At 71.6% G+C, this 225,560-nt stretch carries 199 protein-coding genes, 4 pseudogenes and 1 riboswitch (1 of these 204 cut by a window edge); of the genes and pseudogenes, 87 read left to right on the plus strand and 116 right to left on the minus strand.

Going from position 1 to position 225,560, the window contains the following annotated elements; genetic code table 11:
• Positions 1 to 159 precede the first annotated feature (159 nt).
• The 3 genes from ACIQE0_RS01870 to ACIQE0_RS01880 all read right to left on the minus strand — a co-directional run bounded on the left by ACIQE0_RS01870 (position 160) and on the right by ACIQE0_RS01880 (position 3,754).
• Entirely contained in the window at positions 160 to 1,029 is an 870-nt protein-coding gene (locus ACIQE0_RS01870; protein ID WP_402328335.1) for a geranyl diphosphate 2-C-methyltransferase, read from the minus strand.
• Positions 1,030 to 1,043: 14 nt separating this feature from the next.
• A complete protein-coding gene (locus tag ACIQE0_RS01875) occupies positions 1,044 to 2,105 on the minus strand; it encodes a family 2 encapsulin nanocompartment cargo protein terpene cyclase (RefSeq protein WP_402328635.1) in 1,062 nt (353 codons plus the stop codon).
• Between the two features lie 227 nt (positions 2,106 to 2,332).
• Complete coding sequence (locus ACIQE0_RS01880) at positions 2,333 to 3,754, minus strand: family 2B encapsulin nanocompartment shell protein (RefSeq protein ID WP_402328337.1); 1,422 nt, start codon at positions 3,752 to 3,754, stop codon at positions 2,333 to 2,335.
• Between the two features lie 1,189 nt (positions 3,755 to 4,943).
• On the opposite strand from ACIQE0_RS01880, the gene ACIQE0_RS01885 reads away from it, so the two are divergent.
• Both ACIQE0_RS01885 and ACIQE0_RS01890 read left to right on the plus strand, forming a co-directional pair.
• Entirely contained in the window at positions 4,944 to 5,366 is a 423-nt protein-coding gene (locus tag ACIQE0_RS01885) for a YjbQ family protein (protein WP_402328339.1), read from the plus strand.
• Positions 5,367 to 5,450: 84 nt separating this feature from the next.
• Positions 5,451 to 5,903 carry a recombinase family protein gene (locus ACIQE0_RS01890; RefSeq protein ID WP_402328341.1) on the plus strand — a complete coding sequence of 151 codons (453 nt, stop codon included), beginning with the start codon at positions 5,451 to 5,453 and terminating at the stop codon, positions 5,901 to 5,903.
• On the opposite strand, the gene ACIQE0_RS01895 is transcribed toward ACIQE0_RS01890, so the two are convergent.
• The 18 genes and pseudogenes from ACIQE0_RS01895 to ACIQE0_RS01980 form a co-directional block, all read right to left on the minus strand.
• A complete protein-coding gene (locus ACIQE0_RS01895; protein WP_402328343.1) occupies positions 5,795 to 6,457 on the minus strand; it encodes a hypothetical protein in 663 nt (220 codons plus the stop codon). The two genes, ACIQE0_RS01890 and ACIQE0_RS01895, sit on opposite strands and share 109 nt — an antisense overlap.
• Before the next feature lie 41 nt (positions 6,458 to 6,498).
• On the minus strand, positions 6,499 to 7,221 hold the full coding sequence (locus ACIQE0_RS01900; RefSeq protein ID WP_402328345.1) for a pentapeptide repeat-containing protein: 723 nt from the start codon (positions 7,219 to 7,221) through the stop codon (positions 6,499 to 6,501).
• A 174-nt stretch (positions 7,222 to 7,395) separates the two neighbouring features.
• Positions 7,396 to 7,767 carry a toxin-antitoxin system YwqK family antitoxin gene (locus ACIQE0_RS01905; RefSeq protein ID WP_402328347.1) on the minus strand — a complete coding sequence of 124 codons (372 nt, stop codon included), beginning with the start codon at positions 7,765 to 7,767 and terminating at the stop codon, positions 7,396 to 7,398.
• Entirely contained in the window at positions 7,767 to 10,319 is a 2,553-nt protein-coding gene (locus ACIQE0_RS01910) for a hypothetical protein (RefSeq protein WP_402328349.1), read from the minus strand. The genes ACIQE0_RS01905 and ACIQE0_RS01910 overlap by 1 nt, the downstream gene beginning before the upstream one ends.
• Entirely contained in the window at positions 10,316 to 10,768 is a 453-nt protein-coding gene (locus tag ACIQE0_RS01915) for a DUF6507 family protein (RefSeq protein WP_402328351.1), read from the minus strand. Before ACIQE0_RS01915 ends, ACIQE0_RS01910 begins: the two co-directional genes overlap by 4 nt.
• Before the next feature lie 101 nt (positions 10,769 to 10,869).
• Positions 10,870 to 11,181 carry a pore-forming ESAT-6 family protein gene (locus tag ACIQE0_RS01920; RefSeq protein ID WP_366334189.1) on the minus strand — a complete coding sequence of 104 codons (312 nt, stop codon included), beginning with the start codon at positions 11,179 to 11,181 and terminating at the stop codon, positions 10,870 to 10,872.
• Positions 11,182 to 11,235: 54 nt separating this feature from the next.
• Complete coding sequence (locus tag ACIQE0_RS01925; RefSeq protein ID WP_366334191.1) at positions 11,236 to 11,568, minus strand: hypothetical protein; 333 nt, start codon at positions 11,566 to 11,568, stop codon at positions 11,236 to 11,238.
• Between the two features lie 785 nt (positions 11,569 to 12,353).
• Positions 12,354 to 13,772, minus strand: a complete 1,419-nt coding sequence (locus ACIQE0_RS01930; RefSeq protein ID WP_402328353.1) for a DUF6177 family protein — start codon at positions 13,770 to 13,772, stop codon at positions 12,354 to 12,356.
• A gap of 236 nt (positions 13,773 to 14,008) precedes the next feature.
• Positions 14,009 to 14,707 (minus strand): hypothetical protein, encoded by a 699-nt coding sequence (locus ACIQE0_RS01935; RefSeq protein ID WP_402328355.1) that lies wholly within the window; start codon positions 14,705 to 14,707, stop codon positions 14,009 to 14,011.
• A gap of 6 nt (positions 14,708 to 14,713) precedes the next feature.
• Entirely contained in the window at positions 14,714 to 15,865 is a 1,152-nt protein-coding gene (locus ACIQE0_RS01940) for a WXG100 family type VII secretion target (protein ID WP_402328357.1), read from the minus strand.
• A 2-nt stretch (positions 15,866 to 15,867) separates the two neighbouring features.
• Positions 15,868 to 16,179, minus strand: a complete 312-nt coding sequence (locus ACIQE0_RS01945; protein WP_366334217.1) for a type VII secretion target — start codon at positions 16,177 to 16,179, stop codon at positions 15,868 to 15,870.
• 226 nt (positions 16,180 to 16,405) lie between these two features.
• Positions 16,406 to 20,380 carry a type VII secretion protein EccCa gene (eccCa, locus tag ACIQE0_RS01950; RefSeq protein ID WP_402328359.1) on the minus strand — a complete coding sequence of 1,325 codons (3,975 nt, stop codon included), beginning with the start codon at positions 20,378 to 20,380 and terminating at the stop codon, positions 16,406 to 16,408.
• Between the two features lie 58 nt (positions 20,381 to 20,438).
• Positions 20,439 to 21,686, minus strand: coding sequence for a MinD/ParA family protein (locus tag ACIQE0_RS01955; RefSeq protein WP_402328360.1), 1,248 nt, complete (start codon positions 21,684 to 21,686; stop codon positions 20,439 to 20,441).
• A 51-nt stretch (positions 21,687 to 21,737) separates the two neighbouring features.
• Positions 21,738 to 23,093 carry a type VII secretion integral membrane protein EccD gene (eccD, locus tag ACIQE0_RS01960; RefSeq protein ID WP_402328362.1) on the minus strand — a complete coding sequence of 452 codons (1,356 nt, stop codon included), beginning with the start codon at positions 23,091 to 23,093 and terminating at the stop codon, positions 21,738 to 21,740.
• A gap of 59 nt (positions 23,094 to 23,152) precedes the next feature.
• Positions 23,153 to 23,428: a hypothetical protein gene (locus ACIQE0_RS01965; protein WP_366334364.1), complete on the minus strand. Its 276-nt coding sequence runs from the start codon at positions 23,426 to 23,428 to the stop codon at positions 23,153 to 23,155.
• A gap of 415 nt (positions 23,429 to 23,843) precedes the next feature.
• A pseudogene (locus ACIQE0_RS01970) lies at positions 23,844 to 24,815 on the minus strand (sensor histidine kinase); the annotation flags it as partial.
• 189 nt (positions 24,816 to 25,004) lie between these two features.
• Positions 25,005 to 26,477 (minus strand): annotated as a pseudogene (locus tag ACIQE0_RS01975) (ATP-binding protein); the annotation flags it as partial.
• A gap of 301 nt (positions 26,478 to 26,778) precedes the next feature.
• Complete coding sequence (locus tag ACIQE0_RS01980; protein WP_402328364.1) at positions 26,779 to 27,111, minus strand: CU044_2847 family protein; 333 nt, start codon at positions 27,109 to 27,111, stop codon at positions 26,779 to 26,781.
• Positions 27,112 to 27,943: 832 nt separating this feature from the next.
• Between ACIQE0_RS01980 and ACIQE0_RS01985 the strand changes: the two genes are divergently transcribed.
• The 4 genes from ACIQE0_RS01985 (at position 27,944) to ACIQE0_RS02000 (ending at position 33,888) form a co-directional block, all read left to right on the plus strand.
• On the plus strand, positions 27,944 to 29,428 hold the full coding sequence (locus ACIQE0_RS01985) for an SAVED domain-containing protein (protein WP_402328365.1): 1,485 nt from the start codon (positions 27,944 to 27,946) through the stop codon (positions 29,426 to 29,428).
• Positions 29,429 to 30,672: 1,244 nt separating this feature from the next.
• On the plus strand, positions 30,673 to 31,155 hold the full coding sequence (locus ACIQE0_RS01990; RefSeq protein ID WP_402328367.1) for a hypothetical protein: 483 nt from the start codon (positions 30,673 to 30,675) through the stop codon (positions 31,153 to 31,155).
• 625 nt (positions 31,156 to 31,780) lie between these two features.
• Positions 31,781 to 32,569, plus strand: a complete 789-nt coding sequence (locus tag ACIQE0_RS01995; RefSeq protein ID WP_402328369.1) for a hypothetical protein — start codon at positions 31,781 to 31,783, stop codon at positions 32,567 to 32,569.
• Positions 32,566 to 33,888 (plus strand): 7-cyano-7-deazaguanine synthase, encoded by a 1,323-nt coding sequence (locus ACIQE0_RS02000; RefSeq protein WP_402328371.1) that lies wholly within the window; start codon positions 32,566 to 32,568, stop codon positions 33,886 to 33,888. Before ACIQE0_RS01995 ends, ACIQE0_RS02000 begins: the two co-directional genes overlap by 4 nt.
• 92 nt (positions 33,889 to 33,980) lie before the next feature.
• On the opposite strand, the pseudogene ACIQE0_RS02005 reads toward ACIQE0_RS02000, so the two are convergent.
• Positions 33,981 to 34,118 (minus strand): annotated as a pseudogene (locus ACIQE0_RS02005) (SAM-dependent methyltransferase); the annotation flags it as partial.
• A gap of 378 nt (positions 34,119 to 34,496) precedes the next feature.
• Between ACIQE0_RS02005 and ACIQE0_RS02010 the strand changes: the two are divergent.
• The 3 genes from ACIQE0_RS02010 (at position 34,497) to ACIQE0_RS02020 (ending at position 37,464) form a co-directional block, all read left to right on the plus strand.
• Positions 34,497 to 35,198, plus strand: a complete 702-nt coding sequence (locus ACIQE0_RS02010) for an amino acid ABC transporter ATP-binding protein (protein ID WP_402328373.1) — start codon at positions 34,497 to 34,499, stop codon at positions 35,196 to 35,198.
• Entirely contained in the window at positions 35,195 to 36,433 is a 1,239-nt protein-coding gene (locus ACIQE0_RS02015) for a M20/M25/M40 family metallo-hydrolase (RefSeq protein WP_402328375.1), read from the plus strand. The genes ACIQE0_RS02010 and ACIQE0_RS02015 overlap by 4 nt, the downstream gene beginning before the upstream one ends.
• A gap of 170 nt (positions 36,434 to 36,603) precedes the next feature.
• Positions 36,604 to 37,464 carry a MurR/RpiR family transcriptional regulator gene (locus ACIQE0_RS02020; protein ID WP_402328377.1) on the plus strand — a complete coding sequence of 287 codons (861 nt, stop codon included), beginning with the start codon at positions 36,604 to 36,606 and terminating at the stop codon, positions 37,462 to 37,464.
• Between the two features lie 164 nt (positions 37,465 to 37,628).
• On the opposite strand, the gene ACIQE0_RS02025 is transcribed toward ACIQE0_RS02020, so the two are convergent.
• Both ACIQE0_RS02025 and ACIQE0_RS02030 read right to left on the minus strand, forming a co-directional pair.
• Positions 37,629 to 38,759: an agmatine deiminase family protein gene (locus ACIQE0_RS02025; RefSeq protein ID WP_402328637.1), complete on the minus strand. Its 1,131-nt coding sequence runs from the start codon at positions 38,757 to 38,759 to the stop codon at positions 37,629 to 37,631.
• Positions 38,760 to 38,896: 137 nt separating this feature from the next.
• Positions 38,897 to 39,676, minus strand: a complete 780-nt coding sequence (locus ACIQE0_RS02030) for an agmatine/peptidylarginine deiminase (RefSeq protein ID WP_402328379.1) — start codon at positions 39,674 to 39,676, stop codon at positions 38,897 to 38,899.
• On the opposite strand from ACIQE0_RS02030, the gene ACIQE0_RS02035 reads away from it, so the two are divergent.
• The 4 genes from ACIQE0_RS02035 to ACIQE0_RS02050 all read left to right on the plus strand — a co-directional run bounded on the left by ACIQE0_RS02035 (position 39,663) and on the right by ACIQE0_RS02050 (position 44,228).
• Positions 39,663 to 40,835 carry a protein kinase gene (locus ACIQE0_RS02035; protein WP_402328381.1) on the plus strand — a complete coding sequence of 391 codons (1,173 nt, stop codon included), beginning with the start codon at positions 39,663 to 39,665 and terminating at the stop codon, positions 40,833 to 40,835. The two genes, ACIQE0_RS02030 and ACIQE0_RS02035, sit on opposite strands and share 14 nt — an antisense overlap.
• 442 nt (positions 40,836 to 41,277) lie before the next feature.
• On the plus strand, positions 41,278 to 42,171 hold the full coding sequence (locus ACIQE0_RS02040) for a GNAT family N-acetyltransferase (protein ID WP_402328383.1): 894 nt from the start codon (positions 41,278 to 41,280) through the stop codon (positions 42,169 to 42,171).
• Positions 42,168 to 43,235 carry a pyridoxal-phosphate dependent enzyme gene (locus ACIQE0_RS02045; protein WP_402328385.1) on the plus strand — a complete coding sequence of 356 codons (1,068 nt, stop codon included), beginning with the start codon at positions 42,168 to 42,170 and terminating at the stop codon, positions 43,233 to 43,235. The genes ACIQE0_RS02040 and ACIQE0_RS02045 overlap by 4 nt, the downstream gene beginning before the upstream one ends.
• Positions 43,236 to 43,361: 126 nt before the next feature.
• The gene (locus tag ACIQE0_RS02050) at positions 43,362 to 44,228 is read left to right on the plus strand and encodes a TauD/TfdA dioxygenase family protein (protein ID WP_402328387.1); all 867 of its coding nucleotides are present in this window, start codon (positions 43,362 to 43,364) and stop codon (positions 44,226 to 44,228) included.
• 114 nt (positions 44,229 to 44,342) lie between these two features.
• Here the strand turns inward: ACIQE0_RS02050 and ACIQE0_RS02055 are convergent, their stop codons facing one another.
• Positions 44,343 to 44,975: a hypothetical protein gene (locus ACIQE0_RS02055; RefSeq protein WP_402328388.1), complete on the minus strand. Its 633-nt coding sequence runs from the start codon at positions 44,973 to 44,975 to the stop codon at positions 44,343 to 44,345.
• Positions 44,976 to 45,531: 556 nt separating this feature from the next.
• Here ACIQE0_RS02055 and ACIQE0_RS02060 point away from each other — a divergent pair.
• Positions 45,532 to 48,828, plus strand: coding sequence for an AAA domain-containing protein (locus ACIQE0_RS02060; RefSeq protein WP_402328390.1), 3,297 nt, complete (start codon positions 45,532 to 45,534; stop codon positions 48,826 to 48,828).
• A 526-nt stretch (positions 48,829 to 49,354) separates the two neighbouring features.
• Here ACIQE0_RS02060 and ACIQE0_RS02065 read toward each other — a convergent pair.
• The 5 genes from ACIQE0_RS02065 to ACIQE0_RS02085 form a co-directional block, all read right to left on the minus strand.
• A complete protein-coding gene (locus ACIQE0_RS02065) occupies positions 49,355 to 49,879 on the minus strand; it encodes a Pycsar system effector family protein (protein WP_366334276.1) in 525 nt (174 codons plus the stop codon).
• Positions 49,876 to 50,784, minus strand: a complete 909-nt coding sequence (locus ACIQE0_RS02070; protein WP_366334278.1) for a hypothetical protein — start codon at positions 50,782 to 50,784, stop codon at positions 49,876 to 49,878. The genes ACIQE0_RS02065 and ACIQE0_RS02070 overlap by 4 nt, the downstream gene beginning before the upstream one ends.
• Positions 50,781 to 52,859, minus strand: a complete 2,079-nt coding sequence (locus ACIQE0_RS02075; RefSeq protein WP_402328392.1) for a hypothetical protein — start codon at positions 52,857 to 52,859, stop codon at positions 50,781 to 50,783. The genes ACIQE0_RS02070 and ACIQE0_RS02075 overlap by 4 nt, the downstream gene beginning before the upstream one ends.
• On the minus strand, positions 52,856 to 53,764 hold the full coding sequence (locus tag ACIQE0_RS02080) for a hypothetical protein (protein WP_402328639.1): 909 nt from the start codon (positions 53,762 to 53,764) through the stop codon (positions 52,856 to 52,858). The genes ACIQE0_RS02075 and ACIQE0_RS02080 overlap by 4 nt, the downstream gene beginning before the upstream one ends.
• A 199-nt stretch (positions 53,765 to 53,963) precedes the next feature.
• The gene (locus ACIQE0_RS02085) at positions 53,964 to 54,623 is read right to left on the minus strand and encodes a Crp/Fnr family transcriptional regulator (protein WP_366334284.1); all 660 of its coding nucleotides are present in this window, start codon (positions 54,621 to 54,623) and stop codon (positions 53,964 to 53,966) included.
• Between the two features lie 192 nt (positions 54,624 to 54,815).
• Here ACIQE0_RS02085 and ACIQE0_RS02090 point away from each other — a divergent pair, with 192 nt between their 5' ends.
• Positions 54,816 to 54,938 carry a hypothetical protein gene (locus ACIQE0_RS02090; RefSeq protein WP_402328394.1) on the plus strand — a complete coding sequence of 41 codons (123 nt, stop codon included), beginning with the start codon at positions 54,816 to 54,818 and terminating at the stop codon, positions 54,936 to 54,938.
• 189 nt (positions 54,939 to 55,127) lie between these two features.
• Here the strand turns inward: ACIQE0_RS02090 and ACIQE0_RS02095 are convergent, their stop codons facing one another.
• From ACIQE0_RS02095 to ACIQE0_RS02110, 4 genes are all read right to left on the minus strand, one after another.
• The gene (locus ACIQE0_RS02095; RefSeq protein ID WP_402328396.1) at positions 55,128 to 56,786 is read right to left on the minus strand and encodes an SUKH-4 family immunity protein; all 1,659 of its coding nucleotides are present in this window, start codon (positions 56,784 to 56,786) and stop codon (positions 55,128 to 55,130) included.
• Positions 56,787 to 56,918: 132 nt separating this feature from the next.
• Positions 56,919 to 59,135, minus strand: coding sequence for a hypothetical protein (locus ACIQE0_RS02100; protein WP_402328398.1), 2,217 nt, complete (start codon positions 59,133 to 59,135; stop codon positions 56,919 to 56,921).
• Positions 59,132 to 59,995: an SUKH-4 family immunity protein gene (locus ACIQE0_RS02105; protein WP_402328400.1), complete on the minus strand. Its 864-nt coding sequence runs from the start codon at positions 59,993 to 59,995 to the stop codon at positions 59,132 to 59,134. The genes ACIQE0_RS02100 and ACIQE0_RS02105 overlap by 4 nt, the downstream gene beginning before the upstream one ends.
• Before the next feature lie 25 nt (positions 59,996 to 60,020).
• On the minus strand, positions 60,021 to 61,724 hold the full coding sequence (locus ACIQE0_RS02110) for a hypothetical protein (protein ID WP_402328402.1): 1,704 nt from the start codon (positions 61,722 to 61,724) through the stop codon (positions 60,021 to 60,023).
• A gap of 342 nt (positions 61,725 to 62,066) precedes the next feature.
• Here ACIQE0_RS02110 and ACIQE0_RS02115 point away from each other — a divergent pair, with 342 nt between their 5' ends.
• Positions 62,067 to 62,861 carry a Pr6Pr family membrane protein gene (locus ACIQE0_RS02115; RefSeq protein WP_402328404.1) on the plus strand — a complete coding sequence of 265 codons (795 nt, stop codon included), beginning with the start codon at positions 62,067 to 62,069 and terminating at the stop codon, positions 62,859 to 62,861.
• Here the strand turns inward: ACIQE0_RS02115 and ACIQE0_RS02120 are convergent.
• Positions 62,764 to 63,354, minus strand: coding sequence for an Imm53 family immunity protein (locus tag ACIQE0_RS02120; protein WP_402328406.1), 591 nt, complete (start codon positions 63,352 to 63,354; stop codon positions 62,764 to 62,766). The two genes, ACIQE0_RS02115 and ACIQE0_RS02120, sit on opposite strands and share 98 nt — an antisense overlap.
• Complete coding sequence (gene metE, locus ACIQE0_RS02125; protein ID WP_402328407.1) at positions 63,249 to 65,558, minus strand: 5-methyltetrahydropteroyltriglutamate--homocysteine S-methyltransferase; 2,310 nt, start codon at positions 65,556 to 65,558, stop codon at positions 63,249 to 63,251. The genes ACIQE0_RS02120 and metE overlap by 106 nt, the downstream gene beginning before the upstream one ends.
• Positions 65,559 to 65,716: 158 nt before the next feature.
• A riboswitch (cobalamin riboswitch) is annotated at positions 65,717 to 65,935 on the minus strand.
• A 331-nt stretch (positions 65,936 to 66,266) separates the two neighbouring features.
• Between metE and ACIQE0_RS02130 the strand changes: the two genes are divergently transcribed.
• On the plus strand, positions 66,267 to 66,968 hold the full coding sequence (locus ACIQE0_RS02130) for a metal-dependent hydrolase (RefSeq protein WP_402328409.1): 702 nt from the start codon (positions 66,267 to 66,269) through the stop codon (positions 66,966 to 66,968).
• 447 nt (positions 66,969 to 67,415) lie between these two features.
• Here the strand turns inward: ACIQE0_RS02130 and ACIQE0_RS02135 are convergent, their stop codons facing one another.
• Together ACIQE0_RS02135 and ACIQE0_RS02140 are read right to left on the minus strand one after the other, a co-directional pair.
• A complete protein-coding gene (locus ACIQE0_RS02135) occupies positions 67,416 to 67,820 on the minus strand; it encodes a thiol-disulfide oxidoreductase DCC family protein (protein WP_402328410.1) in 405 nt (134 codons plus the stop codon).
• An 88-nt stretch (positions 67,821 to 67,908) separates the two neighbouring features.
• Positions 67,909 to 68,295, minus strand: coding sequence for a DUF5997 family protein (locus ACIQE0_RS02140; RefSeq protein ID WP_366334303.1), 387 nt, complete (start codon positions 68,293 to 68,295; stop codon positions 67,909 to 67,911).
• A 70-nt stretch (positions 68,296 to 68,365) separates the two neighbouring features.
• Between ACIQE0_RS02140 and ACIQE0_RS02145 the strand changes: the two genes are divergently transcribed.
• Positions 68,366 to 69,181, plus strand: coding sequence for a LysR family transcriptional regulator substrate-binding protein (locus ACIQE0_RS02145; RefSeq protein WP_402328412.1), 816 nt, complete (start codon positions 68,366 to 68,368; stop codon positions 69,179 to 69,181).
• Positions 69,182 to 69,219: 38 nt separating this feature from the next.
• Here ACIQE0_RS02145 and ACIQE0_RS02150 read toward each other — a convergent pair whose 3' ends face one another.
• A complete protein-coding gene (locus ACIQE0_RS02150; protein ID WP_402328414.1) occupies positions 69,220 to 70,278 on the minus strand; it encodes a chitinase in 1,059 nt (352 codons plus the stop codon).
• A 380-nt stretch (positions 70,279 to 70,658) separates the two neighbouring features.
• Here ACIQE0_RS02150 and ACIQE0_RS02155 point away from each other — a divergent pair, with 380 nt between their 5' ends.
• Entirely contained in the window at positions 70,659 to 73,895 is a 3,237-nt protein-coding gene (locus ACIQE0_RS02155; protein ID WP_402328416.1) for a CHAT domain-containing protein, read from the plus strand.
• Positions 73,896 to 73,957: 62 nt separating this feature from the next.
• Here the strand turns inward: ACIQE0_RS02155 and ACIQE0_RS02160 are convergent, their stop codons facing one another.
• Positions 73,958 to 75,247: a cytochrome P450 gene (locus ACIQE0_RS02160; RefSeq protein ID WP_402328417.1), complete on the minus strand. Its 1,290-nt coding sequence runs from the start codon at positions 75,245 to 75,247 to the stop codon at positions 73,958 to 73,960.
• 85 nt (positions 75,248 to 75,332) lie between these two features.
• Positions 75,333 to 76,091 carry a helix-turn-helix domain-containing protein gene (locus ACIQE0_RS02165; protein WP_366334315.1) on the minus strand — a complete coding sequence of 253 codons (759 nt, stop codon included), beginning with the start codon at positions 76,089 to 76,091 and terminating at the stop codon, positions 75,333 to 75,335.
• A gap of 227 nt (positions 76,092 to 76,318) precedes the next feature.
• On the opposite strand from ACIQE0_RS02165, the gene ACIQE0_RS02170 reads away from it, so the two are divergent.
• The 3 genes from ACIQE0_RS02170 to ACIQE0_RS02180 all read left to right on the plus strand — a co-directional run bounded on the left by ACIQE0_RS02170 (position 76,319) and on the right by ACIQE0_RS02180 (position 79,601).
• Positions 76,319 to 77,011, plus strand: coding sequence for an RraA family protein (locus tag ACIQE0_RS02170; protein ID WP_402328419.1), 693 nt, complete (start codon positions 76,319 to 76,321; stop codon positions 77,009 to 77,011).
• Between the two features lie 834 nt (positions 77,012 to 77,845).
• Entirely contained in the window at positions 77,846 to 79,009 is a 1,164-nt protein-coding gene (locus ACIQE0_RS02175) for a PP2C family protein-serine/threonine phosphatase (RefSeq protein WP_366334319.1), read from the plus strand.
• Positions 79,010 to 79,160: 151 nt separating this feature from the next.
• Complete coding sequence (locus ACIQE0_RS02180) at positions 79,161 to 79,601, plus strand: SRPBCC family protein (RefSeq protein WP_366334321.1); 441 nt, start codon at positions 79,161 to 79,163, stop codon at positions 79,599 to 79,601.
• A 205-nt stretch (positions 79,602 to 79,806) separates the two neighbouring features.
• Here the strand turns inward: ACIQE0_RS02180 and ACIQE0_RS02185 are convergent, their stop codons facing one another.
• On the minus strand, positions 79,807 to 80,094 hold the full coding sequence (locus tag ACIQE0_RS02185; protein ID WP_366334323.1) for a hypothetical protein: 288 nt from the start codon (positions 80,092 to 80,094) through the stop codon (positions 79,807 to 79,809).
• Positions 80,095 to 80,327: 233 nt separating this feature from the next.
• Here ACIQE0_RS02185 and ACIQE0_RS02190 point away from each other — a divergent pair, with 233 nt between their 5' ends.
• The gene (locus tag ACIQE0_RS02190; RefSeq protein ID WP_366334325.1) at positions 80,328 to 81,461 is read left to right on the plus strand and encodes a site-2 protease family protein; all 1,134 of its coding nucleotides are present in this window, start codon (positions 80,328 to 80,330) and stop codon (positions 81,459 to 81,461) included.
• A 66-nt stretch (positions 81,462 to 81,527) separates the two neighbouring features.
• Positions 81,528 to 82,283 carry a PP2C family protein-serine/threonine phosphatase gene (locus ACIQE0_RS02195; RefSeq protein WP_402328423.1) on the plus strand — a complete coding sequence of 252 codons (756 nt, stop codon included), beginning with the start codon at positions 81,528 to 81,530 and terminating at the stop codon, positions 82,281 to 82,283.
• Positions 82,284 to 82,378: 95 nt separating this feature from the next.
• Here the strand turns inward: ACIQE0_RS02195 and ACIQE0_RS02200 are convergent, their stop codons facing one another.
• Positions 82,379 to 83,266, minus strand: coding sequence for a phenylalanine 4-monooxygenase (locus ACIQE0_RS02200; RefSeq protein WP_402328425.1), 888 nt, complete (start codon positions 83,264 to 83,266; stop codon positions 82,379 to 82,381).
• A gap of 263 nt (positions 83,267 to 83,529) precedes the next feature.
• On the opposite strand from ACIQE0_RS02200, the gene ACIQE0_RS02205 reads away from it, so the two are divergent.
• Entirely contained in the window at positions 83,530 to 84,633 is a 1,104-nt protein-coding gene (locus ACIQE0_RS02205) for a sugar ABC transporter substrate-binding protein (RefSeq protein ID WP_402328640.1), read from the plus strand.
• Positions 84,634 to 84,890: 257 nt separating this feature from the next.
• Here the strand turns inward: ACIQE0_RS02205 and ACIQE0_RS02210 are convergent, their stop codons facing one another.
• Positions 84,891 to 85,373: an Lrp/AsnC family transcriptional regulator gene (locus ACIQE0_RS02210; RefSeq protein WP_384102601.1), complete on the minus strand. Its 483-nt coding sequence runs from the start codon at positions 85,371 to 85,373 to the stop codon at positions 84,891 to 84,893.
• Between the two features lie 190 nt (positions 85,374 to 85,563).
• Between ACIQE0_RS02210 and ACIQE0_RS02215 the strand changes: the two genes are divergently transcribed.
• From ACIQE0_RS02215 to ACIQE0_RS02230, 4 genes are all read left to right on the plus strand, one after another.
• Entirely contained in the window at positions 85,564 to 86,091 is a 528-nt protein-coding gene (locus tag ACIQE0_RS02215; protein WP_366334333.1) for a DUF6624 domain-containing protein, read from the plus strand.
• A gap of 193 nt (positions 86,092 to 86,284) precedes the next feature.
• Positions 86,285 to 86,812 (plus strand): GNAT family N-acetyltransferase, encoded by a 528-nt coding sequence (locus tag ACIQE0_RS02220; protein ID WP_366334334.1) that lies wholly within the window; start codon positions 86,285 to 86,287, stop codon positions 86,810 to 86,812.
• Positions 86,813 to 87,171: 359 nt separating this feature from the next.
• Positions 87,172 to 88,680, plus strand: coding sequence for an FUSC family protein (locus tag ACIQE0_RS02225; RefSeq protein ID WP_402328428.1), 1,509 nt, complete (start codon positions 87,172 to 87,174; stop codon positions 88,678 to 88,680).
• Between the two features lie 435 nt (positions 88,681 to 89,115).
• Positions 89,116 to 90,207 carry a lactonase family protein gene (locus ACIQE0_RS02230; RefSeq protein WP_402328430.1) on the plus strand — a complete coding sequence of 364 codons (1,092 nt, stop codon included), beginning with the start codon at positions 89,116 to 89,118 and terminating at the stop codon, positions 90,205 to 90,207.
• Positions 90,208 to 90,219: 12 nt separating this feature from the next.
• Here ACIQE0_RS02230 and ACIQE0_RS02235 read toward each other — a convergent pair whose 3' ends face one another.
• The 7 genes from ACIQE0_RS02235 to ACIQE0_RS02265 all read right to left on the minus strand — a co-directional run bounded on the left by ACIQE0_RS02235 (position 90,220) and on the right by ACIQE0_RS02265 (position 96,858).
• Positions 90,220 to 90,573, minus strand: a complete 354-nt coding sequence (locus ACIQE0_RS02235; protein ID WP_402328432.1) for a nuclear transport factor 2 family protein — start codon at positions 90,571 to 90,573, stop codon at positions 90,220 to 90,222.
• A 177-nt stretch (positions 90,574 to 90,750) separates the two neighbouring features.
• Positions 90,751 to 91,707 (minus strand): sirohydrochlorin chelatase, encoded by a 957-nt coding sequence (locus ACIQE0_RS02240; protein WP_402328434.1) that lies wholly within the window; start codon positions 91,705 to 91,707, stop codon positions 90,751 to 90,753.
• An 84-nt stretch (positions 91,708 to 91,791) separates the two neighbouring features.
• Positions 91,792 to 92,820: a BadF/BadG/BcrA/BcrD ATPase family protein gene (locus ACIQE0_RS02245; protein WP_366334342.1), complete on the minus strand. Its 1,029-nt coding sequence runs from the start codon at positions 92,818 to 92,820 to the stop codon at positions 91,792 to 91,794.
• Positions 92,807 to 93,805 carry a phospholipid scramblase-related protein gene (locus tag ACIQE0_RS02250; RefSeq protein ID WP_402328436.1) on the minus strand — a complete coding sequence of 333 codons (999 nt, stop codon included), beginning with the start codon at positions 93,803 to 93,805 and terminating at the stop codon, positions 92,807 to 92,809. The genes ACIQE0_RS02245 and ACIQE0_RS02250 overlap by 14 nt, the downstream gene beginning before the upstream one ends.
• 40 nt (positions 93,806 to 93,845) lie before the next feature.
• Complete coding sequence (locus tag ACIQE0_RS02255; protein ID WP_366334346.1) at positions 93,846 to 94,523, minus strand: uracil-DNA glycosylase; 678 nt, start codon at positions 94,521 to 94,523, stop codon at positions 93,846 to 93,848.
• Positions 94,524 to 94,578: 55 nt separating this feature from the next.
• Complete coding sequence (locus ACIQE0_RS02260) at positions 94,579 to 95,664, minus strand: exo-alpha-sialidase (RefSeq protein WP_366334348.1); 1,086 nt, start codon at positions 95,662 to 95,664, stop codon at positions 94,579 to 94,581.
• A gap of 90 nt (positions 95,665 to 95,754) precedes the next feature.
• Positions 95,755 to 96,858 (minus strand): NADH:flavin oxidoreductase/NADH oxidase, encoded by a 1,104-nt coding sequence (locus ACIQE0_RS02265; RefSeq protein WP_366334350.1) that lies wholly within the window; start codon positions 96,856 to 96,858, stop codon positions 95,755 to 95,757.
• 189 nt (positions 96,859 to 97,047) lie between these two features.
• On the opposite strand from ACIQE0_RS02265, the gene ACIQE0_RS02270 reads away from it, so the two are divergent.
• Positions 97,048 to 97,419, plus strand: a complete 372-nt coding sequence (locus ACIQE0_RS02270; protein WP_366334352.1) for a helix-turn-helix domain-containing protein — start codon at positions 97,048 to 97,050, stop codon at positions 97,417 to 97,419.
• A gap of 22 nt (positions 97,420 to 97,441) precedes the next feature.
• Here ACIQE0_RS02270 and ACIQE0_RS02275 read toward each other — a convergent pair whose 3' ends face one another.
• Positions 97,442 to 98,815: an FAD-dependent oxidoreductase gene (locus tag ACIQE0_RS02275; RefSeq protein WP_366334354.1), complete on the minus strand. Its 1,374-nt coding sequence runs from the start codon at positions 98,813 to 98,815 to the stop codon at positions 97,442 to 97,444.
• A gap of 194 nt (positions 98,816 to 99,009) precedes the next feature.
• On the opposite strand from ACIQE0_RS02275, the gene ACIQE0_RS02280 reads away from it, so the two are divergent.
• On the plus strand, positions 99,010 to 99,852 hold the full coding sequence (locus ACIQE0_RS02280) for a DUF6214 family protein (protein ID WP_402328440.1): 843 nt from the start codon (positions 99,010 to 99,012) through the stop codon (positions 99,850 to 99,852).
• Between the two features lie 141 nt (positions 99,853 to 99,993).
• Here ACIQE0_RS02280 and ACIQE0_RS02285 read toward each other — a convergent pair whose 3' ends face one another.
• The 8 genes from ACIQE0_RS02285 to ACIQE0_RS02320 form a co-directional block, all read right to left on the minus strand.
• Positions 99,994 to 100,641, minus strand: coding sequence for a helix-turn-helix domain-containing protein (locus tag ACIQE0_RS02285; RefSeq protein WP_366334356.1), 648 nt, complete (start codon positions 100,639 to 100,641; stop codon positions 99,994 to 99,996).
• Between the two features lie 205 nt (positions 100,642 to 100,846).
• Positions 100,847 to 101,806, minus strand: a complete 960-nt coding sequence (gene rfbB, locus ACIQE0_RS02290) for a dTDP-glucose 4,6-dehydratase (RefSeq protein WP_402328442.1) — start codon at positions 101,804 to 101,806, stop codon at positions 100,847 to 100,849.
• Between the two features lie 28 nt (positions 101,807 to 101,834).
• Complete coding sequence (locus ACIQE0_RS02295) at positions 101,835 to 102,902, minus strand: glucose-1-phosphate thymidylyltransferase (RefSeq protein ID WP_366332998.1); 1,068 nt, start codon at positions 102,900 to 102,902, stop codon at positions 101,835 to 101,837.
• 7 nt (positions 102,903 to 102,909) lie between these two features.
• Positions 102,910 to 104,274 (minus strand): NDP-hexose 2,3-dehydratase family protein, encoded by a 1,365-nt coding sequence (locus ACIQE0_RS02300; RefSeq protein ID WP_402328445.1) that lies wholly within the window; start codon positions 104,272 to 104,274, stop codon positions 102,910 to 102,912.
• Positions 104,271 to 105,503, minus strand: a complete 1,233-nt coding sequence (locus tag ACIQE0_RS02305) for a nucleotide disphospho-sugar-binding domain-containing protein (protein WP_402328447.1) — start codon at positions 105,501 to 105,503, stop codon at positions 104,271 to 104,273. Before ACIQE0_RS02305 ends, ACIQE0_RS02300 begins: the two co-directional genes overlap by 4 nt.
• On the minus strand, positions 105,500 to 106,129 hold the full coding sequence (locus ACIQE0_RS02310) for a dTDP-4-dehydrorhamnose 3,5-epimerase family protein (RefSeq protein ID WP_384104308.1): 630 nt from the start codon (positions 106,127 to 106,129) through the stop codon (positions 105,500 to 105,502). The genes ACIQE0_RS02305 and ACIQE0_RS02310 overlap by 4 nt, the downstream gene beginning before the upstream one ends.
• Positions 106,126 to 107,136 carry a Gfo/Idh/MocA family oxidoreductase gene (locus ACIQE0_RS02315; protein WP_366332990.1) on the minus strand — a complete coding sequence of 337 codons (1,011 nt, stop codon included), beginning with the start codon at positions 107,134 to 107,136 and terminating at the stop codon, positions 106,126 to 106,128. Before ACIQE0_RS02315 ends, ACIQE0_RS02310 begins: the two co-directional genes overlap by 4 nt.
• Before the next feature lie 261 nt (positions 107,137 to 107,397).
• Positions 107,398 to 108,129 (minus strand): MgtC/SapB family protein, encoded by a 732-nt coding sequence (locus ACIQE0_RS02320; protein WP_402328450.1) that lies wholly within the window; start codon positions 108,127 to 108,129, stop codon positions 107,398 to 107,400.
• A 436-nt stretch (positions 108,130 to 108,565) separates the two neighbouring features.
• Here ACIQE0_RS02320 and ACIQE0_RS02325 point away from each other — a divergent pair, with 436 nt between their 5' ends.
• The 3 genes from ACIQE0_RS02325 to ACIQE0_RS02335 all read left to right on the plus strand — a co-directional run bounded on the left by ACIQE0_RS02325 (position 108,566) and on the right by ACIQE0_RS02335 (position 115,140).
• Entirely contained in the window at positions 108,566 to 109,345 is a 780-nt protein-coding gene (locus ACIQE0_RS02325; protein WP_384104301.1) for a hypothetical protein, read from the plus strand.
• A 435-nt stretch (positions 109,346 to 109,780) separates the two neighbouring features.
• A complete protein-coding gene (gene pls, locus ACIQE0_RS02330) occupies positions 109,781 to 113,740 on the plus strand; it encodes an epsilon-poly-L-lysine synthase Pls (RefSeq protein ID WP_402328452.1) in 3,960 nt (1,319 codons plus the stop codon).
• Positions 113,737 to 115,140: a M1 family metallopeptidase gene (locus ACIQE0_RS02335; RefSeq protein WP_402328454.1), complete on the plus strand. Its 1,404-nt coding sequence runs from the start codon at positions 113,737 to 113,739 to the stop codon at positions 115,138 to 115,140. The genes pls and ACIQE0_RS02335 overlap by 4 nt, the downstream gene beginning before the upstream one ends.
• Before the next feature lie 67 nt (positions 115,141 to 115,207).
• Here ACIQE0_RS02335 and ACIQE0_RS02340 read toward each other — a convergent pair whose 3' ends face one another.
• The 5 genes from ACIQE0_RS02340 to ACIQE0_RS02360 form a co-directional block, all read right to left on the minus strand.
• Entirely contained in the window at positions 115,208 to 115,858 is a 651-nt protein-coding gene (locus tag ACIQE0_RS02340) for a class I SAM-dependent methyltransferase (protein WP_366332980.1), read from the minus strand.
• Between the two features lie 101 nt (positions 115,859 to 115,959).
• Positions 115,960 to 116,445: a DUF5709 domain-containing protein gene (locus ACIQE0_RS02345; protein ID WP_366332978.1), complete on the minus strand. Its 486-nt coding sequence runs from the start codon at positions 116,443 to 116,445 to the stop codon at positions 115,960 to 115,962.
• An 87-nt stretch (positions 116,446 to 116,532) separates the two neighbouring features.
• Positions 116,533 to 116,949, minus strand: coding sequence for a DUF2795 domain-containing protein (locus ACIQE0_RS02350; RefSeq protein WP_366332976.1), 417 nt, complete (start codon positions 116,947 to 116,949; stop codon positions 116,533 to 116,535).
• A gap of 169 nt (positions 116,950 to 117,118) precedes the next feature.
• Entirely contained in the window at positions 117,119 to 118,549 is a 1,431-nt protein-coding gene (locus ACIQE0_RS02355; RefSeq protein WP_402328456.1) for an MFS transporter, read from the minus strand.
• Positions 118,546 to 119,493: a nucleoside hydrolase gene (locus ACIQE0_RS02360; RefSeq protein WP_366332972.1), complete on the minus strand. Its 948-nt coding sequence runs from the start codon at positions 119,491 to 119,493 to the stop codon at positions 118,546 to 118,548. Before ACIQE0_RS02360 ends, ACIQE0_RS02355 begins: the two co-directional genes overlap by 4 nt.
• Positions 119,494 to 119,782: 289 nt before the next feature.
• On the opposite strand from ACIQE0_RS02360, the gene ACIQE0_RS02365 reads away from it, so the two are divergent.
• From ACIQE0_RS02365 to ACIQE0_RS02375, 3 genes are all read left to right on the plus strand, one after another.
• Positions 119,783 to 120,802 carry a LacI family DNA-binding transcriptional regulator gene (locus tag ACIQE0_RS02365; RefSeq protein ID WP_366332970.1) on the plus strand — a complete coding sequence of 340 codons (1,020 nt, stop codon included), beginning with the start codon at positions 119,783 to 119,785 and terminating at the stop codon, positions 120,800 to 120,802.
• A gap of 104 nt (positions 120,803 to 120,906) precedes the next feature.
• The gene (locus tag ACIQE0_RS02370; protein ID WP_366332968.1) at positions 120,907 to 121,422 is read left to right on the plus strand and encodes a lytic polysaccharide monooxygenase auxiliary activity family 9 protein; all 516 of its coding nucleotides are present in this window, start codon (positions 120,907 to 120,909) and stop codon (positions 121,420 to 121,422) included.
• A gap of 189 nt (positions 121,423 to 121,611) precedes the next feature.
• Entirely contained in the window at positions 121,612 to 122,559 is a 948-nt protein-coding gene (locus ACIQE0_RS02375; protein WP_366332966.1) for a hypothetical protein, read from the plus strand.
• A 202-nt stretch (positions 122,560 to 122,761) separates the two neighbouring features.
• On the opposite strand, the gene ACIQE0_RS02380 is transcribed toward ACIQE0_RS02375, so the two are convergent.
• From ACIQE0_RS02380 to ACIQE0_RS02395, 4 genes are all read right to left on the minus strand, one after another.
• A complete protein-coding gene (locus ACIQE0_RS02380; RefSeq protein WP_366332964.1) occupies positions 122,762 to 123,166 on the minus strand; it encodes a DUF779 domain-containing protein in 405 nt (134 codons plus the stop codon).
• A gap of 107 nt (positions 123,167 to 123,273) precedes the next feature.
• Positions 123,274 to 124,212 (minus strand): aminoglycoside phosphotransferase family protein, encoded by a 939-nt coding sequence (locus ACIQE0_RS02385; protein ID WP_402328460.1) that lies wholly within the window; start codon positions 124,210 to 124,212, stop codon positions 123,274 to 123,276.
• A 387-nt stretch (positions 124,213 to 124,599) separates the two neighbouring features.
• Entirely contained in the window at positions 124,600 to 125,319 is a 720-nt protein-coding gene (locus ACIQE0_RS02390; RefSeq protein ID WP_366332960.1) for an HAD family phosphatase, read from the minus strand.
• Positions 125,320 to 125,548: 229 nt separating this feature from the next.
• A complete protein-coding gene (locus ACIQE0_RS02395; protein WP_402328462.1) occupies positions 125,549 to 126,469 on the minus strand; it encodes a ScbA/BarX family gamma-butyrolactone biosynthesis protein in 921 nt (306 codons plus the stop codon).
• A gap of 99 nt (positions 126,470 to 126,568) precedes the next feature.
• Here ACIQE0_RS02395 and ACIQE0_RS02400 point away from each other — a divergent pair, with 99 nt between their 5' ends.
• Positions 126,569 to 127,228: a ScbR family autoregulator-binding transcription factor gene (locus tag ACIQE0_RS02400; RefSeq protein ID WP_384104263.1), complete on the plus strand. Its 660-nt coding sequence runs from the start codon at positions 126,569 to 126,571 to the stop codon at positions 127,226 to 127,228.
• Between the two features lie 39 nt (positions 127,229 to 127,267).
• Here the strand turns inward: ACIQE0_RS02400 and polX are convergent, their stop codons facing one another.
• Genes polX through ACIQE0_RS02415 form a run of 3 tightly spaced genes read right to left on the minus strand, consistent with a single transcriptional unit; the run spans position 127,268 to position 130,854 of the window.
• Positions 127,268 to 129,004: a DNA polymerase/3'-5' exonuclease PolX gene (gene polX / locus ACIQE0_RS02405; protein WP_402328464.1), complete on the minus strand. Its 1,737-nt coding sequence runs from the start codon at positions 129,002 to 129,004 to the stop codon at positions 127,268 to 127,270.
• Positions 129,005 to 129,061: 57 nt separating this feature from the next.
• A complete protein-coding gene (locus ACIQE0_RS02410) occupies positions 129,062 to 129,712 on the minus strand; it encodes a response regulator (protein WP_402328642.1) in 651 nt (216 codons plus the stop codon).
• Positions 129,709 to 130,854 carry a sensor histidine kinase gene (locus ACIQE0_RS02415; RefSeq protein ID WP_402328466.1) on the minus strand — a complete coding sequence of 382 codons (1,146 nt, stop codon included), beginning with the start codon at positions 130,852 to 130,854 and terminating at the stop codon, positions 129,709 to 129,711. The genes ACIQE0_RS02410 and ACIQE0_RS02415 overlap by 4 nt, the downstream gene beginning before the upstream one ends.
• Before the next feature lie 132 nt (positions 130,855 to 130,986).
• Here ACIQE0_RS02415 and ACIQE0_RS02420 point away from each other — a divergent pair, with 132 nt between their 5' ends.
• The 3 genes from ACIQE0_RS02420 to rutA are packed head-to-tail and all read left to right on the plus strand — an operon-like array spanning position 130,987 to position 133,617.
• Positions 130,987 to 131,712, plus strand: a complete 726-nt coding sequence (locus ACIQE0_RS02420; protein WP_402328468.1) for a class I SAM-dependent methyltransferase — start codon at positions 130,987 to 130,989, stop codon at positions 131,710 to 131,712.
• The gene (locus ACIQE0_RS02425; RefSeq protein ID WP_366332948.1) at positions 131,709 to 132,503 is read left to right on the plus strand and encodes a DedA family protein; all 795 of its coding nucleotides are present in this window, start codon (positions 131,709 to 131,711) and stop codon (positions 132,501 to 132,503) included. Before ACIQE0_RS02420 ends, ACIQE0_RS02425 begins: the two co-directional genes overlap by 4 nt.
• 25 nt (positions 132,504 to 132,528) lie before the next feature.
• Complete coding sequence (gene rutA / locus ACIQE0_RS02430) at positions 132,529 to 133,617, plus strand: pyrimidine utilization protein A (protein ID WP_402328470.1); 1,089 nt, start codon at positions 132,529 to 132,531, stop codon at positions 133,615 to 133,617.
• Positions 133,618 to 133,671: 54 nt separating this feature from the next.
• On the opposite strand, the gene ACIQE0_RS02435 is transcribed toward rutA, so the two are convergent.
• The 7 genes from ACIQE0_RS02435 to ACIQE0_RS02465 form a co-directional block, all read right to left on the minus strand.
• Positions 133,672 to 134,391 carry a VC0807 family protein gene (locus tag ACIQE0_RS02435; RefSeq protein ID WP_402328472.1) on the minus strand — a complete coding sequence of 240 codons (720 nt, stop codon included), beginning with the start codon at positions 134,389 to 134,391 and terminating at the stop codon, positions 133,672 to 133,674.
• Entirely contained in the window at positions 134,388 to 135,032 is a 645-nt protein-coding gene (locus tag ACIQE0_RS02440) for a TetR family transcriptional regulator (protein ID WP_402328474.1), read from the minus strand. Before ACIQE0_RS02440 ends, ACIQE0_RS02435 begins: the two co-directional genes overlap by 4 nt.
• Before the next feature lie 90 nt (positions 135,033 to 135,122).
• Complete coding sequence (locus ACIQE0_RS02445; RefSeq protein WP_402328476.1) at positions 135,123 to 135,305, minus strand: hypothetical protein; 183 nt, start codon at positions 135,303 to 135,305, stop codon at positions 135,123 to 135,125.
• 267 nt (positions 135,306 to 135,572) lie between these two features.
• Complete coding sequence (locus ACIQE0_RS02450; RefSeq protein WP_402328478.1) at positions 135,573 to 137,858, minus strand: PQQ-binding-like beta-propeller repeat protein; 2,286 nt, start codon at positions 137,856 to 137,858, stop codon at positions 135,573 to 135,575.
• A gap of 488 nt (positions 137,859 to 138,346) precedes the next feature.
• Complete coding sequence (locus ACIQE0_RS02455) at positions 138,347 to 138,871, minus strand: hypothetical protein (protein WP_402328480.1); 525 nt, start codon at positions 138,869 to 138,871, stop codon at positions 138,347 to 138,349.
• Entirely contained in the window at positions 138,868 to 140,319 is a 1,452-nt protein-coding gene (locus ACIQE0_RS02460) for an ATP-binding protein (protein ID WP_402328482.1), read from the minus strand. Before ACIQE0_RS02460 ends, ACIQE0_RS02455 begins: the two co-directional genes overlap by 4 nt.
• Positions 140,316 to 140,996 carry a response regulator transcription factor gene (locus ACIQE0_RS02465; RefSeq protein WP_366332933.1) on the minus strand — a complete coding sequence of 227 codons (681 nt, stop codon included), beginning with the start codon at positions 140,994 to 140,996 and terminating at the stop codon, positions 140,316 to 140,318. Before ACIQE0_RS02465 ends, ACIQE0_RS02460 begins: the two co-directional genes overlap by 4 nt.
• Positions 140,997 to 141,209: 213 nt before the next feature.
• On the opposite strand from ACIQE0_RS02465, the gene ACIQE0_RS02470 reads away from it, so the two are divergent.
• Both ACIQE0_RS02470 and ACIQE0_RS02475 read left to right on the plus strand, forming a co-directional pair.
• Complete coding sequence (locus ACIQE0_RS02470; protein ID WP_366332931.1) at positions 141,210 to 141,611, plus strand: hypothetical protein; 402 nt, start codon at positions 141,210 to 141,212, stop codon at positions 141,609 to 141,611.
• Entirely contained in the window at positions 141,608 to 143,614 is a 2,007-nt protein-coding gene (locus ACIQE0_RS02475; RefSeq protein ID WP_402328484.1) for a beta-N-acetylglucosaminidase domain-containing protein, read from the plus strand. Before ACIQE0_RS02470 ends, ACIQE0_RS02475 begins: the two co-directional genes overlap by 4 nt.
• A 179-nt stretch (positions 143,615 to 143,793) precedes the next feature.
• Here the strand turns inward: ACIQE0_RS02475 and ACIQE0_RS02480 are convergent, their stop codons facing one another.
• Together ACIQE0_RS02480 and ACIQE0_RS02485 are read right to left on the minus strand one after the other, a co-directional pair.
• Positions 143,794 to 145,317 carry an aldehyde dehydrogenase family protein gene (locus tag ACIQE0_RS02480; protein ID WP_402328486.1) on the minus strand — a complete coding sequence of 508 codons (1,524 nt, stop codon included), beginning with the start codon at positions 145,315 to 145,317 and terminating at the stop codon, positions 143,794 to 143,796.
• A 139-nt stretch (positions 145,318 to 145,456) separates the two neighbouring features.
• A complete protein-coding gene (locus ACIQE0_RS02485) occupies positions 145,457 to 146,743 on the minus strand; it encodes a GAF domain-containing protein (protein WP_402328488.1) in 1,287 nt (428 codons plus the stop codon).
• 389 nt (positions 146,744 to 147,132) lie between these two features.
• Here ACIQE0_RS02485 and ACIQE0_RS02490 point away from each other — a divergent pair, with 389 nt between their 5' ends.
• Entirely contained in the window at positions 147,133 to 147,789 is a 657-nt protein-coding gene (locus ACIQE0_RS02490; protein WP_402328490.1) for a TetR/AcrR family transcriptional regulator, read from the plus strand.
• A 177-nt stretch (positions 147,790 to 147,966) separates the two neighbouring features.
• Here the strand turns inward: ACIQE0_RS02490 and ACIQE0_RS02495 are convergent, their stop codons facing one another.
• Positions 147,967 to 149,241, minus strand: a complete 1,275-nt coding sequence (locus ACIQE0_RS02495; RefSeq protein ID WP_366332921.1) for a glycoside hydrolase family 18 protein — start codon at positions 149,239 to 149,241, stop codon at positions 147,967 to 147,969.
• Positions 149,242 to 149,607: 366 nt separating this feature from the next.
• Here ACIQE0_RS02495 and ACIQE0_RS02500 point away from each other — a divergent pair, with 366 nt between their 5' ends.
• Positions 149,608 to 150,780 (plus strand): acyl-CoA dehydrogenase family protein, encoded by a 1,173-nt coding sequence (locus ACIQE0_RS02500; RefSeq protein ID WP_366332919.1) that lies wholly within the window; start codon positions 149,608 to 149,610, stop codon positions 150,778 to 150,780.
• Between the two features lie 55 nt (positions 150,781 to 150,835).
• Here the strand turns inward: ACIQE0_RS02500 and ACIQE0_RS02505 are convergent, their stop codons facing one another.
• Both ACIQE0_RS02505 and ACIQE0_RS02510 read right to left on the minus strand, forming a co-directional pair.
• Complete coding sequence (locus ACIQE0_RS02505) at positions 150,836 to 151,993, minus strand: pyridoxal-phosphate dependent enzyme (protein ID WP_402328492.1); 1,158 nt, start codon at positions 151,991 to 151,993, stop codon at positions 150,836 to 150,838.
• A 398-nt stretch (positions 151,994 to 152,391) separates the two neighbouring features.
• On the minus strand, positions 152,392 to 152,817 hold the full coding sequence (locus ACIQE0_RS02510) for a hypothetical protein (RefSeq protein ID WP_366332915.1): 426 nt from the start codon (positions 152,815 to 152,817) through the stop codon (positions 152,392 to 152,394).
• A gap of 213 nt (positions 152,818 to 153,030) precedes the next feature.
• Between ACIQE0_RS02510 and ACIQE0_RS02515 the strand changes: the two genes are divergently transcribed.
• The 5 genes from ACIQE0_RS02515 to fxsA all read left to right on the plus strand — a co-directional run bounded on the left by ACIQE0_RS02515 (position 153,031) and on the right by fxsA (position 159,044).
• Positions 153,031 to 153,471 carry an Lrp/AsnC family transcriptional regulator gene (locus tag ACIQE0_RS02515; protein ID WP_030804095.1) on the plus strand — a complete coding sequence of 147 codons (441 nt, stop codon included), beginning with the start codon at positions 153,031 to 153,033 and terminating at the stop codon, positions 153,469 to 153,471.
• A 236-nt stretch (positions 153,472 to 153,707) separates the two neighbouring features.
• Positions 153,708 to 155,345, plus strand: coding sequence for an amidohydrolase (locus ACIQE0_RS02520; protein WP_402328495.1), 1,638 nt, complete (start codon positions 153,708 to 153,710; stop codon positions 155,343 to 155,345).
• Between the two features lie 636 nt (positions 155,346 to 155,981).
• Entirely contained in the window at positions 155,982 to 157,688 is a 1,707-nt protein-coding gene (gene lnt / locus ACIQE0_RS02525) for an apolipoprotein N-acyltransferase (protein WP_402328497.1), read from the plus strand.
• The gene (locus ACIQE0_RS02530) at positions 157,688 to 158,443 is read left to right on the plus strand and encodes a polyprenol monophosphomannose synthase (RefSeq protein WP_366332909.1); all 756 of its coding nucleotides are present in this window, start codon (positions 157,688 to 157,690) and stop codon (positions 158,441 to 158,443) included. Before lnt ends, ACIQE0_RS02530 begins: the two co-directional genes overlap by 1 nt.
• A gap of 34 nt (positions 158,444 to 158,477) precedes the next feature.
• Positions 158,478 to 159,044 (plus strand): FxsA family membrane protein, encoded by a 567-nt coding sequence (fxsA, locus tag ACIQE0_RS02535; protein WP_402328498.1) that lies wholly within the window; start codon positions 158,478 to 158,480, stop codon positions 159,042 to 159,044.
• A gap of 167 nt (positions 159,045 to 159,211) precedes the next feature.
• Here the strand turns inward: fxsA and ACIQE0_RS02540 are convergent, their stop codons facing one another.
• The 3 genes from ACIQE0_RS02540 to ACIQE0_RS02550 form a co-directional block, all read right to left on the minus strand.
• Positions 159,212 to 159,589, minus strand: a complete 378-nt coding sequence (locus ACIQE0_RS02540; RefSeq protein ID WP_026170122.1) for an RNA polymerase-binding protein RbpA — start codon at positions 159,587 to 159,589, stop codon at positions 159,212 to 159,214.
• An 874-nt stretch (positions 159,590 to 160,463) separates the two neighbouring features.
• Entirely contained in the window at positions 160,464 to 161,264 is an 801-nt protein-coding gene (locus ACIQE0_RS02545) for a glycerophosphodiester phosphodiesterase (protein ID WP_402328500.1), read from the minus strand.
• Entirely contained in the window at positions 161,265 to 161,855 is a 591-nt protein-coding gene (locus ACIQE0_RS02550; protein WP_402328644.1) for a YitT family protein, read from the minus strand.
• A gap of 194 nt (positions 161,856 to 162,049) precedes the next feature.
• Between ACIQE0_RS02550 and ACIQE0_RS02555 the strand changes: the two genes are divergently transcribed.
• A complete protein-coding gene (locus ACIQE0_RS02555; RefSeq protein WP_366332903.1) occupies positions 162,050 to 163,555 on the plus strand; it encodes a PLP-dependent aminotransferase family protein in 1,506 nt (501 codons plus the stop codon).
• An 85-nt stretch (positions 163,556 to 163,640) separates the two neighbouring features.
• Here the strand turns inward: ACIQE0_RS02555 and ACIQE0_RS02560 are convergent, their stop codons facing one another.
• Together ACIQE0_RS02560 and ACIQE0_RS02565 are read right to left on the minus strand one after the other, a co-directional pair.
• Entirely contained in the window at positions 163,641 to 165,275 is a 1,635-nt protein-coding gene (locus ACIQE0_RS02560) for a hypothetical protein (protein WP_402328503.1), read from the minus strand.
• Between the two features lie 252 nt (positions 165,276 to 165,527).
• The gene (locus ACIQE0_RS02565) at positions 165,528 to 165,722 is read right to left on the minus strand and encodes a hypothetical protein (protein ID WP_016576341.1); all 195 of its coding nucleotides are present in this window, start codon (positions 165,720 to 165,722) and stop codon (positions 165,528 to 165,530) included.
• Positions 165,723 to 165,916: 194 nt separating this feature from the next.
• Between ACIQE0_RS02565 and ACIQE0_RS02570 the strand changes: the two genes are divergently transcribed.
• Complete coding sequence (locus tag ACIQE0_RS02570) at positions 165,917 to 166,378, plus strand: YchJ family protein (protein ID WP_402328504.1); 462 nt, start codon at positions 165,917 to 165,919, stop codon at positions 166,376 to 166,378.
• Between the two features lie 4 nt (positions 166,379 to 166,382).
• Here ACIQE0_RS02570 and ACIQE0_RS02575 read toward each other — a convergent pair whose 3' ends face one another.
• Positions 166,383 to 166,796, minus strand: a complete 414-nt coding sequence (locus ACIQE0_RS02575) for an RNA-binding S4 domain-containing protein (protein WP_402328506.1) — start codon at positions 166,794 to 166,796, stop codon at positions 166,383 to 166,385.
• A gap of 92 nt (positions 166,797 to 166,888) precedes the next feature.
• Positions 166,889 to 167,896 carry a Ku protein gene (locus ACIQE0_RS02580; RefSeq protein ID WP_402328508.1) on the minus strand — a complete coding sequence of 336 codons (1,008 nt, stop codon included), beginning with the start codon at positions 167,894 to 167,896 and terminating at the stop codon, positions 166,889 to 166,891.
• Positions 167,897 to 167,927: 31 nt separating this feature from the next.
• On the opposite strand from ACIQE0_RS02580, the gene ligD reads away from it, so the two are divergent.
• From ligD to ACIQE0_RS02595, 3 genes are all read left to right on the plus strand, one after another.
• Positions 167,928 to 168,839 carry a non-homologous end-joining DNA ligase gene (gene ligD / locus ACIQE0_RS02585; protein ID WP_402328509.1) on the plus strand — a complete coding sequence of 304 codons (912 nt, stop codon included), beginning with the start codon at positions 167,928 to 167,930 and terminating at the stop codon, positions 168,837 to 168,839.
• Between the two features lie 483 nt (positions 168,840 to 169,322).
• A complete protein-coding gene (locus ACIQE0_RS02590) occupies positions 169,323 to 170,561 on the plus strand; it encodes a D-alanyl-D-alanine carboxypeptidase family protein (protein WP_402328511.1) in 1,239 nt (412 codons plus the stop codon).
• A gap of 284 nt (positions 170,562 to 170,845) precedes the next feature.
• Positions 170,846 to 171,052 (plus strand): cold-shock protein, encoded by a 207-nt coding sequence (locus ACIQE0_RS02595; protein WP_366332889.1) that lies wholly within the window; start codon positions 170,846 to 170,848, stop codon positions 171,050 to 171,052.
• Between the two features lie 78 nt (positions 171,053 to 171,130).
• Here ACIQE0_RS02595 and ACIQE0_RS02600 read toward each other — a convergent pair whose 3' ends face one another.
• The 3 genes from ACIQE0_RS02600 to ACIQE0_RS02610 form a co-directional block, all read right to left on the minus strand.
• Positions 171,131 to 171,706, minus strand: a complete 576-nt coding sequence (locus ACIQE0_RS02600) for a GNAT family N-acetyltransferase (protein WP_402328513.1) — start codon at positions 171,704 to 171,706, stop codon at positions 171,131 to 171,133.
• 62 nt (positions 171,707 to 171,768) lie between these two features.
• Entirely contained in the window at positions 171,769 to 171,963 is a 195-nt protein-coding gene (locus ACIQE0_RS02605) for an antitoxin (RefSeq protein WP_366332885.1), read from the minus strand.
• Positions 171,964 to 172,027: 64 nt separating this feature from the next.
• Positions 172,028 to 173,053 (minus strand): alpha/beta hydrolase, encoded by a 1,026-nt coding sequence (locus ACIQE0_RS02610; RefSeq protein WP_402328515.1) that lies wholly within the window; start codon positions 173,051 to 173,053, stop codon positions 172,028 to 172,030.
• A 153-nt stretch (positions 173,054 to 173,206) separates the two neighbouring features.
• On the opposite strand from ACIQE0_RS02610, the gene ACIQE0_RS02615 reads away from it, so the two are divergent.
• Positions 173,207 to 173,491: a hypothetical protein gene (locus ACIQE0_RS02615; protein WP_366332882.1), complete on the plus strand. Its 285-nt coding sequence runs from the start codon at positions 173,207 to 173,209 to the stop codon at positions 173,489 to 173,491.
• A 16-nt stretch (positions 173,492 to 173,507) separates the two neighbouring features.
• Here ACIQE0_RS02615 and ACIQE0_RS02620 read toward each other — a convergent pair whose 3' ends face one another.
• The 5 genes from ACIQE0_RS02620 to ACIQE0_RS02640 form a co-directional block, all read right to left on the minus strand.
• The gene (locus ACIQE0_RS02620; RefSeq protein ID WP_402328517.1) at positions 173,508 to 176,609 is read right to left on the minus strand and encodes an alpha-mannosidase; all 3,102 of its coding nucleotides are present in this window, start codon (positions 176,607 to 176,609) and stop codon (positions 173,508 to 173,510) included.
• Between the two features lie 69 nt (positions 176,610 to 176,678).
• Positions 176,679 to 177,956: a glycosyl hydrolase gene (locus ACIQE0_RS02625; RefSeq protein ID WP_402328519.1), complete on the minus strand. Its 1,278-nt coding sequence runs from the start codon at positions 177,954 to 177,956 to the stop codon at positions 176,679 to 176,681.
• A 32-nt stretch (positions 177,957 to 177,988) separates the two neighbouring features.
• Positions 177,989 to 178,840 carry a carbohydrate ABC transporter permease gene (locus tag ACIQE0_RS02630; RefSeq protein WP_366332876.1) on the minus strand — a complete coding sequence of 284 codons (852 nt, stop codon included), beginning with the start codon at positions 178,838 to 178,840 and terminating at the stop codon, positions 177,989 to 177,991.
• On the minus strand, positions 178,837 to 179,763 hold the full coding sequence (locus tag ACIQE0_RS02635; RefSeq protein WP_402328646.1) for a carbohydrate ABC transporter permease: 927 nt from the start codon (positions 179,761 to 179,763) through the stop codon (positions 178,837 to 178,839). The genes ACIQE0_RS02630 and ACIQE0_RS02635 overlap by 4 nt, the downstream gene beginning before the upstream one ends.
• Before the next feature lie 13 nt (positions 179,764 to 179,776).
• Positions 179,777 to 181,069 carry an extracellular solute-binding protein gene (locus ACIQE0_RS02640; protein ID WP_402328521.1) on the minus strand — a complete coding sequence of 431 codons (1,293 nt, stop codon included), beginning with the start codon at positions 181,067 to 181,069 and terminating at the stop codon, positions 179,777 to 179,779.
• Positions 181,070 to 181,341: 272 nt separating this feature from the next.
• On the opposite strand from ACIQE0_RS02640, the gene ACIQE0_RS02645 reads away from it, so the two are divergent.
• The 5 genes from ACIQE0_RS02645 (at position 181,342) to ACIQE0_RS02665 (ending at position 186,854) form a co-directional block, all read left to right on the plus strand.
• A complete protein-coding gene (locus tag ACIQE0_RS02645) occupies positions 181,342 to 182,421 on the plus strand; it encodes a LacI family DNA-binding transcriptional regulator (protein ID WP_402328523.1) in 1,080 nt (359 codons plus the stop codon).
• A gap of 190 nt (positions 182,422 to 182,611) precedes the next feature.
• Positions 182,612 to 183,631 (plus strand): alpha/beta hydrolase, encoded by a 1,020-nt coding sequence (locus ACIQE0_RS02650; protein ID WP_402328525.1) that lies wholly within the window; start codon positions 182,612 to 182,614, stop codon positions 183,629 to 183,631.
• Positions 183,624 to 184,853, plus strand: a complete 1,230-nt coding sequence (locus tag ACIQE0_RS02655; RefSeq protein ID WP_402328527.1) for an acyltransferase — start codon at positions 183,624 to 183,626, stop codon at positions 184,851 to 184,853. The genes ACIQE0_RS02650 and ACIQE0_RS02655 overlap by 8 nt, the downstream gene beginning before the upstream one ends.
• Positions 184,854 to 184,863: 10 nt before the next feature.
• Complete coding sequence (locus ACIQE0_RS02660) at positions 184,864 to 186,174, plus strand: sensor histidine kinase (protein WP_402328529.1); 1,311 nt, start codon at positions 184,864 to 184,866, stop codon at positions 186,172 to 186,174.
• Positions 186,171 to 186,854: a response regulator gene (locus tag ACIQE0_RS02665; RefSeq protein ID WP_402328531.1), complete on the plus strand. Its 684-nt coding sequence runs from the start codon at positions 186,171 to 186,173 to the stop codon at positions 186,852 to 186,854. Before ACIQE0_RS02660 ends, ACIQE0_RS02665 begins: the two co-directional genes overlap by 4 nt.
• A gap of 23 nt (positions 186,855 to 186,877) precedes the next feature.
• On the opposite strand, the gene ACIQE0_RS02670 is transcribed toward ACIQE0_RS02665, so the two are convergent.
• The 3 genes from ACIQE0_RS02670 to ACIQE0_RS02680 all read right to left on the minus strand — a co-directional run bounded on the left by ACIQE0_RS02670 (position 186,878) and on the right by ACIQE0_RS02680 (position 189,308).
• Positions 186,878 to 187,327 (minus strand): spore-associated protein A, encoded by a 450-nt coding sequence (locus ACIQE0_RS02670; RefSeq protein WP_366332863.1) that lies wholly within the window; start codon positions 187,325 to 187,327, stop codon positions 186,878 to 186,880.
• 128 nt (positions 187,328 to 187,455) lie between these two features.
• Positions 187,456 to 188,331, minus strand: coding sequence for a lysozyme (locus ACIQE0_RS02675; protein ID WP_366332861.1), 876 nt, complete (start codon positions 188,329 to 188,331; stop codon positions 187,456 to 187,458).
• Between the two features lie 323 nt (positions 188,332 to 188,654).
• A complete protein-coding gene (locus tag ACIQE0_RS02680) occupies positions 188,655 to 189,308 on the minus strand; it encodes a transglycosylase SLT domain-containing protein (protein WP_402328534.1) in 654 nt (217 codons plus the stop codon).
• A 553-nt stretch (positions 189,309 to 189,861) separates the two neighbouring features.
• Here ACIQE0_RS02680 and ACIQE0_RS02685 point away from each other — a divergent pair.
• Positions 189,862 to 190,089 carry a hypothetical protein gene (locus tag ACIQE0_RS02685; protein WP_402328535.1) on the plus strand — a complete coding sequence of 76 codons (228 nt, stop codon included), beginning with the start codon at positions 189,862 to 189,864 and terminating at the stop codon, positions 190,087 to 190,089.
• A 129-nt stretch (positions 190,090 to 190,218) separates the two neighbouring features.
• Here ACIQE0_RS02685 and ACIQE0_RS02690 read toward each other — a convergent pair whose 3' ends face one another.
• The 4 genes from ACIQE0_RS02690 to ACIQE0_RS02705 form a co-directional block, all read right to left on the minus strand.
• Positions 190,219 to 190,914, minus strand: a complete 696-nt coding sequence (locus ACIQE0_RS02690; RefSeq protein ID WP_402328537.1) for a transglycosylase SLT domain-containing protein — start codon at positions 190,912 to 190,914, stop codon at positions 190,219 to 190,221.
• 745 nt (positions 190,915 to 191,659) lie between these two features.
• The gene (locus ACIQE0_RS02695) at positions 191,660 to 192,901 is read right to left on the minus strand and encodes a beta-ketoacyl-[acyl-carrier-protein] synthase family protein (RefSeq protein WP_402328539.1); all 1,242 of its coding nucleotides are present in this window, start codon (positions 192,899 to 192,901) and stop codon (positions 191,660 to 191,662) included.
• Positions 192,898 to 193,131, minus strand: a complete 234-nt coding sequence (locus ACIQE0_RS02700) for a phosphopantetheine-binding protein (protein WP_366332851.1) — start codon at positions 193,129 to 193,131, stop codon at positions 192,898 to 192,900. The genes ACIQE0_RS02695 and ACIQE0_RS02700 overlap by 4 nt, the downstream gene beginning before the upstream one ends.
• A gap of 295 nt (positions 193,132 to 193,426) precedes the next feature.
• Positions 193,427 to 193,882: a MarR family winged helix-turn-helix transcriptional regulator gene (locus ACIQE0_RS02705; protein WP_402328541.1), complete on the minus strand. Its 456-nt coding sequence runs from the start codon at positions 193,880 to 193,882 to the stop codon at positions 193,427 to 193,429.
• A 169-nt stretch (positions 193,883 to 194,051) separates the two neighbouring features.
• On the opposite strand from ACIQE0_RS02705, the gene ACIQE0_RS02710 reads away from it, so the two are divergent.
• The 3 genes from ACIQE0_RS02710 (at position 194,052) to ACIQE0_RS02720 (ending at position 195,307) form a co-directional block, all read left to right on the plus strand.
• Positions 194,052 to 194,462, plus strand: a complete 411-nt coding sequence (locus ACIQE0_RS02710) for an organic hydroperoxide resistance protein (protein WP_402328543.1) — start codon at positions 194,052 to 194,054, stop codon at positions 194,460 to 194,462.
• Between the two features lie 330 nt (positions 194,463 to 194,792).
• The gene (locus ACIQE0_RS02715; protein WP_366332845.1) at positions 194,793 to 195,080 is read left to right on the plus strand and encodes a DUF6400 family protein; all 288 of its coding nucleotides are present in this window, start codon (positions 194,793 to 194,795) and stop codon (positions 195,078 to 195,080) included.
• A 2-nt stretch (positions 195,081 to 195,082) separates the two neighbouring features.
• Entirely contained in the window at positions 195,083 to 195,307 is a 225-nt protein-coding gene (locus tag ACIQE0_RS02720) for a hypothetical protein (protein ID WP_366332843.1), read from the plus strand.
• Between the two features lie 187 nt (positions 195,308 to 195,494).
• Here the strand turns inward: ACIQE0_RS02720 and ACIQE0_RS02725 are convergent, their stop codons facing one another.
• A complete protein-coding gene (locus ACIQE0_RS02725) occupies positions 195,495 to 196,415 on the minus strand; it encodes a S41 family peptidase (RefSeq protein WP_402328546.1) in 921 nt (306 codons plus the stop codon).
• A gap of 369 nt (positions 196,416 to 196,784) precedes the next feature.
• On the opposite strand from ACIQE0_RS02725, the gene ACIQE0_RS02730 reads away from it, so the two are divergent.
• The 3 genes from ACIQE0_RS02730 (at position 196,785) to ACIQE0_RS02740 (ending at position 199,711) form a co-directional block, all read left to right on the plus strand.
• Positions 196,785 to 197,654, plus strand: coding sequence for a hypothetical protein (locus ACIQE0_RS02730; protein WP_402328548.1), 870 nt, complete (start codon positions 196,785 to 196,787; stop codon positions 197,652 to 197,654).
• A 366-nt stretch (positions 197,655 to 198,020) separates the two neighbouring features.
• Complete coding sequence (locus tag ACIQE0_RS02735) at positions 198,021 to 198,854, plus strand: hypothetical protein (RefSeq protein ID WP_402328550.1); 834 nt, start codon at positions 198,021 to 198,023, stop codon at positions 198,852 to 198,854.
• Positions 198,855 to 199,024: 170 nt separating this feature from the next.
• A complete protein-coding gene (locus ACIQE0_RS02740; RefSeq protein WP_402328552.1) occupies positions 199,025 to 199,711 on the plus strand; it encodes a pyridoxamine 5'-phosphate oxidase family protein in 687 nt (228 codons plus the stop codon).
• Positions 199,712 to 199,768: 57 nt separating this feature from the next.
• Here the strand turns inward: ACIQE0_RS02740 and ACIQE0_RS02745 are convergent, their stop codons facing one another.
• Entirely contained in the window at positions 199,769 to 200,470 is a 702-nt protein-coding gene (locus ACIQE0_RS02745; protein WP_402328554.1) for a TVP38/TMEM64 family protein, read from the minus strand.
• Between the two features lie 202 nt (positions 200,471 to 200,672).
• On the opposite strand from ACIQE0_RS02745, the gene ACIQE0_RS02750 reads away from it, so the two are divergent.
• The 4 genes from ACIQE0_RS02750 to ACIQE0_RS02765 all read left to right on the plus strand — a co-directional run bounded on the left by ACIQE0_RS02750 (position 200,673) and on the right by ACIQE0_RS02765 (position 204,323).
• Positions 200,673 to 200,897, plus strand: coding sequence for a hypothetical protein (locus tag ACIQE0_RS02750; protein WP_366332831.1), 225 nt, complete (start codon positions 200,673 to 200,675; stop codon positions 200,895 to 200,897).
• A 109-nt stretch (positions 200,898 to 201,006) separates the two neighbouring features.
• Complete coding sequence (gene tuf / locus ACIQE0_RS02755) at positions 201,007 to 202,182, plus strand: elongation factor Tu (protein WP_402328556.1); 1,176 nt, start codon at positions 201,007 to 201,009, stop codon at positions 202,180 to 202,182.
• 292 nt (positions 202,183 to 202,474) lie between these two features.
• Complete coding sequence (locus ACIQE0_RS02760; protein ID WP_402328558.1) at positions 202,475 to 203,332, plus strand: patatin-like phospholipase family protein; 858 nt, start codon at positions 202,475 to 202,477, stop codon at positions 203,330 to 203,332.
• 64 nt (positions 203,333 to 203,396) lie between these two features.
• The gene (locus tag ACIQE0_RS02765; RefSeq protein ID WP_402328560.1) at positions 203,397 to 204,323 is read left to right on the plus strand and encodes a spermidine synthase; all 927 of its coding nucleotides are present in this window, start codon (positions 203,397 to 203,399) and stop codon (positions 204,321 to 204,323) included.
• Between the two features lie 82 nt (positions 204,324 to 204,405).
• On the opposite strand, the gene ACIQE0_RS02770 is transcribed toward ACIQE0_RS02765, so the two are convergent.
• Positions 204,406 to 205,692, minus strand: coding sequence for an MFS transporter (locus ACIQE0_RS02770; protein WP_402328648.1), 1,287 nt, complete (start codon positions 205,690 to 205,692; stop codon positions 204,406 to 204,408).
• A 327-nt stretch (positions 205,693 to 206,019) separates the two neighbouring features.
• Here ACIQE0_RS02770 and ACIQE0_RS02775 point away from each other — a divergent pair, with 327 nt between their 5' ends.
• Both ACIQE0_RS02775 and ACIQE0_RS02780 read left to right on the plus strand, forming a co-directional pair.
• Positions 206,020 to 206,478: a DUF4442 domain-containing protein gene (locus ACIQE0_RS02775; RefSeq protein ID WP_366332823.1), complete on the plus strand. Its 459-nt coding sequence runs from the start codon at positions 206,020 to 206,022 to the stop codon at positions 206,476 to 206,478.
• Positions 206,479 to 206,753: 275 nt separating this feature from the next.
• On the plus strand, positions 206,754 to 207,407 hold the full coding sequence (locus tag ACIQE0_RS02780) for a DedA family protein (protein ID WP_366332821.1): 654 nt from the start codon (positions 206,754 to 206,756) through the stop codon (positions 207,405 to 207,407).
• A gap of 201 nt (positions 207,408 to 207,608) precedes the next feature.
• Here ACIQE0_RS02780 and ACIQE0_RS02785 read toward each other — a convergent pair whose 3' ends face one another.
• Complete coding sequence (locus tag ACIQE0_RS02785; RefSeq protein ID WP_402328562.1) at positions 207,609 to 207,815, minus strand: hypothetical protein; 207 nt, start codon at positions 207,813 to 207,815, stop codon at positions 207,609 to 207,611.
• A gap of 819 nt (positions 207,816 to 208,634) precedes the next feature.
• Here ACIQE0_RS02785 and ACIQE0_RS02790 point away from each other — a divergent pair.
• The 8 genes from ACIQE0_RS02790 (at position 208,635) to ACIQE0_RS02825 (ending at position 216,351) form a co-directional block, all read left to right on the plus strand.
• Complete coding sequence (locus tag ACIQE0_RS02790; RefSeq protein WP_366332817.1) at positions 208,635 to 209,648, plus strand: alpha/beta hydrolase-fold protein; 1,014 nt, start codon at positions 208,635 to 208,637, stop codon at positions 209,646 to 209,648.
• A 587-nt stretch (positions 209,649 to 210,235) separates the two neighbouring features.
• Positions 210,236 to 211,444, plus strand: a complete 1,209-nt coding sequence (locus ACIQE0_RS02795; RefSeq protein WP_366332815.1) for an ATP-binding protein — start codon at positions 210,236 to 210,238, stop codon at positions 211,442 to 211,444.
• The gene (locus ACIQE0_RS02800; RefSeq protein ID WP_366332812.1) at positions 211,441 to 211,857 is read left to right on the plus strand and encodes a roadblock/LC7 domain-containing protein; all 417 of its coding nucleotides are present in this window, start codon (positions 211,441 to 211,443) and stop codon (positions 211,855 to 211,857) included. Before ACIQE0_RS02795 ends, ACIQE0_RS02800 begins: the two co-directional genes overlap by 4 nt.
• A complete protein-coding gene (locus ACIQE0_RS02805; RefSeq protein WP_366332810.1) occupies positions 211,854 to 212,234 on the plus strand; it encodes a DUF742 domain-containing protein in 381 nt (126 codons plus the stop codon). Before ACIQE0_RS02800 ends, ACIQE0_RS02805 begins: the two co-directional genes overlap by 4 nt.
• Positions 212,209 to 212,799 (plus strand): ATP/GTP-binding protein, encoded by a 591-nt coding sequence (locus ACIQE0_RS02810; protein WP_366332809.1) that lies wholly within the window; start codon positions 212,209 to 212,211, stop codon positions 212,797 to 212,799. The genes ACIQE0_RS02805 and ACIQE0_RS02810 overlap by 26 nt, the downstream gene beginning before the upstream one ends.
• 10 nt (positions 212,800 to 212,809) lie before the next feature.
• On the plus strand, positions 212,810 to 214,174 hold the full coding sequence (locus tag ACIQE0_RS02815; protein ID WP_366332808.1) for a cytochrome P450: 1,365 nt from the start codon (positions 212,810 to 212,812) through the stop codon (positions 214,172 to 214,174).
• A gap of 289 nt (positions 214,175 to 214,463) precedes the next feature.
• Entirely contained in the window at positions 214,464 to 215,537 is a 1,074-nt protein-coding gene (locus tag ACIQE0_RS02820; protein WP_402328566.1) for a cytochrome P450, read from the plus strand.
• Positions 215,538 to 215,586: 49 nt separating this feature from the next.
• Positions 215,587 to 216,351: an enoyl-CoA hydratase/isomerase family protein gene (locus ACIQE0_RS02825; protein WP_366332804.1), complete on the plus strand. Its 765-nt coding sequence runs from the start codon at positions 215,587 to 215,589 to the stop codon at positions 216,349 to 216,351.
• A 148-nt stretch (positions 216,352 to 216,499) separates the two neighbouring features.
• On the opposite strand, the pseudogene ACIQE0_RS02830 reads toward ACIQE0_RS02825, so the two are convergent.
• Positions 216,500 to 216,784, minus strand: a pseudogene (locus tag ACIQE0_RS02830) (gamma carbonic anhydrase family protein); the annotation flags it as partial.
• A gap of 84 nt (positions 216,785 to 216,868) precedes the next feature.
• Here ACIQE0_RS02830 and ACIQE0_RS02835 point away from each other — a divergent pair.
• Positions 216,869 to 217,618, plus strand: coding sequence for an acyltransferase (locus ACIQE0_RS02835; RefSeq protein WP_402328568.1), 750 nt, complete (start codon positions 216,869 to 216,871; stop codon positions 217,616 to 217,618).
• 17 nt (positions 217,619 to 217,635) lie between these two features.
• Here ACIQE0_RS02835 and ACIQE0_RS02840 read toward each other — a convergent pair whose 3' ends face one another.
• Positions 217,636 to 218,505, minus strand: a complete 870-nt coding sequence (locus ACIQE0_RS02840; RefSeq protein WP_402328570.1) for an EamA family transporter — start codon at positions 218,503 to 218,505, stop codon at positions 217,636 to 217,638.
• A 114-nt stretch (positions 218,506 to 218,619) separates the two neighbouring features.
• On the opposite strand from ACIQE0_RS02840, the gene ACIQE0_RS02845 reads away from it, so the two are divergent.
• The gene (locus ACIQE0_RS02845) at positions 218,620 to 219,192 is read left to right on the plus strand and encodes an XRE family transcriptional regulator (protein ID WP_366332798.1); all 573 of its coding nucleotides are present in this window, start codon (positions 218,620 to 218,622) and stop codon (positions 219,190 to 219,192) included.
• A 27-nt stretch (positions 219,193 to 219,219) separates the two neighbouring features.
• Entirely contained in the window at positions 219,220 to 219,777 is a 558-nt protein-coding gene (locus tag ACIQE0_RS02850; RefSeq protein WP_402328572.1) for a YbaK/EbsC family protein, read from the plus strand.
• Positions 219,778 to 219,904: 127 nt separating this feature from the next.
• Here ACIQE0_RS02850 and ACIQE0_RS02855 read toward each other — a convergent pair whose 3' ends face one another.
• From ACIQE0_RS02855 to ACIQE0_RS02865, 3 genes are all read right to left on the minus strand, one after another.
• On the minus strand, positions 219,905 to 220,312 hold the full coding sequence (locus ACIQE0_RS02855) for a CoA-binding protein (protein WP_366332794.1): 408 nt from the start codon (positions 220,310 to 220,312) through the stop codon (positions 219,905 to 219,907).
• A gap of 32 nt (positions 220,313 to 220,344) precedes the next feature.
• Positions 220,345 to 221,217, minus strand: a complete 873-nt coding sequence (locus ACIQE0_RS02860) for an SDR family oxidoreductase (protein WP_402328574.1) — start codon at positions 221,215 to 221,217, stop codon at positions 220,345 to 220,347.
• Between the two features lie 127 nt (positions 221,218 to 221,344).
• Entirely contained in the window at positions 221,345 to 222,112 is a 768-nt protein-coding gene (locus ACIQE0_RS02865) for a type VII secretion system-associated protein (RefSeq protein ID WP_402328576.1), read from the minus strand.
• A 238-nt stretch (positions 222,113 to 222,350) separates the two neighbouring features.
• Between ACIQE0_RS02865 and ACIQE0_RS02870 the strand changes: the two genes are divergently transcribed.
• Both ACIQE0_RS02870 and ACIQE0_RS02875 read left to right on the plus strand, forming a co-directional pair.
• On the plus strand, positions 222,351 to 222,977 hold the full coding sequence (locus tag ACIQE0_RS02870) for a YigZ family protein (protein ID WP_402328578.1): 627 nt from the start codon (positions 222,351 to 222,353) through the stop codon (positions 222,975 to 222,977).
• A gap of 135 nt (positions 222,978 to 223,112) precedes the next feature.
• Positions 223,113 to 224,594: an APC family permease gene (locus ACIQE0_RS02875; protein WP_402328580.1), complete on the plus strand. Its 1,482-nt coding sequence runs from the start codon at positions 223,113 to 223,115 to the stop codon at positions 224,592 to 224,594.
• A 33-nt stretch (positions 224,595 to 224,627) separates the two neighbouring features.
• Here ACIQE0_RS02875 and ACIQE0_RS02880 read toward each other — a convergent pair whose 3' ends face one another.
• Positions 224,628 to 225,560: the 3' portion of a glycoside hydrolase family 65 protein gene (locus ACIQE0_RS02880; protein ID WP_402328582.1), read on the minus strand. The gene runs 1,473 nt beyond the window's last position; the window shows 933 of its 2,406 coding nt (coding positions 1,474–2,406); the start codon falls outside the window, past its right edge; it ends in the stop codon at positions 224,628 to 224,630.

A 225,560-nucleotide genomic window follows, 5' to 3' on the forward strand; every position in this document is an offset into this window, starting at 1 on the left:
GTGCGCGTCCGTCGGGGCCGTCGCCGGACGGCCCGGGTGCGTCCGGGTGGCGGCCGGACGCGGACTCCTCATCGGGAGCCGAGGTGCGGGGCCCGTCGTCAGGGGCGCTGCCGAACGCCTACGCACGTCCGGGATGCGCCCCGCAAGCGGTCGACGGGATCAGATCCGATCGGCAGCGATCAGCAGGTACTGGAAGCTGCCGTTCTTGTACGCGGTCAGGAACGCGTCCTCGATGCCGGTGGCCAGGGAGGACTTGGCGCGCAGTTCCCAGTACGGAATGGTCGCCGCGGTGAGGTCCACCACGGAGATCGGCACCAGCCGGTTGTTCGCCATCTCCCGGAAGTAGGCGGAGCGGGGGTGGATGTCGCAGATGTAGTGGGCGTTGATGGTGGAGACCTCGCGGGAGGGCAGCCCGTATCTGTCGTTGTAGCAGCCGGTGATGGTGACGTACCGGCCGCCGGACGCCAGGAGGCGGGCGTACTCGGCGAACAGCAGCGACAGGTCGACGTACATCGTGGACTCGTTGTTCCAGATGGCGCGGAACGAGCCGGGCGCGAAGCCGGTGTCGAGCATGTTCTTCAGGTGGAAGCGCACCTTGTCGTGCACGCCATGCTTCTTGGCCTGCGCGGCGGCGAACGCCACCTGGGTCTCGGAGATGGAGATCCCGTCCACCTGGCAGTCGAACCGCTTGTTGGCGACCAGGCTCCCCCCGCCCCGGCCGCAACCGGAGTCCAGGAGGCGGTCGTCGGGGGAGACGGAGCCGAGGTGGTCGGCCAGGAAGCCGGCCTGGGCGCACTCCAGGCGGTGCAGTTCGGCGGTGATGCGCTCGTCGCGGGTGCCCTCCGGGCCCTCCAGGACCGACCAGTCGACGTCGCCGATGCCGTAGTGGTGATGGTAGAAGCCGTCGATCTCGCCGAGCCGGAGGTTGACGGGGTTCTGCTCGCGGTTCCAGTAGTCGGCCACCGATGCCTGGTAGGCGCTGACGGTCGGGGCTGCGGCCGCGCCGGGTCGCTCTGTTGCCATGGTCATGGGGTTTCCCTCTCTCACCAGTAGTTGGGCAGGGAGTAGCGGTAGGTGTTGGTGTGGTGCCATTCATGGTTGCCGGCGACCCAGGCAGCCAGGCCGGTGGTGTAGCGGGCCAGGACCGGGTCCTCGGCGGCCAGGACGGCGGATTCGTCCTCGAAGGCGTGCATGATCTCGTTGTGGATGTCGACGGCCTTCAGATAGGCGTTCTTCAGGCCCCGGCGCTCCTCGGCGGCGATCACCACCGGGAGGTTGAGATGGTGCTCGTCGACGGCCATCTCCTTGGTGAAGGAGTACAGGTCGTTGACGAGCGTGGTGGCGTTGCAGGCCAGCGCCGTGACGCGCTGGACCTCGGGGCGGGAGTACAGCGGCTCGGGCAGCTCGTAGCCGTCCACCGCGTCCACGATCGACAGACAGGGCCGGAAGTTGTTGAACTGCCGCATCACCAGGTACTGCCACACCGGCGGAGTGGTCCCGATCTGCGCCCAGGCACCCTCGGCGAGGTACCCCAGGTGCAGCCGCGCCATGTCGTGGACGAACCGCGTTGCCTGGCTGGGAGTCGCCATGTCCCGGTAGGCACGCATCGCCTCGGCGTAGGACCGCAGCGGAGCGTCCGCGCCCAGTCCCTCGCGCCACTGCTGCTGGTAGCCGTCCGCGGTGTGCAGCGGGTCCAGTGCGCTCTGCGCGATGACGAGCCGGCCGCCCAAGCCGATGGGGGACCCGCCGTAGTCCTCGCAGTAGCAGTCGTCGACGACGTTCTCCGCGACCAGCAGTTTGCCCGCGACGACCAGGCGCTCCAGCTCGGCGGCGCCGGGGTGCTGGAGGACCACCGCCCGGCCGACCTGGAACCCGGCGAAGTCCCCCGCCCACTCAGGGGGGAACAGGGCCAGCTCATGGGCCCAGGCTTCGAGCCGCCGGTCCACCTCGGCGACCTTCGCCGGATCGGCCGGCACCGCGGGCGGGCAGTGCAGGCCCGGAATCGGGTCACCGGCGCGGGGCGCGCCCGCAGGCGCAGGCGCGGGCGCGGACCGGCCGTCGGCTGCGGGCGGCGGAAGGAGAGCCCTGGCGGCTGACGTGCCCAGGCCCGTCGGGCCACCGGGACGCCACGCCGCGGCCCGCAGCGCCGGGGGAGCGGGCCGCTCGGCCGTCGGCTCCGCCGGCAGGGCGGCCGGACCCCGACTCCCGGGACGTACCGGATCGGACAGCAGGACGCCCACCAGGCCCGCCACCTCGGGGGTGGCGGGACCAGCGAACACATGGGACAGCAACGACACCGCCTCAGCCCTCCTCTACTCGCCGGACCGGGAGCTCAGTCACGCTGTCGCACCTCGACGTTCTCCAACATGCCGATCGCATCAGGCACGAGGACGGCGGCGGAGTAGTAGGTGCTGACGAGGTAGGAGATGATCGCCTTCTCGTCGATCCCCATGAACCGCACGTTGAGCCCGGGCTCGACCTCGTCGGGCAGGCCGGTCTGGTGGAGGCCGATGACGCCTTCGTTGTCCTCGCCGGTACGCATGGCGATGATGGACGAGGTCTGGTGCTCCGAGATCGGGATCTTGCCGCACGGCAGGATCGGCACGCCCCGCCAGGCGGGGATGTGGTGGCCGTCGACGTCGACGCTGCTCAGCGAGATCCCCCGCTTGTTGCACTGCTTGCCGAAGGCGGCGATGGCGCGCGGGTGGGCGAAGAGGTACCGGGTCCCGCGCCGCATGCTCAGCAGGTCGTCGAGGTCGTCCGGGGTGGGCGGGCCGGAGTGGGTCGGGATGCGCTGGTCGAAGTCGGTGTTGTTGAGCAGCCCGAAGTCGGGGTTGTTGACCAGCTCCTTCTCCTGGCGCTCGCGCAACGCCTCGATGGTGAGCCGCAACTGCTGCTGCGTCTGGTTCATCGGCTGGTTGTAGAGGTCGGCGACCCGGCTGTGCACCTTCAGCACCGTCTGCGCCACACTCAACTCGTACTCACGCGGGTTGAGTTCGTAGTCCGCGAACGTCGTCGGCAGGATCGGCTCGCCGTCGTGACTGGACAGGAACTCGATCGCCGCCTCACCGGCCTTGTTGGTCGGCTTCTCCGCGTCGGCGCTGCGCTGGTGGACGTGCGACCGCAGTGCCTCGTACTGGCCGGCAACCGCCTTGTACGCGCTGTGCGGCAGCGTCAGGATCGTCGTCCCGGTCGCCGCACGGGCGGTGAAGTCCCATTTGCCGTTCGCCCCCGCCAGCACGTTGCCGCCGAAGCTGTCACCGTCCGACAGCCGGCCTACGACGTCCTCGCCCTCGTACTTCGCGGGCCTGACCTTGTCCACCTTGCCGTGCACGATCAGATAGACCTGATCGGCCTTCTTGCCGCCCTGCACGATGACCTGGCCCGGGTCGAACTCCTTCTGCACGAACTTGTCGGCCAGCGCCCCCAACGCCGTGCAGTCGTCGAACCCCCGCAGCAGGGGCAGTTCGGCCAGCTCCTGCGGGATGACCCGGACCTTGGACCCGTTCTTCTCGAACGACACCTTCCCGTCCCCGACCGTGAACGACAGCCGCCGGTTCACCCGGTACGCGCCGCCCGGCACGTTGACCCACGGCAGCATCCGCAACAGCCACCGCGAGCTGATCCCCTGCATCTGGGGCTCGGACTTGGTGGTCGTCGCGAGATTCCGCGCCGCCGCTGTACTGAGGCTGAGCTGCTCCTGTGCTTGTTCCGGCGCTTCCACGGCTTCCGACGGACGCGTCTCGACAGTCATCGACTACCTCTCCCAATCCACGAGACGACCCGCCTGGCTCCCTCGGGGCATACGTCACCCAGGAGCAGACGGGATCACATTTCGTGCACATTGCTAACGCATCGTGACAAAAGGGTGTGGTAGGCGCGCCTGCCAACGGCGAGCCCCGCGCGCCGCACGACGACAACTCCGGTACGTAGGTGCGACTAACGACCTGCGCCTCTCCCAACAGAGGGACATCCATGGCAAAGCAACAAGCGCAGTAACTTCCGCGGCTGCCGTGGCGTCCGTGGCGTCCGTGGCGTCCGTGGCGTCCGCAGCGTCCGTGGCGTCCGTGACTTCCCTCGACGTTCTCGCCGTCGCCTCGACGGCATCCCTCGCAGCCGGCGCCCCCTCCCACGTCGGGGGTGACGAGCCGACGCGTCACGCACGCGCGGAGGTGTTCCCGGCGTGCCTTAGGGCCCGGACCCTCCACTGGCGCGACGAGCAACTCTCCTCGGAATCCGGCGAAATGCCTGCCGCACCTGCATGTTCGCCGCCCGGAGCACGGACAACTGCTGTGGCCGCCGTGAACTGCGGAGGCCCGGCACCCCGCCGAACGCGTGAGGGAACGCGCCGCGCTCGCCCCGAGGGTGATCCTGGAGGCAGGGAAACGAGCCCTGCCTCCAGGTTTCGCTACTCCGGCTAGTGGTGGTCGAAGAGCACCGCCACCAGGACCCTCGCCGTAACAGCGATGGTGAGGCGAGGGGCCGGTTCGGCCGTGAGTGGCCGCTCCTCCTTTGTAGCCATGTGCCGTACCTCCAGTTGCAGGGCTTGGACTTCCGGGTTGATCAGACCCGTCCGTCCGGGGCCGGGCAGCGGCCCCGCCTGTGGAGGGGGTAGCCGGGGCCCCACCACTCCACTCCTGAAGGGTGGAGCCCCGACTGGACGGCCTGGATGTCCCCGGGGTACCACCCCGGCCGCCTCTTGTTTCCCCCGTAACTGCCCTGCCCAACTGGAGGGTTGGCGCTCTCAGCGTAACGCCGACCCCAGCCAAGTTGCCCTGGAATCAAGCTACTTGATTGTGTGAATGCCTCGAAGGCCGAGTGAAGCTCGCGCCCTGGCGATGGCGCGGGAGCGATGACCGGGGAGAGCCCCGCCACCCGCCGGCGGGGCCCCTGCACCGGCCGCCCGTCCGCGTGTACTGACCCCCCTCTGAGAAGATCACCTCATGTCCCAGAACTTCACAACACGAGAAATCGACGTCAGGACCGGCTCCCGGGAGACGGTCCACGACCTGACCCGCGAGTGCGCCTCCTTCCTACGGGACGCCGCCCACGGACGGGACGGCCTGCTCAACGTCTTCGCGCCGCACGCCACCATGGGCGTGGCGATCCTGGAGACCGGAGCGGGGAGCGACGACGACCTGTTGGCGGCCCTCCGCGATCTCCTCCCGGCGGACGACCGCTGGCGCCACAAACACGGAACCCCCGGCCACGGCCGCGACCACGTCCTCCCGGCCTTCGTCCCGCCACACGCCACGCTGCCCGTCGTCGGTGGCGAACTGGCACTTGGCACCTGGCAGTCGGTGTGCCTGGTTGATACGAACGTGGACAACCCCGACCGCCGGGTCCGGTTGAGCTTCCTCGGCTGACCTAGATCGCCCTGGGGGCGGCCGCGCTTTCTCCGTACCCTTCGCGCCCGAGACGGGGAAGCCTTGCACGGTACGGACCAGATCGTGTTCGAACGCCCCTATGACGGTTGCGGAAAATGCCTGCTCGGGGTGCGCCGGCTCTCCCGCGTCAAGGCGGCCGCGTCCTCTCCCGAGCGCCAGTGGGAAGACGTGCTGGCGGCCGCCGCGTCCGTCGGGGCGCACATCATCGGCTGGGCCGACGACTGGGAGGTGTCGGGCGCCACCGACCCGATGACCCGGCCCAAGCTGGGCCCCTGGCTCCGTGACGAGCGGGGCTCGTACGACGGTCTGGTGGCTGCCGCCGTCGACCGCCTCGGCCGCAACGTCGTCGATTGCCTGAACACCGGCTACAAGATGCGTGACGAGGGCAAGCTGCTCGTCACATACGGTCACGACGGCCCGTGGGATCTGGACGACCCCACCGACGAGAACGGCTTCACCATGGAGGCATGGGGCGCGCACTCCAGCGTGACGGCGCCCGGGTCAAGTCTGAGGTAGACGAGAGTCACCTCGTGCTTCGGGCGAAAGATTACCGACGCCGCGTTCACCAACCGCCGGTAGGGGATGTAGTGACGGAGGGGCGCCACCTCGACTTCGCCCCACGCCGTGAGAGCGTCGTCCAGCTCCGCGTACAGGTCCCGCAGGCAGTCCGGGACGAGGCCAGGCCCCGGCGATGCGGCAACCACCGGAGCCGTCGGCACACTGTCGGCCGCTGCGTCCCGCCCCCTGCTCTGCCGAGACGAAGCAGCGCTCGGCGAACCAGGCGAGGAGTCCACGAGCGGCAGACTCAACAGGTCCCCCTCGAAGACGCGATAGCGCACCAAGTCGATCCGCTCGGGCAGCCGCTGCACGGCCACACGGTCGTGAGGGGAGAAGCTGGCCGCGATGCAGACCATCCGCGGACGACGCCAGTCGATGGACTCGGCGGCCTCCGGCCCCAACACCGTCCGGACGAGCGCCTCGACCTCGTGGTGCGCCGACTCCAACCACGACAGGGAGGAAACGGCCTGCGACAGCACGCCGGTGTCGGAACCCTTCTTGTACTCGATCACCACTGGGGCGCTAGCCGGGCGGGCCGAAGCCTCAGTACGCGTCAGCTGTCATCTTCCTGCAGGTCTTCCTGAGCCGCATGAGGGCCTTTCAGGGGCTTTCTTGAGATAACGTTCACATTTCCACCCCTCTCCCGGATCCAACGTTCAAGATCAGCGCCGCTGACCTCCTGAGCTCCCCCCGCCTCTCCAATGAATTCGACTGGTCCAAAAATTGAACCCGAGAATCCGTGCAGGATCGTTCTATCGTCAACCCTGACGTGAAAAGAGTTTTCCTGAACTACAGCATTCGTCAGGTCTGCTCCGCAGATACTCGCGTCCAGAATGGATGCGCCCATCAGTCGAGCGCCGCGGAAGGTTGCATCCGAAGCGTCCACCCCATAGAGTGACGCTTTTACGAAATCGGCTGCGTCTAGGTTTGCGCCCCGCAGGACCGCATCATCTAGATTGGTGCGAATCAGTGAGGCGCCAGCCAGATTGGCCCCTGAAAGATCGGCGCCCTGCATGTCGGCGCGGTAGAAGTCCGCCTCCGCAAGGTTCACATTGGTCAGTTTCGCGTCGGTGAACCACGACTCGCGGAAGTTGCCACCCGACAGGTCTGCGCCGCTGAAGTCCAGACCTACCGCGTCGAGTCCTTGTTCATCAGTCGCAAGCAGCCATTCCTGCAGGCGCTCCGCGGCAACGGGGTCGGCAGGAAGCGCGCGCGGCGCCCAGCCGTTACGGGTACCAGATGACATCGTCTTTCCGGGTCGCCGATCGGCATCCATGTCCGCACCGGGATCGCCGACAACGCTATCGCCTTCCAGACGTACTGGAGAGTGCTCTTCGAGGGTACTTGGACCACCCGTCCCATGAGCGTCAGCAGTCGAGCCTCCACCACTCTCGGCATCATTTCGCGCCGTGCCAAACCGGATGGAAATCAAGCACTTGGTATTTCTGGTTCAGGTGTCGTTGCGGCGCCAAGAGGTCAACTGAACTCCGTGCTCATCCCACGTGTCCTCCTCGCGGAGAGAAGCGATGGAACTGTCGAAGAACTTTCGGGACTTCAAGGCTCCGTTGGGATGCCACTCCTTGAACTCGCCCACAGCCTGGCCGTCCCGGACAATCCCCTCGGAACGCAGCGTGCCGTCTTGGTACCACTCGCGAGAATGTCCGTTGAGGATTCCATCGGTGTACTCATCCAGGCTGATCAGGTGTCCGCTTTGATGTTCGGCTACTTCTCCGGTGAAGGGCTCACCTCGATAGAGCAAACGCTGAGCGTCATCCATGTCAACGTCCGGACCATCAACGTCGATTCGCAGTGCAGGAGTCATCAGGGAATCCAGTTCTCGTCATTCGGTGGGAAGCCGGTGAACCTCCCGTGGCTGCTGGGCAGCCCTTGCAGCATATGGTTGCAGTTCGCGCAGAAGGGAGCTCGCCTGCCAGGAAGACCCGTTGAGGCGTCGTTGAGGTAGGGGAAGTCGACCGACGCGCGCATCTCGGCGAGAACAGAGGCGTCGTCCGGCAGTCCCTGTCGCGTACGCATCCAAAGCAGCTCGTTGGCCGCCTTCACCTCGGCATGGCCCAGCGGGTTGTCCTTGTGCGGCGGGGGATCCCCAATCGTTTCCAACCTCTCCCGCAGGGTGGGGTGCAGGTCGTCCAGCTTGATGACGACATCCGCCTTACCGTTGATGCCTTCGATGATTGTGCCTGTCCGGAGGTCCATCACGGATCCGACACAAGCCCCTGTCTGCTTCCTGGGAAAGGCACCTGAGTCCCTGGCGTCTCGGTACTCAGCTCCGCGCTTTTGGGCCAGCTCATCTAGGTAGTCAGCGATTGGTTTCTCGTCGATGTGGGTGATGAGGCCGTCCTTCCTGGCCACATAAGGCTGGTTGACGTCGATCTGCTCCAAGAGCTTCTGACCCTGCCCAGGAGGTGGAACAGTTCCGTCTTCGCCCACGTGTGTATCGGGGGAGAGCGCTTCTTCCGGGCTGGAGGCAGAGCCAGCGGCGCCGTGGTCGGGTGTCCCGCCCGAACGCTCCGGGACATGCGGGTCGTGCCCGGCCGCCCCGACACCGGCCCCGTGCTGACCTTGGCGCGGGACCGTCGGGTCGTCTGAGCCATGGCCTCCGGTGGACGGGGTGTCGCCACCGTGTGTGGACGGGGCGCCTGTGTGGCCGTCGCCAATCGTGGGGGCGGTGTCACCAGTGCGGCCTGCTCTACCTGCCTCATTTTCCACGTTGTTCGTGGGCGTGTGGTCGCCCGCGTGGCCCCCAAGGCTGTGTCCTGCGGTGCCGCCCGGAGTTGTGTCGGTGTGGACGACTGAGGCGTCGTCCACGGCGCGGGCCGGTTCGGAGATTTCCGAGCCGACGCGTGCGACATCGTCGCCCCGTCCGCCAACGCCGGCTAGGACCGGCTGATCCTGACGGACCGGTGTCTCGAACCGCGGGTTGTCCGCTCCTGTAGCCGGTTGTGCGGGCTTGTTCTTGGGGGCGTCGTCGGCGTGTTGGAGGAGGGTGCCGTCCTTGTTGTAGAGGTGGCCGGCGCCGTCTGTGTAGTTGCCGGTGAAGGGGTCCTTGACGGTGTTGGGCGGGAAGACGGTTGTGCCCTCGGGCAGTTTGATGGTGCCGTTGGGGAGCTTGGTTGCGCCCGCTGGTATGGCCGTGTCCTTGGGGAGTTGGACGGTGCCGTCCGGCAGCCTGGTGGCGCCTTCGGGGAGGCTGAAGGCGCCTTCGGAGATCTTGGGGGTCTGGAAGTGGCCGGCGTCCTTGAGGCGGGCCACCACGTCGCCGAGTCTCGACAGGCCGGCGCCTGCGCCCTTGAAGACGTAGGTCATGGGGTCGATGGCCTGGCCGACCTTGCCGGCGATGTTCAGGGCCCTGGTCGCTGCGGCGGCCTTGCCTGCGCCTTCCACCGCGGCGCCGCCGCCGCGGGTGAGGATCGCGGTCACGATGTTGAAGGCGACGGCGCCGGCGGCCCGGGGGCCGTTGGATTCCCATTGGTCCCAGGCCACGAACGCCTTGCCGGCCTCCAGCATCGCGGTACGTGATTCTCGCAGCCAGGAGGGGAGCATGTGCCCCGGCGTCATCAGGTACATGGGAGCGAGCGGCAGGGTGGTGAGGATCAAGGAGCCGGTGGCGAGCTTGGCCAGACCGGACCATGCCTGGCCGGCGGCCTCCGAACCGTCGACGCCGAGCAGGGTGCCCAGGCCCCTGATCGTGCCCCACACGCCGTCGATGACGACGCCCTTGCCGAAGTCGTAGGCGTGGACCCAGACCTTCCACCAGGGAGCGGATTCCTCGACCGCGTCGCCCCAGGGAAGGCTCTTGGATTCTTTGAGGGTTTCGGCGTCGTAGCCGTAGCCCTGTTTGTGGGAGGCGTCGATGGCGTGGAGGGACTTGCCGCCGACCAGGCCGACGATCTTGGCATGGCAGTCGCGTTCGGCTGCCTGGAACGCGGCCCAGACCTCGGCGATCTTGTTGCGGCGGGCCAGGTTCTCCTCGACCAGGTCGCCGTCTTCGCGCCAGTCGTCGTCGCTGCCGTCGACCTTGTGGCGGAAGTCGGCAGCGTCCTGCTTGAGTTGCTGGAGCTGGTGGACCAGCGGGCGGACCTCGTGGGCGTAGGTGCCCAGGGCGCCGGCGATGACGTGCATGTCGTGGCTGACGTCGTGGGCCTTGTCCGCCACGGGCTTGGTGACGGCGAACAGCTGCTCCGCCTCGGGTGCCTTGTAGTAGGCGGACAGTCCACCGAAGGAGGAGTGGACGTCCGAGCCGGCGGTCTCGACCTTGGGCCCGCTGTGGGACAGCGACTTGACCTTGGTTTCGAGGAGGTCGAGATCGCCGGTGAAGACCGGCACCTCGGACGGGTCGACCGGTGCGTTGCTCATCTCTGCTTCCCCCCGGCGTCCTTGAGCGCCTCCAGGCGAACTGCCCGGGCGGCGTTCTGGGCGTTCCTCGCCGCCTCCAGATCGCCCTGGACGTACTCATTGGTGGCTTTGACCGCGCCCAGGACGGCTGCCTGGCAACGGTCGGCCATCGCCTTGAAGTCGTTCTGGCGGCGTGTCGCATACTCGGACAGCGCGGCGGCGACCGGCCCCGTCGACGTCTGCGACAGCAAGGGCGTGCCCGAGGGATCCCGCACTCCGCTCCCCGCCGTCACCGGCCCGTGTGGTGCGGTCGCGGCCTGTGAGCCCGGTACGGCCGTGCCTGCCGCCTGCGCTGCCTCCCGTAGGTCCGCGAGCAGGGTGCTCAGAACGTCCCCCAGGTCCTCGGCGTGCGCGCCGACGACCTTCAACTGGCCCTGCACTCCCTGCGGCTGAATGTCCCACGACGCCATGAACGCCCCCCTGCATACCTCTCTGCCGTACCGCCCCCGTTACCCGCGCGACGCTGCCACCGCCAGGGGATCCCTTCCCCAGGGCGATGCGCCCGGGCGGCTCAGCCGATGTTGTCGACCGCGGACTTCGCGCGCGCGAGCGTCTGGTGCGCGGTCGCGTCGTTCTTCTCCAACGTCGTCTTCAGCAGGTGGATGATGTTCTTGACCTCCTGGGAGGCGCGGTTCCAGCGCAGTTCCTTGCCGTGGTACTCGTCCGCGACACCGTCCGCGGTGAAGTCCGCCATCGCCTGCTTGACCTGCGAATCACGGGCCGCGATCACCTGCTCCAGGCGCGCGATCACCGCCTGGATGTTGCCCTGGGCCTCCGCCGACGCGCCCGAGTCGTACGAACGCCGGTCCATGCCAGCAGCCATCACAATCCTCCCCGTGGAAATCTGGTCTTACGTTCCTCTGCCGCGGCCGAGTGGTCAGCGGCCGGAGAAGCGGGCCGCGTCGAAGTTGGCCGCCGACATCTGCGTCCGAGCGTTGTCGGCCTGCTCCTGGACGCCGGAGCCGAAGGCCGACTCCATGCCCGACTGACCACCCACGATGGCCGACAGTGCGCTGTTCAACTCGGCCGTGATCTCGTCGGCGTGCGTTTTGAACGAGTCGAAGGCGGCCTTGCCCGCGCCGTTGAACTTCCCCTCCAGCGGCTGGGCCGCCTGCACGAGCTGGTGGATCAACGTCCCCAGCTCCGTGCTCGACCCCTGCGACTGCGACCTCAGCGTCGAGAGCGTCTGCGCCCCCATGTCGAACTTCATCGGCTCCCCCACCAGACTCGACGTGCGTATGTACGGTCATGCCTATCAACCGAGGCGCAACCGGTGCAATTCACAATCCCGATGTTATGACGAGGGTGTGACAACCGCTCAAGGGCCAGGTCGGCCCGAGAAGTAAGGCACCAGGAATCAGTCAGACACGCCTGAGTCCGTGACGGCTTCCCTGGGAGCAGCCGTGCGGATCCCTCCCCAGGCGAAGTGGGTGGAACTCTCTTCGTCCGTAAGGCGCTCCGTTGGGCGCTGGTTCCGACCTCCGTCGTCTGCGCCGACGCTCCTTGGCGGAATCCCGTAGGGCGCAGGGGTGGGTGTGCGGGCGCTCGTACTGAACAACGGCAGCGGGCGGAGGTGGCAGAGCAGAGCCATTGTGGCCTTGCTCTGCGCCCGGGGCGGGCCGGTGTCTCCATGCCCTACGGGCGTTCCGATTCGATGCGGCCCCTGCGGGCGTTCGGAGTCGTCGCGACGCTGTGTGAGCTGCGAGTCTAGCGGTTGGCTAGAAGGCTCGAGATCAAGGGCCCGCCGCCAGTAGCGTCCATATGCGACATTTTCCTTCGGTGTGATTGGCCTGTCGCGTGTGCACTTGAGGCTCCGAAGTAGAGAGAGGCCAGACCCTGTCCGATAGATCGGCCCGCGCATTCTTCGGCGAGAGCGATGTCAGAAGCGCCTAGTGACGGGACCCTTCGGACAATCCCGGCTTGGCGCCCGGGCCGTCACCGTCTGCGGTGTGTTGGACGTGTAGGCCCTTGCTTGGCCCGACAGGTTAGTCCCTCTCAGGCGCCTTTGAGGTGTCGCATCAGGCGTTCGAAGTCCTGCCAGCCCGAGAGGTCCGACGGGTCGCCGGGGAACGGGTAGTACAGCGCGGGGCGGTTCTTCGGGCCGAGGGGGACGGGTGCCTGGGCGAGCGGGGTGTGGTGAGTGCGGTCGTCGGGCATCTGGCGGACTTCCTCCGCGCCGAGGACGAAGGCCAGGGGGACGCCTGGGCCTTCGAAGCGGGGCGGTACCGCCAGGTCGCGGCGGGCTTTGCGGATCTGGACGAGCATCGACTGGAGGCCGTGCCGGGTGGCGAGCAGTTCTGCGGCCGCGGGCAGGGTGTCCACGGGTGGTTCTTCGTCGGGGCCGTAGCCGAACTTCAGGGTGACGTGTTCCTCCACGCCTGCCTTCGTACGGCTGATGCGGGCGGTTGCGAGGCCGGGGCGGTCCGGGCTGCCGACTACGACGATCCAGGTCGGTTCGGGTGCTCGTTCGCGGGCGAGGTCGGTGAGGTGGCGCGGTGACCAGGGGAGGTTGGCGGGTTCGGCGGTGCCCCAGCCGGCCGGGGGCCGGCCGGTCAGTTCGCGCCATAGCGACTCCAGTGCGCCGCCGAGTTCCAGGTGGTCGGAGGCGGGGTGGACCGTGCGGAACGTCACCGCCAGCTGACGCTCGTCCGTGGCCGAGACGTCCTGGTAGGAGGCGGCCACCGGGGTGCGCGGGTCGTCGGCGGTCGCCTCGGCCGCTGCTACGGGGGCGAACATGCCGTCCTGCCAGCGCAGTACAGCTCCGGTCAGGCCGTCGTAGTAGCCGTCGTGGTCGTCGCGCATGACCCAGCGGGAGGGCCAGTTGCCGAGGCTGTCGCGGACGGCAGGGGAGAGGGTGGTGCCTGGTGGGGTGACGATCTGGAGGCCGAGCCCTGCGGTGGCGGCGGTGCGGAAGGCGTCCGAGAGCCAGGCGGTCATGGCGATCACTGGGCGGTCTTGGATGACGACGGCGACCTTGTCGGTGAGGACGTCGACGGTGGGTTGTGCGGTGGCGGGCGTGGGGGCCACGGTCACGCCTTCGGTCTGCACCACGGCCAGGGAGCGCGCGGCCTCGGGTGGCCAGGCGGAGCCGTCGGCGAGGGTGGCCAGGCGGGCGGCGAAGGTGCCGGCGAGTTGCTCGGCGTGTTCGACGCCGGTGGTGGCGCGGGCTTCGGTCCACCAGTAGGGGAGCGGCGGTGGGGTGGCTCCGAGGAGTCGTTCGGCTTCGCCTTCGACCTGGACGAGCAGCGGCGATTCGACGGCGACGAGGGGGCGGCCTTCGGCGTCGCAGAGGCGGATGACGGCGCCCTCGCCGGTGGTGTCCATCAGGTTGTCGGGGCCGCCGGAGAGTAGGCCGGCGAGCAGGGTCCACGGGTCGGGCATGCGCTGGGTGAGGGCGATGACGTCCTTGGTCATGGGGTCGACGGGTCCTTCGTCGTTCGTGTGTGGAAGCCGCGCGTCCCGTGGCTCGTGTGCGGGGAAGTCCCCTGTGCGGCACAGCTCGGTTGGCGGATCCATCCTGGCGCCTTGTGGCCTCGTCGCAATCCTGGACCATGAACGTGATCCCGCCCAACTTGGCCAAGGCAGGGGGGCGGACTCGGGCAGCGCGGGTTGTTCTGACCTCAGTGCTTCGGAGCCATGCGGTGCTGCGGCTACTCGGCGAGGCCCTGCGAGGAGAGCTCGGCGACCACAGCGTGGAGGTCGATGGCGAGTTCGTGGAGGAGTTGAGGCGCGCTGTGGCCGCGGGACCAGGCGACGGCGGTGTGCCCTTCCAGTTGCCAGTGCCGGCCGGCCAGTTGCGGCCGGCCGAGCACCTCGGGTGTTGTCACGGCGCGGTAGACCCGTTCGTCGGCGACGATCACGGTCGTGTCCGTGTGGCCGGGCACGTGCACGGGCCATAGGCGCAGGTGGCGCTTCGGGGCGGCCGGGAAGTCGCCTGTGGTCGCGGGCCAGTAAGGACTCCGCGGGTAGACGCCGAGCAGGGGGAGAGGCCGGGGGAGAAACAGGATGACGCCGGAGGAGGGGAGTTCGTAGGAGCTACGTCCGGTGGGGCCCCATCGGCGCTGGGTGCGCTGCCACAGCAGTGCTTCGACGGGGCCGTCGGCGGCGGTCGGAGCGGGTAGTTCGCCGGTGGCGGCGCGTTGGAAGGAGCAGGCGTAGAACAGCGGGCGCGGGGCCCGGTCCTCCGCGGCCCGCCGCGCCTTACGGTCCCTCAGCGCCCGCCAACCGGGGCCGATCTGGTCCCATTCGGCGTCCAGGTCCTCGGGCGTGCGTGATGCGGGCCGGGGTGCTCCCTCCGGCCGCCTGCGCCGGCCGTTGCCCGGCCGCGGTCCACTCCTGAACGGCCACACGCCCGTCTACCTCCCGGAGCCGGTTCCGCCGGCGCTCGCTGCTTCGTCGGGAAGCTGGACGGCTCCGTCCTTGTCCGTCATCTCTCCTCCCGCTTCCGGGAGGTGGCCGTTGGTGAGGGTGTGTTCGACGATGCCGCCGCCGGCGTAGGCAGTGCCGTTTGCCGCGATCTTGAAGCCTTCGCGAAGGGTTCCCTGCAACGGGCCTTTGGCGTCCTCGCGGGGGTACGCGTGCGCGTGGTGCGCACCCCAGGCGCCCGAGACGAAGCTGGTCGCGGTGTCGGCCGCGGCGGAGTCGTCGCCCCACTCCGCTGCCGCTGTGCCGCCCGCGCTGGTGACCGCGCCGGAAGCGATGGCCTGGGCCTTCGCTGCGCCGCCCTTCAGGCCCTCGCCGCTCAGGACCTTCTCGAAGGCGTTGGGCGCGCCGTGCCTGCCCAGGGAGCCGAGGCCCTGGCCCAGGGCTCCCGGTCCGGCGGCGACGGTCCCGGCGATTGCCGCGTTCTTCAGGTCGTCCCTGGTCACGGACTGCCCGGTGGCCAGCTTGGTGCCCACGGTGCCCGCGTAGTTCATGGCGGTGTTCTTGACGGCGTCCGCGACCAGTTTGGACAGGCCCTTGATCGTCCGGGTGAGGAGCCGGGAGCCGCGGGCCAGTTCGAGGACGGCGTTCTCGGCATCCTCCGCGAGCTTGCTGAACCGCTCCACCAACTTGACGATCTTCAGGGCGCGGGCCCCGGAGGCGGCCGCTGCCACCGCGTCGGAGATGCCGACCGTGACCACCGTCAGCAGGGCGCCCGCGAGTTCGGTCTCCGCGATCTCCAGGGCGATTTCGGTGATCTCCTTGACGATCGCCTCGGCCTCGTCCGCGTAGGCGTCGAGCTGCTTTTGCACCTCGGCGAAGTTCTTCGACGTCGCCTGGAGGGACTCGTACTGCTGATGCCAGTGCGCCTTGAACGCGTCGGCCGCATCGCCGTGCCAGGTGACGCTGACCACTCCGTCCACCCGCCGGTTGAGATGCTCGGCGGTCTCCAGAAGGTCCTGGCTCATGCGTTTCCAACGGCCGGCGAGGGCGCGCAGGGTCTTGGGATCGCCGCCGGGCCAGGGAATGTTCAGCAGCTCCAGGACGGGGACGACTTTGTCGACGAGGTAGCCGTTGAGGTCCATGGTCAGACCTCCATCGTCGAGCTGGTGTGGGTGTCGACCGATGTGTAGTTGTCGGCGGACGTCTGGAGCCCGGATGCGGAGTTGGCGAGTAACTGGGCGATTTCGTTGAGACCTTCGCTGGTGTTGTTCACCATCTCCGTGTACTGCGAGGTGACTCCGGTGCACGCGCCGAGCAGCCCGAAAGCCTCGCCGATCTCGATGGCGTCGCCGACGAAGCCCGCGATGTGTGCGGTGAGTTCATCGACCACGGAGGTGAACTCACCTGCCAGGTCTCGTATCTCGTCCGGATGTGCCTGGAAGTGCTCTGCCGTCATGCTGGCTCCCCCGTCAGGTGTTCGTCGACCCATCCGCGGGTGTCGGTTCGGCGGATGAGCGACTCGACCGTATGAGCCTGGGGCTCGAAGGTGTTCGGGCCTTACGTCCCTCTGACGCGCTCCATACGACTCCTTACGCCGGTGCCGTCAGGCGGGAGTCCTCGTGACGGGATTTAGTTGTCGATGCACTGCCTGGGGATGTCGTGGATTTGCCGGCGGTGCCGGGTCAGGTGGGTGAGTACGCGGTCTGGATGAGGCGGTTGGGTCGCCCTCTGCGGATGAAGACGCCTCGGCCGGGGGGCTGTTGGGTGGCGTAGACGCCGGGGAACAGTTGGCCTTCGCTGCGGTCGCCCGTCATGACGAGCGCCGAGGAGCCCGACTCGCGCAGGCTCTGCACCAATGGCTCGTACAGGCCGCGTGAGGCGCCTGCGACGCGGCGGGTGAGGACGAAGTGGAGGCCGATGTCGATGGCGGAGGGGATGTAGGGGAGGAAGGGGGCCAGGGGTTCTTGGCCGGCGGTGGTCAGGACGTCGTAGTCGTCGACGAGTACGACGATCCGGGGGCCGCCGCCCCAGCTGCCGGGCTGCAGGTCCTCAGGGCGTGTGCTGTCGTCGGGCAGTCGCTTTTCCAGGACGCCGGCGACGCCGGTGGCAAGGCCCGCGCACATCTTGGCGTTGTAGGCGTAGCCGCCGTTGAACTCCTCAGGGATCGCGCCGCGCAGCGAGCGCCTGGGGTCCATGACGGCGAAGACCAGCTCGTCTTCGCCGTAGCGGTCGATGAGGCCGTGGGCGATGGTCTTGAGGAGGTTGGTCTTGCCGCATTCGCTGTCGCCCAGGATCAGCAGGTGCTGGTCGTGCTGGAACAGGTCGAGCAGGACGGGTTGGAGGGCGGTCTGGTCCAGGCCGATGGGGACCTGGTGGGGTTCGGCGGCCGGCCCCGGCAGGAGGTGGGGCTGAAGGAGGTGCGGCAGTACGCGTACGGGCTGGGCGACGTCGCCGCTCCAGGTGGCGCGGATGGTCCGGGTGGTGCGTTCCAGAACGGTGCCCAGGTCTGTGGTGTCGGCGATGCCGTCGGTGCGGGGGAGGGCGACCTGGGCGAAGAGCTTGCCGTTGGTGAGGATGCGGCCGGGCTCGTCTGGGGAGAGGGTGGCGGCCAGTTTGTGGTCGATGCAGGACTCGCTGGGGTCGTTCAGACGCAGCTCGATACGGGTGCCGAAGTTCGACTGGATGGCGATGCGGGCGTCGTTCCAGCGGAGCATGCCGGCGACGATGTGGATGCCGTAGCCGCCGCCGCGTTTGAGGAGGTCGGTGACGTCGTCGTCCAGCTCCTCGAAGTCGTCGCGCAGCGCGCCGAAGCCGTCGATGACCAGCACGATCTCGGCGGAGGCCAATTGCGGGAGTCGGCCTGCGGCGTGGAGGTCGCGGAGCTGGGTGAGGGAGTCGATGTTGTGTTCGCGGAAGAGGTCCTCGCGGGCGGCGAGCATGGTGCGGACTTCGTCGACGGTGCGGGCGGCGCGTTCGCGGTCGGCGCGGCCGGCGATGCCGCCGACGTGCGGCAGGCCGGACAGGGCCGCCAGGCCGCCACCGACCAGGTCGAGGCCGTAGATGCCGACTTCGCGCGGAGTGTGGGTGAGCGCGAGGGAGAGGACGAGGGTGCGCAGGAGGGTGGTTTTGCCGGACTGGGGGCCGCCGATGACGGCGGCATGGCCGCCCGCCACGGTCAGGTCCAGGTACCACTGGCCTTGCCACTGCCTGGTGGGGTCGTCGAGGAGACCGAGGGGGACTTCGAGTGGGCCGCGGCGCCCGGAGAGCTGCGTGCCGCGGGCGCCGACGTCCAAGGGGCCGGCGACCTTGTCCAGGGGGAGCGCGTCGGGCAGCGGGGGAAGCCAGATGCGGCGCACCGAACCGGAGGCGTTCGCCAACTGGTCGACGACGACGGCCAGTTCAGTCGGGCCGGATTCGCGGTGCCGCATCGCCAGCTCCGGGGCGTCTGCTTCCTCTGTACCGGCTGTGGTGTTGAAGGTGGTGTAGGGGAGGGCGAGGGGGCCGGTGTCCTCGTCCTCGTTGCGTTGTGCGGGGCCGCGGTAGGGGCCGGAGACGTAGCTGGCCTTGAAGCGGTCGTAGTGGCTGGTGTCGACCTTGAGGTAGCCGAAGCCGGGCAGCGGCGGCAGGTGGAAGGCGTCGGTGGTGTCCAGGACGGTGCGGGACTCGTCGGCGGAGAAGGTGCGCAGGCCCAGACGGTAGGAGAGGTAGGTGTCCAGGCCCTTGAGGTGGCCGCCCTCGATGCGCTGGCTGGACAGCAGCAGGTGCACGCCAATCGAGCGGCCGATGCGGCCGATGGACAGGAACAGGTCGATGAAGTCCGGTTTGGCGGTGAGCAGTTCGCCGAACTCATCGATGACGACGAAGAGATGCGGCAGCGCCTCCAGGTCGGGGCGCTGGCTGGCGCGCAGGGCTGCGTAGTCGCCGATGTCGGCGATGTTGCCGGCGTCCTTGAGGACCTGCTGGCGGCGCTTGACCTCACCGGCGAGCGAGGCGTGGACGCGCTCGACCAGGCCCGCCTGGTTCTCCAGGTTGGTGATGACGCCCGCGACGTGCGGCAGGTTGGTGAACGGCGCGAAGGTCGCGCCACCCTTGTAGTCGACCAGGACCAGGGAGAGGTCCTCGGGTGGGTGCGTGGCCACCAGGGCCAGGACGATGGTGCGCAGCAGTTCCGACTTCCCCGAGCCGGTGGCGCCCACGCACAGGCCGTGCGGACCCATCCCCAGCTCAGAGGACTCCTTCAAGTCCAACAACACCGGCTCGTGGGTATCGTTGATGCCGATGGGCACGCGCAGGAAGGCGCGTTCGCCGCGCGGCGCCCACAGGCGGGTGAGGTCGAGTCGCGCCACGTCGTCGATACCGAGCAGGTCGGCGAAGTCGATCGGCCCGGTCAACGGGGCGTCGGCCAGTGACTCCGCGGACAGGCGCAGCGGCGCCAGCATCCGAGCCAGCCCCTCCGCGAACGGAACGCTCACTTCGTCCGTCGTGCCGTGGGCGCCGATCGGCTCCTGCCCACGCAGATCCTCGATGACCACCTGATCGCCCTCGACGGTGATCCGGACCCCGACCTGGCCCGGCTCCTGCACCCGCTGCTCCAGCAGGTGCAGCACGGTGACCCCCATCTCGCGCAGCCCGACCGCCTCGTCGGGACGCGGTAGATCCACGGCGTCCTCGCCGTGCCCGTCGGCGACGACGAGCAACCGGGACGTCATCGACAGCGCGTCGTTTCCGGACAGGCCGCGGCGCACCTCGGCCGCGTAGGAGGCGCGGCGACGCAGTTCCGGGCCGAGCTGCCGGGCGAGCTGGAGCGTGGAGGGGGCGATACGGCGAGCGGCGACGGGGCCATCGAGCTGCTCGGCGTCCAGGAGATGCGGCAGCCACTTGGCCCACTCCCAGTCGGCAAGCCGATCACCGGGCACAGCAAGGGCCATCGCCACATCGTCAGGGGCGTGCATGGCGGCAGACTGCACAAGCAGGGCCCGCGCCACGCGCAGGCAATCTTCGCGGGGACCGATGAGGCTGACGTTGCCGACCCGGTCCAGCGGAACAGTGAGCGGCAGATCGGTACCGGTGCGGAAGCGTCCTATCAGCGCCGACGCCTCATTCAGCATGAACCGGTCGGGCGGGGTCAGCACCGACGACCCCTGCTGCGCGATCTGCATCCCCCGCACCGGCATCTCCCCGGTCCCCACCCGCACCCGCAGGAAGTCGCCGTCGGCGCGACGACGCTCCCACAGACGGGCCGGATCGCGCACGATGTCGTAGAGAGCGGCCGGCGGCGGGTTGAGGACCTCGGCGCGCTCGCGGCGCCCCCGCTCGTCGGCGGAGAGCTCCTCACGCAGGTCCTCCAGATAGGCCAGATACGCCTCGCGTTGGGTGCGGCGGGTGCGCTGGGCCTTGCCGCGCTGTGAGAAGACCAGCGCCATGGAGCCGATGACGGTGACGACGAGGATGATCGCGCCGAGCCCGGCGAACTGGCTGTTGCGGACCACCGTCATCATCACCACCGACGACATGACTCCGGCGACGGGCAGCAGCGACATCGCGATGTTGCCCGCCTTGCCCTCGGGGAGGTTGGGCGGGGCCTCGATGACGCGTGGCTCGGTGGCGGCCGGGGGCCGGGTGGTCCGGGCCGGGCGGTGGATCAGTCGGGTACTCATCGTCGTCCGTCATTCACGGTTCGTCGTCCGTCATTCACAGTCGGGTACGGCAGGGCGGTCAGTGACGCGTTTGGGCGAGCTGGAAGACATCCGCGGCGATGCGGGCGGCGGCTTCCCTGGTCGGCGGAGCGAGCAGTGCGGTGTCGACCGACCCACCGCCCGCCAAGTGCCGGTCGTACGGCAGCACTTGAACACTCACGCCAGCGGACCTGAGCTTCTGCGCGGCCTCGTCGAGGTCGATTCCGGCGCGTGGCATCAACTCGGTGAGCACGACGACCGTGCCGGCGGTCACCTGCCGGGGCAGCTTCTGCATCCACTGGAGCACCGCATACGTGCTGGTGACGCCCTCCGGCGTGGCCGGTGCGGTCAGCACGCGACCGTGGGCGGAGGCGAGCGCGACCCGGGCCACTTCCGCCGGCAGTGTCTCGCAGTCGACGACCATCACACCGAAGTAGCGGCGCAGCGCCACCACGGCCCGCTCGTACGCCCGGCTGTCCAGCATCACACCGATCTGCCCCTGGCTTGCCGGCAGCAGCCAGGCATTGTTGGGCAACTGCACGAGATAGCCGGTCACATCGAGCAGCGTCATGTTCGGCTTGATGATGTCGGCGACATCGCTGGTGGTCCAGCGCAACGCCTGGGCACCAAGACGCTGCGGCAGCGAACCGAGCGCAGGATCGGCTTCGAGCACCAGCACCGGATCCTGCCGGTAATGCGCGTACGTGGTGCCCAGCAACGCCGCGACGGTCGACTTGCCGGAGCCACCCCGGATGGACGTCACCGCGATCTGCCGCCCGGTCGTCACCGGCTGCTGAAGCACCTGAGCGGTCCGAGTGGCCTCGGCGACCTCGCGCGCCGCCGACGAGGAGAGCGTACGGCGCACAGCCCGTACGGCACGAGCGGTGAAGGACTCGCCGCGCTGCGGCCGGTGCCGCACGACGCCGGCCAGGGCCTCATCCACCGCGGGGCGGGAGACGGGGGCGCTTTGCGGTGGCGATTGGGGGCCTGGGGCCTGCTGTTCCTGGTACGGGTACGGAGCCTGCTGCGGCCAGCCGCCCTGAGGAACCCTCTGCCTCTCGTACTGCGGGTCCTGGTACGGGTAGGCAGCCTGACCAGGCTCACCACCGCTCCCACCGGCCGCAACCGGCCCCTGGGCGCTCTGCGCAGAAACGTGCGCAGACGCAGACGGGCCCGACCCGGGCATGGAAGCCCGACCTGCCTGGCCATTGGGAGCCTGCGCATCCAGTTGGGCATCCGCCCTCAGATCGCGCAGCACCTCACCCTGCCAGCCGTCTCCGTTCGGCATGCCTACCCTCTACCCCCACCGGCTGCCCACCCGCAGCGCCTGCACAACAACTCAGAACTGATTGAGCAACTGCCCATATACACCGAAGACACCGAAGGCGAGCGGGAAGAGCCCCACCATGCCAACGGACTCGACGAGATCCGCCATGCGCCGCATCCGCACCTGCACATGCTCGGGCAGCTCCACCGCCAGAACGACCAGCGGCAGCACCGCAGCCACACACAGCACGACAAGCGGCCCAACGCCCCCGCCATGCTCCATCCACACCATCACCAGGCGCACGACGAGACACGATGCGGCGGCAACCAGCGCGACGACCTCGGCGACCAACGGGAAAGCCCGCGCCCTCGACACCAACACCACAACAACGAGCGACGTCAGCACCACGGCCCACACGCTCGGCCCGCCGGCCGCGGTGAGCAACCAGCCGGCACCGGCTGCCGACACCGCAGTGACGATCGTCGACAGCGCCAGGCCACGGTGCGTCGCGGCCAGCGCGGTACCCACCTGATGACGACTGACCGACACGCCCCCCGAACGGCGATCGTCAAGCGAAGTGAGCCCCGACGCCATCAGCGCCAACCTCGGCAGCACACCGAGCAGCACCAGCGACACCACCGCCATCACCGCGCCGAGCCGCGCCGGATCGCCCTGAACGCCGGCAACCGCCTCCCACACCAAGGTGATCGTCGCGGTCGTCACGGCACCGACGAGCCCGCCCTTGCCCAGCGGCGAGAAAAATCCGAGGAACACCAGCACCAACACCAGCGCACCCGCAACAGCGGCAAGCCGCGCCATGCCCGGCCAGCCGTACGCATCGGCGGCCGACCACGCAGCAAGAACGCCAAGCCCACCGGCGGCAAGCAACAGCGCCGTCGCCAAACCCCTGTTGCCCCGCCCGACCTTGGCAACGAGCGCACCCGCCACCAGCAGCACGAGCACCACCACCGCCAGTCCGCCGGCCAAGGCGCCGAGCGCGAACTCCCGGCGGGCAAGCACCGCGGCGACCACCGCGAAAGCGACGGTCGCCACACCCGCAGCAGCCCTCCGCGCGGCCGGACGCCAACGCCAAGACCGCAAGTCCAGATCGTCAGCCACCTGATCAGTGACATCGTGCACAACAGGAGCAGGCGGCGCCGAATGCGTCCGGACCAGCCGAAGCACCGCACCATCGGCAACCCCGGCCGACGCCAACGTGCTGTCATGCGGCAGAACGGAACCATCAGACGTCATCAACTGCCGCGTCAAAGGACGCGACGCAGGCCGGTCGTCCAACAACTGCAGGACATCCGGGAGCAACTGCCCAATAGGCGTATCGGACAGCAGGACGACATCGGCCCGACGTCGCTCACCGACCAAGGTCACTCGGCTCAGTTGCGCCTGAGAAGTCGCTGTTCTGCTCACCACTTACGAAAACCTATCATCGCGCCAACGAGAACTCTGGGGCATTCCGCATCCATCGGCCTCTAGGAATTCGCCGGCGTCGGGTGCTCGTACTGCTGCACCTGACGCTGCTGTTTCTCCTGCTCGGCCTTCTGCTGCGCCAGTGTGTGTTGCAGGAAGGACCACCCCACACAACCCGCGCACAGGACGGCCGTGATGACGATCCCCGCGAACACCTTCCCCATCCGCTCGTCCGCCGTGCGCCGCCCCCGCTGCCCACCGAACAACAGGGCATCCCGCATCCTGCGCCGGCGCACCGCCACCGACTCCAGCAACTGACTGTCGTAATCCCGCGCCATTTCCTCGCCCGTCGCGTCAATCGCCCGCGCATGGGCCATGGTCGATGAACCTCGACCCTATGCAGCGATGCGCCGGCAGTCACTCTGAGGTTCTCCCACATGATGGCGCACTTCTGGGGCTGCTGCCGAGCAGATCGCCCATCGAACGCGGGCCCCGCAGGCGGCCGTCGCCACCGATTTGACGAGCCTGACGTTCGTCTGTGCAGCCCGGGGGACCACACCGGGGACGGGCTCTGCTCCACGCCGAGGTCGGAACCGCTCCCGCAGGTGCGCGGCTGCACCACCAGCTGCGGGCGGGGCCTCGACTGTGCGCCCACCCGCATGCGCGCACAGCAGACGATCAGAGCACAGAGATCACTCGGGCTTCGGCTCACGGGAAAGTTGCCCCTCAGCTGTTCGCCGGTGTTTGGAGCCTGGGGAGGAACAAAGTGAAGGTGGAGCCACGGTTGGGCTCACTCACGGCGTGGATCTCGCCGCCCAGCAGCTGTGCAACTTCCCTGCTGATGGAAAGCCCCAGGCCGGTACCGCCGTACTTACGGCTGGTGGTGCCATCTGCCTGTTTGAAGGCCTCGAAGACGACATCCAACTTGCTCGGATCTATGCCGATTCCAGTATCGGTTACGGAGAAGGCAAGCAGGTCGGCATCTGGGGACGGCAACGTACCCCTCTCCAGGAGCAGTTCGCGGATGGCCGCGGGGGCATCCGATCCGGCCGACCGAATGACTAGCTCTACGGTGCCCTCGTCGGTGAACTTTACTGCGTTGGATAGCAGGTTGCGCAGGATCTGCAGCAGCCGCCGTTCGTCGGAGTGCAGCACCGGGGGCTGGTTCGGGGACACGCGCACGAAGAAATCTAGTCCCTTCTCGGCGGTCAGGGGTCGGAACGTCGCCTCGATGTAGTCAGTGAGCTGCGTCAATATGATTCGGGTTGGGAAGACCTCCATTTTTCCGGCCTCGACCTGCGACAGGTCGAGAATATCGTTGATGATCTGGAGTAGATCGCACCCGGTGCCATGGATGGTTTCGGCGTATTCCACGTGCTTCGGTGAAAGGTGTCCTTCGGAGTTTTCGGCCAGCAACTTGGAGAGGATCAGTAGCGAGTTGAGTGGTGTCCGCATCTCGTGCGACATGTTTGCCACGAACTCCGTCTTGTGGCGCATGGCTATTGCGAGCTGCTCACTCCGCTCTTGAAGGACCTCCCGCGCCTCCTCAATATCTTGGTTTATCACTTCGATGCGTTGGTTCTGTGCACGTAGTTGCTCTGCTTTTTCCTCCAGTTCAGCGTTCGAAGCTTCCAGCGCGTTTTGCCGCTCCTCCAGTTCACTGGAACGTTCCCTCAGCTGTTGAGTCACCTCCAGCGACTGAACGAGCAGCGACTCGGTGTTCTCCTGCACTACTACCTGACGGTGACTCTCATCAATCAGGTCGGCCACGCTGGGTGGGATGTCCTGAGCCCGCTCGCTTAGCCAACCCTGAGCCTCGGCCACGCGTTGCGCTGAGAGGAGGTCGCCTTCAACGGCTCTTTCTTCCATCATCGTCAGCCACCTCTGGAAGTCCGCATCGGCGTCTACCCAGTTGGCGAGCCTTCGCCACTCGCGGATGAGTGCTTCATGGGCGATTTCAGCAGTACCCGGGCCGTGTGACCCCAGCACGACGAGGCGGTGTTCCGGGGCAGCCAACTGTTGAGCGACGTGCCAGTCATGCTGAAGGTGAGCTCGATGCACCGTGGTGCGTACTGCGTCCGCGGCCCCGGTGCGCGCTCTCACCATCGACAGCAGCACGCGGCGGATGCGGTCCTCTTCCAGATGCCGTGTCAGCGAGGAAAAGGCTTGCTCGGCATGCCGGTTCAACGCCCCCGCGACGCCTCCGACGCGATGGTAGCTGTCATATGTGATGTGGCGCCGCCTTTGCTGCGACCAAAGTTCAGTCAGGGCGAATTCCAAGAGCGGTAGACCACCGGGGCCCTTGCATGCGTCTGCCGAAATCATTTCGGGCAGCCCTTCGGCGAAGGTAACCCCCGTCATCCGGGCCGGTTCGACGATCACCCGGGTCATGGCGGCCTCGTCCAGAGGCGAGACGTTGAGTTGCCGGTCCTGTAGACGCGAGCCGATGTCCGGGAGGTCCAGCAAGGTGGGGAGGAAATCAGATCGCAATGTGCACACCAGGCGCACGTCCGGCGCTTGTTGACGCTCCTGAGGAGGTAGGAACCTTTGCAAGAAAGGTAGCGCTTCCCCTGCCTCCCCGTGCGCGGAACTGAGAACTTCTTCAAACTGGTCAGCGACAAGAATAAGTCGCTGCTTTGAGACGAGAGCAGTCTTTGCCGCAATGGGCCAGAACCCCTCGTCGCGCAGGCTCTTCGCCATGCTGTCGAGATCCTTCACACGGTCGCGCCCGGCACTTTCGATCTCCAACAGCGCGCGGGCGGCCGCATGGAACGGCGACGTGCCGGGCCGGAACGTGACTACTCGCCACCCCTCAGATTGCAGCGCGGGCTTCAATCCGGCGGCTACAAGGGAGGTTTTCCCCACTCCAGAGGGCCCCGTCACCATGGCCAATGGCTGTGCCTTGACCATCTCATGCAGTCGGGATACTTCATTTTCCCGTCCGACAAAGAGGCCGGCTTCCGCGTCTTCCGGGGTGAAGGCGTGGAGTCCGCGATAGGGGCAGGCAGGAAGCATGCTGCGCCCAAGGGCCTCTGGCCAGGCCGCTGCGACCTCTGCTGCCGGCACGGCGTATGCATCGCCGGCAGCCTCGATCCGGCTGGCCACCGCGAGCATGGCTACAACAGCATCGCCCCACTGGTCCCGGATCACGACCGGAGCACCGCTGTAGCCGGGCTGGACTCGTAACGCAGACTCCGATTCCCGATCCAGCTGAATCATGCCGCCGCCAACGGCCCCACGGAGCACGCAACTGCTCCAGGCGCCGGTTGCCGGTCGCGCGGGTGTTGCGGGATAGCCAAAGACGTCGGCTTTGTCGGTACGACGTGCAGGGGCATCCAAGAGCCGTGCCGCGCCGGCGCCGGCGGGTAACGGCTCGCCTCCCACCATCACCAAGCCGGCAGTATCACGCCCAGATTCCCCGTCGACTGCCGGTGGATCCCAGGCATCGATCCGGCAGTTCCGCAACGGCGCACCCTCAGCGTCGCCGAGCAGCGCGAACTCAACCTGGACACGTGCATCGGCATGAGGGCGGGTTCTGGTGGCCTTGTCGCGGCCCAGCGCCACGTTCACTACGTGGGCGCAGGTCGCAATGTGCTTCTCGCCGACGACGTAACCGACACCCGCGGCTTGCCCACTCGTGTTCTGCCGGACCTTGACGATGAAGCCTTCTCGCTTCGTCGACACTTCCTCAGCTGGCGTCCGCCGTGCGCGCCCACTTGAGCCGAACAGCGAAATTCACTTCGGCTGTCCCCTTCGCGATAATCACCGAGGTGTCGCCGCCAACTTTGAGCCCGAACTCAACCTCGGCCTCATCAGGCCCGAGTTCCCGTAACGTGTCAACCACCCGGGTGAGTGTTGGCCGGACCTGAGCCATGGCATCGTCAAGGGACACGCGCGCCCGCGCCACCACACCGGCATCTCCCGATGCAAGCTCAAGATCTGAGCCGACGAGCTCGATGTCGGTCTCGAACACTGTGGGCTCTTTGTCCTCATCGTTCAGCGGTACTGCGATAAGTCCCATGTTCCACCCCCCTGTTGCGCGACGCCCTCGTGTCGCCGCGCTTCCACTGGCTGACGATCAGGGTAGGCAGCACTGGACGTGGACGTGGCTGTTTTGGCCAATCGGCGCCGTTGCGACGGTCTCGAACCAGAGCGTGCGCACGGAGAAGCTATACGAGCAGGTCCCAGCGGTCACCGAACTCAGTCGACCTCCACGCCCACGTCGAAGATGGCGAGAAGAGAGAGGGCGCCCTGGTCACGGCTGTGCTCCGGGATAGCCCCTTGCAGCGATTTGAGGTTCCCCCCCCAGAGACGCAGAGGAAGTTGACAGAGATTCAGATGGGTCTCATGAGAGGAGAATCGACCATGGCTGCCCCCAGCAAGTACTCGCTGGAGTTGCGTGAGCGTGCGGTTCGGATGTACGGCACCGCGGATCCGAAGCCGCAGATCTCGAGGCCCAGCAGCTGCACCTCGAGGACCGGGTGGGCGTTGATGCGTTCCTGGCCGGCATCGACAGCCTGGCCGGTGCCCGGCTTCCGGTCGTCGTGCTATACACCAACCGGCTCGGCGCCGTCGGCCCCGCTGTCATGTGCCGTTCAGCAGCCACGTCTATCTTCACCCGCCTCGGCGAGGAGCAGCGCCATGCGGTCCTCACTCAGGCGCTCGGCATCCGGCCGGAGACTGTCCGCAAGGTCGTCGAGCTCACCGGCCCCGCTACACATTCTCCGAGCTCATTCAGCGCCGGGTCCCGGCCGCCGCCCTCCGAGCCTTTCCCGGCCGGCTGGTTACCGACGAAGACCTACTCGCCCCCACCGAGGAACTGCAGCCCACCCTGTATTCACTGAGGAGCACTGATGGCCCACCTTCCCGCCGCCGGCCCCACCAGCGTTCGCACCACCGGCGACTACTACCAGTGGCTCATCGCATGGGAGGCTTGCCTGATCCTCCTCCGCGAGACTACTGGCCGCCTGCACAACCCTGTCCGCGCGGTCGGCGTCGAGCTCGACGGCGTGGGCAACTTGGACGACGTCGTACTGCTACGTGACGTTCCGCCGAACACCTACACACAGGTCAAGTACGCGGTTGACGCCGCCACGCCGGTCAACGAGGAGTACTTGACCAAGCCCAGCGCCAACGGTGGTCCGTCGATCCTCAATAAGATCGCCAGGACGTGGAAGGGACTGACCGCGGACGGCGGCATCGCCGACTTGCGGCTGGTCACGAACCGGGCGGCCGACCCCGCGGACGACCTGATGGCGGGCCGTGACGCCCGCACTGGCCTCCTGATGCCCAAAGCGGGCGTCGGCGGAGTCAGGTCGGATCGGGGTAAGGCCCGTGCCCGGTGGGCGCAGGAGGCTGGGCTGACCGAGGCCGAGCTCATGGATCTCCTGTTGGTGCTGCGCTTCGACCTGGCTCTGGACATCGTCCGGCACGAGGAGAAACTTCGAATCCTGATGGCCAACATCGGGCTTCGCGACGATCAGCGGGCACTTGAGGAGGGAGCCGGCTGGGTCGCCAAGATGGTCCGCGAGGGTCGACGTGAACTCACCCTGGCGATGATCGAGGCTGCCGTCGCCGAGCTCGGCCTAACGGCCGGCCCCGCTCGGGCCGTTCTGTCGATCGCTACTCTCAAGCCGGACCCGCTGGCATCAGACGCCGACCATGCCATCGACTGGGTCGACCGCTTCGACGGCGACTCCGACTACACCAAGCGTCGCCCCCTGTGGCCGAACACCTGGGCCCAGCTGCAGGCAGACATCGAGGCCGCGCCGGGACGCCTGCCCGCCGGGACCACCGCCGTCACCATCACGGGCAGCATCCGTCTCGCGCCGGCTTTCCTGGTCGGCACCACCTTTCGCATGGTCACCGGTACCGACCTCGGGACAATGCAGCGCGGGAGGATCGGCAGCCAGCTCTGGTCCACCAACGATCCATTCGACACCGCCCTGGCCCCGGGAGTCATCGAGCGGGAGATCGGCCAAGGTGACGAAGTCGCTGTCGCCATCGCCGTCACGACGAACCCCACTGAGGACGTTCTGGAGTATCTGCGTGAGCAGCACCTCCCTGTCAGTAAGCTCATTGTCCTCACGCCGGCGAGCGACATTCCGAACGACAGCTCCGTCCCCGACAGCACCGCCGCCAACGCCCTGGCCGTCGGCATCCGCGACTACCTTCGCCGCTCCACCCGCCGGGTTCGGCGCATGCACCTCTTTCTCGCCTGCCCCATGGGACTTGCTCTTCTTTTGGGCAACCGGTGGAACCGGCTATGTCAGACCGTCGTGTACGAGGACATCAAGACCGACGCCGGATACGAACCGGCATTCACCGTGGAGGCATAAGAGACCCGAGTTGAAGAACTCTGGGCTTCGTGTTTTCGGAGGGTTGAGGCTCGGCTACAGCCAAGAGCACTGGCGCAGGCGCGCCCGAGGAGTGCCCAGGAGGGGCCGCCCTACGCAGGACCCGGACGCACTTGGGACGGTCGACCATTCAACTCAGGGCACCTGCGACCCCGGGAAAGAACCCGACAGTCGACAGTGCCGCCGAGACGTGAAAATAGCGGCATCTCCGCCCGCTTCGGAAGCGGAAGCACACGGATGACACGCCAATCACACCCAAGAGAAATGCCCCATATGAATGCTATTGATCACGGGGCTGATCCCTGAACCTGCCGGCCAACAGGTAACATCGCAGCCCACATTGCGCCGCAACGGTGCTGGATGCCCGTAGGGCATGGAAACCCTTTGGCTCGACGGCCTTCGCCGGTGAAGGTGATGCCGCACCGGTTCTAAATGCCCGCAGAACAGGGGGCACTCGTCAGCTGGGCAGCAGTGGGTTGCGGAGTTGACCAATGCTGTGCCATGGGAAGGGTCACGAGCCGCTGCCGCCGACCGTCGCCCCTGCCACCGATGCAGGGCTCGAAAGCGCTGGTCGGACTGGCCCGGGGCCGGAGTTTTCCAGGGACTTTTCGCCGAGTAAGTGAGAATAGCCCCGACGGCTCTGAAATGGATGTAAAGCCCCAGGTCGGTCATTTCCTGCTAGCTGATGACGCTCATCGGGCTCCACCGCTCGGCAGGTTGCGCTGGCCGGGTAGGGCTGCGTGGGTGGGGCCGCCGGGACAGCGTAAGTCTCCCGAGCGCGACACCGCTGTTGGCGCTGCTCGGAGGGCGAATTTCCCCTGAAACAGTGTCACTTCGCGGTCCCATCACATGTGCTGTAGGAGTGGAGACCGGGCCCGGCCTTGCGGCCCAGCCAGCCCGCGTCGACCATCTGCTGGAGCAGCAGGGGAGCGGCGTTAGAAGGGCTCCTTGCACTCCTCGTACATGGATACCGATGTGCTGGCCTACGGATCTGGCCAGGCCGCGAGCTACCCTGACGGTTGTCCTAACGGAGCTTCGCGGACACGAACGTGGACAACCCCGACCGCCGGGTTCGGTTGAGCTTCCTCGGCCGATCAAGATCGCCCTGGGGGTGGCCGCGAGACCTCCGTACCCTTCGTGCCCAAGACGGGGAAGTCCTGCACGGTAGGGGCGACGCCGCATGGTTCCGCGAGCGGTATGCCGCGCTGGGCCGTTAACTTTCGGGCTTGAAGGCCGCGCCGTGGCGGCCCGCAGGCATGGTGCAGCGGCCCACGGGTGAGATGGTCGCCGACCGCAGGTTCAACGCCCCCGGCATCCAGGTCCGCAAGCAGATACTCATGGACTTCGGAGCGCCGTTTGACGCTGTGGCGGCCCCGCTTCTCGGCCTCGATGAACGGGGAACGGGTGCACGCTCACCGGGTCTCCGTCGTGAAGAAAGCCGTCGCACGCTTGAGCACCTCTACGCCCTCTCGAAGTCGGCGGTTCTCGCGCCGCAGTGCAGCCAGCTCCTCACGCTCGCTGTTGGTCAGACCCGCCCGCCCGCATCGACCTTGTCCTGCTTCACTCAGGCCTGTACCGCTGTCTCGGTCAGCTCGAAGTCTCTCGCGACCTGGCCGATCGAGGGGTCACCACGGCGGCACAGCTCGACGATCTCGGCCTTGAACTCCGGCGTGAACGAGCGGGGAGGACGCGGCTTCTTCTTCGGTTAGTTCGCCCTTGTGCCGGACGTCCTTCGAATCGGAGGCGGCGGGTTCGACTCCGGGGTGGGTGATGGCGGTGAGGCTTGCGACGGAGCGCCAGGCTGTCGGAGTTTTCCCCGCGGCTCCGTAGTCGCGGTCGGTGGCCGCGACCTCGCTGGACGATGCCGATCGGGTGTGCTCGGACCCTCCCGTGTCCACCGTGGTGCTTCTTCAGCCGGGGAGGCTGATTTTGGACCCACGACCTCTTCGTCCCGAATGGGTTCGGGCGGGACGGCAGTAGCCGCTGAGTCTGCCCGCCGCGCCGCATTCGCGAGGCGAGTGGCTCCATCCTCCGCTGAGACAAGCAGAGTTGATCTGACGTTCCATAGCAGGCGTGAATCACGGGATACCTGACGCAAGGGAAATCTTGCCAGCCCTTGAGCTGGCATGGAAGGTCTCCTGTGCCAGGTTCGTGACCCAGTGCTACGCCCCCTCGCGTTTGCAGGGGCATGTGCCACAGACAGTGATGTTTCTGGCTAACTGGCCGTCGGGCCAGTATGCGCCGCTCTGGCTGAGTCCCGCCCTACCTGGGAACAATCCGGTCTGCTGCCATGGCTGTGGGACCGGGGCGGGACACCATCAGGTTGGGGGCGCATTGGGGACATCCACACGATGGAAAGGGCCGAGCGGCGATCGGTGGAGCTCCGCCGCGAGGCGGCTGTCGCGCTGGCGAGAGCACTCGCGCAACGCTGATCAGCGGCTGGAGCAGATCGCCGCGGACTATCTTGGGGCTCTGCACGAGACGCTTCGTGCCGATCAATCGGCTTTCGGGCTGTACGACACGGCCTGCGCGGCCGGTGAACGGCTGGTCAGGGCCTTGGGCTCGCTGGCCGTCGGCGGCGCGGAGTCGGAGGAGGCGCTCGTCGCGCGTCTCGTGTCGGAGGTCGGCGGAAACGGTGGCACGCTCGCCGATGCCGCGGTACGCAGAGGGGCGGCCGCTGCGGTTCGCGATGTCCGTGAACGGCACCCCGAGTTGGACGTCGCCATGGGCACGGGTGCAGCGGGCGGCGGCTTCGCCTCGGACATCCTGTGCGATCTCTACCAGGTGTTCTTCGCCCACATGGCGGGGGAATTCCTTCGGTCTGTCGTCGCAGAGCACATCAATCTGGCCGTTCCTGTCCTCATCGCGATCGATCCGGAAGGCAGGATCGCCGACTGGGTCGCGGAGAAGGTGGTGGAGCTGGTGCCGAGTCCCTGTGAGGAGTCCGCTGGAGCGACGGATCTCGCACAGGCCGTGGACACTGCCCAGCTGGCAGCGGGCGCTGCGCAGGATCCGTCGACGACGCTTCTCAAGACCGCCGAGTCGCTGGTGCCGCGGGCGGTCGGAAGGGTACTTGGCTTGATCACTGAGGAGGCCACCGGGGAAGAGGGAGCCGCCGCATGACCAGTTCGGACCGTTGCCTGTGGTGGCGCGGCCCTCAAGGGGACCGGCCTCGTGATGACAGCTGGACAGAGATCGGCGAGGAAGCCTTCCAAGAAAAGGAGCGCCGCATCATCGGCCGCGATCGCCTGCCTGGTCCTGTCCCTGACTGGGCCGAGGACCTGTTCCGCATTGCCAGGGCCGCGTTCATCGCCGACAAGTACGTACGCCGGAGCGTGGTTCAGGACCGGTGGACCCGTCGCATCAGCCTCGCCGTGCCCGTCACGGAACATGAACGGTGGCAGACCGCAGTTGTCCGTACCCATCTCACCGCACTCCTCCAGACCCTCACCGGGGACCTCTGGGACGTGGAGTTCCGGCCTCTCACCGGTCACTACGTCCAGGAGGCCATGGTCTGTCCCGAAGAACCGCGTGCCTCGGAAGTGGCACTGTTCTCCGGTGGGCTGGATTCCCTCAGTTGGGCCGCCACCCGCTCGCACGCCGACACCCTTCGACCGCTGCTGCTCGTGATGTTCCGCGAGATCGGCCTGCTGCGACTCCAACGGCAGGTGTTCGAAGCCGTCGAGCGACTGGACGGACCACGGCCGGTGATGCTGCTACCGATGAGCCAGACTCCGGCGGGCGACGGCTCCGGGCTGCGACTGGAAACCTCCTCCCGCACCCGCGGTCTGCTGTACGCGGCGGGCGCGATCCGTGCCGCTGCCGCGCACGGAGTGGGCATCGTGCACATTCCCGAGAACGGCCAGCTCGCCCTCAACCCGCCCTTGACGCCGGCACGTTCGGCCGCCTGCTCCACGCGTTCTGTGCACCCGTGGACGCTGGACCGTCTGAATGCTTTGGTAGCCGCCGTGGGCGACGCCGGGAGCGCGATGCGGGTGGTCAACCCGTTGGCGCGGCTGACGAAAGGCGAGGTGTGCATGGCCGGCCGTGATGCGGGCCTCACCTCGTCCGACCTGGAATCCACTCTGAGCTGCGGCAAGCCGCCAGCCCGACGCAGCGGCGGCCCTCCCCTTGCCAACTGTGGTGTTTGCTTCCCGTGTCTGGTACGCCGCTCCGGATTACTCCACGCAAACGGCACCGACGGCACTCGCTACGAGGCATTGCCGTGGGCGGGTGACCTACCCTTCGACCGGAGCACCGACTGGCGTGCGCTGCAGCGGTGGTTGCTCAACCGATACACCCTTCCGGATCTCCTCACCGATACCCCGCTGCCGCCGGGCACGGACCCGATCACGGCGCTCGACTTGATCAGACGAGGGCGGGAGGAGCTGGCCCAGCTGCTTCGGCTCTCGGACGCAGCCGGGTCCGCTGACGCGGCGTAGGCGACGCAGGCAAGAATCAGCTCGCACCAGGCCACCTTGGTGGTCATGGACGGCATCTCACCGGACGTAAGCCCACCCGGTGCACGCCCTGAGGTGTCGAAGCCGCGATACCGCTCGCAGGCGTCGAACGGTATCGCGATCTGCCCGGGCGGTAGGAACCGTAGCGGCGGTACGCCCAGCTCGATGACGAACCGGCCGCCGGGCGTCAGGTGACGTGCGGTGTTTCGGAAGTACCCGAGAAGGGCGCTGCAGCCATCCGCGCGATCCGGCCCGGCTTAACCAGGCAGCGGTCCGCGCCCGGCGCGGCACCATCGCTGAGATGCGTGGCGTGCAGCTCCCCAAGGTCGGCACGGACCAGGTCCACTCCGCCCGACGCGCCCACGACGCACTGCCGCCCACCGCATGACCGTATGACCGTATGACCGTTGGCACATGACCATCGCACCAGCTCAGGGGATCCGACTCTGCTCGGGCTGGCTCACCAGCCCGAGTGCTTCAGGTTGTAACGTGCATTACTTCTATCCAATCTAATGGCCTCCGTGTAACTTTCCTTTCGTGCTCGTCGTCGGCGACTCTCGCCGGCAGTACGTCAGAGGAAGGATTCGACCGTGGTGCACACCAGCCCGACCCGTCACGTGACCGCCGCAGCCGTGCTGCCGGCCGTGTCCGTGGCAACACTCACCGCGTGCGGCGGCCAAGCCGCCAGTACGGCGGCGCCGCCGGACCGTGTCACCGGCGACGGCGACCTCGTGGGCTACCGGCAGCAGGGCGGTAGGTTGCACGAACTGCGGGAGAGGGAAGTCGCCCGGCGCCGCCGCGACATCGGCATGGTCTTCCAGCGCTTCCACCTCTTCCCGCACATGACGGCCCTTCAGAACGTCATGGACGCCCCGGTCAAGGTGGCCGGTGCCGACAGCGCACAGGCGCGGCTCGACGCCGAACGCCTGCTGGACCGGGTCGGTCTGGCCGACCGGGCGGGCCACTATCCGGCCCAGCTGTCCGGCGGCCAGCAGCAGCGGGTCGCCATCGCCCGCGCCCTGGCGATGAAACCCAAGCTCATGCTCTTCGACGAGCCCACCTCCGCCCTCGACCCGGAACTGGTCGGGGACGTCCTTCAGGTCATGCGGCAACTCGCGGCGGACGGCATGACCATGGTCGTGGTCACCCACGAGATCGCCTTCGCCCGCGAGGTCGCCGACACCGCCGTCTTCATGGACGAAGGCGTCGACGTCGAATCCGGCCCGCCGCGGCAGGTCCTGGCCGATCCGCAGCAGGAGCGCACCCGCACGTTCCTGTCCAAGGTCCTGTGAGCGCCCTCTCGCGGCAGCGCCGCGACACACCCGCCGACGACCCGGCCGTCACGACCGCGCTGCTGGCCCAGGCCGAAGCCCGGCTCGACGGCTACCTCCGGGACCTGGCCGAGCTGGTGTCGATCGACTCCGGTTCGTACAGCCCCGACGGCGTCAACCTCGTCGCCGCATGGACCGCCGCCCGGCTGGAGGCGATCGGCTTCGCCACGCAGCGGATCGCGCTCCCGCCGGCCCATGGCGAACGGTCCGGTGACGTCCTGGTGGCCCGCAAGGCCGGCCGCCTGCCGCAGGCCGACGGCGGCCGGCGGATCCTGCTGGCGGCCCACATGGACACCGTCTTCGAGGACGGTACGGCCGCCGCACGGCCGTTCCACGTCGCCGGCTCGCTGGCCCACGGCCCCGGCGCCAGCGACGACAAGGGAGGGCTGATGGCCGGCCTGACCGCCCTGGAGATCCTGCACGCCGCCGGCCTGGACGACTACGCCGAGGTGGTGTTCCTCGCCACCCCGGACGAGGAGATCGGCTCGCCGGCCAGCCGTCCCGTCACCGAACGCACCGCGCACGGCATGCACTATGCGCTGGCACTGGAGTGCGCACGGGAGAACGGGGATCTCGTCGTCGCCCGCAAGGGCGTGGCGGACTACCTGCTCCGCGTCACCGGCCGCGCCGCGCACGCCGGCATCGAACCCGAGCGGGGCGCGAATGCCGCCCTCGCGGCGGCTCACCTGGTCCTCGCCCTTGAGGGACTCAACGACGACGGGGGAGACATGACGGTCAACGTCGGTGTCGTGCGCGCGGGCAGCCGGGCCAACATCGTCTGCCCCGAAGCGGAGCTGCGCGTCGAGGTGCGGTCGCCGACCGCCGCGGGTCTGGACCGTGCGCGCGCCGCGATCGAGGCCGCCGCGGCCCGCCCCACCGTTGCCGGCACCACGGTTCAGGTCCAGGAGCTGGAGGTCTGCCCGCCCATGCCGGACACGCCCGCCTCCCGGCGCATCTTCGCGCACGCTCTGCGGGCCGGGGAGCAGTTGGGCCTGCGGATGGGCGCCGCGGCGACCGGCGGCGTCGGTGACGCCAACCTCATCGCCGGATGCGGTGTGCCGGTGCTGGACGGGCTCGGGCCGGTCGGCGGGGCCGACCACTCACCGGAGGAATGGCTCGACGTGGCATCCGTTCCCGCCCGGATCGCCCTGCTTGCCTCCCTCGTCGTCCGCCTCGGTGATGCCCGCACCGGCTGACCCCTCGGCCTCCCGCACCGGCGGCGCACCCGCCGGCCGGTGCGGGAGCCCACGCCTGCCGTCGTGAAGCCCGCCCCGTGCACACAGCCGCACCACCGCCGCGGAGGCGAGGCGGACAGCCCTTAGGCTCGACGGGACAGCGGTCCGGCTCACGACAGGAAGGCACGACGATGGACTCCAGCGCCCTCGCCGAGGAGATCCGGCAGAAGCTGGGGGATCTCAGCCCGGCTGAACGCAAGGTCGCCCGCGTGCTGCTGGCCGGCTACCCGTCCGCCGGCTTCGAGACCGTCGCGGTGCTCGCCGAACGCGCGGGGGTCAGCGCTCCCACCGTCATCCGCTTCGTCAACCGCCTCGGCTACCGGGGCTTCCCCGACTTCCAGGCCGCACTGCGCACCGAGCTCGACGAACGCAACGCCTCCCCGCTGTCGCTGTACGCCACCCCCGGATACGGCCGCGAACCGCAGGCGCGCGAGCTCACGGCGGATCGGATACTCGGCACGGCGGTCACCCGCACGCTCGCCGAACTCCCGCCCCACGACCTGGAACGGGCCATCGAGCTCCTGGCCGATCCCAAGCGCCGGATCACGCTGGCCGGCGGCAGGTTCACCCACCTGCTCGCCCAGTACCTCGGACTGCATCTGATGCAGCTGCGCGACGATGTGCGCTTCCTGCCCGACCGCCACGTGGAACGCACCGCGGTCCTCACCACGCTCGGCCGCCGCGACGTCCTGGTCGTGTTCGACTACCGGCGTTACGAGGCCGACAAACTGGTCATGGCTCAGATGGCGCAGGAACAGGGCAGCCTCATCGTCCTGTTCACCGACACCTGGCTCTCCCCGGTCACCCAGCACGCCGAGGTCGTCCTGCCCAGTCAGGTCACCGCCCCCTCCCCCTACGACAGTTTCGTGCCGACCCTGGCAGTCACCGAGACGATCGTCGCCGGCGTCCTCAACACCCTCGGTGAGGACGCCCGCCGCCATCTGCAAGCCGCCGAGGAAGCTGCCGACAGCGCCGGGCTGTACCGCCGCTGACCCGGGCCCGGGGCCGCCGCGCCTTCGGAATCGATCAGCAGGCCCGAGCCAGCCACCCAGGACGGCCGATTGTCCGCCCGTTGCCGCCGGGGCGGCGCGACCTGGGGCGGGGTGGGACCCGTACGTCAGGTGACCGGGGTCGCTGCGTGGCGTGCGTGTCTTCGCTACTTGGCCGGCTTGCCCGGCTGGTCGTGGGTCGAGCAGTGGATGCCGCCGCCGCCCGAGGCGATGGTGTCGATCTTCACCTGCACGATGTCGCGCTGGGGGAACTGGTCCTGGAGGATGCCCTTCGCGCGGTCGTCGGCCTGGGCGTCGCCGAAGCGGGGGATGAACACGGCGCCGTTGGCGACGTAGAAGTTCGCGTAGGTGGAGACGAAGGAGTCGCCCCGGCCGGTGATCTTGTCGAGGTCCGGCTGCGGCAGGTCGACGACCTCCAGGCCCTTGCCGCGGGCGTCCGTCGCGTTCTTGAGTACGGACCTGGCCTGATCGGCCGCGCGCGACCAGACGTCCGGAGGGCTGTCCGGGAAGGCGCGGTCCACGAGGACGACGCCGGGCGCGGTGAACCGGGCGATGCTGTCGACGTGCGCGTCGGTGATGTCCTTGCCGCGCACCCCGGCCAGCCAGAGCACCTTTTCGATGCCGAGGCTGCTCTTGATGTCGGCCTCGATCTGGTCGCGGCTCCTGCCCGGGTTGCGGTTCTTGTCGACCACCGAGCTCTCGGTGATCAACAAGGTGCCCTCGCCGTCCGTCTCGAAGGAACCGCCCTCGGCGACCAGCGGCGCCTTGGCGCGCGGGATGTCGTACCTGTCCAGCAGGAGGCGGCCGACCTGGGCGTCGTTGCGGTGCTCCTGCTTGTTCCCCCAGCCGCTGAAGTCGAGGTCGACGCCGAGGAGGCTGCGGGAGTCCTCGACGAACAGCGGGACGGTGTCGCGCGCCCACAGGTCGTCCACCATGAGGGGGATCACCTCGACCTGGGAGCCGCAGGCCCGTTGGGCCGCGTCCTGCTGCTCGGGGCGGGCCATCAGCACCACCGGCTCGTACTCCGCGACCGCGCGGGCCACGCGCGCGATGTCCTCCCGTACGGAGGGCAGTTGATCACCCCAGACCGACTCCAGAGCCGGCCAGGACATGAAGGTGCGGGTGTGGCTGTCCCACTCGGCGCCGAACCGTCGTCCCGTCGTCTGCCGGGAGGGGGAGGCGGAGGTACTCGGGGTCTCGCGCGGACCGCAGGCCGCCGCGCCGAGGGCGAGGGCGCCGATGCCGGCGACGGAACGCAGGGCGGTGCGGCGGGACATGGGGGAATCGGGCACGGAGAACTCCGGAATTCAACTGGCGAGCGCATTCAGGGGGAATCGATCCTGAATTTCAGCTGCTGCGGGTGAAGGGTATACGAGGGTTGTGGCGCATTCGGCAGGTCCGGATGTGCGGCCGGTTACGGGACGGGTTGGTGCATCGTGGAGCAGTGAATTCCACCGCCGCCGCCCATGAGGCGGTCGACGTCCAGTTGGATCACCTCGCGGCCGGGAAACGCCTCGGCCAGCGTCCGGCGGGCCGCGGCGTCCGTCCGCGCGTCGCCGAACTGCGCGGTGATGACCGCACCGTTGACGAGATGGAAGTTGAGATACAAATCCACGAACGTCGAGCTGCGGGAGCGCACATGGTCCGGCCCGTCCACGCGGATCACCTGGAGGCGCCGTCCCTTGGCGTCGGTCGCGGTGGACAGGATGGCGTACTGCTCGCGGGCGTCCCTGGCCCAGACGTCGTTCCGGTCGTCCGGAGGGAGCTGTACCAGGACGACGCCGGGGCGGACGAAACGAGAGGTGACGTCGATGTGGTTGTCGGTGATGTCCCGGCCGCGCACTCCGGGGACCCAGATCATCTTCTCGGCGCCGTATGCCGCCAGGACCGCCTCTTCGATGACGTCCCGACTCAGGCCGCGATTACGGTTCTTGTTCACCAGACTGCTTTCGGTCGCCAGCACCGTGCCGTCACCGTCGGTCTCGATGGAGCCGTCCTCTCCGACGAATTCGGCCTCGCTGAAGGCGATTCCGTTGAATTCGGCGACGGACCAGGCCACTTCGGCGTCGTCGCGATGCGCCTGTTTGCGTCCCCACCCGTTGAAGTTGAGACCGACGGCATCGAGGTTGCCGCGGCCGTCGCGCCGGAAGACCGCACAGGTGTCGCTCCCGGTACGGACCGTGCTCCTGCTCATGGCGGGCATCGCGGAGGCCCTCCAATCGATCCACGGCGCCGGTGTGGTCCACCGCGACCTCAAACCGGCCAACGTCCTCGTGGCCGTCGACGGTCCCCGGGTCATCGACTTCGGGATCGCGCGCGCCGCCGACGCCGTCGCCCTCACCAGCACGGGGCTGCGGATCGGCACGCCCTCCTGCATGGCCCCCGAGCAGGCACTGGGGCAGAGCGCCACGCCCGCCACCGACGTCTTCGCGCTCGGCGCACTGGCCGTGCACGCCGCGAGCGGCACGCCGCCCTTCGGCAACTGCCCCGAATCCGTGGCCCTTTACCGGGCGGTCCACGAGCCGCCCGATCTCGCCCGCGTGCCGGTCGAGCTGCACGACCTCCTGGGGCAGTGCCTGGCGAAGGACCCCACCGCCCGGCCCACCACCGGTGCGGTGATCGAGGCCGTGCGGTCCCACCCTGCCGTGGGCGCCCAGGTGCGGTTCACCGAGGGCTGGCTGCCGACCGCCCTCCACACGGAGCTGATCGGCCACCGCGAGCCGTCCTCGCCGGCCGAGGCACCCCACGCGCAGCCCACCGTCACCGCCACCGCCCTGCCCCTTCCTCGGGACGAGGAGCCTGGCCCCGAGGTGCCGCCCGCCCCGGCCCGGCGCGGGTGGCGCGCTGTTCGCTGGTCGGTACCGGCGGTGGTCGCCGCGCTGCTGCTCGGCGGCGGTGCGGTCTATTACGTCGACTACCCGCCGGAGGACTCGACATCGTCCGCCGGATCCGAGCAGTCGCAGAGGGCGCCCGAGGACGCGTACGGCCCGGGATACGCGGGCGTGGAACTGACCTCGCCGGATCCGGATGACGAGTTCGACCTGCAGAACGGCAAGGTCGTTCCGGCGTCCAGTGCCGATTGGTATCTGGCGCGTTCGGCCACCGAATTCGCGATCCCCAAGGACAGCGACGCCTACGTCGCCCCCGGGGACAGTCTGACCCTCGGTGACTGCCTCGCGGGGATCGACGGCGACCCGGCCGCCTCGCTGACGTTCGACGCGCTCGAAGACCAGCACCCGTTCTGCGTCCGCAGCGCCAACGGCCGGGAGGTCGTGATCGTGCGGTTGGCCGAAGTCGCTCCCGGGGGCGGTGAGGTGACGATCTCCCTCAGCCAATACCGCGACGACAGCTGACCCGGTCCAGCCCTTCCCTCGAAACGCCGGGCAACTCTTCGAGGGCGTGCCTGTGTTCCCGGAAGGCGCGTACCGGGCAACCGAGTTATCCGTTCTCGGGCCGGTTTCGATCCCATGGGGTGGGACCGCGTAGCCGTCCGTCCGGCCGGTGCTCTCCGGGCCGACACCGCCCGGACATCCGCAAGTTGACGATCAACGCCAGAATTCCACTCGACGTGAAAGGGCGAGGTCAAAGCTCCTGCGTGAAGGAATGGGCCGGACGCCTCTGGTGCTTGTGGCCCCCGCTGCCGGGGCTCGCCGGCCTCGCGGGGCCGGCGAGTCGGCGGGCAACTTCCCTTCGGAGGGCGGGACTTCGACTCGGCCGCCCATGCACCGCCGAGGCTTCCTGATGGTGTGACGGATCACGCTCCGAAGGAGGCGATTCGGACGGTGTGAAGTGACCATGGCTGGATACGTCCTGTCGTGGGCCCACTTTCGTGCGTCAGGCTCGATCTTGCCATCCGGCTATCGCGATCTTTATGGCGGTAAAAGCGATATGCGGAATCTGTCTAGTCTTTCGAGAAAGGTGGACCACGCGGTGCTGGTCGAGTTAGCGACGCGGGACTACGCGCGCATCGAGCCGTTATTCGGGTCCTCGTGCCCGAATCTGGCGTTTGTGCGCGCTGTCCTGCACGAGAAGATACCGGGCCGTGTCTGGGCGGATCTCGGTCAAGACGTCCCCGCGGCGTGCTTGGTCGCCACCACGTCGCCCTTCTGTTTCGCGGCCGGATCGATGTCCCCGGACTTCTTCCATGCCGCATACGACCTGCTCAAGGGGCATGGGGCGGTCCAACTCGTCCGTCCCCCCGAGCCGGGTGTCGACGCGTCGGCCGTGGACGCCGGCTTCACGCCGGCCCGTCGCCTGCAATGGGGCCAGCCGTCCTCGCGGCACTGGAGCGCGCCCGCGGTGGACGTTCCCAAAGGGTACGAACTGGCCAGGATCGACGGTCCGGCCTTCGGTCGGCTCGACTCGCCGATGGCTCGGAGCATCTTCGGCTCCGCGGCCAACTACGCCGAGCACGGTGTCGGGTTCGCCCTGCACCGGGACGGGCAGATCGCGGCCGATGCCCACGGCGTCATCGGCGGGGACCTGATCGAGCTGGGCTTCCACACCCATCCGGACCACCGCGGCCGGGGGTTGGCCACGGCGCTGGCGGCGCACGTCAGCCGCTGGGGCACGGAGAACGGCCTGCGGTCCGTCATGACCTTCTCCGAGCACAAGCAGGCGAGCAAGGCGATAGCCCGCCGGATCGGCCTGGTCGAGGAATTCAGCTACCCGACGGTCGAGTTACCGTGACGGACTTCCCGACCCCCGAGGCCATTTCCCCCGCGGCCGTCAGGCGCATCCACGAGCTCATCGGCCCGCACGTGCGGCACACACCGCTGCTGCGGTCCAAGGCGCCCAGCTCGGCGGACGTGTACCTCAAGTGCGAGAACTTCCAGGTCACCGACTCCTTCAAGGTCAGAGGGGCGCTGAGCGCGCTCCACGGCCACCGCAGGTTCCAGCCCGAGGTGTGGCGCCACATCCAGGACCACGGAGTGGTGACCTGCAGTTCGGGCAACTTCGCACAGGGGCTCGCCTACGCCACTGCGGAACTGGGGCTCGACTACACCGTCGTGGTGCCGGAGTCCATCCCGGCCACCAAGCGCACCCAGATCTACCGCTACAACCCCAAGTCGCAGATCGTCGAGGTCCCGTACCCCACCTGGCGACAGACGATGGTCAGCTCGCGGTACCCCGGGCACCCCGGCTTCTTTCTCTCCTCCGAGAGCAACCCCTACGCCTCGCTGGGCATCGCCACCATCGGGCTGGAGATCCTGGAGGACCAGCCGTACATCGACGCCATCCTGGTCCCGTACGGCGGCGGAAACCTCGCCTACAGCCTCGCCTCGCTCCTGCGCGAAGCCGGCAGCGCCGTGCCGGTCTACGCCGTGGAGGTCAGCACCGGCGCCCCCTTGACCGCGTCCATGCGGGCAGGCCGCCCCACGGACGTGCCGTACGAGCGCAGCTTCGTCGACGGCATCGGTGCCAGCTTCGTCCTCCCGTTCCAGTTCCACCGGGTCAAGGACATGCTGGCCGGTGTCTTCACCGTGACACCGCAGGAGATCGCGGACGCGCTGTCGTCACTGGCGTTCACCGACAAGATCGTCTGCGAGGGCGCGGGCGCGGCCGCGTACGCCGCCCTCAGGAAGTACGCCCCGGCGCACAGCTGGAGTCGGCCCTGCGCCGTCGTCAGCGGCGGGGTGATAGACCCCGCCGTCCTGCTGCGCACCTTCACCACCTCCATGGAGCCGGGGATCACGCTCGCGGGACCCGCCGCCGCGCCCCTGGAGGCGGCTGTCGCCCTGCCCGCGGGATAGGCGCCGCGAAGGCGCCCGCGCCCCGGTTCCTGGGACGCCCCCCCGCATTTCCCGGTCCGCGAACGGCCGGGACCACTCTGTCCAGACCGAGACAAACCTCTCCAGAAAGGCAAGGTACGAGCAGATATGAGCCGTTCCCTTCCCACCATCGTGCCGGTCAGCCCGGCCCTCGGCGCGCGGGTCCTCGACGTCGACCTGTCGCAGGACCTCAGCGACGAGGCATGGCAGGTCATCCACGACGCCTTCCACCGGCACAACGTGCTGGTCTTACCCGGCCAGGACCTGACCGTGGAGCAGCAGAAACGCTTCGCCGGACGGTTCGGCGACCTCCTTGAGCACAGCCACCTGCTGAACATGACGCTGCCCGGCCACCCCGAGTGCATGGTGCTCCACAACAACGAGCAGAAGCCGCCGGGGCTCAACGACTGGCACACCGACAACAGCGGCTGGGCCGAACCCCCGCTCGGCACGGTGCTGTACGCCAAGACGACCCCCGAGGTCGGCGGCGACACCCTGTACTCGAACATGTACCTGGCCTTCGAGACGCTCTCCGCGCCCTTGCAGGAGATGCTGCTCCAGCTCACCGCGGTGCACGATGTGCGCAAGGCGTTCGGCCCGGACTACGCCAACCTCCAGCGCTCGCTGAGGAAACAGGGCATCGACCCGGACGAGCAGTTCGCGAACCACCCTCCCGTGGACCACCCCCTGGTGCGGACCCACCCGGTCACCGGGAAGAAGGCTCTCTACCTCTCGCACCCGTACGTGACGCGGATCAACGGCCTGACCGACGCCGAGAGCCGGGCGATCCTGGAGCTGCTGTACCGGCACATCGAGACCAACGAGATCATCTACCGCCACCGCTGGACGACCGGCGACCTCCTGGTGTGGGACAACCGCTGCACCCAGCACCTCGCGGTGGCCGACTACTTCCCGCACGAGCGGCTGATGCACCGCATGAACATCGCGGGGGAGAAGCCCTTCCTCACGGCCTGACCGTCGCCGGCGCCCCCGGTGTCTCCCCTCCCGCCGAGGCCATCGAGGCCCCAAGGACGCAGGCTTGGCTGCGCTCTGCATCCACGGGGCGGCACCGGGGCACGCGCCACCAGTTCAGGCGGCGGACGGCGCGCCGCCACCCGGCTCATCGTCGTCGGCGGCGTGAGCGCTCGTCGGGCCGTTCGGGCTCCGGGAGGGCGTGCGCAGGTGATGGGCTGGTGCTCCTTGGCGATATGGGGGTACCCCGCCATCCGAGGTGGTCCACGTAGGTGTGGAGGGCGGCGCTCGGCTCGTTCGCGTTGAGGAGAGCGAGAAGGAGCCCTTGGACGATGCCACCGAGTAGGCGCTCGTACACGAGGAGGCGCCCGCCGGGTACGCGATGGTAGGCGTGGCCAGGATGTGCTCGGCGAGGGTGAGCGCGAAGCCGATGCCGAGTTCGCTGGGCTGCAGCGACTTGTAGTGGTCTGCAATTCGGCGGCCCTCATCGGTGAGACCGAGGACGGAGTCGCCGCCGGTCAGGGCCTGGGTGTACTTGAGCGCGCCCCGGTGCTCTGCCAGCTCCCGGCCGGCGCCGCGCCATGACAGGGAGGTGGCACGGGCGAGGGTATGGAGCACGGCCCAGACGGTCACTTCAAATTGCCGGGGCAGCTCCGTCTGCCGGATCGGGACGAGGTCGGGTTTCCGGCGGAGCGGCTCGTCGTCGTTTTCCTTCCGCTTCTTGTCGTCCGCTGTGATGGCGGCCTTCACCTTGCCGACGAGCGCGGTGCTGGAGTGGACGGAGATGTTCGACGGCTCTCCCTCATGGCGTGCGTGAGCGTTTCACCGTCGGCCGGACCGTACGAAGGGGGAGGGCGGCGCACGCAAGTGCGCAGAGGCGGGCGCCTCTGCTCTCTGCGGTCTGAGTGGACAGGGTGACAGGCACCGTTCCCAGCCGTTATGGCCTCCGCTGGGGAGGGGCCGTCGCGACTCGGGGCGTGACCGACAGTGGTACGCGTGCCTGCAGCCGGGTGCCCGCAAGGCTGTGCTCAGCGCCCGGGAGCGGTTGGATGTTCCGCTGACCGTCGATGCACGAGTCCGCATGAGTACCCTTCGCCCCTGTCGTGCACGGTGAGGGGCGAAGGGGCCTGCACCCGCCATGCGATGGGGCTGGCGGCCTGGGGCGGCTGTCGGCACCCTGTACCCGGCTCCAGCAAGATCCGTGCGCTCGCTCCTGACTGCCCATCACGCAACCCTGCTATATGTCACTCCGTGAGCGTGGGTAGATTTGCCGCTCCGGACACGCCGCAGACAGGGGGACTGGCACGTGGGCTGGCGCGAGGAGATCGCCACGGCGCTCGGGGAGTGGATCAACGTAGAAGGCGGCGCCGGCAAGCAGCCCCGCTGGCAGCGCATAGGCCGGGCGATACGCACCGGCGACGCTGGCCAGTACGCTGTCGACCTCCGTGGCTCCGACATCGGCCCCGATCAGCTCGACAGCCTGCGGCTTGCCGGACCGGAGAGCGACGGCATCGAGACGAACAGCTTCGCGGTCTCGGAAATGGTCCAAAGCGAATCCCTGCTGACTTTGCGGGTGGCCGAGTTCGCTGACGTGACCGACCCACACCTGTGGATGCTGAAGCAGCCGCCCACCTTCCTCATCGAGGCCCTGCGTGATGGCATTTCCGGCCTCGGTGAGCACCCTCTGGCGGCAGCCCTGGCGGCCGGCCGCATTGGCGGAGCACCGGCCCACGAGGCAGACCCGCCCGGATTCCACCCCGCGCAAGGCGACGCGTACCGGGCCTGCCTCGGTGAGGGGGTGTACCTGGTGTGGGGCCCTCCGGGCACGGGGAAGACGACCGTCCTGAAGCGCGCTATCGGCGACCTCATCGCAAGGGACGACCGGGTACTGCTGGTATCGGCCACGAACATCGCCGTGGACAATGCTCTGCTGGGAGTGGTGCGGGCCAAGCAGCACCACCCCGGCGACATAGTCCGGGTGGGCCCACCGCATCTGCGGGAGGTTGCCGAGGACACTTCCGTGTCGTTGCCGCTGATGGTTAAGGCGCGCCTAGCGGACACGGCTGCCCGGCGCAGCACCCTCGAAGCCGAGCTTGTCGCGATCAAGCATCGAGCTGAACAACTCGCCATCCTGGACAGCAGTCTGGCCGGATTCGACGCCTCTGCCTACTTCGCAGGGCTGAAGCTGCTCCGCACGCCCGGTGAGGACCTCGTATCTGCGCGGTCGCGAGAGGAAGCTGCCAGTCGACGCCTGGCTGACTCCGAGAGGATGTTCTGGGACGCACTGTCCGCGGCTGAGACGGCCGCGGCCCGCGACAAGGCTGCGGAGTCGTCGCGGGCGCAGTGGTGCCGGGTCGACCGGTTGTCCGAGGAAGTGGTCCAGGTGCGGAAGGCAGCAGAGCTCCGTGAGGCAGCTGCGCTGCTGGCGGAAGGCGCCTGCGATTCCCTGCGCCAGGAACTTGCGGGAATAGAGGGCAATGGTGCTGTGAGAAAGTGGCGGCTGCGCGACAAAGTTGGCGATCTGCAGCGGCAGTTGGCCGACGCCGAGCAGGCTGCCGCGTTTGCCAAGCAGTCGGCGACCGAGGCACGCATCACGGCCACCACCCACATCTCGGCTCTCGGCGCTCAGATCACAGCCCTGGCCGACACCATCGCGCTCACCCGGGAACAGGTCGCCGACCTGGCGGCCGACGCCAAGGCTCGGCTGGCGGCAGAACAGCAGGCCGGACGCCACTACGACAGTTGCAAAGAGGACAAGGCCCGGACGGAGGAGGCTGCGGAACGGGCTCAGCAGGCCAGCGACCTGACGGAGCGGGCCGAGCAGCAGGGCTGGCCGGCCCGGTTCGACCTGGCCCGCCGACTACGCCCGGCCGTAGCCGTCGACGCGACCCGGCAGCCTGCGCTGGAGAAGCAATACAAGGAAGTCCAGGAGGAGTACGAGCGCCTCGCCCGCGACGCCCAGAGCGAGATCATCAAAGGTGCCAAGATGGTCGCCACGACCCTGGCCCGGTTCCGCACGAACCGGGCGGTTTTCGAGGGTCCGTACGACGTCGTCCTCGTGGACGAGGCAGGCGCAGCCACCCTGCCCGAAGTTCTGCTCGCCACGGGCAAGGCCGGGCGGACCGCGGTCCTTCTCGGGGACTTCATGCAGTTGGGCGCGGTCATCCCGCCCGAGCTCAAGGGACACGATCGCGCGGACATCAAACGCTGGCTGCTCCCGGACGTCTTCCAGCACTGCGGGATCGCAGAACCGTTCGACGCTCAGGCCCACCCGGCCTGCATCACCCTCACCCAACAGCACCGTTTCGGCCCCGCCGTGATGCAGTTGGCCAACGATCTCGCGTACGGCGGGGTGCTCGACGGAGCTAGCCAAACGCAGGCTGCACGCCCTACAGACGATCCGGAGATCGTGCTGATCGACACGGACGGGTTGCATGAGCTGGCCAGGGCGCACCTGACCGGGAGCCGCAGCGGCTGGTGGCCAGCGGGCTCACTGATCGCGCGGGCGCTGGTGGAGCTACACCGCGAGCTGGGCGAGGAAACGGGCATAGTCACGCCCTATCGCGTACAGTCCGACGCCACCTTGGAAGCCCTGCGGGACATCGAGGGCCCAGGAGGAGGAGTGCTGGCAGAGGTGGGCACCGCGCACAAGTTCCAGGGCCGGGAGTTCGACATCGTCGTTTTCGACACGGTGGAAGGCGGGCTGGGCAGCCGCGAGTTGTGGATGGCCTGCGCCCACCTCCAGCCAGCGGCCAGCACCTGGCCACGGGACGGTGTCCGCCTCTTCAACGTGGCCGTCACCCGCGTCAAGACCCGTCTGTACGTCATCGCCAGCGGCGAACGAGTCAAGAACGCGGAACCAGGAACGGCCCTGGCGCAGCTCGCGGCGCTCATCGGTACCCGGCGCGGCGTGCGGGTCCTCCAAGCCAAGACCTTGATCACCCCACCGACCGCGCCTCCCACGTTCCGTGGAGAGTTTGGCACCGCGCTCGCAGAGGTGCTGAGTCGGCACGTCGAGGTGACGGAGATTGACGATGAACGCGACTTCTACCGGACATTCACGGAGGAGATCCGCCACGCGCGACAGTCCTTGTGGCTCTGGGCGCCCTGGGTGGCGAAGCGGGTCAGCTCTCTGCTACCCGAGCTACGTAAGGCGGCTGACCGCGGGGTACGGATCAGCGTCTTCATCCGAGACGACACCGACCAGCTCCAGAAGAAGCCCGCCAACCAGAAACTCATTACCGACCTGCGAACCGTTGCGCACGTGGTCGTACCGATGAACGTCATGCATCAGAAGATCGCGGTCATCGATGAGCGGACGGTCATGCTCGGCAGCCTCAACGTCCTCTCTCAGAGCTGGACCCGTGAGGTCATGCTGACGATGCGGGGTGCGCACTTCGCTCGGAAACTGCTGGAACACGAGCACGCGGCGGTCTTCGCGGCTCCGCCCCGCTGCGGGCGCTGCAAGGGGGCGGAGATCGAGATCCGCCGCAGGCAGAATGGCACCTGGGTCTGGCGCTGCTATGCCCCCGCCTGCAAGACCACGCCGAGGGGTGGGACGAGCGCCTGGACCCAGAACATCCGCTTGGGCCGGGGGCGCTGAGAGGCTTTTCATGACTGTTCAAGTGATTCCGTCATCGCCTCCGGGGCGAGGTGTGGTCGTGAGCTACGCAGACGCCCTGGGACCGACGGAGTCGGGTGCTTCATCGAGGACAGGGGCGATGCGGGTAGTCCGTGCAGGTCGCTTGTGGCAGTGGGGCATGGGAGCTCCTCTGGGAAAGAGCTCCCGACGTTGGCCGGCGGGTTGAATGTGCTGGACTGTGCAGCCCTCTGCGAGTCGGCGCCTGGGGCCGTCGGCGACGGTGTCGCGGCCTAACGCCGCGCACCGTCCGTGGTCAACTACCTCACGTCGCCCATGTCGCCGACGGTGGGTGGGACGCCGTGCCAGACCTTGGCTGCGTCCCAGCTTGTGATGCCGGGGCGGGTGCGGCGAGGCCGGATCCAGCAGATGGTCTTCAGGCCATCTGACCGACAGCCCGTGTGACTCTGTTTCGCCGTTCGACCATTCCCTCGCGTAAGGCGGGTGGTTGCACCGTGCCCTCTGGAGCCGATGGGGAGTTCTCTGTTCCTCATGCACCGGAGAGCAGCACCGCGCTCACTGCCGTGACCGCCGGCAGCAGCATGAGAACGGCGCCGTGCACGCATCTGTTCTTGGTGCGGGCGATGCGACTGGTCGCGGTCAGGGCGCGGAACAAGTGGGGGTGCGGATCGGAGCTGCTCAGGAGGAGGCCGGACGATAACTCCGCACGTCTTTCCGCCCGGACCACGTCGTCGTAGTAGGCGAGGGTGCGGGAGCTCTCCCTGAGCCTCGGTCCGTGCCGGGGCAACAGCGCCGCCAGCAGAAACAGTAGGGCCACGGTCGTGGCGACCACCGCCGTCCCCCATAGAGGGTGGGGCCAGGGGGTGCCGGCCGGGCGGCGGGTCAGCAGGAGTCCGAGCAGTGACCCTCCGGCGGCGAGCAGGACTGCGGCCTTGCCGTCCGCCCGGCCTATCTCGATGTGGTTCTGGGCGATGAGCTCGCGGGAGAGTGCCACCACGTTCTCTGGCTCGGCGACCTGTGGCCGGCGGCGGACAAAGGGCAGGCGGGGGATCACGGGTTATCCCCATGAGGGCCGATTCCGTCGCCTGCTTCGTCGGTGTGGCCGATCCGGCGGAGCACCTCCTCGCCGTGCGGAACTCCGACGTCGCTGAGGACGCGCGCCAGGTTGACGCCGACGAAGCCGCGGTCCTCCGGTGTCAGCGACCGTAGCGTCGCCGCGAGGGTGCGTTCCCAGCTGTCACGGTCGGAGAGGAGATCGCGGTGGGTCACCGTCCAGTCAAGTACCTCTCTTGCCTGTTCCGGTTGTTGCAGCAGCCAGAGCGCTGCCAGGCCGACGGGACCGCCCGAGACAACCTCCCGATAGAAGCGGTACGCCTCACGGTGGGCTTCGCCGAAGCCCGGCGGGAGGATCGGTTCCACGCCGGAGCCGGGGGTGGGCAGGAGAGCTGCCGGTGGGTCCAGGAACCAGTACGTGAGGCCGGACCCGTCGATCACCCGTAGTTGGCCTGGTGGCTCGACCTCGGTCGTACCGAAGTGGGGTGGGGGCTTTCGCAGCGGGTCGGGGGTGCCTGGCAACGCGGCGTTCTCACCGATGTGGTTCACGACCAGCCGCCGAGCCCGATCCTCGGTGAGCTGGTTTCGCGCTGCGATCACAGGGTTGGTGACCTTCCAGGCGACCGCGTAACGGGCGGGGGGCTTCGGGGGATGGCGCGGGATGTCCACCGACGTTCGCCGTTCCGCGAGCGAGACCCACACGATGTCGATGAAGTCCCCTTCACGCACCGTGCGCGCTGTGGGCCGCGGGTAGCCCCAGAAGTCGCCGCTGCGGGGCGGCACCATTCCGTCTTCTCCGTTGCCCGAGAGAAACACCAGGGCCCGGTCCTCCGGGGGGCTGAGGCGGAGTCGGAGCAATTGCCAGGTCGGCGAGGAGGCAAGGGGGGCGATGAGCGGATCGGTCATGAGGCAAACCCTTGTGTTGAGGAAGCGGCGCGGACGCGATGGCGGCGCAAGATGAAGCGCAGGACGCCACGGTGGTCCCGGGCCGCGCTGGAGAGGGCGGTAAGGAAGCGGGGAAAGTCGGCCTGGTGCGACAGGCCCGGCTCGTTCTCGACCGAGGACAGGCCGCTCGCCATCGCCTCATGTGTGGCAGGGTCGTTCAGGGCTGCGATCACGATGCCGAGGGCTCGCTCGGGGTGGCCTGTGAGCAGGTCGACGAGACGCAGGCGACATACGCTCAATGCACCGGGTAGGGGGAACGCCGTCAGACTCATCGACTCCACGATGTGGACGGCCATGGCGTGACGCTGTGTGCCCGAGTTGGCGCTCTGCCACTCCCGTACGTGGTCGAGTACCAGGGCGCGGTTGGTGTCCTCGGAGAGGAGAGTGCTGAGCGCGAAGGACACTGCGCTACGCAAGTTGCTCTCCAGGGGCGTGCCCGTCTTGTCGAGCACGGTGTCCAGGAGCTTCAGTGCGTGGGCGGGGCGGGCCAGTCCGTAGCTGCCCGCGCAGGTCTCGGCGACCGTGCAGCGGAGAGGGACCAGGCCCGCCTGGCTCCACAGCCGCAACTGATGCCGTACCGCACTGGTGAGAGCGGGGTGCTGGACCACCTCCCCGAGCGCGTAGGCCACCAGACGCCGGCGCCAGCGCTTGTCCGACGCGGCGAAGGGGTGCAGTTGACGCAAGGTACCTGATCCGGTCGCGTGGGCCAGTACCTTCCCGATTTCCTGTCCCGCCGCCAGTTCTATGCCGGAGCGATGGGGAATCTCGTCCAAGGCACTCCACAGCAGCCCCGCCATGCCTTCGTAGTCCAGCCACAGGCACCGCAGCAGGGCTTCCGACCGGTGCCGTCCGGAGAACGCGATGGGCTGGACGGGATAGCGCTGGGCCCCGAAATACAGTGGCAGCGGGTGGGCACCGACGGCTGCCAGTCGGTCCTCGAAGGCCGGTCCGAGAACGTCACGCCGTGTTGGCGCCTCTTCTGTCAGTGGGCGTCCGTGCGCAGAGGTGTGTTCCGGGTGACCAGCAACGCCCCCTGTTGGACCGCCGCGTTGGTCGAGATGGGGGCGGAGAGCAGTGCTGAACTCCTCGATGACCGTTCGGTCCTGTCCGGGCAGCAACGCAATCGCGGCCATCAGGGACAGACGGTCGGCGCGGTGGCTCGATTCCGCCAGGGCTCTGCGGGCTTCCTCAAGGCTGCCGGATTTCAGTTCGTCGAGGACAGCGGCAGCGGATTTTCCCGTGACAACGAGATCACGCAGCCCCTTCGCCACCTCGACCCCGTCCCGTGGCAGCAGGTGACCGTTGAGAAAGTTGGTGAAGTCTGCGGAGGCGAGGTGCCCGAGCGCGTCGGTCTTCTGCGCGGTAGTAAGTTCACCCGACTCAGACATAGCGGTAAGGCGCTTCGCGGCCACCTCCCCCGGCGCCGGGGGACTGTGCAGGACCTGCCAGGGCATCGCGTCGTTCGGAAGTGCGGTATCCGCCCGCACGGTGACGACCAGAAAGGCGCGCGCCTGGCGCAGCCGCGCGGCCAACGCGGTGAGGGGGACTTCACTGAGCGAAGCGGCGGCCACCGGGGACAGCCCTTGCAGCAGATAGCCGCGCTCTTCCTTGGGGCACCAGCGAGAGAGGTCTTCCGACGAGTCCAGACCGGTGATCCCGTCGGCGCCGTAACGGTCTTCCAGCAGTGCGAATGCGGCGGTGCTCGCTCCCGTGCCGCTGTGGGCCCTCAGCAGCAGGATGTGACTGTCCAACACCTTCCGGCAGTGTGCGTAAGTCGGTGGTTCGACGAATCCGCGCAGGCGGTCGTGGACGTCGTCCGCAGGGTAGGGGCCCTCCCGCAGGCGGGGTTTGAGGATGTTGTCCGCGACGTCCTCGTCGAGCGGTGTACCGATGATCACGTTCACATCGCCGCCGACCCTGCCCATGAACGCCAAGCCTTGGTCCAGCCGCTGCTGGTTGTCCCGATAAGAGTCCCCCGGGTCCGATCGGCCTTCGCCATCCGAGCCGTTCGGGGCGCTGTCCGCGCCGGCGCTCACCGGTGGTCTCCGGCTTCGCCGACCCGCTTGTCGCCCGCCACGTTGTCTCCGCCGCCCCAATGCTGATTCGTACCGCGGTAAGAGGTGGAGCCCCCGTTGTAGGTGATGTCCCGCCCGACGCTCCCCGTCACGGCGGCGCCTTCGCGCACATGCTGCGTGTTGCCGCTGTAGTGCGTACCGGGATGCGTCGCCGCGTCCCTGTCCGATTCGACGGGGCCGCCGGCCTGCGCTGCTGATTCCTCGAGCGGTAGCACACCTGCCTGTACGAGGTTCCCGGACGGCGACGGGACGTACAGCCAGGCACGCTGCGAGAAGTCCTTCCCCTCCACGGTGGCTGGGACCTCCACACAGCGGTCGGGGTGCAGACCGGTGTACCCACCGAGCACTACGTCCTCATAGACGCGCTGGGAGATGACCGCAGCCAGGTGGGTGACCTGTTCGCTGGCCGCCGCCAGGATGGCCTTGACAGGACGGGAGTCCAACAGTCGGTGCGTGTCGTTGCGAGCAGTGCCGTTGCCGTCGCCGGGGTTGTCCGCATCCGGCAGAGGTCCGACGTGGACGCTGGCCCGGAGCCGAATACGGGGGCCCACGTACTGCGTGTTGTATGCGCCGAGGATGTCGTCCAGCACGCCCAGGAGGGGCCAGAGGACGAAGGGCAGGAACGCCGGATCGAAGCCGAACACCACACCGTCCCCGGTGTTGGCCGGGAAACGTTTGGCGTCGCGCAGCTTGTGGAGTCCGGCTTGCTCCAGCGCCTGGTCGACGAGTTCGGGGATCAGCTGGCTCACCGGGCCGTGTTGCACGGCGGGAAGGCCGGTGAAGTCCTTTGCGTCGACGGCGAACAGGGCACGGTAGGGAGGAAGCGGTCGGCTCTCGGAGTACGGAGCGGTTACGGAAGCGGACATGCGTGATCTCCTGACGGACGGCGGGACGGTGATGAACGCCATTGGCCGGCTGCTTCGAGGTTCCGTCGATTCCGTCCGTCGGACTGCACAGCACAGGGCACTCCACGGGTGTTCCACGTCACAAGATGGCGTGATCAGTCGACCCGCTCAGGGCTCCCGAATGTGGGTGCATTCGTTTGAGCGGGGATGACTGGAAGGGCTACTCCAGCTTGGTCTTCGCGTCGACCATCGCCCAGTTGTGCAGCGCATTCATGTCCTTGATGACGATGACCCTGCGGGCCGTCTCCACCGCGCCGGACTCTCGTAGCCGTTGTAGGCCGGTGATGACCGCGTTGCGCGTCACCCCGGTCGCCTGGGCGATCTCCTCCTGGCTCAGGCCGGTCAGCCGAACGACATCTGCTTTCTTTCCGGGCGAGGTGAGTTCGGCCAGCCGTAGAAGTGCCCGTGCCAGCCGGACGACCAGCGGAAGGGTCAGCAGCTCAGCGCGATGGGCGTCGGACTCCCGCAGCCGGGAGAGGGCTTGGCGCATCAAGTCCATGACCAGCCCACGCTGATCGATGAAGCGGCGAAACCGTTCCGCGTCCAGAACGACAGCCGTGCACGGCGTAAGCGCGACCACTTCCGCCGTGCGCGGGGTGCCGTTGAAGACGGACACTTCTCCGAGCAGGTCACCCGGCCCTCGAAAGGCCAGCCAGGTCACCATTCCACCCGGTTCCCGGCAAACGACCTTTGCGAGCCCCTCGGTGAGAGCGAGCAGGTGCGTCCCTGGGGAGCCCTGCCTCAGCATCACGCTGCGCTCGGGAAAGGTGCGAGATGTCCCCTGGCCCTGTAGCTCGCGCCATGCTTCGCCCGTCAGCACTCGCCTACTCCATCCGCCTTGTACGCGCCGTCACCCTGCCCGTATGCAGCCTCGCCCACACTCAACACTTCTATCCCGGCCGGATCGCTTCCGTCGCGCGTCGGACGACCTTGTCCGCTCCCTACGCCGCCACGGCCGCCGGGCCGATACTGCCTCAGGCGGGGGACCGGGCTGCTTGCTTGCGGGATCGTCTTGGCGGAGCCGTATGCCGCTCGGGTCGGCCAGGGCGATGGCGCGGGTGCGGCGGCGGTCGAGGCCGTGGATGTCGGGAGCGAGATGGAGGTGCTCCTCGGCGGCGTCGAGGTCGCCAAGTAGGGTGAGGAGCATGCCGGATTCGTGGGCCCATCGGCTGACCGGCTCGCGCCCCCCGGGCCTCGACCTCGGCGCGGCGGCGGGGCCCGGGGCGGACACCGGTCGGGCCCGCCCGGGGCGGGCCGCTGCGGGCCCGACGCCTGCCTCGGCGTTCGGATGCCTGGGGAAAGCCCCCCGCCGCCTCGGCCCGCTCTACATCCCCGCCTCGAGGTCGCTCAGCGCAGCGCGCCAGTGCTCGGCGCTGTCCGGTGCGAACGCGCTCGCGTCCAGGGCCCGCAGGCGTCGCTCCAGGCGTTCGGCGCGTGCCTCCTGTGCCTCGCCGCCGTACTCCGGTTCCTGCTGCAAGGCGGCCAGCGCGCACTCATGGGCGAAGGTGACGAAGGCGGCGAGGCCGCTGTTGAGCGGTGTCGCCTCCTCGTAGTCGGTCTCCGCGCCGACGATCTCCACCGCGCCCGTGGGGCTGAGCACCAGATCGTCGTCGTGCCACGTCCCCAACCAGTGGTAACCGTCCAGACCTTCGGGGACGTGGAGGGCGTCGGGGTCGTCAGGATCCTCCGGGCCGACGCCGACCTCGTCCAACGGGGCCGGGCCGTCCGTGGCCAGGTCCCGGTCCAGGGAGAGGCCGGGAACGGGGGAGTGGGGCAGGCCGATGCCGCACAGCACCTCGCGGTCCTGCGTGGTGAGTTCGGCGCCGGCCAGGTCGGCGTCGAGGACGAGAAGCTGGTCGGCGCCCCAGAGGGCGACGAGATCGGCGTGCGACGGCAGCCCCACCGTGCCCGGCCCGGTCCCCTCTCCTCGCCCTTCGGGGGCCTCCGGCGTTTCCGGTGCGGGGAAACCCGCCGGATCGAGTTCGGCGCGTTCGCCTGAGGAACCGGCTGCCAGTCGTTCGGCGTCGAGACGGAGGGCGAGCGGGCCGGCCGAAGTGCCCAGCAGGAGCAGCCCGTTAGGGGTGAGATGGGCGGTGCGCGTCCAGGCGCGCGTCCGGAGGTCGAGCAGTGCCTGGCCGGTGTCCGTGCGCAGCAGGTACACGCCGTCGCCGTAGGCACAGGCCACCAGGGGCAGCCTGGCGTCCCCCGCCGCCAGGACGGCGGCACTGAGGTGCAACGGCCGGTCCGGAAGCGGCCATGCCCGGCTGAGCGGTTCGCCGGTGGACGGGTCCCAGGCCCGCAGCCGGGACGCGGTGTCCGCGGTGAGGACCGCGTCCTGCCCGCCGTCGCCGCCCGGCACCCAGAGCATGCGCATGACGTCGGTCTCCGCGGCGGTCCAACGCACCACCGGCCGACCGGTCTCCGCCTCGTGGACGGACACCTGCGCTCCCTCGCTCACCGCGAGGTGGGGCGCGCCGGCGAGGAGACCCGCGCACAGGCAGTCCGGGCTCCGCAGTTCCGGCAACGACAGCTCGGCCAGACACCTCCGGGCGGCGGCGTCCCAGACCTTGATCCCTTCGTAGGGGTGGGCGGTCACGACCAGGGGTTCGGCCGAGCCAGACACGGTGGCGAGGAGCCCGACGCCGGAGGAGTCCTCCGGCCCGTAGGAGTGGCGGATGCCGTCGAGGGGCTCGACGATGTCGTGCGTGCCCACTGCGATCAGCGAAGTGGGGCCGGCGAGCAGGGCGAACGTGTCCTCTTCGGCGTCACAGAGCATGGTGGGCGCCAGCCGCTGCCCGGTGGCGGCGTCCAGGAGCGTCAACCGGTGCGGTGTGGTGAAGCTGATGCTCGCGAAGGCCGTACCCCCCTTCCACGCGGCGGTCCGTGCGGCGATCACAGGGCCCGGCCAGCCGGTCCACGCCTGCGGAGCGGCGTCTTCGGCAGGCCGCGAACGGGCCCAGAGGGGGGTGAACGGCGGGGTCATGCTCTCTCCAAGCCGATTGTCGTGGTCTGCGCGGACCAGGGGCTGTCCGAGGGGTCAGGGGCGGACAAGGCCGTGCCGGACACCGTGGCGGACCCGGCCCTGGCCCGTCGGTCAGACCCTAGTGCCGCGGCATTAGTGGCCGGGGGCCTGACCGGACGGTGCGGCCCCCGGGCTCGTGTGCGGGTGGTCGGGGGCGAACGCCAGGCGGATGCGGGAACCGCCGAAGTCGACGTCGAGTCGGTGCTCGGCGGCGGACGTGAGTGCCGTGATGTCGGACCCGAACCGGAGTTCCGCCAGCGTCGATCCGTCGTGCAGCCGCGCCAACCACAGCCGGTCGCCCGCCGCGCAGGCGCTCAGCGGGTCCGGCGTCGCGGCGAGGAGGCACACGTGCTCCGCCACCTCGTCGAGGCGGACGGTGGGGCGCAGGAGCCGACCGTCGCCCTGGCTCCGGACCTGGAGCAGGCCCTCCCGGTCGGCCAGCAGGACCACGGGGACGCCGTCGAGGAGGGTGCTCTGGGTCGCGGTGCACGGTGTGCCGTGCAGCGTCCAGCGGAGCAACCGCGGGCCGGCTTCCTGGCCGGCCTCCAGGGCGCCCGTCTCGGTGAGGACGACGGTGTCCCGGGGGAGGCCCTCCCCGGTGGTTGCCGCTGGGGGGAGGGGACGGTGCTCGCCGTCTTGGGAGCGTGCCGTGTCTGCGGTGCCTGCGGTGCTTGTGGTGTCTGCGATGCCTGTGGTGCCCTCCGTGTCCCCGCTGTCCCCGGTGTCCCCGCTGTCCTCCACGTCCGTGGTGGGCTGTGTCCCCCGTTGTTGCGGGAGGAGCCGGAGGGCGCGGAACGGCAACCGGTCGTGGGTGGACTCGACGGCCGAGGCCAGGCGGGTCAAACCGTGTTGGAAGGCGGCCACTTGCAGCCGGGCGGCCCGGTGGGGCGAGGGCGGATGCAGTAGGTCCAACACCGGGCGCAAGGCCACGGCGGCAGGGTCCGTGGCGGAAGCGGCGGCGGCGCGGAGTTCGTCGAGATCCGCGTGCACCACCACGTCGGGATAGTCGAGCAGGGGCCCGAGGGCTCCGGGCACGGCAGCGGCCTGTCTGATCAGCGTCGACAGCAGCGCGGGAGAGGTCTGTGACCAGAGGGGGCGCGGAGCCCCGCCGGCCTCCGGGGCGACGGGCACCCGGCCGGCGAGGGAGTGGATGACGGCCGTGCGGCCCTGCCGTTCGGCCTCCGGGCCCCGCAGGCCGAGCAGTGCGGTGCCGACGGCGGGGTGCCGCAGCCGGTACCGGCTCTCCGCGTCCCCGGTGCCGGCCGCGTCGGACCGGCTCGGATCGAGCAGTGCCCGGGACTGGTCGAGAGCCGCGTCGAACTCCCCCGACCTGACCTGGCGCCCCGCCACGGCGGCGGTCGCCAGGCGCCACAGCCGGCGGTCGAGCCCGGTGGGCCCGGCGAGCGCCAGTGCGTAGAGGGCGTCCGCCACGAGCGGGACCTCTACGGACAGCGCGTGCAGCTGCCGCGCGACGGCGTCGTGGACGGTGCCGGGGAGTGCGTCGGCGGACCGGGCCTGTTCTGCCGGAGCTTCTGCCGGATCGGCGAACAGCCGGTCCAGGACGAGGAGTTGTGCGAACAGGAAGTTGGGGTACGCGGCTTGGGAGAGCGCACCGGCGGGCACGGGCGGCTGGTCGCCCGGGTGGTCGCCGCCCTCCGGTCCCAGGGCGACGTCACACAGCGCCGCCACGTAGCGGTCGAAGGTCGGCCGGTCGGTCCAGCGAGGCTGATCCAGGTCCACGACCTCGCAGTCGTCGAAGAGGCGGGCCCACTCCGGCGCCCCTTCGGTGACCAGTCGCACGGTGGGGAGCTTCGCCATGGGGGCGAGCAGCGTGTCGACGACGTGCCGCGCGTGCCGGTCGCCCGGCACCGGGCCCGCCTCGTCCAGCTCGCCGAGGACCACGCAGACCGGACGTGCGTCCGCGGCGAGGACCGACAGCAGCTCACCGGCGGTGGCCGTCTCATAACCGAGTTGCTGTCCGAGGGCCGTCGCCAGGTCGTCGGCGCCGCGGCCGCGCGCTCCGAGTGCCGCGTGGAAGACCGGACGCGCCGGGCCGCCGGCCGCCCCGTCCCCGTCCGGCTCCGCCTGGCTGCGGAGGAAGAGCCAGGTGAGAACGGTACTGCGGCCGCTGCCGGGGGACCCCGTCACATAGAAGGTGCCGCCGGATTCCGACGTCGCCGCAAGGAACTCCCCGAAGGCATCCGCAACGGCCCCTCGCCCGCACGGGAAGTCCAGGCCGGCGGCACGCTCCTGCGCCGGCGCGAGGCGCCCGGCGGCCGGTCCCTCCGGCGTGAGGTCGGTACCGGTCACTCGTGCGTTTCCTCTGATTCCTCGATGAAGGCGGCGAGTTCGCGGATGCCCGCCGCACGGTCGTCGGCGCCGGGGCCGTAGTCGAAGCTGTAGGTGACCTCGGCTTCGGGGAAGGTGGCGGCCAGCCACTCGGCGCAGTAGCAGCCGGGCAGTTCGCAGGGTTCGAGATCCGTGTGGACCCGGGTCACCCGGACCGGCTCGATGCCCCGCTTGAGCAGTTCCGTGCCCAGGCGCCGCGCGACGTGTCCCTGCCCGGGAAGGCTGTATCCGGAGACCGTACGCGTCGCCCCCGCCTCGGTGCGGAACTCGATGATCCCCGAGGCGTCGACCGACGCGCTGAGGCGGAGGTCGTCGGTCACCAGCGGCCACCAGTTGTCCTCGTCGGACATCGCCTCGGGGTCGAGGGCGGCCAAGCCGTCCCGGAAGGCCGTGACGGCGGCCACCGCGTCCGGACCGATGGGGTCGGACGACAGCCGTTCCAGCAGCGCACGGAGTGCGGCCAGGGCGGTCAGCCATGCCTGGGCGGAGCTGTTGACCAGGCGGGTCGGGAACATGGCCCCGCAGGAGGCCGAGAAGATGCCGCCGGACGGCGCGCAGCAGATCTGCGACCCGCCGTCGTCACCGAGCCGCCAGAACGCGGTGGCGTCGCCGACGGGCAGGGGAAGCCGGGCCTGCTGCGCGTAGTGCGTGAGCAGGGCCGGTTCGTCGGCGGCCCGGAAGTAGGGGCCGACCTCCTCGGGGACGCCCGCCGTCGCCAGCAGTGCGCCGAGGGACTCGGGCAGCCCGAGCTCCGCCAGGAAACTCGGGTGCCAACGGCGTACCGGCGGCCCGGTCCGCCCCCAGGAATCTTGCATGCCCATTAAGCCGTTCCTCCGCTACCGCACGTCAACTTCGCCGCTTGATGGGCGGTTCTCCGAAGACCCACCGCAGGTGGTCCTCCATGTCCCGATTTCCCTGTTTCTTCGAACCCGGTGTGTGGTGATCGTATTCGAAAGCGTAGCTCCGCTCGGCGTCCGGGAAGTAATGCCGAGTCCAGTCATTGCAGTTGGGGACCTGCTGGTTGCAGTAATCGCGTTCCGAATACATGCGGGTGACTTTGATCTTGCGATCGGGGCCGGGATCGCGTCCCTCCGCGATGTCGTGCTTCCGCTGTTCGTCGAGGCGGTGCTGCTTGTCCAGCAGGGGGACGCCGACGACGCGTTCCGAGTGCACCCCGGCACTGCGGCCGATCTCCACCCGCTTGTCCCCGTTTTCGTCCTCGAACTCGAAGGCCGCGTAGTTCTTCTTCGACTTGTCGCCCTGGGCCTTCCGCCGCTCATTGACCTTGACCGCCAGGTCGTGTGTGCGCGGATCGACTTTCGTGGCGTCCTGCTTCGGATTGCGCTTGGCGTTGGCCGGCAGCGGGAACTTGCTGTTCTTCTTCCGCCGCTTCGGCTTCTTCTCCTCGGTGTCGGAGCCCCCGGAGGACTGACTGGCCTTGCGCTTGAGCGAGCCGCCGGAGTCCTCCTTCAGACCGAGCCCCTTGAAATGGTCGGACAGCCCCTTGTCGTTGTCATGATGGTTCTTGGCCATCTGCTTGACGCCGCGGGTCATGTCGTCGCCGACGTGCTGGGCGGTCTTCTTGGTGCCGTCCTCGATACCGTCGATGACCTTGTCGAGCATGGAGTTGGCGGCGTCGGCGATGGCGTCCTTGCCGCGGGTGCGCGCATGGTGGCTCTTCGCACGGCGGATCTTGCCGCCGGCACCGTTGCGGAAGGTGCTGCCGGCGCTCTCCAGGCTCGTGGCGACCCGGTCGTGCTCCTCCGGATCGTGGGTGAACCCGCTGCCGCCGGCCCCACCGCCGCCCCCGGAGGAGCCGCCATGCCCTCCTCCACCTCCACCTCCACCACCGCCGCCGGTGCTGAGGAGTTGCATCTGCCCGCCGGCGGCGGCCTTCGCGTCGTGGGCGCCCTGGCGGAGGCCGTCCTTGCCCGCGTCGGCCGTACGCCCCAGGTCGATGCCCTTCTGGGTGCCCAGGGCGTTGGCGCCGAGCTGCACCACCAGGTCCCCGACCATCGCGCCGAGCGCCTCCTCCACGGGCGTGAGGGCGATGCTGACGACTTGCTGGACGACCTGTTCGCAGACCTCCTTGAACAGCCGTTTGACGATCGCCCGGGTCGCCTGGGTCGCGGCGATCGCACCGGCCTCGGAGAGCCCGAAGGTGAACGGGGCCGCGGCCTGCGCGGCGATCACCTCCGCCGCGAGGATGCCCAGTTGGACCACGGCCGCGATCTTGGCCCCCTCGATGAGGGTGGCCACCCCGTCCATGGCGGTGCCCGCCAGACGCCCGCACTCGGCAAGTCCCTTGAGATGCTTGCCGTTGATCTTTCCCCAGTGGGCGTTCAACGCCTCCACGGCGAGCGACCCGCCCGCGGAACCCACCAACCCCTGGATCGCGGTGTGGGCCTCGTTGGCCCCGTCCTCGATGTCATCGGCGAACTCCCGCATGGCGTTGGCCATTTCACGGTAGTCGTCCTCGTCAACATTGGGCCACGAGATACCGATGAGATTGAGTACCTCATCCGCCCAACCCGGCAGTACCACTCCCACGCGATGGACGCCCCTTGTCAGTCACCTGTCAACCCGTCAGACGCTCTCACATGGGCAAACGGTTCCTCAAGCGCCCGGAGTTAAACATTCCGTCGGGCGCTCCCGGCTCGCCGTTCCCCGCTCGGTCGCCAGTCGGCCTCCTACGCCCCAACAGCCGCTTGGACCCCACCTGTTCCGGCCACTCACCCCGCACGCACACCAGCCTGCCACCGGCCCCGGCAGCCCGGCCCCGGCCCGCCGGGCCGGGGCGATGCCACCGGGCTCCACTCCGGCCCCGGCACGTCGATCCCGCGGCCGGGTGGTCCCGGCGGTCGCCTCCGAGCCGGGCCGTACTGTGGTCCGATGCATGATCAGACACCCCCCACCAACTCCGCCGCGGCCGTGGCCGCTTCCGCCGAGCCCGCGGTCCGGCCCGGCCCGACCGACGCCGCCCCCGCACCCTCTTCCGGCGGCCGCCGTCCCGTCGCGGCGGCCTTCCGCGCGCTCGCGGCCCTGACCGGGGTCACCGGCATCGTCCTGGACGTGGTCGCCTCCCACGACCTGGGCCGGCTCTTCAGCTACTTCACGATCCAGTCCAACATCCTGCTGGCCGTCGTCTTCGCCTGGTCCGCCCACCGCGCCTGGACCGGGCGCCCCGCTCTCTCCCCGCGGATCACCGGCGCAGCGCTGCTCTACATCTGCATCACAGGGCTCGTCTTCCACTTCATACTCTCGAACGACGCCAGTGGCTTCTCCATGACCAGCCACCGAACTCCCCTGGAGACGGCCGCCAGCCAACTCCTCCACACCGCGACCCCGTTGGCCGCCGTCCTCGACTGGCTCGTCCTCACCGCCCCCGGCGCCTTCCTGTACCGCTGTGCCTGGCAGTGGCTCACCTACCCCATCCTCTACCTCCCCTTCGCCCTCATCCGCGGCGCCCTCCTCGCCCCCGGCACCGACGGCCGTTATCCCTACCCCTTCCTCGACGTCGACCTCCACGGCTATGCCGGCATCGCCACCAACGCCGTCGTCTTCGCCCTGGCCTTCTACGTCCTGGCCCTCACCCTCGTCCTCCTCGACCGCCTCCGCCCCCGCCTCCGCGGCCCCCGGAACGGGACTCCGCCCGCGGCCCACCAGACGACCGACCTGAGGGCATAGGCCCCCGCAAGCCATGGGCGAGGGAACCCGAGGACGGCTCCGCCGGCAGTTCCCTTGCCTTTGCGGCACGTTCGATCTCGACGGACCAGCCCGGATTGCCCAGGGTCTCGATGCGGATGCCGTACTCGTGCTCCCAATCGCCGTCGCACTGGCAGGTGTACCAGGCGGTGAGAGAGCTCAGAGGGTCTAGGGGCACGGGGTTGTCTCCCACGGTTCGGCTGGACGAGCGCTTCCATCGGGAAGGTTCATGCCCTGATGGCCGGAAGGGATATCCCGGATACGCGGCCGCCCGCCCCGGTCGTGGGTTCCGGGGCGGGCGGACGGCTTTGTTGCTTCCTGGGGTTTCTGGCCAGGTCTTGGCAGGGCTGCTCAGGCCCGTCCAGGGTCCTACAGTTCCGTGCGTACCGTTCGGGCCGCGGTGACCAGGTGGTTGAGGGAGTCCTGGACCTCGGGCCAGTCGCGGGTCTTCAGGCCGCAGTCGGGGTTGACCCACAGGCGTTCGGCCGGGATGGCGCGGAGGCCGGTGCGGAGCAGTTCGGCGGCCTCCTCCGGGCTCGGTACGCGGGGGGAGTGGATGTCGTAGACGCCGGGGCCGGCTTCGCGGGGGTAGCCGTGGGTGGCGAGTTCGCGGGCGACCTGCATGTGGGAGCGGGTCGCTTCCAGGCTGATGACGTCGGCGTCGAGGTCGTCGATGGCCTGGACGATGTCGCCGAACTCGGCGTAGCACATGTGGGTGTGGATCTGGGTGCCAGGCCGCACCCCGCCGGTGGTGAGGCGGAAGGCCTCGGTGGCCCAGGCCAGGTAGGCGGGGCGGTCGGCGGTGCGCAGCGGCAGGGTCTCCCGGAGCGCGGGCTCGTCGACCTGGATGACGGAGGTGCCGGCGGCCTCCAGGTCGGTCACCTCGTCGCGGAGGGCGAGGGCGACCTGGCGGGCGGTCTCGGCCAGGGGCTGGTCGTCGCGGACGAAGGACCAGGCCAGCATGGTGACGGGGCCGGTGAGCATGCCCTTGACGGGGCGGCTGGTGAGGGACTGGGCGTAGGTCGTCCAGCGGACGGTCATGGGCGCGGGGCGGGAGAGGTCGCCGGCCAGGATCGGCGGGCGGACGTAGCGGGTGCCGTAGGACTGGACCCAGCCGTGCCGGGTGGCGAGGTAGCCGGTGAGCTGCTCGGCGAAGTACTGGACCATGTCGTTGCGTTCGGGCTCGCCGTGCACCAGGACGTCCAGGCCGGTCTTCTCCTGGAAGGAGATGACGTGCTGGATCTCGTCCTTGATGCGGTCCTCGTAGGCGGCGGTGTCGATGCGGCCGGCGCGCAGGTCGGCGCGGGCGGCCCGGAGCTCGTCGGTCTGCGGGAAGGAGCCGATGGTGGTGGTCGGCAGCAACGGCAGGCCGAGGTGGGCGCGTTGGGCGGCGGTCCGCTCGGCGTAGGGGTGGGAGCGGCGGGAGTCGGCGTCGGTGACGGCCGCGGTGCGTCCCCGTACGGCCGGGTCGTGGGTGATCGGGGAAGCGGCCCGGGATACCAAGTCGGCGCGGTTGGCCGCGAGTTCGGCGGCGATGGCGCCGGTGCCGTGGGTGAGGCCCTTGGCGAGGGCGGCGAGCTCGGCGGTCTTCTGGCGGGCGAAGGCGAGCCAGCGCCGGATCTCCGGTGCGATGTCCCGTTCGGCCGTCGCGTCGAGCGGGACGTGCAGCAGGGAGCAGGAGGCGGCCACGTCGACCTGGTCGGCCAGGCCGAGAAGGGTGCCGAGGGTGGCGAGGGAGTGGCCCAGGTCGTTGACCCAGATGTTGCGGCCGTTGACGACGCCGGCGACCAGGCGCTTGCCGGGCAGGCCGCCGGCCGCGGCGAGGGCGTCGAGGTTGGCGGCCGCGGCCTCGGTGAAGTCCAGCGCGAGCCCGTCGACCGGGGCCTTGGCCAGTACCGGGAGGGCGTCGCCGAGCCGGTCGAAATAGGAGGCGACCAGCAGCTTCGGCCGGTCGGTGAGGGCGCCCAGGGCGCGGTAGGCGCGTTCGGCGGCGGCCAGTTCGGCCGGGGTGCGGTCCTGGACAAGGGCCGGCTCGTCGAGCTGCACCCACTCCGCGCCCGCCGCGCGCAGGTCGGCGAGGACCTCGGCGTACACCGGCAGCAGCCGGTCGAGGAGCGTCAGCGGCTCGAAGTCGGCGGCCACGCCGGGGGCGGGCTTGGACAGCAGGAGGTAGGTGACCGGTCCGACGAGGACCGGCCGGGCCGTCAGGCCCAGGGCGAGGGCCTCCTTGAGCTCGGCGACCTGCTTGGTGGAGTCGGGGGCGAAGACGGTGTCCGGACCCAACTCGGGCACGAGATAGTGGTAGTTGGTGTCGAACCACTTGGTCATTTCCAGCGGCGCGGCGTCCTGGGTGCCGCGCGCCATGGCGAAGTAGCCGTCCAGGGGGTCGGCGGCGACGGCCGCGCGATGGCGCTCGGGGATCGCACCGACCATGACGCTGGCGTCCAGGACGTGGTCGTAGTACGAGAAGTCGCCGGTGGGGACCTCGCCGATGCCGGCTTCCGCCAGCTCCTGCCAGGTGCCGCGGCGCAGTTCCGCGGCGGTGGCGCGCAGGGCGTCCGCGGTGACGCGGCCCTTCCAGTAGCCCTCGATGGCCTTCTTCAGTTCCCGGTGGCGGCCCTGGCGGGGGTAGCCGTACACGGTGGCCCGTGCTGCCGCGGCTGCGGGCTTGGCGTTCACGGAGATCTCCTTCGCGAGATGAATCCCTGAGATCCCGGGGACGGGACGAGGACGCGAAGGGTGACGCACCGGACGGACGGACCTCGCACGGCGCGGTCACCCGACTGGTATGTACGCCGACCCGCCCTCGAGGTCACCGGGATGTCCGCGCACGGGTCGTCCGCGCACGGGCAGTTGGCAGGTCTTCGGACTCGCGGGCGCGCCCTCCTGAAGGAGGACACCTACTGGCCGTCGCTTCCCAGACCCGGTCGGGCCCAGTGCGTATGACGGCGGTCGTTCCCGCTCACCGCTGCGGGGCAGTCCCGGATTCCCACCGGGTTCCCTCTTGCGACGCTCCCGCCTGGCGGACGGGGCGAACCAGCTGCACCGCTCACTCTACGGGGCCCGGCCGCGGCGCGCAGGGTTCCGTCCATGATGTGGATCTTCCCTTCCCCCTGTTTCTTCCGGATTGCCGCTCTTTCCGGCGGGACGGTCGGATCGTCGATGAGGGCGATGCCGGCTCCACCGGTCCTGAACTGGGGGAGGAGCGAAGGCCGGTGGCTGGGCGTCAGGAACCACGAGCTGAGCGGATGCCTCATCAGCACCTCCAGGAACGAGGGGTTGCGGATCGCCCCTCCTGCGGCGCAGTTGCGGCGATCGCGCTGATACCGTCTCCGCCGAGGTTGGGGCACGTCGAGGGCGTGCCACGTACGGGGAGGACGACGCACCATGATGGGCCATTCGCATGCGATGAGCGGGGCACTGCTCTTCGCAGGCACCACACCGTTTCTGCCCCCGCTGCTGATGCACACGCATCTCCAGCCCCAGGAGATCCTGATGGGCACGGTGCTGTGCGCCGGTGCCGCGCTGCTGCCCGACCTGGACCACCACGACGGCACCATCGCCAACTTCCTCGGCCCGGTGTCCAAGACCCTGTGCCGCTTCGTGGCCTGGGCCTCCGGCGGCCACCGCCATGCCACCCACTCGCTGTTCTTCGTGGCCCTGATGACCGTCGGCAGCTGGGCCGGTGTGGAGTACCTGGGGCGGCCCTTCACCCTCGGGATGACCTTCTTCCTGCTGGCCCTCGCCGTGCGCGCGCTCAATCTCTGCCCGCCCGGCCACGGCTTCTCCGCCTGGGCCACGATCGTCGCGATGGCCGGCATCGGCACCGGCGTCATCGCCAAGTTCATCCCGTCGGCGCCCGGTTGGCTGCCGTACGCCATCGGGCTCGGCTGCCTGGCCCATCTGCTGGGGGACTCCATCACGAAGATGGGCGCCCCGTGGCTGTGGCCTCTGAGGAAGCGCTACGAGATCGTCATCATCAAGCACAGCGGCAACAAGCTGGAGACGGAGATACTGACCCCGATCATGGGCGTCGCCACCGTCGCCCTGCTCTGGTTCACGGCCTTGTCGCCGGACTCCTTCAGTTAGACCCCGGCCAGCCCCAGAGCCCCGCTTCCCAGCCCAGGCCCTGTCGTCGCACTTCCTTCCGGCGCCCGGAGGGAGGGCGACGGCAGGGCCTGGTGTCATGAACGGCCGATGCCGGACGCTGCCGGCGGGTTCCGGCCGTCGACGAGTCGCCGAGTCGATCAGTGGACGCATTGCGCAGCACGTGTCGATCGTGGGCTAACGACGGTCGGCGGCGCGGCCAGGCATGCTGTCAGCCGTCCCCCTGGTGCCGCTCGCCTCCCGGAGGCCGAGGGCCGGATGCCGCGGACCTGTCTCGTACGGTCGTGAGAAGGGATCGGCTCGGCCCGGAGAACCGGGGCGAGCCGTGGGACGACCCGCCAGGTCCTGGCCCGCTACGGGGGTGCGGGGCAGGACCTGGCGGGTGGGAGGGCCTGGGCCGAGGGCGCCGGCGGTGCCCCCGGCGGTCTCTCAACGGCCCGGGCCGGGGCGGCCGTTGGCCGGCAGGGCGCAGGCCGGGGTGCCGCCCGGCATGCGATGGCGGTTGTGCGCGATGAGGCGGTAGACGGCGTGGGCCGGCCAGCGCACCGGGGGGAGGGTGAGCACGGCCCCGGCGACGGACCAGGGGCCGCCCGCGTTCAGCAGCAGCTTGGCGACGGCCTGGGCGCCGCCGTGGACCACTCCTGACGGGGTGATCCACAGGACCTCGTGCAGGGCGCGCTGCTCGGTCACGCCGAGCGCGTCGAGGTCGGCGTCTTGCCAGGCGGTGATCGTGCAGCGGGGCCGCAGATGCCGCTCGGCGTATCGCACACAGGTGGTGCAGAAGCCGCAGTCGCCGTCGTAGACGAGTACCGGCGCGGTCCTGGCGGTCGTCATGTAGCCCTCTTCCGGGTCGTTGCGGACCGTGTCGCGCGCCGGCGCCGGCGGGGCCCCGGACGGGCCGCCGCCGAGCGTGACGGTGCGCTTACGCCTCGTCCTGGGCGCGCTTCTTCTCCTTCAGGCGGGCCGTCTCCTTGCGGACGTCGGCCTGGGTGGCGCGCTCCTTCTGCAGCCACTCGGGGTTGTCCGTCTTCAGCGCCTCGATCTGCGCCGTGGTGAGGGCCTCGGTGATCCCGCCGCGGGCCAGGCCGGAGATGGACACACCCAGCTTCGCCGCGACCACCGGGCGGGGGTGCGGGCCGTTGCGCCGCAGCTCGCGCAGCCACTCGGGCGGATCCGTCTGGAGCGTGTTCAGCTCGCTGCGCGAGACCACGCCCTCCTGGAACTCTGCGGGGGTGGCCTCGAGGTACACACCCAGTTTCTTCGCCGCGGTGGCGGGCTTCATCGTCTGGGCGGTCTGGTGCGACTTCATGGGTCCAGGGTATCGAGCGTGCGCACCTCCGCTGACCACGGCCTCCGGCCACGGCGGGTAGCCTGGCGGGGTGACAGGTTCGGAAGCATCCCCTTCGTTCCGGCTCGCGTATGTACCGGGAGTGACACCCGCCAAGTGGGTGCGGATCTGGAACGAGCGCCTGCCGGACGTCCCCCTCGCCCTGCTCCAGGTGTCGGCCGCCGAGGCCGCCGGGGAACTGCGCGGCGAGCGCGCCGACGCCGGTTTCCTGCGGCTGCCGGTCGACCGGACGGACCTGAGCGCGATCCCGCTCTACACCGAGGAGACGGTGGTCGTCGTCCCGAAGGACCACCTCGTGGCCGCGTTCGAGGAGGTCTCCGTGGACGACCTCGCCGACGAGATCGTGCTGCACCCGCTCGACGACGTCCTGGAGTGGGAGCGCCCGCCGGGCCGGCCCGCGTTCGAGCGCCCGGCCACGACCGAGGACGCGATCGAGCTGGTCGCGGCGGGGATCGGGCTGCTGGTCGTCCCGCAGTCGCTGGCCCGGCTGTACCACCGGCGGGACCTGACCTACCGGCCGATCACCGGCACCCCCCAGTCCCGGGTCGCACTGTCGTGGCGCGAGGACCGGACCACCGACCAGGTGGAGGACTTCATCGGGATCGTCCGCGGACGGACCGTGAACAGCAGCCGGGGCCGTCGCGCCGAGCCCGCGGAGGCCAAGGAGAAGGCGTCCGGTGCCCGGGGCGGCGCGGCGCGGGGGAAGACGGCCGGTGCGAAGCCCGCGGCCGGGAAGTCCGCCGGTGGGAAGTCCGCTGCCGGGCGGACGGGCGGGCGCCCCGCGCGGCGGGCGACCGGCGGCACCAAGGGCGGCGGCCGGCGCGGGGGGCCGCGCCGACGGTCCTAGGACGTGTCCGAAGGGCCTCCCGTCGCTGGGCCCGCCCCTCACCGCCCCTGGGCGGCCCTGACGTTGTCGCCGAAGGTCCAGCCCTTGGCGCCGTCCCAGTTCAGCGACCAGGTCATCAGGCCCTTCAGGCCGTTGCGGTAGGTGTTCCACGCCTGGCTCACCTGGTCCGGGGACAGGTAGCCGCCGCCCGCGCCGGGCTGGGCGGGCAGGCCCGGGACCTGTTTGTCGTAGGGGACCTTGATCGTGGTGCCCTGGACGGTCAGGCCCTTGTCGAGGCAGTCGGTCTGCTCGGTGAAGCCCTCGACCGTGCCGGCCTCGTAGGAGTCGCCCGAGCACCCGTACATGCTGCCGTTGTAGTACTGCATGTTCAGCCACCACAGGCGGCCGTTGTCGGCGTACTTCTTGATGATCGGCAGGTATGCGCCCCAGATCGAGCCGTAGGTGACGCTGCCGCCGGTGACATAGGCGGTCTCGGGGGCCATCGTGAGGCCGAAGCCGGCGGGCATCTGGTCGAGGATGCCGTCGATGATGCGGATCAGGTTGCTCTGCGAGGGCGAGAGCTGGTTGATGTCGCCGCTGCCGGACAGGCCGGTCTCGATGTCGATGTCGATGCCGTCGAAGTTGTACTTCTTCAGGATCGGCACGATCGTCGCCACGAAACGGTCCGCCACGGCACTGGAGTTGAGGTCGATACCGGCCGTCGCGCCGCCGATGGACATCAGGATCGTGGCGCCGGCGCTCTTGGCCTGGCACATCTCGGCCGGGGTCGCCACCTTCACCGACGCGTCCATACCGTCCTCCCAGAGGGCGGTGCCGTCCGAGCTGATGACGGGGAACGCCGCGTTGAGGACGTTGTAGCCGTGGGCGCCGATCTGCGGATCGGTGATCGGCGTCCAACCGAACGGCGGGTGCACGCCGTTCGCCGCGCCGTCCCAGTTCTCCCAGTACCCCTGGAGGACCTTGCCGGCGGGTTTGGGTTTGACGGCGCAGGTGTCGCCGCGGGGCGCGGCGGTGGCGGGGGCCGCGGCGCCCAGCATCGGCAGCAGGCAGGCGGCCGCCAGGCCCGTTCTCAGCAGACGCGCTGTCCGACCGGTCACGCTGGCTCCCTTCGCGCCCTGATGGGGTGTCAGTGGCGGGGAATCGGGGGGTGGTGCGCACACCGTAGATTGGTCCATACCTTTCGTCAATGGGCTGGGGAGGGGCGGGAGTTGGGGGACGAGGGGGGTACCGGGCCGCTGGCTCAGGTGTCCGGGGGGTGGGTGCGGCGGGCTCGGGAGGCCGCCCGTCTGCGGGGGCGCGGACGGGGCGCCTCTTCTTCCCGCCACCTGTGAGTGCTGTCGAGGCCATGGGCCGCCGTTCCGATGGGGCCTATGCTGTGCTGCCTGAAGAGGCCGTCGGGACCGTTCGGGAGGCGAACCGCCGCACGGCACAACGGGGGTGGAACCGGTCACCCCCTTCTCGGGCCGACGGGGGCGACATGCGGGAGCTTTCACGGGATCCGGCGCGGGATCCCTCACGGGACGGTTCACGGGACCGGCTGCTCATCGCGGTGCGGGGGGCCATCGCGGCCGTCCGCGACACCGGTGACCTCGGCGAACTCCGGGCACTGGAACGGCAGGGCGCGGTCACCCGGCTGGTGATCAGCATGGACGACGCCGACTGGCCCGACCTCGCGGCGCTGCACGCCGTGGGCATGGCCCGTTGGCTCCAGTACGTCGCCGGTCCCGAGGCGGTGCACGGGGCCGAGTGGGAGGCGGCGCTGCCGCCGCTGGCCTGCGTGTACGCCCGGGAACCGGACGCGGTGCCGCCGGAGGTGGCCGCGGTGCTGGCGGCGGTGCGGTCGGGGCGCCGCCTGAGCGGTCCCCGGCTGCCGCGGGAGGTGCGCCGCCAGGTGGTCGCCGGGCTGCGGCGGCGCGAGGAGCTGTCGGAGGACTTCGTCACCACCGTCCGCGGGTTCGCTCCCGGCGGCGAGGGGCCGCCCCAGGAGGCGGCGGTCCTCCGCCCCTTCCTGGACCTGACGCCCCGCCATCTGCCCGAGCGGGTACGGGCGTTGCGGCTGCTGACCACCGTCCTCCGGGACGCGTACCGCGAGACCGGTGACGCCGCGGCCCTCGCCGAAGCGGTCCGCCTCGGCCGCGAGTTGCTGCTGCTCGTCCCGGCCGGCGGGGCGCACTGGGCCGATGTCGTCGCCGACCATGCGCGGGTGGTGGGCGACCACTACCGGCACACGCATGAGTGCCAGGACCTCGACGAGGCGGTCGAGCGCGGCCGGGAGGCGCTGCGGCACACTCCGCCGGACAGCGAGCGGTTGCCGGCCCGGTTGGACGCCTTCGGCCTGCATCTGTCGCTGCGGTACGACGTCAACGGCGCCGCCGCGGATCTGCACGCGGCGATCGACGCCTGCCGCGGTGCGGTGCGGGCCACCCCCGCCGAGACCCCGGAGGCCGCGTCCTACCGGGCGCGGCTGGCCGGCCTGTTGGTCAAGCGCCACCGCGCCACCGGCGACGGGGCCGCACTGGACGAGGCCGTGCAACTGGTCCGCGGCGAGTCCCAGCCGCTCCCCGGTCCGGGCCGCGACGGGGTCCTCGACCGGCACGCGGAGGTGCTGCACGCCCAGTACCGGCGCACCGGGCTGGCGGACGTGCTGCACGACGCCCTCGCGCTGTACCGGCAGGCGGCCGAGGAACGGCGGGCCCGCCGCGGCAACCCCACCGCCCTGGCGCACGCCCTGAGCCGCCTGGGCAACGCGCTCCACGACCACGGCGCCGACTCCTCCCGCGCGGACCACCCCGATCGGCGGCCCGCCGAACCCCCCTCGCTGCGCGAGGCCATCGCCGCGCACCGCGAAGCGGTGGCGGTGAGCGCGGCCGACGATCCGCAGCGGCCCGGCTACCTCCGCGACCTCGCCCGCAGCCTGCGCGAGCGGGCCCGCAGGACCGGGCGTCCGGAAGCCCTCGACGAGGCGATCGCCCTGCTGCGCGAGGCCATCGAGACCGCCCGCCCCGCCCAGGGCGTCCGCTCGGGCATGCTCGCCCACCTGACCGCCGCCCTCCTGGAACGCCAACGGCACACCGCGGGCGAGGCCCCGGAGACCAAGCTCCTGCCGGAGGCGTACGCGTTCGCCGAGACCGCCGCCCGGAACGCCGCCGGGGCTCCGCACGAGCTGATCCGGCTCCACCGCACCCTGGCCGAGCTGGCGACCGCCACCGGCCGCCACCAGGAGGCCGCCGCCGCATACGGCCGGGCGGTCGCCCTGCTGCCCCAGGTGGTGCCGCACCGGCTGCCCGGCAGCGCGTCGGAGGCCCAACGGGACGAGGGGACAAGGGGATTGGCCGCCGACGCCGCGGCCGCCGTCCTCGCGGCGGGCGGTCCCGACGCCCCGGCCCGGGCCCTGGAACTCCTCGAACGGGCCCGCGGCACCCTGCTCACCCGTGTGCTCGGACTCCACGACGAGGAGGACGCCCTCCGGGACGCCGCCCCGCATCTCGCGTCCCGGTTGGCGGAGCTGCGCACCGCGCTCGCCGCCGCCCCGGCCGAGGCCGACCGGCGCCACCGGCTGGCGCAGCAGTGGGACGCGGTGCTCGCCGAGATCCGCCGACTGCCCGGTCTGGACGGCTTCCGCAAGCCGCCGCGGCTCGCCGCGCTGCGCCCGGCGGCGGCCGGCGGCCCGGTGGTGACCGTCACCACCAGCCCGCTCCGCTGCGATGCACTGGTCCTCACCACCGGGGGCGTGGCCGCCGTGCCGCTGCCCGCCCTCTCCCACGCCGAGGCGGAGAACCGCGCCGCCGGCTTCGCCGAGGCGTGGCACACCGCCGAGAGCCCGGAGGCGGCGCCGGCCGAGCGCCGTGCGGCGCAGGCGTACCTCCGCACCACCCTGGAGTGGCTCTGGGACACCACGGCCGCCCCCGTCCTCACCCACCTCGCCGAGACCTCCGCCCACCCCGCCGCCCCGGCCGCACCGCCCCGCGTCTGGTTCTCCGCCACCGGCCCGCTGGCCCTGCTCCCGCTGCACGCGGCGGGCCACCACACCGACCCGGACGGCGCCCGGTCCGTCCTCGACCGGGCGGTCCCCTCCTACACCCCGACCGTCGCGACCCTCGCCGCGGCCGTCCGCGCGGCGTCCCGCCCGAGCGCGCGGCCGCGGCCGGCCGCGCCCCTGGTGGTGGCACTGCCGCACACCCCCGGTTTCGCCGCCCGGCCCGGCGCCGCCGCCGAGGCCCGGACCGCCGTGGCCCGCTTCGGCCCCGACACCGTGCTCCTCGGCGACGAAGAGGCCACCCGCGCACGGCTGTTGGCGGCCCTGCCGCGCAGCAGCCGTCTGCACTTCGCCGGCCATGCCGTCGCCGACCCGACGCGCCCGCACGGCGACCGACTGATCCTCCACGACCGTCCGCTGACGCTCGCCGAGATCTCCCGACTCCGCCTGACCGGCGGCGAGTTCTGCTACCTCTCGACCTGCGCCACCGCCCGGCCCGACCGTCTCCCCGACGGGGGCGTCCCCTTGGGCGCCGCGGTGCACCTCGCGGGCTTCGGCCAGGTCGTCGCGCCGCTGTGGCCCGTGGCGGACGCCACCGCCACCACAACCGCCCGCCTCTTCCACACCAGCCCGCACGCCACCCCCGCCCATGCCCTCCATCAGGCCGTCCGCACGCTCCGGGCCGACGCGCCGTCGCAGCCGAACCGATGGGCGGGACACGTCCATTACGGGCCGTAGGGCATGCCGGAACCGGGCGGCGCCCCTTCGCGCGGGGTGCCGCCCGGCCCGCGTCCGGTGGCTCAGGTCAGCCGGAGCGGGAGCGTGGCCAGCCGCCAGCTGCCCGGCAGCGGGACCCGCTGGAGGTCCTCCGGCGCCACCGCCAGCGACACGTCCGGATAGTGCGCGAGCAGCTTGCCGAAGGCCACCTCGCCCTCCTGGCGGGCCAGGCTGGCGCCCAGGCAGTAGTGCATGCCGTGGCCGAATCCGACGTGGTCCTCGGCCCGGCCCGCCGGGTGGCGGGTGAGATCGAGCCGGGTGGGGTCGGTGTAGTGGCGGGGGTCGTAGTTGGCCGCGACCAGGAGGGCCAGCACGGCCTCGCCCTTGGCGATCGGCACCCCTGCCACCTCGGTGTCCTCGGTGGCGTAGCGCAGCTGCGTCAGGTGCACCGGACCGCACCAGCGCATCAGCTCGTGCACGGCGCGGGGGAACAGCCCCGGATCGGACTTCAGCAGCTGCAACTGGTCGGGGTGGGTGAGCAGGGCGGCGGTGCCGTTGGTGATGAGGTGGGCGGTGGTCTCGTGCCCGGCGAGGACGAGGGTCAGGACCAGCGTGACCATCTCGACGTCGCTGAGCCGGCTGCCGTCGTCGTCGTGCGTCCGGATCAGCTCGCTCAGCAGATCGTCGCCGAGCGCCGCGCGCCGCTGGCGGATCAGCTCGTGGATGTGCTCGACCATCGCCGGGAACGCGTCCTTGAGCATGTCCGGTTGCAGGGAGATGAGCCGGGAGCTCCAGTCCCGCCACTGCGGCCGGTCCGCCTCCGGTATCCCCACCAGTTCACAGATGACCGTGATGGGCAGCGGATAGGCGAAGTGCGCGATGAGGTCGACGACCCCGTCCTCGGCGTGCTCGGGGAGCCGGCGCAGCAGCTCGTCGGCGATGGCCTCCACCCGGGGCCGCAGGTCGGTGATCTTGCGGGCGGTGAAGGCACGGGAGACCAGCCGCCGCAGCCGGGTGTGGTCAGGGGGGTCCAAGGTGAGGATGCTGCCGGCGAGATAGACCTGGTAGTGCTCGGGCAGCCCCATCATGTCCATCAGCCGGCGGGTGGGGTTGTCCGCTTCGGTGGCGCCCCGCGCGAACGAGGGGCTGTTGGCGAACCGCTGGTCGCGCAGTACCTCGCGGACCTCCTCGAAGCGGGTGATGAACCACACCGGGGTGTCGTCCACGAAGCGGCCGCGCACCACCGGGCCCTGCTCGCGCAGCTCTCCGTAGCCGGTGAACGGGTCGGCGACCAGGGCCGGTTCCATCACGTTCGGCTCGCCGGGGTGTTTGCCGATGTGCTCACTGAAAGGGGAGGACGCCAAATCGGTCATGTCTGTCTCCTGTGAAAACGAGCCTGGGCGAAACGGAGCCGCGACCGGGCCGCGGCCGGTGGCGGGCCGAGGCCCGCAGGGGCGATCACTCGCGCAGTTGCCGGCGCATCTCCATGGCGCTGTGCGTCTCTATCTGCTCGTACAGTGCGATGACTTCGGGTGCCGCGGCGGTCGCCGCCTCCTGCACGCTGCTGTGACGGAGCGGGCCGACAGCGGCGTCGACCGTGGCACCCGAGGCCCGGAACTCCTCCGCCGGCGTTTCCAGCATCCTGCGGAGGGTCTCGGCGAGGAGATCGGCGCGCACCTCCGGAGCCTCCGGTGCCCGGTCGTACAGCATCGCCTCGGCCATGAAGAACCCGCTGCTCGTCGACAGCAGCGCGTACTGCTGGTGTCGTATGTCGAGGTCGGAACGGACCAGACCGTGCTGCCGCAGCACGTCGAGATAGCGCAGATGAACCGAGTTGCCGAGCGCCATGAGCTCGGCGAACTCCTTCTTGGCGGTGTCGTTGAGCCGGCCGAGGACGTCCAGGTCCTCGGTGTGCACGGCGCGCAGTACCGGCTCCTTGAGGAAGTCGGCGTAGTAACCCCGCATGGACCGGCTCGGCAGGATCTCCAGCGGATCGGACCGCATCCGCGCCAAGTGCCGTTGCTGGCTGCGCGATTTGGCCTTGAGCACGACGGCCAGCAGCAGGGCGTCCTTGGTCTTCCAGTGCAGATAGACCGTGCCCTTGCCGACCTTGGCCCGGCGGGCGATCTCGTCGATCGTCACCCGTCGGTATCCCCAGGCGAGCAACAGTTCCTCGGCCGCCTCCAGGATGCGCTCACCGCGCTCGGCCTGTTCCACGTCCCTCTCCTTCCTTGCTCGTGACCAGATTTCGGATCTGGTCACGTGGTCAAAGTTAGGCCGGGAGCGGCGGTGCGGTAAGGCGGATTTCGGCCACCTGCCTTTGACCGCAAGGGAGTTGGGACCCGGTCGTACGGGTCCCGGACGGTCCGGGATCATGGCATCGTGCGCCGCATACCGCGCCGACCGTCCCGAGGCGGCGGCGCGACCGATTCGAGGGGAGCGCCATGTTCACGACCTTCGCCGAGTTGTCCACGCCCCTGGTGGCCGATGCCTGCGTCCGGCTCGGCGTACCGCTGCGCGCGGCACCGCCCGGGATCGGTGCGGTCGTTCCGGGCCACCGGCTCGCCGGGCGCGCACTTCCCGCCCGGCACTACGGGAGCGTCGACATCTTCCTGGAGGCGTTCACCGCCGCCCGGCCCGGCGACGTACTGGTCATCGACAACGGCGGTCGCCAGGACGAGGCGTGCGTCGGCGACCTGCTGGCCCTTGAGGCGCGGGCCGCGGGACTGGCCGGCGTGGTGATCTGGGGGCTGCACCGGGACACTCCGGAACTGGTCGAGATCGACCTGCCGGTCTTCAGCTACGGCCGCCTCGCACCGGGCCCGACCCGGCTCACCGACCGGGAACCGGACGCCCTGTCCGGCGCGCGCTTCGGCTCCCACCGGGTCACCGGCGAGGACATGGTCTTCGGTGACGACGACGGCGTGCTGTTCGTCCCCGCGGACCGCGCCGAGGCGGTACTGGACACGGCACGCACCATCGGGGAGATCGAGCGCGAACAGGCCCGCCGGATCCGCGCGGGCGAGAGCCTCCGCCGGCAGACCGCCTTCGACGACTACCTCACCCGCCGCGCCGCTGATCCGGGCTACACGTTCCGGCAGCACCTCCGGCGCATCGGCGGAGCCGTGGAGGAGTAGCCGCGCGACGGGTGACGAGCCGCCGTCCGGCGCCCGGCGTTCGCGTCGTGGGGGAGGAACGGGCGTCGGTCCACCTCAGGCATGGGACCATCGCCCGCCGTAGGACCAGGGGTTGATCCCGCATTGCCACCCACGGGGCGATGTCGCCGGTCGGTGGATCGCGGACAGTGGAATGCGTCCGGCGCGGCAGACGCCCGCGCCGGACGCACTTCTCCACTGTCCTATAAGGGGGACGCCGTGATCAGGACCGGAGCACACCTATCGACGCCGACGACACCGCGTTCGCGCCACGGCCGGCGACCGTCAGGGGACGAGGCACCCATCCCGATGTCGAACACCGGCCGCCGCCAAGGGGGTTGGGCCGCCTCCTCCACCTGCGCAGGGGCACACGCTCGCGCCGGGGCCTGGACAGGCGAGCACGACCGCACCGTTGACGCCGCCCCCGGGGGCATAACTGCTGCCCACCGGCCACCGATCACCGACCACCGGCCGCCGACCACCCATCACCGGCCATCGGCCGCTGACTGCTGACCGCCGATCGTCCGTGGTCGCGCGGAACGGACGTCTCCGACAGGGAGGTGACATGCCGCCGATGGCGTAATCGTCGGGTTGGTTGTTCGCGGACGTCAGGCTGTGGGCCTTGAGCACGTCGCGGCGGGAGCTCACGCCGCGAGGGGAACTCGAGCAGGGGCCTGACGGGAATCTGTGACCGGAATCCACGGCGGGAGCCCATGCGAACAGGTCGCGTGAGTGGGGTCGTTGAGCGGTGGCGCGGAAGACAAGGGTGACGGCGGTGGCCGGTCCGGTACCTGCGGCGCGACGGGAGCCGGCACCGTGAAGCCGCCGGGCCGCGGCCGCCCGCAGCAGCGGCTCTCCGGGCTGGTGGACAGCAACGGATTCGAGGTGCCGACGGTCCCCGCGTGGATGCGCTGGCTGCCCGGGCTCTACGTCGTGGCCGTGCTGCTGCTGGAGTTCGTGACGCCGACGCAGTGGGCGGTCAGTTCCCTGCTGATCGCGGTGCCGGTGCTCGCCGCCTTCACCCACGGCCCGGTCGGTGTCGCCGTCGTCACCGTCTTCGCCGTCGTCCTGGAGGGCGTGCTCGCGGGAACGCCGTGCTGCACGGGCCACAACATCCATCAACTATGGGGGAATCACTATGTCGCGACGTATATCTCCACCCTGATCGTCGGGATCATGGGGGTGGCGCTGGCCGAGTACCGGCGGCGCCAGCAGCGGCACGTGGTGCGCGTCAACTCGGTGGCCGAGGCGCTGATGCGGACCCTGCTGCGGCCGGTTCCGCACCAGGTCGGCAACGTGCTCGCGGCCGGCCTCTACCGGTCGGGCGAGATCGGCACCATGGTGGGCGGCGATCTGTACGACATCCGCGCCACCCGGTCCGGAGAGCGGGCCATCATCGGCGACGTCCGCGGAAAGGGGCTCCAGGCGGTCCGTACGGTCGCCGACATCCTCGGCAGCTTCCGCGAGGCGGCCTACGACCGCGAGGATCTGCTGGAAGTGGCCTCCCGGATGGAACGGCGGCTGGCCCACGAAGCGGCGGAGATCCCCGACGACGAACTGTTCGTGACGGCGGCCCTGGCCGAGTACGACGCCCGGGCCCAGCAGGTGACGATCATCAACCACGGCCACATCGAGCCGGTGCTGATCTCCGGTGGCGAGGTGACCGCGCTCACCGGACCGCCCGCCCTTCCGCTGGGACTGGGCGGACTGTCCGGCGAGCCACCGGTGTCGTACACGCACCGCTTCGCCCCCGGTGATGTGCTGCTGCTCTGCACCGACGGGCTGATCGAGGCCCGCGATCACAGCGGGGCGTTCTATCCGCTGCTGGACCGGCTCACCCAGCGGTTCGCGGGCCGCCCGGCCCCCGGCCCGGACGATGTCATCGACTTCCTCAACACCGACCTGCCCCGCCACACCCGGGTCCTCCACGACGACGTCGCGATCCTGGCGATCGCCCCGCGCGGCGAGGGGCCGGCGTAGCGCCCCGGGCCGCACGGCGGTGGGCCGGGCCGCACCCGGTGGGCAGGGCCGGGGCGGTGCGAGGGAGGGCTCTGGCTCGGGTCGCCGCCGACCGCCGGGCGGAGGAACCTGGAGACGTAGCGGGGGCCGTAGGCAAGCTGTGAGGTGTCCGATGAGCACTCTCGAAGAACACATCGACATCAGTGTTCCCCTCGAAAAAGCCTGGGATTGCCTCCATCGCACGGAGAGCTATCCCCGGTTCCTGAACGGAGTCCGGGAGGCCCGGTCGGAGGGCGAGCGACGGACGCACCTGGACGTCGACACGGGCGGCCGGGCGCAGGAGTTCGACGTCGAGATCGTCGACCGGGAGACGGAGAAGGTGATGACGTGGCAGACCACGAGCGGCCCCGATCTGGCGGGGACGTTCTCTCTGCTGCCCATCGACCGGGGCACCACCCGGGTCCAGGCCCGGTTCGAGTACGACCCGGGCACGATCAAGGAGACCTTCGGCGGACCGCAGGGGTTCGCGCAGGCGGTCGCGATCGAGCGGGGCGTACGCACCGACCTCCAGCAGTTCAAGCAACTGGTGGAAGCGGAGAGCAAGGCCAAGTGAGCGGAGCGTGAGGGGGTGGTGGCGGGAGGACGCGGAAGGCCGTGCGGTCTTCAGGCGAAGGCGACCGACGGCGGTGCGGCGCGCGGTCTCGCTGCCGTGGCCTCGTAGCCGGCCTCGAACAGCGCGGCCTCCGCGAGGGACCGGACGGTAACTGACCGACGGGGATTGGGGGTTGGACGTGGTTGCAGACGACCTCGACGTGGTCTCAGACGACGTGGCGTTCCGGCATGGGGTACTCCACCCCGTCCAGTTCGAAGGTGCAGCGGGGCGCGGTGGGGACGAGCCGGGGCTCGCGGATGCGCACGCGGAAGAGTCGGACGGGGTCGTCCGGGAGTTCACCGGTGAGGAGGTTCAGACCGGTGCCGTGTTCCCTCTGGTACGCGACGACCTTGCCGTTGACCAGGAGTTCGATCTCACCGTCCCGGCCGGGGCCGATGTTCACGGTGATGGAGTGGTTGCCCTGATCGAGGTGGAAGTGGTGACTGCGTCCCATGGCTCTCGCCTCCCGCTCCCCGACGATGCGCGGTGCGTCCTGGCGGCCGCACACGCGCGCGACCGCATCTCCAGGTTAGTGCGGTGGGCGGGGAACGACCGGTGGAGAGGGCATCCGCCGACGACGGGGCGGCGAGTGACAATTGGGGTGAATGCCGCGCCGGGCGGTCCGCGGAGCGCGGGGCGTGAGGCCCTGCCCGGAGGAACCGGTGCCCGGGCCGGCGGGAGACGCTGATGAACGGCTCGGTCCGGATCGGACATGTGGTCGGGGTACCGCTGCGCATGCACTGGAGCGTGCCGCTGCTGGTGGTGCTGTTCGCGTACGGCCTGGGGCGGCAGACGCTGCCGGCGATCGCCCCGGGGCGTTCCACCCTCGTCTACGCCCTGGGCGGGGTCATCGGGGCCGCCCTGCTCACCGGCAGTCTGCTGCTGCACGAGACGGCGCACGCCGCCATCGCGCGCCGGAGGCAGATATCCGTCGAGGACGTGACCCTGTGGGCCCTGGGCGGGATCACGCGGATGGGGCGGCCGAAGACCGCCGCCGCGGCCTTCGCGGTCGCCGTCAGCGGTCCGCTCACCAGCCTGCTCATCGGCGGCGTCGCACTGGGCGCGGGCTTCGGGCTGCACGCACTGTCGCTGTGGGCGGTGCCCGCGGTCGTCCTGGTGTGGCTGGGCTGGGCCAATGTGTTCCTGGGCGTGTTCAACCTGCTGCCGGCGGTCCCGCTCGACGGGGGACGGGTGGTGCAGGCGCTGCTGTGGTGGCGTACCGGGGACCGGGACCGCGCCGACATCGCGGCGTCCCGGGGCGGGCAGGTGATGGGCGTCCTGCTGGTGGCGGCCGGCTGGATCTCCGTGCTGCGCGGGTCGGCGGGCGGGCTGTGGCTGGCCGTCATCGGACTGTTCATCCTGGTCGTCGCCGGGTCGGAGCGGCGGCGGGCGACGATGCAGACGGCGCTGCGCGGGGTGCGGGCGGCCGACGCCATGTCGAGCCCGGTGGTGACGGGGGCGGACTGGCTGACGGTGCAGCGCTTCATCGACGAGGTGGCCGTGACGACCGGGCATTCCGTCGTCCCGCTGCTGGACTTCGAGGGCCGGCCGAGCGGCGTCGTGCAGGTCCGCAGGCTGGCGACGATACCGGTCGCGCAGCGGGCGGAGCTGCGGGTGCGGGACGTGGCGGTGCCGCTGTCCCAGTGCGCGGTGGCCGCGCCGGACGACCTGCTGAACGAGGCGCTGGACCGGCTGACCCTGCGGACCGGGATGCGGATCCTGGTCGTGGACGCCGGGCATCTGGTGGGGATCATCACCGCGAAGGACGTGTCCCGGCTGATGCAGCGGCACACGCTGAGCGGTCGGACCGGGGCCGGGTGAGGCCGTGGCCCGGACGAGGCGGTACGGGGCGGAACCGGCAGCGGACACCGCGAGGGAGCGACGGCCATGAGCACTGTGGAGCAGTACGTCACGGTGGCGGCGCTCAGCCACACCGGACTGGTCCGGGAGCACAACGAGGACAGCCTGGTCGCGGGGCCGTGGACGCTGTGCGGCACGGTGACCGAGAATCCCCAGACGCTGGTGTTCGCGCTGGGCAGCCCCCTGGTGGTGGCGGTCGCCGACGGTATCGGCGGGCAGCCGGGCGGTGAGGTGGCCAGTGCGCTGACGGTGGCGCATCTGGCGGCGCTCGGGCCGTCGCTGGGCAGCGAGGACGCCGTACGGGCGGCGCTGGCCCGGTGCAACCGCGCGGTGTACGCGGCCGCCGAGCGGGATCACGGGCTGACGGCGATGGGGACCACGGTGGCCGGCACCGTGGTCCTGCCCGACGAGCTGCTGGTCTTCAACGTCGGCGACAGCCGGGTCCTGGAGGCCGGGGAGGACGGGTTGCGGCAGGTGAGCGTGGACGACAGCCCGCCGCTGCGGCCGGGGCAGCGGACCACGTCGCTGGTGACCCAGGCGATCGGGGGCGCGCCCCGCTTCACCGAGGTCACCCCGCACGTCCGCTCCGTGCCGCTGGCCCCGGACCGGCGGTATGTGGTGTGCACGGACGGGCTCACCGACCCGGTCCTCGTGGAGGAGATCGCCGCGGTGCTGGACGAACACGACGGCGGGCGGGCCGTCTTCGAGCTGTGGAAGGCAGCCGTCGAGGCCGGTGCCCCGGACAACATCACGCTGGCGCTGGTCGGGGTCGGAGAAGAGTGAGGCCCCGGCGGTCCGAAAGCTCCCCCCAGATCTCCCTCCCCAACATGGCGGTCCCGCGGCCTTTCTGGGGCCCGCACCGACTCACCGCACGGGCGTTATCCCCGGTCGCGGGGCAGTCTCGGCAATCCCAGCCGCTGCCCGGTCTCGTCGTCGAATTCCGCGCAGAACGCCCCGATGGTGTCCTCAAGATGGGAGAAGGAGCGCGCAGCAAACAAAACCGGCTGATAACTGGAAATGCGGTACTGCGTACTGGCCACGGCGCGTACGTCCAGTTCGCGCACTTCCCTCCCTTTGTGCTCACCGATCTCCCCGTACGAGGAGAGCAGTCCCGCGCCAAAGGTCTTGGGCGTGCCGGATTCGGCGACCAACCCGAATTCGAGCGTGTACCAGTACATCCGGCTCAGAATGTCCAGTGCCTCCGCGGTCCGCACCCGGTTCGCGGCCCTGCCGATCACCCGGTACAGCTCGGCGATGCGCGGTGACGACAGATGGATCCCGTGTCCGAACACGTCGTGCAGGACGTCCGGTTCGGGGGTGTAGAGCGGCACGGCCGGATGGCGTACGAACTGCACCGCATGAAAGTAGCCGTGCTCCATCGCCCCCAGGAACCGCTCGTTGGGCACCACCCCGCCGGCCAGGGTGAGCGCGAATCCGGTGCGGGCCCTGAGAGTGGGGGTGATGTCCGCGTGCTGCGGCACTCCCTCGGCGGGGATCTCCGCGTCCGCGAGGGCGTCCAACACCGCCCCGCAGGCGTGCGCCTGATGCGCCGGGCGCAGGGCGTCGTACACCGTGCACCAGGTCCGGTGCTCGTCCTCGGTGTACTGGACGCCCGGGTACGGCGCCCCCACCGGGTGGCCGGCGGCACGGGCCGCCAGGGCGTCCCGGCGTTGCCGGTAGTCCCGGTCGTGGCGTCCGGGGTGTTCGTCCGCGCGGCCCAGCCGTCCCGCGGCGGAGACGGGGGTCCGCTTCCATGCCGTGCTCATACCGCCGAACCATGCCCCGTGGGCGGAAGGCGAACACCTGACGTAGCGGGCGGAGTACCGTCCGGAGCGGCGCCGTATGCGATCCGCTGCCGCCGTCGTCGCCTCGCCCCAGGCCGTGTTCGGCATCTCAAAGCATGCGTCACTTCTGCGTCGTTATTACTTTGTTTCTTGACGATTCGGCGTCAGTGACGTTCACTCAGCCATTCATGGGCCGAGTCAGGGCGGCCCCTGTGGAGGTACCTTTCATGAGGCCGATGAAGGCAATGGACGCGGCGAATGTGACGAATGCAACAAGGCGTCGCCGCGTCATCATCAGTGCGTTGACGCTTTCCCTCGCCGCGTCGTTGGCGGCCTGCGGAAGCGATCATCAGGAACCGTCCGAAGGGAAGGACCGCATCGGCCTCCTCCTTCCCGAGAACAATTCCACGCGCTACGAGAAATTCGATCACACCATCATTTCCCGGCGCCTCGCGGCGCTTTGCCTCGAATGTGCGGTGGACTACGGAAACGCCGAGTCCAGCGCCGACACCCAGCGCGACCAGTTCGAGGCCCTGGTGAAGAAGGGCGTCAAGGTCATCATCCTCGACCCGGTCGACGCGCAGGCAGCCAAGAGCTGGGTGGACTCCGCCGCTCACCAGGGCGTCAAGGTCATCGCCTATGACCGGCTCGCCGAGGGCGACGTGGCGGCGTACGTCTCCTACGACAACGAAAAGATTGGCCGCCTCCAGGGTGAGGGAATTCTCACCGCGCTGGGCTCACGGGCGGCGAGTGCAAATGTTGTCATGTTCAACGGTTCTCCCAACGACCCCAACGCCCCGGCCTTCAAGAAGGGCGCACATGCCGTCCTCGACGGCAAGGTGCACCAGATCGTCTACGAGAAGGACATCCCCGAATGGTCCGAGGGAACCGCGAAGAAGGAGATGACCGACGTCATCAACTCCCGTGGTGCGCGGGGCTTCGACGCGGTCTACTCGGCGAATGACGGCATGGCCGGCGGTATCGCCGAGGCGCTGAAGTCGGCCGGTGCGGCGAATGTCCCGCTCGGTGGTCAGGACGCGGAACTCCCCGCACTCCAGAGACTGTTGAGTGGTACTCAGGCGTTCACTGTTTACAAGGAAGTGCGGCCGGAGGCGGAAACCGCCGCGGAGCTCGCCTTCCGGCTGCTGCGCGGCCAGAGCATCACCTCCCTCACCCCCACCACCGCCGCCAGCCACAGCAAGTCCGGTATCCCGGCCAAGCTGTTCAAGGCCACGGTGGTCACCAAGGAGAACCTCAAGGACACCGTCGTGCGGGACGGTGTGGTGCGCGCCGACCTGCTCTGCACCCCGGCCCTGGCCGCGGAGTGCGCGTCCCTCGGCCTCCGATGAGATGAGGCGTTCCCGGGGCCGGCTCATGCCGATACGGCCGGCCCCGGCGTACCGCGGTCACCCGCAGCGGACCGGTCGACCGGCCACGCCCATGCCGTGAACCCTCCGGCAACCGGCCGCAGGCGGCGGCCCCTTCGACATGCCCCCGTCCATGCGGCCGACTCCCGCCGGCCGCCGGGGGACACCGCAGGTCCCCGCGCCGCTTCGACCGGGACCGGTGGCGCCTTTGACGCCACCACCGCCCATCCCGGCGCCGGTCAGCCCGCCGTCGGGGCCGCGCCGCCCACGGATTCGACCAGCGGCAGCATCCGGTGCGGCACCCGCTCGCGCAGCACCACCTCCGTCCGCGTGCGGACCACCCCCGGGAACCTGATCAGCCGCTGGATGACGTCCTCCAGATGTGCCGCGTCCCGGGCCACCACCCGCGTCAGCAGATCGCCGCCGCCGGTCGTGGAGAACGCCTCGATGATCTGCGGCACTTCGGCCAGCGCGGCGGCGACCTCCTCCAGGTGTCCCTGCGTCACCTCGATGTGCACGAAGGCCAGCATCGGGTGGTCCAGCGCGGCGGGAGAGAGCCGCGGGCTGTAGGCGGTGATGACCCCGTCCCGCTCCAGGCGGTCCAGGCGCGCCTGGACCGTTCCGCGGGCGACCCCCAGCACCCGGGCGTACTCCCGCACGCTCGTCCGCGGCTGCTCCAGCAGCAGTCGGAGGATCTTCGCGTCCAACGCGTCCACGGCCATCGGCCCACGGCCTCCTCGCGGTCGGTGGGTGTCGCAACAAAGGGCGGGGCGCTTTCGAGGACAGATCCATTATGCCGCCGCGCGGCCCCTCCCGTCACCGTACCCAAGGACGATCTTCGGTGCCGTTCGGCGCCTTTAGGTTGGAGTCGGCCGACCCGACGCAGGGCCACCTACGACGCCTGGAGCAGGGATGACGCACGACGCGCACACACACGGCACCGACGACGCACCGACCGCGGTGGCGGCCGAACTGGTGGCGATGGCCGCCGCGGACCAGGAGGCCGGACCCCGTGCCAACGGCGCCGACTTCGCGGGCCAGTTGGCCTGGCGCCGGCTCACCGCGCGGCACGCCGACCGGCTCACCGAGATCATGGACGCCCACGGCTGGCCCACCGAGGACCGCTTCGGCGCGGACGCCGCCCGCGCCGCCTGGCTGATCGCCCAGCACGCCGACCGCCAACTGGACGTGCAGCGGCGCGCGCTGCGGCTGCTGGAGCGCGCCGTCGCGGACGGCCTGGCCGCCCCGCGCGATCTGGCCTTCCTCCAGGACCGCACGCGGGTCAACGAGGGCCGCGAGCAGGTCTACGGCACCCAGATCGCCGGGGTCCGGGACGGCGCGCCGGTCCCGTGGCCGTGCCAGGACCCGGAGCGGATGGACCAGCGGCGCGCCGAGGTCGGCATTCCGCCCTTCGACGACTACGTCGCCCAGTTCGCCTGAGGGCCTCTGGTGCGCCGGGCCCGCTCCTCGTGGGGCAGCGGCTGGGGAAGCGGCTCTCCCGATGCGCCCAGAGCGCGGTGCCGGGTGCCGAAGTGCCGTTGAGGGGACGGAAGTTGCCGGTCTGTGGAGAGTTGCACCTTCCCCATGGCGCCCCCACTGGCCCTCCGGCCACTCACCGGATCATGATGCGGGGATGACGGAGCACCTCACACGATTGACCGCCTGCCGGCTCGACGCCTACACCCGCGACGACCTGACCGGGATCCTCGGCGACGGCCCGGACCCCTTCGGCGTCAACGACGCCGGCCTCGCTTGGCTGCCCAAGGAAGAGCACTTCGGCATCCGGCTCGACGGCCGACTGGTGGCCCACGCCGGCCTGCTGCGGACCCCCGTCCTGCTCGGTGGGACGGAGACCTCGGTGATCGGCGTCGGCGGGGTGGCGGTGGCGGCCGACGTACGGGGCCGGGGCCTGGCGCGCCGGGTGGTGGCGGCCGCACTCGGCCACGCCCGCACCCTGGGCCCGCACCACGGCCTGCTGTTCTGCCGCCCGCCGCTGGTCGCCCTCTACGCCCGCCTCGGCTGGCGGGAAGTCCGGGACGAGGTACGGGTCGAGCAGCCCACCGGCCCGGTCGTCATGCCGCTGTGCACCATGTGGACACCGCTGCACGACGACGCCTCCTGGCCGCCGGGACCGGTGCGGCTGCTCTCCCTGCCCATGTGAGGCGGGCGGTCCCGCCCGGCGCGGGAGGCGCCCGGGCCGGGCCGGCCGCCACGCGGCAGCGTCCCCGTCCCCGCACCCGACCCCCGCCGATGACGAGAGCGGACAGCGAGGCCGGATCGGCCGCCTGTGCCGCCGAGGCCCGCCGGACGCACCGTCCGCCGGATGCGCCGCACAGTAGGCCGTTGGCCCCCTTCTGGCAGCCTCGAACCGTCCTCGGCTATGCCATTGGCCCAGTATTTTCGTCTCCTGTTGAGCCATCGGCCTCCAGATGTTGAGATGGATGCGTCAATGGCGCTGCGGATTTCCGCGGCGCTTTTCTCATGTCGTGGTGCATCTGTGTGCAGAAGGGGCGGGGCAACTTGCTGAAGAGGGCGTTCGTGGCGCCGGATCCGGGGCGCGTACGACTGCGGTTCGCGCTGCGGGGCGTGGTCGGGATCGGGCTCGCGGTGGCGCTGTGCGGGGCTTCCGGGCTCTCGCTGATCGCGTCGATCACCGGCGGTCTGGCCGCCCTGCTCGCCCTGTTCACGGTGAGCGATCCGACGGTGCGCGGGCAGGCCGCGACGACCGCGCTGCTGCCGGTCGTCGGCCTTCCGGTGCTCGCGCTCGCCGCCGTGCTGCACGAGCTGACCGCCGCCCGCGACCTGGCGTTCCTCGCCGTCGTGGGGGCCGGGGTGTACGCGCGGCGCTGGGGTCCGCGCGGGCACGCGCTCGGCGTCTTCGCCTTCATGACCTTCTTCGCGGCGCAGTTCCTGCACACCGTGCCGGGCCAGCTCCCCGAACTGTCCGCCGCCGTGCTGCTCTCGCTCGGGGTGTCCGCGCTGGTGCGGTTCGGGGCGTGGTGCTACGAGCGGGGGTTGCCGGCGCCCGCCCCGGTGGCCGCGCCGCCCGGCGGGACGGGCCTGGCGCGGATCACGACGCGGCAGGCCGTCCAGGCGACCGCGGGGGCCGCCGTCGCCCTCGCCGCCGGGCACCTGCTGTCCGACCAGCGGTGGTACTGGGCAGTGGGCGCCACCTGGTGGGTCTTTGTGAACACCACCTCGCGCGGCGAGACGCTGGTCCGCGGGTTCCGGCGGTTCCTGGGCACCGTGCTCGGCGTCCTCCTGGGCTTCGCCGTCGCCATGCCGCTGCACGGCGAGCCGGCCGTGGCCGTCGCGGTCGTCGCCCTCAGCGTCTTCGGGATCTTCTACTCCGCCGCCGTCTCCTACACCTGGATGATGCTCTCCGTGACCGTCCTGGCGAGCATGCTGTACGGGCTGCTCGGCGTGCTCGATCCGGCGCTGCTCGCCCTGCGGGTCGGCGAGACCGCCATCGGCGCGCTGGGCGCCGCGCTGGCAGTGCTGCTCGTGCTGCCGGTGACCACGCACTCGGTCACCGACGAGCGGGTCGAGCGGGCGCTGCGGTGCGTCCGCGCGAGCACCGCGGAGGCCGCCGCCCGGCTCGCGGGGGACGCACAGGCCGATCCGGCACCGCGCGTCGCCGAACTGGAGGCGATCCTCGGCCGGGTCCGGCTCTCCCTCGTCCCGCTCGTGCATCCGCTCAGCCCGCTGCGGGCGCGCAAGCGGCGGGCCCGGCAGGTGCTCGCGCTGCTGGACGACTGTGCGCGCGAGGTGCGCGGGCTGGCGTCCGTCGCCGCCGATCCGGAGGCGTCGCACGACGCCCGGCTCGTCGCGGCGTGCTGGCGCGTGGAAGCCGCCGTCGAGGCGCTCACCGACGCCCCGATCGACGGGCGCCGCCAGACCGCGGCGCAGGCGGCGGCGCAGGTGGCCGACGACGGACCCGTACTCGCCCATCTGCACGCCCTGGAACAGGCCCTGCTCGCCCTCGCGGTCCCCCTCGGCCGGTCCGAGCGGATCGCGGTGGGCGCCTGATGGCATCCGGGCGGCGGTCCGCGGCCGGGGACTGCTCCCGGCCGCGGACCGCCGCGCACGTCCGGCCGTCGTACCCGTCGCCAATCGGCCAACTCCGCCGCCGCCCCAGGGCCTTTCGTCACCTTCCCGACTGCCCCACGGCGCCCGGCACGCACGCTCGCCGCACTGGACGAAGGCCCCGGTACGGCCCCGTACAAGGACTGCCGTCCGGCACGCCGAGAGCACGCACCGGACGCCGCGGCGCCGCCCGTCGGGCGACGACGGGAAGCTGACGACAGGCCCTCGCCCGCCCTGCTAGCGTCGCCGGGACAACGGCATACCGGGACACGGCACAACGGGAAGCGGCCCGACGGCGCAGGCCACGGCGGGCCGACCGGGCCCGCACTGCGGCCGGGCGGCCCCGGCGGGCGGGCAGCGGACGAAGGGCGGCGACCAGTGGCGACGACGGGACCGGCTGAGCGGACCTCTGACGGACCGGGGCACGGGGACCGGCCCCGTGCGTATCTCGGCTCCTTCACCACGGCCGGCGGCCTCGGCATCACCACCGCGGCCGTCGACCCGGCGACCGGGGCGCTGACCCCGCTGCACTCCACCGACGCCGTCCCCAACCCCTCCTACCTGGTACCCGACCCCGGCACCCGGCGCCTCTACGCCGTCAGCGAGACCCCGGACGGCGCGGCCGCCGCCTTCCGCCTCACCCCCGAGGGACCCGAACTGCTCGCCCCCGCCACCCCCGTGGACGGCGCCGACCCCACCTACCTCACCCTCACCGCCGGCCACCTGGTCACCGCCAACTACAGCTCCGGCACCGTCAGTACGCTCCCCGTACGGGCCGACGGCACCCTGGGCGGCCCGCCGCGGGTCCTCGCCCACCAGGGCAGCGGCCCGCGGGCCGACCGCCAGGAAGGCCCGCACCTGCACGCCGTGCTCCCCGACCCCAGCGGCCGCTGGCTGCTCAGCGTCGACCTGGGCACCGACGCGGTCCGGGTCTGCACCCTCGACCCGGCGAGCGGCACGCTCTCCGTACGGGGCGAGACCCGGCTGCGTCCCGGCAGCGGGCCCCGGCACCTCGCGTTCCACCCGGGCGGCGAACTCGCCTGCGTCATCAACGAACTCGACCCGACCGTGACGCTCTGCCGGTGGGACGCCGCCCAGGGCACCCTGACGCCCCTCGGGGAGACCCCGCTGCTCCCCGAGGGGGCCGCCGGCACCGCCGCCCCCACCTACCCCTCCGCACTGGTCCTCTCCCGGGACGGCCGGTTCGCCTGGGCGGCCAACCGGGGCGACGACAGCATCGCGGTGCTCTCCCTGGACGCCGGGGCCGGGACGGCTGCGCTGGTCACCACCGTGCCGTGCGGCGGCCACTGGCCCCGCGACCTCGCGCTGCACCCCTCCGGACGGCACCTCTACACGGCGAACGAACGCTCCGGCGACGTGACATGGTTCGCCCTCGACCCGCGGACCGGCGTCCCCACGCGCGGCGGCTCGGTCCCGGCACCGGCCGCCTCCTGCGTGGTCTTCGCCTGACGGCCGGCCGGCTCACTCCTGGGGGAAGCGCCCGCCGAAGTACACCTGGGTCTCGACCAGCCGCCCGTCGCGGACCGTCATCACCTCGACGTTGCGGTGGCGTTCGCCGGTCAGCAGCTCGTACTCGTAGCGGACGAAGGCCCGGCCGCCGTCGCACGGGACCACGTCGAGGAGCTCCTGGGAGCGGAACCGGTCCGCAGTCGGGAAGCAGACATCCAGGAAGGCGGCCCGGTCGATGTGGTCGTCCTGCGGACTGGTGAAGACGAACTCCTCGGCCAGCAGCCGCTCCATGGCCGGCCGGTCCTGGGCCGAGTAGGCGGCGAAAGCGGCCCGGACGACGTCCTCGGGCGCGGTGGGGTCGGACATGGCGTTCCTCCTGCTGGCCGGACGGGCGGTGTCGTGAGGGTAGACGGGGCAGATGGGCCTGACTCATCGGCCGCGCGGGAGGAAGGAGCGAACGGGACGGGGAAGGGCGGTAAGGCCGGAGGGCCGCCCCGCGCGCTCGGCGCGGGACGGCCCTCGATGAACGGGTGTGGCGGGTTCTTACCGGACGGGCGCCCCCAGGCCCTGACCCTGCAGCGTGATGCCCATCGCCGCCGCGTAGTTCGACAGCACCAGGCGGCCCACCGCGCCGTACGCGCCGAGCGCCTCGGCCGAGGCGCAGCCCGCCTCCTCCGCAGCCGCCCCCAGAAGGCCGTCGGCGAGTTCGGGGCCGATCAGGTACGGAGCCAGCGCCAGCTGCTGCGAGCCGGACGAGCGCAGCTGCTCGGCGGTGCGGGCGATGGCGCCCTCCTCGTCCAGACCGGCGGCCAGGACCGGCACGGCCAGCCGGGCGGAGAGCAGCATGCCGGTGATGCCGGCGGCCTGGACCGCCTCCTCGCCGCCGACGGTGGCGAGGATGATGCCGTCAGCGGCGGTCGCGACGGTGAACAGCCGGGCCCGGTCGGCGCGGGCCAGCCCGGCCTCGGACAGCCGGACGTGCAGCGCCTCGGCCAGCAGCGGGTGCGGGCCCAGGACGTCGGTCAGCTCGGCCCCGGAGGCGCTGTTCAGGACGGCCTGGCGTATCCGGCGCAGCAGGGCGCTGTCCGGGCCGGCGAGCAGCGGGACGACGACCGCGGCGGGGCCGAGGTCGCGCCGGCCGGTCTCGGCCGCCTGTGCCTGCTGCTCCGCGGCGGCCTGGGCCAGCACCGCCTCCAGGGACGGGAACTCCTCGTCCCCGCCGTCGACGTAGCCGATCCGCGCGTCGAGGCCGGGCAGTTCGGAGCGGGCGATGCTGGAGACCTCCTCCGCCAGGCTGCGCGAGGCGGGGGAGGGGGTGCCGGGCACGGCGAGCACCAGGGCGGGTGCGCCCTCGGGTGCGGCGAGCGGTTCCGGCTTGCGGTGGCGGCCGGTCGGCCGTCCGCGCGGCATGCGCATGGGCAGGCCGGGGGCGTCTCCCGGGCTCAGGGAGTCGACGTCGATACGGGGCGAGCCAGGTGCGGGCCCAGTGGGGGAACTCATGGCGCCGCATGCTAACGCCTTGACCTGCCCGGCCGAGGAGGGAGGGTTCCGCTGCGAGGTATCCGTCCCGTTTTATCCCGCCCGTCACGGTGACGAGCCCGGCACATGCCCTGTGATCTGCAACAACTTCCCGTCGGCGGGCAGCGCCAGACGGTCCGTGGCGAGCGCGGCGGCGATCGTCAGCGCCCCGTCGAGGGGGCTTTTGGCGGCCTCCTGGGCGCGGGCCCCGGGCAGCCGCTCGGCGAGCGCCGCGCGGAGCGGGGTGAGCAGCGGGGTGCCCAGGCGCAGCAGCCCGCCGGTGAGGGCGACCGCGGTGTCCGGGCCGGGCGGGCAGACCGCGGCGGCGGAGTCGGCGATATGGCGCGCGGCGTCGGTCATGATTCCGGCGGCGATCGCGTCCCTGGCGGCGCAGCGTGCGACCTCGGGGGCGAACGCGGCCAGTACGGCGGGTCGGTCGGGCCGCGGATAGAGCACGCCGGGCAGTGCGGTGATCGGCCCGAACTCCGCTTCGGCCCGGGTCAGCAGCGCCCGCGATCCGCCGGGCCGCCCGTCGTGTGCGCGCAGCGCGGCCTCCAGCCCGGCCCGTCCGATCCAGGCGCCGCTGCCGCAGTCGCCCAGCAGATGCCCCCAGCCGTCGGCTCGGCGCCAACCGCCCGTCGGCGTCAGGTCGGTGCCCAGGGCGACCAGGCCGGTGCCCGCGGCGACCACCGCACCGGGCCGCTGGCCGAGGGCCCCGGCGTAGGCGGTCACCGCGTCCGCGGCGAGTGCGAGGTGCCGGATGCCGAAGGCGGTGGTGAGCGCACCGGGCAGCCGGGCCCGCAGATCGTCGCCGAGGGTGCCCATACCGGCCGCGCCGACGCAGATCGCCGCGAACCGGTCCGCGCCCGCTCGGCGGGCCAACTCCTGGCCGGCCGGGAGGAGTTGGTCGAGCATATGGGCGGCGTCGATGCCGGCCGGGCCGGTGCGGACCGGTTCGCGGGAGGTGAACGTCGCCGCCGTCCGCACCCCGCCGGTGCCGGCGCGGGCCACCGCGAGCCGCAGGCCCGAGCCGCCCGAGTCCACCCCGAGGACGAACTCGCCGTCCCCCGCGTCCGTGGGCTCAGTTGAAACCACGGGAGTCCTGCTTGAGGGCGGTGTCGACGGTCAGCGCGGTGGCGACGACGAGGCTCAGGAGGGGGTCGGGCAGCTGGTGGTGGATCTGGAGCACGTAGTTGTCGGCGGTGGTGAACATCGTCTTGGCCAGGCCCTCCCAGGTCTTGGTGATCCGGGCGACCTCGGTGTCGGTGTGGTCGACGATGGCGAAGTTCCAGGCCCGCCAGTTCTCCGCCTTGATGGCGCCGATCTGCTGGCCGTTGACCAGCATCGCGAAGTTGATCTTCCCGATGGCGTTCTGCTGGACGATCTCGCCGACCGGCTGGCCGTCCGGGCGCGCCACCAGCACCTTGGACTTGAGGAGCTTCGCGGGTCGGGTCAGCATCAGGTGCGGCTGGCCGTGGGCGTCCCGGATCTCCAGCCGGTGGGTCATGTACTGGTCCAGGTTGGAGACCACCCGGAGCATCTTCTTCGCGGTGCTCTGGCCGATCTCGACGACCGAGCCGAGGGTGTTGCCGTGCTGGTCGTAGACCGCGTACTCGTTGCTCACCTCGATGAGCTTGGCCTTCTGGTTGACCACCAGCACCGGCTCGGTGAACAGGGAGCCGCCGCCCATCCCGGCGGGGGCCACACCGGCCTGCTGCTGCACCTGCTGCTGGATGCCGGCCTGCATCCGCGCCTGGTGCTGCGCGTCGCCGGCGTACGGTCCCGGCTGGCCGTAGGGGGCGCCGCCGGGCTGCTGGCCGTACGGGGCCTGGGCCGGGGCCTGCTGCTGCGGCGCGTACTGCTGGGGCATCGGCGCCTGCGGCGCCTGCTGGGGTGCCTGTTGCTGTGCCGCTCTGGGGGCCTGCTGCGGGTGGCCCTGCTGCGCGGCCTGCTCCTGGGGGTGGGCCTGCTGGCCGGGGTGGGTGTGCGCCGTCCACTGGGAGCCGTCCCACCAGCGGAGTTGGTGGGGAGTGCCCTGCGGGTCGGCGTACCAGCCCGCAGGGATGTTCGTCTGCGTCATGCCGGGAACACTATCGCCCGGCCCTGGAGCGCGGCCCGGCTCAGGGCAGCCGCCAGTCCACCGGCTGGGCACCCTGCCGGACGAGCAGGTCGTTGACCCTGCTGAACGGCCGCGAGCCGAAGAAGCCGCGGTCGGCGGACATGGGGGAGGGGTGCGCGGACTCGACGGAGGGCAGGTCGCCCAGCAGCGGGCGCAGATTGCGCGCGTCGCGCCCCCACAGCACCGCCACCAGCGGGCCGCCGCGCGCCACCAGGGCGCGGATGGCCTGCTCGGTGACCTGTTCCCAGCCCTTGCCGCGGTGCGCGGCGGGCTTGCGCGGGGCGGTGGTCAGCGCTCTGTTCAGCAGCAGCACGCCCTGCCGGGTCCACGGGGTGAGGTCGCCGTTGGACGGCCGGGGCAGCCCGAGGTCGGAGTGCAGTTCGCGGAAGATGTTCTCCAGGCTTCCGGGCAGCGGGCGGACGTCCGGCGCCACGGAGAAGCTCAGTCCGACCGCGTGCCCCGGGGTGGGGTAGGGGTCCTGGCCGACGATGAGCACCCGCACCTCATCGAAGGGTTGTTGGAAGGCCCGCAGGACGTTGTTGCCGGCCGGGAGGTAGGTCCGGCCCGCGGCGATCTCGGCCCGCAGGAAGTCGCCCATCGCGGCGATCTGTCCGGCGGCCGGCTCAAGTGCCTTGGCCCAGCCTGGTTCGACGATGTCTTGAAGAGGTCGTGCAGCCACGGGATCACCCTACTGGCCCAGGCCCGCCGCCCTGCACTTCCCGGCCATCCGCGGCTCACGCCACCGCGGCCGCCCGTACGCAGAGCACGTCCGGCAGATGGCGGGCGAGCTGCTGCCAGCTGTCGCCGTCGTCGGCGCTGGCGTAGACCTCGCCGTTGCGGTTGCCGAAATACACTCCCGCGGGGTCGGCGTCGTCGACGGAGAGGGCGTCCCGCAGCACCGTGCCGTAGTGGTCCTCCTCGGGCAGGCCGGTGCTCAGCGGCTCCCAGCTCGCGCCGGCGTCGGAGGTGCGGAAGACCCGGCAGCGGTGCTCGGCCGGCACCCGGTCGATGTCGGCGGTGATCGGGAAGAGATAGGCGACCTGGCCGCGTCGGGGGTGCGCGGCCACCGCGAAGCCGAAGTCGGAGGGCAGGCCGTCGCCGATGTCCGTCCAGGTCGCCCCGGAGTCGTCGGAGCGGTAGACGCCCCAGTGGTTCTGGAGGTAGAGCCGGTCGGGGTCGACCGGGTCCCGTGCGATCTTGTGGACGCACTGGCCGAACTCGGGGTGCTGGTCGGGCAGGAAGACCGCCTTGACGCCCGTGTTGGACGGCGCCCAGCTGGCGCCGCCGTCGCGGGTGCGGAACACCCCGGCCGCGGAGACCGCGACCGTCACCGCGGCGGCGTCCCGGGGATCGGTGAGCACGGTGTGGACGGCCAGACCGCCGCCGCCGGGGACCCACTTCTCGCGGCTGGGGTGCTCCCACAGGGCCCGGACCAGCTCGAAGGTCTCGCCACGGTCCTCGGACCGGAACAGGCCGCCGGGCTCGGTGCCGGCATAGACCACCTCGGGCGCGGCCGGGCCCGCGGGGTGCAGCTGCCACACCCGCTCCAGCGAAGTCCCGGTGTCCTTGGGGTACTTCACGGCCGGGCGGGCCGGCTCGTGCCAGGACTCGCCCAGGTCGTCGGAGTGGAAGACCGACGGGCCCCAGTGCGCGCTGTCGGCGCCGGCCAGCAGCCGGGGCCGCGTCCCGCGGGTGTCGATCGCGAGGGAGTACACCGCCTGTGCGGGGAAGTGCGGGCCGCTCAACTGCCAGGTGCCGCGCCGTCGGTGGCCGATGAACAACCCTTTGCGGGTGCCCACCGCGAGGAGTACGTCTGTCATGCCGGAACACCTCCGGGACGCCGTTGTCACAGATGCCGCAAGTGTGCACCCGACCACTGACAACGGCGTGCCGATCGGTGTCCGCGCAGGTCACACGGCCCGGTGGTACTGCTGCGGCACGTGCACGGCGGCGCCGAGTTCGCGGGCGGCGTGCTGGGCGAAGCTCGGCGAGCGCAGCAACTCGCGGCCGAGCAGCACCGCGTCGGCCTGGTCGTCCGCGACGATCTTCTCGGCCTGCCGGGCCTCGGTGATCAGGCCGACGGCGCCCACCGCGAGCCCGGCCTCCTGCTTGACCCGCTCCGCGAACGGCACCTGGTAGCCGGGCGCCACCGCGATCTTCGCGTTCGGTGCGTTGCCGCCAGTGGAGGTGTCCAGCAGGTCGACGCCGTGCTCCTTGAGGTCGCGGGCGAACCGCACGGTGTCATCGGCGGTCCAGCCCTCGCGGTCGTCGCTCTCGTCCTCGCTGAGCCAGTCGGTCGCCGAGATCCGGAAGAACAGCGGTAGTTCCTCGGGCCAGACCGCCCGGACGGCGTCCACGATCTCCAGCGCCAGCCGGGTCCGGTTCTCGTAGGAGCCGCCGTAGGCGTCGGTGCGGCGGTTGCTGTACGGGGAGAGGAACTCGTTGATCAGGTAGCCGTGCGCGCCGTGGATCTCGACGACCTGGAACCCGGCGTCCAGCGCCCGGCGCGCGGTCGCCGCGAACTGGGCGACGATCTCGGCGATCTGCTCCGTGGACAGCTCCTCGGGGGCCGCGAAGTCGTCGGCGAACGCCAGCGGGCTCGGGCCGACCGGCTGCCAGCCGTAGCCCTGGCCGGGGTGGATCGGGGCGCCGCGGTCCACCCAGGGGCGCTCGGTGGACGCCTTGCGGCCGGCGTGCGCGATCTGGATGCCCGGGACGCTGTTCTGGGCCTTGAGGGCGTCGGTGATCCGGCGGAACGCGGCGGTCTGGGTGTCGTTCCACAGCCCGAGGTCGTAGGGGCTGATCCGGCCTTCGGGGCTGACCGCGGTCGCCTCGGCGATGATCAGGCCGGTGCCGCCCGCCGCCCGGGCCACCAGGTGCTGGTAGTGCCAGTCGTTGGGGGCGCCCTGGTCCGGCCCCTCGGGGGCTGCCGAGTACTGGCACATCGGGGCCATCCAGAGGCGGTTCGGGATGGTCAGCGAGCGGAGGTTGAGGGGCTCGAAGAGTGCGCTCACGGCAGGCTCCTGTACCTGGACGGGAAGGGGACCGACCGGACCCCGGTTCATACGATAGGCATCGTAGTACGGTGGATGTCAAACTACGATGGCTCTCGTACAATGGGATCTCAAGAACGGCCGCCGGCACCGGGGAACACCCCGTGCGAGCGCGCCGCACTTCAACGAATCCGCAGGTCAGGAGCGGTCATGTCGCCCGAAACACCCGCCGTGGGGGCCGCCTCGGGCGCCCGGTCGCTGCCGCACCCGGACCGCGAGGACATCCGGCTCGCCCAGGTGCTCCATGCGCTCGCCGACCCGATGCGGCTGCGCATCGTCTGCGCACTGGCCGCCGCCGAGGACGAGCTGAACTGCGCGGACATCGAGCTCCCGGTCAGCAAGTCGACCTGTACGCACCACTTCCGGGTGCTGCGCGAGCACGGCGTGATCCAGCAGATCTACCGCGGCACCGCCAAGATGAACGGCCTGCGCCGGGACGACCTCGACGCGCTGTTCCCCGGCCTGATCGACGGGGTGCTGCGCGCGGCCGACCTCCAGGCGCACCGGCTCGGCGAGCTCTGAACGGGCCCGCGCCCGCCCCGGCTCAGCGCCCCACCACCGCCGACCGCGCCGCCCGCAGCAGCCCGGCCCAGTCCGCCAGCTTGACCGGGCCGCGCCCCAGGTCGCGCCCGCACTCCGCCTCCGCCGCCTCGATGGCCAGCCAGCCGCGCCAGGGCACCGGCCGCGCCCCGGCCCGCTCCAGCGCCGCCACCGGATCCGCCGCCACCGTCCGCCGCGCCAGCCCCGCCGCGTCCGCCAGCAGCGACATCGCGGTCTCCTTGGCGCACGGCCGATTGGTGCCGATCACCCCGGTGGGGCCGCGCTTGATCCACCCCGCCACATAGATCCCCGGGTACGGCATCCCGTCTTTGAGGACCCGCCCACCCTCGTGCGGCACCGTCCCGGTCGCCTCGTCGAACGGCAGCCCCGGCTGCGGCAGCCCCCGGTAGCCCACCGACCGCAGCACCAACTGCCCCTCGATCTCCTCGTGTTCACCCGTCCCCGCGACCCCGCCCCGCCCGTCCGGCGCGGTCCGCTCGAACCGCACCGCCCGCACCCCGGAGGGCCGGTCGCCGAGGATCTCCACCGGCCGCAGGAAGAACCGCAGATGGATCCGGCGCGCCCGCCCCATCCCCGCCGCCCGCGCCACCGGCCGCTCCGCCCAGTCGTGCAGCACCTCGATGTTCCGCCGCACCGGCGCCGGCAGACCGCTCGCATCCCGGTACCCCGGGTCCATCGCCAACTCCTCGGGCCGGACGACCACTTGGGTACCGGGCAGCGCCCCCAGCTCCCGCAGCTCCTTGGTGGTGAACTTCGCATGCGAGGGCCCGCGCCGCCCCACCATCCAGACGTCCTCGACCCGGCTGTCGGCCAGCGCCCCCAACGCCTTCTGCGGCATGTCGGTCACCGCCAGTTCGGCGGCGCCCCGGGACAGCATCCGGGCCACGTCCACCGCGACGTTCCCCACCCCGATCACCACCGCCGAACGCGCCGTCAACGTGAAGCCGTCGGGCGCCGCATCCGGATGCGCGCTGTACCAGGCGACGAAGTCGGTGGCCGGATGGCTGCCGGGCAACTCCTCCCCGGGGATGCCCAGATGCCGGTCGGTGGCGGCGCCCACACAGAACACCACCGCGTGGAAGATCTCCCGCAGCTCCTTCAGGCCCACCCCGGCCCCGCCCACCTCGACGTTGCCCAGGAAGTGCACCCGGGGGTGCTCCAGCACCGTCCGCAGGTTGTTCTGCAGCGACTTGATCTTCTCGTGGTCGGGGGCGACGCCGTACCGCACCAGGCCGTACGGGCACGGCAGCCGGTCCAGGACGTAGACCTCGATGTCCGGGACGGCCTCCTGTCCGACCAGCGTCTGGGCGGTGTAGACACCGCTCGGTCCGGAACCGATCACTGCGACACGAAGCACGGGTGGCCCCTTCCGCGGAGTACCCCCAGGATCGCACCGGCGGACCTGCGGCGGGAGAGTGCGCTATCGGGGTTGCTCCCGGTCCGATGAGCGTGCCGCGCCCCTTGGCCGGGTGAGCTGGAGGCTAGGTTTTGGTTGTGTCGGAAAGTGAGTTTTATACCGATAACCACCGATATAAAGCGCAGGGCGGGGCATTGGAGTGGCCCGACTGGGAGCTTCAGGCGCATGGCTCGGCCGCACCCGAACTGGGCCCGTGGTTCAGCGCCCGACTGACCTTCCCGCAGGGCGCCCGGATCGACGTCCTGGTGACGGCCTCCGGTGATCACCTCACCGTCGAGGACGTCCGCGCCGACCCGCCTTTGACGCCGGACGCGCTGGCCGCCCTCGCCCGCTGGATCGAGGGCCCCCTCGACGACGCCTGCCGCATGGCCACCGGCCGCCCGCCGAAGATCCAGTCCGCCCCCGAGGTGCCCGCCGCCCCCGCCGGCCCCGAGTCCGCACCAACACCCGCCGCGCCTGAGGGTGGTGAGGACCCGGTCCGCGCCCAGAAGGCCCGCGAGCGGACCGCGGCCCCGGCGGCGGACGTCGTCCACGGAGAGGGCACGCTCTGTGGCACGGGGGCGGGCGGGGACGCGGAACCGGCACCCGGCACTCCGGCTGACGCGCCAGGCCCGGCGGATGCGGTGGACGCCAGGGATGCGGCGGACGGCGTGATCGCCGAAGGGCCGCCCAGCACGGCGAGTGGCGACGAGTCGCCCGGCGCGACGGGTGCCGGCGAGCTGCCCGGTGCGGCACCCGCCGCCACCGGCGATGCGGTGGAACCGGGTGCCGCCGCCCCCGCCACCGTCCTCGTGCGGTCGCGCGCCGGTGAGCGTCGCAAGCTCGCCGCGGCGGTCTACCGCGCGGCCCAGGAGGAGGGCCGGGACCCCGTCCTCGCCGTCATGCACGCCACCGGCCGGAACCGCCGCCGGGCGCTCCGGCTGATCGCCGGAGCCCGCGACGCCGGCCTGCTGACGCCGCGTCATCACCGGCGCTAGGGCCGGTCGCCACCTTCCCGCCGTCGCCTTCGCGCCGTCACCTTCCCGTCGTCGCCCGAAGGGTGGCCCCGCGGCGCATGTGGCGACACGGTCCGGGGCCCTCCCCTCCCGGTCCGTCGGGCGGATCGTGGGGGCCCGGCGTCACATGCCGGGGTGCCCCCGCGTCGTCGCCCCCTCCGGTGGCCGTTCGCCCGGTGGTGCCCCCAACTCCCAGTCCAGTCCGTACCGTTGGAACAGTTCGGCGCGCAGTCGGACCCGCGGCATCTGTGCTCCCGGGAGGAGCATCGGCACCACCGACCCCATCAGCAGGGCCCGCAGCATCGGGTAGTCGGTGTCGGGGTCCGGTGATCCGTACGCCACCACCGTCTCCCGCAGCAGCTGGGCCAGCCGCTGCTGCTCCGGGCACTGGATGAAGCCCTCGGCCGTCAGGATCCCGGCCATGTGCGTCCGCATCAGCAGCGGTTCGTCATGGGCCAGCCCCAGGATCGCGTCGATGGCCCGGGCGAGCAGTTCCCGCCCCGCGTCCGGGCCGCTCGGCCGCGGTGCGCGCTCCAGCGCGGCCTGGAGCGTGCGGTGCATCAGCCGGTGCACGGCGGACTGGAGCAGCTGCCGCTTGCCGGGGAAGTAGTACGAGACCAGTCCGCGGGCCGCCCCCGCGCGCTGTGCGATGTCGCCGAGCGTCGTCGCGTCGTATCCGCGCTCGCGCACCAACTCGACGGTCGCCTGGAGCAGTCGCTCGCGGGAGCGCCGCCGCAATTCTTCATTGACCGATGCGCTGCGGGGGGACATCCTGTAACTCCTGCGTTGACTGGCTTAGAGCCAATATACTCAGCACAGGCCGGGACGTCCGCCCATGAGGGCGGCGAAACCGGTCAAGCTGCCTGATTCGGGCGACGCGGGGGATCGTCCGAATCAGGTGGCGGTGGGTTCGTGATCTTCCCTCTGGCCTGCGTTCTAGCAGGTCAGAGGGAAGGTCGCGTCCCGGGAGTTCTGCCTATGCGCTCCACCACTCCTGGTGGGTGCGGTACCAGTGGACGGTTTCGCGCAGGCCCTGGTCGAAGGAGTGGCGGGGGTGGTAGCCGAGTTCGGCGGTGGCCTTGCCGTGGTCGAGGGAGTAGCGCAGGTCGTGGCCCTTGCGGTCGGCGACGTGGTCGACGCTGTCCCAGGTGGCGCCGCACTCCTGAAGGAGCCGGTCGGTCAGCTCACGGTTGGTCAGTTCGGTGCCGCCGCCGATGTTGTAGATCTCGCCCGGCCGTCCGTGGCGCAGGGCCAGGCGGAGCGCGTGGCAGTGGTCGTCGACGTGCAGCCAGTCCCGGGAGTTCGTGCCGTCGCCGTAGAGCGGCACCCGGCCGCCCTGGAGGAGCCGGGTGGTGAAGAGCGGGATGACCTTCTCGGGGTGCTGGTAGGGGCCGTAGTTGTTGGAGCAGCGGGTGATCCGGACGTCCAGGCCGTGGGTGCGGTGGTAGGCGAGGGCGAGCAGGTCCGAGGCGGCCTTGGAGGCGCTGTAGGGGGACGTCGGGGCGAGCGGGGAGTCCTCGGTCCAGGAGCCCTCGGCGATGGAGCCGTAGACCTCGTCGGTCGAGACGTGCAGGAACGTGCCGGTGCCGTGGTGGACCGCCGCCTCCAGCAGCACCTGGGTGCCGAGCACGTTGGTCGAGGTGAACGCGGTGCCGGAGGCGATCGAGCGGTCGACGTGGGACTCGGCGGCGCAGTGCACCACCGCGTCGTGGCCGGGCAGCAGCCGGTCGACGAGCTCGTGGTCGCGGATGTCCCCGTGGACGAACCGCAGGCGGGGGTCGTCGGCCACCGGGTCGAGGTTGGCGCGGTTGCCGGCGTAGGTGAGGGCGTCGAGCACGGTGACGCGGTCGGTCTCCTGGAGGCCGTCGGGCCCCAGCAGGGTGCGGACGAGGTGGGAGCCGATGAAGCCGGCGCCACCGGTGACGAGGATGCGCATGGGACGGAGTCTCCCCGGGGTCGGGCGGTCAGGAGGTGAGCTGCACCTGGCTGTGGTCGGCCAGCACCAGGCGGTGCGCGCGCGGTGCCCGGCGCGCGCCGCTGACCTCCACGCCCCGCCCGATCAGCGAGCCCTCGATGCGGCCGGCGTGGTCGATGCGGGAGCCGTCGAGGACGATGGAGAACTCCACTTCGCTGCCGGTGATGACGCAGTCCCGGCCGACGGAGGTGGACGCGCCGATGTGGGAGTCGGTGATGACGCTGTCCGCGCCGATCACCGCCGGTCCGACGATCCGCGAGCGGACGACCCGGGCGCCGGGTTCCACCCGGACCCGGCCGACCAGTTCGCTGGCGGCGTCGACGCTGCCGAGCCGGGCGGGCACGATGCCCTCCAGCACGCAGCGGTTGGCCTCCAGCATGTCGGCGGCGTTCCCGGTGTCCTTCCAGTATCCCGTGAGCACGGTGGGGCGGACGACGTAGTCGTGGGCGACGAGCCACTGGAGGGCGTCGGTGATCTCCAACTCGCCGCGGGCGGACGGGCTGATGGCCCCCACCGCCCGGTGCACGGCCGGGGTGAAGAGGTACACGCCGACCAGTGCCAGATCGCTGCGCGGCGCGCTCGGCTTCTCCTCCAGGCGCACCACGCGGCCCTCCGGGTCCAGCTCGGCGACCCCGAAGGCGCAGGGGTCGGCGACCTTGGCGAGCAGCACCCGGGCGTCGGGGCGCGCGGTGCGGAAGTCCGCGACGAGCTCCCCGATGCCGTCGACGACGATGTTGTCCCCGAGGAACATCACGAAGTCGTCCTCGCCCAGCCAGTCGCGGGCGATCAGCACCGCGTGCGCCAGACCGAGCGGTTCGCCCTGCGGGAGGTAGGTGACCTGGGCGCCGAAGCGGGAGCCGTCGCCGACCGCGGCCTCGATCTCGGCCGCGGTGCCGCCGGTGACGATGCCGATGTCGGTGATGCCCGCGGCGACCAGCGACTCGATGCCGTAGAAGAGCACGGGTTTGTTGGCGATGGGGACGAGCTGCTTGGCGGAGGTGTGGGTCAGTGGCCGTAGCCGGCTGCCGGTGCCGCCGGCCAGGACGAGTGCCTTCACGGTGAGTTCACTTCCATGGTGCGTAGCGCAGACAGGCGAGCAGGGTACGGGCCTGGACGTTCACGTGGTTGCCGTGCCGGATCAGGTCGGCCAGCTGTCCCGGTGTGAGCCAGCGGAAGCCCGGCGGGGCCTCGTCGGGCGCCTCCTGTGCGGTGGCCTCGACGATCAGGTAGCGGCTCTCGGCCCGCAGGAACCGGCCGCCCTCCTCGGAGTGCACCGCCGCGTAGCGGATGCGGGCCGGCGGGGCGTCGCGCACCAGGTCCAGGAACAGGGGCCGCCCGTCCGGCGCTCCGGCGTAGTTGCCGGGCGTGCACTGCACCGTGGGGCCGATCTCGACCGACTGGAGCAGACCGCCCTCGACCCTGGCCCGCGCCAGCAGGTGCCGCACCCCGCCGATCCGCCGGGTCACGAAGGCCGTCACGCCCTCGCCCACCGGCTCGAACAGCGGCTGGGTCCAGCTGCCCACCTCGCGGTTCCCGGCCTGCACGGCCACCGCCACCACCCGGAAGAACCGGCCCTCGTCATGGCTGACCGCGGTGCCGGTCCGGGTCCAGCCGCGGACCTCGGCGAGCGGGATCCGGTCGACCCGCAGCAGGTGGGTGGCGCGCTGCGCGGTCAGCCACGAGCGCACCTCGGTGTCGGAGTGCAGCGCCTGCGTGTCGTCGTCCGCCGACGGCACGCAGGACAGGACCGAGCGCGCGTCCATGTTGACGAGGTTGTCGTGGCCGAGCAGTTCGCCGATCTGGCCGAGGGTGAGCCAGCGGAAGTCCTCGTGCTCGGGGACCTCCTCGCGGGTCTCCACGATCATGTTGCGGTTGGCCTTGTGGAGGAACCACGAGCCGTGCTCGGACTGGAGCACGTCGACGAGCACCGAGCCGGGCGCGGGGCGGGCGAAGTACTCCAGGTACCGCACCGCCGCGCCCCGGTGGGCGCCGGTGAAGTTGCTGCGGGTCGCCTGCACGGTGGGGGAGAGCTGGACCAGGCCGGGGTTGCCGGGCTCCATCTTGGCCTGCATGAGTACGTGCGGGACTCCGTCGAACTCCTTGACCAGCAGGCCGAGGATGCCGGCCTCCGGCTGCCGGATGATGGGCTGGTCCCAGGCCGGGAACGGCGGGGGGCCGCCGGTGACGCGGAGGCCCTGCACGGTGAAGAACCGCCCGGTGCGGTGGCCGAGGTCGCCGCTGCCGGGGTCGAAGGACCAGCCGTCCAGGGCGTCGAACGGGATCGGCCGGACGTGGTGGTGCTCGGCGGCCCGCCGGTGCGCGATCCACTCCGTCACCTCGGCGGTCATGGTCCGGGCGCCGGCGAGGTCCTCGGCGGACCGGGCCAGGCGGTGGGCGGCGGAGGCGTCCGCGCGTCGGGTGAGGGTCATATGGGCGCTCCTGCCGCTATGCGTTCCAGCTCCGGGACGAGGGCGGTGGGCGGCGGCATCTCTGCCATGGCGCGCCCCAGCCGACCGGCTGCCTGCTCGTAGGAGGCGTCCCCGAGCAGCTTCTCCAGTACCGTGCGCAGGAACTCCGGGTCGTCCTGCTGCTCGACGGTGTCGACGGCGAGGCCGGCGCCGACGGCCGCCAGCCGCTCGGCGAAGGCGAAGGCGTCGGCGAACTGGGGGAGCACCAGCTGCGGTACGCCGTGGACGGCGGCGGTCATGCCGGTGCCGGCCCCGCCGTGGTGCACCACCGCGGCGCAGTCGCCGGCGATCAGGTGCAGCGGCAGCGGGTCGATCAGCCGCACCGTGTCCGGCACCGGACCGAGTTCCGCGCGGTACGCCTGCGGCACCGTCGCGAGCACCTCGACGCCCGACTGGCCCGCGCCGGCGGCCGCCAGGATGCCGCGCAGCAGCGGGACGCCGTTGAGGGCCAGGGTGTGCGAGCCGAGCGAGACCAGCACCCGGCGCGGCGGCGGGCCGGCCTGCCGCTCCGCCCGCAGCCAGTCCGGCAGCACGCCGCTGCCGTTGTAGGGCACGTACCGTACGGGCCGGCCGGGAGCGATGTCCGGGAGCTGGAGGGCCGCCGGGCACGGGTCGAGCACCGCGGTGGGCTCCGGTAGTTGCCCGAGCCCCAACTCCTGGTGCAGCGGCCGCAGGGCGTCCCGCGCGGCCGGGGCGATGCCGCTCAGCAGCGGGTCGACGCCGTAACGGTGCCGCACCACCGGGATGCCCAACTCGGCGCCGACCACCGGGGCGTTGAACTCCATCACATCGCAGACGATCAGGTCGGGGCGGTGTGTCCGGGCCAGCTCCAGGTAGCGCGGCAGCACGTCCGCGCTGTGCCGCTGCCACACCGGTGGGAAGACGGCCAGCATCTCCGGGGTCCAGCGGCCCAGGCAGGCGAAGGGCCGCAGCCCCGGCCGGAAGAGCAGTTCGCGCATCGCGTCGTCGATGCCGGCGCGCCGCCCGGTCGGCACGGCGTTGAGCCCGGCCCCGGCCACCGCGTCCAGGACATCGGGCTGGGCCGCCACCAGCACCTCGTGGCCGGCGGCCCGCAGCGCCCAGGCCAGCGGCACCATCGGCAGGAAGTGGGTGGTCGAGGGACTCGTGATCAGCAGGACGCGCAAGCGGGCCTCCGGAATCGTGGCGCGGGGCTGGCTGGCGGACGTCATTCCCGGCCGCCGTCGGCGAGCGAGGCGTACTGCGCCAGGCAGTCGGCGTAGCGGGGCAGCAGTCCGGCGGCGGCGGCCTCCCGCGCGGTGGGGGCGGCCCGGTCCTTGTCGGACATCACCGGCTCGCCGGTCAGGCCCCAGGGGATGCCGATCTCGGGGTCCAGGGCCTGCACATCGATCATGGTGCCGGGCACGTACTCGGCCGAGCAGAGGTAGTTCATGCACACGTCGTCGCTGAGCGCGAGGAAGGCATGGCCGATGCCGTCGGCCATCAGGACCCCGATGCCGGAACCCTCGTCCTGGCGGGTGACCTCGTACTGCCCGAAGGTCGGTGAGCCCACCCGCAGGTCGACGGCGACGTCCAGGGCGCTGCCGCGGACGCAGGTGACGAGCTTCTCCTGGCCGGGCGGGACGGTCGTGGTGTGGATGCCGCGCAGGGTGCCGCGCCGGGAGACCGAGTAGTTGACCTGGCGGATCGGGAACGGGCGGCCCAGGGCCGCGCTGAGCGCCTCGGTGCGGAACGCCTCGTAGAAGTGGCCCCTGCGGTCCGGGATGGGGCGCGGTTCGATGCGGTAGACGCCGGGCAGCGACAGCGCGGTGACCGTGGTGCGCGGCTCGGCGCTCACCGCGCGTCCTCCGGCGTCTTCGTGCGGACCGCGCGGGCGGCGATGTCGTCGATCAGCTCGGCCACCCGCTGCGACTCCGCGGCGGAGGCGGCCCGTTCGGCCGGGTCCTCGCCGCGGACCTCGCGGACGAACGCCGCCACGATCCTCGCGAACTGGTCGTCCGGTGGCAGGGTGAGCTGTTCGCGGTGGTCCTGCCGGGTCACCTCGACGACGGGCTGCCAGGTGGGCGGCGGGGTGAACGCCCGGTCCAGGCGGAGCCGGCCGGTGGATCCGGTGAGGGCGTACTCGGTGCGGTACGCGTGCTCCATGCCGAAGGTCAGCTGGGCCGGTACGCCCTCGGGGGTGACCAGCAGCGCGCTGCCCGAGCGGACCACCCCGTCGGCCTCCCGGAGCGTCGCGCCCGCCACCTCCAGGCGCGGTCCGAGGAAGCGCAGGGCCGCGCGCACGGTGTAGATCGCCACGTCCAGCAGCGCCCCGGCGCCGAGGTCGGCGTGGTTGCGGATGTTGTCCTGCGGCAGCGGGGGGATGGTGAACGCGGCGCTGAAGCCGCGCAGTCGGCCGACGGCGCCGCCGGCGAGCAGCCGTTCCACCGCGGTGTGCTGGCTGTGGTGCAGGAACATGGCGTTCTCCTTGAGCACCACCCCCCGCTCCTCGGCGAGCGCGAACAGCCGCGCGGTGTCGGCGGCCCCGGCGGACAGCGGCTTCTCGGCGTAGACGTGCTTGCCGGCGGTGAGCGCCCGCTCGATCCACTCCGCCTGGAGCATGGCGGGCAGCGGGATGTAGACGGCGTCCACGTCGGGACGGTGCAGCAGTGCGGCGTAGTCGGTCACCGCGGTGCCGCCGAAGCGCTCGGCGAACCGCCGGCCCTTCTCCGCGGAGCGGCTGGCGAACGCGGTCAACCGGACGTCGGGGTCGGCGGCGAGGGCGGGAGCCGTGCGGCGCCAGGCGATATCCGCGCAGCCGAGCACGCCGAACCCGAGCGGCGGGAGAGAGGACTGCCTGGTCACGTTGGTGCATACCCCCTGCGCCACGGTGTGTGCCGCCGACTGGACTGACGGTCACCGCGATGGGAAACGGAAAACGGAAGGATTCGGAAGCCCGCTGAGCAGTTCCGAAACTCAAGGCCACTGAAGCGATTAGAGAGGATGGGCTGCTAGGTGTTTCCCTAGAGACATCACATTGTCCCTATGCGGCAGGCTTCCTGAGGGAATGTTGGGCCCTGGCGGGATTGGGCACCCCTTGTCCGCGGTGGGGTGCCCGTCGGGGCGTCAGGCCAGCGCCCGTTCCGCGGGGGCGATGCCGGATTCGTCGAGGTGCCAGTGGAGGTCACGGACGTCCGGCTCCAGGGAGAGCCGGGCGACGACCTGTTCCAGTGCCTGGGCGAGGTCGCCGGAGACGGAGGCCGTGGCGCGGATGCCGGTGGTGTCCTCGGTGTCCCGGCTGGCCCGCAGGCCGACGGGGGTCAGGCCGGACGCGCTGAGCGCCTGGAGCAGCAGGGCGCGGATGTGCGTCTCGGCCCGGCGCTCGCAGACCACGTGGACGGTGGCGTGCACGGCCGCGTCGGGGTCGGACCCGGAGGCCGGGGCCCGGTCCAGCAGCCGCCCGGCCGGGCGCAGGACGAGGTGGACGGCGAGGATGGCGAGCGTGCCGACGACGGCGAGTTCGAGCCGGCCGGAGGCGGCCAGCACGCCGACCGCGGCCGAGCACCACAGGGTGGCGGCGGTGTTCAGCCCGCGCACCCCCGCCCCGTCGCGCAGGATCACCCCGCCGCCGAGGAAGCCGATGCCGGAGACGACGTAGGAGGCGACCCGGGTCGGGCTGCCGGGGTCCCCGACGGCCGTGCTGTAGAGGACGAAGAGGGTGGCGCCGGCGGCGACCAGCGCGTTGGTGCGCAGTCCCGCCATGCGGGCGCGCCACTGGCGTTCGACGCCGATGAGCGCGCCGCAGGCCACGCCGGTGGCGAGTCGGATCAGGAAGTCGACGATGGTCAGGGTGTGCATGGCAGCACCTCCTCGGGAGCGTCCCAAGTCCCTCTGAAGAGAGGGGAGTTGGGGGCGCGAGGCAGCCGTCCCTCCTGCGCGGGGGCGCAGTGCGGCGTCCCGTGGCGGCGGTGGGCCGCACGGGGCGCGAGGCGGCCGAGGCCGCGCGGGGGAGGTGGCTACCGCGTGCCGGAAGAATGCGAGGGCAGGCGGAAGGGGGGCCGTTCACGGCCCGGACTACTGCAGTCCATGTCTCTCGCCTCCTTCCGGCCGGGGCACCGGGCTGTGCCACCGAATGAGGTGTCCGCTGCGCGAACCTCTGGGAGTGTAGCTCCACCACAAGGGTACTTGCGCGAATATGCAAGTTCTTGATCTGTTCTTAACCTCGCGGCTTCCCACGCAGCCGGCCTGGTCGAGCTGCTGGACACCGTCCCGACCTCGGGTGAGCATGAACCGCATGTCCCAGGAACCGGGGCCCGCCGAGACGGGCGACGACGGCACCGCGGCCGAGCGGCTGGACCGCATCGAGGAGCTGCTGGCGCCCGCGGTGTCCGGGATGGAGGCGGCCGGGCGGCGGCTGCGGCCGGCCTGGCGGCGGGTCACCCGCGGCGAACCCCGCTGGCCGTCGACGGTGGCGGTGCTGGCGGCGGTGGCGCTCCAGTGGCTGCTGCCGGAGCGGCTGACGATCCACCCGGAGTGGCTGCTGCCGGTCCTGGAGGTCGCGCTGCTGCTGATGCTGGTGGCGGCGGACCCGGTGCGTATCGAGCGGGTCTCCCGGCCGTACCGGTGGGTGGGGCTGGCGCTGATCGCGATGATCAGCGCGGCGAACGGCTGGAGCGCGGTGCATCTGGTGATCGGCCTGGTGCGCGGCACGGAGGGCGAGGACGCCGGGCCGCTGCTGGCCACCGGCGGCGCCATCTGGCTCACCAACGTGATCGTCTTCGCGCTCTGGTACTGGGAGTGGGACCGCGGCGGACCGGTCGCCCGGGTCCACGCGGTGCGCCGCTACCCGGACTTCCTCTTCCCGCAGATGGCCAACCCGGAGCTGGCGCCGGAGCACTGGGAGCCGCAGTTCGCCGACTATCTGTACCTGTCCTTCACCAACGCCACCGCGTTCAGCCCGACCGACGTGATGCCGCTGACCCGCTGGGCGAAGCTGCTGATGCTGTTGCAGTCCGCGGTCTCGCTGCTGACCGTCGTCCTGGTCGTGGCCCGCGCGGTGAACATCTTCAAGTGACCTGCCGCCGGGGGGTGTTGGCGGCGCACCGGTGTGTGGCGGTGGCGTTTCGAGGGTATGGCGTCGGCGTGACAGCACGATGAGACCGTCGTGAGAAGTCCATGAAGAGGCGCGGGAGGATGCAAACGTTTGGCGAAGGCTTGACCGGGCGGCCCGTGACCGATCGATGACCGGGCCTTGACCTGCGGTTTTATGCCTCCGCAAGGGCGGTGCCGAAAACAATCTCCGCCCGGAGTCAATTCTTCCCCACGCCGTGGTTGGGCGCCATGGTCGGTTTCCCGGTGCTGCCTGCCCAGGCGGCCGGACACCCCGTTCACAGCGTGTTCGAATTGCAGATCGGGCCAACGACTGGCGAACCCGTTCCTGGTCAGCGGCATCTGTAGGGGCGAATGTCCGAGGGTCTTCCACCCACCGGCACCGAACAGAGGCATACCGATGTCGTCGCCCCTTCTCGAATCGTCCTTCGAGCCGTCCGAGCCCGTGCCCGAACGGGCCGTATACCGCACCGCCGGCACCCCCGCCGCGCGGACCCTGCTCGACGTGCTCGACGCCACCGCCGCCGCGCATCCCCAGGCGATCGCCCTGGACACGGGCTCCGAGGCGATCAGCTACCGCGACCTGTGCGCGGAGACCGAACGCCGCGCAGGGCAGCTCAGGGCACGCGGGATCGGCCCCGGCGACCGGGTCGGAGTCCGCGTGCCGTCCGGAACCGCCGAGCTGTACCTGTCCATCCTCGCCGTCCTGCGCAGCGGAGCCGCGTACGTACCGGTCGACGCCGACGACCCCGACGAGCGGGCCGCCACCGTCTTCAGGGAGGCCGCCGTCTGCGCCGTCCTCGGCCCGGACGTGCCGCCGCCCGGCCTGGCCCGGCCCGCCGGCGCGCCGTTTCCCCCGGCCCCCCAGGACGACGCCTGGATCATCTTCACCTCGGGTTCGACCGGTGCGCCCAAGGGCGTGGCGGTCAGCCACCGCTCCGCCGCCGCCTTCGTCGACGCCGAGGCCGCCCTCTTCTGCCAGGACCGGCCGCTGGGCCCCGGCGACCGGGTGCTGGCCGGGCTGTCCGTCGCCTTCGACGCCTCCTGCGAGGAGATGTGGCTCGCCTGGCGGCACGGCGCCTGCCTGGTCCCCGCCCCCCGCTCGCTGGTCCGGGCCGGCCACGAACTCGGCCCCTGGCTGGTCGAGCGCGGCATCACCGTCGTCTCCACCGTGCCCACCCTCGCCGCGCTCTGGCCGGACGAGGCGATGCGCCGGGTCCGGCTGCTGATCGTGGGCGGCGAGGCCTGCCCCGCCGGGCTCGTCGACCGCTTCGCCGCCCCCGGCCGCGAGATGTGGAACACCTACGGCCCGACCGAGACCACCGTCGTCGCGTGCGCCGCCCGCCTCCTGCCGGGCCGGCCGGTCCGCATCGGCCTGCCCCTCATGGGCTGGCAGCTCGCCGTCGTCGACCGCAGCGGGCAGCCGGTGCCCTACGGCGAGGAGGGCGAACTGCTCATCGGCGGTGTCGGCAACGCCCGTTACCTCGACCCCGTCAAGGACGCCGAGCGGTACCGGCCCGACGACGTCCTGCGGACCTCCCGCGCCTACCGCACCGGCGACCTGGTGCGCGCCGACCGCGGGGGCCTGCTCTTCGTCGGCCGCGCCGACGACCAGGTCAAGATCGGCGGCCGCCGGATCGAACTGGGTGAGATCGACGCGGCGCTCGCCGCCCTGCCCGGCGTCCGCGGCGCCGCGGCGGCCGTCCAGACCACCCCGGCCGGCACCCAGGTGCTGGTCGGCTACGTCGTCCCCGTACAGCGCAGCGCCGACAGCTCCAGCTTCCAGCACGACAAGGCCCGCGCGCTGCTGACGGAACGGCTGCCGGCACAGCTGGTCCCCGTCCTGGCCGAGGTCGAGGCCCTGCCCACCCGGACCTCCGGAAAGGTCGACCGCAAGGCGCTGCCCTGGCCGCTGCCGTCCGCCCCGGTCGACACCGGTGCCGGTGGCGCGGACCCGGCCCTGCACGGCACCGCCGCCCGCCTCGCCGGCATCTGGGAGGAACTCCTCGGCGTCCGGCCCGGATTGGACAGCGACTTCGTCTCCCTCGGCGGCACCAGCCTGGTCGCCGCCCGGATGGCGTCCCAGCTCCGCGTCCACCATCCCGGCGTCTCGGTCGCCGACCTCTACCGCAATCCGGTGCTCCGCGACATGGCCGAGCACCTCGACTCGCTCGGCGGCCCGGTGGACGAGGTGCGCCCGGTGCGCCCGGTCCCGCGCCGCGCCGCCGCCGTCCAACTCCTCGTCCAGACCGCCCTCTACGGGATCGCCGGGCTGCGCGGCCTGGTCGGGCTGGCGCTCGCCGACAACGTCCTGGGGCTGCTCGCACCGCACGTCTGGGCCCCGCACACCGCCTGGTGGCTGGTGGTCGTGGGCTGGGTGGTGCTCTTCAGCGCGCCCATGCGGTGCGCGATCGGCGCGGTGGCCGCCCGGGCGCTGGCCGGCTCCATCAAACCCGGTGCCTACCCGCGCGGCGGCGCCACCCACCTGCGGCTGTGGACCGCCGAACGCACCGTCGCGGCCTTCGGCGTCCCCTCCCTGCTCGGCACCCCCTGGGCCCGGCTCTACGCCCGCGCCCTGGGCTGCACCACCGGGCGGAACGTGGCCCTGCACACCATGCCGCCGGTCACCGGCCTCGCCGAACTCGGCGACGGTTGCAGCGTCGAACCCGAGGCGGACATCTCCGGCTGGTGGCTCGACGGCGACACCCTGCACCTCGGCGCGGTCCGCATCGGCGCCGGCGCACGCGTCGCCCACCGCAGCATGCTGATGCCCGGCGCCGTCGTCGGCCGCGGCGCCGAACTCGCCGCCGGCGGCTGCCTGGACGGCGAGATCCCCGACGGCGACCGCTGGACCGGCTCCCCGGCCCGCCCGGCCGACGCCGCCGAGCGGATCGCCGACACCGCCTGGCCCGCCCCGCACCACCAGCGCTCCCGCCGCTGGACCGCCGCCTACGGGCTCGCGCTGCTGGGCCTGCCGCTGCTGGCCCTGCTCACCACCGCCCCCGCGCTGATCGGCGCCTACTTCCTCGTCCGGGACTGCGCCACACTCGCCGACGCGACGCTGCGCCTGCTGGCCGCCGCCCCCGTCTTCGCGATCGTCACCACCGGCTGCTCGATCCTGGTGACCGCCGCGACGGTACGGATCCTCAGCCGCGGGCTCACCCCGGGACACCACCCGGCCGGTGGCGGCGTCGCCTGGCGTGCCTGGCTGATCACCCGCCTCCTGGACGGCGCCCGCGGCAGCCTCTTCCCGCTCTACGCCAGCCTCGCCACCCCGCACTGGCTGCGGCTGCTCGGCGCCAAGGTCGGCAAGCACGCGGAGATCTCCACCGTGCTGCCGCTGCCCTCCCTGCTGCACGTCGAGGACGGCGCCTTCCTCGCCGACGACACCCTGGTCGCGCCCTTCGAACTCCGCGGCGGCTGGCTGCGGTTGGGCACCGTCCGGATCGGCCGCCGGGCCTTCGTCGGCAACTCCGGCATCGTCGACCCCGGCCACGACGTCGCCGACCACAGCCTGATCGGCGTGCTCTCCAACGCCCCCGCCCAGGGCGAGGCGGGCACCTCCTGGCTCGGCCGGCCCGCGATGCCGCTGCCCCGGGTCGCCGCCCAGGCCGACCCGGCGCGCACCTTCGCCCCGCCGCGCCGCCTGGTGCTGGCCCGCGCCGCCGTCGAACTGTGCCGCATCCTGCCGCTGATCTGCGGTGTGGCGCTCGCTGAGGGCGTGCTGCTGACCGAGCAGGACGCCTTTGCCTCCGGCGGGCTCGGCCTCGCCGCGCTGGTCGGCGCCCCGCTGCTGCTGGCCGCCGGGCTGACCGCACTGCTCACCACCACGATCGCCAAGTGGCTGCTGGTCGGCCGGTTCACCTCCGGCGAGCACCCGCTGTGGTCCGCGTTCGTCTGGCGCAACGAGCTCTACGACACCTTCGTCGAGTCCCTCGCCGTGCCGTGGATGGCCGGCGCCTTCACCGGCACCCCGGTCCTGAACTGGTGGCTGCGCACGCTCGGCGCCAAGATCGGGCGCGGGGTCTGGCTGGAGAGCTACTGGCTGCCGGAGACCGACCTGGTCACCGTCGCCGACGGCGCCAGCGTCAACCGCGGCTGCGTCCTGCAGACCCACCTCTTCCACGACCGGATCATGCGGCTGGACACCGTCCGCCTCGCCGAGGGCTCCTCGGTGGGCCCGCACGGCATCGTGCTGCCCGGGACCGAGGTCGGCGCCCGCGCCTCCATCGCACCGTCCTCGCTGGTCATGCGCGGTGAGAGCGTCCCCGCCCACACCCGCTGGGCCGGCAACCCGATCGCCGGCGAACGCCCCGCCCGTCCCGCCGCGGCCCTCGCGGGAGGAGGTGCGGCCGCGTGACCCGATGCAGTCGGCGCTCCCTCATCCGGGGCGCCGCCCTGCTCCCGCTCGCCGCGACGGTCGCGGACGAGTCGGCCGGGCCGTTCCCCGACCGCTACTTCCCGCGGCACGGCACCTACGCCCACGACACCGTCTCCTACGACCTGCACCTGACCTACCGGCCGGCCGACGGCGGTCTCGACGGGCGGGCCCGTATCGAGGCGGTGGCCAACCAGCCCCTGGAACGGGTGGAGTTGGACCTGTCCCGGCTCTCGGTGCACACCGCCCGGATCGACGGGACCCGGGTCCGCAGCCGCCAGCAGAACGGGAAGCTCTACCTGGACACCCCGCGCCCGCTCCCCACCGGCACCCGCTTCGCGGTGGACATCGGCTACCGCGGCCGGCCCAAGCCGGTGCGCTCCCCGTTCGGCCCGATCGGCTGGGACCGCACCGGCGACCCGCACAACGGGACGATGGTCGCCTCCCAGCCGCTCGGCGCCCCGTCGTGGTTCCCCTGCAACGACCGCCCGGACGACAAGGCGGCCTTCACCTTCCGGATCAGCGTCCCGCCCGGCCAGCACGCGCTCGCCAACGGCACCCTGCTCGAACGCCGCCGCAGCGGACGGCACGAGTGCTGGACCTACCACCATCCCGGCCCCATGGCCCCGTACCTCGCGGCGCTCTACACCGGCCGGTTCCGGCACGACAGCGACACCGTCCGGGTCGGACCGGACCACCCGCCGATCGCCCTGCACAACGCCTACCCGTCGTGGATGGCCGAGCGGGCCGCCCACGACCTGGCCCGCCAGCCGGAGATGCTCCGGGCCTTCAGCGCGCTCTTCGGCCGCTATCCGTTCGAGGCGTACGGCGCGGTGGTCGTCGACGCCGAACTCGCCGCCCCGGTCGAGAACCAGACCCGGTCGGTGTTCGGCAGCAACCACATCGACGGGGAGCGCGGTGCGGAGACCCTGGTGGCGCACGAACTCGCCCACCAGTGGTACGGCAACAGCGTCAGCCTGCGCGACTGGCGCGACATCTGGCTCAACGAGGGCTTCGCCACCTACGCGGAGTGGCTCTGGTCCGAGCACATCGGCGAGGACACCGCCGACGAGATCGCCCACCACGAATGGCGCGCGCTGCACGCCCGGCCGCAGGACCTGCGGATCGCCGACCCCGGCCAGCGCCGGATCTTCGACGACCGGATCTACGTCCGGGGCGCCTGCGCCCTGCACGCGCTCCGCCGGGCCGTGGGGGACCAGCGGTTCTTCGAGGTGCTCCGCGGCTGGCACGGCGCCCACCGGGGCGCCAGCGCCACCACCGCCGCGTTCCTCGCCCACGCCGAACGCAGCGCCGGCGGCCAGGCCCGCCCGCTGCTGCACGCCTGGCTCTACGAGAAGCCGCTGCCCGCCCTGGCGGCCTGACCCGCGCACGTCCCCGGTGGCCGACGGACCACCGCCCGCCACCGGGGACGAAGCGGCCCCAGCGCCCCTACCGGCCCCGGCGCCGCACCTTCAGCGTCGCGTCCGTCCGCTCCACCTGCTGCCCGTCGGGGCCGGTCTGCGTCCGGGGGGACTCCTCGCTGAGCTGCACCTCCCACTCCTCCTCGGGGAGCGCGAGGGCCGCCAGCACCTCCGCCGGCGTCGGGAACCGCTCCACGGGTTGCTCGTGGCCGTGCTCCCACGGGGGCGTTCCGGCGTGCCCGACGATCAGCAGCACCCCGCCGGGCGCCACCGCCGCCGTGGCGGCCCGCAGGATCTTCTCCCGGAAGATCTCCCCCGGGTTGTGCAGGAAGTGGGCCGACACCAGGTCGAAGGCGCCCTCGGGGAACGAGGCCGCCAGGTCGCGCCGCTGCCAGTCGACGCGGTCGGCGACCCCGGCCGCCGCCGCGTGCTGCGCGGCCCGTCCCAGTGCCACCCCCGACACGTCGACCGCGGTGACCCGCCAGCCCTGCCCGGCCAGCCAGATCGCGTCCGCGCCCTCGCCGCAGCCCAGGTCCAGCGCCGTCCCCGGGGCCCGGTCACCGACCTCACGGACCAGGACGGCGTTGGGATTGCCGCTCCATATGCGGTCGCGCTCGGCGTACCGGGCGTCCCAGAACTCCTCGTCAGGGACCGTGCCGCTGCCGCTGCCGTGCGTCATGGATGTGTTCTCCTCTTCATCCGGTCACGGCGAAGCCTCGGCCCTTCCGGGCCGAGGCGGCAAATGCCGTTGCCGATTCGGCAACACGTGCCCGGGGCGCCCTAGATCTCGCCCTCCACCGCCCCGCCGCCCACGTCATGGGCGATGTGCACCGCGGCCTCCTCCGCGGACGCCGCACCCCCGTCGATGCCGACGTCGCGGGCGACGATGTCGTTGCTGCCGCCGCCGCGCCAGAAGCCCTCGTCGAAGGCGACGATCCGTCCGGCCCGCTCCTCGCCGACCTGGTCGTCGTAGGGCTCGCCGGCGCCGCCCGGCAGGTCGCCGATGCCGTCGCCGTCCGGTGTGCTCACATCCGGCAGTTCGAGGGAGAGCCGGTGGGCCAGGGACTCGCGGTCGCGCTGCTCCTGCGCGGTGGTGCCCTCGTGGTTCACCACGAACGGGCGCTCCGGCGGTGAGTAGCCGGTGTCCAACGACTCGTCCATCCCCGGCTCGTCCAGGGCGTCCTCCATGTCGAGGTCGTTGGGGTTGTCCTGCGGATCGGATCTGGGCGGCTGGTAGACCTCGTCGCCCATGGCGTCGTCGGACATCGCCGCCCTCCTCCTCTTCTCCGCCTCCGTGTGGGGTGGGGTGTGTGCTCTCAGTGGCCATTGTCCGCCACCGGGCGCTCCTCGGCCTCAGGAGCGCCGGTCCTCGGTGCCCAGCCCGAGCGACTCGGCGATGCCCTGCACATTGCCGTACCGGTGGTGGGCGGGCAGCTGCTCGGCCATCGAGACCAGGCGGTCGGGGGCGTGGTTGCCGCGCAGGGTACGGATGATGTCGTTGCGCTCGGCCGGGTAGACGCTGCGGCCGAGGTACTGCGCCAGTTCGGAGCGCAGCCCGACGTCGCGCTCGGACATGCCGTGCGGGGTGCCGCCGCGGTAGACGGTCTCCGGCGACGGTGCCGCCACCGGCTGGTCCTCGCCGGCCGGCTCCATCTCGCGGTTCTCGTCCGTGCGCAGTGAGCGGTCCACCGTCATCTGGCCCCGAAGCTGCTTCTTCATCATGTCGTCCCGGGCGGGACCGGTCTTGTCCATACCGTGTTCCATGACCATCGCTGCCTCCGTTGCCTCCTGTTCCAGTCTCCCTTTTCCCTCCGGGGTGACAACACGGCGGCGGCGCGGTAGAGCGGGGACCGGCATCCGGCCCGGAACACGCGACCGCCCGCCGCCCCGGGTCTCCGGGTGCGGCGGGCGGTCGGTGTGCGGCCCGCGCGGTCGGTCCTTACGCCTCGGCGGCCACCGGCTTGGGGATCAGGAACGACGTCGCGATGGCGAGTGCCAGGATCACCACACCGGCGATCATGCCCGCGGTGTAGCCGCCGGCGGAGGCGGCGTCGGCGGGCGTCAGCGCGGTCTTCACCGCGTACAGCGCCGCGAAGCTGAGCCCCGCGCCGAGGTTGAAGGCACCCGCGTTCAGACCGGGCAGGAAGCCGGGGTTCTCACCGGGGGAGAGGACGATGCCCAGCCCGTTGAGGACGATGTTGGCCACGCCGGCGTAGGTGATGCCCACCAGCAGCGAGCACACCAGCAGCAGTACGTGCGAGTGGCTCTGCATCGTCAGCAGCATCAGCACCACCGAACCCACGGCCCCCACGAGACCGAATCGCAGGATCCGGCCGTAGCCGAAGGTCGCGGCGAGCCGGCCGGCCAGCGGGCCCATGGCCAGTCCCGCGAGCGCGTACGGCGACAGCGTCCACCAGGCGGACTGCTCGGCCGACATCCCCAGGCCCGCCTGGGCGTCCTGGGCGAAGGCCGGGATCAGGCCGTTCATCACGGCGAACACGCCGGTCATGGTCAGCACCGTGGTCAGCAGCAGCGACCAGGTGGCCCGTTGCCTGAGGTGGTGGGTGGCGACCAGCGGGTGCCCGCTGGTGTTCTCGGTCCGCCAGAACAGCGCGAACGCGGCGGCGGCCAGGACGATCAGCCCCGCGATCAGCGGCCAGTTGGCGGCGGCCAGCTTGCCGGCCTCGTTCAGCGCGATCAGCAGTGCGCCGACCGAGACGACCAGCAGTGCCACCCCGGCCCAGTCCATCCGGCCGGTCGTCGGCGCCTTGGACTCCGGGGTCAGGAGGGCCACCAGGCCCGTGGCCACGGCCGCGACGACCGCCATCGCCCAGAAGACCGACGCGAAGCCGTAGTGGTCGGAGAGGTAGCCGCCGGCCAGCGAATCGACGCCGGCGATACCGCCGTTGACCGCGGTGATGACGCCCAGCAGGGTGCCGTACCTCTTGGGTTCCCGGACCTCGACCCGCAGCATGATCAGGCACAGCGGGACGACCGGCCCGCTCACGCCCTGGATGATCCGCCCGGCGAACAGCATCGGGACGCTGGTCGCCAGTGCGGCGACCACGCAGCCCACGGCCATCAGCGCGAGCATGCCGGTCAGCACCCGGCGCCGCCCGAGGACGTCGCCCAGCCGCGGCAGGAACAGCGAGAACAGCGCCGCGGAGGTGAAGAAGGCGGTCTGGGTCATGCCGATCTCGGCGGAGCTGGCACCGAGGGAGTCCTCGATGTTCTTCAGCGCCGGGCTGAGCATGCTGGCGTTGAGCTGGAAGGCGAAGCAGGCCGCCAGCAGCGCCGTGACCAGCACGCCGATGCGGACGCCCGATCCGCCGGAGACCCCGGTGGGACGCGGGGCGGTGGAGACATTCATGCGCGGCCTTCGCCGATCCGCTCAAGGGCGTCCACCACGAGGTTCCAGAACCGCTCGTGGTCGAGCTTGACCGCGACCTGGGTGTGGCAGTCGGCCGGGGCCGGCGCACGGAAGTCGGTCACGGTCATGCCGAGGGTCAGCGCGCCGCGCAGCTCGATGTCGACCGGTGCCTTGCGGACGGTCATCACGTCCGGGTCGATGACGTAGGCCACCGCGCACGGGTCGTGGACCGGCGGGAACTCGAAACCCTGGTTCTCGCGGTAGGCCTCGCGGAAGAAGTCCAGCAGCTCCAGGACGAACCGGGCCGGCTTGGTGCCGACCGCGGCGATCTTCGCCTCGACCTCGGGGGTGGCCAGCGCCTGGTGGGTGAGGTCCAGGCCGACCATGGTGACCGGCCACTTCTCGTTGAAGACGATGTGCGCGGCCTCGGGGTCGATGATGATGTTGAACTCGGCGACCGCGCTCCAGTTGCCCTCGTGGTAGCCGCCGCCCATCAGGACGACCTCGCGCACCCGCTCGGCGATCCGCGGCTCCTTGCGCACGGCCATGGCGATGTTGGTCAGCCCGGCCGTGGGGACGATGGTGATCTCGCCCGGCTCATGGGACATCACAGTGTCGATGATCAGGTCGACGGCGTGCCGGCGGTCCACCTCGAAGGCGGGCTCGGGGAGTTCGGGGCCGTCGAGACCGGTCTCGCCGTGGATCTCGGGGGCGGTCTCGATCGAGCGGACCAGCGGACGGGGGTTGCCCGCGGCGAACGGCACACCGGTGATCCCGGCGATCGTCGCGACCGACAGCGCGTTGCGGGTCACCTTCTCCAGCGTCTGGTTCCCGACCACGGTCGTCACGGCGACCAGTTCGATGTCGGGATTGCCGTGGGCCAGGAGCATGGCGATCGCGTCGTCGTGCCCCGGGTCGCAGTCGAGGATGATCTTTCTGGCCAACGGAAGAGCCCCTTTGCTCTGCGGAATCGTGAAGCGGGTGAACTCGATCTCCGGGGTGCGTCGTGACGGGGCGCTACCTAGGGAAAACGTTCTCCGGAAATTTCGCTCATGCCTGGGGAGATGTCAATGAATCGTCACGAAGTGTGAGCCAGGCGACCTGTCCGCCTGCTGGTGGAACAGGGCACGGAACTGATACGTCTGAGCACGGGTGGTGATAACGATTGCCGCCGACGTCCGGGACGAGGGCGCCCGCGCGACCGGGGTCCCGTAGTGGAAGGGCACAACTTCCGTGGCCGAAGTGACCTTGCGGGACGTCGCACGGGCGGCGGGCTGCTCCGTTGCCACCGTCTCCCGCGTCCTGGCCGGCACCCGCCCGGTCGGCGCCGAGACCGCCCGCACCGTACGGGCGGCGGCCGACCGCCTGGGCTACCGCCCCAACGAGGTCGCCCGCGCGCTGCGCAGCCGTTCCACCGGCACCGTCGGCCTGGTCCTCCCGCAGATCACCAACCCGTTCTTCCCCTCCCTCGTCCGGGAGTTGGAGCACGCCCTGCACGCCGAGGGGCGGGCCGTACTGCTGGCCGACTGCGACGACGATCCGGAGACCGAAGCGGCCCGGATCGCCGCGCTGTTGGGCCGCCGGGTCGATGCGCTGCTGCTGATCCCGGTGGACGAGCGGCGCAGTCGGGAGGCGGTGGCCGCCGCCGCGGCGCGGGTGCCGCTGGTGCTGCTGGACCGCGGCTGCGGGCCCGGCGCCGCCGACTCGGTGGCCGTCGACAACGCGGCCGGGATGGCCCAGGTCCTGGCGCACCTGGCCGCCACCGGCCGCCGTCGCCCCTGCTTCATCGGCGCCGCCGGCACGGCCTCCGCGGCGGCCGAACGGCGCGCGGCCTATGTGGCGGGCGCGGCCGCGCTCGACCCCGGCGCGCCGGAGCGCGCGGCGCTCGGCGACTTCTCCGTGGAGTGGGGCCGGGCCGCGGTCGACCGGCTCTGGCCCGCCCGCCCCGACGCCGTGGTGTGCGCCAACGACCTGATCGCGGCCGGCGCCCTGCAACGCCTGCGCCAGCTCGGCGCCGACGTCCCCGGCGAGGTCGCGGTCACCGGCTTCGACGACATCCCGATGGCCGGCCTCGCCGACCCGGCGCTCACCACCGTGCGCCAGCCGGTGGCCGAACTCGCCGCCGAGGCGGCCCGGTTGCTCCTCGACCGCCCCACCGCGACCGCGGTCCCCGGTCCCCGCCGTCCGATCCGCACCGTCCGCCTCGTACCGGAACTGGTGGTCCGCGCGTCCAGCACACCGGTCGGCGCCTGAAACGGGCCGTTCGGCCCCTTGTCCGTACGCCGCCAGTACGTTAAGTCTAGACCAGTCACCTGTGCACCCTTGTGTCAACTACCCCCCTACGCGGAAGAGTTGAGATGGACAAGAAGAGAAGACTGGCCCTCGCCATAGGCGCCGGCATCGCCCCCCTCCTCGTGGTCACGCTGCCGGTCGGCTCGGCCAGTGCCCATGGGTATGTCTCCTCGCCGCCCAGTCGGCAGGCCCAGTGCGCGGCCGGCACCGTCGACTGCGGGCCCATCAAATGGGAGCCGCAGAGCGTCGAGGGGCCCAAGGGGCTGACGAGTTGTAGCGGCGGCAACAGCCAGTTCGCCGACCTCGACGACGAATCCAAGCCATGGAAGGTCACCCCGGTCAACAGCAGTCAGACCTTCACCTGGCGCTTCACGGCCCGTCACGCCACCGCCAACTGGCAGTACTTCGCCAACGGCAAGAAGGTCGCCGAGATCAACGGCCGCGGCACCCCGCCGCCGGCCGAGGTCTCCCACCAGGTGAACTTCGGCAACATCAAGGGCAAGCAGAAGATCCTCGCGGTCTGGAACATCGCCGACACCCCGAACGCCTTCTACGCCTGCATCGACGTCGACGTCCGGTAACCCCGACCCACCCTCCCCACTCAACCCGTCCCTTCCCTCCCGTCCCTCCCGTCACTCCCTTCTCCGCTCCTCGTCCCCACCGTCGCCCCGCGTCCCGTCCCGGCCGCGGGGCGACGCCGCTGTCAGAGGCACCCGTTACGATCGGCGCAATCAAGGGCCGATGCGGGTGGCCGCAGCCGGGAGGAAGCGATGGGTCTGTTCCGCCGGGGACCGAAACGGGATCCCCGCGACGTCGCACGCGACGAGGAGTTCGGCTTCTTCTCGGAGCGGGAGGGCCGCGTCTTTCGATCCCAGGTCCGGCAGGCGTTCGCCGAGCGCGGCCTGGAGGTCACCGCCTACGCCGGAGTGGTCACCGACTCCGCCGGCCGCCAGTTCGGCCTCGGCAATCTGGCCGCCGTCTGCCACCGCGACCGCCGCGGCGAGCGCAGTTGGCCCGCCCTCGTCCGCGACCACGTCGGCAAGGTGCTGCGCACCATGGACGGTCCGCAGCCGCTGGAGATCCTCTCCCACGACGAGATCCGGGCCTGCCTCTACCCCCGGATTGTCGCCCAGGAGACCCTGCCCGCCTCCGACTCCTTCCGCTACGGCCGCGAGCCCGCCCCGGGGCTGCGCGAGGTGCTCGCCCTCGATCTGCCCGAGGCCGTCCAGATGCTCAGCGAGGACTCCCTCACCGACCTCGGGGACGTGGCCGAGCTGCGGATCCGGGCGATGAACAATCTGCGCGCCCTGCCGGTCGAGGGCCATGAGACGGTGCGCCGCGGCGACGGCTCGGCCTTCGAGGTGCTGCTGGGCGACTCCTTCTTCACCGCGAGCCGGGTGCTGGTCCTCGAAGACGTGGTCGAGCGGCTGTCGGGCGCCGCCCTCACCCGGGACGGCGCCCTGGTCGCGCTGCCCTTCCGCCATCAGTTGGCGTTCCACCGCATCCAGGACGCCCAGGTCATCCCGGCGCTCCAGGCCATGGCGCAGTTCGCGGCGGCCGGTCACGAGGACGCGGCGGGTGCGATCAGCCCCCGGGTGTTCTGGTGGCGCCGCGGGATGATGACCCCGCTCAGCGAACCGGACGGCGACGGTCTGCGGGTGGTGGTCGACGCGGAGTTCCAGGAGATGCTGGAGCGGCTGGTGCAGGACGAGTCGTAACGGCCCGCGCCGTCCGCCGCCCGCCGTGTGCCCGGATGCGGGCCCGGGCGTGCGCCCCGCGCAGAAATTTTCCGCGGAATCCTCATCGGCGGGGAACTCCGGCCGCCCGTTGCCCGTTGTTCCGTGTGAGGCCCCGCGCTGTCCCCCGTGCGCGGGGCCTCACCAGTGCCGCCGGGGCCGCCGCGCCGGCCCGTGCGCGGCCTCATCCACCGAGCTGCGCCCGCTCCTCGTCCGTGAACAGCCGCGAGCGGATCAGGAAGCGCACGCCCTCGGGCGCCTCCAGCGAGAAGCCGCTGCCCCGCCCCGGTACGACGTCCACCGTCAGATGGGTGTGCCGCCAGCGGGCGAACTGGTCAGCCGACATCCAGAAGCCCACCGGCTCGGGCACGCCGTCGACCGCCAACTCCGCCAGCAGCACGTCCGACGCGCCGGTGCGGAACTCCCCGGCCGGGTAGCACATGGGCGCGCTCCCGTCGCAGCAGCCGCCGGACTGGTGGAACATCAGCGGCCCGTGCTGTGCGTGCAGCGACCGCAGCAGCGCGGCGGCGGCGTCGGTGAGCGCGATCCGCGCGGCGCCCCGCGCCGGGCCGGTGCCCTGGTCGTCCATGTGTCGCCCCTTCCTCGGCCGGTCACGGCGGGCACTGCCCCCGCCGGGCGGGTCGGTGCCCGTCCGGCAGCATGGCAGAAGCCCACCGGGCTCCGGAACAAGGCCGTTCAACCGCCGTGTCGCATCCGGTGGTTGAGCAGTGCGGTGGCGATGGCCACCTGTTCCGGTGCGAGGGCGGTCTTGCCGTCCTCGAGGTCCCACAGGGCGTTCTGGAGGACCCGGCCGAGCGTCCAGGCCGCGGCCCGCTCCCGCTCCAGGCCGACCGCCTCGGTCAGCAGGTCGAAGCGGTGCAGCACCGCCCGCCGCACGTCACCGGTGGCCACCACCTCCTCCCACCGGTTGTCCAGGGCGGGCAGCAGCTCGAAGCCGGGGTCGCCGGCCAGTGGTTCGGGGTCGATGGCCAGCCAGGGCTCCCGCTCGCCGGCCAGCACGTTGTCGTAGTGCAGGTCCCAGTGGAGCAGGCGGTCGCCGCTCTCGCCGAGGAGTTCGGCGACGGCGGCCGCGCAGGTGCGCACCAGCCGCCGCTCCGCCGGGTCGCGGAGCGCGGGGACGGCCCGCGGGGTCTGCTCCACCATGGCGGCGGCGAGGTCCGCGAGCCGCCGCAGGCCCGCCGGGGCGGGCACCGCCACCAGTCGGGCCATCAGCCCGGCCAGGATCCGCAGCGCTTCGGTGTCGTCGGGCACCGTCGACAGCGGCCGGCCGGCGTCCAGTCGTTCCAACAGCTGGGTGGCGCCGGCGTCGTCGTGGTCGAGCAGCCGCACCACGCCGTCGCCCCGCCAGGCCCGCAGGCCGGCCGCGGTGCCGGCGGTCTCCGCCCGCGGCTGCTGGAGTTTGAGTGCGGCCGGTGTGCCGTCCGGCCGCCGCACCGGCAGGACGAGCGAAGCCATGCCGTAACGGGCGGGGCCGTCGGGCCGTAGCGCCCAGCGGTCGAGGAACTCCGCTCCCAGCGCCGGCAGCGTGGCGAGCCAGGCACGCTCCGCGGCGCCGTGCGCGCCGTAGGAGGCCGCGAACGCCTCGGGAACGTCGATCAGGGCCGAGGTGGCCATCAGGGGTTTCTCCTTCGTGGATCCGGATCCGGGATGCGGTGCGGGAACGAAGGAGGTGGTGGGGGAGCCCGTGCTCCGGGCCGGCGTCACAGCATGCTCCCAGCCTAACCCGGCCGGTCCCGGCCCGGGTTGTGCCGCAGGCACGCCCTGCCGCGGGCCCCGCTCGGCGCGACGGCGCGGACGGCCGGCCGGTCGGGGCCGGCCGAGGAGCACCGCGCCCGGAGGCGCTGCCGGTGCTCGACGGCCGACGGGAACCGGTCGTGGACGGTGCGGAGGTGCCGGTGCGTCCGGGGAGCGGCACCGGGTGGCGGCGGGCGCCCGGCCCGCACCCGCCGCCCTGTCGGACGCGCCGCCGCGGCGGCGTAACGTTCGTGCGAGGGACGGCGGTTACGGTGTGCCGTGCCGCGCTCCGCGGGGCCCGCTGCCCTGGGCGGGGATGCGTGCGCCCGCCCAGCCCTGCACGGCCGGCTCCTGGAGCGAGTGCACCCACCAGTCGGCCATCGCGGTCTCCGGTCCGGAGGGCCGGGGGCCGACGCCGATCACCCGCAGTCCGGCCGCCGCCGCGGCCTGGATGCCGCAGTGCGAGTCCTCGACGGCGAGTGCCTTGGCCGGCTCGACCCCGCAGAGCCGGGCCGCGGTGAGGTAGACGTCCGGATGGGGTTTGGGTCTCGTGGTGTCGTCGGGCACCACGATGTGGCCGAAGTACCGCCGCAGTCCGGCGAAGTCCAGGCAGGACTCGACGACCTCCAGCGGGCAGTTGCTGGCCACGGCCAGCGGGGCGAACTGGGCGGCCGCCCGCACCAGTTCGGGGGCGCCGGGCATGGTCGTCGGGTTCGCCGCGACGAGCTCGCGGAAGCGGTCGAGCAGCGCCGCGGTCAACTCCTCGGTCAGGTCGGGCCGTCCGACGGACTCGGCCATCAACCGGCCGCAGGCGGTGTAGTGCAGCCCCCGGGCCTTCTCCGCGAAGTCCGGGGCGGGGGCGTAGCCGTATGCGCGCAGGACCGCGTCACGGGCGTCCACCCAGTGGCGTTCGGTGTCCATCAACGTGCCGTCGCAGTCGAAGACGACGGCGGCGGGGGTCCAGGAAAGGATGCGATGTGCTGTCATCCGAGGTTCCGTTCCGGTGGGCCCGGAGGGCGGCGAAGTGACCGGTCGCCTCTGAGGCGTGACTGTGTCGGTGCACGGCCGCGGCAGCGGGCTGAGGGGTCCCGACCGGGGGTGTGGCTCCCGCGCACGGGAGATCCAGGCGCGCTCCGCGTCGGAAAATAACGATCGTTACGTTACGGAGGGCAATGCGGCAGGGTCAATAGATCGATAAATGTCCATATTTTATGCCCTATGCGTAACGGAGGATGCCGTAGGCCGTTGGTGTGCCGCCCTGGACGATGCGGAACGCGCACGTCGAGTGGTGCCGGGTGCACAGCACGCGCGCGGACGGCGCGAGTTCGGTGAACCGCACGGCCTTCAGGCGCCCGGCGCGCGGGCGCGCCAGCGCGCCGCCGCTGCGGTACGCGACGGCCTGCCGGGCGGCCTCCAGGAGCACCATCCCGGGCACATGGTCGCTGGGGTGGTCGAAGAGGAACGGGTGCAGCGGGTCGGCCGGCGCCACCAGCAGCCCGTCGCCGTCCTCGGCGAGGACCGCGTCCTGGGGGTGGTTCACGGTCAGCGCGGCGGCGTCCGGGCGGTGTGCCGGGGGCGGGGGCGTGGACGGAACCGCGCCGTCCGTGCCCCGGGCCCGCAGTGCGGCGTAGTACGTCCCGTCGACGAACCGCACGCCACCGCCGCCCTGGCCGAAAACCGCCCCGCCGGCGGCGAAGTCGACGTCCATGCGCAGCCCGGTGACGGTCCCGTCCCGGGTGCGCCGGACGCCGCCGACCCGGGCGCGGCAGGTGATCTCGGTGGCGCCGGGCCCGGCCGGCGGCTCGGCCTCCGGTGTGAGGCGGAAGTACAGGTCGGTGATGATGGCGTGGCAGGTCGCGGGGACCCGGTAGAACCGCAGTGGGACGTACAGCCCGAGCTGGCGCAGGGTCTCGACCAGGACCAGGGGGCTGTGCCGCTGCGATCCGTCGCGTGGGAAGGTCGTGTGGGCGCGCGGCCAGCAGGCCGCCGCCGCGAAGGTGTCCGCGGCGGGGGCCGGCCGGACGTCCGTGAGGAGGACCTCGGCCACCGAGGTTCGGTGCACCGACTCGCGCTCGACGGTCCGGGACCAACTGAGCGGTCCGCTTGCCCCGCCCGGGCCGGTAGGTGACGTCTTCATATGACCAGGGAATATCGAAATTCGAACACCCGCACCCGTTAATGGGGGGCCGTGGGGCGCGGTACATTTCCATCGGATGGCACCAGGACGACATCTGAGGTGTATGTGCAGATCCGGGCGAAGACGACGCGCAGGTTCCTTCTGGAAGCGGCCGCAACCTTGTTCGACGAGCGGGGATATGCCGGCACGAGCATCAGCGATATCAGCGCGCATTCCGGCCGCACCAGCGGCGCGATCTATTTCCATTTCGCGAGCAAGGAGAAGCTCGCCCTCGCCATCGTCGAGGAGCACTTCGCCACCTGGCCGCAGTTGATCAGCCGTTACCGGCAGCCCGGCGTACCGGCGTTGGAGAAACTCGTCGGGCTGAGCTTCGAGGTGGCGCGGGCGTTCCGGGACGACATCGTGGTCCGGGCCGGGGCCCGTCTCTGGGCGGAGCGCAAGGCGATCGAGACGCAGCTCCCGACGCCGTTCCTCGGCTGGATCGAGGCCGTCACCCAGCTGCTGGAGGAGGCCGGCCGCAACGGCGAACTCGCCGTCGGCGTGCCGCCCGCCCGTACCGCGCACGGCGTCGTCTGCGCCTTCTTCGGGCTGCACACCGTCTCCGACGCGCTGGAGGGGCGGCGGAACATCGAGGAGCATCTGGACGACCTGTGGCTGACGCTGCTCCGCGGGCTCCAGGCCGAGTCGGATCCCGCCGCGCTGCTCGACCGGGTGCACCGGCGGGCCCGGGGCGCGATGCCGACCCCTGAACCCGCATAGCTTTTCGGCCACTTGGGGCGGTGCCGTCGAGGGTGCCCGCTACGCCGGTTCCCGCCGCTTGGCGCGCAGGAAGCGGCGCAACGCGGTCAGCGGCCAGGCGTTGATGATGTCGTCCTTGGTGAGCCAGCCGCGCTGCGCCGTGCCCACGCCGTAGCGCAGATAGGGCAGATGCGTGGTGGCATGGGCGTCGGAGTTCACCGCGAATTTCACGCCGTGGCGCTTGGCGCGCAGGATGTCCTCGTCGCACAGATCCAGTCGCTCGGGATGGGCGTTGATTTCCAGTGCGGTGCCGGTGCGGGCGCAGGCTGCGAAAACCGCGTCGAAGTCCGCGTCGATTCCCGGGCGTTTGCCGATCAGCCGGGTGGTGGGATGGCCGATGATGGCGACGTACGGATTCTCGCAGGCGCGGATCAGACGGCGGGTGAGGGCCTGCCGGCTCTGGTGGAAATGCGAATGCACCGAGGCCACGCAGAGGTCGAATTCCGCCAGGAAGTCGTCGGGCCAGTCGACGCCGCCGTCCGGGCCGATGTTGAGTTCGGTGCCGTGCAGCAGCCGCATACCGCGGTGCCGGCGGTCCAGTGCCCGCACCGCGTCCCGCTGCGCCAGCATCTTCTCGTCGGTCATCCGCTGCATGGCGAGGTCGGGGGCGTGGTCGGTGACGGCGTAGTACGCATAGCCCCGGTCGGCGGCCGCGGCGACCATGTCCTCCAGTGAGGACAGGCCGTCGGTGAGGTCGGTGTGGGCGTGCAGATCGCCGCGGATGTCGTCCTGGGTCACCAGGTCCGGCAGCTCGCCGCGCTGTCCCGCGGCGACCTCACCGCGGTCCTCCCGCAACGGCGGCGCGATCCACGGCAGTCCGAGCCGGGCGTAGATCTCCTCCTCCGTCTCCGAGGCGACCAACTCCCCGCTCTCGCTGTCGAACAGCCCGTATTCGGACAGTTTGAGCCCGTCCCGCACCGCGATCGCGCGGGTCCGGATGTTGTGCGCCTTGGACCCGGTGAAGTACTGGAGCCCGGCGCCCCAGGAGGACGGCGGCAGTACGCGCAGATCCACCTGGAGGCCCTTGGTGGTGCGCACGGAGGTCTTCTTCTGGCCGTGCGCGATGACCTCGGCGGTGGACGGGAGCTCCGCCAGCGCCGTCATGAACGGCGCGGACCGCTCCGCCGCCACCAGGATGTCGACGTCCCCGATGGTCTCCCGCATCCGGCGCAGCGACCCGGCGTAGGTGCACCGCTCACATCCGGTGATCCGGGACAGCTCCCCGACGATCTGCTCGGCGACGTCCATCGCGGCGTTCAGCAGGATCCGCCCGCCGCCGGCCTGCTGGAGCAGCGAGATGCCGTGCAGGATGTTCTCCTCGGTCCTCTCGCCGAACCCCTTCAGGTCCCGCAGCCGCTCCTCGTGGACGGCGTCCAGCAGCTGGTCCACGGAGGTGATCCCGAGGTCCTCGTAGAGGACCAGGGCCTTCTTCGGCCCGAGGGTCGGGATGGCGATCAACTCCCGTACCCCCGCGGGGATCGCCGCCCGGGTCTCCTCGATCGCCGGCACGTGGCCCGAGCGCAGGTATTCCAGGACCTTCTCCGCGATCGACGCGCCGACGTGCGGAATCTCCCGGAGCCCCGTCGCGTCGAGCTTCGAGATGTCGGCGGAGTGGCCCCCGATGGCCCGGGCGGCCTTCTCGTACGCCCGGGCCTTGAAGGCGTCACCACCACTGATCGCGATGAGGTCGGCGTACTCCTGGAGCAGCGCCTCGACCTCCTCGTTGGCGCGGACCATGTCTCCAGCGTGCCTCCGGTGGGCCGGGGCGGCAGCCGGGCGCCCGTGCCGTCCGCTTCAGGGGGTGCGGCCGGCGTCCCGGGCGATGAGCGCGGCCTGTACGCGGTTGGTGACGCCCAGCGCGGTGAGGATGCGGCTGACGTGGGCCTTGACGGTGCTCTCCCGCATGCCGAGGCGGGCCGCGATGTCGGCGTTGGCGGCGCCGCCGGCGAGCAGGGTCAGCACCTCGCGTTCGCGCGGTGTGAGGCGGCCGAGGCGGGCCCGGGCGGCGGTCGCCTGCGGGCGGCCGGTGGCGTGGTAGCGATCGATCACGCGGCGGGCCGCGGCGGGGTGGAGCATGGCGGAGCCGGCGGCGACGAGATGGACGGCGCGCAGGATCTCGGCCGGTTCGGCGTCCTTGAGCAGGAAGCCGTCGGCCCCGGCGGCGAGGGCGTCGTAGACGTAGGTGTCGAGGTCGAAGGTGGTCAGGGTGATCACCTTCGGCGGGTGGGGCAGGGCGCGCAGCCGGGCGGTGGCGGTGATGCCGTCCATGCGCGGCATCCGGACGTCGACCAGTGCGACGTCGACGCGGTGGGCGGTGGCCCGCTCGATGGCCTGGAGGCCGTCGGACGCCTGGGCGACGACCTCGATGCCGGGGTCGCTGTCGAGGAGGTCGGTCAGGCCCAGGCGGACCAGGGCGTCGTCGTCGACGATCATGGAGCGGATCAGGTGCGGGCGCCGTTCTGCTCGCTGCCGGGCGGATGGGGGATCCGGGCGGTCAGCCGCCAGGAGCCGGACCCGTCGGGCCCGGCGTGCAGCTCGCCGCCGAGCGCGGCGACGCGCTCGCGCAGGCCGATGAGCCCGAAGCCGGAGGCGACGGTGTCCGCGCTCCGGGCGCCGGGGGCGTTGCCGACCTCGACGGTGGTGGCGGGCGGCCGGTAGTCGACGCGGAGGGTCACCGGGGCGCCGCCGGCGTGCTTGCGGGCGTTGGTCAGCGCCTCCTGGACCAGGCGGTGGACGGCCAGACGGTGGGCGACGGGCGCCTGTCGGAGCCGGCCGTCCAGGTGCGCCTCGACCCGCTGCCCGGCGGCGCGGGCCTGGGCGACCAGGTCGGCCACCTCGCGCAGGACGGGCGCCGGGGCGGTGGCGGCCGGGGCGGCGTCCGGGTCGCGGAGGGCGCCGAGCACGTCCCGCAGGTCGGCCAGCGCCTCGGTGGAGGCGGTACGCAGCAGGGTCAGGCGCCGGCCGACCTGGTCGGGCAGGCCGTCCGCCCGGGTGGTCAGGACGCCGGTGTGCAGGGCGATCAGGCTCAGGCGGTGGGCCAGCACATCGTGCATCTCCGCGGCGATCCGGGACCGTTCGGCGGTGCGGGCCGCCACCTCGCGCAACTCCCGCTCGATCCGCAGGTGTTCGACCTGGGTGGTGAGCGCCCGCACCAGGCGGCGCCGGTTGCCCATCCACGACCCGCCCACCACGGCCAGCAGCAGGAACAGACTGGAGCCGTACTGCTGCGGGGTCCACAGCGAGAACTCCGGATCGGTGAGGAGGTTGGCGCCGAGCACCGCGGCGCAGGCGCCCACCGCGATCCGGGCGCGGCGCCGCGCGGCCAGGTCGAACAGGGCCACGAGCAGCAGCGGCATCGTCGGCCACCCCCACCAGGCCGTCGCCGCGGTGGTCAGGAGCGGGGCGACGGGCCACGGCAACCGCCCTACCAGCAGCGCGACTCCGCACAGCACGCCCACCGCCGGGCCCAGCGACAGATACCGGCCGCCGGCGGCCGAGGCGCCGTTCTGCACGGTGACGAGGGTCAGCGTCACCACCAGGCCGCGGCGCCCGTACACCGCCCAGCGCGGGTTCTCTCGCCGGCTCATGCCCAGAAGCCTAAGTGGCCCTCATGCCACGGGACTTCCGACGTTCGGACAGACCGACCCCCTCCTTTCGTCGGTACCGCCGTCGTCCAACGGCGGGTCCGCCGGGCCGCCGACGTTCCTAGCGTCGGCCTCATGAACTCCCGGACCTCCTGGTACGACCGTGACCCGCACCTCCCACACCCCGCCGAACGCTGGGCGTTCCTCGTCGAAGCGGTCCGCGACATGCGCACCACCGGTGCCGTCGCACCCAGCGGGCGGGCCCTGGCCGACGCGCTGACCGGCCCGGTGCGCGCCCGGGCGCCGCGGCCGCTGACCGTCCTGGAGGCGGGGGCCGGTACCGGAGCGGTCACCCGCGTCCTCTTCCCCCAACTGCCCCCGGGCAGCCGCCTGGACGTCATCGACGCCAACCCCCGCTTCGCCGGCCGGCTCCGGCACCTGGTCGCGGCCCGGGCGCGGCGCGCCGAACCGGCCGCGCGGGTCCGTGTCGACGTCCACCACACCCGCGTCGAGCAGCTGGCCACCGACCGGCGCTACGACGTCATCGTCTCCGGCCTGCCGCTGACCAACTTCACGCCCGGGCAGGTGCGCACGATCATGGACCGCTATCTGGAACTCCTGCGCCCCGGCGGCGTCCTGACCTACTTCGCCTACCTGGGCACCCGTCCCGCCCGCACCCTGCTCGCCCCGCCCGCGACGGCGCGACGGCACCGGGCGGTCGACGCGGTCATGGACGCCGACCGGCGCCGCTGCCCCACGTCCTGCCGGACCGTCTGGGGCAACCTGCCCCCGGCGCGGGTCTGGCAGCTCCAACGCCCCCTTCCCGCCTCGCGGCCCACCGAGGTCGGGGCCGGCCGGTGACCGACCTGACCGACGCCCTCGGCCAGATCCCCGCCGCCGCCGCGTACGCCACGCTCGCCGCGGCCGTGCTGGCCGAATCGGTGCTGCTGGTCGGCGCGTTCGTGCCCACCCTCAGTCTGCTCCTCACCGCCGGGGCGCTGGCCCGCGCCGGTCACCTGAACCTCCTCCTCGTCATCGCCGTGGCCGCCTGTGCCGTGCCGGTCGGCGACTTCCTCGCCCACCGCACCGGGCGCCTGCTCGCCGACCGGCTGCGCGCCGGCCGCGCCGGCCGCCGCGTGCCCGCTGCCGCCTGGCGGCGGGCCGAGGCGCTGATGTGCCGCCGCGGGGGCCGGGCGGCCTTCCTGGCCCGCTTCGTTCCCGTGCTCCGCACACTGCTGCCGCACCTCGCCGGCGCCACCCGGCTGCCCTACCGCCGCCTCGCCCCCTACAGCGCCCTCGCCGCCCCGCTGTGGGCCACCGCCGAGGCCGGCACCGGCTACGCGGCCGCCCCCGTGCTCCGCCACGCCCTCACCCTCGCCGGACCCGTGCTCGCCGCGGTGGCGCTCGCGGCCGCCGGAATCGCGGTGGTCGCGCTGACGGTGCGCCGCCACGCCCGGCGCCGCCACCGCGCGGGCGCCTGCGGAGCCCCGTCGGCCGCCACACCCGTGCACCCGGCCAACTCCCCGCGCTCCGGCGCGAATCCGCCGCCCACCGCACGTGACGCCGTGAGAGACACCACGCCGTGCGGTGCCGCGGTGTACGACGCCGCCGCCCGGGCAGAGGTCCGATCACGGACGGGAGGCCCGGTGTGACTCCCGCGGTCTGTCGAGGAGCAGCATGGACATCGGTGTCTTCCTTCCCATCGGCAACAACGGCTGGCTCATCTCGAAGGGTTCGCCGCAGTACATGCCGACCTTCGAGCTGAACAAGGCCGTGGTGCAGAAGGCCGAGGAGCACGGGTTCGACTTCGCCCTGTCGATGATCAAACTCAAGGGCTTCGGCGGCGAGACGGAGTTCTGGGACCACTGCCTGGAATCGTTCACGCTGATGGCCGGGCTGGCCGCCGTCACGGAGCGGATCAGGCTGTACGCCTCCACCCCGATCCTCACCCTGCCGCCGGCGATCGTCGCGCGCATGGCCGTCACGATCGACGCCATCGCCCCCGGACGGTCCGGCGTCAACATCGTCACCGGCTGGGCCCCCGGCGAGTACACGCAGATGGGACTGTGGCCCGGGGACGAGCACTTCGGCAACCGCTATGCCCGGGCCGCCGAGTACGTCACCGTGCTGAAGCAGCTGTGGAGCGAGGGCGTCAGCGACTTCAAGGGCGAGTTCTACACGATGGACGGCTGTGTGCTGTCCCCGCGGCCGGCGAACGGCCATATCGACATCGTGGCCGCGGGGCAGAGCCGCAGCGGTATGCGGTTCGCCGCCGAGCACGCCGACTACAACTTCCTTCTGGGCAGCGGGGTCAACACCCCGCTGGCCTTCGCCGACACCACCGCGGCGCTGGCGGACGCGACCGGGGAAACCGGCCGCGACGTCGGCGCGTTGCCGCTGTTCATGGTCATCGCGGACGAGACCGACGAGGCCGCCCGCGCGAAGTGGCAGCACTACCACGACCACGCCGACCTCGCGGCGCTGGCGTACATGGCGGGGGAGACGGCCACCGACAGCACGTCCGACGGCTCCTCCACCGCCCGGACCATCGCACTGCCCGAGGGCGCCGTGAACTTCAACATGGGCACCCTCGTCGGTTCGTACGCGACCGTCGCGACGATGCTCGACGAGATCGCCGGGGTCCCCGGCACCCGGGGGATCATGCTGGTCTTCGACGACTTCCTCGAAGGAGTCGAGGACTTCGGCACGCGCATCCAGCCGCTGATGCGGTGCCGGTCGGCGAGGCCGGCCGCCCAGGGCGGGTGACGGTGGCGAGGACGTCGCCGTCCACGGCTCCACGGCTTCCCCCTCCCGCGGTGGCTACAGCTTCATGCCGTGTCGGGTGAGGTACCAGTTGTGCCACGTCAGCAGCCCGCCGAGCAGCGCCAGCCAGAGCACCGTGCTGGTGAGCGGGAAGGCGTCCACCGGGATCATGTACGCCAGCACCACCCGCAGCACCGCGTCGAGCAGGAAGACCGCGCCCCACACCGCCGTGACCAGCCGCAGATGGTGACGGAACGTCGGTTCCGCGTCCCACCGCGCCTCCCACTCGACCAGCCCGGCCTCGCCGACCTTGGCGATGACGATGCCGCGCGAGGCCGTCATGATGAACGGCCGCCGGGTGAGCAGCGTGCCGAGCACCCAGAGCCCGATCGCGGCGGTCAGCCAACTGTCCCGGATCATCAGCACCCGCGGGCTGCCGCTGACCAGGGAGAGCAGCGTGCCGACCACCACCAGGCTCAGCGAGAACACCGCCATCGCCTCCACGCGCCGCCGTCGCACGATGCCGTAACCGATCCACGGCAGCAACAGCAGTCCGCCCGCCACCATCGAGAGCCACTGGCCGGCGCCGGCCGCACGCAGTCCGTAGTACGAGCCGAGCGGGAGGACGAGCTCGAAGAGCAGCTGCGCGGCGAGCCGCCGGCGCAGCGCCGCGGTGCGGTTGCCGGCGGTCGTCGCCGCGGCCGCCGGTGCGGTGTCGGTCCCCGGTGCTGTCTGGTGCGTTGCCATGGTGGATACCCCCGTGTCCGCTGTGGTCATGACGTGCTTCTGGTGGCCCGGTCGAACAGGTCGGCCAACTCCCGGCCGGCGGCCCGTACGTCGAGCTCGGGATCGTGGGCGGCGCGGCGCACCACGTCGTCGATGGCGGCGCGGATCGCCCGCATCATCACCCACGGGTCGAAGTCGCGGAACTCGCCCGCGCGTTGGGCCTTGCGGAGCTGCTCGACCTGGACGACGAGGTTCGCCTCCGTGGTGTGGAGGAAGGCGACCATGCCCGGTTCGCCGCCGCGGAGGTTGGAGAGGATCTCGGTGATCGCCGTGAGGTGCCTCGGGTACTCCGCGAACAGGTCGAGGTTGCCCTCGATGGAGGCGCGCAGGCGCGCCGCGTAGCTCTCATGGGCCTCGATGCGGGGACGGATGTAGCTGTCCGCGAGCCGTATCACCTCGGTGACGACCTCGCGTATCAGGTCGTCCCGCCCGTCGAAGTGGTACGAGATCATCCCCGTGCTGCTCAGCCCCGCCCGCTCCGCGATCTTCGCGAACGAGGCCCGGTGGTAGCCGACTTCTGCGATGACCTCGATCGCCGCGCCGACGATCTGGGCCCGGCGACCCGTCTCCGTGAACGAGGGCTTGGCCTTGCGCCCCGCGGTTTGCTTGGTCGTACTGTCTTTTGCTTGCACGAGCAAGACGATAGAGGGGTTTGCTCGGCCGAGCAAGAGGGATGTGGACAACTGCCGATGCGAGGGCGGGGTGTTGGGGTGCGGACCGCGTCAGCCTGCGGCGGCCTTGTACTTCCTCCGCAGCAGGAACAGGGCCACCGCCACGCCGATGGTCACGGTGCCGGTGCCGGTGCCGGTGCCGGTGCTGACTCTGACGGCGATCTGTCGGCCGCCTTCGAAGGCGAAGCCGGTGGAGGCGGCGGCATCCGCCGGCCGTACCCCGGTGGCGAGCAACCGCCGCGTCTCGCGCAGTCGCAGAAGGCGCTGGTGGCCGCCGGGCGGCAGGCCGAAACCGCTACCTGGCCGTGGGCGCCGCCGCGGCGCCCTTGTGCTGCTCGTGGGAGCAGTGGTCGCCGTGGCGCGAGGAAAGTCCGTCAGGAAAGCGGAAGTCGGCGGGGAGGAGGAGCCGTCGGAGCCGGTTCGGACGGCTTCCGCGTAAGTCGGGCGCGGGGCGCCTGACCGGTGGAAGACCGGGCCAGGCGCCCCTTCTCGGCCTCCGGGTCAGCCCGCCTTCGGCGGCTTCTGCGCGTCGATGGCGAAGAGAGTGTTCTTGGCCGCGGCCACGATCACCGCACGCCCCGCAAGCGTCACGCGCGGGCTTGCGCCCTGCTCGCCCGTCAGGCCGTCGGCCTGCGGATCTGTTGTCCACAGGGATTTGCCGTCGTCGGGCGACAGCGCGACCACCCGGCCGGTGGCCGAGCTGAAATACAGTGCGTCGGCTCCCGCGACGGGACCCGACGCGCCCTCCACGCCGGTCTGCCGCGACCACTTCTTCCGGCCGGTCGCGGGGTCGAGCGCGGTGATGAGACCGGTCTGCCCGCTCACGTAGACGGCGCCGCCCGCCATGCCGGGCGTCCCCGCGTAGGTCGTGGCCAGCCGGGAGTACGTGACCTTCCGCGAGGCCGGGTCGACCTGCGCCACTCCGTCGTAGCCGGCCAACTGCGTTCCCTCCATGTGTATGTGCAGGAGTACGAGCCTGCCGTCGGCGACGCCCATCGGCACGGCGGGGCCGTCGACCGCGATGGGCCTGCCCAGTGCCCCCGAGGAACGGTCGACCGGGTGCAGGGTGGGGTGGCGCACCGCGAAGGCGTCCACCTCCGTACGCGTCGCGCACATGGCGAAGAGCTGTGGGCCCACCGGGACGGGAGCGCACTGCGTACCCGCGGGGAACGGCGACTTCCAGGTGACCTGGCCGCTGTGCGCGTCGCGGGCCTCGAAGCGGGAGTTGGCGGCGTCGACCGTCACGACGGTGGAGCCGACCACGACGGCGTCCTGAGTCCGACCCGTGACGGCCTGCGACTCGGCTCCGGACGGTACGGACCACAGCTCCCGGCCGTTGTTCGCGTCGACGGCCACCACCTCGCTGCGAGGGTCCTGCGGGGCGTTCTGGGCGGCGAAGCGGTAACCGAGCACCGTGTCGTCGGTGGCGCCCACCAGGTGCATGCCCTGGACGGGGACGCCGGGGCTCTTCGCTGTCCACACCCGCGAGCCGTCCCCGGCCCTGATACGGGTCGCGACGACGCTGCCGCCCCCGCAGAACAGCGCGTCGCCGTGTGCGACGCACCGCAGCTCGTCGGGGGTGTCCGGGCGACCGCCCGGCACGGTCTCGTGCCACGGCTTGAAGCCGTCCGGAAGTGCGGCACCCGGCGCCGCAAGGCTGTTGCCCTTGTCGCCGCTGTTCCCCCCGAAGCCGCCCGTCTTCAGTGCGGCGACTCCTCCGCCGATCGCTGCCACCGTGACCGCGACCGCGAGCACGGGACGCCATCGGCGACGCGGACGGCGGCCGACGGGGGTGCCGGCGCTCCCCGTATCGGCACCGGCCGGGGCAGTGGTCGGGGCGGTCGGCGCCGGGGCTGCCGCCGCCGGAGTGGCCGGCATCGGGATGGCCGGCGCTGGGGTGTCCGGCGTTGCGAAGTGATGCTGGGTGATCATGTCGCGGGTGCGGCCCGCGCCGACTCCCGTCGCGCCGATCGCGCCGAGGTCGGCCGGCAGGTCCCGCAGCAGCACGAGGAGTTCGTCCGCCGAGGGGCGCCCGTCGGGCTCCTTGGCCAGGCACGACTCGACGACCGTGCGCAAGGCCACCGGCACGTCGTCCAGCGACGGTTCCTCGTGCACCACCTGATACGCGGCGATGTAGGGGCTGTCCGCGTCGAAGGGCCCGTGGCCCGTCGCCGCGTACGCCAGCAGCGTCCCCAACGAGAAGACATCGGACCGCGGCCCCACATCACGCGGCGCCTGCAACTGCTCCGGCGACATGAAGGGCGGCGTACCGATGACCCGCCCTGTGATCGTCAGCGTCTGCTGGTCCGCGGCGCGCGAAATGCCGAAGTCGATGACGCGTGGGCCCTCGGGCGAGAGCACGACGTTCGAGGGCTTCAGGTCACGGTGGACGACCCCCACCCGGTGGATGTCCCGCAGCGCCTCCGCCAGCCCGATGGCGAGCCTCCTCAGCTCCGCTCCGCTCAGCGGGCCGTTCGTGGCGATGTGCCGGGCGAGCGTGTGCCCCTGGATATAGGTCGTCGCCATCCACGGCTGCTCGGCCTCAGGAGCGGCGTCGACCACGGCGGCGGTGAACGCGCCGCTCACCCGCCTCGCCGCCGCCACCTCCTGCCGGAAGCGGATGCGGAACTCGTCGTCCGCCGCGAACTGCGGGTGGATCAGTTTGATCGCGACAGGTCGCCCCGAACTCGTACGGGCCAGGAAGACCGTGCCCATGCCTCCCGAGCCGAGCCGCGCCTCCAGTGGATAGCCGCCGATCTCGGCTGGATCACCTCCGCGCAGCGACACTCTTCCCAACCTCCCGTCCCCCGTGTACCTCTGCCATCACGGGCCTGCGTACCTGTACTGCACACAAACTAGTCGCACGGCAGTACAGCAGAGCAAAGCGGGGGACGCACAGGGACCCCGGGCTCCTCCCGTGCCGCACACGACGAAACCCCGCCAACAGGACGGCGGATCCCAGGGGTTGTGGCAACGGCGTGGCCGGTTGATTGGGCCGCGGGCGGGTCGGACAGGCACTCTGCTGGGGTCTCCCAGCCGAGCGTTCCGCGGGGACGGCCGCGGACGGCCGTCGAGTCCGGCGGCGACGGCGCCGGGGCGCCTGACGTGCAAAGGCCAGGTGCCTTTCCCGGGCCCCTAGGGCGTGTCGTCAAACTGGCGTCTGCCGTGCGGCGCCCTGGATCTCCGCGTGCGCGCGGGCTGTCGCGGGCGGCAGTTGGTCCTCTCCTCGCCACCGAGGCTCACAGGAACAACTTCCTGGCCACGGGTACGGGGGCTCACTCAGGAGAACTCACGGGATGTCGCACGGCGTAGTCGGAGCAGTGGGCGGCCGGGGCGGTGTGGCCCGTGCCGGTCAGTTCCACCAGTGCTGTGGCGGACGCCGTGCACGTGAGCTGTCCGAGTGCGAGAGGGGGGAGTGTGGTCGGGTCGTAGGGGAGGGTGACGCGCAGCCGCCCGGGGGCGTCCGGGGTGGCGGTCACCTTGGCCAAGGCAGCTTCCAAGGTGCCGGTCAGGGGCGGTAGTGCGCTGGTCAGGCCCTGCTTGTGGTCTTCGGGTGAGGGGCCGGTGAGGAGGTCGCGGACGGCTTCGGTGGGTGAGGTGATGCTGGCGGCGGAGCGCTCGGCGGGGTGCAGTCTTCTGTCTTTGAGGAAAAAGACGGCGGTGCCTGCCGCGATTCCGGTGGCGGGCTCGCCGGCCCCCATGGGCTTGGACGCGTCGATCGCCGGGCCGGTGCCGCAGCTTGTGAGGCCGAGGAGGAGCACAGGGAGGACAGGGCGAAGGAGGCGGCTGCTTTGTGTCATGTGCCGTCTCCTGTCGCGGGGGTGCGTGGGAATTCCGCGGTGAAGACTGCTCCGCCGTGCGGGCCGTTGGCTGCGGTCAGGGTGCCGCCGTGCAGGCGGGTGTTCTCCCAGGCGATGGCGAGGCCGAGGCCGCTGCCCTCGGAACGTGCCCGGGCCTGGTCGGCTTTGAAGAAGCGGTCGAAGAGATGTGCGGTGGTCTCGGGGGACAGCCCGCCGCCGTGGTCGGTGACGCTGATCCGTACGCGATCCTCGTTGCCCTCGGATGCGGTCACCCGGACGGTCACGGGCGGCGCTCCGTGGCGCAGGGCGTTGCCGATGAGGTTGGCCATGACGACGTCGAGGCGGCGGGGGTCCAGGCGCGCGGTGACGGCGGGTTCGGGGAGGTCGGTGGAGACTTCGTCCTGCCAGCCGCGGGCGCGTAGGCAGGCGCGTACGGCTTCGGCCACGTCGATGTCGCAGGCGATCAGGGTGTTGGCGCCGGCGTCGAAGCGGGAGATTTCCATCAGGTCGTCGACGAGCCGGGCGAGGCGGTCGGCTTCGGTGGTGACCAGGCGGGCCGCCCGGCTTATGTCCGGTCGGAGGGTGTCGGCGCTGTCGTCGAGGACGTCGCTGACGGCGACCATCGTGGCGACGGGTGTCCGTAGTTCGTGGGAGACGTCGGCTGCGAAGCGGCGGGCGGAGGCTTCCATTCTGCGGAGTTCGCCGACCGTGGTCTCCAGTGCGGCGGTCGATTCGTTGAACGCCTTGGTGAGGTCGGCCAGTTCGTCGTTTCCGGTGACCTTGATACGGCTGGTGAGATCGCCGTCGGCCATGCGGCGGGCGCCGTGCTGGAGTCGGCGTACGGGGCGCAGTACGCCGCGGGCCGCGAGCAGCGCGGGCGGCACGGCGAGGACGAGCGCGGGGATCGCGCCGTACTGGGCGGCGACCCACACGGCGGCCTTCGCGTCGTTGAGGAAGCGCAGTGGGGTGGCTCCGTAGACCACGATGCCGGAGGGTTGTCCGCTGTCGGCGAAGGTGATCGGGGTGCCGGCCGTGAGCCAGGGGGCGCCGTCCTGGGTGACGCGCTGGAAGGTCAGTTCCTGGTTGGCGGTGACATCACGGCGGAGGGTTTCGGGGATGGCGGGGCCGCCCTGGGCCGAGGTCACGGATCGGGTGCCGTAGGAGACGGTGATGATCCGGAAGCCGCTGCCGGAGGCAATTTTTCCGGCGAAGGCGGTGAGCTGGGCGCGGGTGGGCGGGTAGGGCAGGTCGTCGGCGAACGTGGTGGTCGCGCCCCGCAGGCTGTTGAGGAGGGTGTCCTGTCCGGTCCGGAGGATCGAGATGTGCGCCTGGTAGTAGGTGAATCCCGCCGTCGCCACCACGCTGATGGCCGCGACCAGCAGGTATCCGGCGATCAGTCGGCCCCGCAGCCCGAACGACAGGCGCTTGAGCAGAGAGGGGCGCTTCACAGCGGTCCGAAGCGGTAGCCGAAGCCGCGCGCCGTCTGTATGTAGCGGGCGGATGTCGGATCGTCCTCGATCTTCGTACGGAGCCGGGCGATGCCGGAGTCCACCAGGCGTACGTCGGTCGACGGGTCGTGGCCCCATACCGTTTCGAGCAGTTCCTGCCGGGCGAACACGCGGCCGGGGTCCGCCGACAGGTGCAGCAGCAGGCGTAGTTCCAGCGGCGTGAGGGCGACGGGGTGTCCGTTCTTGGTGATGCTGAGACCGGAGCGGTCCACGGTGAGCTCCCCGTAGATCTCGGTGGCTGTGGTCGCGGGTGAGGGGTCCTGCCCGCGCAGGACTGCGCGGATACGGGCATCGAGGACCCGGCCGCGTACGGGCTTGACCACGTAGTCGTCCGCGCCCGCGTCGAGGCCGCGCACGATGTCGGAGTCGTCACCACGGGCCGTGAGCATGATGACGGGCACTGGCCAGGAGGCGCGGATGCGGCGGCAGACTTCGAAACCGTCGGTGTCCGGCAGCATCAGGTCGAGGACGACCAGGTCGGTGCGCATGGTCCGCAGCGCCGTGAGACCCGCGTGGCCGGACGCAGCGGCGTGGACCCGGTGCCCCTGGTGCTCCAGGGCCAGCTGAAGGCCGTCGCGCAGGGACTGGTCGTCCTCGATGAGCAGAATCCGTGGCATAAGGAAATTATGGCTACCTCTGCCAGCAGATCCGGGCAGTAGGACCCCTCGGGAAGCTTTGTTACGGTCCGTCCACATTCTGCCCACAGGCAGCGGACAAAACGCGGAAACTCTGGCTGGGTGAGCGATCACCGCCGTCGCCGAGGTGCCGCCCGCCGGAATCCCTCCGGCCAGGAGCGCCCGCCCGTACCCTCCGCACCCACAGGAACCTCCATGAACCGTACCCCTCCCCTCGCCCCGGTCGGCCCCGCACCGGCTGTACCCCGCACCTCCGTGCGCGGCTGCACACCCGCGCAGACAACAGCCGTAGTGCTACTGGTCTTCGGGGGGTTCCTGCTGCCCGTCGTCGGCTGGCTGATCGGCCTGGCCGTGTGGTTGCCGGCCCGCGGATGGAGCGGTCGCGCCAAAGTGGCGGGGGCCCTGGTGTGGCCGCTGGCCGCTCTGGTGGTGATCCTCACCAGTGCCGTGGCGTACTGGCTGATCCTGCCACTGGGCGACCCCGTCTCCTCCGTCGCCACCTCTCTGTTCCTCCTGGTGCCCGGCAGCTGGCTCGTCCTGCTGCTGCTGGTGACCTGGGCCCTGCTCGGTGCCCGCCGCACGGAGCACGGCCGATGATCCGCCGCAGGACCGTCGCCGCATGGCTGGGCAGCGGGCTACTCCTCGCAGGCTGCGCTCCCCTGGACACGACGGGAAACCACGGCCACGCAGCAGGCCCCCGCAGCACCCCCGATGCGCCCTCGATCACCCGGACCTCCGTCACCGGCAATGACCTGCCCCGGGTGTCGCCGACCCCACAGCAGATACGCCGTACCGGGCCCGACCTCTCCGTGCCGCTCCGTGTGGACCTGCTCACCGCACAGGGCACCGACGCCCGCTCCGTCACCTTGGTGAAAGCGGCATTGCGCCGCGCGGGTGCCACCGACGTCCGCGTCTCTCCCCTCGGCGGTGCCGCGCCTCCCGCAGGACAGCTGACCGTCGTCATCGGAACCGTCTCGGCTCCGCACATGGCCGACAAGCTGGGAGGCAGCAAGGCCTTCGCCTCCGGGACACTGCCGCCTGAGGGCTACCAGATCACCACCGGCAACCTCGACGGCCATACCGGAGTGCTGCTCGCGGGCGCCGACGGCGACGGTGTCTACTACGCAGCCCAGACCTTCAGCCAGCTGGCCACCGACGGCCGGATAGCGGGCGCCACGGTCGTCGACCACCCCGCCATGCCGCTGCGCGGGGTCGTCGAGGGTTTCTACGGCAAGCCCTGGACCCACGCGGAACGCCTGGACCAGATCGCCTTCTACGGCTCCGTCAAGCTGAACACCTACCTGTACGCGCCCAAGGACGACCCGTACGAACGTGACCGCTGGCGTGAGCGCTACCCGAGGAAACTGGAACGCGAGCTGGCCGAGCTGGCCCAGCACGCCGCCGACCATCACGTGCGCTTCACGTATGTCCTGTCCCCGGGCAAGTCCATCACCTACAACAATGCGCGCGACCGCCAGGCCCTGACCGGCAAGCTCCAGTCCCTGTACGACCTGGGGATCAGGGACTTCGCCCTGGCCTTCGACGACATCCACCCGCTGCCCGTATGGAACGGTGCCGCGGACTTCGCCCGTTACGGGCCCGTCTCGGAGCAGTCCGCCGCCGCCGCTCAGGCCGACCTCACCAACCGCGTGCAGCGCGAGTTCGTCGACCGGCACCGCGGCATGCGCCCGCTGCAGTTCGTGCCCACGGAGTACAGCGACCTCGCCGACACCCCGTACAAGAAGACCCTGCGCCGCGCCCTGGACGACCGCGTGCAGGTGTGGTGGACGGGCGCCGACGTGGTGCCCACCTCCATCACCACCGCACAGACCCGCCGAGCCGCCGACGTGTGGGGCCACGACGTGCTGCTCTGGGACAACTACCCCACCAACGACTACGACCACGCCGCCGGACGCCTGCTGCTCGCCCCCTACGCCAAGCGCACCCCCAGGCTCGGCGAGCACCTCAGCGGCGTCGCGCTCAATCCGATGAACCAGGCATCGGCCAGCAAGATCGCCGAATTCACCGGCGCCGACTACTCCTGGAACCCGCAGGCCTACCGGCCCACTGACTCCTGGCACAGCGCCGCGGCACACATGACCGCCCACGACCCGCAAGGCACCCGCGCCCTGCTGACCTTCCTCGACACCCAGCACCTGGCGCCCAGTTGGACCGGCACACCGTGGCAGCCCGCAGCTCCCGCCCTCAAGGCCCGGCTGGATGCCGTCGAACGATCCTGGCGCACGGGCAGGAAAGACCAAGCGGTCACGGCACTGCGCGCGCAGACACGCTCACTCGCCGAAGCCCCCGCCGAGATCCGCAGAGCCGTCACCGACCCGGGTTTCGCCGCCGAGACCAAGCCCTGGCTGGACGCACTCACCCTGTGGGCCAAGGCCCTTGAGCACACCTGTGACGGGCTCGAACGCCGTGCCAAGGGTGAGGAGGGCAAGGCCACCCGCTCGTTCACCGCAGCGGCCGGGCTCGCGCGCGAGGCGGCCGCGGTCCGCACCATCCCCGGCGCCACCCGCCCGCACGGCAACGTCAAGGTCGCCGACGGCGTACTCGACACCTTCATCCACCGAGCCGCGAAATCCCTGTAGGACATGGAGCAAGGGCAGGCCGGGGTTTTGGTCCGCGACTGGTCCGGAACGGCTGGTCAGGAGCGGGACAGCGATGGGAGAAACTGGGAGTTACGACGTAAACCGGGCCCCGGGCTCGGCAGGCCGAGCGGAAGGCGCCTGACGGGCAAAAGTCCAGGTCAGGCGCCTTTCTCGCGCCTCTAGAAGAAACCGAGCTTCTTCGGCGAGTACGACACCAACAGGTTCTTCGTCTGCTGATAGTGGTCCAGCATCATCTTGTGGGTTTCGCGGCCGATGCCGGACTGCTTGTAGCCGCCGAAGGCGGCGTGGGCGGGGTAGGCGTGGTAGCAGTTGGTCCAGACGCGGCCGGCCTGGATGGCTCGGCCCGCGCGGTAGGCGAGGGAGCCGTCGCGGGTCCAGACGCCGGCGCCGAGGCCGTAGAGGGTGTCGTTGGCCAGGGTCATCGCCTCGTCGAAGTCGGAGAACGGGGCCACCGCCACGACCGGGCCGAAGATCTCCTCCTGGAAGATCCGCATGTCGTTGTTGCCCTCGAAGACGGTCGGGCGGACGTAGTAGCCGCCCTCCAGTTCGCCGCCCAGTTCGGCGCGGGTGCCGCCGGTGAGGATCCGGGCGCCTTCCTTCTGGCCGATGTCGAAGTAGGAGAGGATCTTCTCCAGTTGGTCGTTGGACGCCTGCGCGCCGATCATGGTGTCGGTGTCCAGCGGGTGGCCCTGGACGATCTTCTCCGTACGGGACACACCGGCCGCCAGGAAGTCCGCGTAGTGCCCGCGCTGGATCAGGGCGCGGGACGGGCAGGTGCACACCTCGCCCTGGTTGAGGGCGAACATGGTGAAGCCTTCGAGGGCCTTGTCCTGGAAGTCGTCGGCCGCCCGCGAGACGTCGTCGAAGAAGATGTTGGGGCTCTTGCCGCCCAACTCCAGTGTCACCGGGCGGAGATGCTCGGAGGCGTACTGCATGATCAGGCGGCCGGTGGTGGTCTCGCCGGTGAAGGCGATCTTGGCGACCCGGGGGCTGGACGCCAGCGGCTTGCCCGCCTCGACGCCGAAGCCGTTGACGATGTTGACCACGCCCGGCGGCAGCAGGTCCGCGATCAGGCTCATCAGGAAGTGCACCGAGACGGGGGTCTGCTCGGCGGGCTTGAGGACCACCGCGTTGCCGGCGGCCAGCGCCGGGGCCAGCTTCCAGGTCGCCATCAGGATCGGGAAGTTCCAGGGGATGATCTGGCCGACCACGCCCAGCGGCTCGTGGAAGTGGTAGGCGACGGTGTCCTCGTCGATCTGCGAGAGGGTGCCCTCCTGGGCCCGCAGCGCGCCCGCGAAGTAGCGGAAGTGGTCGATGGCCAGCGGGATGTCCGCGGCCAGCGACTCCCGCACGGGCTTGCCGTTCTCCCAGCTCTCGGCGACCGCCAGGGCCCCCAGATGCTCTTCCATCCGGTCGGCGATCTTGTTGAGGATGGTGGCGCGTTCGGCGGCGGGGGTGCGCGCCCAGCCGGGGGCGGCGGCGTGCGCGGCGTCCAGGGCGCGCTCGACGTCCTCGGCGGTGCCGCGGGCGACCTCGGTGAACGGCCGGCCGTCGACCGGCGTCGGGTTCTCGAAGTACCGGCCCTGGGCGGGCGGTACGTACTCACCGCCGATCCAGTGGTCGTAGCGGGACTGGTAGCTCATCACGGCATCGGCGGAACCGGGGTTCGCAAAACGTGCCACGGGACGGCCTCCCCATCGTTCGTTGGTGCGCCCCGCCGCTCCCGTGCGGCGGGCGGTGGGGGGAGGGTAGGGCGGTGGAGGTTGCGCGAACGTTGCGCGGCCGCGGTGGGGGAGCGGGGGCGGCCGCCGGAGCGGTTCCTCAGCCCGCGGTGGCCCGGGTGCGTCCGGTGAAACCGCCGGTCAGGCCGTACTCGACGCGCAGCCGCCCGGCGGCGGCGAGGGACGCGGTGCGGGCCGTGGAGCGCTCCGGCAGGGCCTCCACCAGGGCCTCCCGGACCTCCAGGTCGTGTTCGCCCCACGGCGTGTGCGCCCAGGCGCGCAACTGGTCCGGATCGCCGGCGGTGAGCAGCGCCCGGCGCATCCGGTCCTCCGAAGCGGTCCGCAGCCGGCGGATGCCGGGCGCCTCCGACGACGGCAGCAGCGGACCGCGGTAGGCGTCGAGGGCCGCGGTGAGGTGGCGCGCCGTGAGCTCCCGCTCCACGGTGCACAGGTCGGTCTCGACCGGGGTGCTCAGGCGGTACGGGCGGGAGTGCAGCAGCGGGCCGACCAGCTGGCGCAGCCGGAAGAGCTCGGCCCGCAGGGTCACCGGGCGCATCTCCCGCTCGCCGTACAGCAGCGCCGCGAGCTGCTCGCCCGTCAGACCGCCCGGGTGGCGGGCCAGCAGCACCATGATCTCGCTGTGCCGGCGGCCGAGGCGCAGCCGTTCACCGTCCCGCACCAACAGGGCCTCGTCCCGGCCGAGCGCCGTGAGGTACGTACCGAACTCCCGTGGGGAGGCGGCCAGATGGGCCTCCGCGGCGCGGGCGGTGGCCTGCACCAGCGCCAGGCTGTGCGGGGTGGCCAGGTGGTCGCCGCCGGTGATGTCCACCGCGCCCAGCAGCCGGCCGGTCCGCAGGTCGTGCAGCGGGGCGGCGGCGCAGGTCCAGGGCTGCACCCGCCGGTTGTAGTGCTCGGTGGCGAAGATCTGGACGGCGTGGTCGGCGGCGAGCGCGGTGCCGGGGGCGTTGGTGCCGGCGTGGCGCTCGTCCCAGCGGGCGCCGACCACAAAGTTCATCCGCTCGGCGCGGCGGAGCACCCCGCGGTGCCCCTCGACCCACAGCAGCCGCCCCTGCGGATCGCAGACCGCCAGCAGATGGGCCCCGTCCTGGGCGATGCCGCCCAGCAGCTCCCGGAAGACCGGCATCGCGCGGGCCAGCGGGTGCGCCTCGCGGTAGCTGCGCAGCGCGGCCTCGTCGAGTTCGACGGGGGCCATCCCGTCCGGTGCCGCGCACGCCCGCGCCGAACGGCGCCAGGAGTCGGCGACGACCTGCCGGATCGGCGGCGCCACCGTCCCGTCGGCGAGGAACGCCTCGTGCGCCCTGCGCACCGTGCGGATGCGCTCGCCGGGATCGGCGCCCGCCTCCATCGCCAGCCAAGGGTTGACCACGCGTCACCTCTCCGATACGGCTCCAAGCCTCGTACGCGGATGGTGCTCGCACCGGACGGTGGCGTAAACCCCGCTCCGGCGCGTCGGCTCAGACGGCCGCGCCGCCCGCCCGGAGCCGCAGGCCGTCCGCCACGATCAGATCCGAGGTGACCAGCGCCTGCTCCGCGGTCACCCGCGTCATGGAGACGAACGGCGGGACGACCGGGGGTTCGCCCTTCGGGCGCCGTGCCGTTCGATCCGCTCACTGCGTCCTCCCCGGGGCAGTGGTCGAATGCGCAAGGGAAGTGCTGCGTGGAGCCGTCCGCGAGCCCGCCGCAGACTAGAAGGATCCCGCCTGACGTTCTGTCATACTGCGCGGAATTCTCGGTAGTTGGAGATTAGGGCGGATTTTGAACAAGAGTCAACAGCGCGGACGGACGGCCTCTCGGACACCCCAGGGCACCGAGCGGTCCCAGGCACGACGCGCCGAACTGATAGCCACCGGGAAGGAGTTGTTCGCCGACACCTCGTACGACGCACTGTCCATGGACGACATCGCGCGCCAGGCAGGGGTCGCCAAGGGCCTGATCTACTACTACTTCACCAACAAGCGCGGCTACTACCTGGCGATCATCGAGGACGCGGTGGCCGAACTGGTCGCGCGCGCCGGCAGCACCCACGACCTGCCGCCCGCCGAGCGCCTCCGGCACACCGTCGACGGCTATCTGCGCTACGCCCAGCACCACCAGGCCGCCTACCGCGCGATCGTCACCGGCGGAGTCGGCTTCGACGCCGAGGTGCTGGCCATCCGCGCCCGGGTCCGCACCCGGCTGCTGACCACCATCGCGCGGGGCGTCTGGGACCGCGAGGACCTCCCCCCGCTCGCCCGGACGGCACTGACCGGCTGGCTCTCCAGCGTCGAGGGCGTCACCCTCGACTGGATCGAGGAGCGGGAACTGCCGCGCGAGACCGTGGTGTCGCTGCTGGTGCGCGGGCTGGGCGACACCCTGCGCCTGATCGAGGAGTACGAGCCGGACTGCCCGGCGCCGCCCCGCCCGCCGCTCTGAGGCACCGGCGCCGCAGGCCGGGACGGACCGGGCCGGGAGAGCGCTCGGCGGCCCCGGCCGGGACGGACCGCGACCGGACACCGCGGAGCGGGCGGGAGGCCGCTGCCTCCCGCCCGCTCGCATCCCCCGTGTTTCCCACCACCTTGGCGAGGCCGCATCACCCCGCACTTGTCGGGGCTACTTGATGGCCTTGATCAGCTCGCCGTCCGGGGTGTCCCCGCTCAGCTCCCAGAAGAAGGTCCCGCCCAGCCCCTGGGCGTCTTTGTAGGCCATCTTGGTGCCGATGGTCTGCGGGGTGTCGTAACTCCACCACTGGTCACCGCACTTGGCGTACGCGGTGCCGGCGACCGTGCCGGTGGCCGGGCAACGGGCCTTGATCACCTTGTAGTCGTCGATGCCCGCCTCGTACTTGCCCGGTGCGGCACCGGTCGCGGTGCCGCCCGGCGCGTCCTGGGTGACGCCCTGCCAGCCGCGGCCGTAGAAGCCGATGCCCAGCAGCAGCTTGTTCGCCGGGACGCCGAGCTTCTTGAGCTTGGCGATGGTGTCGGTGGAGTTGAATCCGGCCTTCGGTATGCCGTCGTACGACGTCAGCGGGGAGTGCGGGGCGGTCGGGCCCTCGGCGTCCCAGCCGCCGAAGTAGTCGTAGGTCATCGCGTTGTACCAGTCGACATACTGCGACGCGCCCCCGTAGTCGGCGGCGTCCATCTTGCCGCCGTCCGAGGCGTCCGCGGTGATCGCCGCGGTCACCAGGCTGCCCTGGCCGAACTTGTCGCGGACCGCCTTGAGCACGTTCGTCAGGGCGTCCTTGCCGCTGGTGTCGCAGGTCAGGCCGCAGGCGTTGGGGTACTCCCAGTCGATGTCGATACCGTCGAAGACATCCGCCCAGCGCTTGTCCTTGACCAGGTCGTAGCAGGACTGGGCGAACGCCGCCGGGTTCTTGGCCGCCTCGCTGAAGCCGCCCGACCAGGTCCAACCGCCGAACGACCACAGCACCTTGAGGTCGGGGTGCAGCTTCTTGAGCTTGCGCAGCTGGTTGAAGTTGCCGCGCAGGCCGTTGGGATCGTCCCAGGTGTCGGCCTTGCCGTCGACGCTCTGGTCGGCGGTGAACGCCTTGTCGTAGTCGGCGTAGGCGTCGCCGATGGCGCACTTGCCGCCCTGGACGTTGCCGAAGGCGTAGTTGATGTGCGTGAGCTTGTCCGCGGAACCGGAGGTCTCGACGTTCTTGACCTGGTAGTTGCGGTCGTAGATGCCCCAGTCGGTGAAGTAGCCGACGACCTTGTTTCCGGCCGCGGTGGTCTGGGCCGCGGTGCCCGGACGGGGGGTGGGGGTGGTGTCCGCCGGGTGGGCGGAGGCCGAGCCGGCGAAGAGCGTGCCGGCCAGGGCCGCGGTACACAGGGCGGTCGCGGTGGCGATCAACTTCCGCGACGCTCGCATCCGGTGCGGTCTGAGCATGTCTTCTCCTCGGAGGGGGCGAGGGTGGGCATGACGGCGTCCCGGCACCCGCATGCCTGCCGAATTGGCATGAACGCGCGGAACGTTGGAGGAGAACGTAGAAGGACTAGACCAGTGAGTCAATGGTTCGGACCAATTTCCCCGAGGTCGTGCGCGGCGCCCCAAGTGGCCCGGTTCTGCCGGGCAATAGTTGATCAACCCGTGACGCCAGGCCGCCGATCGGGCATACTCCTAGCGCCACAGCTGCAGGTCATCGCCATCCGCGACCCGGAAAGCGATCATCGGCCAGGCACGACGGAATCCGGCGCCGCCGCCCTACCCCTGGCGCGCGTCGCCGCAGCGCCCGAGAGGGAGGAGAGCGCCGCCATGACCGAGTACGTTCCCCCGCCGGTGGACCGCAGGTTGCCCACCGAGGAGGCCCGCGACCTGATGGCCTTGGTACGGGAGCTCGCCGAGCGTGAGATCCGGCCGGCCGCCGCGGAGGAGGAGGAAGCCGGCGACTTCCCGCGCGCCCTGTTCACCCTGCTCTCCGAGTCGGGCCTGCTCTCCCTGCCGTACGCCGAGGAGTTCGGCGGCGGCGACCAGCCCTACGAGGTCTACCTCCAGGTCCTGGAGGAGCTCGCGGCCGCCCGGCTCACCGTCGGTCTCGGCGTCAGCGTGCACACGCTCGCCTGTCACGCTCTCGCCGGCTTCGGCACCAAGGAGCAGCGCGCCGAGCACCTCCCGGCCATGCTCGGCGGCGGTCTGCTCGGCGCCTACTGCCTCTCCGAGCCCGCCTCCGGCTCCGACGCCGCCTCCCTCACCACCCGCGCCACCCGCAGCGGCGACACCTGGACCATCGAGGGCACCAAGGCCTGGATCACCCACGGCGGCGTGGCCGACTTCTACACCGTGCTGGCACGCACCGGCGGCACCGGCGCCCACGGCATCACCGCCTTCCTCGTGCCCGGCGACGCCGAGGGGCTCTCGGCGGCCAGGCCCGAGCACAAGATGGGCATGCAGGGCTCGCCCACCGCGCAGATGCACTTCGACGGCGTCCGGGTGCCCGACGCCCGCCGCCTCGGCGACGAGGGCCAGGGCTTCTCCATCGCACTCGCCGCCCTGGACTCCGGCCGCCTGGGCATCGCCGCCTGCGCCATCGGCGTCGCCCAGGCCGCTCTGGACGAGGCCCTGTCCTACACCGCCGGACGCCGCCAATTCGGCCGCCCGATCGCCGACTTCCAGGGCCTGCGCTTCATGCTCGCGGACATGGCGACCCAGGTGGAGGCGGGCCGCGCGCTGTATCTGAGCGCCGCCCGGCTGCGCGACGCCGGCCTGCCGTTCTCCAAGGAGGCGGCGATGGCCAAGCTCTTCTGCACCGACACCGCGATGCGGGTCACCACCGACGCCGTCCAACTCCTCGGCGGCTACGGCTACACCGTCGACTTCCCGGCCGAGCGCTATATGCGCGAGGCCAAGGTGCTCCAGATCGTCGAGGGCACCAACCAGATCCAGCGCATGGTGATCGCCCGCCACCTGGCAGGGCCGGAGTCCCGCTGAGCCGACGGGGCGGGCCGGTGCTGTCCGCAGCGCCGGCCCGCCCCGCCCGGTCGGATCAGTCGCCGAGCCCCTTCATGCCGGTGGCCGTCCCGATCGCCACCACCAGCGCCCCGGGTGCCACCTCCAGGTCGCGGGCCACGGCCACCGAGACCGCGGACGACGGTTCCAGCAGCACCCCCTCGGCGGCCAGCCGCCGGTGCTCGGCCAGCGCCACCTCGTCGTCCACCGCCACGGCGGTGCCGCCGGTGCGCCACAGGGCGTCCAGTCCCTGCCAGCACGGCCGGTCCCCACCCAGCGAGAACGCCACCGACGGGCCCGCTTCGACCCGGACCCGCTCCTGCTCGGCCCGGTCGGCCAGGCGCAGCGCGGCGGTGAACGGCGCCGCCGGCGTGGCCTCCGCGACCACCAGCCGCGGCATCGCGGCGATCAGCCCGGCCTCCGCCAACTCCCGGAAGCCGCGGGCGATTCCGGCCAGCAGGTCCCCGCGACTGGTCGGCACCACCACCGCCTCGATCCGCCGCCCGGCGAAATCCCGGGCCAGCTCGTAGGCGACCGACTTGTACCCCTCGTTCCCGTACGGATTGCTGCCCGGCCTGGACGCCGCGAAGCTGGTCAGCGGATACCAGCCGCGCTCCGCGACGGCCTCGGTCATCGCCACGTTCCGCGCCTCCCCGCCGCCGGGGACGACCACCCGCTCCGCCCCCAGCGCGTCGATCTGCGCCCGGAGCCCGGCCGGCACCGCATCGGTGGTGAACACCACGCAGCGCAGTCCGGCCCGGGCGGCGTAGGCCGCCGCCGACGCCCCCGCGTTCCCCGAGGACGCCGCGACCACGGTGTCCGCGCCGGCCGCCAGCGCCGCCGCCACCCCGACCGACATCGCCCGGTCCTTGTGCGAACCGGTCGGATTCCCGCCCTCGTACTTGAGCCACAACTCGGGCCCGTCGGCGGCCGGTTGGGCCGCGTTCCGGGCGTCGGAGCGCAGTCGGACGACAGGGGTGTTCCCCTCGCCCAGGGTGACCGGCGGGCCCGGCACCGGCAGCGCCGCCGGCCAGCCCCACGGGCCGCCCGGGTACGCCGCGAGGTCCAGCCCGGCCAGATCCGCCAGCGGGGGCGGGGTGTTGACGCCGATGCCGTCGCGGGCACAGGACCGGCAGCCGGTGAAGTCGTCCGCGGCATGACCGCAGCGCGCACAGTGCAGAGGGAGTGGGGGCATGATCGTCGCTCCTGGGGTCGAGATCGGTCCGGGGCCACGGGAACGAGCGCGACGGTAACAGGCGCAGACGCACTGCGCCACGTACATATGCCAGGGGTGTGACGCCTCGCCGCGCTGCGCCCGGATCCGCGCCGTCGACCGCGCACCACCGGGCGTCATGTCTCAGGCATGCGACAGGAATTGACTGTGTGGCGCCCTCGGCGCCCCACGCGACCCCGACCGCGTCCGCCCGCGGGCGCAAGTCCCAGCGGGATCGGTCGAGTTGCTCGCCTCTGCGGTGCCGGTACGGTCCCAGGCACCCGGGCAGCATCCAGCACACCCACGGCATCTGGTGTCTGCGTGGGTGGGGGAGGTGACGCTTGCCGGCCGCCGCTGCTGCGCCGCGGCCGGCGGACGGCTCAGCTCCGGCGACGCGAGCGCGGCACCCGGGCCGCCCGCTCGCCCGGACCGCCGGGGTGCGAGAACGGCTGGCGGCGCCAGTCCAGGCCCTCGGGGAGCGTCAACAGGATGGCGGCGTCCTGTTCGTGAGTGTCCATCATGTCGTCGGTGTCGGGGGCGTCGGACGCCGGCCGGCCGGAGCCCTGGCACACCGCCAGCGCGAACGGGTTCCACGGCGAGGGGCACAGTGCGTGCTCCGGGAGCGTGTCCTCGTCCGCCAGCAGCGCGATCGGCTGCCGGCAGTCCGGGCAGGTCACACGGTAGATCTCATAGGTGTCGAAGGCATCGTCCGCGTCGTCCTCGACCGGAAAGCCGAAACTGTCGCCCTCCTGGGCGGCGACGTTGGCCACGGCAGAGTCCTGCTTCAGGCGTCGCATGATGTCCATCCCCCTCGGGTGGGCCACTCGGACCGCTGACTTCGTTCGTGTGACCGGCGGTCTCGGCCAACACCAGCAATGCCCTTCATGCCGGGCGCATAATCGCGGGCGCCCCACAGACCCCGCGTCACCGGTGTGGCGTTCCTCACACGGGTCGGTGTACAGGTGGTCGAGATGGGGCGCGCGGTGCGCGCACGCGCCTGCGCGCAGTAGGTTGAGCGGGTGGAGGAGTTGGACCGACAAATCGTGGATCTGCTCGTCAAGGACGGGCGGATGAGCTACACCGACCTGGGCAAGGCCACCGGCCTGTCCACCTCGGCGGTGCATCAGCGGGTGCGCCGCCTGGAGCAGCGCGGGGTGATCCGCGGCTACGCCGCCATCGTCGACCCCGAGGCCGTGGGCCTGCCGCTCACCGCCTTCATCTCGGTCAAACCCTTCGACCCCAGCGCCCCCGACGACATCGCCGACCGGCTCGCCGAGGTCCCCGAACTGGAGGCGTGCCACAGCGTCGCCGGCGACGAGAACTACATCCTCAAGGTCCGCGTCGCCACCCCGCTGGAGCTGGAGCACCTGCTCACCCGCATCCGCACCCTCGCCGGCGTCTCGACCCGCACCACGGTGGTGCTCTCCACCCCCTACGAGTCCCGCCCGCCGCGGATCTGACCCCGGGCGCTTCCGGCGGATCTCCGCGGTGCCCGGCGCGCGTCACGCTGCGTCCCAAGGGTGCGGCGCCCATGCGGCGTTGCTGGCGTGTCTCTGTGACTCCGCGAGGGAGGCACCCCGGCGCCCTGCGCTCCAGCTCGCCGCCCCATCTTTCGTGGAGATCGGCCAGAGGTGCCCCAGGCCGGGAATCGACCCCGGGCGCCCGGCGCCCCCGCGCAGGGGCGAGACTGTGCGGTATGAGCGAGCGCAACTCCGAGCAGGCCCCCCGTACCGTCCTCCTGCGGGGCGGTGAGGTGCACAGCCCCGCCGACCCCTTCGCCACCGCGATGGTCGTCGAGGGCGACCGGATCGCCTGGGTCGGCGAGGAGGGCGCGGCCGACTCCTTCGCCGACGGCGTCGACGAGATCGTCCAGCTCGACGGCGCGCTCGTCACCCCGGCGTTCACAGACGCACATGTGCACACCACGGCCAGCGGGCTGGCCCTCACCGGCCTGGACCTCGCCGGCGCCGCCACCCTGGCCGACGCCCTCGACCGGATCCGCGCGTTCGCCGCCGGCCGCCCGGCCGACACCGTCCTGCTCGGCCACGGCTGGGACGCCAGCGCCTGGCCCGAGGGACGCCCGCCGTCCCGCGCCGAACTGGACGCCGCCGCCGACGGCCGCCCGCTGTACCTCACCCGCATCGACGTGCACTCCGCCGTCGTCACCACCGCCCTGCTCGACCTGGTCCCCGGCGTCCGCGAGCGGTCCGGTTTCCACCCCGACGGGCCGCTGACCGGCGACGCCCACCACGCCGTGCGGGCCGCCGCGTACGCCACCGTCACCCCCGCCCAGCGGGCCGAGGCGCAGGCCGCCGCACTGGCCCGGGCCGCCTCGCTCGGCATCGGCACCGTCCACGAGTGCGGCGGCCCGGAGATCTCCAGCGAGGACGACTTCACCGCGCTGCTCGCCCTGGCCGCCGAGGGCACCGGCCCGCGCGTCATCGGCTACTGGGCCCAACTGATCGCATCCGCAAAGGAAGCCGACCGGATCCGCGACCTCGGCGCCCACGGTGCCGCCGGCGACCTCTTCGCCGACGGCTCGCTCGGCTCGCACACCGCCCATCTGCACGCCCCCTACGCCGACGCCGGCCACACCGGCACCGCGCACCTGGACGCCGACGCCATCGCCGCCCACGTCGCCGCCTGCACCGAGGCCGGCATCCAGGCCGGCTTCCACGCCATCGGCGACGCCGCGCTGACCGCCGTCACCGACGGCGTCCGGGCCGCCGCCGACCGGGTCGGCCTGGCCCGCGTCCGCGCCGCCCGGCACCGCGTCGAGCACGCCGAGATGCTCACCGACGCCACCATCGCCGCCTTCGCCGACCTCGCCCTGACCGCCTCCGTGCAGCCCGCCTTCGACGCGGCCTGGGGCGGCCCCGACGGGATGTACGCGACCCGCCTCGGCGCCGACCGCGCCGCCGGCCTCAACCCCTACGCCGCCCTGCTCAAGGCCGGCGTCCCACTCGCCCTCGGCTCCGACAGCCCGGTCACCCCGCTCGACCCCTGGGGCACCGTGCGCGCCGCCGTCTTCCACCGCACCCCCGCCCACGGCATCTCCGCCCGCGCCGCGTTCACCGCCCACACCCGCGGCGGCTGGCGCGCCATCGGCCGCGACGACGCCGGCGTCCTGGTGCCCGGTGCCCCCGCCGACTACGCGGTCTGGCAGACCGGCGAGCTGATCGTCCAGGCCCCCGACGAGCGCGTCGAGCGCTGGTCCACCGACCCCCGCTCCGGCACCCCGGGCCTGCCCGATCTCACCCCCGGCAACGACCTTCCGCGCTGCCTGCGCACGGTCGTCGGCGGCCGGCTGGTCTTCGACCGGCCGAACGAGTGACATCGGCGGCGCCCGTGGCGCCGGACACCGCGCCGAAACCTGCCCGCCCCACCTGGGAACGCTCGGCACTGACCTGGGACGACGCGAAAACGCCGCAGACGGAGCGACTGTTGACAGCAGCCGCCGGTGGGCCGGTAGGTTCGGCCGAGTCCACCACAGGACGTCCGACCGGGAGACCTCCGCGCTGCCGTCGCACGCAGCTGGGCCATGGGGCGGCGAGCCATCCGGCACACCGCCACTGGGAGCCAGGTCCAGCGCCAGAGCGATGGCCAGGTCGGTCGGCAGGTGCGACCCGGGTGGGGCCCGGCGCTCAGTAGACAACGGCTCTCGGTCGACCCGCAGCCAGCGGGTCCCAGGTCGGCCCGAAGGGCGCCGGGCCTCGATCCGCCCTCCCGTCACCCGACCTCCGCCCCCAGATGACGGCGCTGCGCGCCGACGGCCTTCCCGTCACCCGACCTCCACCCCCAGAAGACGGCGCTGCGCGCCGACCGCCCTCCCGTCACCCGACCTCCACCCCCAGATGACGGCGCTGCGCCCCGCCCGCCCTCCTGTCACCCGACGCCGGCGCCGGGCCCCGCCCGCTCCCCGCAGCCCCGAGCGCTGTCCACACCCCGCCCCCGCACTCCCGGCCTTCCGATGTACGGTCAGCTGACAACCGGACGACCTGCAGGAAGGCCCGCGACCGTGCCATCGGGTTCCGAGACCACCGCCGCCGTGCCCGGCACCGCGCCCGCCGGCACGGTGCCATCCGGCGCGACCGACGCCGAACACCGCCCCGGCCGCGCCCGCCGGCTGGCCGCTCTGGCCCGCCGCGAGGCGCCGCGCACCGCCCTCGCGGCCGTCGCCGGCCTCGCCCTCGGCCTGGCCTTCCCGCCGTACGGCCTGTGGCCGCTGTCCCTGGTCGCGGTGGCCGCACTGTCGCTGCTGACCCGCGGCCGCCGGGCCCGCCAGGGCGCCTGGACCGGCTTCGCCTTCGGGCTGCCGTTCTTCCTGCTCCTGCTGAAGTGGCTGCATGTGGTCGGCTGGGACGCGGTGGTGGGCCTGTCCCTCGCCGAGTCGCTGTTCGTCGTGCTGATGGGGGCGGGGCTGGCGCTCACCTCCCGCCTGCCCGGCTGGCCGCTGTGGGCCGCGTGCCTGTGGGTCGCCCAGGAGTGGGCGCGGGACCGCCTGCCGTTCGGCGGCTTCCCCTGGGGCCGGCTGGCCTTCGCCAACACCGGGTCGCCGTTCACCCCGCTCGCCGCGCTCGGCGGCGCCCCGCTGGTGACCTTCGCCGTCGCGCTGGCCGGCACTCTGCTGGCCGCCACCGCGGCCGGTCTGTGGGGACTGCGCCGGGGCGCCGGCCAGCGCGGACTGGTCCGGACGCTGGAGGCGTTCGGTCTGGCCGCCGCGGTCACCCTGGTCGGCCTGGCGGTCCCGGTCCCGACCAAGGCCGACGACTCCGTCCGGATCGCCGTCGTGCAGGGCAACGTCCAGCGGCCCGGGATGGACTTCCTGGGCCGCCCGATGAAGATCCTCGACAACCACGCCACCGCCACCGAGAAGCTCGCCGACGACGTCCGGCACCACCGCGTGCCCAAGCCGGACCTGGTCATCTGGCCGGAGAACTCTTCCGACCTGGACCCCTACCAGTTCCCGCAGGCGTACGACCGGATCGACGCGGCGGTGAAGGCGATCGGCGTCCCGGTCCTGGTCGGCGCCCTCGTCGACCACCCGACCAAGCCCGGCTACGTCTACAACGAGGGCATCGTCTGGGACCCCAAGACCGGGCCGGGCGCCTCGTACACCAAGCAGCACCCGGTGCCGTTCGGCGAGTACGTTCCCTTCCGGGAGCAGCTGAGCAAGATCATCACGCGGTTCAAGCGGGTGCCCCGCAACTTCTACCCCGGCGACCACACCGGTCTGCTGAAGGTCGGCCCGGCCAAGCTCGGCGACGTCATCTGCTTCGAGGTCGCCTACGACCAGATCGTCCATGACACCGCCGTCTCCGGCGCCCGTGCGCTGGTCGTCCAGACCAACAACGCCACCTACGGGCGCTCCGGCCAGCCCGAGCAGCAGTTGGCGATGTCCAAGCTGCGGGCCGTCGAGCACGGCCGGGCGGTGGTCACCGCGGCCACCAGCGGGATCAGCGCGGTGGTCGCTCCGGACGGGACCATTACGCACCAGATTCCCGAATTCACCCAGGGTGTGGTCTCCGCTCGCATCCCTCTGCGCGACGAAACGACGTTCGCCGACCGCGTTGGTGCGGCTCCCGAGTGGGTGCTCGCTATCGTGGGCGTCCTGTCCTGCGGGGCCGCCGTCATCGCCGGCCGCCGCGGACGCACGAAGGACGAGAAGGGACAGTAGTGACAGACGGTCAGCGGCAGTACGGACCGCTCGGCAGCACGTTGGTGATCATTCCGACGTACAACGAGGCGGAGAACATCAAGCCGATCGTCTCGCGGGTGCGGTCTGCCGTCCCCGAGGCGCACGTCCTGATCGCGGACGACAACAGCCCGGACGGCACCGGCAAGCTCGCCGACGAGCTGGCCGCCGCGGACGACCAGATCCACGTCCTGCACCGCGAGGGCAAGGAGGGGCTGGGCGCCGCCTACCTCGCGGGCTTCCGCTGGGGCACCGAGCACGGCCACGGCGTCCTGGTCGAGATGGATGCCGACGGCTCCCACCAGCCCGAGGAACTGCCCCGGCTCCTCACCGCCCTCAAGGGCGCCGACCTGGTGCTCGGCTCGCGCTGGGTGCCCGGCGGCCGGGTGGTGAACTGGCCCAAGCACCGCGAGTTCCTCTCCCGCGGCGGCAGCACCTACTCCCGGGTCATGCTGGACGTCCCGATCCGCGACGTCACCGGCGGCTTCCGCGCCTTCCGCGTGGAGACGCTCGAGGGCCTGGGCCTGAACGAGGTGGCCTCCCAGGGGTACTGCTTCCAGGTCGACCTGGCCCGCCGCGCCGTCCAGGCCGGCTACCACGTCGTCGAGGTCCCGATCACCTTCGTCGAACGGGAACTGGGCGACAGCAAGATGAACCGCGACATCGTCGTGGAGGCGCTCTGGCGGATCACCGCCTGGGGCGTGGGTTCCAAGGTGAGCAAGATCCGCGGCCGCTGACCTCCAGGCGGACCGGGCCAGGCACACTGGTGACATGACGTTCGGAGCCACGCCATCACCGAGTCCCCGCCCGCCCCGCTCGCGCGCCCGCCGGTTCGTCCCGCTGGGCATCGCCGCCTGGATGGTGCTGGAGATCTGGCTGCTGACCGTGGTCGCCGGCGCCACCAACGGCCTCACGGTATTCCTGCTGCTGGTCGCCGGAGTGCTGATCGGCGGCGCGGTGATCAAGCAGGCCGGCCGCCGCGCCTGGCGCAACCTCACCGAAGCCCTGCAGACCGGCGGCGCCCCCGACACTCCCCGCAAGACCGGGTCCGCGGGCACCGGCAACACCCTCCCGATGATCGGCGGGCTGCTGCTGATACTGCCCGGCCTGCTCTCGGACGTACTGGGGCTGGTCTGCCTCTTCCCGCCGACGGGGCGGCTGATCCTGCGTCGCGCGGACAAGCTGCTGAACCGGCCGGGCTTCACCCCCGGGACCCTCGGTGACGCCTATCAGCAGGCCCGGATGCACCGCCCGGACGGCAAGGTCGTCCAGGGCGAGGTGATCCACCCCGACGAGCCGCCGGCCACGCCCCGTCAGGACCCGCCGCTCACCCGCTGAGACCGTCCCGCACCAAGGGGCCGGGCCGGGCGTACGACGACGCCCGGCCCGGCCCCTTCAGTGCCGTTGCCTCCGTTACGTTCCGGAGCGCGCACGGCAAGGGCCGGTGTCACGGTAGATTGCGGTGACACCGGCCCTTGCCGCGAGCCGTTCGGCTCGGCCGCCGGTCAGGCGGACTTGCGGTTGCTGTCGCGCGGATGCACAGCGATGTTCATGGTGCCGGAGCGCAGGACCGCCAGCCGCTCGGCCAGCACCTCTTCCAGCTCCTCGCGGGTCCGCCGCTCCATGAGCATGTCCCAGTGCGTACGCGCGGGCTTGCCCTTCTTCTCCTCAGGACCATCCCCATCCACCAGAAGGGAGGGTGCACCGCAAACCTTGCACTCCCACTCCGGCGGAATCTCGGCCTCAACCGAGAACGGCATCTCAAAACGATGTCCGTTCTGGCATGCGTACTCCACCGCCTGGCGCGGGGCCAGGTCGATGCCGCGGTCGGTCTCGTAGCTGGTCACCACGAGGCGCGTACCGCGGAGAGCTCGCTCACTCATGAATCGTGCCTCCCGGGCTTGTCGCCCACAGGACAGGTGTCGCTGTCGTCGTCATCCGGTCAACGTCCGGTCGGCGGTGAAGATTCCCGTCATCGGGACATACGTCGCCTGCGTCGCCCGTCGTGCCGCCCCTTGTTGTACCCACCAGCGCCCGGTTTGTCACATCTGGCAGCAGATGTCACCCAGCGCCTCATGGGGTTGAGCACGCAGTAACGGTCCGCCTGGTGAGCCAAAGGCGTACACTACCGCCCCGCGCCCTCAAGGGCTAAATCCGGTCAGCCTCCGGGCCCCGGTCGTTGCGGTCGCCCGCCGCGCGGACCCCCTCGCCGGCGAGACGAACCGAGGACGAAGACCCCCACCAGGGGCGTGAGCCCCGCCTGGTCGCCCGGCCGCTCACCCGCCCATTTCGTGCGCGGAGAAATGCTCCGCTTCCCTGGCCGCGCGGGCTCGGACGGGAGAGGGCGCCGCCACCTCCACTGTCTGGAACGTCGACCGCGCTGCTGGGGGCCGGGCAGGGCTGCCGGCTCTCGTCGCGGTGGAGTGTGTAGGGGCACGTCCGCCGGTCCGGTATGATCATGGTGCAGCTTCGGCCCCCGGGTGGAAGTCGCGCGTCTGTGGTCCAAGGAAAGACGTCCACCAACCGGTGGGAAATGCAGGTGCAAGGCCTGCCGGGCGCTCCATGAGAGACCTCTTCCTCTTCAGGAAGGGGTCTCTTTTTCTTGTGTCTTCTTGGTGCCTGCTGCCTGGAGGCGGCCGCGTCGGGAGGTTCGCCGCGTGTGCGGGGTCGAGGCTTGCCTGTCGTCGCGCTCCCGCCGTCTGCCCGAAGGGCAGGCCGGGCGCCGGACGGGAGGCGGCGGGAGCGCGACGACGGGGCCTAGGCCCAGCAGCCCCTTTCGGTCAGGACCGTGCGCAGCGTCTCGATGTCGTCGGTGATGATGCCGTCCACGCCGAGATCCAGCAGCGCCCGCATCCGGGCGGCGTCGTTGATCGTCCAGACGTGGACCTGCATGCCCAGGGCGTGCGCGGCGCGCAGGAAGAGCGGGTCGACGACGCGGATGCCGGACTGCCGCTCGGGGACCTGGACGCAGACCGCGCTGCGCCGCACCGCCGCGCCCAGCAGCCGGTCCAGCGGCAGTGCCCCGCGTCCGTAGGAGCGCAGGCGCAGCCCGGCCACCCCGCGGGTGCCCAGCGAACTGGCCAGCCGGCCGCCGGCCAGCCGCTGCGCCCGTGCCACCCGGGCCTCGGAGAACGAGCCGACGCACACCCGGTCCCAGGCGCCGCTGCGGCGCAGCAGGGCGAGCAGCGGCTCCAGTGCGCCCTCCGCCTTGAGGTCGACGTTCCATCGCGCCGAGGGGAACTCCTCCAGCAGCTCCTCGAACAGCGGCAGTGGCTCGCGGCCGGCGACCCGGGCCCGGCGGACGGTCCGCCAGGGGAGGTCCGCGATGGTGCCCCGGGTGTCGGTGACCCGGTCCAGGGTGGTGTCGTGGAAGGCGACCAGGGCGCCGTCGCAGGTGGCGTGGACGTCGGTCTCCAGGTAGCGGTAGCCGAGGCCCACCGCGCGGCGGAAGGCGGCGGCGGTGTTCTCCAGACCGTCCGCGGCCCCGCCGCGGTGGGCGAAGGGCAGCGGACCGGGGTGGTCGAGGTAGGGGTGGCGCAGGTGTATCGCAGGGGTCACTTAAGGCAGTATCGCGCTCTCCGGTGACGGCTCGGGGGAGCGGGCCACCACGACCGAGGACGGCTCGGGCAGGCCCTTGATGGCGAAGCGGCGGAGGAAGAACTGGGCCAGCGGCCCGATCGCCAGGGCGTACACCACCGTGCCGACCCCGAGGGAGCCGCCGAGTGCGAAGCCCGCGGCGAGGACGGTCACTTCGATGCACGTCCGCACCAGTCGGACCGGTCGGCCGGTGCGCAGGTGCAGCCCGGTCATCAGCCCGTCGCGCGGGCCGGCGCCGAAGCGCGCCGAGATGTACAGGCCGGTCGCGGCTCCGTTGAGGACGACCGCGGTCACCAGCAGCGGGATGCGGATGGCCAGCAGCCGCACCTCGGGTACGAGCGCGATCGTGGCGTCCATGACGAGCCCGAGGATGACGACGTTCGAGACCGTGCCCAGGCCGGGGCGCTGGCGCAGCGGGATCCACAGCAGCAGGATCAGTGCCCCGGAGACGATCGTGACGGTGCCGATCGACACTCCCGTATGCCGTGCGAGGCCCTGGTTGAGCACGCTCCACGGCTCCAGGCCCAGCCCGGCCCGGACCATCAGGCCCATGCTCACGCCGTACGCCACCAGCCCCACGTAGAGCTGTACGAGACGGCGCGGTAGGTGCGACCCCCCGACGGTGGACCTCTGGGTTATGGACACGAATCTTCCCCCTCCTGGCAGGATTGGACTGGCGCATGCCACGATGTGGCATGACCGGGCTCTGGAAGTAGAGCCAATTCGCGGAAGGTGGACTGATCTTCATGGCACAGTGGACCTCCGCGGTGGGGGCGCCCCAGCTCGCCCGCCTGTTGCGTTCGCAGGACCCGCGGGCCGCTGAACTCACCGCCAACGGGCGGAAGTTGCCCGCCTACCGCAGCCTCGCCGACGGTGTCCGCCGGCTCGTCCTCGAAGGCCGGGTCCCGGTCGCCGCCCGGCTCCCCGCCGAGCGCGAGCTGGCCGCGGCCCTCGGTTTCAGCCGCACCACGGTGGCCGCCGCCTACGAGGCGCTGCGCGCCGAGGGGTTCCTGGAGTCCCGGCGCGGCTCGGGCAGCTGGACCGCCGTCCCGGCGGGCAACCCGCTGCCCACCCGGGGCCTGGAGCCGCTCCCGCCGGAGGCCGCCGGCTCGATGATCGACCTCGGCTGCGCCGCCCTGCCGGCCCCCGAGCCGTGGCTCACCCGCGCCGTCCAGGGCGCCATGGCCGACCTGCCGCTCTACTCCCACACCCACGGCGACTACCCGGCCGGTCTGCCCGTCCTGCGGCAGGCCCTCGCCGATCGGTACACCGCCCGCGGCATACCGACCATGCCCGAGCAGATCATGGTCACCACCGGCGCGATGGGCGCCGTCGCGGCGATCTGCCGCCTGTGTACCGGCCCCGGCGAGCGGGTGGCCGTCGACTCGCCCTCGTACGCCAACATCCTCCAGCTGATGCGGGACGCCGGCGCCCGGCTCGTCCCGGTCGCCCTCGGCGAGCGGCTGACCGGCTGGGACATCCCGGTCTGGCGCCAGGTGATGCGCGACGCCGCACCGCGGATGGCCTATGTCGTCGCCGACTTCCACAACCCCACCGGCTCCCTCGCCACCGAGGAGCAGCGCCGCCGCCTGGTGGACGCCGCGCGCTCGGCGGGCACCCTGCTCGTCGTCGACGAGACCATGACCGAGATCGTGCTCGATCCGGACACCGAACTGCCCCGCCCGGTCTGCGCGTTCGACCCGGCCGGCAGCTCCGTGATCACCGTCGGCTCGGCCAGCAAGGCGTTCTGGGCCGGTATGCGGATCGGCTGGGTGCGGGCCGCGCCCGACATCATCCGCAGCCTGGTCGCCGCCCGCGCCTACTCCGACCTCGGCTCACCGGTCCTCGAACAGCTCGCCATCGCCGCCCTGTTGGAGGGCGGCGGCTGGGAGGAGGCCGTCGAGATCCGCCGCGAGCAGGCCCGGGAGAACCGCGACGCCATCGTCGACGCGCTCCACCGGCACCTTCCCGACTGGGAGTACAGCGTTCCGCGCGGCGGCCTCACGCTCTGGGCCCGCACCGGCGGCCTCTCCGGCTCCCGGATCGCGGAGGCGGGGGAGCGGCTGGGGGTGCGGGTGCCGTCCGGGCCGCGGTTCGGCGTCGACGGTGCCTTCGAGGGCTTCGTGCGGCTGCCGTTCACAGTCAGTGGCGCGGTCGCCGACGAGGCGATGGCGCGGCTGGCGCGGGCGGCGGAGCTGGTGGCCACGGGTGCGCCGGTGGAGGCGGAGCCGATCCAGGCGTTCGTGGCCTGAGGCGTGTGCCGGTCGGCTGTTCCGGCCGGCCGCCCGGTGTGCTGCGAGCGTCAGGACGGCCGCGCCCCGACGAGGTGACGCCTGGTCAAGTGGCGGGCGTGTCAACGGAGTTCCGTCCGTCGAAATGTGTCTCCGTGCCGGGCTTGGCGAAGGAGACGGGGTGGGGTGCCGTGGCGGTCCGCTCCGCGGCGTCCGCCGGGGCGGTGCGTTCCGGCAGGAGCGCCGTGACGGCCCGGCGGTGCGCCTCGCCGGTGGCGTCGTCGTACGGGTCCGGGGTGGCGGGGACCTGGAGCCGCAGCACCGGACCGGTGCCCAGTCGGGCAAAGCCGCGGCCCGGCGGCACCTGGGGCAGCGGTGTGGTGTGCGGCGGCGCGCCGAGTACGCCCCGCACCTCCTCGGGGCTCGCCGGCCCGAGCACGATCCGCGCCTTGGTGTGCGCCCGCACCGGATCGCTCAGCAGCTCCGCGGTCTCGAACTGGTCGGCCACCACCACCGTCACCTGCGCCGCCCGGCCGTGCCGCAACGGGACCTGAAGCAGCCGCTGCGGATCTTCCCGCCCCTCCACCGCCGCCAGGTGGGACAGCGCCGTCAGCCGGTCCACCATGATCCACAACGGGCGGCGGGCGTCCGCCGGCGCCGGCTGCCCGGCCTGCTGCGCCCGGTTGGCGGCGGCCAGCCGCCGCTCGGTCTCGCGGGCCGCCCACTCCAGCCTCACCAGCGCCCCGGCCAGCCCGCTCTCCACGGCCAGCACCCCGCGCCGCCCGGCCAGGCACCCGAACTCACCGGTGCCGCCGCCGTCGATCACCAGCACATCGCCGTGCCGCAGGGCCTGGAGGGCGAGCGAGCGGAGCAGCGTCGTCCCGCCGGCACCCGGCTGCCCCAGCGCCAGCAGGTGCGGCTCGGTGGACCGCCGGCCGGTGCGCCACACCACCGGCGGCACGTCCCGTGCCTGGCCCCCGCACACCACCGGCAGCGTCCGCTGCACGGAGTCGGGATCGGTGAACCCGAGCACCGCCTCGCCCGGCGAGGTCACGAAGCGCTGCGCCACGATGTCCGTGGGCAGCGGCCCGAGCGCCGTCATGGCCAACTCGTTGGCCTCCTCGTCCCAGTCGAAGCGGTACTCCCGGCCGCGGCCGGACTTGGCGTGCAGCAGTTGCTCGACGCGGACCCGGGACCGGGCCTCGGCGTCGGGGAAGTACGCCGGGTACTTCAGGTGCAGCCGCGTCGGCCGTCCGCCGTCGTCGAAGGCGTACGCGGTGAACGCCCGCTGCCAGTCCCCGTCATGGGCGTAGAGCGGGTGGGGGTCGCCGGGGGCGCAGAAGTGCGGCAGCAGCGCCTCGTACAGCGCCTGGAGGCGCTCGCTCTCCGCCTCGCCGGGGCCGCTGTCCGCGGCCGGCGTCCGGTCCCGGCCCACCCAGGCCGCCACCCCCATCACCGAGATCAGCGCGAGCAGCGGCCCGTACGGCACCAGCGCCACGATCAGCACCCCGGCGGCGAGGAAGAAGCACAGCGGGCCCCGCTGCTCCCTGGGGGTCGCGCTCCACCGGCCCCGTCCGACGGCCAGCAGGCGGCGCAGGCCCCGGCTGATGGTGATCAGCGGGTGGAGCACATCGGTCGCGCCGTCGGCCGCGGTCCGCGCCAGTTCGCGGCCGCGGGCGATCGGGGCGCTGCTGGTCAGTGCGTTGCCGGTGAGGATGCGGGGCAGGGGGCGCCGGGTCACGGCTTCTCTCCTGGTGCTCGTGGGGCGGCGGGCCGGCTCGGTGGGGGCGGCGAGCCGGGCGGATCTCGCGCACCGCCGCCGGGACGAGGGCGGACCGGCCCGGGCGGGCGGTTACGCGCGGTGGCAGCGCTGCGGGGCAGAGCCCGGGGCCTGGCCGGTGGGTCGGTGCGGAGCGGTCCGCGGTGCCGGGGGGCACCTCCCGGCGTCAGCTGGGGGAGCGCCGCGGGCCCACGCGGACCCATCGGACAGGCCCTAGAGCTTGATCCCGCCCAGGAGGCTGGCCAGGCTCGCGCCACCGGCCTTGATGCTGGGCGCGATGGCCGAGCCCGCGAGGTAGAAGCCGAAGAGTGCGCAGATCAGCGCGTGGGACAACTTGAGGCCGTCCTTGCGGAAGAAGAGGAAGACGATGACACCGAGCAGAACGACGCCGGAAATGGACAGAATCATGAGGTTCTCTCCTGGGTGTGGGGACGGTCACCGTGAGTCCTTCCAGCCTCACTACCAGTATCAAGCCAAGAAAAGCTGCAAATGGCTTATTTATCGTGAAAATCCCCCAAATAGGTCATGTCCTGTGGGCGGCCGCTCTGACCGTGCCCCGGCCCAGTGCCGCCCCCTCCGTCCCGACCCGGCACAATCGTGGCGTGTCAAAGCCCAGGAAGCCGTCGAGAACCGTCCAGCAGCGCGCCCGGCGCAAGCCGCCCGCACCGGCCCCCGTCACCGAGGACTCGCCCTGCCCGTGCGGCCGCGAGGCGTCCTACGGGGAGTGCTGCGCCCCCTTCCACCAGGGCCGGGCCGCCGCCCCGACGGCCGAGCGGCTGATGCGCTCCCGCTACAGCGCCTTCGCCGTCGGCGACACCGCCTACCTGCTGCGCAGCTGGCACCCGGCGACCCGCCCCGCGGTCCTCGAACTCGACCCCGCGCAGCGCTGGACCGGCCTCACGATCCTCGCCACCACCGGTGGCAGCGCCTTCCACCAGGAGGGCACGGTCGCCTTCCGCGCGCACTACGAGGTCCGCGGCCGCACCGGCAGCCAGTACGAGAACAGCCGCTTCACTCGTGAGGACGGCCAGTGGGTCTACGTGGACGCGCTGCCCGAGGCCTGACCGCTCAGGGGTGTTCGGGGTCCGAGTCCGGCCCCATGCCGAGCCGGCCGCGCAGCTGGTCCAGCTCCCGGCGGTCGCGCTTGGTGGGCCGGCCCGCACCGCGGTCCCGTACGGCGATGACCGGGACCGCCTCGCGCGGCGGCGCCGGCGGGCTGTTGTCGACGTAGCACTCGACGGCGACCGGCGCGCCGACCCGCTTGCGCACCAGCCGGGTCACCACCACGATGCGCTCCCGGCCCGCCTGCCGCAGCCGCACCTCGTCGCCGGGCCGCAGCGCATGGGCGGGCTTGACCCGCTCACCGTTGACGCGCACGTGCCCGGCCCGGCAGGCCGCCGCGGCCGTCGAGCGCGTCTTGGTGAGCCGCACCGACCAGATCCAGCTGTCGACCCGGGCGGAGGTCACCTCATCTGAAGCCATGCTGTGACTCTAGTGCCGCAGCAGGCGACGTTCGCTCCGCCGCGGCAGCGGGCCCTGTCGTCGCCCTCCCCTGTGTCAGGCGGGACGCGGGATCACGAAGCGGTCGGCTTCGTCGGCCGCTTCGCCGGCGACGACTTCTTGGCCGCGGACTTCTTGGCGGTGGCCGAACCACCGCTCGCCTTGCCGGTCTTCCCGGCCCCGCCGCCCGAGGCCGTGCGCCCCGTTGCCTCCTCCTTCTTGGGCGCCTGCTTCGCCGCGGCCTTCTCCCGGGCCGTGCCGCGGCCCCGGATCGGGGTGACCGAGGCGGCCGCCGCGCCTTCCTCGGCTTCGCCGCGGGCGGCCCGCAGGCTCTTCTTCAGGGCCGCCGTCAGATCGATGACCCGGGCGCCGGGGGCGGCGGTGCCGGGGGCGGCCGGGGCGCCGCCCGCCAGCTTGGCGGCGACGAGTTCCTCCACCGCCGCGCGGTAGTCGTCGTGGAGGTCGGCCGGGTCGAGCGCGCCCAGCGAGTCCATCAGGGTCTCGGCCAGCTGCATCTCGTTCTCGCGGACCTTGACGTCCTCCGGCGCGATCCCCTCCGGGGAGCGGATCTGGTCGGGCCACAGCAGCACGTGCATCACCAGCGCCCCGTCGTGCGCCCGCAGCATCGCCAGGGTCTCCCGCCCGCGCAGCGCCACCTTGCCGATCGCGACCTTCCGGTGGTGCTCCAGCGCCTCCCGCAGCAGGGCGTACGGCTTGACGGCGGAGGCCCCGTTGGGTCCGAGGTAGTACGCCTTGTCCAGTTGGAGCGGGTCGATCTCGGCGGGGTCCACGAAGGAGAGGATCGACAGCGTCTTGGCGGTCGGCATCGGCAGCCGGGAGAGGTCCTCGTCGGTGATCGGGACGACGGTGTCGTCGCCGGGCGGCTGATAGCCCTTGCCCACCTCCTCGTTCGGCACCTCCTCCCCGTCCAGTTCGCAGACCTTGCGGTACCGGATCGGTGCGCCGTCCTTCTCGTGGATGCGGACGAAGGAGACCGAGGAGGTGCGGTCGGTGGCGCTGTAGGTCTTCACCGGGATGGTGACCAGGCCAAACGATATGGATCCATTCCAGATAGATCGCATGGTTCGTCCCTCATGTGGGATTCTCGATGGTATGTCGCCGATCACGGTCGTGGAGGGGCGGCGCCTCTCGCTGACCAACCTGGACAAGGTCCTCTATCCCGAGACCGGCACGACCAAGGGTGAGGTGCTGCACTACTGCACCACCACCGCGGACGCACTGCTCCCGCACCTCCACGACCGGCCGGTGTCCTTCCTCCGCTACCCCGACGGGCCCGGCGGCCAGCGCTTCTTCACCAAGAACGTGCCGCCCGGCGCGCCCTCTTGGGTGAAGAGCTGCGAGGTCCCCCATTCGAGGTCGGGACCGGCCCGCCAGGTGGTGCTCCAGGATCTCCCCTCGCTGGTCTGGGCGGCCAACCTCGTCGTCGAACTGCACGCCCCGCAATGGACCTGCGACGCCCCGGGCACGGCCGACCGGCTCGTCTTCGACCTGGACCCGGGGGAGCCCGCCACCGTCGTCGAGTGCTGCACGGCCGCCCGGTGGCTGCGCGACCGGCTGGCCGCCGACGGCCTCGACGCCTACGCCAAGACCAGCGGCTCCAAGGGAATGCACCTCCTGGTGCCGGTCGAGCCCACCCCCGCCGACCGCACCACCGCCTACGCCCGGACACTGGCCGTCGAGGCCGGTGCGGCCCTCGGGGAACTGGTCACGCACAAGATGGACCGGGCGCTGCGGCCGGGCCGGGTCTTCATCGACTTCTCGCAGAACGCCGCCGCCAAGACCACCGCGGTCGCCTACACCCTGCGCGCCCGCCCCCTCCCGACCGTCTCCACCCCGGTCACCTGGGACGAGGTGGCCGACTGCACCGCACCGGACCAACTCACCTTCCTCTTCGGCGAGATCGCGGCACGCCGCGAGCGCTACGGCGATCTGCATACGCCGCTGCTCGACCCGGACCGGGCCCGCCCGCTACCGCACGGGGAACGGCGCCGGCGGTCCGCGTAGGGGAGGCCGCGGTCACCGGGCCGGCGCCGAACGCCCCCGCTTGCCCGCCGGATTCGCGCTCCTGCGGGCAGCGGGCCGGTCCGGGCGACGACGTATCGGGTGAGGGGCGCGCACGCCCAACAGGTCGGTGCCGCCCGGTGGTTGGGCGTCGCCGCGTGCTCCTCCGTCGGCAATCCGGGCTCCCTGCCAGGTGGGGCATGCCGCCAACTTCTCTGAAACGCGGCGCCGTTGTGGACCGTCCTGGATCGGCCCTCCCGTGAGGTCCCATCCCGCTGCCCGGCTTCGTCCGCGGCGCCCGGAGGGAGCCGGACGCCGGCGCGCGTCCGACGATGCCGGGTGGTGCGGGGAGGCGTGCGCGGTCCGGTGCTGACGGAGCGGCGGTCGGGCCCGTGGGCGGCCCGGCTCCCTCCGCCCCGCGGGAGCCGAGAACCGTATGGAGTAGGCCAACCGGCGCGCGGCTCGCCGCGTTCTTAGCGTGGCCACATGTCGACAGCGAGTTGGCCCCCCGTCAGAGCCCTGACCGCAGCGGCCGCCTGTGCCGCGAGCCTGCTGGCCGTGTGCGGCCCGGCGGTCGCCGATGGCCCGAACGGCATCGACGACCTGCGCGGCGCACGATCGGCCCCGAACGAGAACCTGCTGGACGGGCACGGAGTGCAGTTCCTGCCCAGGCCCGGACTGTCCGAGCCGCCCCGGATCTCGGCCCTGTCCTGGATGGTGACGGACCTGGGCAGCCACCGGGTCCTCGCGGCCAGGGACGCCCACCGGCCGCTGCCGCCGGCCAGCACCCTCAAGACGCTCTTCGCGCTGACGGTGCTGCCGAAGTTCGCCCAGGGGGAGGTGCGCACCGTCTCCAGCGCCGACCTGGCGGGCATCGCGGCCGGCAGCTCACTCGCCGGGATCAAGGAGGACATGCCCTACCGCGTCGCGGACCTGTGGCACGGCGTCTTCCTCAGCTCCGGCAGCGACGCGGTGCACGCCCTCGCCGCCATGAACGGCGGCTGGGGGAAGACCATCGACGACATGCAGGCAACCGCGGACCGGCTGGGCGCCCGCGACACCACCGTCGAGTCGGCCGACGGCTTCGACACGCCCGGCCAGTTCTCCTCCGCATACGACCTCTCCCTCTTCGGCCAGGCCGGGCTGACCAACCGGGACTTCGCCAACCTCGCGGCCACGAAGCGGGCCTGGCTCCCGGAGGACGGCGGCGCGGACGCGTACGGCATCCAGAACACCAACCGGCTGCTGGTCGGTTCGCACGGGGTGGCCCCCTACGACGGCCTCATCGGGGTGAAGAACGGCTACACCAGCCACGCCGGCAACACTCTGGTGGCCGCGGCCCGGCGGGGCGGCCGGACGCTGCTGGTCACCGTCATGAACCCGCGCTCCGGCACCGGGAACGCGGTCTACGAGGAGGCGCGCGCCCTGCTGGACTGGGGCTTCGAGGCCGCGCCCCGGGCCGTCGGGGTCGGTGTGCTGCCGGCCCCTGCCCCCGAGCGGCGTGCCCCCGGTACGGAGCGGGCCGCGCATCCGGCACCTCTCACCGCGGTGCACCAGGCGTCGGCGGCCCGACCGGCCGGCGACCGGGGCGACGTCCTCCTGTGGTCGTTCTCCGCCGCCGGAGTGGTGGCGCTGGCCGGGATGGGTACGGCACTGTGGTGGCGTCGGCGGCAGCCGGTGGGCCCGGAGGGCGGGGGACCGGAGGGCGAGGGGCGGGAGTCCTGACGGACCCCGCATATCTCGCACACCTGTCTGATCGGTCGGGGATACGGACGACGCGGTGTGGCCTTGCCCGGTGAAGCGCGACGCGTTTGCCATGGTTTGTGATGACTGGCGGGCTCGGTCGGTGTAGCGTCCTGATCAGCTGTCGTGGTTCCGAAGTGCCGGGCGCCCGTGGAGCATTCACGGGCGTTCTTGCTGTCCGGTACGTCTCCGGACCAGGGCGATCACCTCCGGGTTCCGCGGGGTGCGGGAGCCGATTCGAGCCCATAGAGCGAAGGAGACGCAACATGGCTTCGGGCACGGTCAAATGGTTCAACTCGGAAAAGGGCTTCGGCTTCATCGCGCAGGACGACGGCGGTGCCGACGTCTTCGCGCACTACTCCAACATCGACGCCACCGGCTACCGCGAGCTGCTGGAGGGCCAGAAGGTGACCTTCGAGGTCACCCAGGGCCACAAGGGCCCGCAGGCGGAGAAGATCCGGGTGCTGCCCTGACCGCCCCGTGATCCCGGCCCAGTCGAACCGGACGGCGCCCGTCCCCGTGCAGGGGGCGGGCGCCGCCGTGTGCGGTGCCTACGGGTGGCGGTCGTTGAGGATCTTCTGGAAGAGCCGGTGGTCCCGCCAGGCGCCGTTGATGTAGAGGTACTTCTCGGCCGTGCCGTAGGGGGTGAAGCCGCAGCCGGTGAGCACCCGCTGCGAGGCGGTGTTCTCCAGCAGGGTGCCGGCCGACAGCCGGTGCAGGCCCAGCTCCTGGTCTGCCGCCGTGCAGACCGCGCGCAGTGCGGCGGAGGCCAGCCCGCGGCGCAGGTGGCCGACGTCGATCCAGTAGCCGACGCTCGCGCTGCGCAGCGGGCCGTAGGTGATCTGCGACAGGGTGATCGCGCCCGCCACGTCCGGCTCCCCGGACCCCTCGTCCGCCTCGTGGATCAGGACCCACAGTCTCAGCCGGCCGGCCTCCTGCTCGGCCAGTTGTGCGCGGAGCCGCTGCTCCTGGCCGGCCGGGGTGTAGTACGCCGCCTCGCGGGGCGGTTCGGTGCGGCGGAGGTGTTCGAGACTGCGCCGGTAGGCGCGGGAGAAGCCGGTGGCGTCCGTCAGCTCGGCCGGGCGCAGCAGGACGTCCGGGGCCAGCCGGACGGGCGTGGCGATCATCCGTTCAGCCTAAGGCCGGGACGCGTGCTTGTCCCGGGCCCGGGCTGCGCGTCACGGGGGCGTCACTGCGGCGGCTGGTCCGTGTCCCGGTCCGTTCCGCCGAGCTGCTCCTTGAGCTTGTCCTGGGCGGTGTCGACCTGGCCGGAGTACTTGCCCTGGGTCTTGTCGTCGACCATGTCGCCGGCCTTGTCGACACCCTTGCCCGTCTGCTCCTCATGGCCCTTGAGCATCTGCTTGAGCTTGTCCAGCACGGACATGGAACGTCCTCCTCAACAGGGACCCCCCTCCACACCAGCATCGCCCCCGAACGGGCTATCTGCATCAGGAGGAGTTGGGCACCGGCGCCTTCAGCTGGTCGCTGATGAATTTGATGGAGCCGGCCGCCATGCCCTTCTGGTAATCCCAGGCGTTGTGCCGGCCGCCGGGAATGATCTGGAACGACGTGTGGACCGGGCCCTTGCCGTACGTGTTCTGGAAGCGGCGGACGGAATTGATGACCGAGGCGGATTCCCGGCTGCCGGCCTGGAACGCGAGATAGACGTCCGGCCCGCCCTTCTTCAGCAGCTGCGCCGCGAGCCGCTCGGGGTTGTTGGCGTCCTTCTCCTTCGGGTGGCCGGCCCACATCGGGGAATCCGGCACGATGTCCGGACCGCTGGCTATCGCCGCCTTGAACTTCTCCGGGTACTTCAGCACGGACTTCAGGCTCGCGAAGCCGCCCGAGGACGACCCCATGAAGGCCCAGCCGTCCCGGGAGGCGAAGGTGCGGAAATTGGCCTTGACCAGATCGACGACGTCATCGGTCAGCCAGGTCCCCATCTTCGCCTGGCCGGGAATGTCACTGCCGTCGTGGTAACGGGTGTCCGGATTGAGCATCGGCATCACCACGAGGAACGGCAGGCTCTTGCCCTCCGCGGTCCATCGGGCGAGGTTCTCCTGCAACTTGATGTCGCCGCCGACCCAGTAATTGGTGACGCCGCTCTTGTCCTGCGGGCTGCCCAGGCCGCCCGGCAGGGCTATCAGCACCGGAAAGCCGCTCTTGGCGTATTTCGGGTCCTGGTATTCCTTGGGGGCCCACACCCAGACGCTGCCGGTGACCCCGGATTTGGCGCCGTTCAGCGTCGTCCGGGCTATGTGCGTGCCGTCGTCCAGGGTGCGGGTTATTCGGAACTCGCTCTTGGGGCCGGCGGGCATGCGGGTGTCCCGGTCGACCGGGACGCCGGGGGCGGTCGCGGCGCCCGGGGCGCCCGCGTTGAAGTCGACCGGGTTGCCGTTCTCCGAGCAGCCGGTCAGAAGGGCGCAGGAGGCGATGACGACGGCCGTGAGCGCGCGGGCGAGGGGGTGTTTCAACGGTGGCTCCGCTAGTGGTCGATCACATGCGAGTGACCGCGATGATCAAGTGCAAGTGACCATAAAGAGGGAATTCAGCGCTCGATGGTTCCGTCGTGCGTCCATCGGACCGCTCGACGGGCAGCGCGCCCCGGTCCGGCCGAGAATGCAGCGGTGACCGATGAACACCGCGGTGCCGATGACACCGCCCCCCGCGCCGTCCCCGGCGACCGGGAGCGCCGGCTCGCCCGGAAGGCGCTGGCCGGCCGCGCGCGGGACGCGGAGGATCTGTCGTTGCTGATGGACATGCTGGGGCTGGACCCCGGCCGGGACCCGGACCGGGAGGCGGCGCCCGGCCCCGGCCCGCGGCGCGGGGAGCGCGCCGCCGGGCGGGACCGGCGGGCCGGGCGCCGGGACACCTGCCGCGGCGCCCGGACCCGCTCCGCCGACCCCGGCTGAGCCCGCCCCGCCCCGGTCAGAGGGCCGGTCGCGGCCCCGCCGCCCGGCGCAGCCGCAGCGTGACGATCTGGAACGGCCGCAGCGCCATCCGGACCGTGTCGCCCCGCCGCTCAAGGTCCGGCCCGTCCTCCACCGGCCGCTCCAGCAGATCGGTGGCGACCGCCCCGGCCAGCTCGAAACCGGTGGTCAGTGCCGCCCGGGCCCGGCCGCCGCGGGCCTCGTGCAGCCGCACCACCACATCGCCGCTGCGGTCGTCGGCCAGCTTCACCGCGGTGACCACCACCGCGTCGTCGTCCACCGCCACCAGCGGCCGCACCGCACCGGACCCGGTGACCGCCCGCTCCGGCAGGTTGATCCGGTGCCCCTCGCGCACCGCGTCCCCGAGGGTCGCACCCGGCACCAGCGCGTACCGGAAGCGGTGGATGCCCTGGTCCGTCTCCGGGTCGGGGAAGCGCGGGGCGCGCAGCAGGGAGAGCCGGACGGTCGTGGTGGTGCCCCGCCCGCCGGGGTGCGCGCCGTCCCGCACGGTGCGGGTGACGTCGTGCCCGTACGTGGCGTCGTTGACCAGCGCCACGCCCCAGTCCGGCTCCGCCGCGTGCACGAAGCGGTGCGCGCACGCCTCGAACTTGGCCGCTTCCCAGCTGGTGTTGGTGTGGGTCGGCCGGTACAGGTGCCCGAACTGGGTCTCCGCCGCGTACCGTTCGGCGTGCAGGTCCAGGGGGAAGGCGGCCTTGAGGAACTTCTCGGTCTCGTGCCAGTCCACCTCGGTGTCGACGTCCAGCCGCCGCTGCCCGCGTGCCAGCGTCAGGGTCTGCACCACCTGCGAGGCGCCGAAGCTCCGGACGACGCGGACCGTCGCGGCCTCCGCGGACGCCTCGGTGAGCGCGACCTCGTCCGCGTCGGTCAGATCGGTGACCACCTCGCGGTAGAAGGCGTCCACGTCCCAGGCGTCCCACATGTTGGGGAAGTCCGGGTGGATCTGGAGGAGGTTGGCGGCCGCGCCCGGGGCGACGGTCTCCCGGCCGGCGGTCCGGTCGTACGCGGAGACCACCAGGCCGCGGCCGTCGACCTCGATCCGCAGCAGGTCGTGCTGGAGGACGAAGCCGCCGCCCGGGCGCGGCCCGGCGTCCACCGGGGCGCCCTCCGGGACCGCGGGGGCCACCGCGCCCGCCGGCACCCCGCCGCGGGTGTGCGGCGCGGAGTTGGCCACCAGCGGGCGGTCGCCACCGCCGGTGAGGGCCGCCAGCGCGGCGGTGATCAGCTCCTCCAGTTCGGCGGCCACCGCGGCGTAGGTCCGCTCCGCCTCGCGGTGCACCCAGGCGATGGACGAGCCGGGCAGGATGTCGTGGAACTGGTGCAGCAGGACGGTCTTCCAGAGCCGGTCCAACTGCTCGTGCGGGTAGGGGAGTCCGGTGGTGACGGCGGCGGTCGCGGACCACAGTTCGGCCTCCCGCAGCAGGTGCTCGCTGCGGCGGTTGCCGCGCTTGGTGCGGGCCTGGCTGGTGAGCGTGCCGCGGTGCAGTTCGAGGTAGAGCTCACCCACCCACACCGGCGCTTCGGGGTACTCCGCCTCCGCCCGGACGAAGAAGTCGGCGGGCTTCTCCCAGCGCACCACCGGCGAGCCGTCGAGGCTGCGCAGCCGGCGGGCCTTGGCGATCATCTCGCGGGTGGTGCCCCCGCCGCCGTCGCCCCAGCCGATCGGCGCCAGCGAGTGCCGGGCGGTGCCCTTCTCCTTGAAGTTCCGGGCGGCATGGGCGAGTTCGGCGCCGGACAGCTGGCAGTTGTAGGTGTCCACCGGCGGGAAGTGGGTGAAGATCCGGGTGCCGTCGATGCCCTCCCAGCGGAAGGTGTGGTGCGGGAAGGAGTTCACCTGGCTCCAGGAGATCTTCTGCGTCAGCAGCCACCTGGCCCCGGCCGCCTTGATGATCTGCGGCAGCCCGGCCGCGAAGCCGAAGGTGTCCGGCAGCCACGCCTCGTCGTTCTCGACGCCGAACTCCTCCAGGAAGAAGCGCTTGCCGTGGACGAACTGACGGGCCATCGCCTCCGAGCCGGGCATGTTGGTGTCCGACTCCACCCACATCCCGCCCGCCGGGACGAACCGCCCCTCCGCCACCGCCTGCTTGACCTTGGCGTAGACCTCCGGCCGCTGCTCCTTGATCCAGGCGTACTGCTGCGCCTGCGACATGGTGTAGACGAACTCCGGCTCGTCCGCCAGCAGCGCCGTCATGTTGGCCGTCGTCCGGGCCACCTTGCGGACCGTCTCGCGCAGCGGCCACAGCCACGCCGAGTCGATGTGCGCGTGCCCCACCGCGCTGATCCGGTGGGCGGACGCCGCCGCCGGCGCCGCCAGCACCTCCCGCAGGTGCCGGCGCGCCGCCGCGGCCGTCGCCCCCACGTCCTGGAGGTCGATCGCGTCCAGCGCCCGGCCCACCGCCCGCAGCACCTCCCAGCGCCGCGGCGCGTCCACCGGCAGCTCGGCCATCAGCTCGCCCAGCACCTCCAGGTCCAGGACCAGTTCCCACACCTGGGTGTCGAACACCGCCAGGTCCAGCCGCGCCAGCCGGTACTGCGGTGCGTCGCCCGCGGTCTCCGGGTCGCCCAACGCCGTCGGCTGGAACGGCGGGACGCCGAGGATGACGGGGTTGGACGCGGCCTCCAGATGCCACTCGACCCGCTCACCGCCGCGCACCGGCGCGCCCACCCGCACCCACTGGTTGCGCGGGTTGAGGCCCTTCACCGGCGTCCCGTCCGGCAGGTACACCAGGGCCTCGCACTGGAAGCCCGGCATCCGCTCGTCGAACCCCAGGTCCAGCACCGCCTCCACGGTCCGCCCCGCCCACGCCTCGGGCACCGTGCCCCGCACCCGGAACCACGTCGTCGACCAGGGCGCGCCCCAGGCGTCGCCCACCGACACGGGGGTGTGCGCGGCGGCCAGTCCCTCGGCCACGGGCACGGTTCCCCCCGCTCTCGACTCCGCTCGACCAGGGGAGGCACCGATTCCGGGTGCGACCCAGGCGGCCACCTCCAGCGGTACCGACTCCGGGTACACGGCCGGCCGGATGCGTTCGTTGAGGACCCGCTTGAGGCGGGCTTCGACCAGTGCGCGATCGTCATGCATGGCTTACTGCTCCAGAGGTCGGGGGGAGGGATGCGGGGGCACCAGGGGTGGGGCTTTGACGGACGCGCCCTACCGCGAGGGCTGCCCCACCTCCTCGGGGGTGCACACCTCGGTGATCCCCCGGGACGCCAAATGGCCGGAATCCGCGGCGTGCTCGGCCAGGACGAGGGCGGGTCTGGCGCCCTGCGCGGCCAGCTCCGCCCAGGCTTCGAAGACCGGGCCGCCGGGTGCGCACACCGACCGGTGGGGCGCCGCCTCGGCGTCCCCGGCGTCGACGACCAGCGCCGTACCGCGGGCCGGCGGCCGGTGCGCCCGCCCCCGCCAGTGCGCCGCCTGCTCCGCGAGGGCCCGGCCCGCCGGCTTGACACCGCGGTCCTCGGTGAGCAGTCCCAGCCCGTACTCCAGCTCCGGGAAGTCGGCCAGCGACCGGGGGACGTCGTACGCGCACCACCATGTGACGCCCCAGACGTCCTCGCAGTCCGCGGCGTTGGTGACGGTCGCGGTGGTGAAGCGGGCGGCGCCCTCCTCGGGGATGTGCGGGGCCGGCGCGCCGACCTCCTGGAGCCACACCGGGCGGTGCGGGTCGTGCGCCCATGCCTTGGACAGCTCGATGAGATAGGCGGCGTGCTGCTCGGTCGCGACCCCGGTCGGGCCGTGGCGCTGCGCGGTCCCGTTGAACACCCAGGAGTGCACGGCCGTCATGGCGCCGAGCCGGGCGGCGTGCGCGGGGGTGAAGGGGTGGCCGTCGCGGTACCAGGCGGCGTCGTACGCGGCGTGCAGGTGGGCGCGGCCCGGCGCGCCCCGCTCGCAGGCGGCCAGCATCCGGGTGAGCCAGGCCGCCGCCTGGGCGCCGGTGATGCGGTCCGGGTCGGGGTGCGGGCCGTCCGAGAACTGGTTGATCTCGTTGCCGAGGGTCATCCCGAGGAAGCCGGGGCGGTCGGCGAGCGCGGCGGCCAGCGTCCGCAGGTACTCCTCCTGGCCCGCGAGGACGTCGGGGTCGGTGAAGAGGTTGCGGCGGTGCCAGGTCTGGGTCCAGGCGGGCAGGAAGTCGAAGCTGGACAGATGGCCCTGGAGGCCGTCCACCGCGACGTCCAGCCCCCGGTCGGCCGCCGCGTCCGCCAGCTGCACCAGCTGCTCCACGGCGCGCGGCCGGATCAGGGTGCGGTTGGGCTGGAACAGCGGCCACAGCGGGAAGACCCGGACGTGGTCCAGGCCGAGGGCGGCCAGGGCGTCCAGATCGGCGCGCACCGCGTCCAGGTCGAAGTCCAGCCAGTGGTGGAACCACCCCTGGCTGGGCGTGTAGTTGACGCCGAAGCGGATCCGGCCGGGCCGGTGGGGTACGGGCATGTGCGGTGAAGTCCCTCCGGGTGGGTGTGGCATCAGCCCTTGACGGCGCCCTCTCCGACGCCGCGGAAGAAGTAACGCTGGAGGCAGGCGAACATCACGATCAGCGGGAGGACGGCGATCACCGAACCGGCCGCCACCAGCCGCTGATTGTCCGCGAAGGTGCCGTGCAGGTAGTTCAGGCCGACGGTCAGGGTGAACTTCGACTGGTCGCTCAGCACGATCAGCGGCCACAGGAAGTCGTCCCAGGCGCCGATGAACGCGAAGACCGCGACCACCGCGAGGGTGCCCCTGACCGACGGCAGGGCGATCCGTACGAAGCGCTGCCAGGCGTTGGCGCCGTCCACGAACGCCGCCTCCTCGACCTCGTACGGCAGGGCCGTGAAGGCGTTGCGCATCAGCAGGACGTTCATCGCGCCGATGCAGCCGGGCAGCACCACCCCGAGCAGGGTGTTGTTCAACTCCAGCTGACGCATGGTCAGGAACTGCGCGATCATGATGCTCTCGACCGGGACCAGCATCGCTGCGATGAAGACCACCACGGCGATCCGCCGGCCCCGGAACCGCAGCCGGGCCAGTGCGTAGCCGGCCAGCGCCGCGCCCGCGCAGTTGGTCAGCACGTTGGCGGTGGCGACCGTGAGCGAGTTCAGCGCGAAGTCCCAGACCGGGATCACCCGGGCCACCGCGGCGTAGTTGGCGAGCGTGGGGTGGTGCGGCACCAGGCTCGGCGGATAGCGGTAGATGTCCTCGCCCGGGCCCTTGAGCGAGGTCGACAGCTGCCACAGGAACGGCCCGACGGTCAGTGCCAGTACGGCGAGCAGCAGCAGATAGCGGGCCACCAGCGGCCAGCCGGCCCGCTTCCGCCGGCGCCGGTCGGCCCCGGTCATCGTTCCTCCCGGCGGTTGGCGCGCAGCACCAGCAGCATCAGCCCCAGCGTGAGCACGAACACCACCACCGACAGCGCCGAGGCGTAGCCGACCCGCCCGCTGAGCCCGGTGCCGGCCTGCTGGACGAGCATCACCAGCGTGATGTCCTCCCCGCCGGGGCCGCCGGTCGCCCCGGCCATCAGATAGACCTCCGAGAACACCTTGAAGGCGTTGACCGCGGAGAGTGCGGCCACCAGCACCATCGTGGCGCGCACCGCCGGCACCGTGACGGTCAGGAAGCGCCGCACCGGCCCGGCCCCGTCGACCGCGCACGCCTCGTGGAGCTCCCGGGGCACCTGTGCCAGCGCCGCCAAGTAAATGATCATGTAGTAGCCGAGGCCCTTCCAGACCGTCACCGTCATCGCGCTGAGCAGCAGCAGCCACGGATCGCTGAGGAAGCCGGCCCGCCCGAACCCCAGGACTCCCAACAGCGCGTTGATCAGCCCCCGGTCGTCCAGCAGCCACACCCAGATCAGCCCGACCACCACGACCGAGGCGACCACCGGGAGGTAGAACGCCGCCCGGAAGAAGGCGATCCCGGGGACGCTCCGCTGGACGAGCAGCGCGAGCAGCAGCGGCAGGACCACCAGCGGCGGCACCACGCCCAGGACGTAGAGCACGCTGTTGCGCAGCCCCGTCCAGAACATCGGGTCGTGCACCATCTCCCGGTAATTGGCGCCGCCGGTGAACTGCCCGGCCGTCAACGTCCGGGCGTCGGTCACGGAGTTGACCACCGTGCTCGCGAACGGATAGAGGCTGAATCCGCCGACGACCAGCAGCCCGGGTGCGAGAAAGAGCCAGGGGCTGGCCGGCAGCTGCCTGCGGACTCCCCGGCGGTGGCCGAGACGCCGTATCCCGCCACTCGCCGCGGCCGCCTTCTGCATTCCCATCCCGGCCTCAGCCGCTCGTCAGCAGGCGATCGCACTCCGCGACCGCGGAATCCAGTGCCTGCTGCGGTGACTGCTTTCCCTGGAGGGCCCGGGCGACGGCATTGCGCAGCACCGTCTTCATCTGGTCGCTCATCAGCACCGGGGTGTAATTCACCGCCGTCTTCAGGGATTTCGCCGCCGCCACCCGCACCCGGGTGGCGTCCGTGCCGTCCTCCTTGGTGAAGTACGGATCGTCCAGTGCGCCCTTCGTGCTCGGGAAGACCGTGACCTGTTGCGCGAACGCCATCTGGTGCCGCTGGTCGGTCACGAAGTGCGCGAACACCACCGCCGCCGGTTTCACCTTGCTCTGCGCGTTCACCATCAGGCCCTGTACGTACATGTTGGCCTTACCGGTGTTGTTGACCGCGTCGGTGATCCCGATGTTCTTGTACAGGCCCGGTGCGTCCCGTTTGAAATTCTCCAGATCGAGCGCGCTGCCCGGATTCATCGCCACCGACTGCTGCTCGAACTTGCGCCCCGCCGACTCGGCCACGGCCGTGAGCGCCTGCGAGTCCAGCGCCCCGGTCGCGTACAACTCCTTGTACCGCGAGAGCAGTTGCACGCCCTTGGGCTCGTTGAAGGTGAACGCGGTGCCCTGCGCGTTCATCAGCCGGACGCCGTAGCGGCCGAAGTCCTCGATCGACGGCGTTCCGGCCAGCATCGCGATCTTCCGGTCGCTGCCGCGGGCCATGGTGAGCGCGTCCGCGAACAGCCGGTCGTAGGTGGTCGGTGGTTTCTCCGGGTCCAGTCCGGCCTTCCGGAACAGGTCCTTGTTGTAGAACATCGGGCCGGTGTTGAGATACCACGGGAAGGCGTAGACGCCCGACACCCCCGGCATCGCATTGCTCTTCCAGGCGCCGTCCAGATACTCGCCCCGGTATTTCCCGGCTGCCTTCTCGACGTTGAGCGCCAGCCCGGCCTTCGCCAGCGGATAGGCCAGGTCGGGCGACACATTGACGACATCGGGCAGGGTGCCGGCGGCGGCGTCCGCGCTGAGCTTCTGCGGATAGCCCTCGGCCGGCTGGTCGATCCACTTCACCGTGGTGCCCGGGTACTTCTTCTGGAACTCCGCGATGACCCCGTCGAAATACTTCTGGAAACGCGCCTTGAGATTCCAGGTCTGGAAGGTGACCTCGCCCGCCACCTTCCCCTCCGCGCTGTCGGTTCCCCCGCCGCCGTCCCCGCCGCCGCAGGCGGACAGGAACAGCGCAGAGGCGGCGAGGACCGCGGCGGCGGGCGCCCGACGGGAATGACGATGCATGGCCGGCTCCTTGGCTCAACGTGCGCGGAAGTGCTCGGACCAGAAATCTGTCGAAGGCATCGCGGCGCCGGGAACCGGTTCCGTACCACGGTTTCCCAGGCTCCGGATCGCAACGCGGCCGACGCTACTAATGCGATTTAGTAGGTGTCAACACCCTGGTAACCAAAGGACTTTGGGGCAGCAATGCGGAGCGGCCCGACCGTTGATTGACAGGCCCGGCCACCCTGATCAGACTGGCGGCACCCCTGCGGTTCGGCCCCGAGGAGCCCGCGATGACAGCGCCCGGTGAGGCGGCCCGCCGCAAGCCGGCCCGCCGCCCGACGATCAAGGACATCGCCCGACGGGCCGGCGTCTCCGAGAGCGCGGTCTCCTTCGCCCTCAACGACCGGCCGGGCGTCTCCGAGGACACCCGCGCCCGCATCCGGAAGGTCGCCGACGAACTGGGCTGGCAGGCCAACAGCGCAGCCCGCGCCCTCTCCGGCGAACGCGCCGGCTGCCTGGGACTGGTGCTGGCCCGCCCGGCCCGCACCCTGGGCGTGGAGTCCTTCTTCCTCCAACTCGTCTCCGGCATCCAGGAAGTGCTCTCCGCCCGGCGGACCGCCCTGCTCTTCCAGGTCGTCGAGGACCTCGACACCGAGTGCGCGCTCTACCGCCGCTGGTGGGCCGAGCGCCGGGTGGACGGCGTGCTCGTCGTCGACCCCCGCACCGACGACCCCCGGCCCGCCCTGCTCACCGCCCTCGGCCTGCCCGCCGTCGCCATCGGCGGCCCCGCCCCGGACGCCGCGGAGCCCTCCGCCGCCCCCCTCCTGACCACCGTCTGGGCCGACGACGCCGCCGCCATGGCCCGCATCCTCGACCATCTGCACGGCCTCGGCCACCGCCGGATCGTGCACATCGCGGGCCTGCCCGGCCTCGCCCACACCGCCCGCCGGATCCACTCCCTGCGCACCGAAGCCGCCCGCCGCGGCCTCGACGCGAGGCAGGTCCGTTCGATCACCACCGACTACTCCGACGCGGAGGGCGCCGAGGCCACCCGCCGCCTCCTCGACGCGGCAGAGCCCCCCACCGCGCTCATCTACGACAACGACGTGATGGCGATCGCCGGCGCCTCGGTCGCCGCCGGCCGCGGCATCCCCGTCCCGGGCCGCCTCTCCATCGTCGCCTGGGACGACTCCCCGCTGTGCCGGGTCGCCCACCCCCCGCTCACCGCACTGGTCCGGGACACCGCGGGCTTCGGCCGGCTCGCCGCCGGTGAACTCCTCGCCCTCCTCGACGGCGGCCCGGCCCGCACGACCGAGGGCGAACTGCCGCACCTGGAGCCCCGGGAGAGCACCGGCCCACCGCCCGCCTGACATGAGGCGGTCTCACGCGCCGTTCCCCACCGGGCAGTTGGGACACCACCGGAGAGACCCCACCCCTACCCGTCATACCTGAGGACTACCCGCGAGGTGCGCTCCCTGGCGGGACGCCGACCAGTCACCCCGCTCCTTAGCTTCGGTGCCGGAACCACCCCAGAACCCCGGTACGGAAGGACCCTCCGCCATGGCGCCCCGCCCGCGCAGAAGCCGCCTGCCCCGCACTTTGCTCGCCGTGCTGGTCACCGCCTCTGTGGCCGTCCCGATATCCGGCGCGGCCCGCCCCGCCGCGGTCCCCGCACCGGCCCCCACCGCCCTCGGCCCGCTCCGGGACACCGCCCCCGCCACCCTGGCCCACCGGTACGCCACCACCCGCGCCGACATCCGGGCGGCCGAGCGCGGCGCGGACGCCCACGGCGACCACCGGCGGGCCGCCGCCCTGCGGGCCATGGCCGCCCCCGACCGGCACTTCCTCACCTTCGACGGCCGCGACGGCGGCCGCAGCACCGAGGTCTACGGCGACCTCGCGCACGCCGACCGCATCGCGGTGCTCGTCCCCGGTGCCGACACCGACCTGGACTCCTACCACCGCCTCCGCGACGGCGCCCGCGCCCTCCAGCAACGGCTCCAGCAGCACCCCGGCATCCGGCCCGCCGTCCTCGCCTGGCTCGGCTACCCCACCCCCGCCACCATGACCCCGGCCGCCGTCACCACCGCACTCGCCGACGACGCGGGGCCGCAACTCCACGCGTTCACCGAGACGTTGCGGCAGGCGCGGCCCGCGGCCCGGATCTCGCTGCTGTGCCACTCCTACGGTTCGGTGGTCTGCGGCCGGTCCGCCCCCGGCCTCCCCGCCGACGACCTCGTCCTCTACGGCAGCCCCGGCGTCGGGGCCGACACCGCGGCGCGGCTGCGCACCCCGGCCACCGTCTGGGCCGGCCGCGGCGCCGACGACTGGGTCGCGCACGTCCCGCACGCCCAACTGGCCCTGCCCTTCGCCAGCTTCGGCTTCGGCACCGACCCGGTCTCCCCGCGCTTCGGCGCCCGGATCTTCGCGGCCGGCGCCGGCGGCCACAGCGACTACCTCAAGCCCGGCTCACGGTCCCTGGAGAGCCTCGCCCGGATCGTCGCCGGGCCGCCCCCGTCCGCGGCCCCTGACGCCACCGCCACCGCGCAGCGCACCGCCCGGGAGGACCGCCATGCGTAACCGCCCGCGCGGCGCCGCGGCCGCCCGCGGACAGGCGCTGGTCCACCGCGTCCAGACCGCCACCCCGCCCGACCGCGACCGCGCCCTCGACGCGCTGCGCGCCGTCGCCATCCTCGGCGTGGTCCTCGGCCACTGGCTGGTCACCGCCCTGATCACCGACAGCGGCACCCTGCACGGCGCCAGCCCGCTCCAGCGGATGCCCCAACTCGCCCCGGTGTCCTGGCTGTTCCAGACCCTGGCGGTGTTCTTCCTGGTCGGCGGGGAGGTCGCCGCGCGCAGCCACGCCGCGGCCCGGGCCCGCGGCACCGCCTACCGGCACTGGCTGCACGCCCGGCTCGGCCGGCTCTTCCGCCCGGTCGCCGCGGTCCTTGCGGTCTGGACGGTGGCCACCGTCGTGATGCTCGCCGCCGGCGTCGGCCTGGACACCGTCCACACCCTGGACAAGCTGGTCCTCTCGCCGCTGTGGTTCCTGCTGGTCTTCGCCGCCCTCACCGCGGCCACCCCGCTGACCGCGCGCCTGCACCCGTTCTGGCCCTGTGCCGTCGTCGTCCTCGTCGACCTCTTCCGCTTCGGCCCCGGCGCCCCGGACTGGCTCGGCTGGCTCAACCTGCCGGCCGGCTGGCTCGTCCCGTACTGCCTCGGCGCGGCCCGCGCCCGCGGCGCCGCGCGGCGCCCGACGACCGGCTGGGCGCTGCTGCTCGGCGGCGCCGCGGCCACCGCCGCCCTGGTGCTCTGCGCCGGCTACCCCGCGTCCATGGTCGGCGTCCCCGGCGCCGCGGTCTCCAACCTCAACCCGCCCACCCTGGCCGCCGTCGCCTTCGGCCTCGCCCAGTGCGGAGCGGCCCTGCTGCTGCGCGGCCCGCTGGCCCGCGCCCTGCGCCGCCCGGCGGCCTGGGCGGCGGTCGCCCTGCTCAACCTCTCCGCGATGACCGTCTTCCTCTGGCATCAGACCGCGATGATGGCGGTCACCGCCACCGCCTGGTTCCTGGCCGGCCCGCTGCCCGGCCTGCACACCCTCCCCGACGGCCCCTCCTGGATGCTCGCCCGGCTGGCCTGGCTGCCGGTCTTCGCGGCCGCGCTGCTGCTGTGCCGGGCGGCGTTCGCCGCGTACGAGCACCGGCGGCCGCGCACCCGCGAGCAGGGCGGCTCCGCGGCGGGCGCCCCCGGGCCGGCCGTCCGCGAAGACGGCCCTGCCCGCTCGGCGGCGATGCCCCGTGCCTAAGGTTCATCCCGTGAAGAGGGGGATCACGGCCGGCCGGCTGACGGCGGCCCTGCGAGCGGTGCCGCGGTGCCTGCGCGAGGACCTGTGGACCGGAGCGGCCGAGGAGCCGCCGACCGGGACCCGGCAGCCCCGCTGGCTGGACTGGCGGCCGGTGATCTTCGGGCCGTTGCTGATCCTCGGGATCGTGGTGCTCGCCTTCAACGCCAACAACTACGGGTTCCGGTACGGCATGGGCATGCCGTTCGCCGTCTCCCTGGCCGTGGCCCAGTCGGCGGCGCCCCTCCTCGCGCTCTACCGCCCGGTCCTCGCCTGGTGGGTGACGACGGTGGCGCTGCTGGCGGTGCCCTGCTTCGCGGCGTCCTCGTTCGTCCCGTTCGAGGATCTGCCCTGGCTGCGCAACGGGCTCGCCGGGCAGGCCGTGACGCTGTTCCTGGCGGCGCTGCGGGTCCGGCCCCGGGCGACCGCCCAGATGGTGGTCCTCGGCTCGCTGGCCGGGGCCTTCGGCGATGTGCTGTTCGCCGGGCACGTCGACGACGTCGGCACGCCGGTCGTGGTGCTCGCGGTCTGCGGCCTGGTCGGCACCCTGCTCCGCGGCCGCCACCAGGCCCGCACCGAACTCGTCGTCCAGGAGGAGCTGACCGCGGAGGAACGCGCCCGCCGCACGCTCCTGGAGGAGCGCAACCGGATCGCCCGCGAACTCCACGACGTGGTCGCCCACCACATGTCGGTGATCTCCATCCAGGCCCAGGTCGCCCCGCACCTCGCCGAGAACCCCTCGGCGGAACTCCAGGAGAACCTCCGCGGCATCCGCCAGAACGCGGTCGAGGCGCTCACCGAACTCCGCCGCGTCCTGGGCGTCCTGCGCTCCGAGGACAGCCGCCCCGAGAGCACCCCGCACACCCCGCAACCCACCCTGGACCGGCTCGGCGAACTCGTCGGCAATGTGCGCGGCGCCGGCGTCGAGGTCGTCGTCGAGACCGCCGGCACCCCGCGCCCGCTCTCGCCCGGCACCGGACTGTCCGCCTTCCGCATCGTCCAGGAGGCGCTGAGCAACGCCATGCGGCACGCGCCCGGCGCCGCCGTCCGCGTCGAGATCGGCTACCGCACCGCCGACCTCACCCTCCACGTCACCAACACCGCCCCCGACGGGCCCGCCGCGCCCTCCCCGGGCACCGGCCACGGCCTGCTGGGCATGCGCGAACGCACCGCGATGCTCGGCGGCGAACTGGCCACCGGCCCCACCCCCGACGGCGGTTACGAGGTCACCGCGATCCTCCCCGCCCCCGCCGCCCGCTCCGACGCCGCCGAGGACACGCCATGACGACCGCCGCCACCGCCATCCGCGTGCTGATCGCGGACGACCAGATCATGGTCCGCCAGGGCTTCACGGTGCTGCTCAACGCCGAACCGGGCATCGAGGTCGTCGGCCAGGCCGTCGACGGCCACGACGCCGTCGCCAGGACCGCCGAACTCGCCCCGGACGTCGTCCTGATGGACATCCGGATGCCCGGACTCGACGGCATCGAGGCCACCCGGCGGATCACCGCACCGCCCGACGCCGCCGTCAAGGTCCTCGTCCTGACCACCTTCGACCTCGACGAGTACGTCTACGAGGCGCTGCGCGCCGGCGCCTCCGGCTTCCTCCTCAAGGACGCCTCGGCCGATGAACTCGCCCAGGCGGTACGGGTGGTGGCGGCCGGCGACGCACTGCTCGCCCCAGGTATCACCAAGCGGCTGATCGCCGAGTTCTCCCGGATGACCGGCGCCCGGCGCATCCCGCCCAGGGGCCGGGCCGCCGGGCTCACCGAGCGGGAGACCGAGGTGCTGTCGCTGATCGCCCAGGGGCTGTCGAACGCGGAGATCGCCGAACGGCTGGTGGTGGCCGAGCAGACCGTGAAGACCCATGTGGGCCGCATCCTGGTCAAGCTGGGACTGCGGGACCGGACCCAGGCCGCCGTCTTCGCCTTCGAGACGGGGCTGGTGCGGCCCACCGGGTACTGAACTCCCTTACCGGGCCGTCCGGTTCAGCGGTGGGCCGCGCTCCCGGGCGCCAGCCGGCCGCAGTTGGATCCGGTGACGCCGACGCTCACCTTCTCGATGGTCCCGCCCCAGTCCACACACCGGCCCTTCGCCGCGAGATACACCGGCCCGGCGTAGGTGGTGTACTTCCCGCTGTCGGACACCGGTGCGGAACTGTGGTCCGACGGCCCCAGCACGGCGCGGACGAACACCCGCGCCCCGGGTGCCTTCCGGATCGTCACCACGCAGTTCTTCCCGGTCTTCGCGCTGTACGTGAGATACACGGTTCCCTTTCCGGAGATCGGAAGGGAGTTCACGACGCCGTATCCGCTGCCGCACGCCCCGTTGTACGCACCGGGTATCGGCGCGGCCGAGGCGGTGGTGGCCAGGCCCATGGTGGCGATTCCCGCCACGGCCAGGGCCGCGGAACCGGCGATGAGAGAGGAACGCTTCATGGAAAACCCCCGTCAGGTGGTGTCCGTCGCGTGGTCATGCATCGCAGGGGCGGATGCACCGTGTTGGACACCGGCCGGACGGGGAGGGTTGTACGCGCGGTGCGCCGATATCGGCGCGCAAGTGCGGCTCAGTCGTCGTTCCGGCCCCTGGCCAGCACCTTCAACCGGTTGTAAGGACCGTTGAACCGGTTGTGGTCGCCGACGGTGCGCCCCTTGGAGGTGTGCTGCCAGATGCTGTGGAACCGCCAGCCGGAGGGCAGCTTGCCGACGTGGCGGCCGTAGCGGGGGATCCACAGCGGGTTGCTCCGGCCGAACCGGCCGGAATTGCCGGTGCACCGCTTCCACCAGTTCGTCGAGGTGTAGATCACCGCGTCCCGCCCGGTCAGTGCCCGGTAGGTGCGCGCGAAGTCGGCGATCCACCGGACCATGCCCGCATGGCTCTTGCCGTAGCAGGTCGCGCCGTACGGGTTGTACTCCAGGTCGAGCGCGCCCGGCAGCGTCCGGCCGTCCGGTGACCAGCCGCCGCCCCGGTGCGCGAAGTACCGCGCCTGCGCGCTCCCGCTGGAGTGGTCCGGCAGCGCGAAGTGGTAGGCGCCGTGGATCATGCCGACGTCGTACGAGCCGCGGTACTGCTGGGTGAAGTAGGGGTTCTTGTAGCCGGTCCCCTCGGTGGCCTTGACGTACGCGAACCGGATGCCCATGCGGTGCAGCTTGTGCCAGTTGACGCGGTGGTTGTGGCTGGAGACGTCGACCCCGGCCACGGACTTGCGTCTCCAGACCCCGCGCGGTTCCGAGCCGCCGCCGCTCTCGATGCCCTCGTGCGCGGCGATGGTCGAGCCCATCCAGTCCTGCTCGGGGTGGGCTGGGGTCTTTGCGGCTTCCGGTGTCGCGGTAGCGGTGCCGGGCACGGTGAGCGGCATGGCGAGCACGGTGACGAGTGAGACGAGGGAGCCGGCCGCCAGGCGGGCCGTGCGCCGGGCCGGTGCGGATCTGCGCAAGGGCATCGCGTGCCTCCGAAGGACTTCGGTCGAGTCAGTTTCGGCAGCTTTTGAGCAGAATCCTGCCGATGAAAAGACATATACGCTGAATCGCCGGATTCCATGGCTCAACGGGGCCTCGGTCCGCCGTCCGGCCGGGCCATCTCACTCGTCTGGGCCGCCTCCGCGAGCCCTCGGCGCGGCCCCCGTGGCACAAAGACGAGCGGGCCCCGGCTGGTTGCCGGGGCCCGCTCTCTGCTCAGCGGCGAACGCGCCATGTCGCCGCTTCGCCAGCTATCTGTATCGACCCTGCGGGGTCATCTGTGTCGTCGGTCGTCGTCGACGGCGGCTCAGTACGCCGAGTTGACGTTGTCGATCGAGCCGTAGCGGTGGGCCGCGTAGTTGGCGGCGGCGGTGATGTTGGCCACCGGGTCGGTCAGGTTGTTGGCCGTGCCGTTGACGTGGTACGTGTCGAAGGTGGGCTGGATCACCTGCAGCAGGCCCTTGGAAGGTATGCCGGCCTTGGCGTTGACGTCCCAGTCGTTCACGGAGTTCGGGTTGCCGCTGGACTCCCGCATGATGTTGCGGTGCAGGCCCTCGTAGCTACCGGGGATGCCCTTGGACTTCATGATGTCCAGGGACTGGCGGATCCAGCCGTCGAGGTTGTTGCCGTAGGAGCCCGAGTCGGGGCGGTCGGCGGAGCGGCTGGCAGCCTGCTCGGCGGTGTGGCCCTGCTTCGCGACCGCGGTGACCTTGATGCGGTCCGCGACGGAGGCGCTCACCGGACGCTCGACCTTGGCGCTGTCGGCCTTGGCGGGCGTCCCGTCGGCGTTCACCGGCTTGACCGCGGCGGGGGCGTGCGCCGTCGTGGTCGGAGCGCTGCTCGGGGCCGCGGTGGCGGCCAGGCCCGTGGTGGCGGCGGCGCCGGCCAGAACGGCCAGGGCGACCTTGTGGGTACGGGTGATACGGGCGATTCGGGCAGCGCGGGGCAGGGTGAAGGACATGCGGGGGTGACCTCTTCCAGGTAAGGGAAAACGGGGAGGTGGCCATCGTTGGCGCGTTCGTACCGGAGGCTCTTTGCCGCGTTCGCCCTTGGGGCGGGAGGTGCGGCGCGCTCTCGGTGCGACTGGATCCATAGTTACGGGCCGACCCAGCCGGTGGCAATGCCCCCTTGTGCTACCGTTCTTCGTGAGATGTTGCGTGATGTCCGAAATGGGATGGTTTCTGGCCCTTGTTTATGGGCCGAGCTCGTCCCGGCATCGACTAGTCGGCCTCGTACGTGACGTGGGTCGCGTGCCCGGGGTCACCTCTGGGGGCCCTCGCAGACCCCTTGTGGACCCCTTGCGAGTTGCCTGGGTCACACGCGAAGTGCCGTCCGGTGCACCGCACTTCGCCCCCTCGAAAGCGCCGGAAAGTGACCGCGCTCACCCGAATCCGTCGATACGGCGGTGCTGCTGGTCCGTTCGTAGCAGCGATCGGGCTGTCGCAAGGCGGCGGGACGGCCGGTCCCTGAGAGTGGGACCACGAACAGCCGCCACTCACCGTAGGGAAGTGCTCATGCTCCGTCGCGCAACCGCCCTGCTCGCCGGCCTCGTCGCCGCGGGAATCCTCGCCACCGGCACCGCCGCCGCGGCCCCTGTCGACCACCGCCGCGGACACCATCACCATCACTATCACCATCACCGGAACCACCTGACCCCCCGGGAGCACGAGGGCCTCCGCTTCGCTGGCCGCGTCCTCGACCTCCTCTTCGGGGGCCCGTCGCGTCAGCTCCACAGGTACTGACACACGAAAACGGCAATGGCCCTGCCCGCGAAGTGCGGGCAGGGCCATTGCCGTTGGTGTCGGAGCGCCGGTGCGGCGCGGGGTCCGGCCGGGAGCCGTTGTCACGGCATCCCGGCGCGAACGGTCGCCTCAGTAGGCGGAGTTGACGTTGTCGATGGAACCGTAGCGGTGGGCCGCGTAGTTGGCGGCGGCGGTGATGTTGGCCACCGGGTCGTACAGGTCGTGGGGGGTGCCCTTGACGTGGTACGTGTCGAAGGTGGGCTGGATCACCTGCAGCAGGCCCTTGGAGGGTATGCCGTTGCGGGCGTTGATGTCCCAGTTGTTGATCGCGTACGGGTTGCCGCTGGACTCACGGATGATGTTGCGGTGCAGGCCCTCGTAGCTGCCGGGGATGTCCTTGGACTTCATGATGTCCAGGGCCTCCCGGATCCAGCCGTCGAGGTTGTTGGTGTACGTCTTCGGGGCGGACTTCGGCGCCTGCTGGGCGATCTCCTTGCGCTCCATGGAGCGGTTGGCGGCCTGCTGCGCGGCGTGGCCCTGCTTGTCGACCCCGGTCACCTTCAGGTGGTCCGAGATGGAGGCGGCGACCGCGTTGTCCTGACCCTTGTCCTGGGCGGACTTGTCGTTCGCGGCGACCGGCAGGCCGTCGGTGCCGACCGGCTTGACCAGGGCGGAGGCCTGTGCGGCCGGGGCCGCGGCGTTGCTCGGCGCCGCCGTCATCGCCAGTGCGGCCGCGCAGCTCGCGGAGGCCACCAGCGCCGCGGAGATCTTGTGCGCGCGGGTGATGCGGACGGTGCGGGGCAGGGGGAAATTGGGTATAGGCATGCGGGGGTGACCTCTTCCAGGGCTTGGTGGCAGGGGGAGTTGGCCATCGGTGGCGTCTGAGGGAACCGAGGGTCTGTCCCGCGCTCGTTGCTCTGGTCGAGTCCGCAGGCTCGTTCTCGGTGCTACTGGAGACATGGTTAGCGCCGGCCCGGGATGGTGGCAATGATGCCGTGTACTACCCATCTTCGTGCGTTCGGGCGAGATGTCTGTAATGGGGCCTGGAATTCCGGGTCCGCGCCCGCCGCGCGGTCGACTAGCCCCGGTCGTACGTGACGTACGTCGCGTGCCCGGCATCACCGCCGGGCCCCCTCAAGAGCCCCTTCGGGAACGGTGGTTTGTTGCCTGGCTCACAGCCCGGCGGGGCCGGTTCGCCGTTGCCTGGCGATCTCGGCCCCGCCGCTGTGTGGTTGCCTGGCCACGGTCCGTGGCACCCGGGCCCGTTCCGCGCCTGGACCCGTTTCCTGCCTGTGCCTGGGTTCGTTCTTCGTGCGCGCCTGATGGGTGGCCGCCCCGCACCCGGTACGGCTGCCTGCGCCGCTGCCCCCGGCGGCCGGTCCGCAGCGAAGGGGGGCGGTCGGCCTCACCGTCGCCCCTGGGTGCTCCAGCGCCACGCCACCCACCGGTCCGTGTCCGGAAGGGGGCAGAAGGCGCCTACCCGGCGACCGCCGCTGCGATGTCGCGCCGCTGCCCGGCGGCGCCCTGCGGGGCGGAGCGCCGGGTCCCGCCCGTGCGGCCGAGCGGCCGGCTAGCCGCGGGTCAGTACGAGCGCCGCGTTGTGACCGCCGAACCCCAGGGACGTCTTGACCGCGCAGTCGAACGCCGCCGGCCGGGCCTCGTCGCGCACCACGTCGATCGGGATCCTGGGATCGGGCACCGTGAGGTTGGCGGTCGGCGGCACCAGCTGGTGCTCCAGCGCCAGGACGGTCAGCGCGGTCTCGATCCCGCCCGCCGCGCCCAGGGTGTGCCCGGTCATCGCCTTCGTCGACGTCACCAACGGGCGCTCGCCGAGCACCCTGTGCAACATCGCCGCTTCGATCTGGTCGTTGAGCACCGTCGAGGTGCCGTGCGCGTTCACATGGCCCACGTCGCCGGGCCCGACGCCCGCGTCCGCCAGCGCACTGCGCAGCGCCCGCTCGACGCCCTGCCCCTCGGGATCGGGGGCCACCGCCGCGTACGCATCGCTGGACGCTCCGTAGCCGACGATCTGCGCACGGACCTGGGCCTGCCGGGCCCGCGCGTGCTCGGGGCGCTCCAGCACCAGCAGCCCCGCGCCCTCGCCGACCACAAAACCGTCCCGCTCCGCGTCGAAGGGGCGGCAGGCCGCGGCCGGATCGTCCCGCCGGGTGGAGACCGCCTTCATCTGGCAGGCACTGGCGATCAGCAGCCGGGAGAGCACCGACTCGGCACCGCCCGCGACGGCGATGTCACAGGCCCCGGTGCGCAACAACTGGTGCGCGGTGCCCACCGCGACCGTCCCGGACGAACAGGCCGTCGCCACCCCCAGGCTGGGGCCGTGCGCCCCGAGGTCCATACAGACGCTGCTGGCCGCGCTGTTGACGACGGTCAGCGGGGCGAGCTTGGGGGAGACCCGCCGGGCCCCGCGCCCGGCCATGGCCGCGGACTGCTGGTCGTAGAACGGCAGCCCGCCGTGCGCGGAGCCGATCACCACCGCGACCCGGCCGCTGTCCCAGGTGTCCGGGTCCAGCCCGGCGTCGCCGACCGCCTCCCGGGCGGCGATCACCGCGAGCTGCGAGAAGCGGTCCATCAGCCGCTGCGCGGCCACCCCGAGCAGCTCGGTGGGGTTCAGATCCGCCGCGGTGTACATGAAGTCGCAGGGCAGGTCGACGAGTTCGGCCTGCCGCGACACGTTGCGGGGCGCCACGTCATGGGTGAGGGCGTGCCAGGTGGCCTTCGTCCCCACGCCCGCCGCGGTGACCAGGCCCAGCCCGGTCACGGCCGCGGCGAACGGCCGCTCACGGGCCGTCACGCCGCGACTTCGCCGTCGATGGCCGCCACCAGCTGCCCCACCGTGTCGCGCGGGGTCAGTGACACCTCTTCGAGGTCGATGTCCAACCGTTCCTCGATGAGCACCCGAAGCTCTTCCAGGGCGAGGGAGTCCAGCCGCAGGCTGCGCAGCGCGGTGTCCGCGGTCGCCTCGGCTCGCGCGACCCCGAACCGCTGCTCCAGCAAGTCGTTGACAACTTCTGCCGTGTTCACGTGGCGCTCCTCCGCTGTTCGTAGGCGCTGCTGCCAACCCTGTCCTGGGCGGGAGTTCGCCGATGGCTCCGGCCGGGTTGGCCACCCTTTATACGCCTTTGTTCCCGGCGCTCCCCAACCGTGGTAACTCAATGGGGTGATGGGCGCGCCGGAGCGGGGGAGGGGGCCCTTTCGGACGGTGCGCACCGCGAGGGCAGTCCGTTGCCTAACGCCGGAACGGCCGGCAGGGCACGGGGGCGGACACCGATCGGCGCGGGGCCTCGCCCCTGGCGCTTCCCGGCGGCGCGGGCGTCCCTCAGGCTTCGTCGAGCGCGCTGGTGACCCGCCCCAACAGGCCGCGCAGGGTGCGGAGTTCGTCGACGGTGAGTCCGGTGGCGGCCAGCATCCGCCGCGGGACCGGCAGCGCCCGCTCGCGCAGGTCCGCACCGGCTCGGGTCAGGTGGACGATCACGGACCGCTCGTCCTCGGGGCTGCGCTCCCGGTGTACCAGCCCCGCCGCCTCCAGGCGCTTGAGCAGCGGCGAGAGCGTCCCGGAGTCCAGTCGCAGCCGCTCGCCGATGCGCTTGACCGGCTCCGGTCCCTGCTCCCACAGCACCAGCATGGCCAGGTACTGGGGGTAGGTCAGCCCCAGCTCCTTCAGGGCGTCGCGGTAGACGTTCCCGAACGCCCGCGAGGCGGCGTGCAGCGAGAAGCAGACCTGGTGGTCGAGGCGGAGGAGCTCGGCGTCGGAAACCGGGGGCGGCGTGGTCATGCCCTCAGGGTAAGCCCGCAAGCGATTTAGTTGTGTGTAACTAGGTTGCGCGCAACTCAATGGCGTGTCACTGTTATGCCTGTTCGGGGCGTCCCGGTCGCCCGCTGCGGGCCGGCCGGGAGTCGCCTCGTGCCCACCCGATCCATCGATCCGTTCGAAGGGGCTCCTCATGGATGCGCTCTACACCGCCGTCGCCACCGCCAATGGCCGCGAGGGCCGGGCCGTCAGCTCCGATGGTCAGCTCGACCTCGCCCTGGCTATGCCGCCGGCCCTCGGTGGCGACGGCGCCGGCACCAACCCGGAACAGCTCTTCGCCGCCGGGTACGCCGCCTGCTTCGCCAGCGCGATGGCCCACGTCGGCCGCCAGATGAAGCTGGACACCAAGGACGTCTCGGTCACCGCCGAGGTCTCCCTCGGCAAGGACGGCACCGGCTTTGGTCTCGCCGTCGTCATGCGGGTCGAACTCCCGGACGCGCTGGCCGGTGAGGTCGGTCGGCAACTCGTCGAGGCGACGCACCAGTTCTGCCCGTACTCGAAGGCCACCCGCGGGAACATCGAGGTCGAGCTGGTCGTCGAGTAGCCGTTGCGGGCAGCTCTCCGCAATGCGCACGGCGCCGGTGTCGTCGGGGTGCGAGGGGTGACGCTTCGTGGCCGGCGGGGCGGGGTCGGGATCGGCGCCAGCCCTCGCCGGTCCCGGGGCGGGTGCCCCGTCCGCGAGCATGAAGTCCGTCACTCCCGGACGTCGCGGTGCTCCGCCCCACCCCGACATATCGGGCTTCCCGTGCCCTCTCCCGGGTCCCATCCGGAGGCTCTCTCCGGCTGACTCTTCCTTAGATCCGTCCCACTTGCTAAACAAGTCCGATCGGCGTTACTCGTCCGAATCGTCCGCGAGTGGTACAGGAAGCGCAGCATGACCGACCCCATCAGCCCCTCCGGCCCCACAACCGACATATCGCGCGTCTCCGGGATCTCCGACGACGGCGCGAGCGGGACCTTCGAGCTCGACTTCGCCGGTCACGAGGCACGGCGCCGGGCCGAGGTCCTCGCCGCCCTCGGAGACTCCTGGGACCCCGTCGAGGTGATGGCCGGCGAGGCGGAGGCCCAGCGGCTCCTCTACTCCGGCCTCGACGCCGACCAGCAGGCCACCTACGCCATGCTGGTCGCCGCCGGAGTGCTGCCGGCCGCCGGGCAGGGCTGAGCATGCTGCCACTCGACCCCACCGCCGACATCGGCCGCCGGGCCTGGGTTCCCTGCCCCCGTTGCCAGGACCACGAGGACTGCGGAACCTGCCGCGACGGGCGCACCTGTGGCGACCACTGGCGCTACCTGCTGTCCAACAAGGGCAGCCTGCTGCACCTCCAGTGCCCCACCTGCGCCCACCTCTGGGCCTGGGACTCCGGCTTCGGCGCCGGCGGCCGCCTCTGACGCGGGAGCCCGCCCAACCGGCGCCGCGCGCCGGGCAGTTCCATGCTCCGGGCCAGGGTCCAGCCAGTGGTTGACGGTTGGCCGGGCCCGGCCAGTGGTCGGCGGTTACTCGTCACCGGCGCCGGACCCGGTCGCCTCGCCACTGGCCTCGCCCCGTCGCCGGGCCACCGGCCACCCCGTCACAGGGCTAGGCGGCGCTCCGCCGCGCCTCCTCGTGTGCCACTTCCAGCGCCCGCTCCGCCGGAACGGCGCGATCCGGCCGTACGCCCACCCCCTCCCAGTTGGTGCCCGTCACCGCGTTCACCGTCCGCGCGGTCGGCACCGTGACCGTGATGTGCTCGGTCACCGGATGCCGGTCGGTCGGGTGCGCTCCGCCCCGGGTCGTCTCGCCGACGACCACCGCCCGCCCGTGCGCCTGGAGCGTGTACGCCACGTCCTCGCCGCCGGAGAACGTGGTGGGGCCGGTCAGTACGTACACCGGGCGGTCGAGGTAACGGGGCGCGGGCAGATGCGACGCCGTCCAGTACTGCCGGGTGGAGTCGGTGGCCCGCTGGTAGATGTCGTTGAGATGCACCTGGTCGTCAGGGAAGAAGTAGCTGCACCACAGGGCCGCGCCCTCGGGCGAGCCCCCGCGGCACTCCCGCAGGTCGAGCAGGAGCGCACGGGTGCAGGCGACCAGCTCCATCGCCGCGCCGATCGCCCGGCCGCCCTCGCCGGCGTCCGCGATCCGCCGGATGTCTATCCGGCCCACGCCCCCGTCCAACTGCTCCACCGCGCGGATGCCCTGGTGCTCGGCCCGCTGCAACGCGAGGAAGGCCGCCCGCCCCGCGTCGTCGTCCTCCGGCGCCATGGACTGCGGCTCGTCCTGCCACAGCAGCCTGAGGTGCCTGTCCGGACAGACCTCCTGGAGGTGCGCCGTCACCGCCGCGCACAGGCCCGGCCCGTCCAGCGCGTCGTACTCGCCCGCCGCCAGCCGTCCCCGCAGCGCCGACTCGATCTTCGCGGCCCGCTCAGGGAACACGTATCCGGCCACGATCCGGTCGAGTGCCTCCCCGACGATCCGGTCGTTCCGCACGGCGTCCGCCGCCCCAGGGGCCTTCGCCCCCAACGGACCCTCCTTTTCCCGTTCCTTTTCCCCCTCCGCCGCCCGCACATCAGCTGCCCCATCGCGCCGCATGGTCATCGACCGGTTCCTCTCCCCGCCCGGCCCGCGGTGGACCGGGAACGGCCGGTGAGCCTAGACGCCGAACGCGCCGCGCGCCGCGCTTTTTCCCGCGGCCGATGCGGACACCCGCGGTACCGCATCCGCCCCACACCCACACCCCGGCCCCCGCCTCCTGCTCTCCCTGGATTTTCGCCTGCGGCCCGCGCCCGCACGGCGTTAGCGTGCGAGGGCGCACCACCCCTGACCGGCGCCGGGCGCCCCGGGCACCCGCGGACGGCCCTGCCGCCCACACCCCCGACCGAGGAGCAGACCATGGAACCGCTCACGACACAGCGGGCACGATCACTCTGGCTGACGACCGAACCGCTGCACGCGGTCTGCTACTTCGACGACGGCTGCCGTGCCCTGGGCAAGGACCTGGGCCTCAAGGGCTTCTGGATGGGCTACTTCGTCACCCGCACCGCGCCGCTGGGCGCCGTCGAAGCCGCGGCCGCCACCGCCGTCCTCGGAGTCTTCGCGCCAGGCATGGTGGCCCGTACGCTCCCCGCGGCCTGGAGCATCGTGAGCCCCGCCCGCGCCCTCGACGAACGCCTCACCCGCGCCGCCCGCGCGCTCCGCGCCATAGACCCGGACCTGGACCGGTCCGCCACCGCACTCCTGCCCCACCTCCAGACGCTCGTCGACGCCGCGCCCGCCACCGCCCGCCCCCTCTTCGCCGCCAACCGCGCACTGTGCGACCGCGCCGACCCCGTGGAACAACTGTGGCAACTCACCACCGCGCTACGGGAGTTCCGGGGCGAGGCCCATCTGGCCGTGCTCGCCGACCAGGGCCTGGACGCCTGCGAGGCACTGGTGCTCGCCGCCGCCACCGGCCGGGTGCCCAAGGAAACGATGCGGGTGGACCGCGGCTGGACCGAGGAGGACTGGGAAGCCGCCGCCGACCGCCTGCGCTCCCGGAACCTCGTCGACGCCCACGGCAACGCGACCCCAGCCGGCCTGCGCGAACGCACCCGCATCGAGGAGGAGACGGACCGCCTGGCCGCCCGGCTGCTCCGCCCCCTCCCACCGGCGGAGGCCGACCATCTCCTGGAATTGCTGGCCCCCGTCGCCCACCGCGTCCTGGCCGCGGGCCTGCTGCCCTTCCCCAACCCCATCGGCCTGCCGCGCCCGGACACTCCGTAACGGCGCATCGCCCCACGCCGGGACCGTGCACCCCTGCTCGCCGCCGCGCCATGTGGTACCCCCTTCCGTCGCCGCAACGACCGCGCCGAGCCGCTGACTTCCGCACACTCCAGCTGATTTCGAAGGTAACTCTCCGCACTGACAGTCGACTTCCCCGAAAGAGGCGCTTCCGCCGCACTACGACGTGATTGTCGGTTGGGCTACGACGTGATTGTCATCTGGTGCTTCGATGAGTGCTTTGGAGTGTTTTGCAGCGACGGATCGGATCACCTCCGACGGAAGCGGCGTTGTCTGGGTATGGATCCGAGAGAATTGTGGGACCGCAACGCCGTACTGGCAGAAGCGTTTTGTCTTGGTGACGAACGTGTGCGGGAAGCGCAGGCCAGGCTTGACGAGGCGCAGGCCGACCGCTCTCGCGTACTGGCGGCGTTCGCGGTGACGGTGGGCAGCACGGGCGCGGTCGCCGGGCTGTTCGGGCTCAACGAGAGGGAAGTCCGGGTCGCCCGGCGCACGGTGGGCAAGGACGACGCCCGTGCCGTCGCCGAAGAGCTGCTGTCCACCGCCGTTCGTCCCTCGCCCAAGGAGCCGGACGAGCCCTCCCCGGCGCCCGACCACTCCACGGACCACTCGGCCCCGGCGTACTCCGCCCCGGCGCACGCTGCGCCGCCGTACAGCGCCCCGGCGTACACCGCGCCGGCGCAGCCGGCCGGCAACCGCCAGACCGCTCCGGCCGCCGGCGCCGCGCCGGACCAGAACTGGTCGCCCGCCATGGACGCGGTCCTGATCGGCAGTTGGCAGACCGGAGTGGACCTGCGTGAACTGGCCACCGAGTTCGGCCTCGACCTGTCCCGCCTGATGGCGCGGGCCCAACAGCTCTCCGCCCAGGGGCGTTTCTACCCCGGTCCCGCCGAACCCCACGCGGGCCGCCACCGCCGCGGTCCCGGCGAGACCCACGAGACCGAATACACCATCCCCGCCCAGCAGACGGCGTCCTGGAACTCCGCGCCCGCCGCCCACCACATGACGTCCGCCGCCTGGCACACCGGCGGGATGCCGCCCACCGATCCCATTGCCGATGTATCCAGCCTCACCTCCGACTGGGACAGTGCGCTCTCCCCTTGGGGCCCCCTCGCCCCCGCCGCCCATGAGGAGCCCGCGCCGACCCACCAGCCATGGGCCCAGTACCACCTCAGCTCTTGATGCCCCACGCACGAAATCGGTCTCGGTATCGCCTCTTGGCGACGGAATCCATGACATACCTAGCCTGAATATAGTGAAGTCGTTACTCTGACGGGCAGTCCCGCTGGGCTGCCCGGTCGCGTGCGCAGCCCCGGGCAGACCGGCAGCGAGCGCAGGGAGTCCAGGGAGCAATGACCGCGTCCATACCCGCCCCGGACCGCACCCTCGCCGAGACCGACCGCACCCGGCACCGCCGGCTCCGCGCGCAGGGCAGCCTCGACCGCGACGCACTCGACGCCATCCTGGCGGCCGGCTTCGTCTGCCACCTCGGCGTGACCGTGGACGGCACCGTGCGGGTGTTCCCCACCGTCTACGGCTCGGACGGCACCACCCTCTACTTCCACGGCTCGGTCGCCAGCCGCAGCCTGGTGTCCTCCCCGGGGGCGGACGTCTGCGTGACCGTCACCCATGTCGACGGCCTGGTGCTGGCCCGCTCCGTCTTCGAGCACAGCGTCAACTACCGCAGCGCGATGATCTACGGTGTGCCCCGCCTGATCACCGACGACGAGGAGAAGTTGGCGGGCCTGCGCTGCCTCACCGAGCAGTCCGCGCCCGGCCAGTGGCAGTACGTCCGCCGGCCCCACCGCAAGGAGCTCGCGGCCACGTCCCTGCTGGCCCTCGCCCTCGACGAGGCGTCGGTGAAGATCAGGACCGGTGCCCCCGACGACGGCGACGGACCGGACGCCCAACTGGGCCTGTGGGCCGGCGTCCTGCCGCTCCACACCACCTGGGGAGCGCCGCAGCCGGACCCCGTCCTGGAGGCGGACACTCCGGTGCCCCCGCACATCGCCGCCCGCACGGGCACGCCCGCCTCGTAACGGCGGCGCGGCGCCGCGGAGATCCGCCAGAAGCGCCCTAAGCGCCATGACCGTTGATCAGTTGCCGCGGAACGCCTTGCGCTTGTACCAGGCGATGATCAGCGCCGCCAGCCCGCTGACCACGATGAAGCCCATGGAGAGAAGGAACGCCGGCGAGGTGGGGGCCGACGCCCGCGCCCCCGCGACCGCGTAGGCCGCCGTGTTGGGGACGCTGCCCACCGCCGTGGCCAGGAGGTACGTGCCCCAGGGCATCCGGGAGACCGCCGCGGAGTAGTTCATGGCCGCGAACGGCAGCCCGGGGAGGAGCCGGATCACCAGCATCGAGCGGAAGCCGTGCTGACTCAACTGCCGGTCCGCGGCGGTCAGCCAGCGGTGGCGCAGCAGCGGCCGCAGCGCGTCCTGGCCGAGCAGCCGGCCGAGCCCGAACGCCAGCCCGGCGCCCAGCACCGTGCCGGTCAGCGAGGTGACCAGCCCCGCCTGGCTGCCGAAGAGCGCACCCGCGGCCAGGTTGAGGACCGGCCGCGGTACGAACGCGGTGGTGCACACCCCGTAGGCCAGTGTGAAGACCACCAGCGCTGTCGGGCCCGACAGCTGCGCCGGCAGCTCGCCGGTCAGCAGCCGCTGCGGATGCCACAGCAGCACCGTGGCCGCGGCGGTGACCAGGAGAAGCAGCAGGAGGGCCAGGCGTGACCAAGGGGAGAACAGCGCACGCGTGCAGCGCGCGGCGAGCCCGTCGGGCGGTGCGGCGGGGGCAGGCATCCCGGGAGCGTAACCGACGAGGGTGACGCGGGGTCGGAATCCGGGCCGCAGGGACATGAACAGGGGCATGGACCGGGAGCGGCGGTCACCGGCCTGAAAGGCCGTGACCAGCGGCGTTTGCCTGGACGACCGCCTGTGCTTCGAGGTCTGGACCCGCGTAAATGATTCGACGTCGGGCCGGTGCCCGGGCACCCTATGACGCATGTTCCGGCACGCCTTCCTTTCGATGCCGTCCGCGGTCGCCGTCACCGCCGCGGACGCGCCGAAGGCTGCCGCCGGACTCCTCGCCACGGCCCCGGCGATCGACGACACCGCAATCGCAGTCGGCGCGGCGGCCGTCGCCCTCGCTGCCGCAGCCGTCCCCGCAACCGCTCCCGTCGCCGCGGCCCGCACGGCCGCCGCCGCAGCGGACGGCGCGCGAAGCTGACCCTCTCCGGATCGTCCGGCGGACCCCGCAGGGGGAGGGTCGGAGCGGGCCAGGGGTCCCCACGGCGCCAAGTCGCCGTCAGCACCGCATTCCTGCGAGGAAGAACACCATGTCCGAGACGGCATACGTCCGGACCAAGCCGCATCTCAACATCGGCACGATGGGCCACGTCGACCACGGCAAGACCACCCTCACCGCCGCCATCACCAAGGTCCTCAGCGACCGGGGCAGCGGCACGTTCGTGCCGTTCGACCGCATCGACCGGGCCCCCGAGGAGGCCGCCCGCGGCATCACCATCACCCTTTCGCACGTCGAGTACGAGACCGACATCCGGCACTACGCCCACGTCGACATGCCCGGCCACGCCGATTTCATCAAGAACATGGTCACCGGCGCGACCCAGCTCGACGGCGCGATCCTCGTCGTCTCCGCGCTCGACGGGATCATGCCGCAGACCGCCGAACACGTCCTGCTCGCCAAGCAAGTGGGCGTCCGGCACATCGTCGTCGCGCTCAACAAGGCCGACGCGGGCGACCCCGAACTCACCGACCTGGTGGAGCTGGAGGTGCGCGAACTCCTCACCGCGCACGGCTACGACGGGGAGCACCTGCCCGTCGTCCGGGTCTCCGGGCTCCGCGCCCTGGAGGGCGACCCGCGCTGGACGGACGCGATCGGCGCGCTGCTGGACGCCGTGGACACCTACGTCCCGGTGCCCGAGCGCTATGTGGACGCCCCGTTCCTCCTCTCCGTGGAGAACGTGCTCACCATCACCGGGCGCGGCACCGTCGTCACCGGGGCCGTCGAACGCGGCACGGTGCGGTGCGGCGACCAGGTCGCCGTACTGGGCGGCGAGACGGTGCACACGGTCGTCACCGGGGTGGAGACCTTCGGCAAGCCCATGGAGGCCGCCCAGGCCGGGGACAACGTCGCGCTGCTGCTGCGCGGGCTGCACCGTGCGCAGGTGCGCCGCGGGGACGTGGTCGCGGCGCCCGGCAGCGTCACCCCGCGACGCCGCTTCACGGCCGAGGTGTACGTCCTCTCCGCCGAGGAGGGCGGCCGCCGCACCCCGCTGTCCACCGGCTACCGACCGCAGTTCTACCTCCGCACCGCGGACGTGGTCGGCACGCTGGACCTGGGGGAGCGGGCTGTGGCCCGCCCCGGCGAGACGGTGACCGCGGTGGTCGAACTGGGCCGCGCGGTCCCCGTGGAGCCGGGCCTCGGCTTCGCCATCCGCGAGGGGGGACGCACCGTCGGGGCCGGCACGGTACGCACCGTCGAGGAGTGAGCGGTGGGCCGTGGGGGCGGTGCCGCCCGCCGTTCACGGTGACGCGGTGAACGGGCGGGCATGAGCCCCGCCGGGGCCTGCCCGGCCGAATCCGGGCTGGGCGGGCCCCGGCTGGGCTGCTTCACTGAAGTCCGGCCTCGGCCCTGGTGCCCTCGGCTGCTTCACTGGAGTCGGACAAGGAAGTCCTGTGGGAGAAGCCTCAGTGGTCCCGGAAGTCCCATGGGAAGTCCCGTCCCGAAGTCTTGAGAGTCAGTGCGGTCCTGGCGAAGTCACCTGACGAGGAAGGCAACGCATGGCGCGGCGAACGGCGCTGGTACTCGGTGGCGGAGGATTCACCGGCATCGGCTGGGAGGTCGGCGTGCTGGCCGGTCTCGCGGAGGCGGGGGCCGACCTCTCGGACGCCGATGTCGTCATCGGCACCTCCGCCGGATCGATCGTCGGCGCGCAGCTCACCTCCGGTCGGTACCCGCTGGCGGAGCTGTACCGGAGCCAACTGGCCGCTCCCGACGGGCGGCCGGTCGCCCGTATGGGCACGGCGACCTTCGTGCGCTTCGCGGCCATCGCGCTGCGTTCCCGCGACGCGGTGTCGTTCGGTGCGCGGATGGGACGGCTCGCGCTGACGGCGCGCACCCTCGGCGAGGCGGACCACCGCGCGTCCATCGCCCGCACCCTGGGCGGGACCCTCGGCGCGGACGGCTGGCCCGACGGGCGGCTGAAGGTCACGGCGGTGCACTCGTCGACGGGGCGGCGGGCCGTGTTCGACGGCACGGGCGGCGTCCCGCTCCTCGACGCGGTGAGTGCCAGCTGCGCGGTGCCGGGTGTCTATCCGCCGGTCACCATCGACGGGACGCGCTGGGTCGACGGCGGTGTGCACTCCAGCGCCAACGCGGACCTGGCCGCGGGCTACGACCGGGTGGTGGTCATCGCCCCCGTCGCCGTCGGCGGCGGACCGATCGCCGCGCCGCGTACCCAGGGGGCACGGCTGGCCGGACAGGGCGCCCGGGTGTGCGTGATCACCCCGGACCGCCTGTCCAGGGCGGCTTTCGGCCGCAACGTCCTGGACCCGGCCAGGCGCCCGGACGCGGCCCGCGCGGGCCGGCGCCAGGCGGCCGCCCACGCCGAGGAGGTCCGCGCCCTCTGGAACGCGTGAGGTGCCGCAGGTGCTTCCCCGGCCCCGCCGCCGCACCGGTCCGCCCGCCCGTCACAATGGCAGGGTGCACAACGAACCACCGGCCGCTGACGAGTTCGCCACCCCGGCAGCGCACCAGGCCGATCCCGGACCGGCAGCCACCCCGCCCGAAGAACCGGTCCCCGTCACCCGTGCCGTCGACCACGGCACGGCCAAGCTCCTCCCGGACGTCGACCGGCCCCGTGCCTGGCTGCTCACGGTGGACGGTGCACCCCAGTCGTACGTCGACCTCGACGAACCCACCCACCTGGAGTTCGAGTACGTCCGCCGGCTCGCGCACGTCCTGGACGAGGCCGCGCCTGCGGGCGAGCCGCTGGACGTGCTGCACCTGGGCGGCGGCGCGCTGACCCTGCCCCGCTACCTCGCCGCGACCCGCCCGCACTCCCGGCAGGACGTGGTCGACGCCGACCGCGGTCTGCTCGCCCTGGTGACGGAGCATCTCCCGCTGCCCGCGGACTCCGGGATCCGGCTGCACGCGCAGGACGCCCGAGCGGCGCTGGAGGCGGCGCCGGAGGGCGGCGCCGACATGATCGTCGCGGACGTCTTCAGCGGTTCGCGCGTGCCCGCCCAGCTGACCTCCGTCGAGTACGCCCGCGCCGCCGCCCGCGCACTGCGCCCCCACGGCTGCTACGCCGCGAACCTCGCGGACAGCGCCCCGTTCGACTTCCTGCGCCGCCAACTCGCCAACTTCGCGGGGGTGTTCGCGCATCTCGCGCTGATCGCGGAACCGTCGGTCCTGCGCGGCCGCCGCTTCGGTAACGCCGTACTGCTCGCCTCGCAGGCGGAGCTGCCCCTCGCCGACCTGGCCCGCCGCGCGGCCGCCGACGCCTTCCCGGCCCGCGTCGAACACGGCGCACCGCTCCGCCGCCTGATCGCCGACGCTCGCCCCGTACCCGACACCGAGGCGCTTCCGTCTCCCGTCCCACCGGAGGGGACCTTCAGCGTCGGCTGAGCGCGCTCCGATCCGCTCGGGACTCGCTGCCCTGCCGCCCCGCTGCCTCCTTTCCTTTTCCGGCGACGATTACGGAGAGTGATTAGTTCCCTGCGTTGTGTGGGGAGGTGTCGGCCTGCGTCGAGGTGGGCGGGGGAGTGGGCTCGGGGGTGGTGGGGGCCGGCTGGCGGCGGGTGAGGCGTCGGACGTCGGGGACGCAGAGGACGGCGGCCGTCAGGAGCACGATGAGGCCGGCGCAGGACCACAGGGTGGCGGGGCGGCCGATCAGGTCCTGGGTCGGGCCGGCCAGCGACGTCGCCACCGGGACCAGCGCCAGCGAGCCGAGCCAGTCGTATGAGGAGACGCGGGAGAACTTCTCCTCGGGGATCTCCTGGTGGAGGGCCACCATCCAGGTCACCGCGAAGACTTCGACCGAGATACCGGCCCCGAACATGATCGCGGTGACCCAGCCGGCCGGCACCGGGACGGCGAGCGCGGCGGCCGGCAGGGCGAACGGGAAGACGCAGAGGGTGCCGACGAGCAGGATGCGGCGGGGCTTCAGGCGGGTCATCAGGAGGGCGCCGGCCGCGGTGCCGGCGCCGAAGGCGGCCAGTGCGATGCCCCAGGGGCCGGCGCCGCCCAGGTGGTCGTCGGCGACCAGCGGGCCGTAGACCGACTGCACCGAGACGAACATCGCGTTGACGATGGAGAACTGCACCACGATCGCCCAGAGCCACGGCCGGGATACGACCTCCCGCCAGCCGTCCCGCAGGTCGTGGAGGATCCCGCTGCTCGCGGTCCGCTCCGGGACGCCGCCGACGTCGAGGAACGCGCGCAGCGCCCCGGCCACGGCAAAGGCGGCGGAGTCCACCGCCAGTACCCAGCCCGGGCCGACGGTGGCCACCAGGGCGCCGCCGAGCGCGGCACCGCCGATGGTCGCGCCGTTGGCGCCGATGCGGAACACCGCGAAGGCGCGGCCGGCCTGCTCGCCGGAGACGCTGGCGAGCACCATGCCCTCGGCGGCCGGCGCGAAGAACGCCTGCCCGGTGCCGCCGATCGCCGCCAGCAGCGCCATCTCCCACAGGTTCGCCGTACCGGACAGGACGACCAGTGCGAACAGCCCCTGGGAGACGCAGTTGACGCTGTTCGCCGCGACCATCACCCGGTGCCGGGGAATGCGGTCGGCGACGGCTCCCCCGATCAGCAGGAACAGGACGAGCGGGAGCATGCGGGCGGCGGAGACCAGCCCGACGTCGGCGGCGGAGCCGCCCGCGTCGAGGACCGCGAACGAGGTGGCGATCGCCGCGCCGTTGCTGCCGAGGCCGGCGATCACGGTGGCGGCGCTGAGCAGGACGAAGTTGCGCCCCGCCCAGGCGGGTCGGCCCGGCATCAGGGACGGGGCCTTCGGCCCGGCGTCGACGGGGACGAGCCTGTCCTCAGTGGTGGGCGCGGTCGTGGGCAGGCGACGGAGTCGGCCGGTGCGGGAGGGGTTCGGTGTGCCGTCCGGTGCGGTCGGCATGTCTGCTGGGCTCGCCCCCGTCGCGTCATGGGAGACGACGATATGGGGCGCGGGAGAGGGCGGACACCTGGTTTTCGGCAGCGGGTGCCGGCCGGATTCCGGCAGGGGCGTCGGCCGGTGGGGGCGGGTCGCGGAGAGGTCGTCGGGGAGAGGTGGGCAGCCCTTCCCAGCTAAGCTACTGCTAGGTAACATGTCGTCATGTCCTCAGAGTCCCTGCCGTCGATCGGCGACATGATGGCGGCATCCGTGCCGATGGTCCGCACCCTGAACCTCGAGTTCACCGAGACCACCGCCGAGCGCGCCGTGGTCCGCATGCCCGACCAGCCCGACTTCCACAACCACGTCGGCGGCCCGCACGCCGGCGCGATGTTCACGCTCGCCGAGTCGGCGAGCGGCGCGATCGTGATGTCGGCGTTCGGTGATCAGCTCGGCCGCGCGGTGCCGTTGGCCGTGGGTGCCGAGATCGGTTACAAGAAGCTCGCCATGGGGGCGGTCACCGCCACCGCCGAGCTGGGCCGCCCCGTGTCCGAGGTGATCGCCGAGCTGGACGCCGGGGAGCGCCCGGAGTTCCCGGTGAAGGTGGAGATCACCCGCGACAAGGACGGTGCGGTCACGGGCGAGATGACGATCGTGTGGACACTGCGCCCCAACCAGTGACACGGGTGAGCAAGCGGTCGCGCCAAGTGACCCGCTCCCGGTGACGGGCGGGAGGGCGGTGGGAGCGGAAGGTTCCGTTCCCACCGCCCTCCGCATTTCCGCCCATGTCCTGCATCCTGGGATGTACCCGCACGCGAGCGGAATCGTCGTCCGGCTGACGCGATCGAGTACGCTTCCCGGACGCGCTCATCGGGCGCGTCAGGGGAACGACCGACCGGCGCAGACGGCGCCGGGCAGCGGCCCACGGGGGCCCTACATCAGCGGAGGAAGCGGCCTTGCACATCCAGGAGTGGCTGGCGACGGTACCCGCCGTGAGCGTCTACCTCCTCGTGGGGTTGGTCATCGGCCTGGAGAGCGTGGGCATTCCGCTTCCGGGCGAGATCGTCCTCGTCAGCGCATCGATCCTGGCCGCGACCCAGGACCACATCAACCCCTTCGTGCTGGGCGCGTGCGCCTCGGCGGGCGCGATCGTGGGCGACTCCATCGGTTACATGATCGGGCGCAAGGGCGGTAAGCCGCTGCTGGCCTGGGCCGGCCGGAAGTTCCCCAAGCACTTCGGGCCGGACCATGTCGCCATGGCCGAGGCGAAGTTCGACAAGTGGGGCATGTGGGCCGTCTTCTTCGGTCGCTTCATCGCGCTGCTGCGCATCTTCGCGGGGCCGCTGGCCGGCGTGCTGAAGATGCCGTACTGGAAGTTCCTGATCGCCAACGTCCTCGGCGGCATCATCTGGGCCGGCGGTACCACCGCGTTGATCTACACGGTCGGCATCGTCGCCGAGCCCTGGCTCAAGCGCTTCTCGCTCTGGGGCCTGGTCGCCGCGGCGCTGTTCGGCATCGGGTCGTTCCTGCTGATGAGGCACCGGGCGAAGAAGGCCGCGGCGGCGCGCAAGGCCGCGCAGGCCCCGATGGCCGCGTCCACGACGGACTGAGTCCACGGCGGCGACGGGCGCGTTCCGCGGCCCACGACCGACGACGAACGAGATGGTCCGGGCGTCCTCAGCAGAGGATGCCCGGACCATCTCGTGTATCAGCCGTATGCGGCAGCCGTCTTCCTCCGCCGTCTTCGGCAACCTCCTCCGGCAGACGTTCCGTTCGGTGGCAGGTCCTCAAAGGGCTGCGCATCCCTGGCGTCAGGGCATCCGCCACGTATCCGGGCCTCCGCTGCGCCACTTGATGACGTCGGCGTCGTCCCAGGCGAACGGCGTGGGGAAGCCGGCCCGGCGCAGCAGGGCGGCCACGTCGCCGGGGCGCAGCGCGCGGCCGAGATCCGTTCCGTGCAGCGTGACGCGGCGGCCGCCGGTGGACGGCGGATGCACGATGACGGGGGCGTGCTGCATGCCTCCAGCATGCGACGGGCCCGGTGTCCCCGCATCCGGACCGGAGTTGCCGCGTCACGCACGGTGCCGGGGCGCGGGCCGGCTGCTGTTCCGTGTGCGTCCGTGGTCGGGAACGGCGACGGCGTCCCTCATGAACCCGCGCGGAGGCGGGAGAAGAACGGCCGGCGGCGGGGCCGGCGGTGTCGCGTCGCCACCAGCGTGGTGCACCGGGGGTGGGCGCGCGGTGCGGGCTGCCGGTGCGGAGGCCGTGGCGCCGCCCGGCCAGCAGGGTGCGGGCGCCTGTGACGAACAGCGGATCGCCGATCAACTGCTTGGCGGCCAGCCCGATGGCGACCCGGGCGACGGCGTCCGGGCGGTCCGCGGTGCGTTCTTCGAGGACGGCCCGGGCCGGCAGGCTCTTGCCCACTCCGGCCGGTCCGGTGAGGGTGATCGGCGCGGGCCCGTCCAGCAGTCCGGCCGGCTGCTCGTGTTCCCTCGCCCGCCCCACTACGCCGGGCAGCGGCCCGTGATCGGCCCACGCGGTCATCGGGCATCCCCCACCGCGGCACTGCGCCGCGTACTTCCACAAGAGCGATCCACGATGTCGGAACCGACCGGCGGGTACACAGTGGATGGCTTCATCGTTGGGGGGAATCGGGTCCGGCGCGTTTGACGTGGGCGTTCGTCTTGCTGGTGACACGGAACGGTAAACCCCAGGTCACGGTGGACGGGGGCGGCGTCGGGCCGTTGACGGGGCGATCTTAGAGTGATGCCTTTCGACCGGTTGCGCGGTGCACCGTGCTGCCCGGCCGGCCCCAAGTGCCTGAGGAGAACGTCCCGATGAAGTCCCTGCGCGTCAGAGCTGCGGTGAGTGTGGTGGCCCTGGGGTTGCTGGCCGGATGCGGCGGGCCGGGCCAGGACGTCGTCGACGCGTCGAACGTGCCGAAGCTGCGGGCCCGTGCCGCGGGCGCCGTCGACGGCAAGCCGCGGACGGTGCTGCCGCAGGGGCCCCGCTCGGTGTTCACCACCTACCGCGCGACCGGGACCGACGGCACCCGCGTGGTGCACACCCGGTGGCACGGCCGGGTCTCCGGCTACACCGGAGACGTCTGGGCCTGGGTGCCGCCGCAGTACAACCAGGCCAAGTACGCCCGGAGCGGCTTCCCGGTGCTGATCGCGCTGCCCGGCGCCTGGGGGTACCCCTCCAATTACTGGGCGGACGCGCCGTTCGCACTGGAGGAGCGGGTCGCGCAGTGGGCGAGCCAGGGCAAGACGCTGCCGTTCATCCTGGTGATGCCGGTGCTCAATCCGCGCAAGACGTACTACGACGGCAGCGACATACCGGGGCAGCCGAAGATGGGGAGTTGGCTGACCCGGGACGTGCCGGAGTTCGCCCGGGCCAACTTCCGCACCTTCGCCTCGCGGGACGGTTGGGCCTTCATGGGGTCCTCCTCGGGTGGGTTCGCGGCGTTGAAGGCGGTGCTCAAGGAGCCGGAGCGGTTCAAGGCGGCGATCGTCAACGGTCCCGACACCGCGCCGGATTCGCCGCTGTGGAACGGGCACCCGGCGGAGAAGCTGGCCAACGACCCCCGGCATCTGGCGCGGCAACTGGCCGCGCGCGGCGGGCCGCAGGTCTACCTCTCCTTCGAACTCGGCAGCAAGGAGGACGCGGTGCCCGATGTGAAGCGCTTCTTCAGCGGCTATACCGACGGGGCCCGCGGCCCGATCCACTCCAGGCTCTTCGAGATACCCGACGGCGTGCACAGCGGACACACCTATATCCAGCGCATGGCCGACTCCCTGAACTGGATCAGCGAGCAGATGCAGGGGCCGGTGGCGGCGCCGTCGGTCTGACGGCCCGTCCGGTCGCCGAACCGGCGGGTGGTGGGGTGGCGTTCGACGGTGTGGTGGCCGGCCGTCCTCCGGACGCTCCGGGATCCCCCGTCGCCGCCGTGGGATTCCCCGTCACCGGATCGCTTTCGCCCATGACGTCCCGCACCGCTGATCCGGGCTGCGAACCGGCCGGCGTATGGGGCTCGTCACGGTGCGGCTCGGGATGCTAACGGACCGTCAGGAAGTGGTTCGACCGGTTGCGTACCGTGTGGGCGTCGCGAACCAATGACCCCAATGCGAACCCCTGTTGAATCTCCGTCAGATGTCAGAACGTTACAGATCACTGTTGGACTTCGGCCGATGGCGTGATGCTAAGATCATCGCACTTGCCAACCGGGTAGTCACCTGCTATGGCAAAAGAGAATTCCGCGCATTGGCCTGAGAAAATCGCCACCCCGGGGAGAGCTATGCCATTATCCGGGCCTTCAGAGGCTTTCTCACAAGCGACCGTGCGCGGCTGTTCGTCTGTTGTCTGGGGCCGCGCGTGAGCGTCCACACGGCAGCCGGGCATTCGGCACCTGGTGGCTTCGTCGTCCGAAGAGAGACTTATGACGCAATACTTCCAGGATCCAGCACTGTGGGCATTGGTCGCTGGTACACCTGTCGCCGCAACCGCGATTATTCGTGGTCGGAAAAAGATTTCGGAGCTGAAACAAGAAAAGCTTGAGCTGAAGCAGCACTACGTTCAGCTCGAAGAGCACTACTCGGAGGCCGTGGAGGAGGCCAAGGAACGCGCCGAGGAATCCACCAAGAATACTCTGAAGACCGCCATGCGGACCCTCCAGGGCCTGGCGAGCGAGCAGCAGCTGACGATCTCCAAAATCCAGGAGACGTATGGCGAGCACCAAATCCTTCAGGATCTGCTCGACATCGACCATATGAACTCGCAGTTCGCGCGAAGGGCTCAGTCCATCGCGGTTCTCTGCGACGGATGGCTCGGTCGTCGTCGGCACGACGCCTCGCTCTACGATGTGGTCCGCAGCGCCAAGGGCCGTATCCGCCATTTCACTCGGGTCGAGATCCGGTCGCAGAGTAATTTCGCCATCGTGAGCCGGGCCGTGGAACCGGTGGCCCTGGTCCTGGCCGAACTGCTGGACAACGCCACCAGTTACTCCGCGCCGGAAACGATGATCGAGATCAACATCCGCCCGGTACCCAAGGGCGTATGCATCATCGTCGACGACGCCGGTGTCGGCATGAACGAGGAGGAGAAGGCCCGCGCCGGTCAGCTGCTTTCCAGCGGCCATTCAGCCAGCGTCTCCAGCCTCGGCAACCCGCCGCAGTTCGGATTCACCGTCATCGGTGTGCTCGCCGCCCGCTACGGCTTCACGGTGTCGGTCGACTCCACCTCGCCGTACGGCGGTGTGCGCGCGGTCGTCCTGCTCCCCGATGAGTTGCTCACGTCCCTGCACGAACCTGAGGAGGGTCCTGCCGTGGCCGCGTCCACTCCGTTGCCGCCCGAGAATCCTCCTGGTCAGCAGGGTGCCGCAATGCCGGGACGGCATCGCGCCCCGGCCGCCCCGGGCTACGGCGACGAGGGCACCGGTGCCCCGACGGCGAACGAGACGACCGCCGGCGGTCTGCCCAAGCGTCGCCGCCGCGGTGCGATATCGATCGTGCCGTCGGCGCCCGAGAGCACCCCCACTCCGGCTCGCGACAGCGCCCGGACCGCGTCCGTGATGGGCGCATTCCAGCGCGGTACGCAATCGGGCCGTCGTTCCACCCAAGCAAGCAGTGAAGGGCATGAGGTTCCGTGAACTACGATCTGTCGTGGATGCTTGACAGTGCTCTGGAATTGCCTGAAGCGCAGCACGCCATCCTCGTTTCCGCAGACGGTCTCCTTATGGCTCGTTCCAAGGAGGTCGGCCGGGACCACGCCGACACCGTGGCCGCCGCGATGAGCGGTATGCAGTCGCTGAGCCGCACGGTCTCCGATTTCTGCAACAACCCCGGTGCCGGCGCCGCCCGTCCGCAGTGGCGGCAGACGCTGGTGGAATTCGACCACGGCTGGGTCTTCCTCATCTCGGCCGGTGAGGGTGCCTATCTCGCGGTCTCGGCGTCGCCCGAGGTCGACATGGCAGAGATCACGTTCCGGATGCAGCAGCTGGTTGGTCAGCTGGGCAAGGCGCTGACCAGCCCTCCGCGTGAGAGGGCCGATATTCAGCCATGACTAACGACGACGAGCCGGAACTGGTACACGAGGCAGCGGAATTAGTACGGCCGTACGTCATCACCAACGGCCGGGACCTCGTCAACGACAGCGCCTTGTCGCTGCTGACGTTGGTCACCGTCGCTCAGGAACCACCCCGGACCACGCCGCTCGACCCGGAGAAGCAGCGCCTGTTGGAGCTGTGTGCCGGGGGTTTCCTGTCGATCGCCGAGATAGCCGGGCACACCGGTCTGCCGGTGGGCGTCGTCAAAATTCTCGTGTCCGATCTCACGGAGGAGGGCCATCTCTATGCGCGCGCGCCCATCCCCAGCGCTCAGCTTGTCGAACGGCAAATCCTTGAGGAGGTGCTGAATGGGCTCCAGGCTCGCTTCGGATGATGGCGTGTACCTACGGAACTCCGTGCAGACGGCGGCGAAGATCCTGGTCGTCGGGCACTTCGCAGTGGGTAAGACGACGTTCATCGGAACCATGTCGGAGATTCCTCCGCTGCGTACCGAAGAGGTCATGACGCAGGCCAGCGCGGGAATTGACGATCTCCGTGCGGTGCCGGGGAAGACCACCACGACGGTCGCGATGGACTTCGGCCGCTTGACGCTGAGCGAGCGGCTGGTCCTGTACCTGTTCGGAACTCCCGGGCAGCAGCGTTTCGTTCAGGTGTGGGAGGACATGACGCGCGGGGCGCTCGGGGCCTTGATCCTCGTCGACCCGGAGCGCCTTGAGGAGTCCTTCCCTGTCATGGACCTGGTGGAGCAGTACGGCATCCCGTACGCCATCGCCGTGAACCGCTTCGACGGGACTCCGTCGCATTCGGCCGAGGAGATCCGGGAGGCGCTCGACCTGCTCCCGGAGACGCCGGTCGTCAATTGCGATGCGCGTGACCAGAAGTCGTCGGCCGATTGCCTGATCACGCTGGTCCGTTATCTCCAGTCCCGTCTCAACTAGGAGTTGATCCATGCAGTCAAATTCGGAATTCCAGACTCCGCCGCCAGGTTGTCCGGCACATGCCGATGGCATACGGACGTCCTTGCACGGGGCGGAATTCGCCGCCGCTCCGCACACGGTCTACGACCGGATGCGGCAGTACGGCCCGACCGCACCGGTCGAACTGGCCCCCGGCGTGGAGGCGGATCTCGTCACCGACTACGGGGCGGCACTCCAGATCCTTCAGAACCCGGACATGTTCGCCCGTGACCCGCGCCGCTGGCGCGCGCTCAACGAGGGCCGGGTGCCCATGGACAGCCCCGTGCTGCCCATGCTGATGTACCGGCCGAACGCCATGTTCTCGGACGGGGCCACGCATCTGCGGCTGCGTCAGGTGGTCACCGACAGCCTCGCCAAGGTCGACATGCACCGGGTCAGCCGGCATGTGGACCGGGTCGCGGCGTACCTCGTCGACCAGTTCAGCATCCGCGGCAAGGCCGATCTGATCAGCGACTTCGCGCAGGTGGTGCCGCTGCTGGTCTTCAACGACCTGTTCGGCTGCCCCGCGGAGCTCGGTGACCGGCTGATCGTCGCGATCTCCAGCCTGTTCGACGGCATCGACGTGGAGCGGGCCAACGAGGAGATGGCCGGGGCGCTCTTCGAACTGGTCGCGCTGAAGCGGGCGCTGCCGGAGGACGACATGACGTCCTGGATGATGCAGCACCCCGCCCAGCTGTCGGACGAGGAGATGGTGCACCAGCTGGCACTGCTCATCGGGGCCGGTACCGAGCCGGTGCAGAACATCATCGGCAGTTCGCTGCGACTGCTGCTGTCGGAGGAGCAGTTCGCCGACGGCCAGCACGGTGCGGGTGTCCTGGTGGAGGACGCCATCAACGAGGTGCTCTGGAACAGCCCGCCGATCTCCAACTACGCCACCCACTACCCGGTCCGGGACGTGGAGGTCTCCGGGCACAAACTGCCCGCGGGCTCGCCGGTCCTGATCAGCTTCGCGGCGGCCAACGCCGATCCGAGCCTGTCCGCCACCCGGCAGACCATCAGCAAGCGGGCGCACCTGGCGTGGGGCGCCGGCCCGCACGCCTGCCCGGCCAAGGACCCGGCGCTGCTGATCTCCGTCCGGGCGATCGAGAAGCTGCTCAACACCCTGCCCGACATCGAACTGGGCGTTCCGCTCGACTCGTTGACCTGGCGTCCCGGCCCGTTCCACCGGGCGCTCAACGCGCTGCCGGCGCGGTTCACCCCAGTGCGGTCGGACCGGCGCCCGTCGGCCGCGTACGCGGCGCAGGACGGTGCCGAATCCGGTGGGCCCGGCCAGGACCCGAGCAGGCGTAAGAGGAGCGGTTGGTGGAGCGGATTCCTGAACTGGTGGAAGGTGTGAGCTTTGCGACAGCACAGATTTTCTTTGGCCGCATGAACGTTCCCTCGGAGGGGTATGCAGCGCTGGCGATTACTGTGTGATCCTCCTGGAAAGGGAGTCGCCCGTGGAGCCCGCCCTGGCTGCCGTATCTGTAGACCGACGCAGTGTGGTCACGCTTTTTTCTCGACTGCGATCGGCACGAGGACAGACAAATCCATTGCCGTTCTACACGAAACTCCGGGCCATGGGGGAAATGGTTCCGGCACCGTGGGGCGGGCACTTGGCGACCTCTTACCGACTCTGCCACCAGGTGTTGCGCAGTCGGGACTGGCGCGTTCCCGACCGGGCCTGGCGGGAGTCCCAGACCGACGCGGCACGCTGGCACGCGCCCGCCTCACGGCAGATGGGCGCCACGATGCCGATGCTCAACCCGCCGCATCACACCCAGGTGCGGCGGCCGTTGGGAAATGTCTTCGACCGGAACTCGCTGGAGGAAATGCGGCATTCGGTCGAAAAGAACACCGAGCGGCTCATGGACCGCTTCATCGATGAACTCCGGGACGGTCCCGCCGACTTCTGTGCATTGGTCGGTGACGAACTGCCGGTGATGACCATCGGTGAATGGCTCGGATTGCCGTCCGCGGACTACCCGTTGCTCCGTTCGCTCACCCATGACCAGGTGCACACCCAAGAACTCTTTCCCTCGCCCAGTCAGCTTGCGATATCCGACGCCGCCACTGCGCGTTTGCGCGAATACTTCACCGACCTGATCCGCGAGCGCCGAAAATCGCCGGGCGACGACCCCGTCTCCTCCTGGCTTCGCATGTGGGATGAATTCGAGGCCGATCAGGAGGCCGCCGACGAGGCCGTCTTCGCCCTCGCCCTCTTCATGGTCCTGGCGGCCCTGGAGACCACCTCGCACCTGCTGACGACCATGGGGTGGCTCCTCCTCTCGCATCCCGAGCAGTTGGCGTGGCTGCGCGCCAACCCCGAGCTCATGCCGGGCGCGATCGACGAGACACTGCGCTACGACGCCCCGATCCACATGATCAGCCGCATCGCCCCCGAGGACACCGAGCTGGCCGGAGTGCCCGTCCCCAAGGGCGAGATGGTGCAGCTGATGGTCGGAGCCGCGCATCACGACCCGGAGCAGTACGTCGCCCCCGAGGTCTTCGACATCCGACGCAAGACCGCCCACCTCAGCTTCGGCGGCGGCATCCACTACTGCCTCGGCAACGCGCTGGCCCGTATGGAGGCCGAGTGCGTGTTCACCTCGCTGCTGCGGCGCCTGCCCACCGAGGAACTCCACGTGGCCGGCACGCCCACCTGGCAGCCGCGAGTGGCCTTCCGCCGGCTCGGCGAACTCCCGGTCGTCCGTGCCTGACGAGGGCATCCCCTTCACAGGCAGTGTGGCTCAACGAACAAGGAACGGCATGACGCACGACTTCAAGACTCTGCTCGTCACGCACGAGGGACCCGTGCTGCGGGTCCGGCTCAACACCCCCGATACCGGCAACGCCGTCTCCGGGCTGATGCTGGACGAACTCCTCGCCGTGTTCGGCGCGTTGGACGACGACACCGACATACGGGTGCTGGTCCTCTCCGGTGAGGGCGACGACTTCTGCCTGGGCGGCGACCGCAGCGAGTTCCCGGAGCTGCTCGCACAGGACGCCGGCGGACTGGCGCTCAGAGCCCTCGGCAACAAGGCCCGCCGGGTGTGCGACGCCCTGGCGACCACGGACGTGGTGACCGTCGCCCGGCTGCACGGCGGGGTGGTCGGGGCCGGAGTGGGCCTGGCGCTCTTCTGCGACCTGCGGGCGGGGGCCGACACCACGCGCTTCCGGCTGCCGGAGCTCGGCCTCGGGGTACCGCCCGCCTGGGGCGGCATCATGCCCCGTCTGCTGCACGAGGTGGGCGCCGCCAAGGTCCGCGAACTGATCCTGACCGCACGCAACTTCGACGCCGCGACGGCCAAGGAGCTCTCGCTCCTGCACACCGTCGTCCCGGAGGCGGAGCTGGACGCGGCCCTCGCGCGTTGGATCAAGCCGCTGGTCCGCCGCTCGCCCACGGCGCTGCGCACCGCCAAGCTCATGCTGAACGCCTATGGGAAGGCGAACCAGCTCGCGGACGCCTCACTCTTCGACGCGGAGCTGCTCTCGTCCGCGCTGAGCGTCGCGCAGCACACCCGGCGGGGCTGATCCCCGTACCGACACAGGGGGAAAGCCACCCGCCGGTGCGGCCCTGACCAGGCCGCACCGCCGGTGAGAAGGGACCGCCAGTCCTCGGTGCGGTCGGTCCGCCCGGTCTCCGCAGTGACCGGGACCGCCGTACGGTCCGGGCCGTCGGCTCCAGATACACCGCGGCGTCGAGCGTGAGGGACTTCCGCTCCTCCGCGGTCGGTTCACGCTTGACCTCGGCCGGAACGCCGGCGACCAGCGAGCCCGGCGGCATCCGCAGGCCCTGCGGGACCAGCGCCTGGGCCGCGAGCAGCGAACCCGCGCCGATCTGCGCGCCGTTGAGCACTGTGGCGCCCATGCCCACCAGCACGTCGTCCTCGACGGTGCAACCGCGCAGCACGGCGTACTACCAGACGCCCGCACCGGCGGCCGGCGTGACGTCGCCGACGATCACGGAGGTGGGTGCGGGGTACGCCCCCGGGTGGGGCGAAGATCACAGCCCGGTGCGCGTTCGGCGGCCCGACGTGCTGAGTACCGTGTGCGGGTGCCGATAAACCAGAACGTGTTCTCGTCCCTGACGGCCTGGCGGCGCCGGGCGGTGTCGCGCGCCGTCCACCGCGGGGCGCGGTGGGTGCGTCGGGCCGCGGCGGTGACGGCCGAGTGCCCGGGTCCGTACCGCTTCCGCCGGATCGGCACCGGTACCCGGCTGGCGTTCCCGCAGGGCACGGTCTTCGGCGACCCCTGGATCGAGTTGGGGGAGCACTGCATCATCGGCCAGGACGTCACCCTCACCGCGGGCATGATGCCGGATCTGGACCTGGGCCCGGAACCGATCCTGACGCTGGGCGACGGCGTGGTGCTGGGCCGCGGCACCCATGTGATCGCGGACGTCCGGCTGACCATAGGCGACGACTGCTTCTTCGGCCCCGGGGTCTACGTCACCACCACCAACCACAGTTACGACGATCCCGAGACGCCGGTCGGGAAGCAGTGGCCGCGAACGGCCCCGGTCGTCATCGGGCCGGGCGGCTGGATCGGCACCGGGGCGGTCATCCTGCCCGGGGCGCGGCTGGGGCGGAACGTGGTGGTGGCGGCCGGGTCGGTGGTCCGCGGGGAGGTCCCGGACCATGCGGTGGTGGCGGGGGCGCCCGCCAGGATCGTCCGCCGCTGGGAGCCCGGCGAGGGCTGGCAGCCGCCGCTGCGGACGCCGGCGCCGGTACCGATCCCGGAGGGCGTCACCCCGGAGCAGCTGCTGGCCCTGGGGGAGTGGGAGAAGGCGGAAGGGTAGGCCGCCCCGTACCCCCGTCAGCCGTGGGCCGCCAGCAGGACCGAGCCGAGCAGGGCGCAGCAGGCCCCGGCGGTCTGCACGGCGCGCATCCGCTCCTTGAGGACGCCGAGCGCGGCCAGCGTCGTGACGACCGGGTACAAGGAGGCCAGCACCGCCGCCAAGGTGACCGGTCCGTTGTGGGCGGCGACGGAGTAGGTGCCGTTGGCGGCGACATCGGCGATGCCGACGAAGGCGAGCGCGGGGAGCGCCGCGCGGAGGACGGGCATCCCGCCCTCGGGCAGCGCCGGGGTGCCGCGCCGCACCGTCGCGTACAGCGCGGCACCGCCGACCGCCACGTTGCACACCCGCTGGACGAACAGGGCCAGGAAGAGCCCGGTCACGGTGGTGGACGCGGCCGCGATCAGCGCCATCACCGCACCGAAGCCCAGTGCCGAGACGATGGTGAGCACGATCGTCCGGCTCTCCACGGACGCCCCGCCGAACCGGGGCCCACCCGCCAGCAGGACGCCGATCACCGCGACGACCATGCCGACGGCCTGGAGGAGACCCGGCCGTTCGCCCGCGACGAAGCCGACGCCGAGCGGGACGAGGACGGTGCCGAGCGAACCGAGCGGGGAGACCACGCCCATCGGGCCGAGGGCCAGCGCCCGGTAGAAGCAGAGCATTGCGGCGGGGCCGACGACGCCGGCCGCGACCGCGAACCACAGCTGAGGCCCGGCCTCCCGCCAGCCGCCGGTGGCCAGCACGACGGCGCCCAGTGCGACGGCCGCCAGGGTCTGCGAGACCACCACCACGGTCAGGGCGTGCAGGCGCCGGGTGAGCAGTCCGCCGCCGAAGTCGGCGAGCCCCCACAGGAGGCTGGTGGCCAGGGCGAAGGCCGCGGTCATGGTGAATCCTCGCAGTACAGTGGAAAGAACGCTGAAGTACACCACACCGTAGTCCAACATGCTGAACTGCGATAGCAAAAATATTGACCTATCCCCTCCTGACTTGGACGGACCGTGACGGATCTCGACCAGCTCACCCAGGCGCTCGCCCGCAACCTCAAGCACTGGCGCGCCGAACGCGGCTACACCCTCGATGCGCTGGCGGCCCGCGCCGGCGTCAGCCGCGGCATGATCATCCAGATCGAGCAGGCCCGCACGAACCCGAGCGTGGGCACCACCGTCAAGATCGCCGACGCGCTCGGGGTCAGCATCACCACGCTCCTCGACTACGAACAGGGCCCCCAGGTGCGGATCGTGGCACCGGGCGAGGCGGTCCGGATGTGGTCGACCGAGGCCGGCAGCCACACCATGCTCCTGGTCGGCGGTCAGGCACCGGGCCCGTTCGAGATGTGGGACTGGCGGCTGATGCCCGGCGACGAGAGCACCTCCGACCAGCATCTGCCGGGCACCGTCGAGCTGCTCCACGTCCGCTCCGGCACCCTCACGCTGCTCGTCGACGGCACCCCGCACGAGGTGGTCGCCGGGGCCTCGGCCACCTTCGAGGCCAAGGTTCCGCACGGCTACCGCAACGACGGCGCGGAACCGGTGGAGATGACCATGGCGGTGATCATTCCGGCGGCCCGCTGACCCCGTCGCCACTGCTAACTTGGCGGTATGCCCGTGCCGATGGACGCCTTCGACGACGTCCGGCCCGCCACTGCGTGCCTGGACCTGCTGACCGACCCCGTGGCCGCCGCCCTGCGCGACTGGCGCGGCTCCGTCCCCGTGGAGGAGGTCCGCTTCGTCGACACCGACCCGGCCATCGCGGACACCGAATCCCTCGTCGCCCACTACGGCGACTGGCTGCTGGAGCAGTCCGCGAACTGCGTCGTGGTGGCCGGCAAGCGCGCCGGCGAGGTCACGCTGGCCGCCTGCGTCGTCCTGTCCACCACCCGCGTCGACGTCAACGGCGTGGTCCGCCGCCATCTCGGCGCCCGCAAGGCGTCGTTCGCCCCCATGGACACCGCGGTCGGCGAGAGCGGCATGGAGTACGGCGGCATCACCCCGATCGGCCTGCCCGCGGCCTGGCCGCTGCTGGTGGACGCCGCGGTCGCCGACACCCCCTACGCCCTGATCGGCAGCGGCCGCCGCCGCGGCAAGCTCATCCTGCCCGGCAAGGCACTGGCCGAACTACCGGGCGCCACGGTCCTGGAGGGGCTGGGCGTCGGCTGAGGCGTGTCTTCAAACCGGCGGTGTTCCGCCGGTGGCCGTGCCAGGCGCCGTACGGCAGGCGTCGGTTCGAAGGCGCCCCCCCAGGACCCGCCCGGCCCCGCCGGACAGGCCCCACCGCACCCCGCGTTCACCCCAGACGGGGAATCTCGATCGCCGGGCAGCGGTCCATCACCATGGCGAGCCCGGCCGCGCGGGTGCGGTGCCAGGCGTCGTCGTCGGTGACGCCCAGCTGGAACCAGACGGCCTTGGCGCCGATGGCCACGGCCCGGTCGGCGACGTCTCCGGCCAGGTCGCTGCGGACGAACACGTCGACGACGTCGACGGGGAAGGGGACCGCGTCGAGCGAGGCGTACCCCTTCTCGCCGTGCACGGTCTCGGCCTTGGGGTGCACGGGGACGATGCGCTTGCCGTAGCCCTGGAGCACTTCCGCGACGTGGTAGGCGGCGCGCTCCTGGTTCGCGGACAGCCCCACGATCGCCCAGGTGTCCCCGAGCTCGGTGAGGATCTGGCGGATGGTCGCCTGGTCGTCGTGCATGCGGGCTCCTGTCATCGGCGTGGGCGTTCCGCTCACGTGTCGGTGGTTCCGCCGGCACAACGGGGGAACGGCTCCCCTTGATTCCCCGCGCGGAGGAACGCGCGGGCCCCGCGGAGCCGGGTGCGCAGGCGCCGCAGGGTGGCGGTGCTGTCGAGGCGGACGTCGAGGGCTCCGGGCAGGCGGCTCTCGGCCCGGCGTCCGGCGGGCAGCCGGGTCGGGTCGAGTCCGTCGCGCCGGGCGATGAGAACGCCGAGTGCGTGACGGCTGAGGGCGTCCGCGCCGGCGAGGTGGCAGACTCCCGCCTCGTCGGACCCGGCCAGTTCCCACAGCGCGGAGGCCAGGTCCTCGACATGCACCGGACAGCGGATCTCGTCGGTGAACAGGACGCCCTGGCGGGGATCGGCGGCCACGGTGTGGACCAGGCGCTCGTGCACGGATCCGCCGTCCCCGATGATCAGCGAGGTGCGGGCGACCACCGCACCCGGCACCAGCAGCCGAACGGCCGTCTCCGCGGCGGCCTTTGCCGCGCCGTACGGGGTGACCGGATCGGGCAGGCAGCCCTCGTCGTAGGGGACCTCGGAGCCGGCGAAGACGGCGTCGCTGGAGACGTGGACCAGGCGGCAGCCGCGGTGCGCCGCGGCCAGCGCCAGACGGACCGAGCCGTCGGCGGTGACCGCCCAGTCGCTCTTCCCGCTCGTGGCGTTGACGACGACACGGGGGGCGACCGCGGCCAGTACCTCGTCGATCCGCCCGGGGGCGCGGAGGTCGAGCCGGTGCCAGGACGCCCTGGGGGCGTCGCCGGGGCGCGAGCAGTACGTCGCGGCCGTCTGCCAGCCCGATGCCGTTGCCCGGCGCACGAGTTCGGTCCCCAGGAACCCGCTGCCGCCGATCACCAAGACCTTCATGCCGCCCTACCGTAGGGCAGTCCGGCCCCGCCCCGGGCCCGAAGGCGGCAACGGAGCGCCCGGGGGCGGACAGCAAGACGCCCCGCCCGAAGGGGAAGACGGGCGGGGCGGGCTTAAGTGGCGGCGGTCAGCCGGGACCGCCGGAGAGGCCGGCGCCGACGACGCGGGTGCGCGCGGAGCGGGCCGGTTTGCCGATCGCCGGGCCGCCGCTCACCGGCTCCGGTGCCCCGGTGCCGGTACCGCGGCGCAGCGCCGTGGCGCCGGCCGGCTTCCGGGCGCGCCGCGCGGCGCCGGCGACGGCCAGCGCCGCGCGCAGCTGCTCGGGCTCCACGATCATGCTCACCGGCCCGGACGGATTGAGGTACAGGGCGTGGCCGGGCGGCAGTTCGTCGAGCAGGTCGGCGGCCGGGCGCCGGTCGTAGAGCAGCCGGCCCACCGACTCCAGGTGGGCCTCGGAGGTGTAGACGGGGACCACCCGGGCGCCCTCGGGGGAGGCGGTGGCCAGCGGGGCGCCGGTGGCGGTGACCAGGAAGGACAGCTCCGCCCGCGCCAGCTCCTCGCAGACCGCGCGGTCCGGGCCGTAGCCGGTGGCGGCCAACTGCACGGCGCAGTCCACCGGGTCGGTGGGGTCCGGCCAGTCCAGCGTCTGCGGGGACGGGCGGTACTCCGGGTTGTCCCGCCACTCCACGATGTCGCCGTGCGGGTCGGACCGCCACTGGCCGATCACCGCCCACAGCGGCGGGGCGCCGTCGTCCGCCCAGGTCAGGTCCACCATCGCCAGCCAGTGGTCAGGAGCCTCGCGGGCCGCCTCGACGACCTCGGGCGGCGGTTCGGGCATCTTCTCGCCGGTCACCGGGACGCCGGCCGTCATCGCCGCCTGCGTGCTGTCGTCCATCGCGTCCTCCGCCGTGCCGCCGTTCCGTTTCCGCGGGCCGTCGGCCTCCTTGAGGTGCGGGGGCCCGCTTGGGGCCACAGTGCCCACGGGGGCCGCGGACGTCTCCCCGACGCACCGTGCGACGGGCCCGGGTACGCCGCCCGGAGGTGCGGACTGCGCCGTACGGCGCAGTGCCCGGCGCGGTACGGACGGCCGGGGGCCGGGACCGTCCCGGCCGGTCGCCGCATAGGGTGGTCGGATGCAGGAGCAGTACCGGACGCCGGCCCGCGAGGGTGTCCACGAGATCGAGATCAACAAGTCCCGCTTCATCTGTGCGCTGGCGCCGGTCGCGACGGAGGAGGAAGCCCAGGACTTCATCGCGCGTATCCGCAAGGAGCACCCGACCGCCCGCCACCACTGCTTCGCCTACGTCCTCGGGGCCGACGGCGGTGTCCAGAAGGCCAGCGACGACGGTGAACCGGGCGGTACGGCCGGGGTGCCGATGCTGCAGATGCTGGTGCGGCGGGAGGTGCGTTATGTGGTCGCGGTGGTCACGCGGTACTTCGGCGGGATCAAGCTGGGGGCCGGTGGGCTGATCCGGGCCTACGGGGGCGTGGTCGGCGAGGCGCTGGACGCGCTGGGGACGGTCACCCGGCAGCGGTTCCGGCTGGTCACCGTCACCGTGGACCACCAGCGCGCGGGCCGGCTGGAGAACGATCTGCGGACGACCGGGCGGGCGGTGCGCGAGGTGACCTACGGGGCCGAGGTCAGCATCGAGGTGGGGCTGCCGGAGGCGGAGCTGGAGGGGTTCCGGTCCTGGCTGGCGGACGCCACGGCCGGGACGGCGCGGCTGGAGCTCGGCGGGGAGGCGTACGGGGAGGTGTAGGCGTACGTGCCTGCGCGGGCCGGTGGGGGCGAGTTCGGTCCGTACCGGTGCGCGGGGGCGCCCGGCGTGTCAACCTTGGCCGGCGGAACGGGCCGTGGACCGGTGTGCGCGCCGGCAGGGGAAGGGACATCGCGTATGCCGGACCTCCTCGGGGAACGGGTGGGCTTCGTCCGCCGGATCGGGCTGTTCCAGGCCACCGCGATCAACATGAGCCAGATGTGCGGCGTCGGGCCGTTCGTGACGATCCCGTTGATGGTGACGGCGTTCGGCGGGCCGCAGGCGGTCATCGGGTTCGTGGCGGGGGCGGTGCTGGCGCTCGCGGACGGGCTGGTGTGGGCGGAGCTGGGCGCCTCGCTGCCCGGGGCCGGCGGGAGTTACGTCTATCTGCGGGAGGCGTTCCAGTACCGGACGGGCAAGCTGATGCCGTTTCTGTTCGTCTGGACGGCGATGCTGTTCATCCCGCTGGCGATGGCCACCGGTGTCATCGGCTTCGTGCAGTACCTGGGCTATCTGTGGCCCGGGATGAGCCAGCCGCAGGGGGACGTGGTCGGGCTGGTCGTCACGGTGGGGATCGTGGCGCTGCTCTGGGGCCGGGTGGAGCGGATCGCCCGGCTCACCGTCGTGCTGTGGACGGTGATGATCGCCGCGGTCGGCCTGGTCATCGTCGCGGCGTTCACCCACTTCAGCCCGGAGCGGGCCTTCACCCTCCCCGCCCACGCGATCGACCTGACGGCCGGTCACTTCTGGGTCGGGTTCGCCGGCGGGCTCACCATCGGCGTCTACGACTACCTCGGCTACAACACCACCGCGTACATGGGCGCCGAGATCAAGCAGCCCGGCCGCACCCTGCCGCGCGCCATCCTCTTCTCCATCGTCGGCATCATGGCGATCTACCTGCTGCTCCAGATCGGCACGCTCGGCGTCGTCGACTGGCGCGAGATGCTCGACCCGCACAGCACCGCCGGTTCCTCGGTCGCCTCCGCCGTCCTGGAACGCACCTGGGGCCGGACCGCCGCCGACGCCGTCACCGTGCTCATCCTGATCACCGCCGTCACCTCCGTCATGACCGGGCTGCTCGGCGGCTCCCGGGTCCCGCACGACGCCGCCCGGGACCGGGTCTTCTTCCGCCCGTTCGGGACGCTGCACCCCCGTCACCGCTTCCCCGTCCTGGGGCTGTTGGCCATGGCCGGCATCATGGCCGCCGGCGTCCTCCTCGGCCGGCACACCGATCTGGCCACCGTGATCCAGCTGCTGACGACGGTGATGGTGATCGTGCAGTCGCTGGCCCAGGTCGCCGCGGTCACCGTGCTCCGGCGCCGGCAGCCGACGCTGCGCCGCCCCTACCGGATGTGGCTCTACCCGCTGCCCAGTCTGGTCGCGCTGGTCGGCTGGCTGGTGATCTACGGCTATGCGGACCGCAGTGCGCCCGGCCGGCATCCCATCGAGTGGTCGCTGGCCTGGGTCGCGGCGGGACTGGTGGCGTTCCTGGCGTGGGCCCGCCACGAACGGGAGTGGCCGTTCGGTCCGAAGCGGATCAGTGAGGAGTATCTGCGGGGAGGGGATGAGGGTGCGGAGGGGGAGGATGAGGACGCGCCCCGGCCTCGGGCTGTGAACTGATGGAGTGTCAAGTCGCTGTGGTGGCCCGGGTGTTCAGTCGTCCGGGAGGTCGAGTCGGCGGGTCGTTCCCGGTGCGACGGTGAACGGGCGGCCGCGCAGTCGGACGCGGACCGCCGCGTGCTCCGACTCCGGCACGGTGATCGCGACCCGGTCGGCGTGGATGCGCAGGTCGATGTCCCGGTGGCGGCGGAAGCGGATCCGCACGCCGAACCTGGACAGTTGGGGGAGGGGCGCCGGGTCCAGCCACAGGGCGCGGTCCCGGGTCTCCAGGCCGGTCATCCCGCGCTGTACGAAGTCCAGGGTGCCGGCCATCGCTCCCAGGTGGATGCCCTCCGCGGTGGTGCCGCCCTGGACGTCGGCGACGTCGCCGGTGAGCGCCTCCTCGCAGTACCCCCAGGCGTCGTCGCGGCGGACCCGCGCCAGCACCCAGGCATGGACCACGGAGCTGAGCGTCGACCCGTGGCTGGTGCGCCGCAGGTAGTGGTCGACGGTCGCCTGCCAGATGTCGTCGTCCAGGAGGTATCCCAACTGGCCGAAGACACCGGCCAGTTCGGCGGGGGAGAAGAGGTAGCCGAGCATCAGGACGTCGGCCTGTTTGGATGCCTGGTAGCGGTTGACGGTGTCGCCCTCCGCCTCCAGGATCCGGTCCAGTCGCCGGATGTCGCCGTAGCGGGCGCGGTAGCCCGCCCAGTCGAGTTCGGCGAGCCGCTCGTAGCCCGCGAACTGGCTGATGACGCCCCGGTGGTAGGGGATGTACAGCCGGTGCGCCAGGTCGTCCCAGTGCTGCGGCTCCTCGCGGGTCAGCTCCAGCCGTTCGAACAGCGGCCGCCGGCGCGCCTCCGGCAGGGTCCGCCACAGGTCCAGCGCCCGGGACAGCACCCAGGCGGCGGTGACGTTGGTGTAGGCGTTGTCGTCCAGGCCCGGCCGGTCGGCGTCCGGGTAGGCGTCGTGGTACTCGTCGGGGCC

It is taken from the genome of Streptomyces sp. NPDC093097, assembly GCF_044754325.1.
GTDB lineage: Bacteria > Actinomycetota > Actinomycetes > Streptomycetales > Streptomycetaceae > Streptomyces.

Coding starts and splice junctions, on each gene's coding strand:
- ACIQE0_RS01910 (WP_402328349.1), bottom strand. CDS start 10,319: ATGAGCAACGCACCGGTCGACCCGTCCGAGGTGCCGGTCTTCACCGGC.
- ACIQE0_RS02495 (WP_366332921.1), bottom strand. CDS start 149,241: ATGCTCAGACCGCACCGGATGCGAGCGTCGCGGAAGTTGATCGCCACC.
- ACIQE0_RS02825 (WP_366332804.1), top strand. CDS start 215,587: ATGACGCACGACTTCAAGACTCTGCTCGTCACGCACGAGGGACCCGTG.
- ACIQE0_RS01945 (WP_366334217.1), bottom strand. CDS start 16,179: ATGACGGCAGAGCACTTCCAGGCACATCCGGACGAGATACGAGACCTG.
- ACIQE0_RS02505 (WP_402328492.1), bottom strand. CDS start 151,993: ATGCCCCCACTCCCTCTGCACTGTGCGCGCTGCGGTCATGCCGCGGAC.
- ACIQE0_RS01900 (WP_402328345.1), bottom strand. CDS start 7,221: ATGGATGCCGATCGGCGACCCGGAAAGACGATGTCATCTGGTACCCGT.
- rfbB (WP_402328442.1), bottom strand. CDS start 101,806: ATGCGCATCCTCGTCACCGGTGGCGCCGGCTTCATCGGCTCCCACCTC.
- ACIQE0_RS02135 (WP_402328410.1), bottom strand. CDS start 67,820: ATGACGACCGCCAGGACCGCGCCGGTACTCGTCTACGACGGCGACTGC.
- ACIQE0_RS02435 (WP_402328472.1), bottom strand. CDS start 134,391: ATGACCACAGCGGACACGGGGGTATCCACCATGGCAACGCACCAGACA.
- ACIQE0_RS02635 (WP_402328646.1), bottom strand. CDS start 179,763: ATGCAGAAGGCGGCCGCGGCGAGTGGCGGGATACGGCGTCTCGGCCAC.
- ACIQE0_RS02815 (WP_366332808.1), top strand. CDS start 212,810: ATGCAGTCAAATTCGGAATTCCAGACTCCGCCGCCAGGTTGTCCGGCA.
- ACIQE0_RS01925 (WP_366334191.1), bottom strand. CDS start 11,568: ATGAAGTTCGACATGGGGGCGCAGACGCTCTCGACGCTGAGGTCGCAG.
- ACIQE0_RS02655 (WP_402328527.1), top strand. CDS start 183,624: ATGCGTAACCGCCCGCGCGGCGCCGCGGCCGCCCGCGGACAGGCGCTG.
- ACIQE0_RS02020 (WP_402328377.1), top strand. CDS start 36,604: ATGGACTCCAGCGCCCTCGCCGAGGAGATCCGGCAGAAGCTGGGGGAT.
- ACIQE0_RS02500 (WP_366332919.1), top strand. CDS start 149,608: ATGACCGAGTACGTTCCCCCGCCGGTGGACCGCAGGTTGCCCACCGAG.
- ACIQE0_RS02870 (WP_402328578.1), top strand. CDS start 222,351: ATGCAGGAGCAGTACCGGACGCCGGCCCGCGAGGGTGTCCACGAGATC.
- ACIQE0_RS01920 (WP_366334189.1), bottom strand. CDS start 11,181: ATGGCTGCTGGCATGGACCGGCGTTCGTACGACTCGGGCGCGTCGGCG.
- ACIQE0_RS02730 (WP_402328548.1), top strand. CDS start 196,785: ATGGAACCGCTCACGACACAGCGGGCACGATCACTCTGGCTGACGACC.
- ACIQE0_RS01985 (WP_402328365.1), top strand. CDS start 27,944: ATGGCCCACCTTCCCGCCGCCGGCCCCACCAGCGTTCGCACCACCGGC.
- ACIQE0_RS02305 (WP_402328447.1), bottom strand. CDS start 105,503: ATGACGTCCGCCAGCCAGCCCCGCGCCACGATTCCGGAGGCCCGCTTG.
- ACIQE0_RS02300 (WP_402328445.1), bottom strand. CDS start 104,274: ATGACCCTCACCCGACGCGCGGACGCCTCCGCCGCCCACCGCCTGGCC.
- pls (WP_402328452.1), top strand. CDS start 109,781: ATGTCGTCGCCCCTTCTCGAATCGTCCTTCGAGCCGTCCGAGCCCGTG.
- ligD (WP_402328509.1), top strand. CDS start 167,928: ATGTCGCCGATCACGGTCGTGGAGGGGCGGCGCCTCTCGCTGACCAAC.
- ACIQE0_RS02345 (WP_366332978.1), bottom strand. CDS start 116,445: ATGTCCGACGACGCCATGGGCGACGAGGTCTACCAGCCGCCCAGATCC.
- ACIQE0_RS02115 (WP_402328404.1), top strand. CDS start 62,067: ATGCATGATCAGACACCCCCCACCAACTCCGCCGCGGCCGTGGCCGCT.
- ACIQE0_RS02220 (WP_366334334.1), top strand. CDS start 86,285: ATGACGGAGCACCTCACACGATTGACCGCCTGCCGGCTCGACGCCTAC.
- ACIQE0_RS02370 (WP_366332968.1), top strand. CDS start 120,907: ATGGACAAGAAGAGAAGACTGGCCCTCGCCATAGGCGCCGGCATCGCC.
- ACIQE0_RS02215 (WP_366334333.1), top strand. CDS start 85,564: ATGACGCACGACGCGCACACACACGGCACCGACGACGCACCGACCGCG.
- ACIQE0_RS02790 (WP_366332817.1), top strand. CDS start 208,635: ATGAAGTCCCTGCGCGTCAGAGCTGCGGTGAGTGTGGTGGCCCTGGGG.
- ACIQE0_RS02580 (WP_402328508.1), bottom strand. CDS start 167,896: ATGCGATCTATCTGGAATGGATCCATATCGTTTGGCCTGGTCACCATC.
- rutA (WP_402328470.1), top strand. CDS start 132,529: ATGGACATCGGTGTCTTCCTTCCCATCGGCAACAACGGCTGGCTCATC.
- ACIQE0_RS02795 (WP_366332815.1), top strand. CDS start 210,236: ATGACGCAATACTTCCAGGATCCAGCACTGTGGGCATTGGTCGCTGGT.
- ACIQE0_RS02195 (WP_402328423.1), top strand. CDS start 81,528: ATGAGCACTGTGGAGCAGTACGTCACGGTGGCGGCGCTCAGCCACACC.
- ACIQE0_RS02030 (WP_402328379.1), bottom strand. CDS start 39,676: ATGAGCAGGAGCACGGTCCGTACCGGGAGCGACACCTGTGCGGTCTTC.
- ACIQE0_RS02105 (WP_402328400.1), bottom strand. CDS start 59,995: ATGGGCATGCAAGATTCCTGGGGGCGGACCGGGCCGCCGGTACGCCGT.
- ACIQE0_RS02705 (WP_402328541.1), bottom strand. CDS start 193,882: ATGACCACGCCGCCCCCGGTTTCCGACGCCGAGCTCCTCCGCCTCGAC.
- ACIQE0_RS02190 (WP_366334325.1), top strand. CDS start 80,328: ATGAACGGCTCGGTCCGGATCGGACATGTGGTCGGGGTACCGCTGCGC.
- ACIQE0_RS02025 (WP_402328637.1), bottom strand. CDS start 38,759: ATGTCCCGCCGCACCGCCCTGCGTTCCGTCGCCGGCATCGGCGCCCTC.
- ACIQE0_RS02455 (WP_402328480.1), bottom strand. CDS start 138,871: ATGACACAAAGCAGCCGCCTCCTTCGCCCTGTCCTCCCTGTGCTCCTC.
- ACIQE0_RS02690 (WP_402328537.1), bottom strand. CDS start 190,914: ATGCCTATACCCAATTTCCCCCTGCCCCGCACCGTCCGCATCACCCGC.
- ACIQE0_RS02160 (WP_402328417.1), bottom strand. CDS start 75,247: ATGACCGATTTGGCGTCCTCCCCTTTCAGTGAGCACATCGGCAAACAC.
- ACIQE0_RS02380 (WP_366332964.1), bottom strand. CDS start 123,166: ATGGACGACCAGGGCACCGGCCCGGCGCGGGGCGCCGCGCGGATCGCG.
- lnt (WP_402328497.1), top strand. CDS start 155,982: ATGTACGGTCAGCTGACAACCGGACGACCTGCAGGAAGGCCCGCGACC.
- ACIQE0_RS02250 (WP_402328436.1), bottom strand. CDS start 93,805: ATGACGCAGACGAACATCCCTGCGGGCTGGTACGCCGACCCGCAGGGC.
- ACIQE0_RS02475 (WP_402328484.1), top strand. CDS start 141,608: ATGATCCGCCGCAGGACCGTCGCCGCATGGCTGGGCAGCGGGCTACTC.
- polX (WP_402328464.1), bottom strand. CDS start 129,004: ATGGTCCGCGCCAACGAGGAGGTCGAGGCGCTGCTCCAGGAGTACGCC.
- ACIQE0_RS02640 (WP_402328521.1), bottom strand. CDS start 181,069: ATGCATCGTCATTCCCGTCGGGCGCCCGCCGCCGCGGTCCTCGCCGCC.
- ACIQE0_RS02865 (WP_402328576.1), bottom strand. CDS start 222,112: ATGGACGACAGCACGCAGGCGGCGATGACGGCCGGCGTCCCGGTGACC.
- ACIQE0_RS02595 (WP_366332889.1), top strand. CDS start 170,846: ATGGCTTCGGGCACGGTCAAATGGTTCAACTCGGAAAAGGGCTTCGGC.
- ACIQE0_RS02270 (WP_366334352.1), top strand. CDS start 97,048: ATGTCGCCCGAAACACCCGCCGTGGGGGCCGCCTCGGGCGCCCGGTCG.
- ACIQE0_RS01930 (WP_402328353.1), bottom strand. CDS start 13,772: ATGACCAAGGACGTCATCGCCCTCACCCAGCGCATGCCCGACCCGTGG.
- fxsA (WP_402328498.1), top strand. CDS start 158,478: ATGACGTTCGGAGCCACGCCATCACCGAGTCCCCGCCCGCCCCGCTCG.
- ACIQE0_RS02510 (WP_366332915.1), bottom strand. CDS start 152,817: ATGGACATCATGCGACGCCTGAAGCAGGACTCTGCCGTGGCCAACGTC.
- ACIQE0_RS02770 (WP_402328648.1), bottom strand. CDS start 205,692: ATGCCGGGCCGACCCGCCTGGGCGGGGCGCAACTTCGTCCTGCTCAGC.
- ACIQE0_RS01980 (WP_402328364.1), bottom strand. CDS start 27,111: ATGGGACTTATCGCAGTACCGCTGAACGATGAGGACAAAGAGCCCACA.
- ACIQE0_RS02070 (WP_366334278.1), bottom strand. CDS start 50,784: ATGACCGATCCGCTCATCGCCCCCCTTGCCTCCTCGCCGACCTGGCAA.
- ACIQE0_RS02805 (WP_366332810.1), top strand. CDS start 211,854: ATGACTAACGACGACGAGCCGGAACTGGTACACGAGGCAGCGGAATTA.
- ACIQE0_RS02260 (WP_366334348.1), bottom strand. CDS start 95,664: ATGACAGACGTACTCCTCGCGGTGGGCACCCGCAAAGGGTTGTTCATC.
- ACIQE0_RS02575 (WP_402328506.1), bottom strand. CDS start 166,796: ATGGCTTCAGATGAGGTGACCTCCGCCCGGGTCGACAGCTGGATCTGG.
- ACIQE0_RS02680 (WP_402328534.1), bottom strand. CDS start 189,308: ATGTCCTTCACCCTGCCCCGCGCTGCCCGAATCGCCCGTATCACCCGT.
- ACIQE0_RS01870 (WP_402328335.1), bottom strand. CDS start 1,029: ATGACCATGGCAACAGAGCGACCCGGCGCGGCCGCAGCCCCGACCGTC.
- ACIQE0_RS02720 (WP_366332843.1), top strand. CDS start 195,083: ATGCTGCCACTCGACCCCACCGCCGACATCGGCCGCCGGGCCTGGGTT.
- ACIQE0_RS01880 (WP_402328337.1), bottom strand. CDS start 3,754: ATGACTGTCGAGACGCGTCCGTCGGAAGCCGTGGAAGCGCCGGAACAA.
- ACIQE0_RS02600 (WP_402328513.1), bottom strand. CDS start 171,706: ATGATCGCCACGCCCGTCCGGCTGGCCCCGGACGTCCTGCTGCGCCCG.
- ACIQE0_RS02205 (WP_402328640.1), top strand. CDS start 83,530: ATGGACGCGGCGAATGTGACGAATGCAACAAGGCGTCGCCGCGTCATC.
- ACIQE0_RS02325 (WP_384104301.1), top strand. CDS start 108,566: ATGTCCCAGGAACCGGGGCCCGCCGAGACGGGCGACGACGGCACCGCG.
- ACIQE0_RS02355 (WP_402328456.1), bottom strand. CDS start 118,549: ATGAATGTCTCCACCGCCCCGCGTCCCACCGGGGTCTCCGGCGGATCG.
- ACIQE0_RS02550 (WP_402328644.1), bottom strand. CDS start 161,855: ATGGGCCTGATGGTCCGGGCCGGGCTGGGCCTGGAGCCGTGGAGCGTG.
- ACIQE0_RS02130 (WP_402328409.1), top strand. CDS start 66,267: ATGATGGGCCATTCGCATGCGATGAGCGGGGCACTGCTCTTCGCAGGC.
- ACIQE0_RS02420 (WP_402328468.1), top strand. CDS start 130,987: ATGAACTCCCGGACCTCCTGGTACGACCGTGACCCGCACCTCCCACAC.
- ACIQE0_RS02050 (WP_402328387.1), top strand. CDS start 43,362: ATGAGCCGTTCCCTTCCCACCATCGTGCCGGTCAGCCCGGCCCTCGGC.
- ACIQE0_RS02750 (WP_366332831.1), top strand. CDS start 200,673: ATGTTCCGGCACGCCTTCCTTTCGATGCCGTCCGCGGTCGCCGTCACC.
- ACIQE0_RS01905 (WP_402328347.1), bottom strand. CDS start 7,767: ATGACTCCTGCACTGCGAATCGACGTTGATGGTCCGGACGTTGACATG.
- ACIQE0_RS02665 (WP_402328531.1), top strand. CDS start 186,171: ATGACGACCGCCGCCACCGCCATCCGCGTGCTGATCGCGGACGACCAG.
- ACIQE0_RS02285 (WP_366334356.1), bottom strand. CDS start 100,641: ATGTCCCCCCGCAGCGCATCGGTCAATGAAGAATTGCGGCGGCGCTCC.
- tuf (WP_402328556.1), top strand. CDS start 201,007: ATGTCCGAGACGGCATACGTCCGGACCAAGCCGCATCTCAACATCGGC.
- ACIQE0_RS02875 (WP_402328580.1), top strand. CDS start 223,113: ATGCCGGACCTCCTCGGGGAACGGGTGGGCTTCGTCCGCCGGATCGGG.
- ACIQE0_RS02810 (WP_366332809.1), top strand. CDS start 212,209: ATGGGCTCCAGGCTCGCTTCGGATGATGGCGTGTACCTACGGAACTCC.
- ACIQE0_RS02785 (WP_402328562.1), bottom strand. CDS start 207,815: ATGCAGCACGCCCCCGTCATCGTGCATCCGCCGTCCACCGGCGGCCGC.
- ACIQE0_RS02375 (WP_366332966.1), top strand. CDS start 121,612: ATGGGTCTGTTCCGCCGGGGACCGAAACGGGATCCCCGCGACGTCGCA.
- ACIQE0_RS02620 (WP_402328517.1), bottom strand. CDS start 176,609: ATGCATGACGATCGCGCACTGGTCGAAGCCCGCCTCAAGCGGGTCCTC.
- ACIQE0_RS01955 (WP_402328360.1), bottom strand. CDS start 21,686: ATGCCGAACGGAGACGGCTGGCAGGGTGAGGTGCTGCGCGATCTGAGG.
- ACIQE0_RS02740 (WP_402328552.1), top strand. CDS start 199,025: ATGACCGCGTCCATACCCGCCCCGGACCGCACCCTCGCCGAGACCGAC.
- ACIQE0_RS01915 (WP_402328351.1), bottom strand. CDS start 10,768: ATGGCGTCGTGGGACATTCAGCCGCAGGGAGTGCAGGGCCAGTTGAAG.
- ACIQE0_RS02540 (WP_026170122.1), bottom strand. CDS start 159,589: ATGAGTGAGCGAGCTCTCCGCGGTACGCGCCTCGTGGTGACCAGCTAC.
- ACIQE0_RS02590 (WP_402328511.1), top strand. CDS start 169,323: ATGTCGACAGCGAGTTGGCCCCCCGTCAGAGCCCTGACCGCAGCGGCC.
- ACIQE0_RS01940 (WP_402328357.1), bottom strand. CDS start 15,865: ATGGACCTCAACGGCTACCTCGTCGACAAAGTCGTCCCCGTCCTGGAG.
- ACIQE0_RS02155 (WP_402328416.1), top strand. CDS start 70,659: ATGCGGGAGCTTTCACGGGATCCGGCGCGGGATCCCTCACGGGACGGT.
- ACIQE0_RS02605 (WP_366332885.1), bottom strand. CDS start 171,963: ATGTCCGTGCTGGACAAGCTCAAGCAGATGCTCAAGGGCCATGAGGAG.
- ACIQE0_RS02840 (WP_402328570.1), bottom strand. CDS start 218,505: ATGACCGCGGCCTTCGCCCTGGCCACCAGCCTCCTGTGGGGGCTCGCC.
- ACIQE0_RS02180 (WP_366334321.1), top strand. CDS start 79,161: ATGAGCACTCTCGAAGAACACATCGACATCAGTGTTCCCCTCGAAAAA.
- ACIQE0_RS02775 (WP_366332823.1), top strand. CDS start 206,020: ATGTCCTCAGAGTCCCTGCCGTCGATCGGCGACATGATGGCGGCATCC.
- ACIQE0_RS02470 (WP_366332931.1), top strand. CDS start 141,210: ATGAACCGTACCCCTCCCCTCGCCCCGGTCGGCCCCGCACCGGCTGTA.
- ACIQE0_RS02860 (WP_402328574.1), bottom strand. CDS start 221,217: ATGAAGGTCTTGGTGATCGGCGGCAGCGGGTTCCTGGGGACCGAACTC.
- ACIQE0_RS02140 (WP_366334303.1), bottom strand. CDS start 68,295: ATGAAGTCGCACCAGACCGCCCAGACGATGAAGCCCGCCACCGCGGCG.
- ACIQE0_RS02715 (WP_366332845.1), top strand. CDS start 194,793: ATGACCGACCCCATCAGCCCCTCCGGCCCCACAACCGACATATCGCGC.
- ACIQE0_RS02850 (WP_402328572.1), top strand. CDS start 219,220: ATGCCCGTGCCGATGGACGCCTTCGACGACGTCCGGCCCGCCACTGCG.
- ACIQE0_RS02395 (WP_402328462.1), bottom strand. CDS start 126,469: ATGAAGACGTCACCTACCGGCCCGGGCGGGGCAAGCGGACCGCTCAGT.
- ACIQE0_RS02000 (WP_402328371.1), top strand. CDS start 32,566: ATGACCAGTTCGGACCGTTGCCTGTGGTGGCGCGGCCCTCAAGGGGAC.
- ACIQE0_RS02650 (WP_402328525.1), top strand. CDS start 182,612: ATGGCGCCCCGCCCGCGCAGAAGCCGCCTGCCCCGCACTTTGCTCGCC.
- ACIQE0_RS02320 (WP_402328450.1), bottom strand. CDS start 108,129: ATGCACACCCTGACCATCGTCGACTTCCTGATCCGACTCGCCACCGGC.
- ACIQE0_RS02200 (WP_402328425.1), bottom strand. CDS start 83,266: ATGAGCACGGCATGGAAGCGGACCCCCGTCTCCGCCGCGGGACGGCTG.
- ACIQE0_RS02185 (WP_366334323.1), bottom strand. CDS start 80,094: ATGGGACGCAGTCACCACTTCCACCTCGATCAGGGCAACCACTCCATC.
- ACIQE0_RS01965 (WP_366334364.1), bottom strand. CDS start 23,428: ATGGCGCGGGATTACGACAGTCAGTTGCTGGAGTCGGTGGCGGTGCGC.
- ACIQE0_RS02170 (WP_402328419.1), top strand. CDS start 76,319: ATGTTCACGACCTTCGCCGAGTTGTCCACGCCCCTGGTGGCCGATGCC.
- ACIQE0_RS02745 (WP_402328554.1), bottom strand. CDS start 200,470: ATGCCTGCCCCCGCCGCACCGCCCGACGGGCTCGCCGCGCGCTGCACG.
- ACIQE0_RS02210 (WP_384102601.1), bottom strand. CDS start 85,373: ATGGCCGTGGACGCGTTGGACGCGAAGATCCTCCGACTGCTGCTGGAG.
- ACIQE0_RS02240 (WP_402328434.1), bottom strand. CDS start 91,707: ATGAGTTCCCCCACTGGGCCCGCACCTGGCTCGCCCCGTATCGACGTC.
- ACIQE0_RS02095 (WP_402328396.1), bottom strand. CDS start 56,786: ATGACCCCGCCGTTCACCCCCCTCTGGGCCCGTTCGCGGCCTGCCGAA.
- ACIQE0_RS02080 (WP_402328639.1), bottom strand. CDS start 53,764: ATGTCCGCTTCCGTAACCGCTCCGTACTCCGAGAGCCGACCGCTTCCT.
- eccCa (WP_402328359.1), bottom strand. CDS start 20,380: ATGAGTACCCGACTGATCCACCGCCCGGCCCGGACCACCCGGCCCCCG.
- ACIQE0_RS02670 (WP_366332863.1), bottom strand. CDS start 187,327: ATGAAGCGTTCCTCTCTCATCGCCGGTTCCGCGGCCCTGGCCGTGGCG.
- ACIQE0_RS02710 (WP_402328543.1), top strand. CDS start 194,052: ATGGATGCGCTCTACACCGCCGTCGCCACCGCCAATGGCCGCGAGGGC.
- ACIQE0_RS02565 (WP_016576341.1), bottom strand. CDS start 165,722: ATGATTCTGTCCATTTCCGGCGTCGTTCTGCTCGGTGTCATCGTCTTC.
- ACIQE0_RS02415 (WP_402328466.1), bottom strand. CDS start 130,854: ATGAGCCGGCGAGAGAACCCGCGCTGGGCGGTGTACGGGCGCCGCGGC.
- ACIQE0_RS02855 (WP_366332794.1), bottom strand. CDS start 220,312: ATGCACGACGACCAGGCGACCATCCGCCAGATCCTCACCGAGCTCGGG.
- ACIQE0_RS02520 (WP_402328495.1), top strand. CDS start 153,708: ATGAGCGAGCGCAACTCCGAGCAGGCCCCCCGTACCGTCCTCCTGCGG.
- ACIQE0_RS02385 (WP_402328460.1), bottom strand. CDS start 124,212: ATGGCCACCTCGGCCCTGATCGACGTTCCCGAGGCGTTCGCGGCCTCC.
- ACIQE0_RS02040 (WP_402328383.1), top strand. CDS start 41,278: ATGGCTGGATACGTCCTGTCGTGGGCCCACTTTCGTGCGTCAGGCTCG.
- ACIQE0_RS02630 (WP_366332876.1), bottom strand. CDS start 178,840: ATGACCGGGGCCGACCGGCGCCGGCGGAAGCGGGCCGGCTGGCCGCTG.
- ACIQE0_RS02390 (WP_366332960.1), bottom strand. CDS start 125,319: ATGACAGCACATCGCATCCTTTCCTGGACCCCCGCCGCCGTCGTCTTC.
- ACIQE0_RS02675 (WP_366332861.1), bottom strand. CDS start 188,331: ATGCCCTTGCGCAGATCCGCACCGGCCCGGCGCACGGCCCGCCTGGCG.
- ACIQE0_RS02465 (WP_366332933.1), bottom strand. CDS start 140,996: ATGCCACGGATTCTGCTCATCGAGGACGACCAGTCCCTGCGCGACGGC.
- ACIQE0_RS02625 (WP_402328519.1), bottom strand. CDS start 177,956: ATGCCCGTACCCCACCGGCCCGGCCGGATCCGCTTCGGCGTCAACTAC.
- ACIQE0_RS01885 (WP_402328339.1), top strand. CDS start 4,944: ATGTCCCAGAACTTCACAACACGAGAAATCGACGTCAGGACCGGCTCC.
- ACIQE0_RS02340 (WP_366332980.1), bottom strand. CDS start 115,858: ATGACGCACGGCAGCGGCAGCGGCACGGTCCCTGACGAGGAGTTCTGG.
- ACIQE0_RS02645 (WP_402328523.1), top strand. CDS start 181,342: ATGACAGCGCCCGGTGAGGCGGCCCGCCGCAAGCCGGCCCGCCGCCCG.
- ACIQE0_RS02555 (WP_366332903.1), top strand. CDS start 162,050: ATGGCACAGTGGACCTCCGCGGTGGGGGCGCCCCAGCTCGCCCGCCTG.
- ACIQE0_RS02685 (WP_402328535.1), top strand. CDS start 189,862: ATGCTCCGTCGCGCAACCGCCCTGCTCGCCGGCCTCGTCGCCGCGGGA.
- ACIQE0_RS02760 (WP_402328558.1), top strand. CDS start 202,475: ATGGCGCGGCGAACGGCGCTGGTACTCGGTGGCGGAGGATTCACCGGC.
- ACIQE0_RS02235 (WP_402328432.1), bottom strand. CDS start 90,573: ATGTCCGACCCCACCGCGCCCGAGGACGTCGTCCGGGCCGCTTTCGCC.
- ACIQE0_RS02350 (WP_366332976.1), bottom strand. CDS start 116,949: ATGGTCATGGAACACGGTATGGACAAGACCGGTCCCGCCCGGGACGAC.